The sequence below is a fragment of the Dyella marensis genome, assembly GCF_049532885.1.
GTDB lineage: Bacteria > Pseudomonadota > Gammaproteobacteria > Xanthomonadales > Rhodanobacteraceae > Dyella_D > Dyella_D marensis.
Genome location: NZ_CP064029.1, coordinates 2,903,903 through 3,132,165, shown reverse-complemented (window position 1 = coordinate 3,132,165; position 228,263 = coordinate 2,903,903). Strand labels below are relative to the sequence as shown.

Below are 228,263 nucleotides of genomic sequence, written 5' to 3'. Positions count from 1 at the left end.
GCCCCGCGCATCCGCTGCAGGGCGCCAAGGGCGAAGACGGCAAGGAACACGACTGGACCTTCGTTTCGGACGCCTATCTCGACGACTGGCTGGCGCGTTCCGGCGAGATCGTCGAAGGCTACAAGCCCGACCTGATGTACTTCGACTGGTGGGTGGACCAGCCGCGCTTCCGCGGCGCGCTGGCCCGCTTCGCCGCGTTCTACTACAACCAGGCCGCCGCGCGCGGGCAGGGCGTGGTGCTCAACTACAAGCTGGACGGCATGCGCGCCGGCAGCGGCACCTTGAATATCGAGCGCGGCCAGGCGGCTGACATCCGCCCGCAGCCGTGGCAGACCGAGACCTCGGTCAGCCGCGAATCCTGGGGCTATGTCGAGCACGACAGCTACAAGGACCCGGACGAGATCGTGCACCTGCTGGCCGACGTGGTCAGCAAGAACGGCAACCTGCTGTTGAACGTCGGCCCCAAGGGCGATGGCAGCATGCCGCCGGAAGCGGTGGCGATCCTGCACGCGGTGGGCGGCTGGCTGCATGCCAACGGCGAGGCGATCTACGGCACGCGCCCCTGGCAGCGCTACGGCGAAGGCCCGACGCAAGTGGCGGCGGGCACCATGCAGGACAGCAAGACCAAGCCCTACACCGCCGAGGATTTCCGCTTCACCACGCGCGGCGGCCGGCTGTATGCGATCGAGCTGGGCCAACCGAAAGACGGCCGCACGGTGATCCATTCGATCGGCGCCGATCAGCGCGTACGCCGCGTCACCTTGCTGGCCGGCGGCGCCGACATTCCCTTCGAGCAGCAGGCCGACGGCCTGCATCTGCGCCTCCCCACTCTCCCCACTGGACCGCACGCCTATGCCTATCGCATCGAACTGCACTGAGCCGCGCCGCCCGCGCCGCCGTCTTGCCGCCGCGCTGCTGTGCGCCTGCGCCGGCTTTGCCGCGCACGCGCAGGACGCCACCGCGCCCACCGCCAAGACGCAGAGCCCGCGGCGCAACAGCGAGCTGTGGGAGCAGGCCAGCGCCAAGTTCGAGCCGCAGCGCCGCGCGCTGCTGGCCGAGGTGGAGAAGGGCGAGGCCGTCGGTCCGTTCCGCGCCGACTGGGCTTCTCTGCAGGGCTACCGTTCGCCCGGCTGGTACGACGACGCCAAGTTCGGCATCTTCATCCACTGGGGCGTGTACTCGGTGCCCGCCTTCGGCAGCGAGTGGTACTCGCGCAACATGTACGTGCAGGGCAGCAAGGAATTCGCCCATCACGTGGCCACCTACGGCCCGCAGGCGAAGTTCGGCTACAAGGACTTCATTCCGATGTTCAAGGCGGAGAAGTTCGATCCCGCCGCCTGGGCCAAGCTGTTCCACGATGCCGGCGCACGCTACGTGGTGCCGGTGGCGGAGCATCACGACGGCTTCGCCATGTACGACTCCAAGCTCAGTGATTGGACCGCGGTGAAGATGGGTCCCAAGCGCGACGTGATCGGCCAGCTGGCCAAGGCGATCCGCGCCGAAGGGTTGCATTTCGGTCTCTCCTCGCATCGCGCCGAGCACGACTGGTTCATGGGCAACGGCCGCGAGTTCGCTTCCGACGTCAACGATCCCAAGTACGCCGAGTTCTACGGCCCCGCGCAGCTGCGCATGAGCGGCCCGGACAGCGACAATCTTTCCGGCGACTTCACCTACGTCTCGCAAGCCTGGCTGGACGACTGGCTGGCGCGCACCACCGAGCTGATCGACGACTACCATCCGGACCTCATCTACTTCGATTGGTGGATCGGCCATCCCACTTTCCGCAACTCGCTGCCGAAGATGCTGGCCTACTACTACAACCAGGGCGCCACGCGCGGCGGCGTGGTGGTCAACTACAAGTTCGGCGAGTTCGCCGACGGCGCCGGTACCTACGACGTGGAGCGCGGCCGCCTCACCGGCATCAATCCCACGCACTGGCAGACCGACACCTCGATCAGCAACGATTCCTGGGGCTTCGTCGAGCACGACACCTACAAGCAGCCGCAGGAACTGATCCAGCTGCTGGTCGACGTGGTGAGCAAGAACGGCAACCTGCTGCTGAATATCGGCCCGCGCGCCGACGGCAGCATTCCGCAGGCCGCGCAGGACACCTTGCACTCCATCGGCCGCTGGCTGAAGACCAATGGCGAGGCGATCTACGGCACCACGCCCTGGCGCCAGTTCGGCGAAGGCCCCACCGAAGTGGTCGGCGGCTCGTTCCAGGACACCAAGAGCAAGGCCAATACCGCGCAGGATTTCCGCTTCACCAAACATGGCGACAAGCTCTACGCGATCGAGCTGGCCTGGCCGGCCGACGGCAAGGCGGTGATCCACGCCGTCAAGGCCAGCGACGGCGTGAAGGCGGTGACTCTGCTCGCCAACGGCAAGGCGGTGGCGTTCAAGCAACAGGACGACGGCCTGCACCTGACCCTGCCGGCCAAGCCGGTCGGCGAATACGCGTACGTGCTGCGCATCGAACTGGGGGCTCCGTGATGCGGCGCCTGCTACTGCTTGCCTTGTTGTTATTGCTGCCGGCGCTGGCCAGTGCGCGCATTCCCGGCGCGATGTTCTATCTGATGGACACGCCCAAATCGATGGCCTCGTTCGAGGCGCACGCCGGCAAGATCGGCGTGGTGGTGCCCACCTGGTATCACGTGGACGAAAGCGGCCTGGTCTCGGGCGAGCCGAATCCGCTGGTGATGCAGATCGCCAAACAGCATCGCATGCCGGTGATGCCGATCCTTTCGGCCGGCGGCGTGCGCGACAAGTTCCACCAGCTACTGCACGACGAGGCGGCGAAGAAGGCGATGATTGCCGCGCTGGTGGAGCAGGGCACCAAGCACGGTTATCTCGGCTTCCAGTTCGACTTCGAAAACATCGACTGGAACGACCGCGACGCGCTCAGCCTGATGACCAGGCAGACCGCGGAAGCGCTGCACAAGCACGGCCTGCAGCTGTCCATCGCGGTGGTGCCGAATGCGCCCGGCTATGCGGGCGGCGGCGGTTTCGCGCAGTGGATGTGGAAGTTCTGGCGCGGCGCCTACGACCTCAAGGCGCTGGGCCAGTCGGCCGACCTGATCTGCCTGATGACCTACGACCAGCACACGCGCTGGACCACGCCGGGCCCGGTGGGCGGCATGCCGTGGACGGTGCAGCACCTGGAATACGCGCTCACCCTGGTGCCGAAGGACAAGCTCTCGGTCGGCATCGCCACCTACGGCTATCACTGGTACACCGCCGACCCGCGCCGCGACGACGGCAAGGAGGAATCGAACATCGCCGCCTCGTACATCGACGCGGACGAGTCCTTCCCGCTGGCCCGGCAATACGGCGCCACCATCCAGTGGGACCCGGTGGAGCACGAGAGCTGGTTCTGGTTCTACCGCGACGGCATGCGCGAATGGGTGTTCCTGCCCGACGCGCGCGCCTTCGCCGACCGCGTGGCCCTGGTCAAGCAATATGGCCTGCAAGGCTATTGCTCCTGGGTGCTGGGCGCTGAGGATCCGAAGGTATGGGATGCACTGCCGGAGGCGACGCGATGAGGAAGGAAAAGGCCTTGCGCCTGGGCTTGGGCGCGCTGGCGCTGGCCTGGTGCGCGTTCGCGCATGCGGGCCTGGCGCTGCTGCCGTATCCGAAGCAGGTGGAAGAGGGTAAGGGCAGCTTCGTGCTGGACAAGAAGGTCGCCATCGAGGCGCCGGCCGATGCGCGCTCGAAGGAGATCGCCGCCTTCCTGCATGACGCGGTGCAGGCGCAGGCGGGCCTCGATCTGCCTATGGGCAGCCGGGGCCGGCGCATCGCGCTGCAGCTCGATCCGCAGATCGCCGGCGAAGAGGCTTACCGCCTCGAGGTCACGCTGCGCGGCATCGAGATCCGCGCAGCCACCGACAAGGGGCTGTTCTGGGGCGTGCAGACGCTGCGCCAGCTGCTCCCGGCGGATGTTTCCGGATCGGCCAAGGTAACGATACCAACGGTGCGCATCGAGGATGCGCCGGCCTTCGTCTACCGCGGCCACATGCTCGACGTGGGCCGGCATTTCTATCCCGTGTCCTTTATCGAGAAGCAGCTGGACCTGATGAGCTACTACAAGCTCAACGTGTTCCGCTGGCATCTCACCGAAGACCAGGGCTGGCGCATCGAGATCAAGCGCTATCCCAAGCTCACCGAAGTCGGCGCGTGGCGCACCGAGGCCGACGGCAGCCGCTACGGCGGCTTCTACACGCAGGACCAGATCCGCGAAGTGGTCGAATACGCGCGCCAGCGCAACATCATGGTGATTCCGGAGATCGAGATGCCGGGCCACAGCTCGGCGGCGATCGCCGCCTACCCGGAGCTGTCCTGCGCGAAGAAGCCGGTTCCCGTGCAGACCGGCTGGGGCGTGTTCAGCGACTTGTTCTGCCCGGCGGACGAGAACGTCTACGTGTTCCTGCAGAACGTGCTGGACGAAGTGCTGCCGCTGTTCCCCTCGCCCTACGTGCATATCGGCGGCGACGAAGTGCCGGCCGGCGCGTGGAGCCATTGCGAGGCCTGCGACAAGCTGATCCGCGACGAAGGCCTGGAAAACGAAGCGGGCCTGCAGAGCTATTTCATCCGCCGCATGCAGGTGTACCTGGCCGGCAAGGGCAAGACCATGATCGGCTGGGACGAGGTCCTGGAAGGCGGGGTGGACGCCGCCGCCGTGGTCGAGGTGTGGCGCGGCGATGCCGGCTTCCACAAGGCGTTCGCCAACGGCAACCGCGTCGTCAATGCCAGCCCGTACTACCTCGACTCGCCGCTGTCGCGGCTGAGCGTGGAAAAGCTCTACCTGGTCGATCCGCTCGGCGATGCCGACTACGCGCAGAGCAAGCTGGTGCTCGGCGCCGAGGCGCCGCTGTGGAGCGAGCGCGCCGATCCGCTGAACGCCGAGCAGCGCCTGTATCCGCGCCTGCTCGCCTTCGCCGAGCGCCTGTGGCGCGGCGGCAGCGCCGATGCGGCGGCCTATGCGGATTTCCACCAGCGCCTGGCCGCGCACTATCCGCGGCTGGATGCCTGGCAGGTGGCGTACGGACCGGAAGACCGCAACACCGCCGACTACACGGTCACCGCCAACGCCGCCCGCGACGGCTGGCAGGTCAGCGCGCAGCGCGGCTTCGACGACGTGGTCACCCACTACACCACCGACGGCAGCGAACCCACCGCCGCCTCGCCTTCATTCACCGATGTATTGGACCTGAAACAGCCCGGCACCTTGCGCGTGGTGCCGTTCCGCCGCGGCCGCGCCTACGACCATCCGCGCGCGTTCCAGCTGGAGCGCAGCGCCAGTTTCGGCGCGGCGGCCAGCGTGGATCCGGCCCCCGACGCCGCCTACAGCGGCCACGGCGCCGCCACGCTCACCGACGGCGTGCTGGGCAGCGGCGAGTTCAAGAGCGGCGCCTGGCTGGGCTGGGAGGAGCTCGACCCCAAGCTGAGCCTGGACCTGGGCAGCGTCACCGAGCTGCACGAGGTGAGCGTGGGTGTGCTGCAGCAGGACGAATCCTGGATCTGGTGGCCGCGCAAGGTGCGCTTCGCCGCCTCGGCGGACGGCAAGCACTGGACCACCCTGCGCGACGTGAAGATCAAGCCGATCGAACGCGATCACGTGGCCCATATACAGCGTGTGGCCTATACGGCTTCGCGGCCGTTCCGCGCACGCTATCTGCGTATCGAATTGACCCGCCATGCGGCGGAAGACGACCGCCATACCTGGACGTTCGTCGACGAAATCCTGGCGCGCTGAGGGAGCGCGCCGGGCAACAGGAGCAACAAGCTGTGCCCACGCCTTCGGGGGAAGGCATCCATCTAACGGGGAGGAGTTAAACCATGTCGCACATCGCACTACGCCGTCACAGACTCGCCAGCGCACTCGCGCTGGTGCTGCTGCCCACGTTCGCGCTGCACGCGCAGGACGCCGGCACCAACCAGGCCCAGTCGCAGGACCAGGCCGCGCAAGGGGAAAAGAAGGCCAAGACGCTGGACAAGGTCGTGGTCACCGGTTCGCGCATCGCGCGCGCCGAAGTGGAAGGACCGGCGCCGGTCAACATCATCAAGGGCGAGGACATCCAGAAGCAGGGCTTCAACACCGTGTTCGAGGTGATGAACTCGATCACCCAGGCCGGCATCGCCGAAACGCCGCCGAGCTGGGGCAGCACCTCGGTCAACGCGCGCCAGCTCAACCTGCGCAACATGGGTTCCAACCGCAGCCTGCTGCTGATCGACGGCCACCGCGTCACCGATTACCCGATGCCGGCCAACGGCAAGACCAACTTCCAGAACTACAACAACATCCCCACCGGCATGATCGACCGCATCGAGGTGCTGGCCACCGGCGCCTCGGCGATCTACGGCTCGGACGCCATCGCCGGCGTGGTCAACATCATCCTGAAGAAGAACTACCAGGGTGACGACATCAAGGTGCAGGTCGGCAGTTCCACCCGCGGCGGACGCGACTTCGGCGACATCAACTTCGTCGGCGGCCGTTCGGGCGACAACTGGAGCGTGGTGTACAACCTGCAGCGCAGCCACCGCACGCCGCTGTGGGGCCGCGACCGCCGCTACACCGATTCGGACGCCGACGCCGGCTACGGCGCCTGGGACCAGAACGCGCGCATGTTCGGCTACCCGCGCTACACCGGCCTGATGCTGGCCGACGGCAACGGCAACTACATCACGCCGCCGGCCGGCGCCTGCAACCAGCGCGGCTTCAAGAACAACTTCAGCCAGTACCACAAGCAGACGGTGGCGACCAACGGCAACACGGTCGATCCCACCAACATCACCGACCTCGGCAGCTACTGCGCGCAGAACGACCTGTTCGGCAACTGGGTGCTGACGCCAGGCCGCGACGACCGCGACGCCTACGTGTCCGGCACCTACGACTTCGGCGGCGGCCTGCAGGCCTACGGCTCGGTGGGCTATTGGGAAACCCACGGCGTGTCCAACACCGAGCTGCCGTTCCTGTATCCGATGGGCGGCATCCCCGGTTCGTTCTACGACCAGGGCACGGGCCAGGTGATCACCAACTATTTCCGCCAGCTCACGCCGGGCGAAATGGGCGGCTACGGCAATACCCACGACGACGAAAAGAACTGGGACATCCATGCCGGCCTGCGCGGCACCTTGTTCGACAACCGCTTCAACTGGGACTTGAACGTCGGCCACGCCAAGTACATCGTGCGCGAGAGCTACACCGGCCTGAACGAGCAGGGCATGTTCAATTACTTCTTCGGCCCGCAGCAGGGCACCACCACGGTGGGCGGCGAGGAGTATCCGGTCTACACGATCAACCAGCAGCGCTTCTGGAATCCGATCTCCACGGCCGACTACCGCACGTTCGCCGTGACCGGCCAGAACACCGCGGTGTCGTGGATGGACCAGGCCTCGCTGAACCTCACCGGCGACCTGTTCAACACCTGGGCCGGCCCGGTCGGCTTCGCCGGCGTGCTGGAAGCCAACCACCAGGGCTACAAGCTGACGCCCGATGCGCGCGGCAACACCACCACCTTCGGCGACCCCTTCCAGGACTACAACGCCGGCGGCGGCACCCGCATGCGCCTGTCGGCGGGTACCGAGTTCCGCGTGCCGCTGTCGGACACGCTGACCTGGAGCCTGTCCGGCCGCCTGGACAAGTACCGCGACGCCAGCGATGCCGACATCGCCCGCACCTGGGGCACGGCGATCGAGTGGCGCCCGGTGGCCGGCCTGCTGCTGCGCGGCACCTACGGCACCAACTTCCACGCGCCGGACATGCAGTACCTGTACAAGCAGGACTCGCTGTCGACCAAGGGCATCTACTCCGACTACTACCAGTGCATCGCCGCCAACCAGGCGGTCTGTCCGGCCATCCAGCACACCACCTACTACACCTTGCACGCCGCCGGCGGCCAGAACCTGCTGCCGGAAGAAGGCCATGCCTGGACCTATGGCTTCGTGTGGGACGTCAACTGGGTCGAGGGCCTGTCGATCTCCGCCGACTACTGGCACATGGGCATCGACAACGCCATCGACAACGTCGGCGAGGACGACGTGCTGAAGGACGAGGCGGGCTGCCGCACCGGCCTGCAGGTGGGCGGCGCGCCGTACACCCTGCATCCGCAGGGTTCGGAGTACTGCAAGCAGATCATCGCCAACGTGATCCGCGACGGGCAGGGCAACATCACCGCCGTCTACACCGGTCCGATCAACCAGAACAAGCTGTACGTCAGCGGCGTGGACGCCAACGTCAGCTATCGCTGGAAGACCCAGAACTGGGGCGCGTTCAACTTCTCGCTGGACTGGACCGACAACCTCTCGTACAAGCTGCGCAAGTACGCCAGCGATCCGCTGCTCAACACCCGCTACGACCGCGTCGCCACGCGCACCCGCGCCACCCTGAACTGGCTGAACGGCCCGTGGGACGTGACCGTGTACGGCGAACGCCAGGGCGGCGTGCGCGCGCCGCACTACGGCGGTTGCGAGGTGCTGGCCAACGGCATCACGCCGTCGCTGGGCGATCCGTCCTGCGTGGTCTACCACGCCTACACCTCGCCGTGGGTGACCTTCAGCAGCACCGTGGGCTACCGCTTCGACGAGAAGCTGCGGCTCGGCCTGACCGTCACCAATCTGTTCGACAAGGTCGGCAAGATCCCGTACTACGCGGGTGGCTTCGAGTTCATCCCGACGCTGCAGGGCGCCAACTACAACGGCCGCGAGATCTCGCTGCAGGTGGAATACAAACTCGACTAAGGCAAGAAGGCGGGGCGCCGGCTGGCGCCCCGCCGGTTGGTCCGGCTGCCCCGGCCGGGTAACTCACAACATAAGCAGGAACAACACATGTCGAAGTGGTCGCAACGTCTCCTCTGCCTTGCGCTCGGCGCGGGCCTGGCCTTCACCGCCCACGCGCAGAACGCCGCCGGCCTCACTCCCTCGCCGCAGCAATCGCACTGGCAGGACCTGGAGTTCGGCGTGATCGTGCACTTCGGCACCAACACCTTCCTCGACCGCGAATGGGGCGACGGCAAGGCCGACCCGAAGGTATTCAATCCGGACAAGGTGGACCCCGTGCAGTGGGCGCGCGCCAGCCGCGCGGCCGGCGCCACCTACATGGTGATGGTGGCCAAGCACCACGACGGTTTCGCGCTGTGGCCCACCGGGCAGAGCAACTACTCGGTGAAGAGCAGCCCGTGGATGGGCGGCAAGGGCGACCTGGTGAAGCTGGCCTCGGACGCCGCCGCCAAGGAAGGGCTGGAGTTCGGCATCTATCTGTCGCCGTGGGACCGCCACGAGCCGCGCTACGCCGACTCCAAGTCCTATGACAACTACTACGTGGCCCAGCTGGGCGAGCTGGTGCAGAACTACGGCATGCTCGCCGAGTGGTGGCTCGATGGCGCCGGCAGCGCCGGCCACGTCTACGATTTCAAGCGCTATATCGAGGAGCTGCGCACCTACCAGCCCAATGCGGTGGTATTCGCCGACATGGCGCTGTTCGAATACGGCGACGCGCGCTGGGTGGGCCAGGAAGACGGCCATATCCGCTACGAGAACTGGAACGTGATCGACCGCCACGGCTACGAGCGCTGGCGCCCGGTGGAAGTGGACACGCCGCTGCACAAGCTGCACTGGTTCTGGCACCCCAACGACGAGGCCTCGCTCAAGAGCGTGCCCGAGCTGATGGACATCTGGGAGAGCAGCGTGGGCCGCGGCGGCCAGCTGATGCTCGGCATCGCGCCGGACAATCACGGCCTGCTGCCGCAAGCGGACGTCAAGCGGCTGGAAGAGTTCGGCAAGGCGGTGGAAGCGCGCTACGGCGACGCCGCCAACCTGGCGCGCAAGCATGCGAAGACCGACGAGAATACCGAGCGCGCGCTCGACGGCAACCGCGACAGCTTCTGGTCCGCCCCCGCCGACGCGCGCAGCGCCACGCTGGAAGTGGACTTCGGCAAGCCGGTGACCTTCGACCGCACGCTGGCGATGGAGTGGCTGGACGAAGGGCAGGCGGTGCGCCGCTATGCGGTGGAAATCTGGGACGGCCAGGCCTGGAAGGCGGTGGCGCGGGCCGAGGCGATCGGACACAAGAAGATCGATACCTTTGCGCCGGTCACGGCACAGAAGGTACGGTTGCATATCCTGTCCAGCGCGGGCGTCGCGCGCATCCGCGAATTCCAGGTGTTCGACGCCCGGCACTAAAACCCCCTCTCCCCTCCGGGGAGAGGGTTGGGGTGAGGGGCCGGCCGGAGCGCAAGCGTGAAGCGCACCGCTCCGGTGCTTTAGCCCCTCTCCCTCCGGGAGAGGGGCTGGGGTGAGGGTACGGGCGGAGCGCAAGAGTGATCTGCGCCGCTCCGGCCGTACCCTCATCCGGCTGCCGCCACCTTCTCCCCGTGCACAAATGGGTGAACGGGGAGAAGGATTCCAGATCGAAAACTGACGACTACATCGGAACTTTTCATGCAGAGAAGCGCAACGTTCCCCTACTGGTCCGCCTTGGCGGTGTCGCTGCTTCTGACCGGCCCCGCCGCCGCCGCGCAGCTGAGCGCACAGTCCCTCGCCCAGGGTTGGCAGTTCCACATCGCGCCGAAATCGGCCGAGGCCAAGGCCCACCCCGAAGCCGCCGAATGGCGCGCCGCCGAAGTACCGGGCAGCGTGCAGACCGACCTGCTCAAGGCCGGCGTCATCACCGATCCGTTCTATCGCGACAACGAGGCGCGCCTGCAGTGGATCGGCCTGGCCGACTGGGATTACCGGCTGAGCTTCAAGGCCGACCCGGCCACGCTCAAGCGGAGCCACGTGGAGCTGGTGTTCGACGGGCTCGACACCTATGCCGACGTCACCCTCAACGGCCGCAAGCTGATCGCCGCCGACAACATGTTCCGCCGCTGGCGCGTGCCGGTGAAGGGCGTGCTGCGCTCCGGCGAGAACAAGCTCGAAGTGCACCTGCATTCGCCGATCGCGCGCCTGCAGCCGTGGCTGCTCAAGCAGCCGTATGCGTTGCCGGGCGAGTTCGATTCGGCCTTCGGCGACGAGCCCAAGGGCAAGCAGAGCGCCAACTACATCCGCAAGGCCAACTACCAGTACGGCTGGGACTGGGGCCCGCGCTACGTCACCCTCGGCATCTGGCAGCCGGTGCGGCTGGAAAGCTGGGACGACGTGCGCATGAGCGATGTCCACATCGCCCAGCAGCACGTCGACGCCGACGTGGCCGAACTGCACGCGGAAGCGAACGTGCAGGCCGACCAGGCCGGCAAGGCGAAACTCACCGTGAGCTGGTCCGACCCCGACGGCAGCCGCCAGCAGGCCAGCCAGGACGTCGAACTGCGCAAGGGCGACAACGCGCTCAGCCTGCCGATCCGCATCGAGCACCCGCGCCGCTGGTGGCCGGTCGGCTACGGCGCGCAGGACATGTACCGCTTCGAGGTCGCCCTGAGCCGCGACGGCGCCACCCTGGCCGCCGCCAGCCGCGCCACCGGCCTGCGCAGCGTCGAGCTGCGCCGCGAGAAGGACCCGTGGGGCCGCGGCTTCGCCTTCGTGGTCAACGGCGTGCCGGTCTTCGCCAAGGGCGCCAACCTGATTCCGTTCGACAGCTTCCCCAACCGCGCCACGCCCGAGCGCATGGCGCAGATCCTGCGCTCCGCGCGCGATGCCAACATGAACATGCTGCGCATGTGGGGCGGCGGGCATTACCAGAGCGATGCGTTCTACGAGGAAGCCGACCGGCTGGGCCTGATGATCTGGCAGGACTTCATGTTCGGCGGCGCCATCCCGCCCTACGACGAAGCCTTCCGCGAGAACACGCGCATCGAGGCGGTGGAGCAGGTGCGCCGCCTGCGCGACCACCCCAGCATCGTGCTCTGGTGCGGCAACAACGAAGTGCAGACCGGCTGGGAAGCCTGGGACGACCGCAAGAAGTTCAGGGCCTCGCTGGCGCCGGACGAACTGGCGCGCATCGAAAACGGCATGAAGGCGCTGTTCGGCGAGACCCTGCGCAGCGTGGTGCGCGAGAACGCGCCCGACGTGCCGTATTGGGCCAGCTCGCCCAGCACCGACTACGAAGGCCCGGCCAACCAGCTCACCGACGGCGACTACCATTCGTGGAGCGTGTGGTCCGGTTCCAAGCCGATCGAGCATTACTTGAGCGAAACGCCGCGCTTCCAGTCCGAGTACGGCCTGCAGTCCTTCCCGGTGATGGCCACCGTGCGCGCCTTCGCCGAAGAGCGCGACCTGGAGCCGAACTCGCCGGTGATGCGCGCGCACCAGAAGTTCGCCAACGGTGACGGCAACGACCGCCTGCTGCTGTATATCCGCAAGTATTACGGCGAGCCGAAGGATTTCGAATCGTTCGTGTACCTGAGCCAGGTGATGCAGGCCGAGGGTATCGAGCTGGCCGCCGAGCATCTGCGCAGCGTGCGGCCGCAGGCGATGGGTTCGCTGTATTGGCAGTTGAACGACGTGTGGCCGGGTGCGTCCTGGTCCAGCGTGGATTACTTCGGCCGCTGGAAGGCGCTGCAGTTCCACGCCCGCCGCTTCTATGCGCCGGTGCGCGTGGTGGCCGTCCATAACGACGGGCGTAGCGACGTGTTCGTGGTCTCCGATCGCACCGAGCCGTTCCAGGCCACCTTGCGCAGCCGCGTGATGAGCATGGACGGCAAGGTGCTGCGCGAGAGCAAGCAGGCGCTCAAGGTGGCGCCCTTGGCCAGTGCCAAGGTGGCCAGCCCCACCGACGCCGAACTGCTGCGCAAGGCGGACCCCGCCGGCAGCTTCGCCGTGTACGAACTGGTGGACGACAAGGGCCGGCTGCTGTCGCGCCACCTGCTGTTCGCCAAGCCGCCGATCGAACTGAAACTGCCCGATCCGGACCTGAAGGCCGAGCTGCGCGACAACGGGCAGGGCGGCCTGCTGGTGGTCAGCGCCAGGCGCCTGGCACGCGAAGTGTGGGTGGATTTCGGCACGCTCGACGCCGCGCCGGAAGACAACGCCTTCGACCTGCTGCCCGGCGAGACGCGCGAACTGCGCATCACCAGCGAAGCCGGCATCGATGCCCTGCGCGGCGCGCTGCACGTGCGCTCGCTGGCCGGCGCCACCAAGGGAGACGCCAAGCCGTGAATGCCAACCGCCGCGATGTATTGAAGATGATGTCGTTCGCGCTCGGCGCCGCCGCGGTCGGCGGCCCGGGCCTGATGTCCACTGCGCGCGCCGCCGCCGGCGGTTTCGTCAGCAAGCGTCCGCCGCTGGCCAGGCGCAAGTTCACCAGCAAGGCGGTGGAGCAGGTGATCGCGCGCACCAAGGCCAGGATCGCCGATCCGGAACTGGCCTGGTTGTTCGAGAACTGCTATCCCAACACGCTCGACACCACGGTGGAGCTGGGCACGCTGCGCGGCAAACCGGACACCTTCGTGGTCACCGGCGATATCGACGCGATGTGGCTGCGCGACTCGTCGGCGCAGGTGTGGCCCTACGTGTCGCTGGCGAAGCAGGACGCCGATCTGCGCCGGCTGTTCCGCGGCCTGATCCGCCGCCAGGCCGTGTGCATCGCGATCGATCCATACGCCAACGCCTTCCTGCCCGATCCCACCGCCAAGACCAACCTGGACTGGGCGCAGCACGACGTCACCGACATGCGCCCCGGCGTGGCCGAGCGCAAATGGGAAATCGATTCGCTGTGCTATCCGGTGCGCCTGGCCACGGCGTACTGGAAAGCCACCGGCGACCGCGAACCCTTCGACGACGACTGGCGCGCCGCGATGCGGCTGGTGGTGCAGACCTTCCGCGAGCAGCAGCGCAAGGACGGCCCGGGGCCGTACCGTTTCCAGCGGCAGTCGCTGATTCCCACCGAAAGCCTGTTCCTCGGCGGCTACGGCAGCCCGGCCAGGCCGGTGGGGCTGATCCATTCGATGTTCCGTCCTTCCGACGACGCTTGTCTGTATCCGCTGTTCATTCCCGCCAATCTGTTCGCGGTGCACGTGCTGCGCGAGCTGGGCGCGATGACGCAGAGCCTGTTCAACGACGCGGCTTTTGCGCAGGAGTGCAAGGCGCTGGCCGACGAAGTGCAGCAGGCCGCCGAAAAGTACGGCGTGATGCGCGACGAGCAGGGCAGGGAGTTCTGGGCCTACGAAGTGGACGGCTACGGCAACCAGCTGTTCATGGACGACGCGAACGCGCCGGGCCTGCTCAGCCTGGCGTACCTGGGCTGCTGTCCGGTGGACGATGCGCGCTATCGCCGCACGCGCGAGCTGGCGTGGAGCACGCGCAATCCGTATTTCTTCTCGGGCAAGGCCGCCGAAGGCGTCGGCGGTCCGCATGAAGGCCTGCGCATGATCTGGCCGATGTCGATCATGATGCGCGCCTTCACCAGCACCGACGAAGCGCAGACACGCCAGTGCCTGCAGTGGCTGAAGACCACGCATGCCGGCAGCGGCTTCATGCACGAGGCTTTCGACCAGGACGATCCGGCGCATTTCACCCGGTCCTGGTTTGCCTGGGCCAATACGCTGTTCGGCGAACTGATCGTCGAATTGGCGCAGCGGCAGCCGGCCTTGCTGCGCGCGTGAGGCGTATCCTGCTTTCCCCCTCCATCCCCCTCTGGAGTTTTCCCCATGGTGACACGCAGGCGATTCCTGCAAGGCGCAGTGGCCGCGGCCCTGCTGGGCAACCGGCTCGATCCTTTCAACGGCATCGCCCAGGCGCATGCCGCCGGCGCCAAGGGCGGCGGCGCGGGCGAAGCCGCCACCGGCGTGTCGCGCTATGTGGACGTCTTTATCGGCACCGGCGGCCATGGCCATACTTTTCCCGGACCGTCGCTGCCGTTCGGCATGGTGCAGCTCAGCCCCGACACCTATGACGCGCAGTGGGACGCTTCGTCCGGCTACCACCAGGGCGACGGCTCGATCATGGGCTTCTCGCATACGCACCTGAGCGGCACCGGCGCGGCCGACATGCTCGACGTGCTGGTGATGCCGTGCACCGGCCCCGTGCGCCTGCAGCCGGGCGACCGCGAATACCGCGGCACCAATTACCGCTCGCGCTACGACGGCGTGCCGCCGACCAATACGCCCTCGCCGTCGCGCCAGGGCCAGCCGGCCACGCGCGGCTACCGCTCGCGCTACGACGTCGCCACCGAGCACGCGCATCCCGGCTATTACCAGGTGCAGCTGAAGGATTACGACGTGCTGGCCGAGCTGACCGCCACGCTGCGCGCCGGCCTGCACCGCTACACCTTCCGCGGCAAGGACGAAGGCCATCTGCTGATCGACTTCGCGCATGGCTTCCACGACGACCCGGCCAAGCCGACCAAGGTCAGCGACGCGAGCTTGCGCCTGGTCGGCAAGGACACCCTGGTCGGCAGCCGCCGCGTGCACCAGTGGGCGAATGGCCGCTATATCCATTTCGCGCTCAAAGTCTCGCGTCCGTTCGACAGCGCGGTGCTCTACAACAACGATGCGCCGCTGGCCGGTGCGAAAGATGCCAGCGGCACCAATCTGAAGGCCACGCTGCACTACAAGCAGCCGGGGCAGGCGCCGCTGCTGGTGAAGGTGGGCATTTCCGGCGTGGATATCGACGGCGCGCTGCGCAATCTCGATGCGGAAGTACCGGGTTGGGATTTCGACGGTGCGCGCCATGCCGCGGAAGCGGCGTGGGAGCAGGAGCTGGGCCGCATCCGCGTGGATGCCGCATCGGAAGACACCAAGAAGGTGTTCTACTCCGCGCTGTACCACACCATGCTCGCGCCCACGCTGTTCAGCGACGTGGACGGCCGTTATCGCGGCATGGACCTGAAGATCCATCACTTGCCCGAGGGCAGCCACAACTACAGCACCTACTCGCTGTGGGACACCTACCGCGCGGCGCATCCGCTGTACACGCTGTTCCAGGCCGAGCGCGTGCCCGACCTGGTCAACGGCCTGCTGCGCATGGCGGCGGAAAGCCCCGACGGTCCGCCGGTATGGCCGCTGCAGGGCGTGGAGACCGGTTGCATGATCGGCTACCACTCCGCGGTGGTGGTGTCCGAGGCGGTGGCCAAGGGCTTTGCCGGAGTGGACCCGAAGCAGGCCTGGCCGCTGTTCCGCAAGCGCGCGATGGAGGACGACTATCGCGGCCTGGCCTATTACCGCAAGCTCGGTTACATCCCCGCCGACAAGGAATGGGAAGCCGTCAGCAAGACGCTGGAATACGCCTACGACGACTGGGCGCTGTCGCACCTGGCCGACGCCGCCGGCGCGAAGGACGACGCGGAAGCGCTGCGCAAGCGCTCGCGCAACTACCGCAACGTGTTCGACAAGAGCGTGGCCTTCATGCGTCCGCGCGGCGAGAACGGCCAGTGGCTGGAACCGTTCGATCCGCGCAGCATCGGCCACAGCAAGCAGTGGCGCGACTTCACCGAGTCCAATGCCTGGCAGGCCACCTTCCTCAACCAGCACGACCTGTACGGCTACATGGAACTGTTCGGCGGCCAGCCCGCGTTCGAGCGCAAGCTGGACGAACTGTTCACCACCAGCTCCGAACTGCCGGCCGATGCTCCCCCGGATATCGCCGGCCTGGTCGGCCAGTACGCGCACGGCAACGAGCCGGGGCATCACATGGCCTACCTGTATGCCTACACCGGCGCGCACTACAAGACGCAGTCGCGCGTGCGCATGCTGCTCACCGACATGTACCGCGCCGACCCCGACGGCCTGGCCGGCAACGAGGATTGCGGGCAGATGAGCGCGTGGTACGTGCTCGGCGCGATGGGCCTGTATCCGGTGGACCCGGTGAGCACGCATTACGTATTCGGCAGCCCGGTGCTGGACCGCGCGGAAGTGGATATCGCCGGCAAGAAGCTGGTGGTGGAGGCGAAGGGCAATGCGGCGGACAGTCCCTATATCCAGTCCGTCACCTGGAACGGCAAGCCGTGGAGCAAGAGCTGGATCGCGCATGCGGATCTGGCGGCTGGCGGTACCCTGGTGTTCCAGATGGGGAAGGTGCCGAACAAGCAGTTTGGTGCGGCGCCGGGGGATCGGCCGCCGTCGTTTGGGGCGGGGATGAAGGCGTAGATTCAAACTGGAACTCTTCTCCCCTCCGGGGAGTACGCGGGGAGCGCACAGGGATGTGCGCGGCTTTCCTCGCTCATCAAAGCCGGGCACATCCCTGTGCCCTCTTCGCGTAGAGGAGCGAGGAAGATGTCGGCAGGCAGATGAGGGGCGGGTGCTCGCGATAGAGGATGGACGAAGCGTCGCTCGCTTTGGCGCTTTCGCTTCTACGCTTCGTAGGCCCCCCCTCACCCCAACCCTCTCCCCATCGGGGAGAGGGGGCTCAGCGCTTCAGTGCTTTTCGTGCGACTCAGCATGCCCGCGTGGCGCCTGCGCATGCGCCGCCGGTTGCGGATGCCCGCCACCCTGCTGCGGGCGATAAGCCGACATCGGCGCCGCGTGGTACGCCTGCGGCGCATAGGCATGTGACGGCTGCGCGCGCGGCATTTCCCGCTCACCCGCATACGAAGCGCGCTGCGGCGCCTCGTTGCGATAAGCCGGTGCGGTGTTGTGCATCGGCTGCGCCGGTCGTGGCGAGGCCATGTCGAGGCCACGCGGTTGCGGTGTCGGCGCACGGTTGGCATGCGGCGCGAAGGAGGCCGACGGCAGCGTGGCATGCGGCACGTGCGCCTGGAGGTTGGCCGGCGCCATCGCCGCATGCGCGGGCATCGCTTCGCGCGCGGCGAACGCACCGGCACGCGGCGTCGCTGCGATGGCGGGCGCACCATGGTTCGCACTCGCGCGCAGCTCGCGGTTCTGCGCCGCCATGCTCATCTGCTGGCGCTGCGCCGCCACCGGCCCGCTGTGCTGCATGCGCGCGGCCTGCAGCTCCTGGGCATTGGCGCGCGCGGCGATGCCGCCGGGGCCGCCGTTGTAGCTGGTGTGGTTCACCGTGACGTTGTTGATCACCGTCTTGTTGTAGACGTTGGTGATGCGCGTGCTGACGTTGTTGACGCTGCGGTTGTAGTAGAAGCGGTCGCGGTTCCAATAGCCGCCGGCATAACCGACGCCGGTGTAGCCGAAGCCGTAGTTGATGCCGCCGTAGAAGCCCACGCGCGGCCCCCAGTAGCCGGTATGGAACACGTACGCGCCGCCGCTCCAGCCCCACCAGGCCGGCGTCCACAGCGCGCCGGCGTACGGCGGTTCCACCCAGGTGCCCGGCACCCAGAAATAGCCGCCGTCGTCGTCGTAGGCCCAGTAGCCCGGCACCCACAGATAGCCCGGCGCGGGGATCGGCGGCTGCACGTAGACCGGCAGCGGCGGCGGGGCGATGTTGACGGAGACGAACACGCCGGCCGTCGCGGTGGAGGGCAGCGCCGCGGCGCCGCCGGCCAGCAGGGCCAGGCCGAGCAGGCTGTGCGACAGGCGGGTGCGGAACGGAATGCGGTTCGATGCGAAGGACATGGCAACTCCTCGTCAGCGGCGTCGTTGCGGTGATGAGAACGGCGCGGGAGGCGCCGCGCTGACCGCTGCGGGGGAGGAGTTCAGGGGCGGTTCCGCGCCGCCGCGCCGGGCGTTCATGTAGCGCCGCGCAGCGCAAAAAAAGACGGCGCCTCGCGGCGCCGTCTTTCGGGTGTTGCGTGCAACGCGCGGCTTACAGGCCCAGCGCGGTCTCCGCCTTCACATACGGCAGGCCGTGCGCCTGGGCCACCGGCTCGCACACCACCTTGCCGTCGATCACGTTCAGGCCGTTGCGCAGGTGCGCGTCGTCGGCCAGCGCCTTCTGCCAGCCCTTGTTGGCCAGGGCCAGGGTGAAGGGCAGGGTCACGCTGTTGAGCGCGAAGGTGGACGTGCGCGCCACGGCGCCCGGCATGTTGGCCACGCAGTAGTGCACCACGCCGTCCACCACGTAGGTCGGGTCGGAATGGGTGGTGGCGTGCGAGGTTTCCACGCAGCCGCCCTGGTCGATCGCCACGTCGACGATCACCGAGCCCGGCTTCATGGTGCGCACCATGTCGTGGGTCACCAGCTTCGGCGCGGCGGCGCCCGGCACCAGCACGGTGCCGATCAGCAGGTCGGCGCGGCGCACCAGTTCCTCGATGGCCGAGCGGGTGGAGAACACGGTGGAGATCGAGGTGCCGAACTGCGTGGCCAGGCGCTTGAGCGCGTCGGCGGAGCGGTCCACCACGGTGACCTTGGCGCCCATGCCCACGGCAATGGTGGCCGCATGGGTGCCGGACACGCCGCCGCCCAGGATCACCACTTCCGCCGCCGGCACGCCCGGCACGCCGCCGAGCAGCACGCCGCGGCCGCCCTGGGCCTTTTCCAGCGAATGCGCGCCCACCTGCGGGGCGAGGCGGCCGGCGACCTCGGACATCGGGGTCAGCAGCGGCAGCGCGCCATTGGCGGCGGTGACGGTTTCATAGGCGATGCAGACCGCGCCGGAGGCGATCAGGTCGTGGGTCTGCTCGGCATCGGGCGCCAGGTGCAGGTAGGTGAACAGGATCTGGCCCTTGCGCAGCTTCTTGCGCTCCACGGCCAGCGGCTCCTTCACCTTCACGATCATGTCGGCCTCGGCAAAGATCGCGTCCGCGCCATCGACGATCCTGGCGCCGGCGGCGACGTAGTCGGCGTCGGTCAGCCCGGCGCCCAGGCCGGCGCCGGCCTGGATCAGCACTTCGTGCCCGTGGTGTACCAGTTCCTGCACCGACGACGGGACGAGGCCGACGCGGTATTCGTGGTTCTTGATCTCTTTCGGTACACCGATGCGCATGGCTGGGAATCTCTCTTGAGAGTGAGGTGGCGACTGGCTCCGGCACGGGCGCCGGAAGCACAGCAGTATGATCGGTGCGATGAGCAATTTCTCGCTCATTTGGGCAGGGTTGGCGCTAAGATGTCGAACCTGATTCGACGAATGGCCAAATGTCCGGATATTTATGCCAAGCCTCGATCCAAGCCTCGACGACCGCGACCGCGCCATCCTCAAGCTGCTGCAGGAAGACGGCCGCCTGACCAATCTGGAGCTGGCCACCCGCATCAATCTCTCTCCCTCGGCCTGCCTGCGGCGGGTGAAGCTGCTGGAGGAGCGCGGGCTGATTTCGCGCTATGTGATGTTGTTGGATGAGAAGGCCGCGGGGTTGGCCGGGACGGCGTTCGTGCTGGTGACGCTGGATCAGCAGGGGCGGGCGGCGCTGGATGCGTTCGAGGCGGCGATTCAACGGCATCCGGAGGTGACGGAGTGTTGTTTGTTGGCTGGCGCCGCCGATTACATGGTCAGGGTGGTGTATGCGGATTCCGCGGATTTTGAGCGGATCCATACGGATATTCTTACGCAGTTGCCTGGGGTGGTGAGGGTGCAGTCGACGTTGGCGTTGCGTACGGTGAAGAGGACGACGGCGTTGCCGGTGTGATGTTTTTCGCGGGGCGCGACTCTTTGCTCGTCATCCTGGCGTGGGCTTCCCTACTCGTCATCCCGGCGTAGGCCGGGATCCAGTGGCGACTAGGTGTGGTGGTCGCGACTTGGCCGCTTATGCAGCGGGCATTTCGGACGCCTGCCGGCGCCCGAGTCACTTTCTCTTTGCTGGCCCAAAGAGAAAGTAACCAAAGAGAAATGGCCTCAAGTCAAAGGCTCGCGACGCGACTAGAAGGAGCAGTGGGCGGCTGCGGTAGCCTGATTAACCTGGGTCTACACGAAACGACTTTGCGTTTACGTAGCGGTTGCTTCAACGTGCCGTGGCCGAGAGGACTTTCAGTGACCGAGGCCAGCTTCTGTTCTTCGTTCCTGCCTACCTCACGCCATCACCCCTCTCCCCTCCGGGGAGAGGGCAGGGTGAGGGGCCGGGCGGAGCGTAACGTCAAATCTTGCCGTGGCGTAGGTTGGGGTGAGCCGCAGGCGAACCCCAACGTTACGGTGCGCTTGGAGGTGCATTTACGGCGCTTTCAGTGCCGGCGTCAGCATCAACACATACGCCGCCGCCGACCAGCTGAAATTCGGCGACTGGTAGCCGTTGCCGGTCAACGGATCGTAGTTCTCATAAAACGGTGCCTGCGCCGTCAAACCGCGTGCATTGAGCACCAATCGCCGCGCCATCTCATCCGCCTGCTGCGCGTAGCCATGACGCCGCAGCGCTTCCATGCCGAAATACGCCTGGTCCAGCCACACCGGGCCGCGCCAATAACCCTTGATCGGCGAGAAGTGCGGATCGTCCGCCGCCAGTGTGGGAAACGGCATGCGCGTGGCGAACTTCTTCGGATCGAGCATCACCTGGCTCACCGCACGCGCCTGCGTAGCATCGGCAAGGCCGGCCCATAGCGGCGTCCAGCCTTCGGCGCCATACACGCGCACCGGCGAACGGTCGCTCAGGTGGATATCGAAGAAATAGCCGTGCTCGCGATCGAACATGCGTGTGCGCACCGCGGTCTGGATGCGCTCCGCTTCCTTCATCCACGCGGCGTGGTCGTCCACCTTGCCGAGCACTTCGGCGATACGCGCCAGGTCGATGGCTTCGCGATACAGATAGGCATTGAGGTCGACCGAGGCCTGGTCCAGCGACCACGCGCCGGGGCCGTTCGGCAGCATCTTTGCGCCGTCGAAGCGCACGGCGTTGTCCATGCCGCTTTCCCAGGCGGCGGCCATGCGGGTGCCGTCGGTGGAGCCGAATTCGGCCAGGCCGTCGTGGTCGTGATCGCGGGCGGTCCACCACCAGCGGTGATAGCGGGCGAGCTTGCCGTACATCTCGGTGAGGAAGGCGCGGTCGGCAGTAGCGTCGTACACCGCCAGCACGGCCCAGGTGGCGAGAGGGGGCTTGGTGTTGCGCCAGTTGTTGTCCTTGGCGTCCAGGTAGACGCAGTCCGGCACCATGCCGTCGGGGCGCTGGCGGTCGAACATGGCGCGGATCTGGTCGCGGGCGAGATCCGGTGCGAAGCGCGCGAGGGCGGCGGCGTGCTTCCACGAATCCCAGGCCCAGAAGCCGTTGAAGTCGGGGTTGGAATACGAAGGGATCACGCCGTCGTGGCCGAGGTCGCCGCGTGCGGCGCGCCAGTTGGCGAGCAGGGTGGCTACCGCCTTGGCGGCAACGCGGCGGGCATCGCCGTCGCTCACACCGACCAGGTGGGCGGTGTCGGCGAAGGCGAGGTAGCCGTCCCAGCGTGCGCGGTTGCGCCGCCATGCGTCGGCGTGGTCGACCAGCGGCGGCTGTTCGCGTGCGTTGTCGACCACCAGGGTCTGCTCGACGTACAGCGTGACAGGCTTGCCCGCTTCCACATGCAGCAGGCCGGCCGGTTCCAGTCGATAGCGCGGCCCTTCCGCCTTCGCCGCCACCTCGCGTCCGGCGAACAGCCGCGTGGCGAGAAACGAGCGGCGACCCAGCGTCTGCACGATGCCGCCATCGTCCGCGCGCGGCGCGCCGCCCATCGCTTCGCCTTCCACCTGCAGATACAGGTCGCGGCTTGCGGTTGCGCTCAGTTCGATGCGCGCGACGGCATGCCACGCGTCGGCGAAGAACAAGGTTTCGCGTACCGACAAGCCGCCACCGGCATGCGTGCGTTCCAGATAGCCGGGGCCGGCGTGGCTTTCCGTTGCAGCCAGCGCGATCGGCTTGCCCGCACTGCTCTCCAGCGTCCACGCCGCGAAGCGCCGCCCCGCCCAGCGCCCGCCGTCGAGACTGTGCACGAACGGTCCGCTGAAGCCGGTGCCTTCGTCGCGCGCCGGCAGGCTGTAGCCGTGCCACGCGCCGGCGTCGAAGAACAGGTTGAAGCGGCGGTCGGTGGCCGAGGTGGGCGTGCCGTGCAAGTCCAGCAGGTCGAGATAGCGCTCCGTCGCGCCAGCCTGCGCGCCTGGGGCGAGCGTGGCGGCCAGCAGCAGGGCGAACAGCGGTCGGCGCATCCGTGGGCACTCGTGGCGGGGAGCCGGCGATCTTTGCCGCAAACGCGGTGCGCTGTCCTGTGCCGTTCGATGCACGGCCGTCATTCCGGCGCAGGCCGGAATCCAGTAGCGATATCGTCCGGCTTTCGCCGTGAGTCCCAAAGGCGAGCGCTTTGACGCCTCGCCGGTATACGGTCTGCCGCCACTGGATTCCGGCCTGCGCCGGAATGACGAGCTTGGCTTCATCCGCCAATCCCCCCGTTTCGTCGGCGCCCACGGCCTTCCGTCACAAGCGAAGTCCCAATCCCCGGCACCCCGGCTATGCTCCGCCCCGTCATCGCTTCCGGGGAAAGCCTTCCATGACCAGTTTCTTTTTCGTCATCCGCCTGGCGCTCGCCTGGTTCCTGGCCTTCATGCTTGCCGTGATCGTGTGGAACGGCATCAGCGAGGGTTATCACGGCCCGGCCTGGCCCTTCGTGCTGTTATGCATGGCCTTGCTCGGCATGGTGATCACCGGCGCGTTCTCGCATGTGCGGCGCGTGCGGCTGATCATGGGCCGGGCCGACGGCAGCAGCCTGAGCAGCCGCCAGCGCCGGCAGATCGAGATTCCGTTCGAGGCCGGCGAGGCCTTCCGCCTGCTGGATGCGGCGGTGCGCGAGCTGCCGCGCAGCGAGAACGTGGAAAGCGCGCCGGACAGCCTCCAGCTGCGTGCCAAGGTGCGCCGCATCGACCCTTACGGCAACCGCCAGCCGCGTCGCTTTTCGCTGTTCGGCTGGTTCAACCACCGCGACAACCAGATCCTCGCCACGGTGCTGCCCGGCGACGGCAGCAGCAGCGTCACCCTGATCTGCGAGCCGTGCAGCGGCGCGTGGAGCGACTGGTTCCGCGTCGACGACGGCACCAACCTGGAGAACGCCGAAGGCATCACCCGCGCCATCACCCGCCGCGTGGCCGAGCGCCGCCGCGGCGAACAGGCCGCGGCGCGGCAGACCGCCACCGAGAAGGAACTCACCGTGGCGCGCCTGAACCTGCTGCATGCGCAGGTGGAACCGCACTTTCTCTACAACACACTGGCCAGCGCGCAATACCTCACGCGCACCGATCCGGCCCGCGCCGACGAAATGCTCGGCCACCTCATCGCCTATCTGCGCCACTCGCTGCCGCGCACCGGCGATGCGCTGTCCACCCTGGCGGACGAACTGGAACGTTCGCGCGCTTATCTGGAGATATTGCGCATCCGCATGGGCGACCGCCTGAAGCTGGAGATCGATGTGGCGCCGGACCTGCTCGCCACGCCGCTGCCGCCGATGATGCTGCAGACCCTGGTGGAAAACGCGGTCAAGCACGGCCTGGAACCCAAGCCTGGCGGCGGCACCATCTGGCTGCTCGGCCGCGCCAAGGACGATGCGGTGGCGATCACCGTGGCGGACGACGGGCAAGGCTTTTCGGAAGCGGGCAGCGGCACCGGCATCGGCCTGAAGAACGTGCGCGAACGCCTAGGCCTCGTCTACGGCAATGCCGCTTCGCTGGCCATTCTCGCCAACTTCCCCAGCGGCGTGGCGGCAACGCTCACCGTGCCTGCCAAGGCGGTGGCCCATGGCTAAAACCATCGTTGCCGAAGACGAACCGCTGTTGCGCCAGGCCTTGTGCGAACAGCTGGAGCAGGCGTGGCCGGAGCTGGAGATCGTGGCCGAATGCGAGGACGGCGCCGCCGCGCTCGAAGCGATCGCCGAGCATCGTCCCGAGGTTGCCTTCCTGGATATCCGCATGCCCGGCCTCACCGGCCTGGAAGTCGCCGCCGCCGCGGCGGAAGCGAGCCCCGCCACCCAGGTGGTGTTCGTCACCGCCTACGATCAATACGCGGTGGATGCGTTCGAACGCGGCGCGGTGGATTACCTGTTGAAGCCCATTGCGCCGGAACGCCTCGCCGCCACCGTGCAGCGGATCAAGCAGCGCAGCGCGGGCGAAGGCCTGGCGGGCGAGGCGCTGGCGGCGCTGGTGCGCCAGCTCGATGCCGGCCGCTTCGCCGAGGCGCGGCCGCCGCTGACCTGGATCACCGCCAGCGCCGGCCGCGAAACGCGGCTGATCATGATCGACGACGTGGCTTATTTCCGCGCCGACCACAAATACACCACGGTGGTGACCGCCGAAGGCGAGGCGCTGATGCGCAAGCCGATCCGCGAACTGCTGGGCCTGCTCGATCCGGCCGTGTTCAAGCAGATCCACCGCTCCACCATCGTCAACCTGAAAGCGGTGGCGGCCGTGATCCGCGACGACAGCGGCAAGGGCACGCTGCGCCTGCGCCAGCGTCCGGAGACCTTGCTGGTCAGCCAGCCCTTCATGCTGCTGTTCCGCAACATGTGACGCGGCGCCGCCCAGGAGAGCTCACCATGCGCAACGTACTGGCTCTGCTTTACTACCTACTCGCCGTGGCCGGCTGCACCGGCGGCCAGGTCACCGACATCCGCAGCGACGCGGGCGGACGCGACATCGTGCACGGCAGGATCGAACTGCGTGCCGGCGTGGCGAAATTCATATGCCTGGCCAGCGCCACGGGGGTATGCCATTTCGCGCTGTTCGATCCGGCCTGCGTCGTCCCTTCCGCCAATTGCGACAAGCCGCCGGAGCGCTTCGCCCTGGCTCAAGGTGCGAGCAGGGAGATCGTCGGCCTGCCGGCAGGATTCCGCCCTTGCGTAAGCGCGCAGGGCGAGGCGGTGCAGGCCGATTGCAAAAGCGCGCGCTGAATCCTCAAGGCCCGAGGATCGACTGCACGCACAGCCGCACCAGGAAATCCAGCAGCGACAGCGCATGGTCCGCGGTCATGCGCAGCGGCAGCAGGATCGTTCCGGCCATGCGCTGGCCCGCATCCTGCTGGCTCCCGGGCACGGGTGCAGCGGCATGCGGCGCGGCGCGCTGTTCTTTTTCGTAGACCTCGCTCCAGTTCAGCAGCCCGGGAACGGAGCCATGGCAATCGGGCGCCGGGGTGGCCGTGGCCGCGGGATTCGTATCGCAACCATGCCTGCGTTCGGCGGCGCCGGCCCAGCCGGTGATGGCCAGCGCAAGCAGCAAGGCGCTGAGCAGGATGCGCGGCATCTTCATGGTTCGCTTTCCTCCCGCGGGCGTCATTGCGCGAAATCCAGGTTGGACGGCATGGCGGGCAGCGCGGGACGGTCGGTGCCGGTGACGGGAACATCCTTGCCCACCGGCTCCATGTGGAAATCGTCGGCCAGCACTTCGCCCTTGCCCTCCAGCAGGAAACCGAAGGCGATCGCCTGCGCGCCTTCGGGCACGTCCAGCACGATGTCGTAGCGCTTCCATTCGGTGTCGCCGCTGAGCGTGCGGCTGCTCATATTGTCGAAGCCCAGGGTCTGCTGGAAGTTGCCGTCGATGCGCATCCACATCGCCGCGCTCTTGGCGTCGCGCGTGCGCAGGTAGCCGGACAGGCGCAGGCGCTTGCCGCGGTAGGCGTCGGCGCCGATGGTCTGCATCAGCGTACCGAAGCCGCGATGCTGGGCCTGCGCGCGGATGTACGCGTTGCGGTCGCCGGCATGGCGGTCGCCGGGTTGCACGCCCATGTCGTAGCTGTCGGGCGAGGAGCCGGCCGGGAACCAGCCCTTCGGCGCGTCGCCGGCATGCAGCGAGACGGCCAGGAGCGCGGTGGCGAGAGCGAAGGCGAGGCGGTGGGTCACGGAGCGTTCTCCAGGCTGTTGCTGTTGATGTCGGCGTACAGGTAGGCGGCGGTGTGCGACAGCCCGTCGGCGTGCTGCTGCGGCGGCCGGATGTCCATGTGCAGCAGGTAGGTGGCGGTAGCGTCGTGGTGCGCCTGCACCGGCGGCACCGGCGGCATCGGCATGGCGTGGAACACCATCAGCCACAGCGCGAAGCTGGCCGCCATGGCCAGGCCCAGCCAGGGCCAGGCGCGATGCAGGCGGCGCGCTTCGGCGGCGCGCAGCACCTTGGCATCCACCCGGCGCGGCGCGGTTTCGTTCGCGCTCTGGCGGTACAGCGCGACCAGTTCGTCGAGGACGTCGTCGTTGTCGTGATGCATGGCCGGTGCTCCGTTCACAACCAGGGTTGGAGGGCTTCGCGCAGGCGCTGCTGGGCGTAGCGCAGGCGGCTCTTGACGGTTTCGCGCGGCACGCCGGTGGCCAGGGCGATGTCTTCCAGGCTCAGGCCGCCTTCGGCCTTCATCAGGAAGGCCTCGCGCTGCGGCAGCGGCAAGGCGCGCACGGCCTGCTGCAGGGCGCTGCCCAGTGCGTCGTTATGGGCGTGGCCGTCGGGCGGGAGGGCGATGGAGGCGGTGTTCTCGTGCACCGCCTCGGTCTCTTCCGCATCGGCGGCATGGATGCCGTCCGGCGCATGGCGGGCCAGCGAGCGCCAGCGGTCGGCGGCGCGGCGATGGGCGATCGAGAACAGCCACGCGGCGAACGAAGCACCCGGCGCATAGCCGCTCTTGCCGCGCACCACCGCCAGCCACACTTCCTGGAACACTTCCTCCGCCTCCTGCGGATGCGCGGCCAGGCGCAGGGCGTAGCGGTAGAGGCGGTCGCGGTAGCGCAGGTAGAGCACGCGGAAGGAGCGCTCGTCGCCGTCCTGGTAGCGCGCCATGCAGTCCTCGTCGCTGCGCCCGTCGATGCGCAGCGGCGGCGGCATCACCGCCTCGTCCTTGGCCAGCCAGGGCCATTGCGACTGCAAAAAGCCGATGGGGCCGGCCAGGGGCGAATCGAAGGGGAGGGCGTGGGCGGTCATGGGGGGCATCCGTTCCTCGGGGGGAGTAACAGGGTATTCGCTGCCCTGTGAGGAATGGGGTTAAGCCAGGACAAACGGCTTCCATCCGGCGCAGGTCGGGGTGAGCCGGAGGCGAACCCCAACGGTGCGGCGTCCGTTGGGGTTCGCTGCGCTCACCCCAACCTACGTGCTGCGTGCCTTCCGCTCGGCACGCAACTCCAGCCACTCGTACAGCGTCGGCAACAGCACCAGCGTCAGCAGTGTGGAGGTGATCAACCCGCCCACCACCACGGTCGCCAGCGGCCGCTGCGTCTCCGCCCCCACGCCGCTGGACAGCAGCATCGGCACCAGGCCCAGGATCGCCACGCTCGCCGTCATCAGCACCGGCCGCAGCCGCAGCGCCGTGCCGCGCAGCACTGCCTCGCGCACGCTCAGGCCCTGGCCGCGCTGCTCGTTGAGGAAGCTCACCAGCACGATGCCGTTGAGCATCGCCACGCCGAACACCGCGATAAAGCCGATCGCCGACGGCACCGACAGGTATTGCCCGGTGATGGCCAGGCCGACGATGCCGCCTATGGTGGCGAAGGGCACATTGGCAAGTATCAAAGCCGCGTACTTCATCGAGTTGAACGCCGTGTACAGCAGGATGAAGATGAAGAAGATCGTCGCCGGCACGATCAGCGCCAGGCGCTGCAGGGCGCGCTGCTGGTTCTCGAAGGCGCCGCCCCATTCCGTGTAGTAGCCCGTGGGCAGCTTCAGTTTCTGCGCAATGGCGGCATTGGCCTCGCGCACGAAACCGTCGATATCGCGGCCGCGCACGTCCATCTGGATCACCGCATAACGCTGCAGCTGCTCGCGGCGGATAAACGAATAGCCTTCGGCCTGCGTCACTTCGGCCACCTGCGCCAGCTGCACCAGCGCTCCGCTGGCCGAACGGATCGGAATGCGCTCCAGCGCCGGCAGCGAGGCCTTGCTGGCGTCGTCCAGCCGCACCGCGATATCGAAGCGGCGCACGCCGTCCAGCAAGGTGGACACCGGCTCGCCGCCGATGCCGTTCTTCACCACGGTCAGCACGTCCTGCGCATTCAGGCCATAGCGCGCCAACGCGTCGCGGTCGACGCGGATGCGGATCTGCGGCTTGCCCAGGTTCGCTTCCAGGGCCAGGTCGGCGACGCCGGGCACGCCGGCCAGCACGTCCTTGATGCGGCCGCTGAGCCGGTCCAGTTCGCCCAGGTCGTCGCCGTAGAGCTTGAGCGCCAGGGTGGCGCGCACGCCGGAGATCAGTTCCTCGATGCGCATCTGGATCGGCTGCGTATAGCTCACCACCGCGGTGGGCAAGGCGGCGCTCAGCTCCTGCTGCATGGCCGCCTCGATGCTTTCCAGCGTCTGCCCCTTGCGCCATTGCTCCTTGGGCTTGAGTGGCGTGTACACCTCCATATAGTTGACGTCCGCCGTCTCGCCTTTCTCGGCGCGGCCGATCATGGCCAGGGCGGTGTCGACCTCGGGGAATTTCTGCTTGATCAGCGCCTCCACCTGCTGCGAGATGGCGATGGATTCATCCAGCGAGGCCGAGGGGATCGAGGTGATGCGCCACATGATCGAGCCTTCCTTGAGATTGGGCATGAACTCCTTGCCCAGGAACGGGAACAGCGCCAGGCTGCCGGCCAGTGCCGCCAGCGCGATGGCCACCACCGTGCGGCGCCTTGCCAAGGACCAGTCGAGCACGCGCGCATAGCGGCGCTTCAGGAAGGCCACCAGGCGCGTGTCTTTTTCCTCCTTGGGCTTGAGCACCAGCGCGGCCAGCACCGGAATCAGGGTGAGCGCCAGGATCAGCGAGCCGGCCATGGCGAAGCTGATATTGAAGGCCATCGGCTTGAACATCTTGCCTTCCAGCCCCTGCAGGCTGAACAGCGGCAGGAACACCACGATGATGATCAGGATCGCGAACGCGATCGGATTGGCCACCTCGCGCGCCGCGGCGAGCACGGCGGCGGTGCGGTCCACCGGCAGGCCGTGCGCCTTGCGTTCGGCCATGATGCGGAAGGCGTTCTCCACCATCACCACCGCGCCATCCACCATCATGCCGATGCCGATCGCCAACCCGGCCAGCGACATCAGGTTGGCGGACAGCCCCGCCTGCTCCATGCAGATAAACGCGATCAGCATCGCCAGCGGCAGGGCGATCACCACCACCAGCGCACTGCGCAGTTCGCCCAGGAACAGGAACAGCACGATGGCGACCAGGATGGAGCCTTCGATCAGCGCGCGCACCGCCGTGCCCACCGCCTTGTTCACCAGCTCGGTGCGCTCGTACACGGGCTTCACTACGGCGCCTTCCGGCAACGCCTGCTCCACGGTGGCGAGCTTGGCTTTCACCGCGTCCACCACGTCCTTGGCGTTCTCGCCGATGCGCGCCAGCGCCTGGCCCATCACCACTTCCTTGCCGTCGCGGGTGACCGCGCCGGTGCGCGGCGCGCCGGCTTCGACGATGCTGGCGACGTCGCGCACGTAGACCGGCGTGCCGTCCTCGGTCTTCAGCACGATATTGCCGAGGTCGCGTGCATCCTTGACCAGCCCCAGGCCGCGCACCAGGTATTGCTCGCGGCCGACGTCGACGAAGTTGCCGCCGACCTGGGCGTTGTTCGCTTCCAGCGCTTCCATCACCTGCCTGAAGCCAAGGTTGTGCGCGATCAGCTTCATCGGGTCGATGCGCACCTGGTACTGCTTTTCCTGGCCGCCCCACGAGGTGACGTCGTCGACGCCAGGCGCGGTGCGCAGGATCAGGCGGATGTTCCAGTCCTGCAGGGTGCGCAGGTCCATGTCGCCGGGCGCGTTCTTCAGCTGCTTGTCCGCGCGTTCCACCGTGTACCAGAACACCTGGCCCAGGCCCGAGGTATTGGGGCCCATCTCCGGCTTGCCGTAGCCGGCGGGCAGGCGGTCGCCCACCTGCTGCAGGCGTTCGTTGACCAGCTGGCGCGCGAAATAGATGTCCATGGCGTCCTCGAAATAGACGGACACATAGGACAGGCCGAACAGGCTGACCGAGCGGATCTCCTGCACCTTGGGCAGGCCGGCCAGCGCGGATTCCACCGGCGTGGTCAGCAGTTGCTCCACATCTTCCGCGGCGAGGCCGGACGCTTCGGTGTAGACGTTGACCTGCACCGGCGTGACATCCGGAAACGCATCGATCGGCAGCGAGCGCACCGCCTGGTAGCCGGCCACGCCGACGATCAGGAACAGGATCAGCACCAGCAGCTTGTAGCGCAGGGAGAGTTCGACGAGGCGGCCGAGCATCATTCTTCTCCCAGCTGCGCGCGCAGCAGCCGCGCCTTCAAGGCGAAGGCGCCCTTGCTCACGTAGGTGGCGCCGGCTTTGAGGCCGTCCTTGATTTCCACCCAGCCGTCGCGCGTCTCGCCGGCGATCACCGGTGCCGGCTCGAACTGGCCGTTGCCCTTGGCGACGAACACGGTGCTCTGGTTCTGCAGCAGGATCACCGCCTCGGCCGGTACCGCCAGCACCGGCTTGCCCGCGCCGACCGCGAGCCGCGTATCGACCAATTCGCCCTGGTGCAGCAGGTCGCCGCGGTTGTCGACTTCGATGCGCACCGGCACGGTGCGGGTGCGTTCGTCGGTCTGGTGCGAGCGCTGCACCACGGTGCCGGGCAGGGTGCTGCCATGGACCAGGATGCGTGCATCGCCGCCGGGCTTGATGCGTTCGGCATCGGCGGGCGGCAGCTGCGCCTCGACCCATACCGAGTCTTCCTTGATCAGCGTGAACAGCATGCGGCCGGCGTCGACGCGCTCGCCGACCAGGAACTGGTCGGTGGTGATGCGGCCGTCGGTGGGCGCGAGCAGTTCATAGCTGCCGTCGGCGCGGGCCGAGCCGTTGCGCAGCACGCTCTTGATCTGGCCGTCCGAAAGGCCGTACGCGCGCAGCTTGGCCTGCGCCTGGTCGCGCTGCACTTTCACTTCGGTGTAGCGGCGGCCGGAGACGGCCTGCGCGCCGAGCGAGGCGACGCGCTGCCAGTCCTGTTCGGCGACGATCAGCGCGCCCTGCGTTTCGGCCACCTGCACGCTGGACAGCACCACCAGCGGCTGGCCCGACTTGACCACGTCGCCCAGCTTGACCAGCCGCTTGAGCACCATCGATTCGATGCGCGGCGCCACCAGCACGGTGGAGTAGGCGTCGGCTTTCACTTCGCCGGGCGCCTTGATTTCGTCGGTGAGCGGACGCGTTCCGAGTTTGGCCAGCACGATGCCGGCTTGCTTGATCGCCGGCGCATCGAGCGCGAGCGGGTTGGCGGTTGGCGTTTCCTTGCCGCCTTCGGCGTGGGCCGCAACGGCGGTGAGGGCGAGCGAGAACAACAGCGAGCGGAGCAGGGGGCGGCTCATGGGGAGGCATCCTTGTTGCCGCCGTCGATCCAGTCGGTCAGGCGGCCGGCGGCGGAGAGATAGTCGAACCAGGCCTGCCAGGCCTGGGCTTGCAGGTCGAGGCCGGACAGCGCGGTGTCGAGGCTTTGCTTGAGCTGGACCAGATAGTCCGAGGTACCGAGTTCGCCGGCGCGCCAGAGTTTTTCCAGCAGTGCGGTGCGCTCGTCGAAGGCCGCGGCGCGGCTGATGCGGAAGGCCTGCGCGGCGCCGAGCAGCGCGTCGTAGCGCGCCTGGGCTTCGCGCAGGCGCGCCTTGGCCGCCAGCTGTTGCGCGTGCACACCGGCGGAGGCGGCGTCGGCCTCCGCGCGTGCGGCATCCACTTCGGCGCGTCCGGTATTCAGCACGGGCAGCGGGATGGAGACGCTGACGCCGATGACGCGGTCGTTGACCGGGCCGCTGCGCACTTGGCCACCGGTGAGGCTTACCGTCGGATCGGGCATGCGCGCGCGTTGCGCCACCTGCACGCCGGCTTCGGCGCCGGCCTGCAGTGCGCGTGCCCTGACCAGTTCGGGATAGTCGTCGAATGCGCGCGGCGCGATGGTGGCGGAGGCGGGCGGCAAGGCGTTCGGCAGATTGCCTGCGCTGGTCGCGGCGTCCGGGCTGATCGAGGCCAGCGTCGCCATCGCCGCGGCTTCGTTGCCAACCAGCGAAGCCTGCTGGATCTGCGCTTCGCCCAGCGCCAGCCCGGCGAGGTCGCGTTCCGGGCTGCTGATATCGCCGACCTTCAGGCGTTGCGCCGCGAGCTCGTCGAAGCGGCGCATCAGTTCCACGCGGCGTTCGCCGAGCTGGCGTTGTTCGGCGGCAAGCGACAACGTGGACCAGGCTTTCAGCCAGCGCGTGGCGACGTCCCGGCGCAGCAGGTCGTAGCCGGCCTGGCTGGCCTGCAACTGTGCGGAGCCTTGTTCGGAGCGCGCGCGGCGTTTGCCGGAGAGATCGAGCGCAAGGCTCAGGCCCATCGTGCGCCGGTTGACGTCGGCATTCTCCGCATCGAGGGCCAGCGTGGGGTTGTACAGCGGCTGTGCGGCGGCGCGCGCACGCGCCTGCGCGGCGTTGAGTTCGGCGCGCGCGACCTGCACGTCGGGACTGCCGTCCCATACCGAACGAACCGCCTGCCGCAGCGAAGGATTGGCGAACAGTGCCGGCTGGCCGGCGTTTTCCTGCGCGGCCGCCGCCCAGGCGGTACCGGCGCAAAGCATGCAAGCAACCCCCAGCAGGGCTGCACGTAGCACGGACATAAATAGCGTCTCCTAAAAACCATCAGGGCGCCGCGCCCGGAGAGCGCGGCGGTGTCGAGGGTTTTCAGGCGGCGATGGGCGGGCGCAGCAAGGTGGCCGTGCGTTCGGCGCGATGGCCGGACGAGGCTGCGGGAAGCTCGGAGGGAAGCGTTTCGGCGGCAAGGTGGAAGCTCACCATCGCCGGCAGCGGCACCGCATGCGGGCAGGCGCAATGGCAGGAACCGCCTTCGCCCAGCAGGCAATCGCCACCGCCGTCGTCGCTGGCGGCAGCGGCTTGAACGAGAGCGGAGCGCTGCGTGTCCTTGGCCCCATACTGCAGGCCATCGGCCGCACACAGCGAGCCGCCGACCAGCTTGATCATCAGCGCGAACACGGCAAGCAGCCACAGGCCGCGGAAGCGGCGCAGCTGCGACAACAATGGCGTGGATGCGCGGGACATAGTGTGGAATCGTAAAAGGCCAGCCGGGTGTTAGACAATTTCACTCAACGTCCGGCCCCCTCTCCCCTCCGGGGAGAGGGCTGGGGTGAGGGGCCGGGCGGAGCAGTGCGCTGACGGTCGACACGAACTAAATAGCGCCTTGCTCTAGAACCCCAATTCGCTCAACTCCGCATGCCCATCCGGCCGCCGCCCCAGCGGCCAGTGATACTTGCGCTCCGACTCGGCGATCGGCCTGTCGTTGATGCTGGCATGGCGGTTGACCATCAAGCCGTCGTCATTGAACTCCCAGTTCTCGTTGCCGTAGCTGCGGTACCACTGGCCCGCATCGTCGTGCCACTCGTAGGCAAAACGCACGGCGATCCGATGCCCGCCGAATGCCCATAGTTCCTTGATCAGCCGGTAATCGAGCTCGCGGTCCCACTTGCGGCGCAGGAAGGCCTTCACCGCCTCGCGGCCATCGAGAAATTCCGCACGATTACGCCAGTGCGTGTCTTCCGTATAGACCAGGGCGACGCGCTCCGGGTCGCGCGTATTCCACGCATCCTCGGCCAGTCGCACTTTCTGCAGGGCGGTTTCGAGGGTGAAGGGAGGCAGGGGAGGACGGGTGTTCATGCGGCACCTCGGGGATGGAGAGGAGGACAGCGGTTTATGCGTCGGGCAGCCGGTGCAGGAAGGCTACAGGCACCTGCTCCGTCAGCCACACCCCATTATCCGCCTGAAAGAAGGCAAAGCCGTGGGCGTGCATGGCATCGGCGTCGACGCCGAGAATCACCGGCTCGCCATAGCGGCGCCCGACCTCGGTCGCGGTAGCCAGGTTCTCGGAAAGGTGTACGTGATGCCGCTGCCCGGGGCGCAGGCCCTCGGCAAGGATCGACGCCAGAAACCGCGTGGCCGTGCCGTGGTAAAGCATCGCCGGGGGAGTCCTGGCTTCATAGGCAATGGCTACCGCCTGGGTGGAATGCCCCTGCACGGCGCGGATGCGCTTGCCGTCGTCGGACAAGGCAAAGCGCTTTTTATCGTTGCTTGCCACCACGGCTTGGATCAGCGCGCGGTCGAGCTGTTGTCCGGACGCTGTGGCGCCGTCGATCAAGGCATCGAGATCGGCCCAGCCTTCGCTGTCCAGAGTCAGGCCGATGGACTGGGGTTCGTGGCGGAGCACGTAGCTGAGGAATTTGCTGGTGCGGGTATGGTGGTCGCTCATGGGCGCGTAACGGGGCTGGTTTCCATTGGCGCGGGATGATCCGGGGGAGTGGCTGGATATTCAAGTTCGCAGGGGCAATGCCGCCGTCGAGCAGAAGCTGAACTTCTTGATGCTTTGCGCCGTATACGGATCGCCGTGGCAGGAGACTCTACATGACGCAAGGTTGCTGAGTGCGTCGGAGGCAGCGTCTATCTATCCTGCGGCGATGAATAGTTAGGTCCGCTTTCGATCCGAGGCAGACATTGATAGTTTAGTTACGGGTTGCAAGGGGATTGTAGAAAGATGGGGTATCGACTTCAGATCGGCTGGCTCTGGATGCCCGCCTGCTTGGTTCTTAGTGCTTGCTCATCGCAAGTTGCCAGCTGGAAGCGACTTGAGGAAAAAAGTGAGAAGACAACGGGAGTTGTCGTGAATGTCGACTGCAGCGATCACGGGAAGATATTTTATCGATTCAGCGTGAACGGGCGGCAGTTTACGAACTCTTCGTACGGGTATTCCGAGCGCCCTTGTCACTCCATAAAGTCCGGCGATCCTATCGCCATTTACTATGATCCGAGCGTTCCCGGAACGAATACCCCGATGACGCCTTCGGCCGCGGTTTGTTTTTATGAGGCACGGGCCATGACGCCCTTCCTGGTCGCGGGGTTCCTTGTGCTCGTCGGAGCAGTTCAGCTGATCCGCAAGGGGAATCCTTTCAAGCAGCCAGTATCGCCGGGTGGCGAATCTTAGACGACGTGCCGGCACTGCTGTCCGCTTTCGACCCGAAGCGCACACTTGGATGGAGGCATGGCACCATGCGCGTGTAGCTTCAGGATTACCTGACGATCTAGATACGGCGAGGAAAATCGATATGACGCCAGAGAGCTTTGTTTCGAAACTCAATGTCGCTGTCGTAGAGGAGAACAACGCGATTTATCGGGCCCTTTTATTGAATGCTGACCCGAGCGGAGCGTCCGACCCGTATTGGAAGCGTGTTCTAACGGTCTTCAGTGATCTGAACTCAGATCAGCGGGAAGTGCTTATAGAACTGACGCGTCAGGTCGCTATCGATACGACCGCCAATGTGTTGGGCGTTATCGATGGAACATGCGCGCTAGAAGGGATTGATGGTGAATTTCGCCTGACATTTGGTGCGCGAAATCTCGCGGGAGAATTGCAGGGCTTATTCTTGGAACGGGCTGAGCAACTAGCTCCATAACGTTGGCTTCCGACCCAAAGCGGGTGCGCATAGGGCTAGCGCTATCATCCGCGAAAACTTTTTCTCACCCACAGGGATTTGTGTATGAAGAAGGCCTGGACTGCCTTGAGTCTACTCATCGCAGCCGCATGCTCAGCTACCGAGCCCTCGCCGTTGCCAAAAAGCGATCGGCTGTTTCGGTGTGGTGATATGTGGACCTAACACAAAGCCTCAGCTCTCACCGCAATCCACAAGAGCCACCCCTGTCCGGAGTAGATGGGCACAACATTGAAGTGGTTTGCCACGAATCGGAAGGGGGACGCCACGCTCATCGGGTGGTGTTCGTGAAATCAGGGGTAGTCCAACCCGACCCCGTTTAGACCCGTTGGAATTCTTTTTTTTGGAGCGGCATCGATGTTCGCAATCGAGTCAACGTCGATACTCGCAGCCTTCGTGGGTTCTGGGTGGCACAGTTGGGGCTGGGTTGACTACGCCGTAGTCGCTGTCGCAGGCGCGGTCACGGTAATTCATCTGGCCAGGATGAAGTTGAAGGACGATCGGAAGGCCGAGATAGAGCCACCTGACCATCGACAGCGCACCTGGAAAAGTCGGCGATCTCGAAGGCGAAAGAAGTGAGCGCGAACATGATCGCTTTCGCCACAAAGCTGGCCCGGCAGAGGCCTGAGTGGCAAAGAAGCAAAGACAGGATTCTTCAGCGTCGGATTCAACAGCGAGACGTGTGCCTCAACAGCGAATACTCCGAAAACCATCGGACAACTCTGTAAATCACACCACTCATGCGCAACTCACGGTTGCACCTACAGACAGGCCGACTGGCCTTTGATACCTTCCGAGATGTTCCCCGCGCAGTGACGTCAAGACGCAACGCGGGAAACGATGGCAGCAATGCTGTGAGAGCGCGGGCCAAGGGTGCGGCAAACACCCCTGACCCGCTAACCATCACCAACTGAAAGGAAGTTGATCATGGCTATCCAAGATCATACGGTATTCGCACGCGTGCCGATCCCCTCGGCCACCTCCTCACCGCATACCCAGGCCGTCCGACGATCTAGCGGACAGGGTTGAAGCCCCGCGGTTTAAGAGTTTTCGCAGGAATTATCCGAGCCGTATTCACCCGGCGCGTTGCCCCGTGCAACGGCGAAACCCGCTGACACCGCAACCCACTTCATCAATCCAGCCGCCCGGGGCCTGAGCACAGGCCACCGGTGAACCTTCGAGTCCGTGTGGTCGCGGCACGCCGTGCTGTCCGGCGGCGTGCCGTTCTCGGAGCGAAGGCGCGGCATTCCTTTAGCAAGGAGTTGCTTATGAACATGTACGGCGAGCCCTGGATCACCCGTCACACCCACTACTACTCCGACCCCGACGCGGGCCCGGATGCCTTGCTCAACGACGCCACCGAATGGCTGGCGTACGCCCATGTGTCCCTCCAGTTCCTCTCCGAGCGCGTCCACGAGCGCGGCGGCGCGGATGCGCGGCGCCTGCCGATCATGCTGGATGGCATCGCCGCCCTGATCGATATGGGCGCACGCTGCGCCGCGCAGGCGCATCTGCGCATGCAATGGGAACAGGTGCGCGATGCGGCTGAGCATCCTGGCGAGGAGTCCAGCGACGTGGTGTGCGATGGCGTCGACAACTAGAGACGTCTGAAACCTGCTGGCGGCGCGCTACAGCATCTGCCGCACTTCCATCACCGCCGCCAGCTTCTCCACCAGCTCCCCATGCGTAAACGGCTTCGCCAGCATCTGCAGCCCCGGATCCAGCCGCCCCTGATGCACGATCGCCTGCCGCGCATAGCCGCTGACGAACAGCACCTTCAGCGCCGGACGCAGCGCCAGCGCCTGTTCCGCCAGCTCGCGGCCGTTCATGCCGGGCAGGCCGACGTCGGTGAACAGCAGGTCCACCTCCGCGTGCTGCGCGAGCAGCAGCAGGGCGGTGGGCGCATCTTCGGCGGCCAGCACCTGGTAGCCGAGTTCGCGCAGCAGCAGGCAGCTGTAGTCGCGTACGTCGGGGTTGTCTTCCACCACCAGTACGGTGTGGCCGCCGGCGACGTCGGGCAGCGGTTGCGCGGAGGGTTCCGTCACCGCCTGCTCCGCGGTCAGGCGTGGCAGGTGGATGCGCACCGTGGTGCCGTGGCCGGCCTCGCTCTGCAGCGTGACGAAGCCGCCGGACTGGCGCACGAAGCCGTACACCTGCGACAGCCCCAGCCCCGTGCCGTGGCCGGTCGGCTTGGTGGTGAAGAACGGTTCGAATACGCGCTCGCGCACGTCGGAGGCCATGCCGGCGCCGGTATCGGTCACGCTCAGGCGCGCGTATGCGCCCGGCATGGCTTCCTGCGAGGCTTCCTCGCGGGCGGTGTCGGCATCGATATGGACGTTGGCGGTTTCGATGCGCAAGCGCCCGCCATGGGGCATGGCATCGCGCGCATTCACCACCAGGTTGAGCAGGGCGCTTTCCAGCTGGTTGCCGTCGGCGTTCACCTGCCACAGGTCGTTCGCCAGCACCGTTTCGATCGCGATGCTCTCGCCCAGCGTGCGCGCGAGCAGGTCGGACATGCCCAGCACCAGCCGGTTGGTATCCACCGGCCGCGGCTCCAGCGGCTGCCGCCGCGCGAAGGCGAGCAGGCGCTGGGTGAGGGTGGCTGCGCGGCGGGCGCCGAGCATCGCGTTGTCGGTGTAGCGGTGCGGATGCCCGGCCGTGCCTTGCGCACCTTGGCGCTGCATCAGCTCCAGGTTGCCGATGATCACGGTCAGCAGGTTGTTGAAGTCGTGCGCGATGCCGCCGGTGAGATGGCCGATCGCTTCCATCTTCTGCGCCTGGCGCAGTTGTTCTTCGGTCTTGGCGCGCTCGGCGATCTCGCTGGCGACGCGCTCTTCCAGGGTGGCATTGAGCCGGCGCAGCGCCTCGCGCGATTGCAGGATGTCGCGTTGCGCATCCAGCAGCTGGCCGGTGCGCTGGCGCAGGCGGCGTTCGGTCTGCTCGGCCTGTTCGCGCAGCGTGCGCTCGCGTTCGGCGGCTTCGCGGCGCATGGCCGCCAGGGCGACGTGGCTCTGCACGCGCACCAGCAGTTCGCGCGCGGTGAAGGGCTTGACCAGGTAGTCGTCGGCGCCGGCCTCAATGCCTTCGATCTTCGCTTCCTCGCCGGCACGTGCCGACAGCAGCACCGCCGGCAGCAGGGCGAGTGCGGGGTCGGCACGCAGCGCCTGCACCAGGGCCAGGCCGTCCAGGCGCGGCATCATCACGTCGGCCAGCAGCAGCGACGGCCGTTCGCGGCGGATCGCCGCCAGCGCCGCCTCGCCGTCGGCCACGCACTCCACGCGCCAGCCGGCTTCCTGCAGCAGGCGCTGTACGTACTGGCGCATGTCCTGGTTGTCGTCGGCGAGCAGGATGTATTCGCCGCTGGCGCCCTCCGGCGCCGGCACGTACGGCGCCGGCGCCACGCTGGCGGACAGCCATTGCGCGGCTTCGTCGACATAGGGCGCGGCATGGCGGGCGGGCGAGGGTGTGCTGTCGGATTCGAACACGCGCGCGGCATCGAGATGCGCCTTGCCCAGGGGAATGCGCACGGTAAGCGTGGTGCCGCGGCCTTCCGCGCTCACGGCTTCGAGCTGGCCGCCGTGCAAGCTCACCAGTTCGCGCACCAGCGCCAGGCCGATGCCGCTGCCTTCGATGCTGCGGCCGCGCGCGCCTTCCACGCGGTGGAAGCGCTCGAACAGGCGCGGCATCTCTTCGGCGGGAATGCCGGTGCCGGTGTCGCTCACCTCCAGCGCCAGGCAGCCTTCCTGCGGCGACAGCGTCACCACGATGCCGCCTTCGAAGGTGAACTTGAACGCGTTGGAAACCAGGTTCAGCACGACCTTTTCCCACATCTCCCGGTCCACGTAAGCCGGCGGCAAGCCGGCGGGGCAGGCCACGGTAAGCATCAGCCCGGCCTTCTCGATGGCGGAGCGGAAACTGCTGGCCAGTTCGGCGGTGAGTGCCGAAAGGTCGGTCGGCTCGTAGCGCGCCTGCGCGCGGCCGGCTTCGATGCGCGCGAAATCCAGCAGCGTATTGACCAGCTTCAGCAGGCGCAGCCCATTGCGATGGGCCAGTTCCACCAGGCTGCGCGATGCGGCCGGCGCGGTTTCCTCCCGTGCCAGCCATTCCTCCAGCGGCCCCAGCATCAAGGTCAGCGGCGTGCGGAATTCGTGGCTGACGTTGGAGAAGAACAGGGTCTTGGCCTGGTCCAGCCGCGCCAGTTCCTGCGCGCGGCGGCGTTCCTGTTCCAGCGCGTCGGCCTGCGCGATGGCGGCGCCGACCTGGCCGGCGGCCAGTTCGAGAAAACTTGCGTACGCCGCGTCGTACAAGCGATACGGATTGAGCCCGACCACCAGCACCGCCGCGCGGCCATGTTCGCCCGCCGCCGCGATCGGCAGCAGCACCGCCTGGCTGGGCGGCAGCGGCCAGGCGCCGCGCGGCAGTTGCATGCGAAAGCGCGAGGAGAGGTCGTGCATGTGCAGCGGATGCCCCGCGGCCAGCGCGCGCGCCAGTGGCCAGCTGCGCTCGTCGCCGGGCAGGATGCGCCGCGGTGCGATGCTTTCGCCCGCGGAGGTACCGTCACTGGCGGCCAGCACGAAGGCGCCATCCGGCTCGGCCACATAGATCGCCGCGAACGGCACGTCGTGCGCATTGGCGGCGAGCGCGGCGGCGCTGCGCTCGCAGCTGTCCTGCCAGCCGTGCGCATGCATGGTGCTGGCGGCCTGTTCGCGCAAGGTGGCAAGCTGGCGGTCGCCGATCACACGGCGGGTGTCGTCGGTGTTGACGCAGATGATGCCGCCGGGGCGGCCGTCGTCGTCGGGCAGGGGGCTGAAGGAGAACGTGTAGTAGGTCTCTTCCGGGTAGCCGTTGCGCTCCATGATCAGCAGCTGCCCTTCGACGTAGATGCCTTCGCCGCCGGCCAGCACCTGGGCCAGGCGCGGCGCGATGTAGTCCTGGATTTCCGGCCAGACCTCGTCGATCGTGCGCCCCAGCGCCCAGGGATGCTTGCCGCCGATGATCGCGCGATAAGCGTCGTTGTAGAGATACACCTGCCGCGGTCCCCAGCCCACCCACATCGGGTGGCGCGACGACAGCATGATGCGCACCGCCGTCTGCAGGCTGCGCGGCCACTGCGCGGGCGCGCCCAGCGTGGCGGACCAGTCGTGCGCCCGTATCAGCTCGCCCATCTGGCTGCCGCCGAGGAAGTCCCTGTGCGCGCTGATCTCCACGTTCGACGCTCTCAGATGAGGATGTTTCTGTTTGATTGTTCTGATGTGGTTGCAAAGTGAACGGCGTTACGCGTGCAACTACTTTCGCAAGGCAGCCGGCTGTGATTTAGTTCACGCCGTCGCGGCCGCGCCAGGGAGCGGTTTCGCCGATGTGGGAAGCGTTGCGCAGATGGTGTGGATATCACGTCATCGTCACGCCAGCGTCGCGTCGAACACGTTGCCATGCGCTGCATTCGAGCCTGTCTCGTTGGCGTCGGTTCACCATGAACGGTGTTGCCTGTTACCCATCTAGCCTCAAGGAGCAACGGCCCGCGATGGACAAACTCGAGACCTTGATCGACCTGCTCACCCGCGGCGAGCTGGAACGCGCAGAACTGGCGCAACGCGCCGAGCGTGTGCGCAACGCGGCCAGCGACGCCGAGCTTGCCTGGCTGCACGGCGAAGGCCAGCCGCAGCTCATGCAGGCTTCGCTGCTGTTCCGCCTGAAGGACTTCCTGCTCACCAGCGACCAATTGCAGGTGCTGCACGAATGCATCAGCGACAGCCTGGACGAACCGCTGCCGCCGTTCCCGGCCGACCGGCGCGATTTCTGGTCGGACGACTACTTCGAATGGCTGGACGAGATTGTCGCCGCGCGCGGGCTGGAAGTGATGATGCTGCCCGACAGCGTGGACGACAAACTCGCGGCCCTGGTGGTGCGGCGCGAGGACACGCCACGCGTGCTGGTGCTGGCCGATGCGCTGAAGCTGATTGTCGAGAAATCGACGCAGCGGCGTTACGCCTGAGCCGCCGCGTGGCGCGTCCTCTTGCGACGCCGATCAACAACGGCGCCATCGCGGGCGAGCAGACTGCGCCGTCCGCGCATGGACGCTCCGGCGCTTGCGGTTTCATCCGGGTGTGCATGCGTGGCTGTCCATTCCGGACGTCCCCATCCGCACCCTACGGAGACCTGCATGAAGCATTCCCCCGCATGGAAGTTCGCTCCCCTCGTCTGCGCCTTGCTCGCCGCCTTGCCGTTGGCGCCGGCTTATGCCGCAGGCCACACGTATTACGTCGCCACGAATGGCAATGACAACGCCGCCGGTACGCTGGATGCGCCGTGGCGCACGATCGGCCGCGCAACGCGCGGCGTGATTGCCGGCGACACCGTCTATGTGCGTGGTGGCACCTATGCCGAGACGATCGACGTCAACACCTCCGGTTCCGCCGCGGCCGGTCCCATCGTGTTTGCAAGCTATCCGGGCGAAAAGGCCGCAGTCAGCGGCAGCGGCCTCACCGTGCCGGCCAACGCGATGCGCGGCCTGTGGAACCTCAACAACGTCAGCTACGTGACGGTGCAGGGTTTCGACGTGGGCAACTACGGCACGTCCAGCAGCACGGCCACGCCGGTGGGCATCTACATCAATGGAGGCGGCACCCAGGTGAATATCCTCGGCAACCGCGTGCACGACATCGCCAACGGCATCGAAAGCTGCCCCAACGGCAATGCGTTCGGCATCGAGGTCTATGCCAACGACGCGGCCAACTCGATCAACCAGCTCACCATCAGCGGCAATGAGGTGGACCATCTGCGCACGGGCTGCAGCGAGTCGCTCTCGCTCACCGGCAACGTGGAGCAGTGGACGATCAGCAACAACGCGGTGCACGACAACGACAACATCGGCATCGCGGCGCTCGGCTTCGAGACCATGTCCGGCCGCAATGGCGGCACGTTCCAGAGCCAGGCGCGCGACGGCGTGATCAGCGGCAACTCGGTGTACAACATCAGCTCGCAGGGCAATGCGGCGTATCCCGCGGGCGACTTCTCCGCCGACGGCATCTACGTCGAAGGCGGCACGCGGGTGACCATCGAGCGCAACGTGGTCAGCCGGGCGGACCTGGGCATCGAGCTGGCCAGCGAAACCAGGAACAAGTTCAGCAGCGACGTGAACGTGCGCAACAACCTGGTGATGTTCTCCCATATCACCGGCATCTCGATCGGCGGTGCGGCCTCGGGCAATGGCGGCATGCAGAACGCCACCATCGTCAACAACACGCTGTTCCGCAACGACCAGCAGGCCAGCGGCAGCGGCGAGTTCCAGATCCAGTTCCACGTCAGCGGCACGGTGTTCGAAAACAACCTGCTGTACGCCACCGCCGACGGCCTGCTGGTGAACTTCTGGCCGAAGACCACCAGCAATGCCGGCTATGCCAATCCGGGCACGATCGAGCACAACCTGTATTTCGCCGACGGCGGCGCGGGGAATGCCAACTGGGTGTGGCTGGGCAAGAGCTACACCGGCATCGCCGGCTATCGCACCGCCAGCGGGGCAGACAAGCTCACCTTGCTGGTGAATCCGCAGTTCGCCAGCTTGACCATGCCGGATCTGCACGTGGGCAGCGGCTCGGCGGCGCGTGGCGCGGGGCTGGCGTTGCCGGCGTCCACGGTGGGAACGGTAGATTTCGACGGGCAGCCGCGGCTGAGCGCGGCGGGCAAGATCGATATCGGCGCCTACCAGCAGCCGTAATCCGCCTCACCCTTCATCTCCCTCTCCCCGCCGGGGAGAGGGTCGGGGTGAGGGGCCGGGCGGAGCGTAGAAGCGGAAGCGGAAAGCGTGCGTCGCTTCGTCGATCCGTTATGGCTAGCACCCGCCCCTCATCCGCTGCGACCGAAGGGAGTCCCCGTGGGACCGGCACCTTCTCCCCGGAGGGGAGAAGGGCTTCAATAGTAAGGCTTATCCCTGCTTGACCGTATTCGCCGGCACAAACGTATACCCCATCCCCTGCAAGCCCTCGACAATCTGCTTGAGGTAATTGATGTTCACATAGGGATGGAAGAAGAAGCTCTGCACGCTGTCCTGCACCACCGTATTGACGTTGGCGCTGGCCAGGATGTCCGCCGGGAGGCGCGCCGGATTGTTGTTGAACGCCTCGGTCTCCACGTTGCCCAGCTGCTCGCCGATCACCACGCTGCCGTAGACGTCGCGCACCAGGTAGGGGAAGAACTGGCCGTAGATCTTGGTGTAGTCCGGCGTGCCCGTGCCGCAGGCGCCGTTCGGGCACCAGCCGCCCGCATACAGGCCGCGGTCGTAGCGCGCGGAGAACATGCTGTTGATGACTTTGTAGTCCACCGCCGAGGCCGCGTAGTGCGGCGGCTCGAAGATGGTCGGCGCCAGGAAGCCGGCGGCGGCGAAGTCCATCAGGCCCTTGGTGATGCGGCCCTGGGTCCAGAGCGCCGAATCCTCGGCCGGCGGCGCGTCGTACAGCACGTAGTTGTCGGGGCTGATGTGCGAGCGGTAGAACTCGAAATCGTCCGCCGACACGCCGCTGTAGGGATTGGCCACGTTGGAGTACTGATGCGTATAGCCATGCATCAGGATGGTGCCGCCCTTGGACTGCATGTACTTCAGCGCGCTCACCACGTTGCGCGCCTGCGACAGGTGGATCGCCTGCGGCACGCCGTTGTTGTAGAAGCCCTTCGGGTCGAGATAGTACGGAATTACCGCGACCGTGAACGGCACGCCCTTGCTCGACAGGTAATCGGCGATCGCCCGCAGCGCGGCCGGATCGTCGGTGGCGTTGACGTCCTCGATGCGCACCAGCGCCCGCTTGCGCGCCAGCATCGACGGATTGGACACCTTGCCGATCAGGTCGGCCGCGATCAGGTAGCGATCGTTCATGCCGATATAGCTGAAGGGGATCTCGCCGATATAGGTGAGGTTCGCACCCTTGGTCGCCCAGTTCACCGTGCCGCCGGTGTCGTTGGTCGCCACGGCCACGGCCGTCGCCTTGGTCGGATCGGTGATGCTCGTCTGCAGCAGGCCCGACGGCACCGCCAGCGCGTTGCGCTGGATCGCCACGCCCTTGTAGGTGACGGTGAGCGTATTGCTGAAGTCGAAGAACATCGGCGAGAAGCCATACTGCGCGGCGAAATTCGGCGAGCGCGCGGCCAGCTGCCAGATGTTGTCGTTCATCCACAGCACCGGCTTGGTGGTGGCCAGCACGTCGTCGAGCATCGCGGTCGGCAGCGGTTCGTCATAGGTCGAACCGACATAGACCAGGCCGGTGTAGTTGTTGAGTTCGCCGGCGGTGTAGCTGGCGGCCGTGTGCAGCGTGTACTTGCTGCCGTGCGAAACGAGATTGGCCGCCATCACCGCATAGGCTTCGCCCAGCCAGGCCCACGCGCCGGTGCTGTCGTACAGCACCAGGGTGTTCTGGCTGGGATTGGCGCCGGGTGCGCCGGCGAAGGCGTTCGCCGGTGCGCCGAGCAGGATGCTCAGCGATACATTGCGCTGCACCGAGCCGGACGCGGTCAGCGTCGACACCGACTTCTGCGCGGTCTTCATCGACGGTGCGACCACGAGCGAGCGCGGCGGCGCCGGCAGCAACTGCATGTCGGCGTGTTCGGCCAGCTGTGCATGGACAGGAGAGGTCAAGCCGGCTGCCGTGGTTAACACCAGGGCGGCACTGGCGAGAAGAGACCTCACGACGGAGGGCTTGAGGCGGGACCTGGTCATGGGAAATCCTCACATGCTGCGATGGAAATCGACGCAAGCCACGAATGCCCCCGTGCTTGCGCGCATGGCGGAGAACGATTTTCCGAAGCCCAGGTCCCTGTTCCCGAGAGTGGAGAGGCATCGCCCCCAAGTTGAAGCTTACGGGCCTGGAATGCGCGTTTTTATTGGTCTGTCGAGGTATGGCTTTTAGTCAATCGTCAGGCAGCCCGGCGCGACCCCAATATGCGACCCGGACGCAACACCCATCGCAGGTCGAAAACCACCACGCGGACTCCTCAGCCGACACGTCTATCCGGGAACCAGGGACCCCGGACGACCGCTCTTCCCCGCCGTTTGCGCGGCGGCAGCGCGGCGCCGGACATCTGGGCCAGGACACGCGTCGCCATCCTTAAGGGGGAAGGAGTCATGCAGGACATCCTGATCATCTGCGGCACCCGCCCGGAAATCATCAAGCTTGCGCCGGTCTACCACGCGCTGCGCAACAGCGGCTGGGCGCGGCCGGTATGGCTGCACACCGGCCAGCACGACGACATGGCGCGGCAGATGCTCGCCTGTTTCGATATCCAGCCGGATATCGAACTGTCACGCGGAGGTGACACCCTGGCGCAGTTCAGCACGCGCTGCCGCGAACTGCTGGACGAGGTGATGGCCAGCCGGCCGTGGTCGCTGGTGATGGTGCAGGGCGATACCGAAAGCACCTTCCTGGGCGCGCTCGCCGGTTTCTACCACCGCGTGCCGGTGGCGCACGTCGAAGCGGGCCTGCGCACCTACGACCTGGCGCGGCCGTTCCCGGAAGAAGGCCTGCGGCAGATGGTCAGCCGCATCGCCAGTTTCCATTTCGCGCCGACCGCGCGCGCCTCGCAGGCGCTGCAGGCCGAAGCCGTGCCGGACGAGCGCGTGTTCATCACCGGCAATACAGTGATCGACGCGCAGCACTGGGTCACGCGCCATCGCCGCATCCAGCGCGGACATGCGGGGCGCGGCCATCTGCTGGTCACCGCGCACCGGCGCGAGAACTGGGGCAGCGACCTGCGCGAGATCTGCTACGCCATCGCCGACGTGGCCAGCCACCATCCGGAACTGCAGATCCTGTTCCCGGTGCATCTGAACCCGACGGTGAGCAAGCCGGTGCACGCCATCCTGGGCGAGCTGGGCAACGTGCACCTGAGCGGCCCGTTCGACTACCTGCGCATGCAGCAGGCGCTGATCGACGCGTGGCTGGTACTGACCGATTCCGGCGGCCTGCAGGAAGAAGCACCCACCTTCGGCGTGCCGCTGCTGGTGCTGCGCACCGAGACCGAGCGGCCGGAAGCGATCGAAGGCGGCTGCGCGCGGCTGGCGGGCACGCGGCGCGCGTCGATCGTGAAACAGATCGAAGACCTGTGGGACGACGGCGAGGCCTACGGCGCCATGGCGCGCGCGGGCAATCCATTCGGCGACGGCCGGGCCAGCGATCGCATCGTGGATCTGCTGCAGGGGGCGCTGGAGGGCGGCGAACGCCGGCGCGAAGCGGTCTGACAGGGGAGAACACTAAGGATGTGGTGGCTGGATGCATTCACGACCTACCTGTACGGCCTGAGCGTGGCCGTATCGGCGATCGCCATACTCATGCTGCTGAGCGGCATGGACGATCTGTTCATCGACCTCGTGTACTGGACGCGGCGCACGTGGAAGGCGCTGGTGGTGTACCGCCGGCACGAGCGCACCTACTACCACGAGCTGTACCGGCCGGCGGAAAAGCCGCTGGCCATCATGGTGCCGGCCTGGCACGAGACCGGCGTGATCGGGCACATGGCCGAGCTGGCCGCCAGCACGCTGGACTACGAGAACTACCACATCTTCGTCGGCACCTATCCGAACGACGCCGACACGCAGCGCGACGTGGACGAAGTGAGCGCGCGCTTCCCCAACGTGCATAAAGTGGTGTGCGCGCGGCCGGGTCCGACCAGCAAGGCCGACTGCCTCAACAACGTGCTCGACGCGATTCTGCAGTTCGAGCGCCGCGCCAAGCTGAGCTTCGAGGGTTTCATCCTGCACGATGCGGAGGACGTGGTCTGCGCGATGGAGCTGCGCCTGTTCAACTACCTGGTGGGCCGCAAGGACCTGATCCAGATTCCGGTGTATCCGTTCGAGCGGCAGTGGAACAACTTCACCAGCCTGCATTACCTGGACGAATTCGCCGAACTGCATGGCAAAGATGTACCGGTGCGCGAGGCGCTGGCCGGCCAGGTGCCCAGCGCGGGCGTCGGCACCTGCTTCAGCCGGCGCGCGGTGCTGGCGCTGATCGAGGAAGGCAACGGCGTCGCCTTCGACGTGCAGAGCCTGACCGAGGACTACGACATCGGCCTGCGCCTGAAGGCGCGCGGCATGCAGGAGATCTTCGTGCGCTTCCCGGTGCTGCGCTACCGCAAGCACCAGAAGCCGCCGCCGTTCGGGCAGAGCCGGCGCGAATCCAACGTGATCTGCGTGCGCGAATATTTCCCCGACCGCCTTTCGACCGCGGTGCGGCAGAAGTCGCGCTGGATCATCGGCATCGTCTACCAGGGCTACCGCACGCATGGCTGGAAGTGGCGGCACGGCCTGGTGCTGAATTATTTCCTGTGGCGCGACCGCAAGGGCGCCATCGCCAACTTCGTCAGCTTCGGCGCGATGCTGGTGCTGGCGCAGCTGCTGGTCATCGGCACGGTGCAGCAGCTGTGGCCGGGCGCGCCGCGCTTCCTGTCGATCTTCGAAGGGCAGCATTGGCTGGACATGGTGCTGTACGCCAATGCGGGCCTGATGGCCAACCGCATCCTGCAGCGCATCGTGTTCGTCACCGCGTACTACGGGGTGAAGCAGGGCCTGCTGGCGATCCCGCGGCTGCTGTGGAGCAACCTGGTCAACTTCCTGGCCAACTGGCGCGCGATCAAGCAGATCCTGCAGACCGGCGATCCGCGCCGCGTGGCCTGGGACAAGACCACCCACGATTTCCCCAGCATCGGCGGCGAGAACCGCTCCAAGCGCTCGCTGGACGAATTGCTGGTGACCCAGGGCGCGCTCACCGAGGCGCGCCTGCGCCAGGCGCGCGCGCAGCCGATCGAAGGCCTGCATCCGGGCAGCACGCTGATCCACCAGGGCGTGATCACCGCCGAGCAGCTGGCGCGGCCGATCGCCGAACAGGCCGGCGTGGATACCGAGACGGTGGACGCCGAGACCTTGGCGCCTGAACTCTTCACCGCGATGCCCGCGGCCGTGGCCTTGCAGTACGCGGTGCTGCCGCTGCGCGTGGACGGCGGCACGCTGGTGCTGGCGAGCGAGTCGTACGTCGACCCGGTGTCGCTGGCGGCGATCGCGCGCAAGCTGGACCGGCCGGTGCGCTACGTGATCGCGCACAAGGGCCAGGTCACGGTGGGGCTGCGCCGCTGGTACGCGCAGTCGCCGGAGCGCGAGCACGATCCGCGCAAGCTGCTGGAGGCCGCCGCACGCAGCGGGCGCATCGGCGCCGAACGCGCGCGGCAGCTGTGGGACGACTACGTTTCCCGGCAGGTGATGCTGGGCGAGATCCTGGTGGCGCAGGGGCACCTGGATGAAGTGGCATTCAAGGCATTGCTGTTGAGCCATGCGCGCAGCGGGCAACCGCTGGGTGCGTTCCTGGTGGCCCAGGGAGTGATCGGCCAGGACACGCTCGACCGCTTGCTGGCCCTGCAATCGGCGCTGCAACCCAGCCTCGCGGCGCTCCTGGAGAAGGAGGCCGCCCCGCCGGTGCAGCAGGTTATGCAGTGGACGGAGCGCGTGGCATGAAACGCCCATGGCCGACTCGTTGTGCGGCCGCGCTGTTCGCCATGGCACCGGCCCTGCCGCTTTGCGCGGCGGGCCAGCAGCCGGACAGCGCCAGCCGTTACCAGCAATTCCTGTTGTATCCCCATCGCCAGGCCGGCTTCGCCGCGCTGCGCGCCAACGACGAGCGCACCGCGCTGGCCGAATTCGAGCGCGCCCGCGCGCTGGCGCCGCAGAGCATCGACACCGCGCTGGACCTGGCCGAGGCATATCGCCATTTCGGCCATGCCGACAAGGCGCGCACGGTGCTGGACGACCAGCGCCGCTATACGCCGGCCGATCCGCGCCTGCGCGCGCCGCCGCCGGCCGAGGCCGCGGTGGACTGCAAGGTCGACAACCGGCCGGTGTGCCGTGCGCAACGCGGCTTCGACGCCTTGCAGGCGGGCCAGCTCGATCGCACGCAGGCGGAACTGGCCGCGGCGGATTTCGCCAAGACCAGCGAAGGCCTGGCACTGCGCCGCGCGCTGGTGCAGCGCTCGATCTATCTGGGCGATCGCAACCGCGCCGCGCAGCAGCTGGCGGCGCTGGATCAGCTGGGGCAGATCGGCCCCGACGAACGCGCGCAATGGTTCAACCTGTTGCTGATGCAGGGCAGGGCGCTGGAAGCGCGCGACCTGCAGGCGCGTGGCGGACTCGGCGCGCCGGCACAGGAACTGGCCGTGGCGCTGGGCCTGTCCGCCGCGGGCGAACGCAAGGCGCTGGAAGACTATCTCGCCGTGCACCAGCCGGCCTTCGACGACGAGAAGGACGAGCGGCAATGGGTGAACCTGCTGGCGCAGGTGGGGCGCGCGCGGCCGGAACTGCTGGATCTGTACGAAGCGCGCTTCCCGGCCAATGCGGCCTGGCAGGCGCGTTCGTCGCTGCCGCTGGCGCTGGCGCGCCACGACGATGGCGCGACGCAGCGCCTGCTGGCGCGGCTGCCCAAGGACAGCTATCGCGAGGAGCGTTTCTCGCTGGCGCTGGCGCAAGGGCGCTATGAGGACGCGCGCGAACAGGCCGAGGCGCTGGTGGCGCAGCCGGACGGGCATCGCCTGCTCGATCCGCTCAGCTATCGCCTGATGGATGCCGGCGCGCCGGACCAGGCCGAGCGGCTGCTGCTGGCCTCGTATCCGTTCGGCGGCAATCCGCAGGCCGGCACCTTGTTCGCGCGGCTGGCGGTGCTGGCGGCCAAGCAGGCCGCCGCGTTCTCCGCCGCCGACCGCGCGCGCCTGGCGCGGCCGCTGGACAGCGTGCCGCTGCGCATCGTGCAGGTGCCGATCCTGGCCGCGCTGCGCGACTGCGACGGCATCCGCCAGGTGATGTCGGACCTCTCGCCCGACTATCCGGCGGAACTGTGGCGCCAGCTCGGCGACTGCTACGGCAACGACCGCCCCGGCCTGGCCGAATACGCCTACGCCGAAGCGAACAAGCGCAAGCCCGACCCCGACACCACGCGCGCGCTGGCCTACCAGGCCTACGGCGCACGCGACTACGCCACCGCCCTGCAGGCCTGGCGCGCGGTGCCGGTCGAGCATATGAAGACCGACGACCTGCTCGCCGCGGCGACCACGGCGATGAGCGCCGAGCAGCCCGGCGTGGCGCGCGCCTGGCTGGACAGCTACGCGGCGCAGGGCGGGCGGCAGGACCACGCCTACTGGTGGCTGCGCGCGCAGGCCGACGAGCCGCGCGACCCGGCGCTGGCGCGCACCGATCTGGACAACGCCATCGCCCTGCATCCGGAAGCGCGCTACTACCAGCGCCTGGCGGCCTTGCAGACCCAGGCCGGCGAAACCCGTCCGGCCCTGCTCTCGCTGCAGCGCGCCGCCGTGCTGGCGCCAGACGACGACAAGCTCGCCGCGCAGCTCGGCTACGCCTATCTGCAGAATGGCTCGCCGGAGTTGGCGGTGGTGCAGTTCGAGCGTGCGCACCGCGCCAACCCGGACGACGCCAAGCTCACCTGGCAGTTGCTCTACGTGCACCAGAAGCTGGGCGACAGCAGCCAGGCGCGCAGCTATGCCGCGCAGGCGATCGACCAGCTCGACGCCGGCGGCACCGGCGCCGCCGACGCCACGGATGCCGCACAGAACGAAGGCCAGCAACGCTTCGAGCTGCGCCGCCTGCACGAGGACCTGGGCCGCAAGTGGCGCTTCAATGCCGACATGACGCTGGGTGACACGGTGTCGTCGGCGGCGAACGCGGCCAACCCTGGCCAGTCGTACCGCAGCTATTTCCAGATGGAAGGGCAGTACCGCTTCGATCCGCCGTGGAACGGCGCCGACATCAATACGCTGGCGGCCTATGCGCGCGTATTCGCCGGCAGCGGCAACGGCGGCTCGGTGTGGCCGATCCATGGCTGGATGCTGGGCGTGGGCGTGCACTGGAAACCGCTGACCACGCAGAACATCGTGCTGTCGGCCGAGCAGCAGACGCCGGTGTCCGGCAGCCGCTTCACCCGCAACGACACCCTGCTGCGCGCGGCCGGCTCCTGGTCGTTCGGCCCGCACCTCAACGACGATTGGCATGCCTCCGGCGGCGGCTGGTGGTCGCAGAACTTCTACGTGGACGTGGCGCGCTATCTGCGCGCCAAGCAGACGGTGCTGACCGCCGACTACCAGCTCGGCTGGCACCGCAAGCTGGCGGAGGGGCAGTCGATCGAGCCGTATGCGCGCGTGCAGTTCACCGGCATCGACCGCAACCGGGGCAGCTTCCAGCGCGACGGCCGCGTGGGCCTGGGCGTGCAATGGAACCTGTGGTTCGGCGAGACGCGCTACGACGCGTATCCGCATCGCTTCAGCGTGGCGGTGGAGGGGCAGCATGCCTTCACCAGCTATCTGCGCGAGAAGAACGCGGTGTTCCTGATCGTGAGGACCGCGTGGTGAGCCGGGCGCGGCGGTGGTGGTTGATGGTGGCGCTGCTGCTGGCGCCGTGGCTGGCGCAGGCCACCACGGCGGTGTTCTACCAGCCGCAGACGCGCGACCGCGAGGTGGCGGTGGCGCAGTGGCCGGGGTGGTTTGCGCAGTTGCGTGCGCGCGGCTTCGACACCCTGGTGGTGCAGTGGACGCAGTATGGCGATGCCTTCGCGGATCCCGCGGGGCATGCATGGCTGTTGCAGCGGGTTCGCGAAGCGCGCGCCGCCGGGTTGCGCGTCGTGCTGGGGCTGCACAGCGATCCGGCGTTCTTCCAGCGCCAGGAAATGCCGGCAACGGCGCTGGACGACTACCTGCGTTCACTGGCCCGCCAGGATGCCGAGGCGGCGCGCCGTTGGGCCGCCGAGCTGGGCGAGCAGGACATCGCCGGCTGGTACCTGCCGATGGAGATCGACGACCGCCGCTGGCGCGAGCCGGAAGCGCGCGAGGTGCTGCGCGATTACCTGGCGCTGGAGCGGCGGCAGCTGGACCGCGTATTGGCGCGGCCGGTGTTCGTGAGCACCTTCTTTGCCGGGCATATGGCGCCGGCGGCGTATGCGCAGCTGGTGGCGGACGTGCGTGGCAGCGGTGTGCAGGCGTGGGTGCAGGACGGTGCGGGGACGGCGCGGTTGAGCCGCGGCGAGAGTGCGGTGTATCTGGCTTCGGCGATGTCGTGCGATCGGAAGGGGGCGGCGGGTGTGGTGTATGAGGTGTTCCGGCAGACCGGGGGCGATGAGGCGTTCAAGGCGGAGCCGCTGGATGGGCGGGATGTGGAGGTGGCGCTGGTGCAGAGGGCGCCTTGTGGTGGAGACACGGCGTTTTTTGAGTTGCGGTATTTGCCGGAGATGGAGGCGTTGCGGCGCTAGAAAGCCCCGCCTAGTAAAACCCTTCGCCCCTTCGGGGAGAAGGTGGCGGCAGCCGGATGAGGGGTGGGTGCTCGCGGTGGAAGATCGACGAAGCGTCGCTTGCTTTGCTGCTTCGCTTCATCGCTCCGTAGGTCCCCCTCACCCCAACCCTCTCCCCGCGGGGGAGAGGGGGCAGGTTGCGCGAAGGCTTGAGTTCCCTGGCCGGAGGGGGAGGTCGGGCGAGGCTCGCGCGTGCCCCGCCAATCTGAATTGGTCTCTACGAATCCGTCCAAATTGGTTATGTACCGTCCGCGCGGCCGGCGCCTATCTTTGCCTCCAGCCGCGATAACGAAAAGTTGATGTCCCCACACTCAACGGTTTGACGCGGCCACCTTGGCTCGCCGGAAGCTCCCCACTTCCGTGCGAGTCCCTTCTTCCAGCCCAGTCGATCCGGAGTGAACCCTGTGTCCGCTTTGGTATCCGTGTCCGATGATTTGCTGGCGGCGGCGAGAACGATCTCGACCGGCGCCGCCGTATCCGGCGTTCCTTTTGCACTGGACGTAGCCGACCGCCGAGGCAAGGCGCATGCCCAAGCTGACACCAGGCTTGCGGCATCGGCCCGAACCGCCGAACAGGATTTCCCCGAGCGCATCCGGCTGCTGATCGAACGTGCCGGCGGCGTCGGCGCGCTGGCGCGCTGCTGCGGCGTCACCGCGCGCACGGTGAACAACTGGAGCCGCGGCCGCGGCGATATCTCGCGCCACCGCTGCGTGGTGCTGGCGCGGGCCATGGGCATCTCGGCGCTGTGGCTGGTCAGCGGCGAGGGCGGCATGACCGCCGACGACGTGCCGGCGGCGAACGCGCCGGCGCACAAGACCGGCGTCGATGCCGAACGGCTCGCGGCCGCCTTGCAGATGCTGCAGTCCTACATCGTGCTGGCCGGCGGCGCGCTGAGCGTTGCGCAGCGTGCCGAAGCCATCGTCGAGCTCTACACCATGCTCGCCGAGCCACCCGACGCCACGCGCGTCATCGCTTTCCACAAGAAGCTTGCCGGCTGTCTGCGCGGCAACGGTCAAGCGCCGCCCACCTGAGCGCAGGGGATCGACCTCGTGTTCGTGCACAGGCCTCCGCACGGGAGGTCGTGGAGGCCTGTGCGCCAAAACCGCCACGCCAGGCAGTTGCGGCCGCGGCGTGGTCCTCGCCGGTGCCGATGGCACCACCGCAGTGTCTTCGCGGCATCCGGGCCGCGGATATCCATCAAGCTATTCAAGGGGAGTCGCATGAACTACCAGCATCGGATTCGCTCGGCCCGATCCAGGGTCTGTCCGTCCGCCCTCGGCATGGCCCTGGCGCTCGCGCTGTACGGCGCCATGGCGCCGCCCGTGCATGCGCAGGCCACCACCGGCAGCATCTTCGGCCAGGCGCCGGCCGCCGCGGGCGGCACGGTGAAAGTGCAGAACGCATCGGGCGTGACGCGGCAGGTGGCGGTGGATGCATCGGGCCGCTATGCGATCGCCGCGCTGCCGCTAGGCACCTACACCGTCACCTTGCAGCGCGACGGGCAGACGGTCGACACGCGCACCGACGTCGAACTGCACGTCGGCGCGGGCACCGAGGTTTCCTTCGTGGCGCAGAACGCGCAGAACCTGGCCTCGGTGACGGTGACGGCGAACAGCCTGCCGGCGATCGACGTGACCCAGGTGGATTCGCGCACCGTGGTCACCTCGCAGCAGCTCGCGCGCTTGCCGCTGGCGCGCAGCGCCGAAGCGATCGCCTTGCTGGCGCCGGGAGCGGTGGAAGGCAGCGACACGTTCATGGGCATGGGCATGGGCGCGTCGTCGCCGCGCAAGTTTGTCTCGTTCGGCGGTTCGTCCGTCACCGAGAACGCGTATTACATCAACGGATTCAACACCACCGATCCGATCAGCGGTTTCGGCGGCCTGACCTTGCCTTACGGTTCGATCGACCAGGAGGAAATCCTCAGCGGCGGCTATGGCGCGGCGTACGGCCGCTCCGACGGCGGTGTGATCAGCCAGGTGGGCAAGCGCGGTACCAACGAGTGGCATGTCGGCGGGCAGGTGTTGTGGAAGCCGAAGGGGCTGCAGGGCGATCCGCGCGACATCTACTACGGCGAAGGCAGCCCCAAGGCCGGGCAGCTGTATTGGCGGCGCGGCGACAACAAGTCCACCACCACCACGGTCGATGCCTATGTCGGCGGCCCGCTGATCAAGGACAAGCTGTATGTGTTCACCTCGGTCGAGGGCGAACGCATCCAGGGCACAGGCGCATCGGCAGGCATGCCTTCGGGTGCGGTCGGTTCGGTGGCGGGCGTGGGCTTCAACCTGGCGCCGAGCTACAACAACCATAGCCGGCTGAACGATCCGAAGTGGTACACCAAGCTGGACTGGAACATCACCGACAGCAACCTGCTCGAGCTGACCGGCGCGTCGAACAAATCGTCCTACCGCGGCAATCTGTACCAATACGACTACGCCACCGGCAAGGAAGGGCCGTTCGATCACCACGACCTGAACATCAAGGACGGTTCGGACCTGTATCTGGGCAAGTTCACCAGCTACCTCACCGACTCGCTGACGCTGTCGGTGCTGTACGGCAAGATGAAGGGCACGCATTACAACGAGCTGCCGGGTTACGACCCGACGCTCAGTCCGATCATCGGGCAGTCCTCGCAGAATCCCGCGCTCACCGGCGGCTCCTCCTACGGCAATGCGCAGACCGTGGTGCAGCTGTTCGATCCGCAGCACATCACCAAGAACACCAACCTGCGCCTGGACCTGAGCTACAAGCTGGGCGACCACACCCTGACCGCGGGCATCGACAACCAGGACGTGCGCGACATCCACGATGGCCAGTTCACTTCCGGCCCCGGCTTCGGATGGGCGTATGCGTCCGGCGATCCGAACACCTGGATCACCGGCGGCCCGGACGCGAACGGACCGGGTTGGCAAGGTTATCCGTGGGTGCGCCCGCCGGGCGGCTATGCGGGCGGCTCGACCGGCTATTACGTTTCCAGGCAGGTGTTCGCCAACAGCGCTTCGGTGCGGGTGAAACAGCAGGCGCAATACATCGAGGACGCCTGGCAGATCAACGACCGCTGGCTGGTGAAGATCGGCCTGCGCAACGACGAGTTCACCAACTACAACGGCGCCGGCACGCCTTATCTGCGGCTCACCCATTCGCAGCTGGCGCCGCGGCTCGGCTTCACCTGGGACGTCAACGGCGATTCCAGCCTGAAGGTGTATGGCAATGCCGGCCGCTATTACCTGGCGGTGCCGGCATCGGTGGCCTTGCGTTCGGCGGGTTCGTCCACCTTTACCAACGTGTATTACACCTACACCGGCATCGATCCGAAGACCGGCTATCCCACCGGGCTGACGCCGATCGACACCTACCGCGGCCTGGAACAGCCGATCTCTGCCAATCTCGAATACGGCCAGCCGCGCGATCCGAAGACGGCCGCGGCCACCAATATCAAATCGGAATACCAGGACGAACTGATCCTCGGCTTCGACAAGAAGCTGGGCGATGCCTGGGTGTACGGTGCCAAGGCCACCTGGCGCAAGCTCGGCCGCGCCATCGACGACTGGGGCGACACCGGCCGCATCGCGGCGAAGATGGCCGAGCTGGGCATGAACGATTACGACAAGGTCAATGGCATCCAGGGCAGCTACCTGATCAACCCGGGCAGCAACCCGGTCATCCAGGTGCCGAAACTGTCCGGCGGCTACTACGAGGTGCCGCTGGACTGGAAGAAGGACATGGGCTTCAACACCACGCTCAAGCGCAAGTACTACGCGCTGGAGATGTACCTGGAGCATCCGTTCGACGGCAAGTGGTACGGCAAGCTCGATTACCTGTTCTCGCGCAACTACGGCAATACCGAAGGCCAGGTGCGTTCGGATATCGGCCAGACCGACGTGTCGGCGACGGTGGACTGGGATTACACGCAGGTGATGGATTACGCCAACGGTGCGCTGTCGAACGACCGCACGCACCAGCTCAAAGCCTACGGCTACTACCAGGTGGCGCCGGAGTGGCTGGTCTCGGGCAACGTGGCGATCCTGTCCGGTGCGCCCAAGACCTGCCTGGGCCTGTACGGGGCGGACCAGACCAACCCCGGCCTGGGCTACGGCTCCTTCTACCATTTCTGCGGCGGCGTGCCGGTGGTGCCCGGCTACAAGCGCCAGCCCTGGACCTATCTGCTCAGCCTGGGCGCGCAGTACCGGCCGGCGTGGGGACGCCAGCGGCTGGGCTTCAGCGTGCAGATCTACAACGTGCTCAACAAGCAGGCGATCACGCAGACCAACGGGCGCTACGGCAGTTCCACCAGCGTGCGCCCGACCTACAACCTGCCGTTGTCCACACAGTCGCCGCGCTACGTGCAGTTCGGCATCACCTACGACTACTGAGCCCGGGTGGCGGGTGCCCGGCGCCAGTGCCGGGCACCTTGGCGGGCGTTTGCTTTGCGGAGCCATGGCAATGAACAAATCGATGCTTTTGGCGGCGCTGCTCTCCTTCGCTTGCGGCGAAGCAGTGGCATCCACGTCCACGCAAGCCCCCGAATTCGCCGGCATCGACCACTGGTTCAACTCACCGCCGTTGAGCATGTCGGCCCTGCGCGGCAAGGTCGTGCTGATCGATTTCTGGGCGTACTCCTGCATCAACTGCATCCGCGCGATGCCGCACGTCGAGCACCTGTACGAGACCTACAAGGACCAGGGCCTGGTGGTGGTCGGCGTGCACGCGCCGGAGTTCGATTTCGAGCGCGACCCGGCCAATGTGCAGGCGGCGATCGCGCGGGCCGGCGTCACCTATCCGGTGGCGATGGACAGCGGCTTGTCCACCTGGAACGCATGGCACAACCAGTTCTGGCCGGCGGAGTACCTGGTCGACCGCGACGGCAAGCTGATCGGCCATCACTATGGCGAAGGCGGCTACGACAAGATGGAGAACGCGATCCGGCTGCTGCTGGGCCTGGACATGCAGGCGCCGGAGAACACGGCGAACCAGTTCAAGCCGGGGCCGGGCGACACGCCGGAACTGCATCTGGGCAGCGCGGGACAGCAAGGCTTCGGCAACGCGGAAAGCGGCCGCGAAGGGACGCGGCGCTTCAGCGTTCCCGCGGCATTGGCGATGCACAAGTTCGCGCTCGGCGGCAGCTGGGAGATCACCCGCCAGTACGCCCGCACGGTGGGCACGGAGGTGGAACTGCAGCTGCGCTTCAAGGCTGCCAGGCTGTACATGGTGGCCAGCGCGGACAGCACCACTGCGCTGGAGGTGACCGTCGACGGCAACCCGCAACCGGCGATGGAAGTGCAGGGCAGCCGCCTTTACACGCTGTTCGACAGCCATGACGACCGCGAGCACGTGCTGCACCTGCGCATCCCGCGGGCGGGGCTGCGGGTGTACTCCTTCACGTTCGGCTGAGCGTGGGCACGCTTCGTGCAGCCGCGCCGCAGCATGCCCCGGGATTGCTGCGCACCCGGGTTGTGCGCAACCCTTATGGCCGACGCCATGGAGTGTGCGCCGGCATGTTTCTCGAACTCGACGGTCAAGGTCCGCAATACGCGCAGCTGGTCCGCGCGCTGAAGTCGTCCATTCTCGACGGGCGCATGCTCGCCGGCTCGCGTCTGCCGCCGACGCGCGAGTTCGCGCTCAACCTCGGCCTGTCGCGCACCACGGTGCTGGCGGCGTACGAGCAGCTGCGCGCCGAGGGCTTTATCAACGGCCGGGTGGGATCGGGCAGCTACGTCACGGGCCTGCAGCTGACGCCGTCGCTGCCGCGGCCGGCGAACGCGGCCGATACGGCCCAGTCGCGCTATGCCGAGCGGGCCCGGCTGTTCCGCGAGCGCAAGATCGCACGCTTGCATTACGGCCTGCGCTACGAAATGCGCTACGGCGACCCGCTGACCAATCCGGCCTTGAATGCCGCCTGGGGGCGCGAGCTGGCGCGCGCCGCCGCCTATTCGACGCTGGGCATCACCGGTTCGTGGGGCCTGCCTGCGCTGCGCCAGCAGATCTGCGCCTACCTGGCGCGCCGGCGCGGCCTGCTGACCGAGCCGGACAAGATCCTGATAGTCACCGGCACCCAGCAGGCGTATTCGCTGTGCGCGCGCGTGCTGCTCGACGAGGGCGACACGGCCGTGCTGGAAGAGCCGCATTATTTCGGCGCGTATCACGTGCTGCACGCGCATGGGGCGAAGCTGCATCCGGTGCGCTGCGACGACGACGGGCTGGTCTGCGACGAGTTGCCGGAGCAGGCGCCCAAGCTGATCTGCGTCACCCCTTCGCATCAGTTTCCCACCGGCGCCGTGCTGTCGCTGCCGCGCCGGCTGGAGCTGCTGCGCTACGCGGCGCGCAAGCAGTGCTGGATCATCGAGGACGACTACGACGGCGAGTTCCGCTACGACGCCCACCCGCTGGCCGCGCTGCGCTCGCTCGACGAAGGCGACCGGGTGATCTATGCGGGCACTTTTTCCAAGACCTTGTTCGGCACGCTGCGCATGGGCTACCTGGTGATGCCGGAGGCGCTGCGCGAAGACCTCACCACCGCCAAGTACCTCAGCGACGTGTCGTCGCCCGGCATCGAGCAGGCCGCGCTGGCGCATTTCATGGAGAGTGGCGGTTTCGAGCGGCATCTGCGCCATGCGCGCAAGGAGCTGCAGTGCCGGCGCGAGGCCTTGATCGCCGGCCTGCGCCGCCATGCCGGCGACCGCGTGGAGATCGTGCATTCGCCGGCGGGCATGCATGTGGTGGCGTGGTTGAACGGCTACGACCACGAGCGGGCCGAGGCCTTGATGTGGTATGCGCACGAGCGCGGGCTGGGGCTGTATTCGATGGCGCCGCATTATTTCGCGCCGCCGAAGCGGCCGGGCCTGCTGCTGGGCTATTGCAGCCTGTCGGTGGCGGAGCTGCGCGATGCGATGCAGTTGCTGGGGGAGTGCCTGGATGCGGTGCCGACGTGAGTTGCGGCGGTGCTTGATTCATACGTTGTCGGAAAAAGAAAACGCCTCCGCAAGGAGGCGTTTTCTGTTCCGGCGCATGTTGGGGTTCGCTGCGCTCACCCCAACCTACGATAGAGCTGCGGTGCGGTCTTATTGCGGAACCTTCAGCGTCGAGATCGTCTGGTTCAGCGTGCCCCAGTAGGTCTTGGTGTACGGCACCATCTGCTCGGCGTAGTTCCACCAGAAAACGCCGCCGATGAAGCGCGAGTCCTTCATCGTATTGACCATCGGGTAGTAAGTCTTGATCAGGTTGGTCTGCACGGAAGCCGGCGCGCTCAGGCTCGAGGTGCCGATCTCGCCGAAGCCGACCTTGGCGTTCGGGAAGATGCCTTCCAGCGCGGTGAAGTCAGCCTGCCACGACGGCGACAGCCCCGGGCAGTCCTGGTAGGGGTAGTAGCTGAACAGGGCGTAGTCGGTCTGCTGGCGCACGGTCAGCGGCAGGAAGGTGGTCGGCCAGGTCTTCCAGTAGTCGACCGGCTTTTCCCAGCAGTTGGTGCCCTTGCTGTCGTCGTTGTAGTACAGCGTGATGGCGGTCTTGCCGCCAGCGGCCTTCACGATCTGGTGCGCGGCGGCGACCATCTGGCCGATCTGCGTTTCCTGCGCGTTGACCACCGAGTTGCTGCCGTTCGGGTTCGGACGCAGCCATTCGCCGTTGATCTCGTTGGCGATCTCCCACACGTCGACCAGGCCGTTGAGCTTGCCCACCAGCTCCTTGGTGCGCGCGGTGTAGGTGTTGATGTCGGTCGGGAAGTAGTACGAGTCCATGATCTCGCCCATGGTGTAAGCCACGGTGTGCAGCTTGACGAGGGCGGCGTAGTAGTCGGCGGTGCTGGTGTCCGGATCGAACACCACGCGCACCGTCGGGCGGTACGGCAGCTTGCTGAGCGAAGTAACGATGGCGTTGATGTTGGAAATGTCATCCACCGTCACGCCGTAGATCGGAGCCTTGATGGTGGTGGCGGCCTGGGCGTGCACGTCGGGGGACAGCGGAGCCGAGCCGGCGTAGAGCGCGGCCGAGGCGAGCAGGGAAGCAAGAAGGGTTTTTGCGGTGGTCTTGTTCATCAGATTTGATTTGAGTTCGCTTGCGTGGGCGATCCGTTCCCCCGGTGGGCTGCGGCGAAAAAAAGGCCGCAGCGATACATCGGTCGCCCCCGAAAGTCGGGCGGCCGGGCTTAAGTCGTGCGTTCCGCGCACTGGTGAAGGTCGTCCGTACAACGCAACCCCCGACCCCTGGGCCGTGGAGACCGAGGGGATGCGACGGATATCGACGCTGGGAGTGCCGGCGAAACGGCAGGAACCACCAGGAGCTCATCGCGGAACGACACCCTTCCGGTGTGCCCTTCCGCGTGGCTCCGCCCGTCCTGGAGCGGGCCGGACCGTATCACCCGGGAGACAACGCACCGGGCTTCGCTGACGGGGAGCAGTCTAGTTGCTCATCGTTACAAGTGATGAAATTTTAGTTAGCATGAATCACATGGATCGAGTCAAAGCATTCAATCCATGCGCAGGACTGTCGCCGGCCTTACATTGACGCAGCCAGTGCACGATCTTTCAGTCACTTGCGTGAGCGTGCGTGAAGCCACTGTATCGCTCATGTGACACGCGATCCGTTCATGTTACGTCACTCCGTGACACCCGCAGCCACAGGCTGCGGAATGCGCTTGTGCGCCATATCACGTTGGGAAAAAACACAAGCGCCATTCCCGGAAATCGCAAGCCGCTCTTGCCCAAGATGCGCGCTGGCATTCGCGCCGGTACGAGGGAGAGCAGGTGATGGGGTTGCGCACGTGGGTGGTGGTATTGGGGTGTTGCGTGTCGTCCGGCGCGGTTGGCGTTGCATTTGCCGATGCGCCAAGTGCGCAGGTGACGGTGCATGTGGATCGTCCGGGCGCGGTGATCCATCGCGAAATCTACGGCCAGTTCGCCGAGCAGCTCGGGCGCGGTATCGATGAAGGATTGTGGGTAGGCGAGAACTCGTCGATTCCGAATGTGCACGGCTTCCGCAAGGACGTGGTCGATGCATTGAAAGCCATCCACGTACCGGTGATCCGCTGGCCCGGCGGCTGCTTCGCCGACGAATACCACTGGCGCGACGGCATCGGCCCGCGCGACAAGCGCGCCGTGCGGCCCAATCACTCGTGGGGCGGCGAAGAGCACAATGCCGTCGGCACGCACGAGTTCATGGATTTCGCCGAGCTGGTGGGCGCGCAGACCTATCTGGCCGCCAATATGGGCACCGGTTCGCCGCGCGAGATGAGCGACTGGCTGGAATACGTGACCGGCAACGGGCAGACCGATCTCGCCCGCGAGCGCCGCGCGAACGGCCGCGACAAGCCGTGGCAGATCGCCTACCTGGGCATCGGCAACGAAAGCTGGGGCTGCGGCGGCAACATGCGCGGCGCGTACTACGCCGACCAGTACCGCCAGTACGCCACCTTTGCGCGCACCATGAGCGGTCCCGCCTTGCGCAAGGTGGCCAGCGGCGCCAATGCCGACGACTACGCCTGGACCGAAGCCGTGATGGCCGGCGCGGCGTCGCAGATCGACGCCTACGGCGTGCACTACTACACGCTGCCCACCGGCGACTGGAAGCACAAAGGCTCGGCGGTGGCGTTCGACGAGAACGCCTGGATCGCCACCTTGAAAGCCGCGCTGCGCATGGACGAACTGGTCTCCCGCCATAGCGCCATCATGGACAAGTACGACCCGGCGAAGCGCATCGCCCTGGCGGTGGACGAATGGGGTACCTGGTACGACACCGAGCCCGGCGACTCCGCGCTGTACCAGCAGAACAGCCTGCGCGACGCGATGGTGGCGGCGATCACGCTGGACATCTTCCACGCGCATGCCGAGCGCGTGCGCATGGCCAATATCGCGCAGATGGTGAACGTGCTGCAGGCGATGATCCTCACCAGCAAGGGGCGCATGGTGCTGACCCCGACCTATCACGTGTTCGACCTGTACCAGGTGTTCCAGGGGGCGACGTCGTTGCCGGTGGAGGTGCGCGCGGGTGAGTACGCGCATGGCGGCGCGCGGGTGCCGGGCTTGTTCGTCACCGCGGCGCGGGGGACGGATGGAGCGGTGCACGTGGCGCTGGTCAATCCCGATCCGGAGCATGCGTTGCGGGTGGCGGTGGCTTTGCCTGGGATGAAGGTCGGGAAGGTGAGCGGGCGTGTGTTGACGGCGCCGGCGATTAACACCATCAACAGCTTCGAGAAGCCGGATGCGGTGAAGCCGGTGGGGTTCGATGGGGCGAAGATCGGTGGCGATGGTGTTCTTGCGGTATCGCTGCCGGCGAAGGCCATCGTGACTTTGGAGTTGCGGTAACGCCTCTACTCGTCATCCCGGCGCAGGCCGGGATCCAGTAGCGTCGCTGTCCGGCTTTCGCGAAAGCACTAAAGAGCAAGCCCTTAAGCGCCATCGCCTCCATCAAACGCGTCGCTACTGGATTCCGGCCTGCGCCGGAATGACGGGAGTGTGAGGTTCGGCTTGCCTTGATCGCAGGCGGGGAATGTCACGCTGATGCCGAAGCCAACGCCATCCAGGCCGTCGCCAATCTCAATCCTCGCCCCATGCGACTGCGCAATCCGCGCCACCAGCGACAAGCCGATCCCGCTGCCGCGCTCATTGCTCCCCGCCACCCGATAAAACCGGTCGAAAATCCGCGGCCGGTCTTCCTCCGCCACGCCAGGCCCGTTGTCCTGCACCTGCAACCGCACCCGGTTGCCATCGCGCAGGCAACTCACCGCCACCCGCCCGCCCGCCGGCGTATAGCGCAAGGCATTGTCGATCAGGTTGCCGATCAGGATGCCCAGCTCGTCGACGTCGCCCTCGATCGGGCTGGGGCAGGTGTCGAGCACGATGGACTGCTGCTTGGCGGCGGCGATGGTCTCGAACTCGCGCGTCAGCATGGCCACCAGGTCGGCCAGTTCCACCGGCACGCGTTCGCTGTTCGGGCGGTCGGCATCCAGCCGCGCGGAATCCAGCAGCTGCTGCGAGAGGCGCGCGCTGCGCTCCACCCCTTTGACCAGCTGCCGCAGCGGCGCCTGCGCTTCTTCCAGGCTGTGCGAACGCAACGCCACCTGCGCGTGGGTGAGCAGGGCGGCCAGCGGCGTGCGCAGTTCGTGCGCGGCTTCGGCCAGGAACTGGCGCTCGTTGTGCATCGCGCGGTCCAGCCGGGCCAGCATGCGGTTGAAGGATTCGACTAGCGGCTGCACTTCGTCGGGCAGGTTGTGGTCGGGCAGCGGGGCGAGGTCCAGCGTGTCGCGCGCGGTGATGGCCTGGCGGATGCGCGTGATCGGCCGCAGCGACCAGAACAGCACGCGCTGGATCGCCACCGCCAGCACCAGCACCAGCAGGGCGGTGGTGATCAGGCCGATGCGCACCCCTTTGCGCAGGTCGTTGGCCAGGTCCGCGGTGGGCTTGCCGACCTGCACCTGCACTTCGCCATGCGAATCGGTGATGGCATAGATGCGCCATTCCTCGCCGTCGATGCTGCGCGTGGCGAAGCCGTCGGCGAAATCCGGCTGCAGCGGTTTGCGGAACGGTTCCAGCGAGTGCACCACCAGGTGCTGGCGGTCCTTGATCCAGACCTGGAAGATCAGGCGCCCGAGCTTGCCGTGCCGTTCCGGCGGCGGCGCGCTGTGCTCGGGCAGGCGCAGGTTGGCATTGCCGTCGAGGCGGCTGACGTCGGCCGGCATCGAGACCAGGATCTCGCGCGCGATCTCGCTCAGGCTGCTGTCCCACAGGCCGGTGCGGTCCTTCGAATAGCGCACGCCCAGCACGGTGAGAGTGACGCCCCAGGCCACCACGAAGATCGCCAGCATCACCACGAACAGGCGCCGCCGCAGCGAGCGCATGCGCAGGGCCATCAGCGTTCCTCGCCCAGGCGGTAGCCATAGCCGTGCACGGTGGCGATCACGTCCTCGCCCAGTTTGCGCCGCAGCTGGTGCACGTATACCGCGATGGTGTTGCTCTCGATCGCGCCCTGGCCGCCGTAGACCAGGTCTTCCAGCAGATCGCGCGCCACCGCGCGGCCCTGGCGCTCCATCAGCGCGAGCAGGGTGCGGTATTCGTGCGCGGCCAGCCGCACGGATTCGCCATGGCGGGTGACGGTGCGCCGGGCCGGATCCAGCACGATGCCTTTCCAGCTCAGCACCGGCGCCACGCGGCCTTCGCTGCGCCGGATCACCGCGCGCAGGCGCGCCAGCAGTTCGTCGATCTGGAAGGGTTTCACCAGGTAGTCGTCGGCGCCGGCGTCGAGGCCGCGGATGCGGTCGCCGAGCTGGTCGCGCGCGGTGATGATCAGTGCCGGCGTGGTGTCGTAGCGCTCGCGCATGGCGCGCAGCACGTCCAGGCCCGAGCCGCGCGGCAGGCCCAGGTCGAGCAGGGCGGCGGTATAGGCATGGTCGGTAAGCGCGATGCGCGCGGCCGCGGCGTCGTGCGCGCAGTCCACGTGCCAGCCGTCCTGGCGCAGGGCCGCGGCGATGGCGTCGGCCAGCATGCGGTCGTCTTCGACTAGCAGGATGTTCGGCAAGGTCCCCTCGTGGCGCTGCAGCCGTGTCATGAGTCATGCAGCCTAGGCGCGCGGCTTTAAAGAATTCTTAAATCCGGACGGCCAGACTGCCAGACATCCGGCACGGTCCGCTCCACCCCGCACGCGGACAGGGAAGGGGCCGGCTCCCTCCGCACAAGAGACGATGCCATGAGCGCCCAACCCAGCCGCCTGCCCATCGATGCGCCGCCCGCCGCCGTTCCGGATGAAACCGCGCCGGAACGCTGCACGATGCGCCTGAGTGTGAACGGCCAGGCCCGCACGATCAATGCGGACCCGGACACTCCCTTGCTGCGCGTGCTGCGCCAGGACCTGGGCCTGACCGGCGCCTGCTTCGCCTGCACCAACGGACGCTGCAGCGCCTGCACGGTGCACGTCGACGACCGGCCGACCCGCGCCTGCCGCGTGCCGGTGCACGTGGTGCAGGGCGCGCAGATCGTCACCATCGAAGGCTTGGCCGCGCGCGAAGGCCTGCCGCCGGGCCAGCTGCATGCGGTGCAGCGCGCCTGGGCCGAATGCGGCGTGCCGCCGTGCCCGTGCCAGGCCGGCATGATCATGGCCGCCACCGCCTTGCTGATGGACAACCCCGATCCGGGCACCGCCGAGATCGAGGCCGCGCTGTTCCTCGACTGCGGCTGCGGTGCGCGGCCGCACGTGCTGCGTGCGGTGCGTTCGCTGGCGGAGCGCCTGCGCTCCTGGTGAGCGCACGCAAGCCATCCCTCACTTCCCCCGACTGGAGTTCCCCATGCATCACCGTGCGCGTGGTCGTGCCCGTGCCTTGTTCCTGGTTTTCTTCCTGTCCGGCAGCGGCGCCGCGTTCGCGGCGGACGATGGCTGGCATGTGGTGGTCGGCGCCGGCGGGCTGGACATGCCGCGCTATCCCGGCAGTTCCGAGCGGCGCAGCCAGCTGCTGCCGATGGTGAGCGCCAGCTACGGCCGTTTCTTTCTAGGCGGTGCGCCGGGCTCCGGCTCGCCGGCGGGGCTGGGCATGTATTTCCATCAGGACGGGCAGTGGCGCGCCGGCGTGTCGCTGTCGTACGACTTCGTGCAGCCGCGCAAGGAGTCGGACGACCGCAAGCGCCTGCATGGCATGGGCGATATCGACCGCACGGCGCGGGTCACTTTGTTCGGCAGCTATACGCACGATTGGTTGACGGTGCGGGGCAATGTGTCCAGCGACGTTGCCGGCAAGGACCAGGGCACGACGGCGTCGCTCGACCTGGAAGGCAAGTACCGCTGGAACGACAAGCTCAGTTTCGTGGCGGGGCCGGGCGTGACCTGGGCCGACGGCAAGCACAATCGCACGTTCTATGGCGTGGACGATGTGCAGAGCCTGCGTTCGGGGTATGCGGCGTATCGGCCGGGGTCGGGAGTGGAAACGGTGCGGTTTTCGCTGGGCGCGGATTACCGGATCGGCGAGCGCTGGACCCTGGGCGCGCGAGCGATCGCGGCGCGTTTGCAGGGCGATGCGTCGGATAGTCCGATCGTGGCGAAGCGGATGCAGAACACGTATGTGGCGTATGCGTTCTACCGGTTCTAAAGCTACGCCTCGCTGAGCGTAGGTTGGGGTGAGCCGCAGGCGAACCCCAACATCGGCACGTTGATACGCATCGCGTTGTTGGGGTTCGCCTGCGGCTCACCCCAACCTACGCCGGGCGCTGTCGGGATCAGGGCCGCTTGAACGCCTTGCGCGCCTTCTCCACCTTCGCCCGGATCGCGCACGTCTCCACGTGATCGTCCACCAGCCCCATCGCCTGCATGAAGGCGTACATCGTGGTGGGCCCGACGAATTTCCAACCCTGCTTCTTCAGTGCTTTCGACAGCGCCACCGACTCATCGGAAGTGGCAATGGCCTGGGTCGGCGCCGGGCGCTTGCGGTCGGCCTCGTAGCGCCACAGGTAGGCGGCCAGCGAGCCTTCGCGCTCCGCCAGTTCCACCGCATGGCGGGCGTTGTTGATCACCGCCTCGATCTTGCCGCGGTGGCGGATGATGCCTTCGTTCTTCAAGAGCCGCTGCACGTCGCGCTCGGTGAAGCGCGCCACGCGGTGGTAATCGAAACCGTGGAATACCGCGCGGAAATTCTCGCGCTTGGCCAGGATGGTGCGCCAGCTCAGCCCGGACTGGAAACCTTCGAGGCTGAGCTTCTCGAACAGGCGGAAATCGTCCGCGACAGGGAAACCCCATTCGGTGTCGTGGTAATGCATGAAGTCCGGCGCGGACGCGCTCCAGCGGCAGCGCGGCTTGCCGTCGGGGCCGGCGATGGTGTCGCTCATGGGCAGCGGTTTCCTGGGGAAGGCTGCCGGCGATCATGTCACTGCGGCCGTTGCCGGACCAGATATTGCTCGACCATCGGCTTGCCCCATTGCTCGCCGGGCGCTTCCGAGACGAGATGGAACCCGGCGCGCTCGTACAGGTGGCGCGCGGCATCGAGGCCCTTCACCGTCCACAGGTGGATTTCGCGGAAGCCTTGCTCGTCGCAATAGCGCAGCACGTCGTCCAGCATGCGCCGGCCCACGCCGCGGCCCTGCATGCGGCCGTCGACGATAAAGGTGCGCAGATGGGCGATGCCCGGGCCCATGCTTTCGCCGTCGATGGCGACCGAACCGACCAGGGTGTCGCCGAGCATGGCGCGCCAGATCTGGTTGCCGGGGCGGTCCAGGCGCGAGGTGAGGTCGGCCACCGCCGCCGCCACGCGGCTTTCGAACACCTGGCCGAAGCCGACCGCCGGCGCGTAATACGCCATATGCAGCGCGGCCACGCCGCCGATCACACCGGGCGCGTAGCCGGTCTCTATGCGGATGTCTTCCTGCACCGGCGCCACGCCGAGGCGATTCGCGCGCAGCGCTTGCGCATACGCGACGAGGCTGCCGCATACCGTTTCCAACCGGGCCGGTGCGAAGTGCGAGGCGGCGGCGGTCACCTGCTTGCGCGCGAAGGCGTCGACGGCGGCCAGCGTGCGCCGGCCCTTCTCGGTGAGTACCAGCGGCTTGATGCGCGCGTCGCCGGCGCTGTCGAGCACGGTGATCTCGCCGGCCTCGGTCAGCTTGGTAAGCAGGCGGCTGACGCTGGACTTGTCCAGGCCCAGCACCTCGACCAGGTCGGCCGCGGTCAGCGTGCCGCGCCGGCCGAGTTCGACGATGGCGTGCACGGCGGAAGGCGAGTAGGTGGTGCCGGCCAGGGTGGGGCGCAGGAAGCCCCATTCGCGCGCCATCTGGCGGGAGGCGGCGCGGATGTCGTCGATCAGGTCGTTCATGGTGGCCGGCCCCCTTGGCAGCTATTGGTTGCAATATACAACTTTATGGGGGGGTTGCCATGGATCGAAGGAAATCTGTCCAAATCATTGATAAAGCTGTTTCTATCCAGGGGAATTTGGCTGGGAGGCACCACCGTCCGGGGCTCTCGGATATTTTGCCCGGTATATATTGACCGAGCTAATTAACCCGGGTATATATGTCGCCCCAGCCCCCCAAGGATTAACCCCCTATGCCATCCCCGACTCACCAGCCGCCCCCGTCCGCGCGTGGCCGCAACATCCATTTATTCGACCGCCACTGGGCCTGGCTCGACGCGCAGCCGATCAGCGCCCAGGCCACCCTGCGCCGCCTGGTGGAGCGCGCCAGCCGCGACGCCGACGGCCACTACCGCAAGGCCGCGGCCAAGGAGGACTGCTACTTCTACATGCGCGACGCCGGCGGCGACCGCCCGCAGTTCGAAGAAGCCGCGCGTGCCCTGTTCGCCGACGACCGCCCGCGCCTGCGCCTGTGCATCGCTTCCTGGCCGGACGACGTGCGCGCACGCATCGAAGCCATGCTCGGAGCAGCGTGATGGACCGCGCCAGGCGCAAAGCCCTGCTGCAGGCCTACAAGCTGGCTTTCCCGCCGATGGGCATCTACGCCGTCCGCAACCTGCGCAGCGGCCGCCTGCTGATCGGGCAGAGCGCCAACACCACCGGCGCGCTCAACCGCCACCGCACCCAGCTGCGCCTGGGCATGCACCGTATCGCGCAGCTGCAGAGCGATTGGCGCGAGCTGGGCGAGGAGGCGTTTGCGTTCGAGGTGGTGCAGGCGCAGGAAGAGCGCGCCGAGCCCACGTTCGATTACGCGTCCGAGCGCGAGGCACTGCTCGATGCATGGCGCGAGCGCGTGCCGCCCGGATCGAAGGATTCCTACCTCTAGCGCAATGCGCCGCAAAAAAAATATGCGCGGAATTTATGCGCAGCCACCCGCGCTTGGTGGAGCCTTTATCCGCAGCGGCGCCAAGATGGCCTGGTTCCCCCAACGAGGTCCGTCGCTTATGAGCATCCTGATCGTCCAAGGCCCGCATGCGGAAGGACACGCCGTCGGCGGCGATTTCGTGGCCGCGCTGCAGCGCGCGGTGCAGGCGGCGGGACATACGCTGGCGGTATGCCAGTGCGGGGGCGTGAAGGACCTGGTCGGGCGCATCCGCGAGCTGCGCGCGGACGACACCGAATTCGTGGTGCTCGATCCCGGCGAGCTGGCCGAACAGGTGCGCGCGCAACCCGACGGCCTGGGCGAAGCGCTGGATGCCTTGCCTTCGCCGTATATCGAGATCCACGACGACAGCGGCGCGGCCATGGCGCCGCCCGGCCCCGCGCGGCATGCGCCGCTGGCCACCATCGTGATCAACGGCGATCTGTCGACCAGTTATCGCATCGCCATGGGCATCGCCCTGCGCCAGCTGGCGGCGTGAAGGCGGTGTGGAGTGTGATACGCGTCGCGGTTGTGTCATATCCGTGTGCGAGCCTGCGCCTCCCGCAAGCACCAGTACATAAGAAGAAGAGGATGGCGATGTCCATCGAACTGGACCAGGCCGACATCGACACGCTGCTGCATATCCATGCCGGCCGTCTGAAAGTGGTGGAAACGCGCCGCGCCGCGCGGTTGATGCTGATGGGCTATCTCGCCCCGCTCGAAGCCGGCTGTGCCGCGCTGGCGCCGGCGAAGATGGAGCGCAACGGCAAGACCGTGCCGCTGCGCATCACCTACCGCGGCAGCCGCCTGCTGGCGCTGCATCGCTGCGACGATGGCGGCGAGGACGGTCCCGCGCCGCGTCCCGTGCGCGCCGCCGGCTGAGCCGCGGCTTCAGTCCAGCGACACCACGCAGTCGATGCCTTCGCGCGCCATCTTGGCGTAGGGGCAGATGCGCTCGGTGTTGCGCACCAGTTCTTCGGCGGTGGCGCGCGCCACGCCGGGAAGCTCGATGCGCACCCGCGCGATCAGCATGAACAAGCCGTCCACCGGATCGCGGCCGAAGGTGACCGCGGCGGTGACCGCCGCATCCGGAATCGCCACGCCCGCACGCGCGGCCAGCAGGGCCAGCGCGCCGTGGAAGCAGGCGGCATAGCCCGCGGCGAACAGCTGCTCGGGATTGGTGCCTTCGCCCTGGCCGCCGAGTTCCGCCGGCATGCGCAGGCGCACATCCAGCTTGCCGTCGTCGGAACAGGCCACGCCGGATGCACGCGCATGCGCGGCCTCGCCGCCGGTGACGCGCACGGTACCGGTGTAGAGCGGATGGAAATCCGCGCCGCGGTACTTGTCGAGCAGTGCAGTGGAAGGGCGCTGTGGCTGGCTCACGTGGAACTCGCAGGCATCTGCGCTTATACCGACTGCGCGAACTCGGAACGGTCGAACCAGGTCTGGAAATTCACCGCGCCGATCCGTGCGCCCGAAGCCGGCAGCAGCGAGTCCTTCTGCAGGATGGCGCCGAAGTACGGCGCGCTGGCATCGGCCAGGACTTCGTGCGGATCGTGGGTAAGCGTGAGAAAACGCTCGACCAGGGCCGACAGGCCGAACGCATCCGGGCCGGCGATTTCCACCGTGCCGTTCACCGGCTTGCCCAGCGCGTAATCGGTGACGGCGTCGGCCACGTCGTCCGAGGCGATCGGCTGGATCAGCGCGGGCGACACATGCACCTGCCTGCCCTTGGCCGCGGCTTTGACGATGCCGCTGAGGAATTCGAAGAACTGGGTGGAGTGGACGATGGTGTAGGGGATGCCGCAGTCGCGGATGATCTGCTCCTGCACCAGCTTGGCGCGCATATAGCCGCTGTCCTTGAGGCGCTCGGTGCCGACCACGGAAAGCGCCACGTGGTGCCGCACGCCGGCCTTCTTCTCGGCGGCGGCGAGGTTGCCGCCCGCGGTGCGGAAGAAGTCCAGCACGGCCTGGTCCTCGAACGAGGGCGAGTTGGCCAGGTCGATCACGATATCGGCGCCGGCCAGCGCCGCGTCGAGGCCTTCGCCGGTCAGCGTGTTGATGCCCGAAGCCGGCGAGGCGGCAATGGCTTCATGCCCGCGCTGGCGCAGGCGCGCCACGACCTTGCTGCCGATCAGGCCGGTACCGCCGATGACCACGACTTTCATGGGGAATCTCCGCTGGGGGGCGCTGGATGCGCGTCGTGGTGATGCTAGGCAGCGGGGCAGGGAGGCGGTAGGCGCGGGGATGGGCGCATGGTGTTGCGTTGGGGGCATCAATCGACGCTGCGGCGCGCACTTTGCTCGTCATTCCGGCGCAGGCCGGAATCCAGTAGCGACGGGCTGTATGGAGTGACAGCGCCAAAGAGCAGCTTTTAAGTCCCGCCGCGAAAATCGCAGGTCTTCGCTACTGGATTCCGGCCTGCGCCGGAATGACGAGCTAAGCGGCAAGCCCATTCACATGCATCAACTCCAACCCCCGCACCGCCTCCGTCATGTAGTCGATAAACACCCGCACCCGCGTCGGCAGCTGCTGCCGGCTGAGATAGCACAGGTAATGCCCCCGGTCGTCCGGCGCGTATTGCGCAAGGCAGGCCACCAGCCGTCCCTCGCGCAGGTAGTCGCTCACCATGTAGCCCGGCAGCTGCGCCAGCCCTTCGCCGCGCAGCACGCTTTCCAGCACCAGGTCCAGATCGTTGAAGGACGAGCGCGACGGCGGCACCAGCCTGCGCTTCTGCCCCTCCACCTTGAATTCCCAGTCCGCGATCCGCCCCGCCACCGTGCGGTAGTGGATGCAGGCATGCGCGTCCAGCTCGCCCACATTTTGCGGCAGGCCATGCGCCTGTACGTACGACGGCGCCGCGCACACCAGCAGCTGCATCGGCACCAGCCGCTTGGCGATCACCTGGCTGTCTTCCAGTTGCCCGTCGCGGAAGGCCACGTCGACGCGGTCGGAGGTGAAGTCGGCCAGGCGGTCGTCCAGCACCAGGTCGATGGCGATCTCCGGATAGCGTGCGCGGAAATCCGCCAGCAGCGGCGCGATCACGCGGCGGCCGAAGCCCACCGTGGCGCTGATGCGCAGCTGCCCCTTCGGCGGGCCTTCGCGCAGCTCGCGCATTTCCTCCAGCGCCTGCACGATCCGCTGCACGCCGGGGTGGCAGTTGCGGAAGAACAGCTCGCCTTCGCGGGTCAGCGAGGTGTTGCGGGTGGTGCGCTGGAACAGCCGCGCATCGAGCTGCGCTTCCAGTTTCTGCACGCTGCGGCTGACCGCGGAGCGGCCCACGCCCAGGCGGTCGGCGGCGCGGGCGAAGCTGCCCTCGGCGGCGACGGCAATAAAGGCGACCACGCCGGCATAGCTGGCGGTAAAACTGGACGCCAGGGCGTCGGCCTCGTGCTGCGGTTTGTCCGGGAGGTTCAAGCTCATGCGCGGATAGCCTCGTCGATAGGGAGCCGGACGGATGCCGGCGCAGGCGCCGGCCGGTCCATGCCCCCTAGTCGTATGAGCCCGGGCGTTTGTGACGCGGGCGGCGAAAAAAATCCGTCTCGGCTAAATCCCGCCCAGGCGCTGCTCGATCCGCCGGTCCGGGATGAACCACATCGCCGCCACCACCGCGTACAGCACGCAGGAAGCCACCGGGCTGCGCAAGGCCAGCGAGGTGGCCGCCAGATGGATCGCGATCGAGAGCCGCGTCTTGCGGTCCGCGCCCAGCGCCTTGCGCAACTCCGAGTGCTCGCCGCCGTTGGCCGCGATCAGCCTGCGCTCCAGCAGGCCCCACGACAGCGCGGTCAGCAGCAGGGTGATGCCGTAGCACACCGTCGGCACCGCGGCCGGCGCGGGCTGCGCCTTGTTGAGCCAGGCGGTGGAGAACGGAAACAGCGACAGGCAGAACAGGAAGAACAGGTTCGCCCACAGCACGCTGCCGTCGACACGGCGGACCAGCTGGAACAGATGGTGATGGTTGGTCCAGTAGATGCCCACGTAGATGAAGCTGAGGATGTAGCTGAGGAAGACCGTGCCGTCCTCCAGCAGCGCTGTCCAGGTCGCGGCCGAAGGCACGTGCAGCTCCAGCACCATCACGGTGATCACCACCGCGATCACGCCATCGGTGAATGCTTCCAATCGCCCCTTTTCCATCGCACCGCTCCGCCGTTCCGCCAGGCCTGCATGGTGGGCCGGAACGCGGCGCCGCATTGGTGCGCTTCCGGCAACGCGCTATGTCCCTCGCCGCGGCTTTTGGCGCTGCGGGTGCGGGCCTAGCATCGAAAACCTGGCTGCGGCCATTCGATCGCCCATGGACATCGGCCATCGCCCGTTGAGGTAGCGCATGAACATCGTTGTGGTGGGTGGTAACGGACTGGTCGGCCGCAACGTCGTGCGCCGCCTGCGCGCCAAGGGGCACGAGGTGACGGCGGCATCGCGCGCCACCGGTGTCGACATCGTCAGCGGGAAAGGCCTGGCGCAGGCGCTGCAGGGCGCCGAAGTCGTGGTCGACGTGAGCAACTCGCCCGTGCTCGTCGGCGAGGCGCCGTGCGATTTCTTCAAGGCCGCCATCGCCAACCTGCTCGAGGCGGAAGCGGCGGCGGACGTGCAGCATCATGTCTCGCTGTCCGTGGTGGGCACCGAGCGGCTCGGCGACAGTCCTTACTTCCGCGGCAAGGCTTTCCAGGAGCAGCGCATCCGCGAGTCCGGCCTGCCGTTCACCGTGCTGCATGCCACGCAGTTCTTCGAATTCCTGCTGGATATCGTCGAGGTCAGCGTCTACGACCAGGCGCTGCGCCTGGCGCCGGCGTATATCCAGCCGGTGGCTTCCGCGGACGTCGCCGCCTGCCTGGCGGAACTGGCGGTGCGTCCGCCGCGCAACGGCGTGATCGAGATGGCGGGGCCGGAGCGCGAGCGGATGTCCGAGATCATCCAGCGCTTTCTCACCCAGATCGAAGCACCGTACGACGTGGTCGCCGACCCGCTGGCGCCCTATTTCGGCGCGCGGCTGGCCAGCGATTCCCTGCTTCCCGGCACCGATGCGCATCTGTGCGCGATGGACTTCGATGCCTGGATCGAGCAGTCCGAATACTGGGGCGCGAGCTGGTGATGCGCATTGATGCCATGCAGGCAACAGCGTGAGCCGCCGCGCGCGCCTACCGGCCGCTCGTCGCCTGTTCCAGTCTTCCGCCGGCCACGCAATGCCTTCCACCACCACCCACGAGGAAAGACCATGAGCCAGCGCCTCAACTACCAGCAGCAGTCGCCCGAGCTGTTCAAGAAGTTCGCCGATTTCAGCCTTGCCCTGAATCATGCCTCGATCGAGGCGGCGATCCACGACCTGGTCAATATCCGCGCCTCGCAGCTCAACGGCTGCACCTTCTGCCTGGACATGCACGTGAAGGAGGCGACCTTGCACGGCGAGCGCGCGCTGCGCCTGTATCACGTGGCGGCCTGGCGCGAATCCACGCTGTTCTCGCCGCGCGAGCGCGCCGCGCTGGCCTGGACCGAGGCGTTGACCGAGCTGCCGCGCGAGGGTGTGGCGGACGAGCTCTACGAGCGCGTGCGCACCCAGCTTTCGGAGAAAGAGATCACCGACCTGACTTACCTGGTGATGGCGATCAATGCGTGGAACCGCATCAACGTGGCGTTCCGTCCGCAGCCGGGCGCGTTCGACAAGGCCTATGGCCTGGACAAGGCCGGGCTGGCCTGATCACTGACGAGGAGAACAGCATGAGCGTTTCCAGAATCCTTGCGGCCCTGCTGCTGTCGGCCGCCGGTGCGGCCGGCGCGCAGGAAACCGGTCCGCATGCCAGCGTGGCCACCTTGATGACCAAGGCGTTGAGCGACTACCCCGGCAAGGAGGCCACCATGATTACCGTGGACTATCCGCCGGGCTCGGTGGATCCGGTGCATCGCCACGATGCGCATGCCTTCGTGTATGTGCTGGAAGGGTCGATCGTGATGGGCGTGAAGGGCGGCAAGCCGGTGACGCTGAAGGCGGGGGATACCTTCTATGAGGGGCCCAACGATGTGCACACCATCGGCCGCAATGCCAGCCAGACGCAGCCGGCGAAGTTCGTGGTGCTGTTGTTGAAAGAGCAGGGGAAGCCGCTGCTGACGCCGGTGCATTGAGGCTGCTATTGAACCCTTCTCCCCGTCGGGGAGCACGCGGGGAGCGCACATGGATGTGCGCGGCTTTGAGGAGCGAGGAAGGTGGCGGCAGCCGGATGAGGGGCCACTCTTGCCACGGTCGTTCTACGCAGCGAAGAAAAGCTCTTCGGCTTTTCTCGACCCTCGGCTCATCGCTCCGCCCGGCCCCTCACCCCAACCCTCTCCCCGGAGGGGAGAGGGGGCAGGTGGCGGTTTAAAGTGGGGTCCACAGTTCCAGGCCAAGCTTTTGCGCCACGCCAACCAGCTTCTCCGGATTGCGCTGCACGAACATATCGGTGACCCGCTCGCCATCCGTCTCGACCATCATCACCGACTCCAGCTTCCCGCCGATCGAGCGCAGGATCGCCAGCCGTCCGTTGACCTCCACCACGTCGATACCCAGCTCGCCCTTGAAACGCAGCTTGCCGGCATACAGCAGCTGCGCGATCCGCTTGCCGCCAGGCATCGGCCGGGGCAGCGAAGTGGTCCTGCCGCCGCCGTCGCCGATCAGCTCCGCGTCGTCGGCCAGCAAGGCCGTGAGCAGCTTGAATTCGCCCTCGGCCATGGCCTGCGCGAACCGCCGCACGATGCGCAGGTGCGATTCCGCGGACACCGCATAGCGCGGCCGCCCATCCTGCAGCTGCGTCTTCGCGCGGTGCACGATCTGGCGCACGCCGGCCTCGTTCTTGTCGATGATCCCGGCGATCTCGGGATAGCCCACGTCGAACACTTCGCGCAGCAGGAAGGCCGCGCGGGCCTCCGGCGACAGGCGTTCGAGCAGCAGGAGCAGGGCGACCGACACCTCGCTGGAGCGCTCCTGCAGCTGTTCCGGCGTGTCCGCGGCGTCGGTCAGCATCGGCTCGGGCAGCCACATGCCGACGTAGTGCTCGCGCCGTGCCTTCAGCGCGCGCAGGCGGTCGATGGCGGTGCGGGCGGTGGCGGTGACCAGCCAGGCTTCGAGGTTCCCGATGCGCGATTGCTCGGCGGCATGCCAGCGCAGCCACACGTCCTGCACCACGTCCTCGGCATCGGCCACGCTGCCGAGCATGCCGTAGGCGATGCCTTGCAGGCGCGGGCGCAGGCCGTGGAAGACGGCGTTGAGGTCATTGGTGGCCATGCGCTGTGCTTACCCCTTGCGTGGGAGCGATCCCTCGCCCGTGACGATCGTTTGCGCCACCTTGCATTGTGGCGCAGATGCACGGCGCCGGTTGGTGTCCGCGCGGAAACACGGTGGCGTCCCGCGCGGGCCTACAGCGGCGCGGCGGCGGTGGACATGCTGGCCGCCCTCGTTCATTCCTGCCGGGAGCAAGCCATGACCGTATCCTTCGCCAAAGACATCGCCCCGCTGTTCACCGACGGCGACGCGCGCTGCATGGGCGGCATGGGCGTCCATCTGCGCGAGTACGACTACATGGCCAACCCAACTGGCGACGCCGTGTTCGCCGACTACGCCAACGCGCGCCACGTGCTGGCGCGCCTGGACGGCAGCGAGAAGCCGCGCATGCCGCCGGGCGGCCCCGGCTGGAACCAGGACCAGCTCGCGCTGTTCGCCGCGTGGATGAAGGACTGGCAGCCCTGAGCCGAATTGACAGGTCCGTGGCCGCGCCGCAATGTTCCCGCACTTTCGCGGCGCGGCAACCCGGCGCCGCGGCAAGACCGGCCATTCAAGCAAAGGATTCGATGTGTCTTCTGTCATGACGCAAGCGGTGACCGCCCCGCTGACCCAGGCGGCGATCTTCCTGGTGGTGACGCTCAAGCCCGACCCGCGCGGCGACGCGGCCGTGCGTGGATTGTGCGCCGATCTGTCCGCGCTGGTGCGCTCGATCGGCTTCCGCGATCCGGAGCGCCGCCTCTCCTGCGTCACCGGATTCGGCTCCGCCGCGTGGGACCGCCTGTTCGGCCAGCCCCGGCCGGCCGAGCTGCATCCGTTCCGCGAGATCCGGGGCGCGCACCATGCGCCGTCCACGCCCGGCGACCTGCTGTTTCATATCCGTGCCACCCGGATGGACATGTGTTTCGAACTGGCGACGGTGATCATGTCGCGCCTGAGCGAATTCGCCGCGGTGGAAGACGAGGTGCACGGCTTCAAGTATTTCGACGCGCGCGACCTGCTGGGCTTCGTCGACGGCAGCGAGAACCCGGTGAACCAGGAGGCGTTCGACGCCACCATCATCGGCGACGAGGACGCGGGCTTCGCCGGCGGCAGCTACGTGATCGTGCAGAAGTACCTGCACGACCTGAAGGCCTGGGATGCGATCCCGGTCGAGCAGCAGGAAAAGATCATCGGCCGCAGGAAGGCCTCGAACATCGAGCTGGACGATGAAACCAAGCCCAGCTACGCGCACAACGCGCTCACCGTGATCGAGGAGAACGGCGAGGAGCTGGACATAGTGCGCGACAACATGCCGTTCGGCGAGGTGGGCAAGGGCGAGTTCGGCACCTATTTCTGCGGCTATGCGCGCTCGCCGTCGCGGATCGAGCGGATGCTGGTGAACATGTTCGTGGGGCGGCCGGCGGGGAATTACGACCGCCTGCTGGATGTGAGCAGGGCGGTGACGGGGTCGCTGTATTTCGTGCCGACGGCAAGTTTTCTGGACGGGCTCGAATAAGCCGCGATAGAGCCCCTCTCCCCCTGGGAGAGGGGTTGGGGTGAGGGTACGGGCGGAGCGGCAGAGTGATGTGCACCGCTCCGCCCGAACCCTCATCCGCCTGCCGGCACCTTCTCCCGGAGGGAGAAGGATTCCAATCCTGGGAGGCTTTTGGTGGATGAAGGCCACAGCAGTGTGCCGGTGGTCCATGCCACCTTGCTGGAGCGCACATGCTCCGCCGCACGCTCCAGCGCAGCCACCACGATCTCCAACGGACAAAGCTTCTCCGCTTCACACCCATGCGGCACCAATGCCAACGTTGCGGGTGGCATCTTCTCATCTAGCACCTGCAAACCACGCAACTCATCCAGGCTCTGCGCCTGATACAGCAAGCGCGCGTAACGTTTGCCACTGTTGTCCTTCCATACCTCGATCCCAAACGCCCCGCCGATCGGCGGATCGTCCTTCGCATACCCGCCAAGCTGGAAATGCACGCCCAGCACGGCCGCCAGCGCGACGATATTGTTGTCGCTGCCGACCAGCACGCTGAGCCGCGGCCCATGCGGGTTGCGCAACAGTTCGAGCAGGCGCCCGCTCATCGACGAAGCCACACGCTGCGCCACATAGCTGGGCCGCGCATGGATCTCGAACAGCAGCGCATGCAACTGCGACAGCTGTTGCAGCCGCTGCGCGTCGGTGCGGCCCCAGCCCACTTCCGGCAAGGGCCGGCCTTCCGCATACGCCATCAGGATCGCTTCGGCCGTGCCCGAGGTGGTGGCGATCGGGCCGGTCAGCCGCATGTGTCCCGTTTCCGGCGCGAGCGCCAGGCTGCCGTGCCATGCGCCCGGCGAACACCACGCCGGGTCGTGCGCGCCACCGCAACCCATTACCTGCGCCATCGCCGCCAGCGCATCGGCATGCGGCGCGGTCAGGGCGTCCGGGCCGCCGGTGGCGCTCTGGATCGAAGCCACCGCATCCGCTTCGTTCCAGTCGGTGGTGTTCGCCTCGATCGGATGGAACAGCGGATCTTCGCTGCCCTGCGGCTGGTGGCCCACCGGGATATGGCAACCGGGCGCGAAGCCTTCGGCCAGCGCCGCCGCGCTGTCGATGGTGCGCTGGTCGGTATTGGCCCAGAACCACAACTGCTCCGCGGCCGGGCAACCGTGTGGCTTGAACAGCCCCAGCGCGGCGAGGCGCTGGCGGTCGTAGGCGCCCATCAGCTTCACCCCGGCAATGCCATGCGGTGTGAGCTGGCTCGGCGCCTGCTTCCACTGCGGCCATGGCTTGCCGCCGGCTTCGTCGAGCTGGATCTCGCCCGGCAACGGCGTGCGCACGCCGTGGCGGTACAGCAGCACCACGCGTTCCAGCTGCATGCTGTCCGTGGCGGCGGAAGCGTGGGAGGACATCAGCGCCAGGCCCAGGCCCAGCAGCAGCCACGCCGCCACATGGGGCAGCCGGCGGTGGATCGCGATTTGCATCGTCATGGCATCGATACGGCGTTCAGGGCTTGAGGTCCGCGTCGCTGCAGCGCGCCTCGGGGAACTGCGGATTGCAGCGTGCGCGCAGGTGCCTGGCGAAGCCGACGACGTAGCCATTGGCAGCCGCTTCGCCGTCCGGGTAATCGGTGCTCAGCAGTTGCGCGCCGCTGGCCAGCATGGCGTCGCGGCGCCTGGTGTCGTTGCGCTGCGCTTCCTGCAGGTCGGCATCGGTGCGGGTGCGCACCAGATAGCCCTGCTTGACCAGCTGCGCGATTTCTTCGGCGCTGCCGTCATTGAGTTCGGTAAAGGCGGCATCGTCGTCGCCGGGCCTGGCATTGGTGAACAGCACGCGGCCGCGCAGCGAGGCATGGCCTTGCAGATACGCCGGGCCGACGTGGCGCTGGTCGAGCAGGAACACGATCTTGCCGCGCGCGCTGTCCAGCGTGGGCCAGCCCTGGGCGCGGATGGCGGCGTTGAGGGTGGCGAAGTGGCCGCGCACGTCGTCGGGCGCGATGTATTCCTGGCGCGCGAACACCGCGCGGATTTCCGCATCCAGTGCATCCAGCGCCGTGGTGTCGAACGGCTCGGGCTGCACGGTGGGGAAGGGCAGCTTGAGCGGCGCCTCCTCGGTCTCCAGCAGCACGAACAGCGGCAGGTGCCGCGGATGCGCCTGCGACCAGGCGCGCACTTCGCGCAGGCAGGCGACCAGGGGCTGGCAGGTGGCGCGCTGGTCCAGGTCCTGGATATGCATGACCTTGAAGCCGGGGCGGCGCATCGCCTCCGCATCGGCGAACGGCGGGTCCGCCGGCAGTCCCGCCTTCGCCACCTGCTCGGCAATGGCCGGATGCGCATAGCGGCCGCCCTTGGCGTCGGCGTAGATGTCCAGCTCGATCTGGCGCACGCCGTCGTCCAGCTGCTTCGCCAGCGGTGGATGCGCGTAGTCGATCCTGGCGAACAGCGCCGGATCCGTGCGCTTCCATATCGCCGCTTCGCCCGGTGCGAGGCCGGCGTGGTAGCTGTTGTGGCTGCCGATGTACTGCAGCTGGTTCATGCGCAGCGGCGCGGACTCGGCGGCGAGCGAGGGCAGCACCGCGGCCAGGGCCAGCAGCGCCGCGCAGGCATGCGTGGCGATGGCCAGCACGTCGAGGCCACGCCAGGCGCGGGCAGGGGAATGGCGCAGCTCGGGTGCGGGACGCGTTGCGGACATGGCGGTGCTCATGGATGGAAGGACGCGGCCGCGCCGGGGAGCGCAGCTTGACGCCAGGGTGGATTGGATCGATCCAAGCCTGGGATTTTAGAAACAGGCGTTTTGCAATCAGGTGACGGCCGTGTGAAGTCTTTTGCTTGCGTTTGGACGTCCGAACGACGCGGCTGTCGTCCTGGCAAGGCCGTCGATCAAAGTCATGACCGGTGTGTGCCGATGGTCACGCAAGCCAGGCAGCACAAAAGCAACGGCAACTTTCGCGTGACTGACAAGCCGTGCGTGAACGCGGCGGCGCGCCTGGCTGCGGTGCCTATCACGCTTTTCCCGGAATGCGTTTCTTACCATCGCCGGCGCAGGGGGGAGCCATCTGGAGGTCGTCATGTTCCCCGGAATTACCGGTCGCGTCGCCGTGTCCGTCCTGCTTGCCTGTCTCACCTGGAATGCGTGTGCCGCGGCCGATGCGCCGACGCCGGGCACCGATTTCCTGGTGCGCGCCGATCCGCCGGTGCCGCGTCCGTCCAGCCGTCCCTGCAGCGTGGAACTGGTGCGCATGACCACCAACGGCGTGGGCAGGGGCAACTTCGACTATTCGTCGCAGTCCTGCGGCAAGGGGCCGTGGGCGAAGGTGGTGCTGGAGATGGATTTCGTGCTCACCGACGACCAGGAGGAGCAGGGCCTGGCCTTGCCGCTGAACCTGTGGCTGAGCGGCGTGAACCTGTATTCCGGCAACGTCGCGCTGGCCGGCAACCACGTGCAGATGCAGCCTTGCTTCGAACTCTATTGCGGACATACGGAGCGCGACGTCACCGACTATCTACCCGTACTGGCCTACCGCGACGGGGCGCCGGCCCTGGAGGGCAATTGGATGATCGGCACAGGGCAGGAGGCCTATGTGCCCGCCCCGTACTTCGCCGGCATCGCCACCTTGAAGTTCTATCCGGCCACCGTCGCCGAGCCGGCACCCGCCGTGCCCGATGCGGTGTTCCCGCTCGGGGCCGGCAACTACAGGGACGGCAACTATTACGCGACCGGCGCCCTGGCCGACCTGCGCGGAACGTCGGACCGCCTTGCCGCCAGCTTCAATGTGTTTCGCCAGCAGACGCTGCCGCGCAATATCGAGCGCGCCTATCTCGACGTGATCGTGCGGCCGTCCACCTATCACTACGTGCCGGCCACGGGCTCGACGCAAGGCCACGTGGTACCCCACGACGCCTGGTACAGCTGCCTGCCGGCGCCGCTGGCCGTGGTGTTCCCGCGCCTGCTGCTGGATGCGCAGCACAGCTTCGCCGCGCATTGCATCGGCGGCGCTTTCCGCGAGGCGGAGGTGAGCATCGACCAGCAGCCGGCCGGCGTGGTGCCGCTGTATCCGGCTTATCCCAGCCTGGACGAGGGCGACGCGGCCTTGTGGCGGCCGGCGTCGCAGCCGCAGGAGCTGTTGAACGTGCCCCATCGCATCGACTTGAGCCCGTTCGCCGCGCTGCTCAGCAATGGCGCGCCGCATACCGTCTCGGTCCGCATCGCCAGCAACAGCGTGCCTGGCCTGACCAATAATCCGCTGGCTGGCGCATGGGCTTCGGCGACCCTGCTGGTCTACCAGGACCGCCGCGTGACCCAGGTGACCGGCATGCTGACCCGCAACGACCTGGCCGGACAGCCGGCGGTGCCGAAACTGCGCAGCACGGTGGTGCGCGACCGGCAGGGCAATCTCAGCGGCAGCGTCGCCACCACGCTGAGCCGGCATTTCGTGATCGACGGCTATGTGAACGGGTCCAAGGGGCGCATCCGCCACCGGGTGGAGCGCTGGGTCGGCTTCGACAACACCCAGGAGTTCAGCGTACCTGCCGAGCCGGTGGCGCCATTGCAGCGCAAGGTGCTGCAGAAGAGCATCACCCTGCACAGCACCGAGACCGGCAAGACGCGCACCTATTTGAATGGCGTGCTGGCGGACGAGCACATCACCAACTACGGCTATCCGATGTCCAGCTTCTACTATCTGTGGCACGACCCCACGGTGGAACGCGAGATCAGGCGCTACCGCCAGGACGTCGGCCTGCAGCTGGTGCGCCGCGCCAACGGCAATACGGTCTACAGCGCGGTGACGCAGAACCTCACCGGCGCGGAACTGGACGTCACCACCGGCCTGTTCCCGTACCGCGTGTTCACCAAGGTCAACGACCAGGGCGGCTGGCAGACCTATCGCTTCAACGACTCGGCCGGCAGCTGCTACGACGCGATGCTGACCACGCGCGACGGCAAGCTGGCGACGTGGGAGACCGGCGCGAATTGCACGGACGGCCAGAACCGCCTGTCGTGGCAGAGCCGGCCGGATGGTTCGCCGGCGCCGCTGGGGTGGCTGCCTTATCCCTGATCGAGCCACCCGTAAGGGCAGGTTGGGGTTCCCCCAACCTGCGGCGTTCAGTCGAGCGGCCGCACCCAGATATTGCGGAAGCTGATCGGCGCCGACGGATCGCCATGCGCCTGCAGCTTGATCGGTGCGTCGGTGTACGGCTTGTACACCGGCTTGCCGATGTACAGCGTCTCGCCGGTGAGCTTGGTGTGGTTCTGCACGATCACGCCGTTGTGGAACACCGTCACGTAGGCGGGCGATTGCACGCTGCCGTCGGCGGCGAACACGGGCGCGGTCCACACGATGTCGTAGGCCTGCCACTCGCCCGGCGGGCGCATGGCATTGGCCAGCGGCGGCGCCTGCTTGTAGACCGCGGCCGCCTGGCCGTTGACGTAGGTCTTGTTGCGGTACGAATCGAGAATCTGGACTTCGTAGCCTTCGTCGCCGGGCCCGGTCGAAGCCGTGAACACACCGCTGTTGCCGCGCGCCTGGCCTTCGCCGCTGATGTTCTTCGGCACCTGCCATTCCAGATGCAGCTGGTAGTTCTTGAAGCGGCGCTTGGTCTGGATATTGCCCGTGGTCTTGTCCACCGTGGCCACGCCATCGTGGACTTTCCAGTGCGCGGGCGAGTGGTCTTTCGAGGCTTCCCACTGCTCGAGGTTATGGCCGTCGAACAGCACGATGGCGTCGGAGGGCGGCGCAGCATCGCGCTGGCCCGGCGTCACCACCGGCGGCACCGGTTCCCATTGCTCGGTGGCCTTGGGATCGCCGGCCGGTGGCGTGGTCTGCGCCGATGCCACACCGGCGGCGAGTGCGAAGGGGAGGAGGGCGAGAGCGAGGCGCGGCGTCATAAGCAGGTCCCGTAGGCGATCAGACGGTGCAGATCTTGTAGGCGTCGGCGAAGGCAGCGAACGGATCGGGGCCGGCCGGCATGAACTCGTGCGCGATATAGCCCTGGTAGTCGAGATCGGCGATCGCCTTGGCCACGGCGTGGTAGTTCAGCTCCTGCGTGCCGTCGATCTCGTGGCGTCCCGGCACGCCGCCGGTGTGGAAATGGCCGATCCACTGGATGTTGTCGCGGATGGTGCGGATCACATCGCCTTCCATGATCTGCATATGGTAGATGTCGTACAGCAGCTTCACGTTGGGCGAGCCGATGCCTTTCATCACCTCGACGCCGAAGCGCGTGCTGTCGCCCTGGTAGCCGTGGTGATCGACCTTGCTGTTGAGCAGTTCCACGCACAGGGTGACGCCGTGCTCGGCCGCCAGCGGTGCGATCCTGGACAGGCCGGCGATGCAGTTGTCGCGCGCCTGGTTTTCGTCGATGCCGGGCACGCGGTTGCCGAACATGGTGATCACGTTGCCGATGCCGGCCTTCTGCGCAAGCGGAATGGTGGTCTCCAGCTCCTTCAGCAAGGTGGCGTGATTGGCCGGGTCGTTGAAACCCATGCTGATGAAGTTGTCGCGTTTGGCCGGATAGCCCATCGTCACCTTCAGGCCGCTGTCGTTGACCACGGCCCATTCGTCCGCATACAGCAGGTCCACGCCGGCAAAGCCCAGGCTCTTGAGGCGCTTGCACAGTTCCGGCAGCGGCGCCTTGGACGTCCAGCGGCTCAGCGATTGCTTGAGGCGGCCGGGGCCGCTCTTCTGCGGCGCGGCGGATGCGCTCTCGGCGGGAGCCAGCGCCGCGGTGGCGCCGAAGGCCGCGGCGGCGGCGAGCTGGCCGAGCATGGCGCGGCGGGTAATGCCTGGCGAGTGGCTCATTCGAGTCCCAGCAATTGGCGGTTGAAGTGGCGGTCGGCGCCGGTCGCGGCGAAATCGTCGAATGCGCGCCCGGTGACCTTGATGATGTGCTCGCGGATGAAGACCGCGCCTTCCTGCGCGCCCTGCTGGGCGTCCTTGATGCAGCACTCCCATTCCAGCACGGCCCAGCCGGGATAGCCGTACTGCGCCATCTTGCTGAACACCGCGGTGAAATCGATCTGCCCGTCGCCCAGCGAGCGGAAACGGCCGGGGCGGTCGATCCAGCTCTGGTAGCCGCCGTAGACGCCGGCACGGCCGTTCGGGCGGAACTCCGCATCCTTCACGTGGAAGGCGCGGATGCGCTGGTGGTAGAAGTCGATGAACTGCAGATAGTCCAGCTGCTGCAGCACCATGTGGCTGGGGTCGTACAGGATGTTGGCGCGCGGATGGTTGTCCACCGCTTCGAGGAAACGCTCGAAGGTGACGCCGTCGTGCAGGTCTTCGCCGGGGTGCAGTTCGTAGCAGACGTCGACGCCCGCTTCGTCGAAGGCATCCAGGATGGGACGCCAGCGCCGGCCCAGTTCCGCGAACGCTTCTTCCACCAGGCCGGCGGGACGCTGCGGCCACGGATAGAACAGATGCCAGGCCAGCGCGCCGGAGAAAGTCGCATGCGCGCTCAGGCCAAGGTTGCGGCTGGCCTTGGCGGCCAGCTTCAGCTGCTCGACCGCCCAGGCCTGGCGTTCCTTGGTCTTGCCGCGCAATTCCGGCGGCGCGAAGCCGTCGAACTGGCGGTCGTAAGCAGGATGCGAAGCGACCAGCTGGCCTTGCAGATGGGTGGACAGCTCGGTCACCGCAAGCCCGTGCTCGGCCAGCATGCCGGCCACGTCGTCGCAGTAAGTCTTGCTCGACGCGGCCTGTTCCAGGTCGAACAGGCGCTTGTCGTTGGAAGGAATCTGCACGCCGACGAAGCCGAGCGACGCGGCCCAGCGCGCGATCGTCGGCAGCGAGTTGAACGGCTCGGCATCGCCCGCGTACTGCGCGAGAAAAATGCCGGGGCCTTTGAGAGTCTTCATGCGTCAGATCCTCAGCACGGTCTCGACCGCCCAGGCGCGGCCATTGCCCGCTTCGGACAGCGGGATATCGCCGTGGTAGGCGCCGGGCACCGGCACGTACTGCATCACTTGCGTGCAGCCGGGCTGGGAGATGAAGAAGCCCGACGTCGCCAGCCGCTTGGTCATCAGCACGAATGCCGCCGCGGATTCCGGATCGAGGTCCTTGCCCTTGATCAGCGCCTGCTCGTGCAGCTTGGTCACCAGCGCCAGGCGCTGCTTGGCGTCGAGCTGGGCGAATGGCTTGCCGCTTTGCTTCTCGAACGCCGCCATGGCGGTGAGGTAGCGCTTCTGCTCCTCCGGCGTATAGACGTCCTTGAACATCTGGTCGATGAAGCGCGGCACCCCGGCATCCACGGCGCCGGGCGTGTCGGTGCGCGGCACGATGATGTCCACCACGGCGGTCACCGTGTCGTGCTGCGGCGGGGTGAAGAACTGCGGCGCCGGACCGCCTTTCTGCGCGGCGGCATGCGCGTCGAACACGGCCAGCAGCGAGGGCGCGGCGGCCACGCCGACGGCCAGCGTGGTCATGCTTTTCAACCATTCGCGACGATTCATGGGGCTCTCCTTAGATATTGCCGCGCTTGAGTTCTTCCACCGCATGGCTGGCCGCGCGCGCGGTCATCGCCATGTAGGTGAGGGAGGGGTTCTGGCAGCCGGAGGAGGCCATGAACGAACCGTCGGTGACGTAGACGTTCTTGCAGGCGTGCATCTGGTTCCAGCCGTTGAGCACCGAGGTCTTCGGGTCGCGGCCCATGCGCGCCGTGCCCATCTCGTGGATGCCGGCGCCGACGTTCGCCTGGACCTTGAACGAACGCACGTCGCGGTAGCCGGCGGCGCTCATCATTTCCAGCGCGTCGTCGACGATCGCCTTGCCGAGCGCCAGCTCGTTCTCCTCGTGCGCCGCGTCGAAGTTGAGTACGGGCAGGCCGTACTTGTCCTTGCGGTTGCGGTCCAGCGTCACCTTGTTGCGATGCGAGGGCAGCATCTCGCCGAAGCCCATCATCGAGATGCTCCACGGGCCGGGCGTCTGCGCGGCGCGCTTGAGATCGCCGCCGATCAGCGGGGTGTTGACCAGGCGCGTCCAGTCCTGGCGGCTGGCGCCGCCCTGGTAGCCGTAGCCGCGCAGGAAGCTGCTCTTGTCGCTGCCGACGTTGCGGTAGCGCGGGATATAGAAGCCGTTGGGGCGGCGGCCGGAGTAGTAGCGGTCGTCGTAGCCGTCGACCATGGCGCGAGCGCCGCTGCCGAACAGGTGGTCCATGATGTTGTGGCCCAGCTCGCCGCTGTCGTTGCCGAAGCCGTTGGGGAAGCGGCTGGAGGTGGAGTTGAGCAGGATGTGCGTGGTGCCGAAGGTCGAGGCGCACATGAAGATGACCTTGGCGAAGTACTCGGTCTGGTGGCCGGTCTCGGCATCCAGCACGCGCACGCCGGTGGCCTTGCCCTTGTCGTTGTCGTAGATCAGCTCGTAGACGATGGCGTTGGTGACCATGGTCATGTTGCCGGTCTTCTCCGCCGCGGGCAGGGTGGAGGAGTTGCTGCTGAAGTAGGCGCCGAACGGGCAGCCGCGCATGCACAGGTTGCGGTATTGGCAGGGGGCGCGCTGCGGGCTCTTGTCGTGCTTCAGCGGCGCGGAAAGATTGGCGGTGCGGCCGATGATCAGCTTGCGGCCGCCGAACTTGCCGGCGATCTTGTCGCGGAAGTCCTTCTCCACGCAGGTCAGTTCCATCGGCGGCAGGAAGTCGCCGTCCGGCAGCTGCGGCAGGTGCTCGATCGAGCCGCTGACGCCGATGAAGTGCTCGACGTAGTCGTACCACGGCGCGATGTCGTCATAGCGGATCGGCCAGTCCACGCCCACGCCTTCCTTGCCGTTCGCCTCCAGGTCCATGGGGCTGAGGCGGTAGCTCTGGCGTCCCCACATCAGCGAGCGGCCGCCGACGTGATAGCCGCGGAACCAGTCGAACGGACGGGTTTCCTCGTAGGGGTTGTCGATGTCGTCGACGAACCAATGCTTGGTCGACTGCGTGATGCCGTAAAAGGAAGGTCGCGTGTGGATCGGGTGGCGCTCGATATCGTGCCGCGTCGGCTCGTCGCCGTAGGGCAGTTCCCACGGCGCTTTCATCGCGGTGGGGTAGTCGCCGTGCTTGACCATGGGGCCGCGGTCCAGCACCAGGGTCTTGAGGCCTTTCTCGGTCAGTTCTTTCGCGGCCCAGCCGCCGCTGACGCCGGTGCCGACGACGATGGCGTCGTATACGTGCTTGTTGTCCATGTGTTTCCCTATGGAGCAGAAGGTGGGGACGTGAGGTTCAGCGCAGCGGCTTGAGGTAGGCGTAGTCGATACGCGCGGCCTCAAGGTCGCTCATGCGGCTGAATGGCCCTTCCTGTTCGACGAAGCAGTGCTTGAGGCCCGAACGGTCCGCGGCGGCCATGATCGGCTTGTAGTCGAGCGTGCCGCGGCCCAGTTCCGCGCCGGGGAAATCCTTGCCGCCCGCGCCGGGCAGGAAATCCTTGGCGTGCATCAGCGCGATGCGGCCGGGGTTGGCCTTGAAGTAGTCGGCGGGATTCTTGCCGCCCACGTGCACCCAGCCGCAGTCCAGTTCGAAATGCACCAGCTGGTGGTCGGTTTCCTTCAGCAGCACGTCGTAGAAGGTCTGGCCGCCGCCGACGTCGGTGAACTCGCGGTGGTGGTTGTGATACGCGTATTGAAGACCGGCTTTCTTCGCTTTCTCGCCCAGGCGGTTGGCGTATTCGGCGGTGCGCTTGGCCTCGTCCAGCGAATACGTGGGCTCGGGCGCATGGGCGCCGGCTTCCTTCTGCATGATCGACGGCAGCATGCTGCTGACGATGAACTTCGCGCCCAGGGTGTGCGCGGCTTCGATGCCCGGATCGAAACCGAGGCTGTCGAAGTGCATGCTGGGACAGCCGAGGCCAGCCTCTTTCAACTGGTCGCGCAAGGTGGCGGCGGTGGTGGTGACGATCGCCTCGATCTCGCTGTAGCCGATGCTCTTGAGCGTCTTGAGCGTGCCGAGCGGATCGGCCTGGTACGACTTCAGCACCATGTACAGCTGGATGCCGAGCGCCTTGCCCTGCGCGCCGGCGGCGAGCAGACGGCCGGAAGGGCTGGCGGCAAGCCATGCCGCGGCGCCGAACATGGCGGATCGAGCGAGGAACTGCCTGCGATTCATCATCATATGGATTCTCTCGGGGCGGCCGGTGGGTAGCTGGGGAGATGGGGCGTCAGTGCGTGACCGCAGCGGGCTGGCCGACAGCGCTCCTGCGGTCCTTGAAGGCGAGTACGAACAGCACCAGCACGGCGAAGGCGCAGCCGCCGGCGATCAGCCAGATCGAGCGCCAGTCGTGCGCGCCTGGCGTGGCATAGGCATCGACCACCACGCCCGACAGCCACGAGCCGACGAACATGCCCAGGCCATAGGTAAGGAAGGTGATCAGGCCCTGCGTCGCCGCGCGCAAGGCGGTGGGCGCTTCGCGGTCGATATAGATCTGGCCGACCACGAAGAAGAAATCGAAGCAGATGCCGTGCAGCACGATGCCCAGCCACAGCATCCACATCAGCTCGCCCGGCGCGCCGAAAGCGAACATCGCATAGCGCAGCACCCAGGCCAGCATGCCCACCGCCAGCATGTACTTCACGCCCAGGCGGCGGAAGAACCAGGGGATCAGCAGCATGCACAGGATCTCGGACATCTGTCCGCCGGTCATCTTGCCGGCCGCGTTGACCACGCCCACTTCGTTGAGGAACAGATTGGTGAACGCGTAGTAGAACTGCAGCGGGATGCAGATCAGGAAGGACGCCAGCGCGAACACCGCCATCGAGCGGTCGCGCAGCAGGTGCAGCGATTCCAGCGGCAAGGCGTGGCGGATTTCGAAGCGCTGGTTGCGCGCCAGCGGCGGCGTGGGCGGCAGGGTGAGGCAGTACAGCGCCGTCACCACCGACAGTACCGCGGCCAGGTGCAGCGGCGAGGCGGTGGCTTCGACGCCCCAGGCGCCGACGGCCAGGCCGACCAGGATCCAGCCGATGGTGCCGAGCACGCGGATGCCGCCGAATTCTTCCTGCGGGTCGCTGATGTGGCGCATCGCCAGCGAAGTGGTCAGCGCCAGCGTCGGCATGTAGCACAGGCTGTAGGCGAGCAGGGTGCCGTAGAGCAGCGCGAACGAGGTCTGCTTCGCGGCGAACACCAGCAGCACGGCGCCGAGCAGATGCAAGGCTGCGAGCACGCGGCGCGTGTCGAACAGGCGGTCGGCGAGCAGGCCGACGAACAGCGGCGAGATCATCGCGCCGATCGCGGTGGTGCCGGCCACCGCGCCGATCTCCTTGCCGCTGAAGTGCAGGGTCTGGCCCAGCCAGGTGCCGACGGTGACATACCAGGCGCCCCAGATCGCGTACTCGAACAGCATCATCAACCTAAGGCGCCACTTCATCATCCCCGTGCTCCCCTTTTGCGTGGTGTTGCGGTCAGGTCTTCGACGTCTTGCCACACGCCGCCCGCGGCGTGGCTTTTCAGCATGGCGTCGACCAGCAGGCTGTTGCGGTAGCCGTCCGCGAAGGTGGGCAGGGCGGACGGCTTCTTCGCCGGCGCGCCGCCCTGGCGGATCCAGGCATAGGCATCGGCGATCAGGTTGCGGAACGCATCGGGCCAGGCTTCCGGATGGCCGGCAGGCAGGTGCGCATACGGACGCGCGGCCGCATCGAGCAGGGCGGGATCGCGCGTCAGCACGGTGTTCGGCTGGTTGTGATGGCCGATCCACAAATCGTTCGGCTGCTCCTGCCGCCAGGCCAGCGACGCCTCGCGGCCGCTCACCTCCAGGCGCAGGTCGTTCTTGTGGCCGGGCAGCACCTGCCCGATGGTGACGCAGCCGCGCGCGCCGTTGTCGAAGCGCAGCAGCACGCTGGCGAGATCTTCGCTGGCGATCTTGATCTTCTTGCGCGGGGCGGATTTCGCCGCCTTGGCGAAAGCCTTGGGCGAGGCGGCCGGCACCTCGCGCACTGGCACCGCGGTATGCAGGTCGGCCAGCACGGTGACGATGCGCGCGCCGGTGACATGCTCGGCCAGGTCGCACCAATGCGAGCCGATATCGCCCAGCGCGGAGCTGGCGCCGCCGCGCTTGGGATCGAGCCGCCACGAATAGGCGCGCTCGTCGGTGAGCCAGTCCTGCAGATAGCAGCCGTGCACGAACACCTGCGCACCGAGCTTGCCCTTGGCGATCATCGCGCGCGCCTGCTGGATCAGCGGGTAGCCGCGGTAATTGAAGGTGACCACGTGGGCCACGCCGGCCTTGCGCGCGGCTTCGTGCAGCTCGCGGCTTTCTTCCAGGCTGCTGGCCAGCGGCTTGTCGGAGATCACGTGCTTGCCGGCCTGCAGTGCCGCCAGCGAGATCTCGCGATGCAGATGATTGGGCGTGGTGTTGTGCACCACCTGCACGGCCGGATCGGCCAGCAGTTCGCGGTAGTCGGCATAGGCACGGTCGACGCCCAGTTCGCGGGCACGCTTCTGCGTCGATTCGGGACTGGAGCCGGCGATGCCGACGACGTCGACGTCGCCCAGGCGGCGCACCGCATCCAGGTGATGGGCGGCGATAAAGCCGGGGCCGACCAGGCCCATGCCGAGACGCTTCATCGGCACATCCTGTCGTCGCTGGTCGCTGTGGACTGGCTAGGCATGTTCCCCCTCCGAGGTATCGCTACCATCGAAAATGTATTCGATTACATCCGCATGCGGACTGGACTTCCAAGGCACAACCGGGAAAAGTGCGATGCAAGCCACGCAAGTGGGAAGCGGCAAGACCGCGAAAAAACTGCGCTGGTATGTAACAGACTTGGAAATGCCGATGCAACGATTTCATGTAATCCATTACATTGCGGCGCAGCATGAGTGGCGGCCCGAGCCTTGGCAGGGCGCTTGCGGGCTTGCGCGGGGGTGCTATCGTCCCGCACCAATCGGCGGCATGGGAGTCCGGCATTCGTGAGCGGCAAGGGATCGAAGGGCGGACGCAAAGACGGCAAGGGCGCGGCAGCCGAGGCGCCGCCGGCCCGCGTCAGTACGGTCAAGGAGATCGCCGCCATCGCCAAAGTGTCGGTGGCCACCGTGTCGCGCGCATTGCAGCGGCCGGAGGTGGTCAGCGAGACCACGCGCCAGCGCATCCACGAAGTGGTCAAGCGCCTCGGCTACACGCCGAACGCCCTGGCGCGCAACCTGCGCACCGCGCGCGCGCGGCTGATCGTGGCGCTGCTGCCGGACATCGCCAACCCTTTTTTCTCCGAAGTGATCCGCGGCATCGAACAGGTGGCGCACGAGAACGGCTATTCGGTTTTGCTTGGCGAAACCCAGGGCAGCCTGGTGCGCGAGCAGGCCTATGCCGACATGGTCGCGGCGCGCCGCGCCGACGGCATCATCACCATGTCGCCGCGCGTGCCGGCGATTCCGATCCAGGGCCGCCAGCCGGTGGTCAATGCCTGCGAGTACGTCAAGGACGGACAGATTTCCAGCGTTTACATCGACAACGTCGCGGCGGCGGGCGTGGCGGTGGATTACCTGGCCATGCTGGGACACCGCGAGATCGCCTTCGTCGCGGGCCCGCCGTCCAGCCCCATCTGCGTGGACCGCGAGCAGGGTTACCGGCTGGCCTTGCAGCGCGCGAAGCTGCCGGTGCATCCGGGTTTGATCGTGACCGGCGATTTCTCGATCGAGGCCGGCGAGCGCGCGGTCGAGCAGTTGCTGGCACAGGGGCAATCGTTCACCGCGCTGTTCTGCTCCAACGACGAAATGGCCATCGGCGCCATGCGCGCGCTCAGCTCGCATGGACTGAGCGTGCCGGACGACGTGTCGGTGGTTGGCTTCGACGACATCCGCTTCGCCCGCTACACCTCGCCGCCGCTCACCACGGTGGCGCAGCCGAAGAACGCGCTGGGGCGCGAGGCGATGAGCATGATGCTGGAACTGCTCAACGACGCCGAGGTGCCGCCGCGCAAGCGCGTGCTGTCGGCGGACCTGGTGGTGCGCGGTTCGACGGCGCCGCGGCGACCGGCGTAGGTTGGGGTGAGCCGCAGGCGAACCCCAACAATACGGAATGCTTGAAGGTTGCGATGTTGGGGTTACTGGCTGCATCAGCAGCCAGCCCTTCGGGCCATCCGCTACGCGGATGTTCGCTACGGCATCCTGCCTTCGCAGTCGCCTGCGGCTCACCCCAACCTACGTCGCTACGTCGCTTTCTTCTCGCGGTTGCGCTTGCGGGCAGGTGCGGCGGCGCCTTCGATCTGGATCTGCTCCATCCACGACAAGGCATCGAGATAACCGAGGAAATGCCGCAGATACCCCGGCGACAGCTCGCGCATCGAGGCGATGGCGCGATGCGCCAGCGCGCTCGAGTTGAGCGGGCCGGCATTGGCGGGAGCGGGCTGCAGCGATTGGCGCAACTGGCTTTCGGTGCGCAGGCCGGACCAGAGCTGGCGGACATCGGCCAGCATGGGCAGTTCGGGAAAAGCATCGGGTGCGCGCCGGCCCAGCGTCTGCGCGAGCGAGCGGAGCGGGCCATCGCCGGTTGCCGCCGTGCCGGACTGCGGTTGCGCGGCAGCTTGTTCGACGATGGCAGCATAGCCATCGAGCAGTAACGACAACCGCTCGTCGAGCAGGCGCCGCACTTCGCCTTCATGTCCCGCCGCGCGCTGCTCCAGCGCTTCCAACACGTGGAAGCGCACCGGGTCGATCCGGTCGGCGCCTTGTTCGCGCCACGTATCGAGCCTCGCTTTCGCCGAGGTCCGCTCTTCAGTCATGGATAAGGCTTTCGGGCGAGCCCTGCGCCGGACGCGGCACCGGCGCGATTTCCACGCGCCGGTTCTTGGAACGTCCATCTTCGCTTGCATTCGAACCCACCGGCTGCTCCGCGCCGAACGCGGCGGCGAATACCGACGAAGCGGGCACGCCTTCGGCGATCAGCGTGCGGGTGACGGTAAGCGCGCGCTCGGCCGACAACTCCCAGTTGTCGGCGAACTGGCGGTTGCCGTCGCGCACCTGGCGGTCGTCGGTGAAGCCACTGACCATCAGGATCTCGTCACGCGACTTGAGATAGCCCGTCAACGGACCGGCCAGGCTCCGGAGCACCTCGCGTCCTTCCGGCTGCAACTGGTCGGAGTTGAGCGCGAACAGCACATTGCCGCGGATGCCGATGCGGCCGTCGACCAGGGTCACGCGGCCGGCGGCGAGCGGCGCGGCCAGCGCCTGTTCCAGCGTCTGGCGGCGCTGCGCCTCGGCCTGGCGCCGCTTCACTTCTTCTTCCAGCTGGTTCGACAGCTGCATCTGCATGCCGATCATGCCGACCAGGATCAGCACGAACACGCCCAGCAGCACCGACATCAGGTCGCCGAAGGCGGCCCAGATCGGCGTCGATTCGGTTTCCGCTTCGATCTCGCCGCTCATGCCGTTTCGGCTCCGGCGGCGGTGCGGGTTTCGGCCAGCTGCTGGATCTCTTCGATGATCTGTTTCTGCGACAGCATGCTCAGGTCGACCACTTCGCGGGCCTGGGCCACGTAATAGGCGAGCTGTTCGTCGCTGCGCGCGAGCGTGGCGTCCAGTGCGCCGGCGATCTGCTGCAGGCGTTCCGCCAGCGCCTCGTTGGACTGGCCGAACATCTGCACCGCGACGCCCAGCGCCTCGCCCAGGCTGGCCACTTCGGCGGCGCCGCCGGCCACGTGCGCGGCGGCCGTGCCGAGCTTGCCGGTCTGCGCTTCGACGTGGTCCTGGAAGCGCGTGCCGACGCGGTCGAGCAGGTCGGCCGAGGTGGCGATCAGGCCGTCGACGGCGGCACGCTGTTCGGTCGAGGCGTGGTTCACCGAGTCGAGCAGGGTTTCCACGGTGGCGAGCAGGCGGCTGCGTTCTTCCAGCATCGCGGTGTCGCGCACCATGCTGTCGGAGAGCTTCTGGCGCAGTTCGGCGACCACTTCGGCGGCGGCCTTCGGCGCTTCGGAGGCGGCCTGCACCAGGCGCGCGATCTCGGCGATGGTTTCGCCGGCGTGCGCCTTGGCCTGTGCCGTGATGTCGCGCGAGGTCTGCGCGAGCGTGTCGCAGATGTCGCGCTGGCGGTCCGCGGCGTGCGCGGCGGTCTGTTCCCACTGGCCGTGCAGCGCGGTGGACATCGCGCCCAGGCTTTCGGTCCACGCGGCGAGGCGTTCCTGGTCGCGCGCGGTGAGTGCCGCGTGCAGGTCTTCGTGCGACTGGCGCACGACGCCGACCAGCGAGGCAGCGTGCTGTTCGAACGTGGCTGCCGCGGCGGCCAGCGCTTCCTGGTTGCGCGCAGCCAGCTCGCCGTTGGCGGCTTCCTGGCGCGACAGCGTCTGCTGCCAGGCTTCCGCGGCGTGGTTCGCGGCGGTATCGAGGCGGGCGGCGACGTCGCCGATCAGCGCGGCGGAGCGCTGTTCGAATGTACCGTTGAACTGCTGCAGCGAATCGCGCAGATCGCCGGTAAGCGCCGCGCCGGCGCGGCGATGCTCGTCCAGCGCTTCCTTCCACAACCCGGCCACCTTGGCGGTGGTCGTCTCGAAGCCGGCGGACACGCCGTCGAGATGGCGCTGCACGCCTTGTTCGACCGCTTCGCGCAGCGCCACCGTCTCGCGCGACAGGCCGGCCATGGTGGCTTCCACCACCGGCTGGATCGATGCGCTCACCGCGCGTGCGCTCTCGGCCACGCCTTGTTGCAGCGACTGCTCGACGGAGTGGGCAAGGCGCGCATAGGTGGTTTCGGTCCTGGCGTGGAAAGCGTCCTGGCCGGCGAGCTGGCGCTCGTGCGCGGCCTGGTTCTGCTGTTCGATGCTCGCCATCAGCGCCTGCAGGCGGTCGACCAGGGCCGGCATCAGCTCGGTCTGGCGCTGCAGCAGGCGCAACGCCTCGTCGCGCTGGTGCGCCTGGGAGAACACGCGCAAGGTGGTGGCGGCGTGCGTATCCAGCTGCTGCGTCGCCTGCATGCGCTCGCGGCGGCACAGCGCGGACAGCAGGCCGAGCATGGCCGAGCTGGCCACGCCCGCGATCGAGGTGCCGAACGCGAAACCCAGGCCCTTGACCGGCGCGGCCAGCGAACCGCGCATGGCCTGGAGATCGTCGGCGCTTTCCAGCGCCAGGCCGGTGCCGCGCAGCGTCGCCATCATGCCGAGCAGGGTGCCGAGCATGCCCAGCAGCACCAGCAGGCCGACCAGGTAGGGCGTGAGCACCGGCACCGGCAGCGCCGCGCGCTCGCCCTCGACGCGCAGGCGCACGGTGTTGCGCAGGCTGGGATGCAGTTGGCCCAGCCAATCGCCCAGGTTGGACGGTGCCATTTCAAGCTTGGCAACGGCATCGCCCAGCGTGTGCGTGGCCTGCCGGTAGCGGAACAGCTCCATGCCGCCGGCGAGATAGCAGGCGCCGATCAAGGCGGCGATCGCCGCGCCCAGCGGATTGGAGCCGACGTAGCCGGCGCCGATCCAGCCGACGGCCGCGAGGCCGGCGGCGAAAACGAGGGGATAAACGAGACTTCTGAACATGGCGTTCCAGTTAGCTGGCGCGAAGGGCCGCGAGCAGGCCTTCGACCGGTTGAAAACGAACATCCAGTTCGGCGAGCAGCACGCTCTGCATGTCCTTGCGAAAGACGTCGAGCCACGCGGCCGACGTTTCCCCAGCCGGGAGCTCCGCTCCCGCGGCACCTTCCGCGGCGTTCTCCGCGGCCTGGCGCAGTTGTTCGAAATGCGCGCCCAGCAGCCTGGGCGCGGCCGCCAGCAGCGCGTGTTCGCGCGGACTCAGCGCCACTTCCATCGCCGCATCGACTGACGCGAGCCGCGCCATCTCCGCATCTTTCGCGGCGAGCCGGTCGCGCAACCTGCCGCGCAACCGCCCGGTGGCGGCCTGCATCGCGCGCTGATGGGTGAGATAGCGCTGGCGGACGATGGCGGCGTCGATGCCGATCTCGTCCTGCGCGGCCGGCGACAGCGCCCGGTCGCCCACAATGGCCTGGGCCAGCGCGGCGCGCGTGCGGGCGCACTCCTCGGCGTCCTCGTCGGTGAAGGGCGCGCCATCCGCCAGCACCGGCCGGCCGTCCAGCGCCGTGGACAGCGCAATGGACTGCTTCCAGTCGAGCCATTGGCTCAACCGGTCCGGCAGGGGAGGCGGGGAGGCCGGGGCGCCGGCGTCCGTCAGGCTGGCTAGCAGGCGGATGAACGTCGGGCCGCGGACGGGCGTCCGGTGGAGGGCTTGCACCATGCGGCTGGGTAAAAAAAGACGACGATTCTACACGTGGGGTGGGACGCGTCGATTAACAGCAGGGGGCGAAGTCGCCGAATGGCAATGCAAATTATTGATTGACATTGCGTTTGCCCGCCGCAACCGCGCCACCTGGCTCGAGCATGGCAATCGTCCCCGGCCATCGCTTCACCGGCTTGGCCGGGCCATCCGGCGGGTCATCGCGGACACGGCGCGATGTGCCGCTCCGGGTAACGGTTTCCTGAAACAGCCATGCCCGGTCAGCAGAAGCGCCGCAGCAGGGAGCCGACCGCATGGGCGAAGCAGCTACACTCGGCCGCCGTTACATGGATGGAGCTGCCCGATGGAGGCCGCGAAGCAAACGCCAGCGTTGCACGGCGAGGCGCGCGATGAAACCTGAAGACCTGCAGCGCCTGGTCACCGTCACCATGCCCTATGGCCGCTACCAGGGCCGCCTGATTGCCGACCTGCCGGGCGCCTACCTGGCCTGGTATGCGCGCAAGGGTTTCCCGCCCGGCGATCTCGGCAACCTGCTCGCGCTTGCGCTGGAAATCGATCACAACGGCCTGAAGCGGCTGCTCGATCCCTTGCGGAAGCGCTCATAAATGGATGCCGCGATGAAGCGGTGGCGTGTCGTTCTTGGCATGGCTCTGGCGCCTGCCGTGCTGCCGCTGGCTTATGCGCTGGCGTCGCTGCTGCTTTCGGGGTACGTGTTCGATGCGCCGGGGCATCTGGATAAGTTCTTCCTCGAAATAGCTGCTATTGCGATCGTCTGCTACGGGGCCAGCTATCTGCTCGGCGCGCCTGTGGTGATTGGCCTGGTGCTGGCGCGCCGCTTGAGCGTCCTGCCTTGTGTTTCGCTGAGCGCCCTGGTCGGGGCGGTGGCGGCGGTGCTGGTCTACCTGCACTACCGGGAGGGCGGCGTGGAAAGCGGGCTCGCCGCCCTGCTGGGAGCCTGCGCCGCCGTGCTGGTGTCCACGGTCTTCTGCGCGCTTGCCGGCGTGCCCTGGCGACGCCGCACCATCGCCGCGGCGGCTTGATGCTGCCGCGCGTCGCGGATCGATATTCGCAATTAATTACTCGGATGTAATTAATTACGCCGTCCGCATTTATATTTTACGAATAAAGCCATAAGCTTTTGATGCGCCGGTAAATGCACTCGCATTGCATCGATATAATGCGTTTTCTCGCCTAAGTCATTTCACCGGGCCTTGATTTATCTCCCATGGATTCGTGATTTGAATCACGGGATTTTCTGTTGACGCCCCAAGACGTCGCGCCCTAGGTTTATTGAATTCATCAGTCGGGAGCTGATGAATGATCCTGTGACTCGCGCGGCAATTACTTGCGCACTTCCAGAGGGCGGAAGGGCGTATTTCGTGCAGAAGATGGGGCAGGGGCTGCAACGCGCCTCGGATCGCTCGGCAATTCCGGAAAACACAAAAGCTGCCGTGCCCAAGCACGGTTTTCATTGATGAGGGTTCACGCAACCCCACGGGGTTCGTTTGTCCTCAAAATCCTTCGGAGTATTCCATGCCAAGTCATTTCCGCCATAAAGCCATGCAGAACGGTGATTCCTTGAAACGCCAAGGGCTGGCCAGCCGGATCCGGTGCGTGCTGGGTCTGTCCGTGCTGGTTGCGGCATCGGGTCTATGCGTGATGCCACCCGCCAGCGCGGCCGATGCCGGCGTCGTCGCCGTTGGCTCCGTGGCAACCCATCATGTGCCGCTGGCCGTACGCAACGGCGCGGCGCCGCTGATCAGCAACCTGGAAACGAGCAAGCACCTCAAGCTCGCCCTCAGCCTGCAGCCGCGCAACCAGGCCGAACTCGACCAGTTGCTGCGCGACCTGCAGGATCCGCACAGCCCGCAATACCACCAGTACCTCAGCGTCGAGCAGTTCACCGCGCGCTTCGCGCCGACGCAGGATGACTACGACACCGTCGTCGCCTGGGCGCAGGCCAATGGCCTGACGGTCACCGGCACCACGGCGAACCGCCGCCTGGTCGACGTCGAAGGCCCGGTCGAAACGATCAACCGCGCCTTCCAGGTAAAGCTGGGCAACTACGCGCATCCGACCGAGAGCCGCACCTTCTTCGCCGCCGACCGCGAACCCGTGCCGGCCGGCCTGAGCGTGCCGCTGCTGCACGTGTCGGGACTGGACAACTTCCGCCTGCCGCACACCAACTATCACAAGAAGGCGGATGCAGCGCCGGTGCAGCACGGCGGCTCCGGCCCCGGCGGCGAATTCCTGCCCAGCGACATGCGCACGGCCTATTACGGCAGCGGCTCGCTGACCGGTTCCGGGCAGACGGTGGGCATCTTCTCGTTCGACGGCTACGTCACCAGCGACATCTCGCTGTACTACACCAAGACGGGCATGTCCTCGAGCGTGCCGGTCAGCAACGTGCTGGTCAGCGGCTTCGACGGCAAGTGCGGACACGTCGGCGGCAGCTGCGACGACGGCGAGCAGATCCTCGACATCGTCAACGTGATCGGCATGGCGCCGGGCCTGACCAAGGTGCTGTTCTATGAAGGCGACAGCGCCACCGACATCCTCAACAAGATGGTCTCGGACAACCAGGCCAAGGTGCTGAGCTGCTCCTGGGGCGGCGGCGATTTCAACAATGCCACCGACGATCCGATCTACCAGGAAATGGCGGCGCAGGGCCAGACCTTCGTCAACGCCACCGGCGACAGCGGCTCGTACAACGCCTCGTCGAGCGCCTACGATCCGCCCTCGGCCGACTCCAACGTGCTGGAAGTGGGCGGCACCGACCTGACCACCAGCAGCAGCGGCGCCTGGTCGGCGGAAACGGCGTGGTCCGATGGCGGTGGCGGCTATACCAGCGCCTCCGGCGAAAGCACGCCCAGCTACCAGAAGCTGGCCGGCGTGATCACTTCGGCGAACAAGGGTTCGACCACCTATCGCAACGATCCGGACGTGGCGGCCGAAGCGAACTTCGACAACCCGACGGTGAGCAACGGCACCTTCGAAACCGGCTATGGCGGCACCAGCTTCGCCGCGCCGCGCTGGGCGGGCTTCCTGGCCCTGGTGAACCAGCAGGCGGTGGCGAATGGCCACTCGACGGTGGGCTTCGTCAACCCGGCCATCTACAACGTCGGCATCGGCACCAGCTACACCAGCAATTTCCACGACGTGACCAGCGGCAGCAACGGCTTCAGCGCCGTGGCCGGCTATGACCTGGCCACCGGCTGGGGCAGCCCGCAGGCCGCGCTGGTCGCTTCGCTGGCCGGCTCCGGCGGCGGTGGCGGCAGCACGCCGGTGGCGAACTTCGGCGACACCATCAGCGGCCTGACGGTGAACTTCACCGACAGCTCGACCGATACGGGCGGCACCATCAGCACGTATGCGTGGGATTTCGGCGACGGCGGCACCTCCACCAGCAAGAACCCGAGCCACACCTACGCCGCGGGCGGCACCTACAACGTCAAGCTGACCGTGACCGACAACCTCGGCGCCAGCAACAGCAAGACGCAGGCGGTAACGGTGAGCGGCGGCGGCGGTGGTTCCTCGCAGCTGCTGGGCAACACCGGCTTCGAAAGCGGTGCGGCCTCGCCGTGGTCGATGAGCTCCGGCGTGCTGTGCAGCAACAGCAGCTGCTCCGGCCAGACCGCGCATGCCGGCACCTGGTTCGCGTGGATGAACGGCTATGGCTCCAGCCACACCGACACGGTGTCGCAGTCCGTGGCCATCCCCAGCGGCAAGACCACCGCCACCTTGCAGTACTACCTGCATATCGACACGGCGGAGACCACCACCAGCACCGCCTACGACACGCTGAAAGTGCAGGTGCTCAACAGCTCCGGCACCGTGCTGGCCACCCTGGCGACGTACTCCAACCTCAATGCCGCCAGCGGCTACACGGTGCATACGGCGAACCTTGCGCCGTACATCGGGCAGACAGTGACGATCAAGTTCACCGGTACCGAGGATTCCTCGTTGCAGACTTCGTTCGTGCTGGACGATGTGACCTTGAACGTGCAGTGAGTTCGCGCTGCCGATCGCTGCGTGCAATTTGCGGCGGTTGTTGAAGAGAGAACCCGGCCGCACGGCCGGGTTCTTTTTTGTCGCCCTAAAGGACGGTTGGCAGGGGCGTGACTCTACAGGCTTGACTCTAGACCTTGATCAATGGTCTAGACTTTCCCCATGGACACCCAAACCCCCACCCTCACCATCGGTGCCGTCGCCAAGCGCGTCGGCGTGAATATCGACACCATCCGCTTCTACGAGCGCGAAGGGCTGCTGCCGGAGCCGGTGCGCCGGGCCTCCGGCTACCGCAGCTACGACGAAGGCGCGGTGCGGCAGTTGCGCTTTATCCGGCGCGCCAAGGACCTGGGCTTCACGCTGGAGGAGATCCGCGACCTGCTGGCGCTGTCGGCGGACCGGCATCGCGGCGTGAAGGCGGTGAAGAAGCGGGCGGAGGCGCGGCTGGCCGCGATCGATGCGCGCATCGCCGAGCTGACGCGGGTGCGCGACGGGCTGGAGGAATTGATCGAGGCCTGCCCGGGGCACGGCTCGCCGGACCAGTGCCCGATCCTGCGCGCGCTGTCGGACGATGAGGACGAGGCATGAGCGCGCAGGAGAAGGCTTGTTGCGGTTCGCATGCCAAGGAGCCGGAAGGGGTGGCCGCGGAGTCGGCAGCGGCGAGTTGCTGTCACGCCCAATCGTTGGCCCATGAAGATCATGCGCTGCACGATCACAGCCATCATGGCCACGCGCACGACCACCACGCGCACCACGCCGTGAAAGACCCCGTCTGCGGCATGTCCGTCGATCCGCACACCGCCAGGCACCGCGCGGACTTCGAAGGCCACACCTACTACTTCTGCGCCGCGCGCTGCCGCGAAAAATTCCTCGCCGACCCGGCCAGCTATCTGGGCGAACGCCCCAAGCCGCCCGCCGCGCCGCCCGGCACCATCTACACCTGCCCCATGCATCCGGAAGTGCAGCAGGTCGGCCCCGGCGATTGCCCCAAGTGCGGCATGGCGCTGGAGCCGATGATGCCCAACCTGGACGAGGACGACGGCGGCGAACTGCGCCATCTGTCGCGCCGCTTCTGGACGCTGGTGGCACTGACCCTGCCGGTGTTCCTGCTGGCGATGGGCCCGCACCTGTTTGGCTGGCATCTGCCGACGCCGTGGGATGGCGTGGCGGCGTGGACCGAGGCGCTGCTGTCCAGCGTGGTGGTGCTGTGGGGCGGTGCGTCGTTCTTCGCGCGCGGCTGGCGTTCGCTGCGGCCGTGGTCGCCGAACATGTACACGCTGATCGCGCTGGGCACCGGCGTGGCCTGGGCTTACAGCATGGTGGCGTTCTTCCTGCCCGAGGCGTTCCCCGATGGTTTTCGCGATGCGCACGGCCGGGTGGGCGTGTATTTCGAATCCGCCGCGGTGATCGTCACCCTGGTCACGCTCGGCGATTTCCTCGAGCTGCGCGCGCGCCGCCGCACCGGCGCCGCCTTGAAAGCGCTGCTCGGCCTGGCGCCGAAGACAGCGCGCCACGTCAACGCGGACGGCAGCGAACACGACGTGGCGCTGGAAGACGTGCAGGCCGGCGACGTGCTGCGTGTGCGGCCGGGCGAAAAGGTGCCGGTGGATGGGGTGGTGCTGGACGGCAGCAGCCACGTCGACGAAGCCATGCTGACCGGCGAGCCGCTGCCTGTGGCCAAGCGCGCGGACGATCGCATCACCGGCGGCACCGTCAACCAGGATGGCGCGCTGACCATGCGTGCGGAAAAGGTCGGCGCCGACACCCTGTTGTCGCGCATCGTGGCCCTGGTGGCGCAGGCGCAGCGCAGCAAGGCGCCGCTGCAGCGCGTGGCCGACCGCATGGCCGCGTGGTTCGTGCCTGCGGTGGTGGCGGTGGCCGTGCTGGCCTTCGCCGCCTGGGCCGTGTGGGGGCCGGAGCCGCGGCTGGCGCATGCGCTGATCGCGCTGGTGTCGGTGCTGATCATTGCCTGTCCGTGCGCGCTGGGCCTGGCCACGCCGATCTCGATCATGGTGGCCAGCGGGCGCGGCGCGCACGAAGGCGTGCTGTTCAAGGACGCGGCGGCGATCGAAAGGCTGCGCGACGTCGACACCCTGGTGCTGGACAAGACCGGTACGCTCACCGAGGGCAAGCCTGCGCTGCAGGATGTGGTGAGCACCGGCGCGCTGCCGTGGGATCAGCTGCTGGCCGTGGCCGCCGCGCTGGAACGCCCCAGCGAGCATCCGCTGGCGCGCGCGATCCTGGCCGGCGCCAAGGCGCGCGGCGTCAAGGTGCCGGAGGTGGAAGCGTTCCGCACGCTTACCGGCGGCGGCGTGCAGGGCAGGGTGGCCGGGCGCGACGCGGCGCTGGGCAATGCGCGCCTGTTCGAAAGCTTGAGGATCGCCATCGGCGACGAAGCGCGGCAGCGCGCCGACGCCATGCGCAAGGACGGCGCGACGGTGATGTTCCTTGCCGTGGACGGCGCACTCGCCGGCCTGCTGGCGGTGGCCGACCGGTTGAAGCCGAGCACGCCGCCGGCGATCGCGGCGCTGCACGCCGCCGGCCTGCGCATCGTGATGCTTACCGGCGACAACGCCGTCACCGCGCAGGCGGTGGCGAAGACGCTGGGCATCGACGCGGTGCATGCCGATGTGTCGCCGACCGACAAGGCCGCGGTGGTCAACGCGCTGCGTGCCGAAGGAAGGCGCGTGGCGATGGCCGGCGACGGCATCAACGACGCGCCGGCCCTGGCCGCGGCGGATATCGGCATCGCCATGGGCGGCGGCACCGACGTGGCGATCGAGAGCGCGCAGCTGACCCTGGTGAAGGGCGAGCTGACCGCGATCCTGCGCGCGCGTGCGCTGTCGCAGGCGACGGTGGCGAATATCCGCCAGAACCTGTTCTTCGCCTTCGTCTACAACGCGCTGGGCGTGCCGCTGGCGGCGGGCGTGCTGTATCCGTGGCTGGGCCTGACCCTGTCACCGATGGTGGCGGCGCTGGCGATGAGCCTGTCGTCGGTGTCGGTGGTGGGTAATGCCTTGCGGCTGAGCCGGCAGCGCGCGTAACGGGCGCCCAACATCGCTGCCTTCAAGCGTGCGGCATCGTTGGGGTTCGCCTAGGGCTCACCCCAACCTACGCGGCGCAGTCCATCCAGATCCAGCAGTTCCACGCCGCTGCGCGTCACCCGCAGCAGCCCCGCATCGCGGAACCGCGCCAGCAGGCGGCTGACCGTTTCGGTGGCCAGGCGCAGGTGGTTGCCGATGTCGGCGCGCGACATCGGCAGCGGCAGCAGGGCGCCGGTGTCGCCCAGTGCTCTGCGGCGTTCGTGCAGGTCGACCAGGAAAGCCGCCATGCGCTCGTCGGCCGAGCCGTCGGCGGCGTCCAGCTGCTGGCGATGGATCAGGCGGCTCATCGCGCACAGCAGGTGCGCCTGCACTTGCGGCTGGCGGGTGGCGAGATCGCGCAGCGCGGCGAACGGAAAGCGGCAGCATTGGGTGCGCCCGAGCGCGACCGCGGCGCTGTCGTGCTGGCCCTGCCAGATGGCGTCCAGCCCGAACAGCTCGCCGGGAAGGTGAAACGCCAGCACGCGCTCACGGCCGGCGCGGTCCACCGACACCGTCTTGGCCATGCCCGATTGCACCGCGTACAACGCATGGAAGGGCGTGAGCGGGCGGTACAGATATTCGCCGTCGCGCAGCAGGCCGACGCGCTCGGCGATGCAGCGCAGGCCATGCAGCTCCGGCCGGCCGTAGCCGGCGGCCTGGCAGGCCGGGAGATGGGCGCAGCCGGTGCAGCGGGTGGGGGCGGCTGCGGCCGGCGGCGTCTGGATGGCAAAGGCGACGGACATGGCGGCGGCTCCCTCGTTGCGCGACGCCGTTCATGATGAGCCGGCGGTGCCGCGGCGCCATGCCCGTGTGCGCTTATGCCGCGCGGCTTTGCGCCGCGGCCGTGGTCAGGAGGACACCGGAACGGGAGCGGCGGGTCATGAAGCCGCCAGCCGGCTGAAGTATCCTTGCGAGCCATCTGCCGCGATCCCAGGCGTGGCGCCCGTCTCCTGCCATCCGCAATCGGTTCCCCCATGAGCGACCAGTCTTCTTCCACTCCCCGCGCCGCCGAGCCCGAGCCGCGCCGCCCCAGCGTCGGCGTGCGCATCGGCAAGGTGACGGTGGGCGGCGGCGCGCCGATCGTGGTGCAGTCGATGACCAACACCGACACCGAGGACCCGGCCAGCACCGCGAAGCAGATCGCCGAGCTCGCGCGCGCCGGCTCCGAGCTGGTGCGCATCACGGTGAACACCCCGGCCGCCGCCGCGGCGGTGCCGCGCATCCGCGAGCGGCTGGACATGATGGGCGTGGAGGTGCCGATCATCGGCGACTTCCACTACAACGGCCACCAGCTGCTGGAGCAGGAACCCGCCTGCGCCGAGGCGCTGGCCAAGTACCGCATCAATCCCGGCAACGTCGGCTTCGGCAAGAAGAAGGACAGCCAGTTCGCCGCCATCATCGAAAAGGCCATCCAGTACCGCAAACCCGTGCGCATCGGCGCCAACTGGGGCTCGCTGGACCAGAGCATGGTGGCCGCGCTGATGGACGAGAACCACGCGCGCGCCGAACCCTGGGACGCCGCGCTGGTGGCGCGCGAGGCGCTGATCCGTTCCGCTGTCGATTCGGCCATCCGCGCCGAAGAGATCGGCCTGCCGCGCGAGCGCATCATTCTTTCCTGCAAGGTTTCCGGCGTGCAGGAACTGATCGCCGTCTACCGCGACCTGGCCCGGCGCTGCGACTACGCCCTGCATCTGGGCCTGACCGAGGCCGGCATGGGCTCCAAGGGCATCACCGCCTCCAGTGCCGCGCTGGCGGTGCTGCTGCAGGAAGGCATCGGCGACACCATCCGCATCTCGCTCACGCCCGAACCCGGCGCTCCGCGCACCGGCGAAGTGGTGGTGGCGCAGGAGCTGCTGCAGACCATGGGCCTGCGCGCATTCACCCCGCTGGTCACCGCCTGCCCGGGCTGCGGCCGCACCACCAGCGAGTTCTTCCAGGAACTGGCCAAGACCGTGCAGTCGCACGTGCGCGAGCGCATGCCGGAGTGGCGGGTGAAGTACGACGGCGTGGAGAACCTCACCCTGGCGGTGATGGGCTGCGTGGTGAATGGCCCGGGCGAATCCAAGCACGCCAATATCGGCATCTCGCTGCCGGGCAATGGCGAGGCGCCGGCGGCGCCGGTGTTCATCGACGGCGAGAAGGCCATGACCTTGCGCGGCGAGCGGATTGCCGAGGAGTTCATCGGCATCCTGGACGACTACGTAGCCAGGCGCTACGCCGCGCGCGGCGCCTGAAGCGCGGGAGCGGATGCCCTTGCACGATCGTCCGCACGCCGAAGAGACCATCCTCGAGGTCTGGCACGGCAACGCCGCGCCATGGACCGATGCCGTGCGCGGAAGGCGTATCGAAAGCCGCCGGCTGGTGACCGACCGCGCCATCGTCGACGCCGTGCTGTCGCGCCGGCCGCGCAGCGCGATCGATTTGGGTTGCGGCGAAGGTTGGCTGGCGCGGGCGCTGGCGGAGCATGGCGTCGACGTGCTGGGCTTGGATGCGGTGCCCGCGTTGATCGACGCCGCACGGGCGCAGGGCGGCGGACGGTTCGAAGCCATGAGTTACGCGCAGATCGCCGCCGGCGAGCTGCATGGGAAAGCCGACCTGGCGATCTGCAATTTCTCCCTGCTCGGCAAGGAGTCGACCGAGGCCGTGCTGGCCGCGGTGCCGCGGCTGCTCGAACCGGGCGGCGCGCTGCTGGTGCAGACGCTGCACCCGGTGGTTGCCTGCGGTGAGCTGCCGTACCGCGACGGCTGGCGCGAAGGCTCGTGGGCCGGCTGCGGCGAGGGCTTCGGCCAGGCCGCACCCTGGTATTTCCGCACGCTCGCCGGCTGGGTCGATACGTTCCTGGCCTGCGGCCTGCGCGTGGCGCGCATCGAGGAACCGCTGCATCCGCACAGCGGGCGGCCGGCGTCGATCATCTTCGTGCTCGAAGCTGCCACGACCTGACGCACGTTGCTTCGCCGTCGATTGGCGGTAAGCTCGCGGCTCTCGTTCCCGGGACGGAGTTTCCCGGGGCGGCAAGGGGAAGTCGGATGAGACTGAAGCCTCAAGTACGCACCGTGCTGGCGTACGTGATCGTGTCCAGCCTGTGGATCTGGTTGTCCAACCGCGTCTTGCGCCTGCTGGTGGAAGACCCCGACACGCTCAGCCTGATGCAGAGCCTGAAGGGCACGCTGTTCGTCATTGTCACCGGTGCCTTGCTCTACGTGCTGATCGACCGCGACCTGCGCGGCATGACACGCGCCAATCGCCTGCTGCTCAAGGGCAACGAACAGGCCCTGCGCGCGCTGGTCCATGCCATGGACATCCGCCACAAGGAAACCAGCGACCACTCCGACCGCGTCATGCGCATGACCGTGGCGCTGGCCCGCCTGGCCGGACTGCGTGGCGAGGAGCTGCGCAAGGCGCGCTTCGGCGCGCTGCTGCACGATATCGGCAAGCTGGCGCTGCCGGACGCGATCCTGATCAAGCCCGGCCCGCTGAGCGAGGAAGAGATCGCGGTGATGCGCACCCATCCGCAGGTGGGCTACGAGTTGCTGCAGCAGGTGGATTTCCTGCGCGATGCCGCGGAGATTCCGTACAACCACCACGAGCGCTGGGACGGCGGCGGCTATCCGCGCGGCCTGCGCGGCGAGGCGATTCCGCTGGTGGCGCGGGTGTTCAGCGTGGTGGATGTGTGGGATGCGCTGAGTTTTCCGCGGGTGTACAAGCCGGCGTGGCCGGAGGACGAAGTGATTGCCTATCTGCGCAAGATCGCGGGGAGCCAGCTGGATCCGGCGGTGGTGGAGTTGTTTCTCGCGAACTACGAGAGCATCAAGCGGGTAGGGCTGGAAGATTGAGCCGGCGTAGGTTGGGGTGAGCCACAGGCGACTGCGAAGGCAGGATGCCGTAGCGAACATCCGCGTAGCGGATGGCCCGAAGGGCTGGCTGCTGATGCAGCCAGTAACCCCAACATCGTTGCCTCCAGGCGCCCCGCACCGTTGGGGTTCGCCTGTGGCTCACCCCAACCTACGCATTATGCTGCCTTGCCCGCATTGAACGTCCGCCGGTAATTCGCCGGCGAGGTGCGGAACGCGCGCTGGAAATGCTGCCGCAGCGTCACCGGCGAACCCAGCCCCACCGCGCTGGCGATGCGATCCAGCGGCAGTGCGGTCGTCTCCAGCAGGCGCTGCGCTTCGCTGAGCCTTTGCGCCATCAGCCAGTCGCCGAAGCTGCTGCCGGTGAGCTGGCGGAAATGCCGGGTGAAGCTGCGCCGGCTCATCGCCGCGCGCTCGGCGATCTCGTCGAGGTTATGCGGCTGCTGCAGCTTGCGGCGGATTTCATCCAGCAGCCTGGCCATGCGTTCGTCGCCGGCCATGCTCGGCACCGGCTGCTCGATGAACTGCGCCTGCCCGCCGTGGCGGAACGGCGACACCACCATGCGCCGCGCGATACGGTTGGCGCTCTCGCTGCCCAATAGCTGGCGCACCAGGTGCAGGCAGCAGTCGATGCCGGCGGCGGCGCCGGCGGAGGTGACCACCTGGCCGGCGTCCACGTAGAGCACGTCCGGGTCGACTTCGGTGGCGGGGAAGCGCTCGGCCAGCTCGCCGGTGGCGATCCAGTGCGTGGTGGCGCGCCGGCCATCCAGCAGGCCGGCATGGCCGAGCACGAAGGCGCCCATGCACAGGCCGACGATGCGCTTGCCGCGCGCGGCGGCGCGGCGCAGCGCTTCCAGCAGGGCTTCCGGCGGGCGCTCCTCCGCGCTGCGCCACGAAGGCACGATCACGATGTCCGCGTTGCGCAATTCCTCCAGCCCGTAGTCGGTGGCGATCAGGAAGCCCGAGGCGCTGCGCACGCGCTTGCCCTCGGCCGAGCACACGCGCAGGCGGAACGGCGATTGCTCGTCGCGCAGCACCGCGGCGAACACGCCGCAGGGCACCGAAAGATGGAAGGGCAGGATGTCGTTGAACGCCACGACGGCGATGCGGATCTTGCGCATGGGGAATTCCGGTTGGCCCGATCGCATCGATCATTGTCCTTCAGGCCACTCCCGCGCAAGTGGCCCGGAGCGCAGCATGTGCACACCTTTTCCACCCCAAGGAGCCGTGCCATGACTGCCACCCAACCCCGCCGCGCGCTGATCGTCGTCGACGTGCAGAACGAATATTTCGACGGCAACCTGCAGATCGAATACCCGCCGGTGTCCGACAGCCTGCCGAAGATCGTCCGCGCCATGGACGCCGCCACCGCCGCCGGCATTCCGGTGGTGGTGATCCGCCAGGATTCGCCCGCCGGCGCGCCGGCCTTCGCCGAAGGCAGCCATGGTTGGCAGTTGCATGCGGAAGTGGAACGCCGCTGGCGCGACGTGCTGTTCGGCAAGCCGCTGCCGAGCGCCTTCGCCGGAACCGGCCTGGGCGAATGGCTGCAGGCGCGCGGCATCGACACGCTCACCGTGGTGGGCTACATGACCCACAACTGCAACGACACGACGATCAAGCATGCGTTCGATCGCGGCATCGAGGTGGAATTCCTGCACGATGCATCCGGCGCGGTGTCGTATGCCAACCGTGCCGGCTATGCGACGGCCGAGGAAATCCATCGCGTGTTCGCGGTGGTGGAGCAGTCGCGCTTCGCGGCGGTGCTGAGCGTTGAGGAGTGGGAGCGTTGCCTGGCCACCGGCGAAGCGCCGGTGCGCGAGAACATCCTGGACTCGTACGCGAATGCGCGGAAGCTGCGCGAGGCAAAGGCGGCGTAACGCGCTTGCTCCCTCTCCCCTCCGGGGAGAGGGCCGGGGTGAGGGGCCGGGCGGAGCGTAGAAGCGAGAGCGGACAACGAGCCACGCCCTGTCGATCTTCCGCCGCGAGCACCCGCCCCTCATCTGCCTGCCGGCATCTTCTCCCCGGAGGGGAGAAGCGATTCACTTAGCTTCCTTTGCGCAACCCCGCCATCGTCTCTTCCACCAACGGCGTGAATTCCTTCCAGCTCCCGGGCTGCCCCGGCAATTTCACCAGCTGCCTTACCGTCTTCAGGAACGTGTCGCGCGGATACTCCACCGCCCCAAGACTCAACAGATGGTTGTTCGTCACCTGCGCATCGATCAACGGATAATCCCACCGATGCAGCAAGCGCCCCAGCGCCAGCAAGGCCAGCTTCGACCCACCGCTCTCGCGGCTGAACATCGACTCCCCGCAGAACAAGCGCCCCACGGTCACGCCGTAGATCCCGCCGACCAGCCGCTCGCCTTCCCACACTTCCACGCTGTGCGCATGCCCCATCTCGTGCAGTTGCGTGTACGCCTCCGCCATCGCCGGCACGATCCACGTGCCCAGCTGCCCGGAACGCGGCGCGGCGCAGGCTTCGACGGTGGCGCGGAAGGCATGGTCCAGGGTGATGCGCCAAGGTTTGCGCCCGATCTGCCGGCGCAGGCTGCGGTTGGCCAGCAAGCGGTCGGTGTGGAACACGCAGCGCGGATCCGGCGACCACCACAGGATCGGCTCGTCCTCGTTGTACCAGGGGAAGATGCCGCCCGCGTACGCGGCCAGCAGCCGGCGCGGCGTGAGATCGCCGCCGAAGGCGAGCAAGCCATTGGGGTCGGCCATGGCGCGGCCGGGATCGGGAAACTGCTCGGGATGGGCGGCGTCGAGCAGGGGCAGGCGGATCATGGTCAGGCGTCGCGGTGGGCGTACGGGCTGTGTTCGAGCAGGTCGGCGGCGTAAGCGTCGACTGCTTCGGCCTCGCGCGCAAGCGCGGCGTGCACGGCCTTGCGGAAGCTGCCGTCGGCCAGGTAATGGCGCGAATGCGTGCGCACCGGCAGGAAGCCGCGCGCCAGTTTGTGCTCGCCCTGGGCGCCGGGTTCGAAGCGCTGCAGGCCGGCGCGGATGGCGTGCTCGATGCCCTGGTAGTAGCACAGCTCGAAATGCAGCCCCGGCACCTCGACGCGGCTGCCCCAGTAGCGGCCGTACAGCGCTTCGCCGCTTTGCAGGAACAGCGCCATCGCGACCATCCGCTCACCCTCCCAGGCCAGCGCCAGATGCGTGGCGGCGCCGAGTTCGCCTTCGCCCAGGGCACGGAAGAAATCGCGCGTCAGTGCGGCGTGGTTGCCCTTGGCGTCGAAGGTGCCCTCGTACAGGCGGTGCGCCTGCCGCCATTCGTCCGCGCCCAGGCTGTCGCCGCGGCGCACTTCCAGCCGCAGGCCGGCGCGCGCCACCTGGGCGCGCTCCTGGCGGATGTTCTTCCGTTTCTTGTGATTGAGCGCGGCGAGGAAATCGTCGAAGCCGCCATAGCCACGATTGGGCCAGTGGAATTGCACGTCCGAACGCGCCAGCCACTGGCCGTCGAAGGCGGGCAGGTCGTCCGGCGCCAGGAAGTTGGCGTGGATGGACGACAGGCCATGCGCGTCGGCCAGCTGGCGCATCGCCCGCACCAGGGTTTCGCGCCGCTGCGGTGCTTGCGGGCCATCGCCGGCCAGCAAGCGCGGCCCAGGCACGGGCGAGTAGGGCACGGCGTTGAGCAGCTTGGGGTAGTAGTCGCCACCCGCGCGTTCCCACGCCGCGGCCCAGCTCCAGTCGAACACGAACTCGCCGTGCGAATTGCCTTTCACGTAGAGCGGCGCCGCGGCGACCAGCCGTTCGTCCTCGTACAGGCCCAGGTGGTGCGCCTGCCAGCCCCAGTCCTCGCGGATGCAGCCGGTGCGCTCCAGCGCGGCGAGGAAGGCGTGTGAGAGGAAAGGATTGCCGTCGGTGCGCAGGGCATCCCACGCGGCGGCGGGCAGCTCCTCGATGCGCGGATGGAAACGGGCTTCGAGCATGCCGGACCGGTCGGCGGCCATCGGCGAGCGATGGCCGCGCGTCATTCAGTGCACCGCCGGCAGGCGGGCCGCGATGCGTTCGACGAAGGCATCGGGACGGCCGTAGTCCTGGTGGTGCGGCAGCACGTGGCGCACGCCCTGGACGTCCAGCACCAGGGTGGGGAAACCCTGGCCGCCCACTTCGCCGAGCAACTGGCGGCTGGCGGTGACGTGTTCGATCGTCTCGGCGCCGCTTGCGCTGGCGAAGGCCTCGGCGAACCGCGCGGCATCCAGGCCGATCTCTTCCGCCAGTTCGGCCAGCACGTCGGCTTCCACCACGCGCAGGCCGCGCTGGTAGTGCGCATGCTGGATCGCCACCAGCATCGGATAGCCGGCCTGCGGATGGAGCCGTTCGGCCGCCAGCACCGCCGCGATCGGCGGCAGCGAATACAGCACCGTGCCTTGCTCGGCCAGCAGGCCTTCGGTGTAGGCGTCGCCGAACGGCTGGCCGCTGATCTCCTCGATGCGCTCGTCGGCGCGCACGATGTGCTCGGCCATCGCCGGGGTCAGTTCCTGCGGCTCGGCGAACAGCGCGCCGCCGTGCAGGCGCAGGGCCAGGCGGTCGCCGAGCATGGCGACCGCGGCGCTGACCAGCGGCTGGGCGCCATAGCACCAGCCGCACAGCGGGTCGTGGATGTAGTGCAGGGTGGCGTGGCTGGCGCTCATCAGGCGGCCGGGGTCTGCTGGTCCAGCCAGCGCTCGGCGTCCAGCGCGGCCATGCAGCCGAAGCCGGCCGAGGTGATCGCCTGGCGGTAGACGTGGTCGGCCACGTCGCCGGCGGCGAACACGCCCGGCACCGAGGTCATGGTGGCCATGCCTTCCTGGCCGCTGTGGATCTTGATGTAGCCGTCGTGCATGTCCAGCTGGCCCTCGAAGATGCCGGTGTTCGGCGTATGGCCGATGGCGACGAAGAAGCCGGTGGCCTGGATGTCGCGGGTGGCGCCGCTGTTGACGTCCTTCACGCGCACGCCGGTGACGCCGCTGCTGTCGCCCAGCACTTCGGCCACGGTGTGGTTCCACACCAGCTCGATCTTGCCGGCGGCGGCCTTCTCGAACAGCTTGTCCTGCATGATCTTTTCCGCGCGCAGCTTGTCGCGGCGGTGCACCAGGGTGACCTTGCTGCACAGGTTGGACAGGTACAGGGCCTCCTCCACGGCGGTATTGCCGCCGCCGACCACCACGACTTCCTGGCCGCGGAAGAAGAAGCCGTCGCAGGTGGCGCAGGCGGACACACCCTTGCCCTTGAAGTGCTGCTCGCTCTCGATGCCCAGGTACTTGGCGGTGGCGCCGGTGGCGATCACCAGGGCGTCGGCGGTGTACTCGCCGGAATCGCCCTTGAGGCGGAACGGGCGCTGGCTGAGGTCGGCGCTGTGGATATGGTCGAACACCATCTCGGTCTCGAAGTGCTCGGCATGCTCGGCCAGGCGCTGCATCAGCTCCGGACCCTGCACCGCCTTGTCGCCCGGCCAGTTCTCCACGTCGGTGGTGGTCATCAGCTGGCCACCCTGCTGCAGACCGGTCACAAGGGTGGGCTTCAGGTTGGCGCGGGCAGCGTACACGGCCGCGGTATAGCCGGCGGGGCCGGAACCGAGGATCAGCAGGCGGCTGTGCTTGGGGGTGCTCATGGTTATAATCCTTGGGTGTTATCAGCAGCTTGGAATTGCTATTCGATCCGGCCTTTACGGCCGTTTCCTCACACCGGTTCAAGGCTCCGGCGAAAGGTTGGAGCCCGACAGAATGGGGAAGACGGGTGCGCGATTCAAGGCAGCTGAACCGGCAACCGGCGGTTGGCGGGCCCCAGGGCCCGGCGCCTGCGGACCGGGCCGCGGGGGGCGGTATCGAGGTATCTGGAGTCCTGGCCTTTGCCCAGGCGACGCAGTAGAAGCAGGTCCCTAGGACCGGCACGCGAGGAATACGGTGGCGCGTAGCGCGAACGTCAAGAAAGACAAGAACAAGGAACCCAGCGGCCTCAGCGAGGAGCTGAAGCGCCGCCTGCGCGAGGCCGGCGCGCTGCTGCTGCTGCCGCTGGCGCTCTATCTGCTGGTCTGCCTGTTCAGCTACAACGACCAGGACCCGAGCTGGGGTCATGCCAGCACGGTGGAGCACGCGCGCAACTTCGGCGGCGCCGTCGGCGCCAATATCGCCAACCTGCTGCGCTACATCTTCGGCCTGGTCGCCTACTGCTTCCCGCTGCTGCTGCTGGGCCTGGGCGTGCAGGTGCTGCGCCACCGCGGCGTGCGCACGGTGCAGCCGTGGGAGCCCTCGCTGCGGCTGATCGGCTCGGTGTTCTTCTTCATCACCGCGCCGGCCCTGCTGTACCTGAAGTTCAGCGACGAGCCGGTGCTGCCCCAGGGCGTGGGCGGCATCATCGGCATGTGGGTGGGCCGCGGCCTGCTGCAGGCTTTCGGCGGCACGGGGGCGCCGCTGCTGCTGCTGGCGATCTTCCTGATCGCGGTGACCCTGGCCACCGGCCTGTCCTGGTTCAAGCTGATGGACCTGACCGGGCAGGGCATGCTGAAGATCGCCGGCTGGTTCGGCGGCAAGCTCAAAGAAGCCCCCGAAGTGCTGGCCGCGCGCCAGGCGCGCGCCGAGCGCGAGGTGGTCAAGAAGGTCGAGGCCGTGAAGCAGGCCAAGCGCGAGCCGGTGCGTATCGAAGCACCGCCGCCGCCGGCGCCCAAGAGCGAGCGCGCCCGCGTCGAAACGCAGATCCCGCTGTTCACCGGCGCCTCCGAGGCCGGCGAGCTGCCGCCGCTGTCGCTGCTGGACGAGGCGCCGCCGCAGGGCCCGGGCTATTCCGAAGAGACCCTGGAAGTGCTGTCGCGCCAGGTCGAGCTGAAGCTCAAGGATTTCCGCATCGAGGCCAAGGTGGTGGGCGTGTATCCCGGCCCGGTGATCACCCGCTTCGAGCTGGAACCCGCCGCCGGCGTGCGCGGCTCGCAGGTGTCGAGCCTGGACAAGGACATCGCGCGCGGCCTCTCCGTGGTGAGCGTGCGCGTGGTCGACGTGATCCCGGGCAAGAACGTGATCGGCCTGGAGATTCCCAACGCCAAGAAGCAGATCGTGTACCTGTCGGAGGCGCTGCGCTCTGAGAAGTACGACCAGATGAAATCGCCGCTGGCGCTGGCCCTGGGCAAGGATATTGCCGGCCGCCCGGTGGTGGCCGACCTGGCCAAGATGCCGCACCTGCTGGTGGCCGGCACCACCGGCTCGGGCAAGTCGGTGGCGGTGAACGCGATGGTGCTGAGCCTCTTGTACAAGGCCAGCCACAAAGACGTGCGCATGATCATGATCGACCCGAAGATGCTGGAGCTCTCGGTCTACGAGGGCATCCCGCACCTGCTGGCGCCGGTGGTCACCGACATGAAGGAAGCCGCCAACGCGCTGCGCTGGTGCGTGGCCGAGATGGAGCGCCGCTACAAGCTGATGGCCGCGGTGGGCGTGCGCAACCTGGCCGGCTTCAACAAGAAAGTGAAGGACGCCGAGAACGCCGGCCAGCCGCTGCTGGACCCGCTGTTCCGCCCGAACCCCGAGATGCCGAACCTGGCGGCCGAGCCGCTGGAGCCGCTGCCGTACATCGTGGTCATCATCGACGAATTCGCCGACATGATGATGATCGTCGGCAAGAAGGTGGAAGAACTGATCGCCCGCCTCGCGCAGAAGGCGCGCGCCGCCGGCGTGCACCTGGTGCTGGCCACGCAGCGCCCGTCGGTGGACGTGATCACCGGCCTGATCAAGGCCAATATCCCCACCCGCATCGCGTTCCAGGTCTCCTCCAAGATCGACTCGCGCACCATCCTTGACCAGTCCGGCGCCGAGACCCTGCTGGGCCACGGCGACATGCTGTACCTGCCGCCCGGCACCGCCACGCCGGAGCGCGTGCACGGCGCCTTCGTCGACGACCACGAGGTGCACAACGTGGTGGCGTGGCTGCGCGCGCAGGGTGCGCCGCAGTACATCGAGGGCGTGCTGGAAGAAGTGCAGGCCACCTCGGACGGCAAGTTCATCAACGACTCCGGCCTGCCGCAGGACGGCGAGGAAGGCGGCGATGCCGACGCGCAGCTGTACGACAAGGCGGTGCGCATCGTCACCGAGTCGCGCCGCGCGTCCATTTCCGGCGTGCAGCGCCATCTGCGCATCGGCTACAACCGCGCCGCGCGCCTGATCGAGCAGATGGAGCAGGACGGCGTGGTCAGCGCGCCGCAGCACAACGGCAACCGCGAAGTGCTGGCGCCGCCGCCGCCGAAGTAAACCATTAAGCGATGTCGGCGCAGACTGCGCCGCCATCCGCGACACGAAACAGGGACCTTATGAACCGCTTCCTCGCCCTCTGCGCCGCGCTGGCCCTCACCGCCGCCGGCGCCGTCCACGCCGCCGCCGGCCCGGCCCGCGCGCGCCTGGACACCTTCGCCACCGGCCTGCATGCGCTGACCGGCCAGTTCACCCAGATCCTTACCGACGCCAACGGCAACAAGGGCAAGAGCAGCTCCGGCACCTTGTCGCTGGAAGCGCCGCGCCAGTTCCGCTGGGAAACGCTCGCCCCCTACAAGCAGACCATCGTCGCCGACGGCAGCCGCGTATGGCTGTACGACCCGGACCTGGAGCAGGTCACCGTGCGCGTGCAGAGCACCGAGGAGGCGCACAGCCCGCTCACCGTACTCACGGACCTCAAGCAGATGGACCGCGACTTCAAGGTGACCGAGCAGGGCGAGCACGACGGCCTGGCCTGGCTGCGGCTTACCTCCACCGCCAAGGACCCGCAGTTCGACTACGCGGACCTGGGCTTCGACGCCAACGGCCTGGCGCGCATGACCTTCCGCGACCAGCTCGGCGCGGTCACCGAGATCCGCTTCGCCAACTGGCAGCGCAATCCCGCCATTCCGCCGGCCACGTTCAACTTCGTGCCGCCGAAGGGCGCCGACGTGATCGGCGACGCGCCGGTGATCCAGACGCAGCCGCTGAAGGACTGACGCTTCCTCCATGCTGCGCCAGCTGCCGCGCTGGGCCTGGATCGGCGGAGGGCTGCTGGCCTTTATCGCCGGCATGATCAACGCGGTGGGTTTCATGGGTTTTCGCCATCAGGCGATCACGCATCTGACCGGCACCGCCACGCTGATGGGCGTGGCGGCCGCCGAAGGCAACCGCGGCGAGCTGTTGCATTGGGCGCTGGCGATCCTGGCGTTTCTCGGCGGCGCGGTGCTGAGCGGCTTTATCGTGCAGCAGCACACCTTGAAGCTGGGGCGGCGCTATGGCGTGGCCTTGATGGTCGAATCGGCCTTGCTGTTCGCCGCGGTGCCCTTGATCCACGCCGGCAACGATGCGGGGCTGTATCTCGCGTCGATCGCCTGCGGTTTGCAGAACGCCATGGCCAGTACCTATAGCGGCGCGACGTTCCGCACCACGCATCTGTCGGGCATCTTCACCGACCTCGGCATTTATCTCGGCCAGCGCCTGCGCGGGCTGGACGTGGACCGCCTGCGCATCCAGGTCTGCGTATTGGTGGCCGGCAGTTTTATCGCCGGCAGCGCGGTGGGGGCGTTGGCGTTCGGGGTGATGGCGGAGCGTACGTTGTTGTTGCCGGCGGTGATGACGGGTGTGGTTGGGCTGGTCTATGCGATCTACCGTCACCGCCACTTGGTCGACTAGAAGGCGGCGCCTCGCCATTGCCGTCATCCCGGCGCAGGCCGGGATCCAGTGGCGACAAGGCGCGAGGTTGCAAGAGCATGAGCAGCTTCTGGCGGCCGTTGCCTGCCCCTACGGTGCCGTTACTGGATCCCGGCCTGCGCCGGGATGACGATGCGGCGAGGCCGTTTGCTTAGGGCATTCCGCGTCCCCAGGCTTCCCCGCGCTATCATGGCGTCCTATGTCCGCCCGCGGTTCCTCCCCCGACCTCTTCCCTGAATCCGACGAGCTCAAGCCCCTGGCCGAGCGCATGCGTCCGCGCGGCCTCGACGAGATCGTCGGCCAGCAGCGCGTGCTCGCGCCCGGCAAGGCGTTGCGCCGCGCGCTCGAAGCGGGCCGCGTGCATTCGATGGTGCTGTGGGGCCCGCCCGGTTGCGGCAAGACCACCGTGGCCCTGCTGGTGGCGCGCTATGCCGACGCCGATTTCCGCGCGATTTCCGCCGTGCTGTCGGGCCTGCCGGAAGTGCGCAAGGCCTTGGCCGAGGCGGAGGCGAACTTCGCGCAGGGGCGGCGCACCGTGCTGTTCGTCGACGAGGTGCACCGCTTCAACAAGGCGCAGCAGGATGCCTTCCTGCCGCATATCGAGCGCGGCGTGATCATCTTCGTCGGCGCCACCACCGAGAACCCGTCGTTCGAACTCAACTCCGCCTTGCTGTCGCGCTGCCGCGTGCACGTGCTGGAAGCGGTGTCGGCGGACGATATCGTCGGCGCGCTCAAGCGTGCGCTGGAAGACAGCGAGCGCGGGCTGGGCGGACAGGGGCTGAGCATCGGCGACGCATCGCTGCAGCTGATCGCCCGCGCCGCCGACGGCGACGTGCGCCGCGCGCTCACCTTGCTGGAAATCGCCGCCGAGCTGGCCGAGGACGGCCGCATCGACGAAGCCACGCTGGAGCAGGTGCTGGCCGACCGCACGCGCCGCTTCGACAAGGGCGGCGAGCAGTTCTACGACCAGATCTCGGCGCTGCACAAATCCGTGCGCTCATCCGACCCCGACGCCGCGCTGTACTGGATGTGCCGCATGCTCGACGGCGGCGTCGATCCGCTGTATCTGGCGCGCCGCATGACCCGCATGGCGGTGGAAGACGTGGGCCTGGCCGAGCCGCGCGCCTGGCGCATGGCGCTGGATGCCTGGGACACCTACGAGCGCCTGGGCAGCCCGGAAGGCGAGCTGGGCCTGGCGCAGCTGGCGATCTGGCTGGCGATGGCGCCCAAGAGCAATGCCGCCTACACGGCCTACAACCAGGCGCGCGCGACGATCCGCGAAACCGGCACGCTGGACGTGCCCATGCATCTGCGCAATGCGCCGACCAGGCTGCTGAAGGGGCTGGGCTACGGCCAGGGCTACCAGTACGACCACGATGCCGAAGGCGGCATCGCGCTGGGCCAGCAATGCCTGCCCGATGCGCTCGACGGCACCGTGTTCTACGAGCCGGTGGAACGCGGCCTGGAATTGAAGCTGCGCGAGAAACTGCTGAGCCTGCGCGAAGCGCGGCGGCAGGCGCGCGGCAAGTAAGCGGTCTTTCTTCGGCGTTCCGCGCGGGCGCCGCCGTTCTGCCGTAGCCCGAGGCCATCGCATGTCCATCGTCTGGTACTTCGACTTCGTCTCCCCGTTCGCCTGGCTGCAGTGGCCGCGCATCGAGGAGCTGATGCGCACGCACGAGGTGAGCTTGCGCCCGATCCTGTTCGCCGGCGTGCTCGACCGCGTCGGCCAGAAGGGGCCGGCGGAGATTCCCGCCAAGCGCGAATTCATCTATCGCCACGTGCTGTGGCGTGCGCGCGAGGCGGGGCAGCCGCTGCGCTTTCCGCCGGCGCATCCGTTCAATCCGCTGGCCGCGCTGCGCCTGTGCATTGCGGCCGGCAGCGATGCACGCGCCACCGGCGCGATCTTCGAGTGGATCTGGGGACAGGGGCAGGTGGGCGACACGGCCGAAGCGCTCGCGCCGGTTGCGCAGGAGCTGGGCATTGCGGATGCCGCCGCGGCGATTGCCGACCCCGCCGTGAAAGCGCAGCTCAAAGCCAACTTCGACGCGGCCATGGCCGACGACATCTTCGGCGTGCCCACCCTGGCCATCGACGGCCGCCTGTTCTGGGGCGGCGACGCGCACGACTTCGCGCTGGCCTGCCTGCGCGATCCGGCGCTGTGGGACGAAGCGGAAATGCACCGCGTCGCCACTTTGCCGATCGGCGCCTCGCGCCTTTGAGCGCAGCCTGCTGCGAGCACCCTTGCGGGGCTTGCGCGCGCAGGCATAGATTCCGGCCACCGCAGCGCTTCTAACCGGGGGAGGGACGGATATGCGCGTACTGGTGGCTGCCTTGATCGGCGGCATCGTGATGTTTATCTGGGGCGCCGTGGCACATATGGCGCTGGGCCTGGGCGAAACCGGCATACGCCAGCCGGCGGCGGAAAACGTGGTGCTGGACAGCCTGCATCAGGGGCTGGGGATGCAGGCCGGTGTCTATATCCTGCCGTCGTTCGATCCCGCCAGGATGTCCGACGAGGCCGCCGTCAAGGCTTATTCGGAAAAGGCCAAGTCCTCGTCGTACGCGTGGATCGTCTATATGCCGCAGGGCGACGATCTGATGCAGATGGGCCCGCAGCTGGGCCGGCAATGGGCCTCGGACACCTTGTCCGCCCTGGCCCTGGCCTTCGTGATGGGCCTGGCCGCCTTCGGCTTCCGCAAGCGCCTGGGCATCGCGGTGGCGGCGGCGCTGTTCGCCTGGCTCAGCTCCATGGTGCCGTACTGGAACTGGTACCGCTTCCCGCTGGACTTCACCCTGGCCGCCCTGGTGGAGCAGGTGATCGGCTGGCTGCTGGCCGGTGCCGCCATGGCGTGGTGGCTGGGCCGCGCGGAACGGCGCGCCGTTTAAGCCGGACCGCATCACAGGCCGCGGCGGGCGAGGGCGCGCCGCGGCCTGTCGCATTGCGGCAAGTCGGGCCCGGCCGCCATAATCCGGCGTTCCCTGGCCATCATCCGGACCCATCATGCTGGACCCCGCCCTGCTGCGTTCGCGCCTGGCCGACACCGCCGCGCGCCTCAAGGAAACCCGTGGCTACGAACTCGACGTAGCCGCCGTGGAAGCGCTGGAAAGCGAACGCAAGCGGCTGTCCACCGAGACGCAGGAGCTGCAGAACCTGCGCAACACCCGCTCCAAGGCGATCGGCCAGGCCAAGGCCAAGGGTGAGGACGTCGGCGCGCTGATGGCCGAAGTCGCCGGCCTGGGCGACAAGCTCAAGGCCAACGAGCATGCGCTGGTCGAGGTGCAGGCGAAGATCGCCCACATCGCGCTGGGCATCCCGAATATCCCGCACGAGTCGGTGCCGCTGGGCAAGGACGAGAGCGAGAATGCCGAGCAGCTGCGCTGGGGCACGCCGCGTTCGTTCGATTTCGAAGTGAAAGACCACGTCGACCTCGGCGCCCGCCACGGCTGGCTGGACGCCGACGCCGGCGCCAAGCTCTCCGGCGCGCGCTTCACCGTGCTGCGCGGCCAGCTGGCGCAGCTGCATCGCGCACTCGCGCAGTTCATGCTCAACCTGCATACCGGCGAGCATGGCTACCTGGAATGCAGCGTGCCGCTGATCGTCAATACCGAGACGATGCAGGGCACCGGGCAGCTGCCGAAGTTCGAGGAAGACCTGTTCTCGACGCACGTCGGCGAGGCCAAGCGTTATCTGATTCCCACCGCGGAAGTGGCGCTGACCAACCTGGTTGCCGACAGCATCGTCGAAGCCGACGCGCTGCCGATGCGCCTCGCCGCGCATTCGATGTGCTTCCGCGCCGAAGCCGGCAGCTACGGCCGCGACACGCGCGGCATGATCCGCCAGCATCAGTTCGAGAAGGTGGAGATGGTGCAGATCGCTGCGCCTGAGCAGTCGCATGCTCAGCTGGAAGAAATGGTCGGCCATGCCGAGAAGGTGCTGCAGCAGCTGGGGCTGCCGTATCGCAAGGTGCTGCTGTGCACGGGCGATATGGGGTTTGCGGCGCAGAAGACCTACGACCTGGAAGTGTGGCTGCCGAGCCAGAACACCTATCGCGAGATTTCCTCGTGTTCGAACTGCGGAGATTTCCAGGCGCGAAGGATGCAGGCGCGGTGGCGCAACCCGGCGACGGGCAAGCCGGAGCTGGTGCATACCTTGAATGGGTCGGGGCTGGCGGTGGGGCGCACGCTGGTGGCGGTGATGGAGAACTATCAGAACGCGGATGGTTCGATCACGGTGCCGGAGGTGTTGCGGCCTTACCTGCACGGGGCGGAAAAAATCGCCTGAGCCTGTGACGAAAAGCCCGGCCTTCGCCGGGCTTTTTTCTTATGGGCCGCCACATCGCTTTTGGGGAAGATGTCGACGGAGGGCCGCCGATCGGATGGCTCAAGCAGTGCTTCGATCCATTCGAACAGCGAAGACGACATGATCAGGACGCAGACGCGAAGCTTGGCTTGGATTTTATGTTTCATGGCCTGCGGGGCCGCCGCGGCCCAGTCGCCGCCCGCGACGCCGGCCAGCCTGCCGGGGCGCTATATCGAATCGCTGAAACTGCATCAGGCCCGGCAATATGCCGAGGCCGCGGCGATCCTCGAACCGTTCTACACGGCCGGCCCCAATGGCATGGATTGGCATTGGAACGCCGCCATGTACCAGCTCGCACGCGATGAAGCGCTGGCCGGTAACAAGGACAAAGCCATGGATGCGCTGATGGCCGCGCAGGCCAGGGGCGGCAGCATTGCGGCGGACCAGCTGGCAGCGGAGGCCGACCTGGCATCGCTCCATGGCGACCCGCGATTCAAGCCGCTGGTCGAGGCGGCGCGCAGCCAGGAGCGCCTGTGGGCGCGCCAGCCCGGCCAGGATCTGCCGTTCGCGCCGAACCTGAGCGAGGACGCGAAGATCGCGGGGTTGTCCAGCCTGTGGGCGGAGGCCCGCTTCAACTTCGCCTTCTTCGACCGCGAGCCCGAGCTGGACTGGAACCAGGCCTACCTGGATTTCCTGCCCAAGGTGCGGGCGGCGGCATCGACCGAACAGTATTACCGCGTGCTGATGCGGTTCGCCGCACTGCTGAAGGACGGCCACACCAATGTCTATCCGCCCGAGCCTCTGCGTGACGCCTTCTATGGCCGGCCGGGCTTGCGCACGCAGTGGGTGGAAAACGCTGTGGTGGTGACGGGCATCGACGATCCCGCGTTGTCCGCGCAGCATTGGCGTGTGGGCGATGTGCTGGTGAAGATCGATGGCGAAGACATACGTTCCTATGCGGAGCGCGAGATCGCGCCTTACCAGAGTTCCTCGACGGCGCAGGATCTGCGGGTGCGCACCTATGACTATGCCTTGCTCGGCGGGCGGGCCGGCAGCCAGGTTCACGTCACTGCCAGGAATGCCGAAGGTAAGGAAGAAAACCGGGTGTTGACCCGGCTTACGTTGGCGGAGCAATCGAAGCTCAGGAGCGGCGGAGTGTCGTTCAAGCTGAGGCCGGATGGGATTGCCGTTCTTGCCGTCGACGAGTTCGACGACAGCGAAGGCACCAAGGCGCTGCTCGCGAATCTGTCGGTGGTGAACGCGTCCAAAGGGCTGGTCGTCGATCTGCGTGCCAATGGGGGCGGCAGCACACCTGTGGACTTGTTGCAGTTGTTGGCGCGGGAGCCGATTCGGGGGCCGTTGATTCGTACGAGAAGCTATGCGGCGGCGGATCGGGCGCGTGGTGTGTTGCCGGGGTGGAGCGATGTGGTGCCGTTCGAGGTGCCGGCGGATCCTGCGCATCATGTCGATGTGCCGGTGGCGGTGTTGACGAGTGCGCGGACGTTTTCGGCGGCGGAGGATTTTGTCGCGATGTTCGGGGCGATGCGGCGGGGGATTACGGTGGGGGAGACTACTGCTGGAAGTACAGGGCAGCCGTTGTTCTTTTCGCTACCGGGTGGGGGGAGTGCGCGGGTTTGTACCAGGAATGATCGTGGGCCGGATGGGGTGGTGTTTGAGGGGGTGGGGTTGCGGCCGACGATTGGGGTTTCGCAGACGGTGGAGAGTCTGCGGAGGGGGAGGGATGTGGTGTTGGAAAGGGCGGTGGGGGCGTTGGTGGGTGGGAAATGAAATGGGGGGCGGGGCTTAGTGAGGTTTCGATGGAGGGGGCGCTTTGGTTTGGGAGGGTGGGATTGTGAGGCCCATCCATGGGCCTCACCCCTCCGCGCTGCGCGCTGCGGGGCCAGCCTGCGGCTGTCCAAATTCGCTCCCGGCGAATTTGTCGAACCGGTGGCTCGGCGTAGCCGAGCCACCGGTTCTCTCTACCCACTCTCTCCGCCAGATATCAGAACGCCCCCGATGGGGGCGTTCTGATATCTGGCGGAGAGAGTGTCCGTTTAATGTGAATCACTGTGATTGACGGTCGGTAACTCACATTCATCGTTACTCACTGAAATTACTTGGTTTTTCGTCATCATTCGGATGGAAGTGGCTCCGTAGCTTGGGTTACCATCGCCGAGAGAAACATGGGATGGGACACGGGATATGAGGGCACTGAATAGGCTGTCGGCGTCGTTCGTCGACAAGGCGCGCCGAGGGAAAGCCGCGCCAGGTCGATACCCGGATGGCGGTTTGCTGTACCTCAATGTCAGCGATACAGGGGCCGCGTCATGGACCCTGAAATATGAGCGCGACAAGAAACGCCGCGAGGTTGGCCTGGGGCCACTGGCTGAGGTGGGCCTCACCGCCGCGCGTGACAAAGCGGCGGGTGTTCGCTCGGGGCTACGAAACGGCATCGCGCCACTGCCCGCCCGCGTACGCCTACATACTGCCGCGCAGGGCTTGACGTTCGCGCAAGCCGCTGCCGCTCACATCAAGTCACGAGCGGCCGAGTTCAAGAACGCGAAGCACCTTGCGCAGTGGACATCTACCCTGGAGCAATACGCGTTCCCCACGCTCGGCGGCGTCGACGTGAACGACATTGAGACGCCGCACATCCTGGCAGTGTTGAACCCGATCTGGACGAAGGTTCCAGAAACAGCCAGCCGCGTGCGTGGTCGCATCGAAAGCGTATTGGCGTATGCCACTGCCGCCGGTTACCGGAACGCCGACAAGCCAAATCCTGCGCGCTGGAAGGGCCATCTAGCCGCAATGCTGGCGAAGCCGTCCAAGGTGAAGCGTGTCGAGCATCATGCTGCGCTGCCTTACGCAGACCTGCCCGCCTTTATGAAGAAACTGCGGGCCGAAGTCGGCATGGGTGCAGAGGCACTCCAGTTCGCCATCCTCACCGCGACGCGTACCGGCGAAGTGATCGGAGCCAAGTTCGGTGAAATCGATTTCCAAGCCAAAACGTGGACCATTCCGGCCGGACGCATGAAGGCTTCGAAAGAACACCGCGTACCATTGTCTGATGCGGCTCTAGCGATCATCGAGAAGATGAGTGCTGCGGGGCGCGACGATGACGCGTACATATTCACCGGCATGCGTGCGGGTCATCCGTTGTCGAACATGTCCCTCCTTGCGGTGCTGAAGCGCATGAAGCGCAGCGACCTCACCACGCACGGCTTCCGTTCGACATTCCGCGATTGGGCTGGCGAGACAACGGCGCATCCTCGCGAAGTGATCGAACATGCACTGGCGCACCGCCTGAAGGACAAAGCCGAGGCGGCTTATCAACGCGGCACACTCATGGCGAAGCGCAAAGCACTGATGGATGACTGGGCGAAATTTATCCAGCATTAACGCTAGGATATAACCAACTCTCACGCTGATTCACCGTCGCAAACGCTCGCACACCCATTCACGTATGCGGTACTACTGAAGAAGCTCAAGCACGTCCATTCTGACGCCACACCGCATCCAGCGGAATACCAAGAGGCTTCAGAAAGTGACTACTCAGCAGACTAAATTCATCAAAATGCCGAAGGTGCTTGAACGTACCGGCATGTCACGGTCGACCCTGTATCGGGCTGTGGACGAAAACACATTCCCGCAGCCGGTAAAGGTTGGTCGTGCCGCGTACTGGATCGATGCTGAAGTTGAAGGCTGGCTCCAGGATCGCATCGCGGAATCGCGCGTGGAGGTGGCTAAATGACCTCCGGTTTCCGCAATTCCGCAGGCGTTGATTTTGACGACCTCTACGACCCCGATGTGGTGGGCGACGGATACACGGCAACGTTCCTGCGCCGCTCCGACGGAACGCCGTTGCGCTACGCGTCGGCGAACTACGGCACACCTGGAGACGCAGTCGGATTTCGCGACCAGACCGGCGCCGATGTCGGGACGAGGTGGGCCAAGAAAGGCACGGCCAACTACTGGTCCGTCGTCAACATGACCGCCCGTGGTTACGATCATTCGACTACTTCGGGCGTGGCCGTTCTCGGCAACGCGCAGTTCCGCATCGTATTCCATGCCAATGGCACGTTGACCCAGGAAGTCGCAGGTGACGGGACTTCCGGCCTTAGCTGGAGTGTCGTGAACACGTCCACCTTCGCGCGCGGCGGCAATTCAGCGTCCGCTTACCAAGCTCGACTATCGTGGTCGATGACAGCGAACCACTACACCGGAACCGGTGCCCCGTCTGGATTCATCAATCAGAGCAACGGAGCATCCGCGTTCACGTCCGTCACTGGCGATATCGCCTTGGATATCAGCAACGGCTCAGGCTACGTATACAACGGCCAGTTTCCACTGCTCCACGGGTATGTGACGCTGACTGTCACCGTCGACCTGAAAGACCCGTCCGGCAGAGTGACCACAAAGACGTTCACCTGTGACATGGATATGTACGGCTCGCCGCAGCCCAATAGCTGACAGCCTGGCGCATCAACCCAACGTTCTGTTGAGAACTCAAAACGCCGCCGAACATGGCGGCGTTTTTTTTGGTCCGGTGAATGCGAGTGAAGTTGCGTTAATAGCGGTGACCGCCGGCCGGAAATCGAGCACGAGGACATCCAGCACGAGGAATTGGAATCTATGCCCGTCCATTATCAAACCATCACAAACGAACGGACGGTTCTAGACAGACATGCAATCACTGAATAGCAAACGAATCCTGCGCATCGAGGACGTCACCCTCAAGGTCGGCCTACCGCGCTCGACGATCTACCAGGCCATCGCTGACGGCAAGTTTCCGGCGCAGATAAAGCTGCTTGGCGCGAAGGCATCGGGCTGGCTTGAGAGTGACATTGACGCGTGGATTGACGCACGCGTGGCGGCCTCGCGTGGGGGTGCCAAATGAGCGCTAAGCGACTTCTGACGCCGGATGACTTCCGTACCTGGCAGGATGGCAACGAACAGTTGATCCGGGACACGCTGGCGGCCAACCAGGCGGCCGTCGATGACGCCGTGGTTCGTCAGCTTATGGACGGGTGCCGACGCGGCATGAGCGTTGATGCTGCCGGTGATGTCATACTTCGCCAATTCGCTTATGGAACGCGTGGTAGCGTTGTGTTCACGCCCGACGGTGTGAAAGACGCGTTGCGGCATTGCGGCTGGAAGCCCGCAGGCGGTCACCACGAATGACGCTTAGGGAAATCCCGATTGAAGTGTTCCGTGATGCTCGGCTGGCGGCTGAGCAGCGCGGCGATAAGCCGAAAGCGGATTTCAAGCGCATGCCGGCGCGTGCAGAGCGCCAAGTGGTGGCAGCACCGAAGCCTGCACGCGACGAAGCACGCCGCCGCCGGCAAAAGGATGAGAACGCCCGCATCCAGAATGATGCTGCCAGCGTCATGCCGCCGACAATGACCGTGGACGACATGCTGGCGGACTGCGTTTGGATTGCATCGGGCAGCCAGGTTGGGCGGCTTAGCGCACCGAAGACGGCGCTGTCGTTCGGCGAGTTCTGCGACCTGACGGCATGCAACGTCACCGCAGTGGGTGAGCCAGACAGCAAGACCAAGCCACGCCAGGTACCTAACGCGGTGCTGTGGAAGAAACACGCGGTTCGCAAGACCGTGCACGCTCGGACCTTCCATGCTGGCGCGGGCGAAATCTGCCGCGATCCTGATGGTGAACTGTCGCTCAACTCCTGGCGGACCATCGAGCGTAGCGACGCGTCGGCAGATGTTAGCCCGTTTCTGGAGCACATCGAGTATTTGTTCACGGATGCGACAGAGCGCGAAGTGTTCCTGAGCTGGCTGGCACACATTGAGCAACAACCTGGCGTGCTGCCGCACTATGGTTGGCTCCACATTGCCGCGAACACCGGTACGGGCCGCAACTGGCTGGCTTCCGTCCTGGCTCGCGTGTGGCGCGGCTACGTGGCGCCGAATGTTGATCTTCCGGCGCTGCTGGAAAGCCAATTCAACGGGCCGCTGGCAGGCCGCGTGCTGGCGATGGTCGACGAAGTTCAGGAAGGCGGCGAAAATCCGTTTCGCCAAGCGAATCGGCTGAAGTCGCTGGTCAATGCAGAAGAACGGATCATCAATCCAAAGTTCGGGCGGCAGTATCGCGAGCACAATGCGTGCCGTTGGCTGGTGTTCTCAAACCATCACAACGCCTTGCCGCTGAACGACACGGATCGCCGCTGGCGCGTGGTCAGCCATAGTGCAGCGCCGCGCTCGCCCGAAACATACACGAAGCTCTACGCACTACTTGACGATGCCGAGTTCATCAACGCGGTTGGCTTGTGGTTGCGTGAGCGCGACATCAGCGCGTTCAATCCTGGCGAACGTCCGCCGATTAACGAGGCGAAGCGCGCGGCACTTGATGCGTCGAAGTCGCTCGTCCAGAAAGCGGCCGAGCAGCTTGTGGCGAACTGGCCGTCAGACGTCATCACCAACGGCGACGCTGCTGAGGTGATGGGCGACGGCTCTGAGAGAGGCGTTACCCCTGCCGCAATGCGTCGCGCGCTAACCGAAGCCGGTGCAATTCAGTACGGAGACGGACGCCCGGTGAAGGTTCGCGGCCAGTCCTGGCGGTGCTGGATATTGCGTAACGCAGCGCGATGGGCGGGCGCGCAACCGTTCGAAATCGCGAACGAGGGCGCGAAGGCACGCGGATACAACGCAGCAGCGACAGCGATGGATGTCCTTGCTTGCGCCGCCATAGACGACGGTGACGATTCCCCGCTTTAGCCAGCATGCCGAACGCCAACCGACGAACCCGCCCACGAGGCGGGTTTTTTATGCGCGGGAGCGGTTTCGGTTTCAGCAAGTTTCAGTTCTGAGTATAGAGTTCAAAAAAGTTGGGCTCTTCGTTTTTTTGGAAGCTATAGGAAAAAGCGGAACCCGCTGAAACCGAAACCCGCAGCAGATGCCGAAGCGCTCGATGCTTCTACCTGGGGCGCTCTGCTGTAGAGGGCGAACAGCGCTCCAGGTTGGAGCGTGCAAGCGGCATGCGCGCAGTGCCACGCGATGGTGACCATGCGGCCCACCCCGCGCAACCGGTGTCCCGTGAATTTCACGGGTCCTTCCTGACAGGAGGAGTGCCTGCGGGCCGCCACGTCCGCCCCTTTCCACATGTGAGTGGCCTGAAAATGCCTTGTCCGCCGTCCCCGGTGGCTAGGTAGCCGATCCACTCGGCGGCCCTTGTAGAGCGTCCTATGCGGCGTTGCGGTGCTTCACATCCGGGAAGCGGACATCCAGCACGAGGCTCGGTCCCTGACGAATGCGGAAACTCCCACTCATTCGGTAAAGCGCGCGGAAATCCAGCACGAGGAAATCCGTTCGCGACTTGCCGAGAATTTCTCACAACGCCGCGCACTCCGCGCTAATCCACAGAGACCACTCAGCACCATGACCAAGCCCCGCATTCCACAACAGAATCCCCTGGCCGTCGTCGACGAACAGGCGCGCAACGCCATGCCATTCGTCGAGAAGTGGACGCCTGGATTCGACGAACCCCGTCGCATCGCCGCACCGGCCGCTGCCAGCACCGTGTTTGATCTTGAGCGCAGCCTCGTTATCCCCGCTGACATGAGCTATCTGCTCGGCATCACGACGCCTGGCGCAGATCACGATCACGGGTTCGACGTCCCTGTCGTGAAAGACGCCCCTGCAGGCGAGACCGTCGAAATCGATCCGCGCGCCATGCTGGAAGCGAACAGCTCTGTCGTGCGCGCTGGCTCGCGCATCTTGGTGGCTCAGGTCGCGCCGGCCGAGGTCCGCGAAGGCCTTCAGGTAATGTTTGACCGGGAAGCGCTGCTGCGCAGCGTTGACCCGGCTCCGTTCGCCCTGGTGGCTGATGGCGCAGATGCGGGCACCTCGCCACATCCGCTCCATGATGCAGCCTGGAGCTGGGCTAGCTGCCCGAGTTTCGGTTTTCGCTGCGTCATTACGCGCGCTCAGCACCGCGCGGTCGGTGGCGATGGCCTGCGCGCTGCGATCATGATTGGCGTGCTCAAGGGACTCGGCGAGCTGGCCGACAAGCTTTTGCTGAACGCGATCCTGGCGGTGACTCCCGCTGCGTTTTCTCTCGGCGCTGCGTCGGCACGGTTCGCGAAGTTCGACGAGCTACGTGCCCTGGTGGGCACCGCAGGCACCGGCGCGGTAGTTGGCCAGGATGGCGTACTGCGCGCGAATGGCATCATGGCCGAGCTGACCGCAGCCGCAACCCAGACGGTTATCGGTCGTTTCACGCGCACCGCCATCGCTATCCACCCCACGCTGGACGTACACGCGCACCGCATCAACAACAACGGCGACACCGAGATTTCCGTTTTCTGCAACGCGCAGGCGGTAGTGTCGAACCCGGCCGATTTTTGGGTGGCGGCATGAGCGCCCCCCGTGAACGTGTGAGTTTGACGCTCCCGCCCGAGATGGTGCGGCGCCTGGAGTTGTCTCGCCGTGAGCTGTCGAAGCTCACGGGGTGCGAACTGAGCACAAGCCAGCTTGTGGAGTCGCTCCTGCAGCGCGACCTCCCACCGCTAAAGAGACTCCAGGAGGTTGCCGAGTGACCTCTCGACGGAAAATCTATATTGCATTGCCCGAACGCCTGCTAGCTGTCATCGAACACGAACGCGCCGCCGCTGAACGGCGTGACGGTACTCCAGTGACGCGCGATGACGTTGTTGAGGCGTTACTGACCATCGCGATTGAGTTCGCGGGTGATGGCGAATGAGCGATAACCTCATGACATCCGACGAAATTGGTCGTGTTATCGGCATCAGTGGTCGCCACGTGCGTCGCTATGCCGAGGAAGGGGCACTGCCGACGATCAAACCAGGTCGCCACGACGTCACCTGGATGGCGAACCTGCGTGCTGGTGAGGCAGTTGCGCGCAAGCTCAATCTGGAGAACGTCGACTGCAACACCCTGGTGGCGCTGGGTCGCGATAAGGATCAAAGCAGGGAAGATGTCGCGTTGTTCATCGCCATGTTCGAACGCAACGGCAAAACCCGCGATGCTGCGTTGATGGCACTCGGATATGCGAGAGGGCTGAAGAAATGATGCGGAAATTGTTTTCACGCAAGCCCGCTGCTGAGACTCCGGCCGTATCGGCGTTGCCCTCAGAAGTGAGTGCGGCAATCGAGACTAGCCACGTCATCATCCGTTCGGATGCAGAAAAAGTGTTGGTGGCTGTAATGGGGTTCCACCCGTTCACGTACAGCCTGGAGAATGCCGCCGCATTTTTCCAAAGTGCATTTTCAGGCTTGAATTCCGACCAGGTGGCGCGTGCCGTTCGGTTCCTAGCTGCGCACGTAGCGAAGCGCGTCGCGATACATGCTCAGCAGCATGAGCGCGTCGAGGGTGGCCCTCGCTGGTGCGACTGGCGTCCGCTGCGTATCGACAGCTAAAGATTTTCCAACCCGACGTGCGGGGATGTAGCACGACGCCATGACCCAAGGCGGGTAATGAAGGTCCGGCGATGCCCCCGCTGTAAATAGGGGCGCTATTAACCAAACGCGAACGCGAGCCTATGAACGTCATTCGAAAGCTGTTTTCCAGTCGATTCGCCACGCCACCGGCCAATGTCGACGGCAAGAATCGCCGGAAACTTGCGAAACGCCGCAAAGTACCTTGCGGCTCGTTCCGCATCGACCCTAACGGCCCCATCCTGGAGCAGGCACGGGAGCGCCGCTAGTGACGAATGAGCGAAAGCGCGTCGTTCATGTCCAGCGACAGTTGCCACGAAATGAAGCCGATAGCTGGCGGCATTGCGTCGAAGAGCTGCTGCCGCGCGTCGGCCTAGAGCATCGCGACCGCGACCTGGCGGACCGTCGCCGCCACGCTCGCTTGCTCGCCATAGCGGCGTTGCGTGCCGCTGGAGAAGACGACCTGGCGGATAGCCTAGCGACCTAGTGGCGCATGTGTGGCATCTAAATGCTGCTGCAAGGCAAATGTGAGTCCGAACAGTTCCTCAGGATGGTACCTATAATCAGCGCTCGCAACTTCTGCGCCGCTTTCGACCCATGCATCGGCCGCCTGTTTGTATTCGGAACGGGTCATGTGATCGTATTTTTCGTACGGATATCTCAACCCGATGAAGTTTGAGCCGAGGTCTTTCAGCACGCCGAGGTGATTGTGCGTCAGCGCAGAGGGGCCGATACGTTCGCCGGCGGTGCGCAGCAGGCTTTCCTGCACGGTTGAAGGTAACTGCGCGAAGAGCTTTTCGTACTTGTGATGTGTGCCGGATTTGCCGGTGGCCTTCTCTAGCGCCGCCTTCAGCAACAACTCAAAGGCAAGCAACCGCAGCAAATAGCCTGAATCTGAGTCGGCCCCAGCCTGGCGAAGCATGTCGGCAGCTTGTAGTCGTGTGGTGGCCTCCTGGAGCATCAACTCGTGGCGAAGTGGCGTCATAAAGTCGGCTCCCTTGTCCTGTACCTGCTGCTGATCCCTTCATTACCGCAAGCCGGCCTCCTCAAGCTTGCGAAGCAGCATCGAAGTCAGGGATAGATGGTCCAGGCAAGTGTCGGGATCGTCGGAAATCTTAGTCGTGTGGCCCCGCGGATTACGAATACCCTGCATTGTCCCTGCGAAGATAAATTTGTAGCCTTCCTGTTCACTCTGTTCAGAGGAAGTCATACCGGGGTTGAGCGCCAGCTTCGGGGGTGTGCCGCCGAAAACGCGCATCATCAAGCTTTTTCCGAAATCCGTGTCTGCGGAAACGCGCTGAACCTCTTCGTCGAGGTACTTGAGCGCCTCGAATGTGGCCTGAGAGTAATGGCCGTTATCGAACAGGTTGCGTACATCGACTGGAAAATCCGGATGAATATTGCGCTCTTCAAACGGATGGACGGTGCTGTCTCCGCGCGACTCCGCCTCGGTGAAGTTGTGTGCGGTTCTGACAATGCGCTCAAAGGTGTCAAGAAGCGCCATCGATTAGGTTCGCTCTAATGCTTCGGAAAATACGATCGTAGGTCTCTTGATCGCCTGACGCAGGAAGATTTACTTCGATGCGGACGGTCAGTCCGACTTGACTGTTCCGTTCGTTTCCATTTATGGGCGCCCCCTGAGTGACCTTGGTTTCGGCACGCAGAGATTCCTTTGCAGTCGCCGCTTTTGCAGGCTTGGGCTTTGTCGAAGGTGTTGTGCTTGACTTGGGCAGGCCTTGTGATGCTTTCGTTTTTGGAATTTCGGCGTGGCCGGACAGCGCGGCGAGGGCCGAGAATGTAGAAGCTTGTCGCGACCCGACTACGTCGGATGAATGGTCTGTCGTGCGAAAGAATTGAGTCAGGGCGTCTCGATCTAGCGTCCATGCTGCATCATTATGTAGCTCGAATATTTCTTCGTAAGCTTCGCGTACAACCTTTCCAAATTCAGCAGCAAACGCTTGGTCTTGGTGCTGCACGAAGGCCCCCGCTTTGGCACTCACCTTCTGGCCTTCCTCATCAATAACGCCGAGGAAGCGCAATACGTTAATCACGTATGACTCGTTCTTGGGGGCAATACCGAGCTTGCGCAGCGTATCTGCAGTGACTTCCTTCGGGAAGTTTTTGCGGAAGTGACTGACCGCCTTAACGAGCGGTCCGGCGGACGCCACATACGGATACTTGTTAGCCACTTTGTTCCCCCTGTGCGCTAGATGTCCCTAGATACGTTCCGAATTTAGTTATCCGTCGACATCTTGGTCAACATCAATCGTTTTTTGGCTTAGGAGGGGCGCTATCTCTTCGAGTCCGGCTTCGGTGATCGACGACATACGACGAGCTATAGCCAAGCTGTCAAGAATGGACTAGCTCATGGCTCGAAACACGGGATAGGGCACGGGAACGAAGTGGGGATGTGGAAAAAACCACATTTAAATCAATAAATTGCGATCACTTATGGCGGAGAGAGTGGGATTCGAACCCACGGAAGGTTTGACCCTTCGCCGGTTTTCAAGACCGGTGCCTTAAACCGCTCGGCCATCTCTCCGTAAGCGTTGTCGGCTGTCCAGGACAGCGAAGCCGCGTCATCCTAGCAGAATTGGCGCCTGGCCTCGTTTGGCGGCGATGATGGGCAGGTTGCATGGCCGGACCGCGCCACAGGACAACCATGGACGCAGCGCTGTTTTCCCCTTATCTCGACCGCTGGCGACTTTCCCCCGATGGCACGGCCATCGTTACCCCGCGTGCCCGCCTTTTGCCGGTTCGCCGCGATGGACAGCCCTTGATGCTCAAGATCGCCACCGACCCGGAGGAGCGCTTCGGCGGCATCCTGCTGGAATGGTGGGGTGGCGAGGGGGCGGCGCGGGCGGTTGAAGTGGAGGGGGATGCGGTGCTGATGGAGCGGGCGATGGGCAAGCGCTCGCTTACGGCCTATGCGCAGAACGGGCGGGATGACGAGGCGACAGAGGTGCTGTGCGCTGTCATTGCTGGCTTGCATGCGCCTCGCACCAAGCCATGGCCGGACGGGCTGGTGATCATGCCGGTCTGGTTCGAGGCCTTGGAGCCGATGGCTCGTTCGCATGGCGGCTGGCTGCGTCGTGCCGCGGAAGAGGCGCGTGCTTTGCTTGCCGAAGGCGTGGACGAGCGCCCGTTGCATGGCGATATCCACCACGACAACGTGCTCGACTTCGGCGAGCGTGGCTGGCTGGCGATCGATCCCAAGCATCTGCGCGGTGATCGTGCGTTCGACTATGCCAACCTGTTCTGCAACCCGGACATGGATTTTCCGGACAAGCCGGTGGCAGTAAGGCGTGAGCGATTCGAGCGCCGGCTGGACATCGTGGTGGAACACAGCGGTCTGGAGCGCCGGCGCCTGCTGCGCTGGATCCTCGCCTGGACCGGCTTGTCGGCGGCATGGCTGATCCAGGATGGCGATCCGGCCGAGGTCGACACACGAGTGGGCGCCATGGCGATGGCCGAGCTCGATCGTTGACGGTGCCGTACGCGCCTTGCGGCAACATCGCGTATAAGCGTGCTTCTTTCGAGCCACTACAGCCTCATGACCGCTCTCGTCTGGTTCCGCCGCGATCTCCGCCTGGCCGACAACCCCGCGCTCGCCGCCGCCTGCGCGGAGCACGGGCACATCCTGCCGGTCTACGTGCACGAGCCGGACGAGGAGGGTGTCTGGGCGCCGGGCGCCGCCAGCCGCTGGTGGCTGCATCATTCGCTGGCCGCGCTGTCCGCCGCGTTGAAGCAGCAGGGCGGCGGCCTGCATATCCGCACCGGTGGCACCCTGGACAACCTCGTCACCGCATGCCGCGCCGCTGGCGCCACGGCGGTCTACTGGAACCGCTGCTACGAGCCCGCGCTGATCGAGCGCGACAAGCACATCAAGGCAGCGCTGCGCGAGCAAGGCATCGAGGCGAAGAGTTTCAATGCGGCGTTGTGGGTGGAGCCGTGGCAGGTCGCCACGCAGCAGGATGGTCCTTATCGCGTTTTCACCCCGTTCTGGCGCAGCGTAAGGCCGCGGTTGGAACCGCAGGAGCCGATTCCCATGCCGGCCATGCGCTTTGCCAAAGCCAAGCATGGCGTGACATTGAAGTCGCTCGAACTGTTGCCGCGCATCCACTGGGACAAAGGCCTGCAGGACACCTGGACCCCGGGCGAGCAAGGCGCTCTCGAAGCGCTGGAGCTGTTCGCCGACGACGCGCTCAACGGCTACGCGCGCCTGCGCGACCTGCCGGCACGCCACGGCACGTCGCGCCTGTCTCCGCATCTGCATTTCGGCGAGATCTCGCCGCGGCAGATCCACCACATCCTGCATCGCCAGACGCAAGGCCTGGCCGCCAAGCGCCGCCCGGATCTCGAACCCTTCCTGCGCGAACTGGGCTGGCGCGAATTCGCCCACCACCTGCTGTTTCACTTTCCGCAAACCCCGACCGACAACTTCAACCCAGGCTTCGCCAACTTCCGCTGGGCCAAGCCCGACGAAGCCTTGCTCGAACGCTGGCGCCATGGCCACACCGGCATTCCCTTGGTCGACGCAGGCATGCGCGAGCTCTGGCACACCGGCTGGATGCACAACCGCGTGCGCATGGTGGTGGCCAGCTTCCTCACCAAGAACCTCCGCCAGCATTGGCACGAGGGGGCGAAGTGGTTCTGGGACACGCTGGTGGATGCGGACCTCGCCAACAACACGCTCGGTTGGCAATGGGTGGCCGGTTGCGGTGCGGATGCGGCGCCGTACTTCCGCGTGTTCAATCCGGTGTCGCAGGCGCAGAAGTTCGATCCGCAAGGGGACTATCTGCGCCGCTGGCTGCCGGAATTGAAGGATGCGCCGCCGCCGCTGCTGCATGAGCCGTGGAAGGATGGCTCGCTGTTGTCGCGCAGCGGTTATCCGGCGCCGATGGTGGATCTGGCGCAGTCGCGGCAGGATGCGTTGGGGGCTTATCAGGCGATGCGGGGGCGGGATTAGATCGAAGAGCAGGTTGTCGCTTGCTTTCCGTTGCGGCTTCTACGCTTCGAGTGACCCCTCACCCCAGCCCTCTCCCCGGAGGGGAGAGGGGGCGGTCAGCCGCGAGTGTCGGGTTCCGCGACATTGCCATCGCCGCGCTTGAGCAACACCGCCAGCACCGGCGGCGTCACCATCGCCGTCAGCAGCGACATCGCCACGATGATCGCGTAGGTGCGATCGCTGAACACCCCGGCCGCCAGGCCAAGGCTGGCGATCACCACGCCTACCTCGCCGCGCGGCACCATGCCGAAGCCCACGATGGTGGCCCCGCGCTTGCCCAGCGACAGCGCGCCGAGGAAGCCGCCGGCGAGCTTGGAAATGATGGCGATGACGGTCACGACAGACAGTGTGATCAGGGCGTCCGCGCTGGCCAGCTGCTGCAGATCGATCTTGCTGCCGGTGATCACGAAGAAGAACGGCGTGAGCAGGGCGAGCAACGGCTGCACCTGTTTTTCCAGCGTGTGCTGCTGGCGTGTCTCCGAGGCGATCATGCCCGCGAGGAAGGCGCCGATGATGGCGGCCAGGCCGAACAGCGTGGACACATAGGCCAGGCCCAGGCACAGCGCCAGCACGATCGCCAGCGCCGAATGCTGGCCGTGCGGCTTGTCCAGCCAGCTGGAATTCCAGCGCATCGCGCGCGCGCCGCCGAAACCGATCACCGCGATAAAGCCGATCGCGCCGACCAGCGTGGTGATCAGGTGCATCGCGTTGAAACCTTCGCCACCCTGCAGCGACACCACCACGCCCAGCAGCAGCATGGCCAGAATGTCGTCGATCACGGCGGCGCCGAGGATCACCTTGCTCTCCGTGCGCTGCAGCGCATTGAGTTCCTGCAGCACGCGCGCCGTAATGCCGGTGGAGGTGGCCACGAAGGCCGCGGCGATAAACAGCGACTTGCCCCAGTCGTAGCCGCTCGCATGCGCCCACACGCCGCCGAGGCCGAACGGCACCAGCACGCCGAGGATGCCGACCAGGAAGGCGACCTTGCCCACTTTCTTGAGATCTTCGAGCCGCGTCTCCAGGCCGACGGCGAACAACAATAGGACTACGCCTATTTCCGCGAGCACATCGAGCGGCGTGCCGGTGGCGATCTGCTCCGGTGCGATCCAGCCGAGCAACGAAGGACCGACCACGCAGCCGGCGGCGATTTCGCCCACCACGCCCGGCAATTTCAGGCGTTGCGCGATCTCCCCGCCGATCTGCGCGGCGACGAAGACGATGAACAGGGTGAGCAGGATGTCGGCGGCGTGATGCATGCTCAGGTTCCTTCCGGTCTATCGCGACCGGGGCATGCTACACGCTTGCGCTGCGTTTCGGCGCGTCGCGGCCGAGCCGGCTGAAGACCCAGCTGGCGGTGGCGGTGACGATGCCCAGCAGCAGTACCGTCCAGCGGAACGACACCACGTAGTCGTCGTGCGCATGGCCTTGCAGCAGCGCTTCCATCAGCAGCGAGGCGAGCGCGATGCCGAAGCTCATCGACAGGTATTGCGCGGTGGAGGCCATGGACGAGGCCATCGAGGCGTACTTCACTTCCAGGTCGTTGTAGATCAGCGTGTTCATCGCGGTGTACTGCAGGCCCATGAAGCCGCCGTAGACGAACACCATCACCGCGATCACCCACATCGGCGAGTCCTTGCCGAGCAGGGCGAACGAGCACAGCAGCACCGCCACGATCAAGGTGTTGGCCAGCAGGAAGCGGCGATAGCCCATGCGCTGCAGCAGGCGGTTGATCACCCACTTGGCGCAGATCGAGCCCAGCGCCTGCGGCACCATCATCAGGCCGGCCATGGTCGGCGACCAGCCGCAGCCCACCTGCAGGAACAGCACCAGCAGCAGGAACATGCCGGACACGCCCAGCCGCGTGAACAGGTTGCCGGCCAGCGACACCCATACGCTGCGCACGCGCAGCAGGTTCAGGTCCGCCACCGGGTATTCGGTATGCCGGCTATGCCAGACGTAGATGCCGCCGAAGATCAGCGCGAGCACGCCGCTCACGGCGATCTGCAGCCATTGCCCGCCGCCGCCGCTGGCCACTTCCGAAGCGGTGAGCAGCATGGCCGAGGCGAGCGCGAACAGCACGAAGCCGGAAAGATCGAAGCGGTGCGGATCAGCCAGTCGGTAATCCGGCATCTCGCGGCGATTCATCCAGAAACCGGCGATGCCCACCGGCACGTTGATCAGGAAGATCAGGCGCCACGAGGTGTACTCCGCCAGCACGCCGCCGAGCAGCGGACCGATCACCGAACCGAGCAGGCCCACCGTGGCCACCGTGCTCATGGCGCCGACGAAGTCGCGCTTGTCGATGCTGCGCACGAGCACATAGCGGCCCACCGGCATCAGTGCGGCGCCGCCCAGGCCTTGCAGCACGCGCGCGGCCACCAGCTGGGGCAGGGTCTGCGAGATGCCGCACAGCAGCGAGCCCACGGTGAAGATGGCGATGGCCGCGGCGAAGATGCGGCGCGTGCCGAAGCGGTCGCACATCCAGGGGCTGGCGGGAATGAAGATGGCCAGGGTCAGCACGTAGCTGGTGAGCGCGATGCGCATGCCCAGCGGCGCCACGCCCAGCGCTTCGCCCATGGCCGGCACGGCGGTGTTGACGATGGTGGAATCGAGCGCCTGCATGAAGAAGCTGGCGGCGACCAGCCAGATCAGTCCGCGGTAGCGCTCGCGCGAGGAGACGGGAGGCGGGGCAGGAGGTGTGCCGGGGTTGGGCGTACCCAGTTCGGGCGGCACTTCCGTGGCTGCGGAGGTATCGGACATGACCTGCGCATGATAGCTGCTATGGCAGCTGCCGATGCAGCCGCGGATTGGGGCGAGCCGCAGGGAACCCCCCCATGGGCCTTGCACGCTGGCGCAACTTACCGCTGTGCAAGGGCTGTGAAGGCTTTGGCAGTCGCGACCGGGGCGAGCGGCCATCGTAGGCGATCCGCTGGCTGCCGCGTTTCCACCTCCTGCTGTGTCGTGGTAACGCAGCGTTTGGTCGAGGCCGACTGGGCCGCCCTGTGCCTGGGCGGCGACAGGCGGCGCGGGGACGGGCGGGCATGCCCGGATCGCCTGGCCAGTGGTCCTGATAGCCCCGATGCGATGGATCAAGCGAAAACGAGGCCAGGGCGCGTGGCTTTCGGTTGTCTTAGTAAACTGCGCGGCATGAGGAGCCCCGCATGAGCCATTCATCTGAACCTGAGGTCCGCGCCGCCGAGCTGCGCGAGCGGATCGAGCGCGCCAATTACCGGTACCACGTGCTCGACGATCCGGAGATCACCGACATCGAGTTCGACCGCCTGCTGCGCGAGCTGGAGGCGCTGGAGGCCGAGCATCCGGAGCTGGCCACGTCCGACTCGCCCACGCGCCGCGTGGGCGCCCGCGCGGTTGGCGGCTTCGCCGAGGTGCAGCACGCCATCCCCATGCTGTCGCTGAGCAATGCCTTCGAGCAGGAAGGCGAGACGGAGCTGGAGCGGTTCCGCGAAGTGGCGGAATTCGAGCGCCGCATCGAGCAGACCCTGCAGCGGAAAGAGCCGGTGTTCTCGGTGGAGCCGAAGCTGGACGGCCTGGCCATCAGCCTGCGCTACGAGAACGGCGTGTTCGTGCAGGGCGCGACGCGCGGCGACGGCGCCACCGGCGAGGACGTCACCGCCAACCTGCGCATGGTCGGCGCCATCCCGCTGCGCCTGCACGGCAAGGACTGGCCGCGCGTGCTGGAAGTGCGCGGCGAGGTGATCATGCTGCGCAAGGATTTCGAGGCCTTCAATGCGCATGCCCGCGAGCACGGCGAGAAGGTGCTGGCGAACCCGCGCAACGGCGCGGCCGGTTCGCTGCGCCAGCTCGATCCGGCCATCACCAAGAAGCGCAAGCTGAGCTTCTTCGCCTACGCCATCGGCGTGGTGGAGGGCGGCGAGATTCCCGCCACCCATTCGGCCACCTTGCAGAAGCTGCGCGAATGGGGTTTTCCGGTCTCGCACGAGGTGGGCACGGCCAAGGGCTTCAAGGGGCTGCTGGCGTATTACCGGCGCATCGGCGAGAAGCGCGACAGCCTGCCGTTCGATATCGACGGCGTGGTCTACAAGCTGGACGACTACGAAGGCCAGCGCGAGATGGGCTTCGTCTCGCGCGCGCCGCGCTGGGCCATCGCGCACAAGTTCCCGGCGCAGGAACAGACCACCACGGTCGAGGCGATCGAGATCAATATCGGCCGCACCGGCGCCGCCACGCCGCTGGCGCGCCTCAAGCCCGTGCAGGTGGCGGGTGTGACGGTGAGCAATGCCACCCTGCACAATGCCGACCAGGTGGCGCGGCTGGACGTGCGGGTGGGCGATACGGTGATCGTGCGCCGCGCCGGCGATGTGATTCCGGAAGTGGTGCGGGTGATGCCCGAGCTGCGTCCGCCGCACACCAAGCAATGGCATATGCCATCGCACTGCCCGGTGTGCAATTCGGAGCTGCTGCGCGAGGAGGGGGAGGCGGTATGGCGCTGCTCCGGCGGCCTGATCTGCGCCGCGCAGCGCAAGGAGGCGCTGATCCATTTCGCCGCGCGCCGTGCCATGGATATCGAAGGCATCGGCGAGCGCTTCGTCGATGCGCTGGTGGATTTCGGCTACGTGCACACGCCGGCCGATCTCTACAAGCTCACCCTGGACGATTTTCTCGAAATGAAACGCCGCGCCGACGAGCGCGACGGCACCACGCCGGAGACGGTGAAGCAGGGCAAGGTCGCCACCAAGTGGGCGGAGAACCTGCTGGAAGCGATCGAGGCCAGCAAGCGCAGCACGCTGCCGCGGTTTCTGTATGCGCTGGGCATCATGCATATCGGCGAGAGCACGGCGAAGACGCTGGCCCTGTGGCTGGGCCGGCTGGAGCTGGTGCGTTCCACGCCGGCGCCGGTCTTGCGCGTGCTGCCGGACATCGGCGACGAAGTGGCCAACTCCATCGACGGCTTCTTCGCCCAGGAGGGCAACCAGAAGGTGGTCGACGACTTGCTCGCCTCCGGCATCGTGCTCGGCGACGAGAGCGCGCCGTCGCCGAAGCTGCGCGGCAAGCTGGGGCTGGACGTGCTGCTGGATACCGCCAAGGTATCCAAGCTCGGTCCCAAGAGCACGCAGCTGCTGGCGCAGCACTACCGCAGCGTGAAGCAGCTGGCGGACGCGGGGGCCGCGCATTGGGTGGTGGCCGGGGTGCCGTCGGCGGCGGCGACGAATCTTGAGCACTTCCTGGCCGACCGGGAAAACCTCAAGGCCCTGGAAGACGCGGAAGCGGCCATGCAACGCCTGCTGGACGCCATCCCGAAATCCGCCAAGGCCGAAGCCGCGCCGCTGGAAGGGCAGACCGTGGTGCTCACCGGCACGCTCGCCGGGCTGACCCGCGATGAAGCCAAGGAGCGCCTCGAAGCGCTGGGCGCCAAGGTTTCCGGTTCGGTCTCGAAAAAAACCAGCTTCGTGGTGGCCGGCGAAGCGGCCGGCTCCAAGCTGGACAAGGCGCAGGAGCTGGGTGTGGACGTATGGGACGAAGAACGCCTGCTGGCGCTGCTGGCCGAGCACGAGGGCGGCGCATGACGGCGAAGGAATCCGCCCGCATCGTGCAACTGCCCGGCGACCGCGGCTCGCTGCGCCTGCGTGCGCAGCTCAATGCGCTGCTGCGCCAGTTCTTCGCCGACCGCGGCGTGCTGGAAGTGGAGACGCCGATCCTGTCGGCGGCCGGCAATACCGATCCGAATATCGAAAGCTTCAGCGCCAGCTTCAGCGGCCACGTCGACGCCGGCCCGCGCGAGCGCTGGCTGCGCACCTCGCCGGAATACCCGCTCAAGCGCCTGCTCGCCGCCGGCGTGGGCGATTGCTACGAGCTGGGGCGTGTGTTCCGCAATGGCGAATCCGGCGGCCGCCACAACCCCGAGTTCACCATGCTGGAGTGGTACCGCGTGGGCTGGGACCATCGCCAGCTGATGGAGGAAACCATCGCCCTGGTCGAAGCCGCGCTGGCCATGGCCGGGCGGCGTGCCGAAGTGGTGGTGGAAAGCTATCGCCAACTGTTCCTGGACGAGCTGGGCATCGATCCGCTGCATGCGCCGATCGACGAATTGCGCGCGCCATTGGCCGAATACGGCATCGGCCCCGACGGACTGGGCCGCGACGACTGGCTCGATCTGCTGATCACCCACAAGCTGCAGCCGGCGTTTCCGCGCGACCGCATCACGGTGATCCACGACTACCCGGCCAGCCAGTGCGCGCTGGCGCGCATCCGCCCCGGCGATCCGCCGATGGCCGAGCGCTTCGAGCTGTTCCTGGGGCGCTACGAGCTGGCCAACGGGTATCACGAGTTGAACGACGGGGCGGAGCAGCGCAGGCGCTTCGAGCGCGACAACGCGGTGCGGCGCGAACGTGGGCTGCGCGAGATTCCGCTGGATGAGTCTTTGTTGGCGGTGCTGGATGCGATGCCCGATTGTGCCGGCGTGGCGATGGGCATGGAGCGCCTGCTGATGTGCCTGGCGGGGACGGATGCGATCGCGGATGTGCTGGCGTTTCCGTTCGCCGAGGCTTGACGTAGGTTGGGGTGAGCGCAGCGAACCCCAACACTGCCGCAACGTTGGGGTTCGCTGCGCTCACCCCAACCTACGCTCTTGTGGCAGAGTGGCCGCCGTCGCCTAACCACCCCGAGAACCCGATGAAACCCAGCGTCCCCGGCATCATCCTGATCGCGATCGGCGCGCTGTTCCTGCTGCGCAACCTCGGCTTCGACCTGCACCTGGGCCAGCTGTTCGCCACCTGGTGGCCGCTGGCGCTGATCGCGCTGGGCGTGGGCATGATGTTCCGCCGCACCAGCTGAAGCGCATAAAAGAAGGCCGGGCGCCCGGAGCATCTTCCCGATGCCCCCGGCGCCCGGCCTTCGTCGTTTCCGTCAGTCCTTGCTTTCCAGCAGATGGCGGTAGATCAAGCCGCCGATCGCGCCGCCGATCAGCGGCACCAGCCAGAACACCCACAGCTGCTGCAGCGCCCAGCTGCCCTGGAAGATCGCCACGCCGGTGCTGCGCGCGGGGTTCACCGAGGTGTTGGTGACGGGGATGCTGATCAGGTGGATCAGGGTCAGCGCCAGGCCGATCGCCAGCGGGCCGAAGCCGGCCGGCGCGCGCTTGTCGGTGGAGCCGTGGATCACCAGCAGGAAGAACGCGGTGAGCACCAGCTCGGCCACGATCGCGGCGTGCAGCGAATAGCCATTCGGCGAATGCTCGCCATAGCCGTTGGAGGCGAAGCCGGCGGTGGCATCGAAACCCGCCTTGCCGCTCGCGATCGCGTACAGCACGGCGGCGGCGGCGATCGAACCGATCACCTGCGCCACGATGTAAGGCACCACGTCCTTGGCCGGGAAGCGGCCGCCGGCGCACAGGCCCACGGTCACGGCCGGATTGAAATGCCCGCCGGAAATATGGCCCACGGCGTAGGCCATGGTTACCACGGTCAGGCCGAAGGCCAGCGCCACGCCGGCGAAGCCGATGCCGAGATCCGGATACGCCGCAGCCAGCACCGCGCTGCCGCAGCCGCCGAATACCAACCAGAAAGTGCCGAAGAATTCGGCGGTCAAACGCTTGCCAATGCTCATGAGCAGGTCTCCTTGCGAAGGCGGGAAGGGAAAAGCAAAAAGTTCTTGTTGCCCCTACAGCCCCGGTCGTCCTGTCCGGCGCGGCGCTAGCCTACGCAAACGGTGCGGTCATGGGAACAGCCGTGATGTGATGGCGGCACTCAAGGCCGTCATTCCGGCGCAGGCCGGAATCCAGTAGCGGTGCACGGCATGGGGCGTATCGCCCCAAGACACCGCTTTTGAATGTCCTCGCGACAATCGAACGTTATCGCCACTGGATTCCGGCCTGCGCCGGAATGACGAGGGTGTGAGTATTTGGCCAGGGCGGGTGCTATGTTCCGCCAACTCTTCCCCACGATGCCGTCTCCACGATGACGCAAGCCGCTCCGTCCGTTCCCCCGCTGGACTCGCCCGCCCCACGCTTGAACCGCAACGACCTGCGCACCCTGGCGCTTGCCGCCTTGGGCGGTGCGCTGGAGTTCTACGACTTCGTGGTGTTCGTGTTCTTCACCAAGGTGCTGGGCCAGTTGTTCTTCCCGGCCGATATGCCGCCGTGGCTGGCGCAGGTGCAGGTGTACGGCATCTTTGCGGCGGGCTATCTGGCGCGGCCGCTGGGCGGCATCGTGATGGCGCATTTCGGCGACCGCACGGGGCGCAAGCGGATGTTTACGCTGAGCGTGTTCCTGATGGCCTTGCCCACCCTCTGCATCGGCCTGTTGCCCACGTATGCGCAGCTTGGCGTGCTGGCGCCGATGCTCCTGCTGCTGCTGCGCGTGGTGCAGGGCGTGGCGATCGGCGGCGAAGTGCCGGGCGCCTGGGTGTTCGTGGCCGAACATGCGCCGCCCGGCCGCGTGGGCTTTGCCTGCGCCAGCCTGACCTCGGGCCTTACCGCCGGCATCCTGATCGGTTCCCTGGTGGCCGCCGGCATCAGCGGCCTGGGGCCGGAAAAAGTGCTGGCTTTCGGTTGGCGCTGGCCCTTCATCCTGGGCGGCGTGTTCGGCTTCTTCGCGGTGTGGCTGCGCCGCTGGCTGAGCGAGACGCCGGTGTTCGCGCAGATGCGCGAGCGCAAGGAGCTGGCCAGCGAGTTGCCGCTGAAGCGTGTGATGACCGGGCAGCTCGGCGGTGTGCTGCTGAGCATGCTGGTGACCTGGATGCTTACCGCGGCCATCGTGGTGGTGATCCTGATGACGCCGACCCTGGCGCAGAGCAGTTTCCACCTGCCGCAGACGCTGGCCTTCCACGGCAACAGCCTGGCGGCCCTGATGCTGTGCTTCGGCTGTATCGCCGGCGGCGTGGCGGTGGATCGCTTCGGGCGGGGCTGGTCCCTGCTGGTCGGCTCGCTGGCACTGCTGGTCACCACCTATCTGCTGTATCGCGATCTGGCGCAGGGCGCGGAGCATTTCATGCTGCTGTACGCGCTGGCCGGCCTGTGCGTCGGCGTGGTGGGCGTGGTGCCGGCGGTGATGGTGGCGGCGTTTCCGCCGGTGGTGCGGTTCTCGGGTTTGTCGTTCTCGTACAACATCGCGTACGCGGTGTTCGGCGCGATCACGCCGCCGCTGATTGCTTATCTGGCCGCGAAGCTGGGCGCGATGGCGCCGGCGCACTATGTGGCGCTGACGGCGGTGATCGGTGCGGGGTGTGCGCTGTATCTGCTGACGACGCAGCGCGAGTTCCACGAGCGCTGACCGGGCGCAGGTTGGGGTGAGCCGCAGGCGAACCCCAACAGGGCGACGTGCGAGGTGATGTTGGGGTTCGCCTGCGGCTCACCCCAACCTACGCCAGCGCCTTAGAAATCCAGTTCCTGCGTGGCGCACAGATAATCCACCATCGGCGCCAGCCGCTTGTAGGTCTCCACCATCCACGGCCGCAGCTCCGCCGAGCAGGCCAGCTTCTCGTCGAAGCCTTCGCCCGCGGCGAAATCCTTCCGCTTGATGTCCTCGATCAGCTCGTGCGCTGGATCGAACCCGCGCGGCGGCCGCGTCAGCGCCTCGCCCCAGAACGTGAAATGCTCGCGGAACGCCTTGCTCTGCGTGGCCTTCTTCCACGCCGCCGGATTGTCGGCGAGGAAGGCGCGGATACGCTTCAAGGCATCCGGCTCCGGATGCCACATGCCGCCGCCGGCAAAGCAATCGCCCGGCTGGATATGCACATAGAACGACGGCGCCGGAATCTCGTGCCGCCGCTCGTGGAAGAAGCGCGCACCCTGCCAGGGCTTGTACGGCTGCTTGTCGTTGGAAAAGCGCGTATCGCGATGGATGCGGAACAGCGAGCCGCCGTTCTTGCGCGAGTCGGCGCGGTAATGCGCGCTGATCTTGGTGAGCGGCGCCTGCATGTCGGCAATCAGCTGCAGGAACGGATCGCGCACGTCGCGTTCGTATTCCGGCTTGTGCGCCAGAAACCATTCGCGGTTGTTGTTGCGTTCGAGGGCGCGGAGAAAACGGAAAGTGGCAGGCGTGAAGTAAGCGTTGGCCATGGTCGGTAGGGGTCAGGCGGGCAGGGGCGCAAGGTCGGCGGCGAGCTCTTCGCCCCAGGCTTGCAGTTGATCGAGCAGGGCGAGCTTGCCGGGATCCTGCGCCAGTTCGCCGCGCAGCTGGGCCAGGCGGGCGAAGTAGTCGGGCAGGGTGAGGCCGGTCAGCGGGGTGGACTTGAACAGGCGGTCGCGGCGGAACGCGTCCCAGCGCTGCTGTTCCTCCGGCGTCAGCGTGTGCGGCCAGTTGCGCGCGCGGTAGCGGAACAGCAGCTCGGGATAGCGCGGGTCGCGGAACGGGAAGTTGCGCGTACCCAGCTGTTCCGGCGGCGTGGCGCGCACTTCGGCCAGCAGGCGCTTGTCGGAATCGGGCAGGAAGCCGCCGTAGATGGCCAGCTCCGGATCGGCCGGCGGCGGCAGGTCGCTGGCGCGCTGGAACACGCGGCGCAGCTTCTCGGCCAGGCCTTCGGCGGCGGCCAGCACGTCGCGGTTGGCCAGGCAGCGCTCGACGTCCAGCTGCAGGCGGGCGGTGTCGGTGCCCTTGAGCACCGACAGCGGCGCCAGCGCGGGCGAGCGGTTGGCGCGCACGGTGCGCAGCGGGATGCGCTCCACCCCTTCGGGCAGGTCGGCGCGGGCGGTGAACATGCGGTCGGCGATCTCTTCCTCGTCCAGCGCCAGCAGCAGCGAAGGGTCGCCCGACAGGTCGTACACGATGACCTCGCCCGGCCGCGTCGGATGCACCGCGATCGGCGCCACCATGGCCAGGCAATAGCGGCTGGCCGGATAGCGCGAGGATACGTGCAGCACCGGCGTCATGTTCACCACGTCCAGCAGCTCGAACACCTTCTGCTTGCGGCGCAGCGCGTAGTGCCAGTCCCACAGGCGCGGCTGGCGCACGCGGATCAGGCGGGCCAGGTCGATCAGCGCGTGCACGTCCGACAGCGCGTCGTGCGCGCGCTCCTGGGTGAGATGGTTGGCGCTGGCCAGGTGCTCCAGCCGGAAGCTGAGCGTGCCGTCCTCGCGGGTCGGCCAGGCGATGCCTTCGGGGCGCAGGGCCGCGCACATGCGCACCAGGTCGATCAGGTCCCAGCGCGAATTGCCGTTCTCCCATTCGCGCCCGTAGGGCTCGTGGAAGTTGCGGTAGAGCATCTGCCGGGTGAACTCGTCATCGAAGCGCAGCGAGTTGTAGCCCACCCCGCAGGTGCCCGGCGCGGCCAGCTGCTCGTGCACGCGCGCGGCGAATTCGGCCTCGCCCACGCCGTCGCGCTCGGCCTGCTGTGGCGCGATGCCGGTGATCAGGCAGGCCTCCGGGGCGGGCGGCAGCTCGCGCGGGGGCTTGCCGAAGAACATCACCGGCTCGCCGACGATCTCCAGCTCCATCGTGGTGCGGATGCCCGCGAACTGCAGGGGGCGGTCGCGCCAGGGATCGGCGCCGCTGGTCTCGTAGTCGTGCCAGAAGAACGTCTGCATGCCGGGGATGATCGCATGGCCGTCCAGGTGTGTCCGCTTGCACAGGATGGCCGGCCAATGGGCATACACCGCCCAGGGCGGGCTTCCGCTGCTGCTAGACTGCGCGCCCAGGAGGGAGCATGAGCCTAGCGAACGAAGAAAATCTGATCTGGATCGACCTGGAAATGACCGGTCTGGATACCGATAACGACTCGATTCTCGAAATCGCCACCATCGTGACCGACAAGGAATTGAACATCCTGGCCGAGGGCCCGGTGTTCGCGATCCGCCACGAGGTGGAGCGCCTGGAGGCGATGGATGCGTGGAACCGCAACCAGCACCGCAAGTCCGGCCTGTGGGAGCAGGTGCTGGCTTCCGCCGACGACCATGCGGCGGCCGAGGCGGCCACGGTGGAGTTCCTCAAGGCCTGGGTGCCGGCCGGCAAGTCGCCGATGTGCGGCAACTCGATCTGCCAGGACCGCCGCTTCATGCACCGGCAGATGCCGCGGCTGGAACGCTATTTCCATTACCGCAACCTCGACGTGTCCACGCTCAAGGAGCTGTCGCGCCGCTGGTCGCCGAGCATCTGCAAGAACTTCAGCAAGGAGTCCGCGCATACCGCCCTGTCGGACATCCGCGACTCCATCGAGGAGCTGCGCTACTACCGCCAGTTCATGGGCGCGCTGGGCGGCGCCGGCTGAGCGCCGCGCCGCAGGCTTGAGCCAGGAGTGACCATGTCCGCCGCCGATCTCTTCGCCACCGTGCTCGACTGCAACGGCCGCCGCCTGGTGCTGGACCGTCCGCGCGTGGTCGGCATCCTCAACGTCACGCCCGATTCGTTCTCCGACGGCGGCAGCCACGCCACCACGGAAGCGGCGGTGGCGCATGGCCTGCGCCTGGCGGAAGAGGGCGCGGACATGCTCGACGTGGGCGGCGAATCCACCCGTCCGGGCGCGGACGACGTGCCGCTGGAGGAAGAGCTGCGCCGGGTGATCCCGGTGATCGAGCAGCTGGCCGCGCGCACCTCGCTGCCGATCGCGGTCGACACCTCCAAGCCCGAGGTGATGCGTGCCGCGGTGGCCGCCGGCGCGGGCATGATCAACGACGTCTACGCGCTGCGCCGCGACGGCGCGCTGGACGCCGCCGCCGCACTGCGCGTGCCGGTGTGCCTGATGCACATGCTGGGCGAGCCGCGCGGCATGCAGGACGATCCGCGCTACGACGACGTGGTGGGCGAAGTGCACCGCTTTCTTACCGACCGGCTGTTCGCCTGCGAGCTCGCGGGCATCGACAAGCGGCTGGTGCTGGTCGACCCGGGCTTCGGCTTCGGCAAGACGCTGGAACACAACCTGGCCCTGCTGCGCGCGCTGGAGCGCTTCGGCAACCTGGGCAGCGGCTGCTACGTGGGGCTGTCGCGCAAGACCATGATCGGCAAGCTCACCGGCCGCGAGGATCCCGCGCAGCGCGCGGCCGGCTCGGTGGCCGCCGCGCTCATCGCCGTGCAGCGTGGCGCCCGTATGGTGCGCGTACATGATGTGGCCGCTACGGTCGATGCTTTGGCGGTATGGCAAGCCGTGGCTGCAGGGGAGCCCGCGGTGCGCAAGGACCCGCGTCCGGCCGCGCCGCGCTGGCCCGACGACGAATAAGCAACCAACCGCGCCCTCCGGCGCGATGAAAGGATCCCCATGAGCGAACGCAAATACTTCGGCACCGATGGCATTCGCGGGCCGGTCGGCCAGTGGCCGATCAGCGCGGATTTCATGCTGCGCCTGGGCCGCGCCGCCGGCATGGCGCTGGCGCGCGACAGCCGCGAAGGGCGGCCGAAGGTGCTGATCGGCAAGGACACCCGCGTGTCCGGCTATATGTTCGAGGCCGCGCTGGAAGCGGGCCTGGTCGCGGCGGGCGTGGACGTGGGCCTGCTCGGCCCGATGCCGACGCCCGCGGTGGCCTTCCTCACGCGCTCGCTGCGGGCTCAGGCCGGCATCGTGATCAGCGCCTCGCACAACCCGCACCAGGACAACGGCATCAAGTTCTTCTCCGCCACCGGCGAGAAGCTGTCCGACGAAGTGGAAGCGGCGATCGAGCTGGGCCTGGATGCCGAGTTCACCACCGAGTCCCCCGAGCGCCTGGGCAAGGCCAGCCGCATCGACGATGCGGGCGGGCGCTATATCGAGTTCTGCAAGCGCACCCTGGCCGACAGCGAGTTCACCCTGCGCGGCATGCGCATTGTGCTGGACTGCGCCAACGGCGCGACCTACCAGGTAGCGCCGAAGGTGTTCTCCGAGCTCGGCGCCGAGGTGATCGCCATCGGCCACAAGCCGGACGGTTTCAACATCAACCGCGGGGTGGGCTCGACCCATCCGCAGACCCTGCAGCTGGCCGTGCTGGAACACCGCGCCGACATCGGCATCGCCTTCGACGGCGACGGCGACCGCGTGCAGATGGTGGACCGCGAAGGCGTGCTGGCCGACGGCGACGACATGCTGTTCATCCTGGCCCGCGCCTGGGCCGCGCAGGGCCGCCTGAAGGGCCCGGTGGTCGGCACCCTGATGAGCAACTACGGCCTGCAGCAGGCGCTGGGCGCGCTGGACGTGGACCTGATCCGCGCCAACGTGGGCGACCGCTACGTGCTGCAGAAGCTGAAGGAGCACGGCGGCCAGCTGGGCGGCGAGACCTCCGGCCATATCCTGTGCCTGGACCGCGCCAGCACCGGCGACGGTATCGTCTCGGCGCTGGCCGTGCTGGAGGCGCTGGGCGGGCGCGACCTGGCCGAGGCGCGCCAGGGTCTCTACAAGATGCCGCAGATCATGATCAACGTGCGCGCCAACGGCGCGCGCGAATCGCTGCACAGCGACGAGGTGAAGCAGGCCCTGGCCGAGACCGAGCAAGCCCTGCGCGGCCGCGGCCGGGTGGTGCTGCGTGCCTCCGGCACCGAGCCGCTGGTGCGGGTGACGGTGGAGGCCGCCGACGAGGCCGAGGTGAGGCGGATGGCGGAGCAGCTGGCGGAGGTCGTAAAATCCGCGGCCGAACGCTCGTGAGCCAGCGGGGGCGGTCGTAAGACCCAGCCCCGCCCAGGTCGCCAAGGATTGGCCCGACGTGCCCCGCCCCTGCGGTGGCGGGTTCGACAAATCGACCGCACGCCTACCTGTGGATCACGACACATGAATACGACCGTCAAACGGGTTCCCACCCTCGACATCCGCCGCTACGACACCGACCGCGAGGCCTTCGTGGCCGAGCTGGGCGCGGCCTACCGCGAATACGGCTTCTGCGGCATCAGCGGCCACGGCATCGCGCCGGAGCTGATCGACAACGCCTACCAGGCCTTCCAGCAGTTCTTCGCGCTGCCGGCCGAGACCAAGCAGAAGTACCACGTGCCCGGCAGCGGCGGCGCGCGCGGCTACACCCCGTTCAAGGTGGAGACCGCCAAGGACAGCAAGTACGCCGACCTCAAGGAGTTCTGGCACGTGGGCCGCGAGATCCCGCGCGACTCCCGCTTCGCCGACGTGATGGCGCCGAACCTGTGGCCGGAGGAAGTGCCCGCGTTCAAGCCCTACGGCTACGGCCTGTTCGAGGCGCTGGACCAGCTCGGCACCCGCGTGCTGCGCGCGCTGGCCCTGCATATCGGCCTGCCGGAGAACTATTTCGAGGACAAGACCGACCAGGGCAATTCCATCCTGCGTCCGATCCATTACCCGCCGATCACCGAGGAGAACATCCCGAACGTGCGCGCGGGCGCCCACGAGGACATCAACTTCATCACCCTGCTGGTCGGCGCCAGCGCCGAGGGCCTGGAAGTGCTGACCCGCGAGGGCGAGTGGCTGCCGATCACCACCGAGGGCGATGCCATCGTGGTGAATATCGGCGACATGCTGCAGCGCCTGACCAACCACGTGTATCCGTCCACCACGCACCGCGTGGTGAACCCGCAGAACGCCAATGCGCGCAAGCCGCGCTATTCAGTGCCGTTCTTCCTGCATCCGAACCCGGACGTGGTGCTGGATCCGCTGCCGCAGTGCGTGACGCCGGACAACCCGAGCCGCTACGACACGTCGATCACCTCGCATGAGTATCTGCAGCAGCGGCTGCGTGAGATCAAGCTGATTTGATCGGGCTGATTTGATCGGGCTGATTTAATTGGGCTGATTTAATTGGGCCGATTTAATTGGGCTGATCTGATCGGGCTGATCTGATCGGGCTGATCTGATCGGGCTGATCTGATCGGCTCGATCCAAGCCGGGCTGATCTGACGCTGATGCATGACTTCCGGTCGGTACGCACCGGCCGGGAGTCCGCTAGCCTCGCGGCACTTCGATGCGGGGATGCCGCGATGCGTGTTCCGTTCCTGTTCGCCTTGACCCTGCTCGGCGGCGCGGCCAGCGCCGCGGAGGCGCCGTCCCCCATCCAGGCCATGCAGCCGCTGCTGGGCAGTTGGCATTGCGCTGGCGTGTTTCCCGCCAGCGGCAAGAAAATCGCCTCGACCATGCGCTTCGACACCGAGCTCGGCGGCGCGGGTGTGCTCAAGCATCACGACGATATCGCGCCGAATACGTATCGCGCGGTGGAAGCGTGGACGTACGACGCGAAGGGCAAGCAGTTCAATGCGGCCATCGTCGACAATTTCGGCGGCGCGCGCCGTTTCAGTGCCGGCGGATGGGAAGGCGACACGCTGACGTGGACCTCCGCGCCGGAGGTGCAGCCGGCGCAGAAGTTCGTCTATGTGCGCATGGCCGATGGCGGCTTGCGCGTGGACTGGCAGATGATGCGCGGCGGCAGCTTCGTGGTGGGCGACACGCTGAGCTGCAAGCGCCCGTGAGTCAGTGCGCCGCGGTCTGCCGGTAGCGCCGCGATTCGCGCGCCGACAAGGCCAGCGCCATGCGGTCCGGCATCAGCTTCACCAGCGCCTTGATAAAACGGTTGACGCGGCCGGTGACGCGCACCACGTCGCCGCGTTCGACCGCATCGCAGCCTTCGCGCACTACTTCTTCGGCGGTCTGCCACATGAAGCGCGGCATCTGGTTCATCAGTTCGCGCGTGCCGGTGACGTCGTGGAATTCCGACCAGGTGAAGCCCGGGCACAGCGCGCAGACGTGGATGCCGAGGTGGCGGTTTTCCAGCGCCAGCGATTGCGAGAACTTGATCAGGTACGCCTTGGACGCGCCGTACAGCGTATGTCCCGCCGTGCCCGGCACATGGCCGGCGAGCGAGGCCACGTTGACGATGCGGCCGTAGCCGCGTTCGCGCATGCCGGGCAGCAGGCGCCAGGCCAGTTCGGTGGGGGCGGTCATCAGCACCTGGATAAAGGCCGCGTGGTCCTGCCAGGTGTTGGCGTCGAAGGTGCCGGGCAGGCCGTAGCCGGCGTTGTTGATCAGCCAGTCCACGGCCAGTTGGCGTTCGGCCAGCGCGGCCTGCAGTTGCCGCGGCGCGGCGGGGTCGGCGAGATCGGCCGGCAGCACGGTCACGCTGCCGTTGTGCTTGCCGCGAAGTTCTTCCGCCAGCGCTTCCAGGCGGTCCGTGCGGCGTGCGGTGAGCACGAGGTCGTGGCCGCGCGCGGCCAGTTCGCGCGCGAAGGCGGCGCCGATGCCGGCGGAGGCGCCGGTGATCAGGCTCAGGGGGCGGGACTGCGGCATGCCGGTTCCTTCGGTGCGCGGGTGGAGACGCGATCTTGCGGTCAGTTGGCGGAACGCGCCAGCGCCCGCGCCGTTGCCGGGTCAAAGAGTGCTCGCTAAGCTGCCGCGTTTTCGAAGGAAGGGAGACGCGCCATGCGCAAGAAGCTCGTTGCCGGTAACTGGAAGATGCACGGCAGCCGCTCGATGGCCGCCGCGCTGGCGAGCGAGATCGCGGCCGGGCTGCCGGCGTCGATCGATGCGGTGGTGTTCCCGCCGTTTCCCTATATCGCCGAGCTGGCGGCGCAGCATGCCGGTTCGGGCCTGGGCTTCGGCGGCCAGGACGTGAGCGAGCACGAGGGGCAGGGCGCGTATACCGGCGAAGTCTCCGCCGCGATGCTGCAGGACGTGGGCGCGCAGTGGACCCTGGTCGGCCATTCCGAGCGCCGCCAGTACCACCACGAGAGCGACGAGCTGGTGGCGCGCAAGTTCGCCGCCGCCCGCGCCGGCGGCCTCACCCCGGTGCTGTGCGTGGGCGAGACGCTGGCGCAGCGGGAGGCCGGCGAGACCGAGGCGGTGATCGCCCGCCAGCTGCACGCCGTGCTGGCGCTCAATGGCGTGGCCAGCTTCGATACCGCGGTGATCGCCTATGAACCGGTCTGGGCCATCGGCACCGGCCGCACCGCCACGCCGGAGCAGGCCCAGGAGGTCCACGGATTCATCCGTAGCCAACTGGCCCGGCAGGATGCTATGATCGCCCGTCTGACTCGGCTGCTTTATGGCGGCAGCGTCAAGCCGGCCAACGCCGCGGAATTGTTCGCGCAGGCGGATGTGGATGGGGGGCTCGTCGGAGGTGCATGTCTGACCTCGGCCGATTTCCTCGCGATCTGCGCCGCCGCGCACTGAGCGCACGGATTCTTTAGGAAACCATGTTCGTCATCTTCAGCGTCTTCTACATCCTGATCGCCGCGGCGATGATCGTGCTGATCCTGATGCAGCGCGGCGCCGGTGCCGATGCGGGTTCCGGTTTCGGCGGCGGCGCCTCGGCCACCGTGTTCGGTGCGCGCGGTTCGTCCAGCTTCATGACCCGCGCCACGGCCGTGCTCGCCGCGCTGTTCTTCCTGCTCAGCCTCGGCATGGGTATCTACCTGAGCCGCCACGGCGCTCCGCAGAACGGCGGCGCGGATCTCGGCGTGATGTCCGGCCTTGCCAACCCGCCGGCCGCCACGCAGAATGCGCAGCCCTCGGCGCCGGCCAACGCGGAAGTCCCGCAGGCGACCAAGCCGGCAGGCGACGTCCCGGCAGCCACGCCTCCGGCCCAGAGCGCCGAAGTCCCCGCGGCGACCGCTCCGGCCAAGCCGGCCTCGACGCCGGAAAAGAAGTAACAGCAAGACACCTGCCCAGGTGGCGGAATTGGTAGACGCACTACCTTGAGGTGGTAGCGACGCAAGTCGTGGGGGTTCGAGTCCCCCCTTGGGCACCAATCGAAGTTTCATAGCGTCCCAGGACGTCCATGGAATACACGAAACCCCGCGTAGCTGCGGGGTTTTTTGTTTCTAGGCGTCCATAGACGTCCAGTGGAGTCTTGGACTTTTGGGTAGGAATTTGGGCATGATTTGCTCAATCCTACCCAAGATGGTCCCTCCCTATGTCACGCCTAGCCGATCCGCTGACCGAGCTTCAGATCCGCAAAGCCAAGGCTGCGGCCAAGGCCTATGCCCTGTCGGATGGCAACGGCCTCTCCCTACTGGTCAGTCCGGCGGGTCGCAAAACGTGGTCGGTGCGCTAGCTTTCCCGTATAGGTTTTATCGCCTTTGATCAGAACTCCAAAGGCCTTGCCGTGAAATGTCTCCATGCTTGCAGCCAACGAGTTGAAGTCCATGGTTAATACACGACTATCCTCGGATGCGTGGCCTTCGGGCATGTTCATTTTTCCCTGGCAAAGCAAGTTCTCTGCGTAACAGTTCGTGCACGACAAACCGATCACTACGGCAAGCATTCGCCCCTTCATGTGTCTCTCCCCTGTTTTTTCAGCGTCCGTGCTTGCCGTAGTGATTGCCGGTGCGTGTATTGCGATAGCTGCCGCCGCGATGGGATGAGCCGGAGCCACCGAAGTAGTGGCCGCCATGACTGGTGGTGTGATGTGAGCCGGAGTAGTGGGCCGATGATCCGCTGCTATGGCTGCCACCCCTGGCATTAGCCGTGAAGGAAAGGACCAGCAAGCAGCTCGCCAGCAAGACGCTGAGTTTGCGCATGAGTTGTTCCCCCGTGGTTGACCGGGCCGTTGCAGCCTGGTCGCGGGCCGATCCTATGCCCGGTGTGGCGGCCGCGATAGTGCCCATTAGCCGACGCCAGCTATAGGATTTCCCCTACAAGGACTGAGTGGCCTTGCCGGGTCTTGCTGCTTTCTATGAAAATGATGGGATATGCACCTGATGTAGGTGCCAACGCCTGTGGGGTGTGCCCAGAGCCGCAGGGTTGTCGGGAATTGGAAGGGCGATCATGGATGAGTGTATCGTCACAATCGATGGCGATACTGTCGTGGAAGATTGCGAAATGGAGCCGAGGTTGCGCGCAACCTCGGTTTTTTCTTGGGTAAAAGCGCCGGGGAGCTACTTCTCCTCATACTTAGTGGCTCTGGCGTGGCGTATCAAAATGGAGCTGGTGCATGAACAGATGGTTGCTTTGTCTGCTGCTTGCAGTGATAGCGGGGTTTGCGCTGAAGGCATCAGCGGATCATGCGCCAATCAATTTCTTTGCCAGCGCAAATTATGACCAGGATCCCACGAAGGTCCGCTATCCAAGCGCGATGTCTGCGCTGCAGGCCGGCTGGGGAACCACTAACGGTTGTTTTCCTGGCTCCAATCTCACGTTGTACGGGGTCTTGCTTGGCGTCAAGATGGAGCACGCGGATGGATATGTAGACGGCGCCCTATGGACCCCATATAGCAAACAGCTTTGGTGCGGAAGCAACGAGCTATTCAACGGCCCGGGGTACAATATCCACCGCTATATGGAGCAATGGTCTTCGTGCTCTTCTGCTCCAGGTTCGGTGGGCCGCTACTCAGGCGGCCCCTGCCCGACACCTCCTGGGATTGATCCAGACAAGAGTCGTGGTGCGCCGCCGGGACCATGCGTTGTCTGTGGTGATCCAATTAATGTCGCTACGGGCAATGTTTTCGAGATAAAAACCGAATACGTCGGCGGCGGCGCCTTCCCACTTAACTTCAGCTGGGTCTACAACAGCTTGGGTTACAGCGGGATCGCTTCACCTGCTGAAAACGTGCTGGGCGCGAACCGAACGGTCAACTACCTCAAGTTGGCTCGCGTGTATCGAGTTTCGGACGGCAGCGCCACCTCCGCTTATCTCCTGCGCGAGGATGGCAAGACGTACATCGCGGATCTTGTCAATGGTGCGTGGGTCTTCGATGCCGACGTAGATGGTGTTCTGACTTCAACGCAGGATTCGAGCGGGAACTATACCTCTTTGGCATATCTCAACGCCAAAGGAGAGACGGAAGTCTATGACGCCATCGGTCACCTTCAATCGATCACCGATCGTAGCGGTCGTAGACAGGCGTTGAGCTGGAATGATGCGGGCCAGTTGGTGGGCGTGCAGGATGACTTCGGTCGCACGCTCACCTTTACGTACGACGGCCAGGGGAGGATTAAGACCCTAGTTCAGCCTGATGGTGGTGCCATTGGTTTTACGTACGATACAAGCAACAATCTTCAGGTCGTTACCTATCCGGATGGTAAAACGATTCAGTACAACTATGGCGAGGCTGCCAATACATCGGGTGCAACCCTTCCGAATGCGCTGACTAGCGTTATAGATGAAAGTGGCGCCACGTACTCCAGTACTTTCTACGATGCGCAAGGGCTTGCCATACGCAATTACATGGCTGGTGGTGTGTCTTCGTATGCCATCGCCTACACCACGGTACAGGTCAGTCGGTCAAAGACTGATATTGCTAGTGCGGTGGTCACTGATCCTCTTGGCGCGACAAATAGCGTCAATTTCCTAGCCAGCCTTGGTATCAATCGGCCGACCCAGTCTGTGGCGAGCTGTGCCGGGTGCGTGTCGGAGTCGAAGAGTTACACCTTCGGAGCAAATGGCAGGGTTTCAACGAGCACCGATGGCGTGGGCGCAGTCGCAGCGAGCTCATACGATTCGAACGGATTGCTCGCGCAACATATCGAGGCTCAAGGTTTGTCCGGTCAGCGCACGGCCAACACGACCTGGGATGCCTCGCGGCGACTGCCTTTGAGTCGATCGGTGCTGGACGGCAGCGGCAATCTGGTCGCTAAGACTACCTGGGTCTATAACGCTGCTGGCCAAGTGGTAGCTAATTGCGAGGCGGATCCTGCTGTCAGCGGGGCTGCCACCTATGTCTGTGCAGTAGCGGGAACCGCGCCTCCAGGCGTTAGTCGCCGGACCTATGCTTATTGTGATGCTGTGGACGATACTCAGTGCCCGGTTGTGGGGCTGCTGCTGAGCGCCACCGGACCACGCACCGATATCACCAGTACCGCGCACTACAGCTACTACCGGAGCACGGACGAATCGGGTTGCGGTACTGCCGGTGGTGCTTGCCATCGCGCCGGCGACCTCTATCAAGTCACTGATGCGGTGGGCCATGTGCGCACCGTGGTCGCCTACGATAAGAACGGCCGCGTGGTGCGCGAGCGCGACGCCAATGGCGTCGTCACGGATTCGACCTACCACGCCCGCGGCTGGCTGCTGACTCGAACCGTCCGCGCCAACGCAGACGGTACGGCGTCGTCCAACGATGCCCTCACCCAGATCGGCTACACGCCCTATGGTGCCGTCGCGTCGGTCAAAGACCCGGATGGCATCCAGGTCACCTACACCTACGACACCGCGCATCGGCTGACGGATATCACCGATGCCCTGGGCAACCGCATTCACTACACGCTCGATGCCGCCGGCAATAAGACCAAGGAAGAAACCTTCGACGCCGGCAACACCCTGCGCCGCTCCCTGGCCCGCAGCTACAACACCCTGGGCCAGCTGACCAACATCAAGGACGGCCTGAGCCGCACTGTGTTCGACGCGAGCTTTGCCGACAGCTACGACGCCAATGGCAACCTGGTGCGCAGCGCCGATGCTCTGGGCATCCAGCGCAAGCAAGGCTATGACGCGCTGAACCGCCTGGTCAGCACGATCGACAACTACAACGGCACCGACACCGCCACGCAGAACACCCAGAGCGTGTTCGCCTATGGCCCTCGCGACGAGCTCCTGGGTGTGAGCGACCCGGACAGCCTGAATACGACGTACGACTACGACGGCTTGGGCAACGCCACCGGCCTGCACAGCCCGGATACCGGCACCTCCAGCTACGTCTATGACGCCGCCGGCAACCGCATCCAGGCCACCGATGCGCGGGGTGTGATCAGGCACAGCACCTTCGATGCGCTCAATCGCATCACCGCCACTACGTATCCGACCAGCGACGCCAACGTCAGCTACCGCTACGACGAGGCCGACAGCGTCACCGGTTGCTCAGGTTCCTATCCGGTCGGCCGCCGGACCAGCGTGGTCGAAACCGCCGTCACCACGGTCTACTGCTATGACGCCCGCGGCAATGTGGTGCAGAAGCGCCAGACCCAGGGCACCAACGTTGACACGGTCAACTACAGCTACACTCTGGCCGACCGGCTGGCTAGTACTCGCACTCCGGATGGCACCGTCGTTCAGTACAGCCGCGACGGCGCCGGCCGCATCAATGGTGTTACCGCGCAGCCACCGGGCAGTGGCAGTGCCGGCAATGTGGTGACCAACGTCAGCTACCTCCCGTTCGGGCCCATCGTCAGCTACACACTGGGCAATGGCCAGACCCTGACCCGCACCTACGATGCCAACTACGCGATGACGGATGTCGTCAGTCCGGCACTGAACCTGCACTTTGCCCGAGACGCGATGGGTAACATCACGGCCTTGGGCAACGCAGCAGGGGCCAATCCGGCGATCGAGACCTACAGCTACGACCCGCTGTACCGGCTGACGGGTCTGAAGGATGCGCAGGGTCAGGCGATCGAGGCGTACACCTACAACAAGACCGGCGACCGCCTCAGTAAGGCGAGCAATGGGGTCGCCACGGGCACCTACGGCTATCAGACTGGCACCCACTGGCTGACGAGCATCGGTAGCAGCGCCCGGACGTACGATACCAACGGCAATATCACGGGCAACGCAGCCGGCAGCGACACGTTTGGATATGGCTACAACGACCGTAATCGCATGACGGTGGTGCAGCGCAATGGGCAGACCGTCGGAAGCTACACCTACAACGCCATGGGGCAGCGTATTGCCAAGGTGGCATCAGCGAGTCAGCGCTTCGCCTATGACGAAGGCAGCCAGCTCCTTGGTGAGTACGGAGCGACGAATCGTAGCTACATCTGGTTGGATGCCGTTCCGGTAGCTATCGTGGATACGAATGGCTCCGTTAGCGCAGTGAGCTACGTGCATGCAGACGGATTAAATAGCCCGCGTGCCGCTACTGATGGTGCTGGAGCGATTGTTTGGCAGTGGGGCTATCAGTCGAATCCGTTTGGTGAGAAGTCTCCGTTAAGTGTCGGAGCTGTTCTCAACTTACGGTTTCCCGGCCAGTATTTCGATGCTGAGAGCAATCTCGTCTATAGCATCGCGCGCGACTACGAGCCTGCCACCGGCCGATATATTCAAAGCGACCCCACCGGATTGCGTAACTCAATAAGCACGTATGCCTATGTGGACGGTAACCCGCTTATAGCTTTCGATCCGGACGGAAAGGCGAAGGTAGCGGATCCGGGGACTCAGGTCGGCGGTGCGTCGACAATTGTTTGCGACGGCTTTGGCGGAATCTCGGTATACCTGTCACCCACGATTACCTTCGACGAGATGGCTTGTTGGGGAGACTGCACTCGTGCTCATGAAATGGTGCACAGGCAGCAATACTTGAGCGCAAATCCTACGATTTGTGTTAATCGGCCTGCGTTCATGAGAGTGGGAGAGACAAGTAAGCTTCAAGATGACGCGGACGAGATTGCTGCATACAAGGTGCAGATAGAGTGTCTGAGGGCTAAGCTTCGCGCCATTAGAGATTGCGACAAGTGCAAAGCACTACTCGAGAAAGAGCTGAAGAAAGAACTGCGCCTACTAAGTGGCTACGAGTATGAGTATGAAAACCTCCCTAGGATTTAAGCTGCTTATCGCGTTGGTGTTGCTCCCATCCTATTCGGTTGATGCGTATTCGACAGAACGAGATCCGGTGGTAGTTGAGGCAGCCGGCGTGACGGTGGGGGACGGACACGTTGCCTTGAATGTAAGATTTTGGAACTGCACAGATAAGGCCATCGCGCTCGATCATCGCTTCCTACCCTGGGGACAAAAGGCGACGGGGCTAGTCGTGTACAAAGGGGCGGGAGTAGGAATGGAGTTGCAGGCGATCTATCACGCAGATGATCTCCCCCCTCATGACGTGACCATTGGCCCAGGTAAATTCGCAACGGGGTTGCTGAATCTTGATGAGCTCTATCCGGCGCTAAGGAACGCCAAGCACTTTGACGACCTTGTGGTTTTCTGGGTGTACGACGCAAAAATCACCGGGATCCCTTCTGCGGGAAAATTTGGTGGCATGGTGCCGCTGTCGCGCACGCCGTCCACCAGCGATAGAAACGCCAGTGCTTGCAGGTGACTGGGCCTTACGGAATCCTGGTTAGTGCTATGCACTACGGCTTGATGGCCGAGCTTAAGGTTGTGCGTTATATGGATGGCTCGAAGTTGCCCTCATGCCCTAATGGAACATAAAGCTGAAGGGGCGCGTTCCGCTAAAAAGGGGGGCGCTAATGGAATGGACGCTTACGGAAACGGGTACTGCCGAACCAGGGGCCGTACTCTCGCTGGCTCCCAAGGCTCCGGTCCAAAACCAAGTGTCCCGAACTAGAGGCACTCACGGGCAATCGAATGGTTTTGGGTACGAACTTGGGTATGAAGTTAAGGGTGACTTCGTAAATTTGGCTAAATCAAGTGGTTGCGTGTGTTACTGGGTCTTCCCTTGGCACCAATCGAAGTTTCCGGCGTGTCGCACGACATTCCAGAAACGCATGAAAAACCCCGCTTCGGCGGGGTTTTTTGTTTTCTGGAATGGGTTGCCGCACCTGATCATTCCTGGTCGAAACGGCTAGTCAAGACATTCTCCTCGCAGAATCCGGCTGGCGTACTCGCGAAGGTATGGGCGCGCGTCCTTTTCGGCCTCGGCCAATAACGCCGGAAGCTGCGATGAGCCGATGCCTTGCAGGCAATAAAGCGCATTCATTCGCGCCCACTGCTGTGCTTCATCGGGCCGGTGCCAGGCTGCCAGGGCGAATTTTTCGACCGAGGGCGAATCGATTCGAAGCAGCGATTGCAGTGCGCGGCGCCGGACGTATTCGTGCTCGTCGTCAGCCATCTTCAACAGCAGCGGTTCCGCTTGGACGCCCAGCCATGCCAGCTGGACGGCGAGTTGCCAGCGCGCATCGCGTTCATCGATCTCAAGCGAGGCTTGGGCAAGCGATAGCAGCAGTTCTGGATGGCGGGTCCTGATCTCTTCGGCGAGATATTCGATCTCGTTGTCGCGCGCGATGGCGTAGAGGACCTGCGTCTGCTCCCCCCGCTGCCAGTGATCGAACGGGCGGCTGGCGACGAATTCGAGTACGGCTGCGTGAAGTGCTGGCCACTCCGTGTAGTCGCACTCCCATTCGCCATATCGTTCGGTGCTTGGGTAAGTGCCGGCCCATGCCTTGAATTTGTCCACTTCGAGCAATGGGTTTGGCATCCCGATCCCTTAGTCCAGCTGAAAAGTGCGACTTGCGTAATCTTTGATGCTACCCCGAAGCCATCCGGCTCTCGGGGCCGCAAAGTCCGAATTTCGTATGGGCAGGGTATTTGTAGGAATTCCCCTACAACACGACGCGCCTTTCACCTCTACCCCCACCTAAGACAAATCCGCAAACTATCTCTGTCCGGCAAGTCAGGCTCCTTTGCCGATGCCCCGGACACTAAGGACGAAGCGGCTAGGGACGGCTGCAAGCCCCATGGATGGGGCTTTTCTTTTTCGGGGCACAGGAGTGCGGCCGGGACCACGGCACCCGCATTCATGCCTGGAAGCGCAGCCCGCCTTATGGCGGGTTTTTTGTTGCCTGCGGGCCGGGGTGCGTCCGACCTGGGCGTCGCCGACCATGTGGCGGACCTGATTCAGAAGCATCGGACGATCCGTGCGGTGTTGCCGGAAGAGAGCGCTCATCTGGTGTCGGCGCGATACCGACGCCACTCATCGGAATTCCCCTACAAGAACTTGCGCCATTCGCCGCTAGGTGCCGATTGCGAATAGGCGCAATCTGCATCTGCCCCGCGAGTCAGGCGGTGAGCTTCAGGCTCATGCCAGCCGATGACCGGGGCGTTCTTCTGTATGGCTCATGCCCCTGAGCCCTAGGCTTTGGCGCCCCGCACTCCGGGGCGCCTTTTTGTTTGTGTGCTCCGTGGCACGGTCGCGCAGAACTCATGCCACGACAGCAAGCTCCATGGCCGTCAATGTGCCGCCGCCAGTGAAATTGAGACTTGGACCACAAATATGTAGGCCATCGCCTACACAACGACGTGCCGCACGCCGATAGGACGATTCCTCACGCCGATGCATGCTTCGCACGCTGGCATGGCGGCCGTTGCATGGATGCGCGACCGCAAGCCGGCGTACTTCATCCCAGAGGGGCAAGCACGATGATCATCTACGCGCTCAAGCCTTCGCACGAAGGCCAATGGAATATCTGCCGCTCGGGCTTCTGCCTGTTCAGCGGCCTGCGCCTGGGGCCGGCGATCACGCTGGCGCGGGAAGTCGCCCGCGACGAGCACGCGCGCTCGGGCCGTTCGATCTGCGTGGAAATGCCGGGGCTGGGTTCGGCCATCCGGCTGGCGCAGTACGAGGACCGCTCGATCGAAGGCTTCGCCGTCGCCGGTTGCTGATCCGCCGGCGCGGCGCCATCCGCTTCTTGTCATTCCCGCCCGGGCACGGGCAAAGTGGCGCGATTCCCTCCCCAGGACGCCGCCCATGCTTCTGTCCCGCCGCCTCGCCGCCGCCGTGCTGCTGGCGCTCGCCCTCGCGCCGCTGCAGGCCGCCACGCTGCTCGTCAACGCACGCGTGCACACCATGGATCCCGCCAGGCCCGAGGCCACCGCGCTGGCCTGGGACGGCGAAGGCCGCCTGCTCGCTGTAGGCACCACGGCCGAACTGCAGGAGAAGTTCGCCGGTGCGGAGTCGGTGGATGCGCACGGCGCGACGGTGATCCCCGGCCTGATCGACGCCCATGGACACGTACTCGGCCTGGGGATGGTCCGCGGCCAGGCCGACCTGGTCGGCGTGCATTCCAAGGCGGAGATCGTCCAGCGCTTGAAGGATTTCGCCGCGAAGCTGCCCAAGGACGCCTGGCTGCTCGGCCGCGGCTGGGACCAGAACCTGTGGCCGGACAAGCAGTTTCCCAGCGCGGCCGATCTGGATCTGGCGTTTCCGGATCGGCCGGTCTTTCTCGAGCGCATCGACGGCCACGCTTCCTGGGCCAATACCGCGGCGATGAAGAAGGCCAGCAAGCCGCTCGATGGCGACTGGCAGCCGGATGGCGGGCGCATCGTGCGCGTCGGCACGCGCGCCACCGGCGTGCTGATCGACGGCGCGCAGCCGCTGGTGGGCAATGCGGTGCCGCCGCGGACCCCGGCGCAGACACGCGAGATGTACCGCACCGCCTTCAAGGAGCTGGTGGCGCAAGGCCTGACCGGCGTGCACGACGCCGGCGTCAGCCTGGACGATTTCCGCGTGCTGCAGCAGATGGCCAAGGCCGGCGATATCCCGCTGCGCCTGTACGAAATGGCCGACGGCAACCATGCCGCGCTGGAATGGCTGTGCATGCAGGGCGGGCAGTGGATCGACGACAGCGGCCGCCTGCGCATGCATACGGTGAAGCTGTACATGGACGGCGCGCTGGGCAGCCGCGGCGCGGCCCTGCTGCAGGACTACAGCGACGACCACGGCAATCGCGGCATCTTCGTCACCTCGCCGGAGGACTACCGCGTCGCGGTGGAGAAGGCGCACAAGTGCGGCGTGCAGGTGGCCACCCATGCCATCGGCGACCGCGGCAACCGCATGGTGCTGGACACCTACCAGGCCGCGCTGGGCAAGGACGCGCAGGGCGACCACCGCTGGCGCGTGGAGCACGCGCAGATCCTGGCGCTGGACGACATCCCGCGTTTCGCCAAGCTGCATCTGATCGCCTCGATGCAGCCGACCCATGCCACCTCGGACATGCCCTGGGCCGCGCAGCGCCTGGGCATCGACCGCCTCAAGGGCGCCTATGCCTGGCAGCGCTTCCTGCACGAGCAGGTGCCGCTGGCCTTCGGCTCGGATTTCCCGGTGGAAAGCCCCAATCCGATGCTGGGCATCTATGCGGCGATCACCCGCCAGGACCTGAAGGGCCAGCCGCCGGGCGGCTGGCTGCCGGACCAGAAGGTCAGCCGCATCCAGGCCCTGGCCGGCTTTACCCGCACCGCGGCCTATGCGGCTTTCATGGAGCGCGAGGTGGGCATGCTGAAGGAAGGCATGCGTGCCGACTTCGTGGTGCTCAATGCCGACCCGCTGACCATTCCGCCGCGCCAGGTCGCCGACCTCAAGCCGCTCAGCACCTGGGTCGACGGCAAGGCCGTGTACGAAGCCGGAAAAGCCGACGCCGCGCGATGAACTGCGCGGCGCCGGCCGGGGTGGAGGGTGCAGTGGAGCTTAAGCCGCCTTGCGGATCGCCACGCCGATGCTGGCCTGGGCGGTCTTCAGCGCTTCGGTCTTGTGGTCGGCGCTGACGTTCACGCCTTCGGCGCGGACGAATTCCACATCGGTGATGCCGAGGAAGCCGAGCACCGCGCGCAGGTAGGGCTCCTGGAAGTCGAACGACTGGGCGGCCGTGCCCTGGCCGTAGAAGCCGCCGCGGCTGGAGGCGATCACCACGCGCTTGCCCTTGGCCAGGCCTTCGGGACCGTTCGCGGTGTAGTGGAAAGTCTTGCCGGCGACCGCCACGCGGTCGATCCAGGCCTTCAGTGCGCTGGGCACGGAGAAGTTGTACATCGGGGCGCCGATCACGATCACGTCGGCGGCCAGGAATTCTTCCAGCACGGCGCTGCCGAGCACGGCGGCCGGATCGGCGGCATCGGCCACCGGGCTCCAGTGCGGGATCGGCTGGGCGGCGAGGTCGCGGTAGGCGACTTCCGCGCCCGGCTGTTCGCGGACCAGCTCGGCTACGATGGCGGCGGTCAGGCCGCGGGACACCGAGTGGCTGCCCAGGGCGCTGGAATCGATGTGCAGGACTTTCATGGCGCTATTCCTCGTTCGGGGGCCGGTCGGTATGCCGGCGACGGGAATAACGATATTCTTGGAACAATCATCCGATAAGCTGGGTGATTGCGAACGAATTGTTTCATATTGGAAACGACGATGAGCGTACTCGACGGCGCCCTGCAGGACCTCAACGACCTCTATTTCTTCGCCTCGGTGGTGGAGCACGGCGGTTTCTCGGCCGCGGGGCGGGCGCTGGGCATCCCCAAGTCGCGCCTGAGCAAGCGCATCGCGCAGCTGGAAGACCGCCTTGGCGTGCGCCTGCTGCAGCGGACCACGCGCCGCTTCGTGGTCACCGAGGTGGGCGAGCGCTTCTATTCGCATTGCCGCGCCGTGCTGGAAGAGGCGCGCGCCGCCCAGGACGCCGTGGACGAGCTGCGCACCGAGCCGCGCGGCGTGGTGCGGGTGAGCTGTCCCAACTCGCTGGCCCAGACCATCGTGGCGCACGTGCTGCCGGACTTCCTGGCGCAGTACCCCAAGGTGCAGGTGCGCCTGCAGGCCACCAACCGCCGGGTGGATCTGATCGGCGAAGGCGTGGACGTGGCGATCCGCGTGCGCTCCAAGCTGGATACCGACGCCACCCTGGTGATGCGCACCTTCGGCCAGTCGCGCGTGCTGATCGTGGCCAGCCCCAAGCTGCTGGAGCAGAGCGGACGTCCGAAGCTGCCCGCGGATCTTTCCGCGATCCCCGCGCTGGCCATGAACGAGCACGAGGGCGCGCACAGCTGGGAGCTGCTGGGCGCGGACAACGAGCGCGTGGTGGTGGATATCCAGCCGCGCTTGATCTGCGGCGATTTCTCCGTGCTGCTCGAATCCGCGCGGCGCGGCATCGGCGTCACCCTGCTGCCGGAATTCGTCTGCGCGCCGGCCATCACCAACGGCGACCTGGAAGTGCTGCTGCCGGATTGGAGCGTACCCGAGGGCACCATGCACTTCGTCTATCCGAGCCGGCGCGGCCTGCTGCCTGGCGTGCGCGCCTTTGTCGACTTCCTCGCCGAGCGCCTGCCGCAGGCGACGCTGCAGAAGCACGAGCAGTGCAGCAAGCGGCCCTGTCCGGAAGTCTGAAAAGCGGCGGGCGCGCGGGCCCGAAAGCTCCCGCGTGCTAGCATCCCGTTTGGACTTCCAAACCCTCAGAGCCTCGATGCGTATCGACACCAAGCTTCCGAAGGTGGGCACCACCATCTTCAGCGTGATGAGCCAGCTCGCCGTCGAGCACCAGGCGGTCAACCTGGGGCAGGGCTTTCCCGATTTCGAACCGCCGGAACCGCTGCGCGACGCCATCAGCCGCGCCATGGCCGAAGGGCGCAACCAGTACGCGCCGGGCATCGGCCTGCCGGCGCTGCGCGAGCAGATCGCGCTGAAGACCGAGCGCATGTACGGCCGCCGCATCGACGCGGGTACCGACGTCACCGTCACGTCCGGCGCCACCGAGGCGCTGTTCGCGGCGATCGCCGCGGTGGTGCGCGCGGGCGACGAAGTGATCGTGTTCGACCCGGCCTACGACAGCTACGAGCCGGCCATCGACCTGCAGGGCGCCAAGGCGGTGCATATCCCGCTCACCGTGCCCAGCTTCGGCATCGACTGGCAGCGCGTGCGCGAGGCCGTCACGCCGCGCACGCGGATGATCCTGATCAACAGCCCGCACAATCCTTCCGGCGCGGTGCTGTCGGCGGCGGACCTGGACGAACTCGCCGCGACCGTGCGCGACACGGAGATCGTGGTGCTGTCCGACGAAGTGTACGAACACATCGTGTTCGACGGCGCGCTGCACCAGAGCGTGCTCCGCCACGCGGAGCTGGCCGGGCGCAGCATCGTGGTGTCCTCGTTCGGCAAGACCTATCACTGCACGGGTTGGAAGCTCGGCTACGCGGTGGCGCCGCCGGCGCTGTCGGCGGAATTCCGCAAGGTGCACCAGTACCTCACCTTCTGCACCTTCCATCCGGCGCAGGTGGCGTTCGCGCAATTCATGGCCAGCACGCCGGAGCATTACCTGGAACTGCCTGCGTTCTACCAGGCCAAGCGCGACCGTTTCCGCGCGCTCATCCAGCCGTCCCGCTTCAAGCTGCTGGACGTGCCGGGCGGTTATTTCCAGCTGGTGGACTACGCCGCGATCCGCGACGAGTCCGACGTGGCCTTCTGCGAGTGGCTGGTGAAGCACGGCGGCGTGGCGGCGATCCCGCTGGCGCCGTTCTACGAGACCGCGCCGGACACGCGCCTGGTGCGCCTGTGCTTCGCCAAGAGCGACGCCACCATGGAAGCCGCCGCGGAGCGCCTATGCAAGCTCTGACTGTCAGCCTGGTGCAGGGAGCCACGCGCTGGCACGACGCGCCGGCCAATCGCGACTATTACGGCGCGCTGGTGCGCGGCGTGGGCAGGAGCGACCTGATCGTGCTGCCGGAAACGTTTCTCTCCGGCTTCAGCAACGACACCCGCGCCAGCGCGGAAACCATGGACGGCGAAGGCGTGGCCTGGCTGCGCGCGCTGGCGCAGGAAGTCGGCGCCACCTTGTGCGGCAGCCTGGCCATCCGCGAAGGCGACACCGTGTACAACCGCCTGCTGTGGGTGCGTCCGGACGGCAGCTTCGCGCAGTACGACAAGCGCCATCTGTTCCGCATGGCCGGCGAGCACACGCGCTACGGCGGCGGCCGCGAGCGGCTGATCGTGGAGCTGAAGGGTTGGCGCATCCTGCCGCAGGTCTGCTACGACCTGCGCTTCCCGGTGTGGCTGCGCAACCGCCGCGTGGAAGCCGCCGCGGGCGGCATGGATTACGACCTGGCCGTGTTCGTCGCCAACTGGCCGGCGCCGCGCCGCCAGCCGTGGCGCACGCTGCTGCGCGCGCGCGCGATCGAGAATCTCAGCTACGTGATCGGGCTCAATCGCGTCGGCGTGGATGGCAACGACTTGCCCTATGCGGGCGACAGCGCGGTGCTCGATGCGGTGGGCGAGCCGCTGATCGAGCTGGGGCCGCAGGAGCAGGTGGCGACGGTGACGCTGGATCCCGCACCGCTGCTGGCGCATCGCGAGCGCTTTCCGGCATGGATGGATGCGGATGAGTTTTCGCTGCAGCCGTAGTTGCTCGTCATTCCGGCCTGCGCCGGAATGACGAGCAAGTGGAACGGCGCGGAATCTTCCATGCACAAAAAAAGCCGCCTTTCGGCGGCTTTTTTTCATGCGCTCACAAAATCCCCAGCACCGATTCCGGCGGCCGCCCCAGCTTCGCCTTGCCATTGGCAACGACGATGGGTCGCTCGATCAGGCGCGGATACCGCGACATCGCCGCGATCAGGTCGTGCTCGCTCAGCGCGGGATCGTCCAGCCCCAGCTCGGCATATTCCGCCTCGCCCTTGCGGATCAGTTCGCGCGCCGTCATGCCGAGCTGATCGAGCAGCTGTACGAGTTCATCGATGCTGGGCGGCGTGTCGAGATAGTTGATCACCTCGCACTGGCAGCCGCGCTCCTGCAGCAGCGCGAGTGCGGCGCGCGACTTGGTGCACTGGTCGTTGTGATAGATGCGGACCGCGTCCATCGCCTGGACTCAGCGATTGCCGCCGCGCGGACCGCCGCGGCCGCCGCCCTGCGGACGCCCGCCGCCACCGCCATGACGGTTGCCGCCGCCCTGGCCGGAGCGATTGCCGCCGCCCTGGCCCGGACGCCCGCCACCGCCACCCTGGCCGCCCGGACGAGCGCCGCCGCTGCGCGCCTGCGGACGTCCACCCTTGCCGCCCTGGCCCTGGCCGCCACCGTAGCCGCCACCGCCGCCGTAGCTGCGGTTGCCGCCACCACCGAAGCCGCCGTAGGGATTGCCGCCGCCCTGCGCCTGGCCGCCGGGGCCGCGCTTGCCGCCGCCACCGCTGCGGCGATTGCCGCCACCGTAGCCCTGGCCCTGGCCGCCGCCACCTTCGCGGCTTTCGCCGGCGAACCAGGTGCGCACCGAGGGCAGTTCCTGGCCCGGTGCGACGCCGCGCTTGCCGCCCGTCTTGCGGCGGCCGGCGTTCGCGTTCGGACCGCGCTCGGGACGGGCGACGTTGCCGTTCACTTCCTTGCCCGGACGGCGGCGCTGCTGCTTGCCGCGTGCCGGTTCCTCGCGGATGCGGTCGTAGGCGCGCAGCTCGCGCGCTTCGTCCTGGTAGGCGCCGCTCCACGCGCCGCCGGCGCCGCGCTCGGGGCGGTACTCGGTGACGTTGCGGCTGGCGCGGCGCTGATGCAGCACGGGGCTAAGGGTGAGCACCGGCTGCGGCGCACCCAGCCCGCTGGCCTGGCGCAGTTCCTTCACCGCTTCTTCGCCCAGCGCCTCGCAGTCGCCGCGGCGCAGGGTGCGCGACAACTCCACGCTGCCGTAGCGGATGCGCTTGAGGCGGCTGACCAGGAAGCCCTGCGAATCCCACAGGCGGCGCACTTCGCGGTTGCGGCCTTCGCGGATCACCACGCGGAACCAGCTGTGGCTGCCGCCGCGGCTGATCACGGCGATCTCGTCGAAGCGGGCGGGGCCGTCTTCCAGTTCCACGCCGGCCTTCAGCTTCTCGATGATTTCGTCCGGCACCTCGCCATGCACGCGGCACAGGTATTCGCGCACCAGGCCGCTGCGCGGATGCATCAGCGCATTGGCCAGCTCGCCGTCGGTGGTGAGCAGGAGCAGGCCGGTGGTGTTGATGTCCAGGCGGCCCACGGCGACCCAGCGCGCGCCCTTCAGGCGCGGCAGCTGCTCGAACACGGTGGGGCGGCCTTCGGGGTCTTCGCGGGTGGTCACCACGCCTTCGGGCTTGTGATAGACCAGCACTTCGGTCTCGTCGCGGTTGTCGGTGGCGACCACGAACTGCTTGCCGTCCACCACCACGCGGTCGCCGGCGTGCACGCTGGCGCCGATGCCGGCGGCGCTGCCGTTGACTTCGACTTCGCCGGCCTGGATGCGCTGCTCGAGCATGCGGCGCGAGCCCAGGCCCGCGTTGGCCAGCACCTTGTGCAGGCGTTCTTCCAGGGCGGGCGCGTCGGTGGTGCGCGTGTCGCGCTTGAGGGTCAAAACGGATTTCTGCGGCGCATTCATGCGCGGTACTCCTCGGTGTCTTTCGTGGCGTCGCCATCGCTGGCGTCCGCTTCGTCCGCTGCCTCGGCGGCAGTGGGGGTGGATGATGCGGCGGGGTGCTCCTCGCCGGTGACGGGAGCCGCGGCCTCGACGGCCGCGGCCTCCTGGTGTTCTTCGACCGGCGCGGCGGGCGCGGCCGGTTCGGCGACTTCGCCGGCGGCTTCCGGCTGGCCCGCGACGTGGAATTCCTCTTCGCCTTCGGTGCGGCCGGGTGCCTCGTCTTCGTTGCTGGAGCTTGCTTCGGCGCCGTTCTCTTCGGCCGGAGCTTCTACTTCGGCCTGAGCTTCTGCTTCAGCGCGGGCGCGTTCCTCGGCCTCGGCTTCCGGATCGATCGGCAGGTCGCGGATCACGCGCGCCGGCAGGTCTTCGATAAAGCGCAGCTGCGGGTCTTCCATGTCGCGGATTTCCGACAGCGGCGGCAGCTCGTCCAGCGACTTCAGGTTGAAGTAGTCGAGGAACGCGCGGGTGGTGCCGAACAGCGCGGGCTTGCCGGGCACGTCGCGGTAGCCGACCACGCGGATCCACTCGCGCTCCTCCATCGTCTTGATGATGTTGGAGGACACCACCACGCCGCGGATCTGCTCGATCTCCGGGCGGGTGATCGGCTGGCGGTAGGCGATCAGCGCCAGCGTTTCCAGCAGGGCGCGCGAATAGCGGCTGGGTTTTTCCGTCCACATGCGCGAGATCCACGGATGGACCTCCTGGCGCACCTGGTAGCGGAAGCCGGAGGCCACCTCGCGCAGCTCGACGCCGCGGCCGGCGCAGTCTTCCGCCAGCGCTTCCAGCGCCCGCGACAGCTGCTCGCGGTCGACCTCGTCTTCCTCGCCGAAGAGGTCGCCCAGCTGCTGCACGGTGAGCGGCTGGGTGGCGGCGAGCAGGGCCGCCTCGATGATGTTCTTCAGTTGCTCGATCTGCATGGCCTGATCGGTTGAGGATGCTCGGTTGAGAGTGCCTGGATGGGTTCGGGGTCAGTCGGCGGCGGACGCCTGCGCGGGCGTGTCGTCTTCGACGGATTCCTCGGCCTGGGTGACCTTCGCCTTCACATAGATCGGAGCCAGCGGCTCCTCCTGCACGATTTCCACCAGCATTTCCTTGGCCAGTTCCAGCATGGCCAGGAAGGTGACCACCACGCCGAGCCGCCCTTCGCTGGGGTCGAACAGTGTCTCGAAGCGGTGAAAGCTGGCGTCGCCGAGCTTGCCCAGCAGCTCGCCCATGCGCTGGCGCACGCTCAGCGCCTCGCGCCGGATGGCGTGATGCCCGAACAGCTCGGCGCGATGCAGCACGTCCTTCAGCGCCAGCAGCAGTTCCTTCAGGTCCAGCGGCGGCGGCAGCTTGATCACGGTGCGCTCGCCGCTGTCGGCGTGCACCACCACCGTGTCGCGCTCGACGCGGGGCAGGGCGTCGATGTCCTCCGCCGCGCGCTTGAAGCGCTCGTATTCCTGCAGCCGGCGCACCAGCTCGGCGCGCGGATCTTCCTCGACGCCTTCTTCCACCGGCGGCCGCGGCAGCAGCAGCCGCGACTTGATCTCGGCCAGGATCGCGGCCATCAGCAGGTATTCGGCGGCCAGCTCCAGCCGCATGTCCCGCATCATGTCGATGTATTCCAGATACTGCCGGGTGATCTCGGCGATCGGGATGTCCAGGATGTCCAGGTTCTGCCGGCGGATCAGGTACAGCAGCAGGTCCAGCGGGCCTTCGAACGCCTCCAGGATGACTTCCAGCGCATCCGGCGGGATGTACAGGTCCTGCGGCATCTGCAGCACGGGTTCGCCGCGCACGATGGCCAGCGGCATTTCCTGCTGTTGCGGTACCGACGCGAAAGCGTCCTGCGGTGCTGCCACCGGCTGAGGCTCGACTGGCTCAGTGCTCATCAATGCATGTCGTTGGGCCGCCCATGACGGCTTGCAGTGCGTTCAACACGTTCGGAACCGTTCGATTCCACCGGCATTCGCTGAGGCTGTCCCCCGCTCTCGGGCGGCGGCCATCCGGCGGTCACCCGTGAAACTCCTTGAGGCTCGATCACCACGGGCGCTCTGGCGTCCGTCACGGCCTTGCATGATGAAACCGCGCCTGCGGCGGCATCGGTCAGGCTGGCCGTGAACAATTCCTGCAACCGGACCGGGAGGCAATCCACGGCGAACGGCAAGCCGGGCCGCGCGTTGAACTGCGCCACGGCGTGAACAGGAGGTCTGCTGGGTGTCGGGCGGGTGCTCCGGCGGCGTCTGGCTCGAACGGCAGGCGCACCCTGTAACCCACGTGCGATCAAGGTTAACGGCTGCATGCGGCCAAGTCCAGTATGCGTACGGCCTACCAAGCGTGCGGGTGCATCGGCAGAATGCCGCGGATGCGTGGTTTGGAAGGGCTCGATCGTCCACGTCGCAAGGGCAGCATGTGACCCGCCGCGTCTGGCCTGGGCGTCGGCGCCGATGCAATGGAAACGCTCGATGGAAGCGACACAGCTTCAAGGCGCCCGCAAAACGGCGGGAAATGGCCGAATCCCGCGTGCCGGTGGGTTCCGGGCGCGTCGCCGGCAGAATATTACGACGTGGCACGGCGCTTGCTTTACGCCACGGTAAGGGCAGTTTGATCGGCGCGGGGATAGGCCGCATGCGCGGCGGGGGTCCATTTCACGGGCACTAGTGCCTGCCGCGAATAAGTTGGATGACGCTGCACGGCAGCGGGGATGGGAGGGAAAGGCATGACCAAAGCCGGCGGCAAGCACCATAACGATGGTCCGGAGCAGCTGCGCCCCGCGCGGATGCGCATCGAGACGACCGTACTGATGAGCCGCGGCAGCCAGTCACAGCCGACGGAACTGGTAGACATCTCGGCCACCGGCGCGCTGCTGCGCCGCCCGCTGGGATGGCAGGGCGAAGTAGGGCAGAGCTGGATGCTGGACATGATTTTCGGCCACGACCTGCACATCCACCTGGAGGCCCAGGTGAAGCGCATCTCGGACCGGCACATCGGTTTCGCGTACACGCGCATACCGGAGGACAAGCAGGTTCCGCTATGGAATCTGCTGGGCGGCTACGCCGACATCCTGGAGACGTGGCACGACGATTGATTCGTCGCGGCAGCCGCTGGCGGAATCCCGCGTGGATCGGCGCGGGCGAGGCAGCCTGGAGCCTGTCCGAACTCCCTGGGGAGGACAGGCTCCTCGCTGGTTCATGAGTTGATCCATCAGGCCGCCGAGGCGGCTGGCTTCTTCTCGTCGCGCAGTTCGCGGCGGAGGATCTTGCCCACATTGCTCTTGGGCAGCGCATCGCGGAATTCGATCAGCTTGGGCCGCTTGTAGCCGGTGAGGTTGGCGCGGCAGAACTCCTTCAGCGCTTCCACCGTCAGGTTCGGGTCCTTGCGCACCACGAACAGCTTCACCACTTCGCCGGAATGCTCGTCCGGCACGCCCACCGCGGCCACTTCGGCCACGCCGGGGTGGGTCATGACGATGTCCTCGACCTCGTTCGGATACACGTTGAAGCCGGACACCAGGATCATGTCCTTCTTGCGATCGACGATGTAGACGTAGCCATTCTCGTCCATGCGCGCGATGTCGCCGGTGTGCAGCCAGCCGTCGGCGCCGAGCACCTTGGCGGTCTCGTCCGGGCGCTGCCAGTAGCCCTGCATCACCTGCGGGCCCTTCACCATCAGCTCGCCCACTTCGCCGAACGGCAGCGGCTGGCCTTCCTCGGACCAGATCGCCACGTCGGTGGAAGGAATCGGCAGGCCGATCGAGGCGTTGTAGTCCTTCAGGTCCAGCGGATTGATGCAGGCCGCGGGCGAGGTCTCGGTCAGGCCGTAGGCTTCGGCCAGGGTCACGCCGGTGACTTTCTTCCAGCGCTCGGCCACGGCGCGCTGCACGGCCATGCCGCCGCCCAGGCTCAGGTGCAGGCGCGAGAAATCGACCTGGTCGAAGCCCGGCGTGTTGAGCAGGCCGTTGAACAGCGTGTTGACGCCGGTGAGCGCGGTGAAACGCGACTTTTTCAGTTCCTTGACGAAGGCCGGCATGTCGCGCGGATTGGTGATCAGCCAGTTCAGGCCGCCCAGGCGCGTGAACACCAGGCCGTTCGCCGTGAGCGAAAAGATGTGATACAGCGGCAGGGCGGTGATGATGACCTCTTCGCCCTCCTTGGCGTTGGTGCCGATCCAGGCACCCGCCTGCAGCATGTTCGCCACCATGTTGCCGTGCGACAGCATGGCGCCCTTGGCCACGCCGGTGGTGCCGCCGGTGTACTGCAGGAAGGCCAGGTCGTCGTGGGTGAGCTCCACCTTCGGCGCCGGATGCGCGGCGCCCTGCGCCAGTGCGTCGCGGAAGCGCACGGCCTGCGGCAGGTGGTAGTCGGGCACCATCTTCTTGACGTACTTGACCACCAGGTTCATCACCTTGCCCTTCAGGCCGAGCAGGTCGCCCAGGCCCGTGGTGACGATGTGCCGGACCTGTGTCTCGGCCACCACCTGCTGCACGGTGGCGCCGAAGTTGTCCATCACCACCAGCGCCTTGGCGCCGGCGTCTTCGAGCTGGTGCTTAAGCTCGCGCGCGGTGTACAGCGGGTTGGTGTTGACCACCACCAGGCCGGCGCGCAGCGCGCCGAACAGCGCGATGGGGTACTGCAGCACGTTGGGCATCATGATCGCGATGCGGTCGCCCTTGACCAGCTTCAACACGCCGGTGAGGTAGCCGGCGAAGTGGCGGCTCAGCTCGTCGATCTCGCCATAGCTCAGCTCCTTGCCGAAGCTGTGGAAGGCAGGGCGGTCGCGGAACTTCGCGAAGGCTTCCTCCAGCACCGCGGCGACGGAAGCGTAGGCATTGAGATCGATCTGCGCGGGTACGCCTTCCGGATAATTAGCCAGCCACGGACGCTCGTTGCTCATGTTGTATCCCTGCTCCTGGTATCGAATGCCGCCGCTCGCGCGCATGGGGCATCATGGTCACAGGGCATTGGAGCATACGCCCGCGTACAGCGGCAAGCCGCGTTGCAGCGGGTTTTTCGAGGGGTGATCGGTCGATGCGCAAGCTTGTTTTTCTGCTGTTTTTCGCCGTGCTGGCGGTGGCCCTGGGCGGCTGCCGGCGCGCGCCCGACGAGGTGCGCATCCGCCAGTCCATCGAGGCCGCGCGCACCGCCGCGGCCGACGCCGATGCCGGCGCGCTCACCGGCGTGCTGAGCGAGGACTTCGACGGCAACGGCGGCGCCATGAGCGCCAAGGATCTGGGCAATCTGCTGCGCCTGGCGAAGTTCCGCGGCGAGAGCGTGCATGCGGTGCTCGGCCCGATCGAGGTGGAGCCGCGCGGCGACCGCTACGTGGCGCGCTTCACCGTCACCCTGGGCAGCGGCGGCAAGCTGTTCCCGGCGGAACTGGGCATGTTCAAGGTGGAGACGGGCTGGCGCAGGGAAGGGCGCGAGTGGCGCTGCTTTACCGCGAGCTGGGAGCAGCAGCTGTAGTGCTGCAACGTTGAGCCCCTCTCCCGTCGGGAGAGGGGTTGGGGTGAGGGTACGGGCGGAGCGGTGCGTTGCACTCCGCCCGTACCCTCATCCGGCTGCCGCCACCTTCTCCCGGAGGGAGAAGGATTCGAACGTGAGGACTGAGAACCCTCAGGCTGCTTTCTTCCCCGCCAGCTGCCGCAGCACGTACTGCAGGATGCCGCCGTGGCGGAAGAACTCCCGCTCCTTCGGCGTCAGCAGCAGCACCTTCACGGTGAACTCCTTCCTGCTGCCGTCCGGCGCGGTGGCGGTGACCTTGGCCACCTTCGACTCGCCGTCGTTCAAGCCGGTGATGTCGAACACCTCCTTGCCGGTCAGCCCCAGCGACTGCGCGCTCTGGCCGTCCTCGAACTGGCAGGGCAGCACGCCCATGCCGACCAGGTTGGAGCGGTGGATGCGTTCGAAGCTCTCGGCGATCACCGCCTTCACGCCCAGCAGCAAGGTGCCCTTGGCCGCCCAGTCGCGCGAGGAGCCGGTGCCGTATTCCTTGCCGGCCAGCACCACCAGCGGCGTGTGCTCGGCCTTGTACTTCATCGCCGCGTCGTAGATCGCCAGCTGCTCGCCGCTGGGCACGTGCAGGGTGTAGCCGCCTTCGACGCCGTCCAGCATCAGGTTCCTGATGCGGATGTTGGCGAAGGTGCCGCGCACCATCACGTCGTCGTTGCCGCGGCGCGAGCCGTAGGAGTTGAAGTCCTTCGGTTCCACGCCCTTGCCGATCAGGAAGCGGCCCGCCGGGCTGTCCTTCTTGATCGAGCCGGCCGGCGAGATGTGGTCGGTGGTGATGGAGTCGCCGAACAGGCCGAGCACGCGGGCGCCGTGGATGTCCTCCACCTTGCCGACTTCGCGGGTCATGCCGTCGAAGTAGGGCGGGTTCTTGATGTAGGTGGAATCGCCCCACTGGTACACCGAGCCATCCGGCGAGGCGATGTGGTTCCAGCGGTCGTCGCCCTTGAACACGTCGGCGTAGTTCTTGGTGAACATGGCCGGGTTGATCGCACCGGCGATGGTGTCGGAGATCTCCTGGTTGCTCGGCCAGATGTCCTTCAAGTACACCGGCTTGCCGTCGCTGCCGGTGCCCAGCGGTTCCTTGCTCAGATCCACGTCGAGCGAACCGGCCAGCGCATACGCCACCACCAGCGGCGGCGAGGCGAGGTAGTTCATCTTCACTTCCGGGTGCACGCGGCCTTCGAAGTTGCGGTTGCCCGACAGCACCGACGCCACCGCCAGATCGCCCTCGGCGATGCCCTTGCTGATTTCCGCCGGCAGCGGGCCGGAGTTGCCGATGCAGGTGGTGCAGCCATAGCCGACCACGTAGAAGCCGACCTTCTCCAGCTCCTTCAGCAGGCCGGTCTGCTCGAGGTAATCGGTGACCACCTTCGAACCCGGCCCGAGCGAGGTCTTCACCCACGGCTGCGCCTTCAGGCCCTTGGCCGCGGCCTTCCTGGCCAGCAGGCCGGCGGCGAGCATCACGGCGGGGTTGGAGGTATTGGTGCAGGAGGTGATCGCGGCGATCACCACCGCGCCGTCGGACAGGCGGAAATTCTCGCCGTCCTTCTCCACCAGCACGCCGCTTTCGGAAACCGCATTGGCGGGGTTGCCGATCGCGGAGGAGCCGCCTTCATTGATGAAGTTCGAGGTGTCGCCGTTGCGCGGGCGGCGGTTGGCGGTGAGCGGACCGAGCGCGTCGCGGAAGCTCTTTTCGACGTCCTGCAGCAGCACGCGGTCCTGCGGACGCTTGGGGCCGGCCAGCGAGGGGCGCACGTCGCCCAGGTCCAGTTCCAGCGTGGTGGTGAACTGCGCGTGCGGCGTGTTCTCGTCGTGCCACAGGCCCTGCGCCTGCGCGTAGGACTTGACCAGTTCGATCTGCTCTTCGCTGCGGCCGGACAGGCGCAGGTAGTTCAGCGCTTCCTGGTCGATCGGGAAGATGCCGCAGGTGGCGCCGTATTCCGGCGCCATGTTGCCGATGGTGGCGCGGTCGGCCAGCGCCAGGTCCTTCAGGCCGGGGCCGAAGAACTCCACGAACTTGCCCACCACGCCGAGCTTGCGCAGCATCTGGGTGACGGTGAGCACCAGGTCGGTGGCGGTCACGCCTTCGGCAAGCTTGCCGGTGAGCTTGAAGCCCACCACCTGCGGAATCAGCATCGACGACGGCTGGCCCAGCATGGCCGCCTCGGCCTCGATGCCGCCCACGCCCCAGCCCAGCACGCCCACGCCGTTGATCATGGTGGTGTGCGAGTCGGTGCCGAACACGGTGTCCGGATACGCCCAGGACTGGCCGTCCTTCTCGCCGGTGAACACCACGCGGCCGAGGTATTCCAGGTTCACCTGGTGCACGATGCCGGTGCGCGGCGGCACCACCTTGAAGTTGTCGAACGCCTTCTGGCCCCAGCGCAGGAAGGCGTAGCGCTCCTGGTTGCGCTGGAATTCGATCGCCACGTTCTGTTCCAGCGCGGATTCCGAACCGTACACGTCGACCTGCACCGAGTGGTCGATCACCAGTTCCGCCGGCGCCAGCGGATTGATCTGCCTGGCGTCGCCGCCGAGCTTCACCACCGCGTCGCGCATCGCCGCCAGGTCGACCACGCAGGGCACGCCGGTGAAGTCCTGCAGCACCACGCGCGCGGGCATGAAGGCGATCTCGGTATCCGGCTCGGCCTTCGGGTTCCAGCGCGCGACCGCTTCGATTTCCCTGGCGGTGACGTTGACGCCGTCCTCGTGGCGCAACAGGTTCTCCAGCAGGATCTTCATCGAGTAGGGCAGGTGCTTGATGTCGAAGCGCTGGCCGAGCTTGGCGAGGCTGGCGATCTGGTACGAGCTGCCGTTGACCTTGAGGGTGTCGCGGGTGGCGAATGAATCCAGCATGGGTTGAACTCCTGTTGCTTGGGGTCGCGGCGCTGAGGTGGCGTCGCCGGGGGATCCTAGGGCAGCCGGCGTGAGCATCGGGCGCAAACAAGCCCTTCCGTTCTGCCGATTCCGGGGAGTTTGAGGCAAACGGCGCTACGCGCAAGTTACCGGGCGGGCGATTTGCCGTTGCCGTCATTGCAAGATATCGAACGCAGGCGGAAACAACGTCTTGCGTTGCGGCAGATGGCCTGCGGCTGGCAAAATGAGCGGCTGAAACGACCTCCGGAAGCGGCTTGGGAACTGGCTTTGCGGCCTCCTGCCAACTCGGGTGACGTTCCGCTTCCCGCCACGCCAACGGACGAGAACCACATGCTCAACGCCTATCGCCAACACGTCGCCGAGCGCGCCGCCCTCGGGATCCCCGCGCTGCCGCTGACGGCCCAGCAGACCGCCGACCTGATCGAGCTGCTGAAGAACCCGCCCGCCGGCGAGGAGGCTTTCCTGGTCGACCTGATCAGCAACCGCGTGCCGGCCGGCGTGGACGACGCGGCCAAGGTCAAGGCCTCGTACCTGGCCGCCGTGGCGTTCGGCAAGGAAGCCTGCCCGCTGCTCAGCCGCGAGAAGGCCACCGAACTGCTCGGCACCATGCTGGGCGGCTACAACATCCATCCGCTGATCGAACTGCTGGACGACGCGCAGGTGGGCGGCATCGCCGCCGACGCGCTGAAGAAGACCTTGCTGATGTTCGACTCCTTCCACGACGTGAAGGAAAAGGCCGACAAGGGCAATGCCAACGCCAAGAGCGTGCTGCAGAGCTGGGCCGACGCCGAGTGGTTCACCAGCCGTCCGGAAGTGCCGCCGAGCCTGACCATCACCGTGTTCAAGGTGCCGGGCGAGACCAACACCGACGACCTGTCGCCGGCCCCCGACGCCACCACCCGCCCGGACATCCCGCTGCACGCGCTGGCCATGCTGAAGAACAAGCGCGAAGGCGCGCCGTTCCAGCCGGAAGAAGACGGCAAGCGCGGCCCGATCCAGCAGATCCAGGACCTGGCCAGGCAGGGCCACCTGGTGGCCTACGTGGGCGACGTGGTCGGCACCGGCTCCAGCCGCAAGTCCGCCACCAACTCGGTGCTGTGGTGGACCGGCGAGGACATCCCCTTCATCCCGAACAAGCGCTTTGGCGGCGTGTGCCTGGGCAGCAAGATCGCCCCGATCTTCTACAACACCATGGAAGACGCCGGCGCGCTGCCGATCGAGCTCGACGTGTCGAAGATGGACATGGGCGACGTGGTCGAGCTGCGCCCGTACGAGGGCAAGGCGCTGAAGAACGGCGAGGTGATCGCCGAGTTCCAGGTGAAGTCCGACGTGCTGTTCGACGAAGTGCGCGCCGGCGGCCGCATTCCGCTGATCATCGGCCGCGGCCTCACCGCCAAGGCGCGCGAGGCGCTGGGCCTGGCCCCGTCCACGCTGTTCCGCCTGCCGCAGAACCCGGCCGACACCGGCAAGGGCTACACCCTGGCGCAGAAGATGGTCGGCCGCGCCTGCGGCCTGGCCGAAGGCGAGGGCGTGCGCCCGGGCACCTATTGCGAGCCGAAGATGACCTCGGTCGGTTCGCAGGACACCACCGGCCCGATGACCCGCGACGAGCTGAAGGACCTGGCCTGCCTGGGCTTCTCGGCCGACCTGGTGATGCAGTCGTTCTGCCACACCGCGGCGTATCCGAAGCCGGTCGACGTGAAGACCCATCACGAGCTGCCCGCCTTCATCTCCACCCGCGGCGGCATCAGCCTGCGTCCGGGCGACGGCGTCATCCACTCCTGGCTCAACCGCATGCTGCTGCCCGACACCGTCGGCACCGGCGGCGACAGCCACACACGCTTCCCGATCGGCATTTCCTTCCCGGCCGGCTCCGGCCTGGTGGCCTTCGCCGCCGCCACCGGCGTGATGCCGCTGGACATGCCCGAGTCGGTGCTGGTGCGCTTCAAGGGCGAGCTGCAGCCGGGCGTCACCTTGCGCGACCTGGTCAATGCGATTCCGCTGTACGCGATCAAGCAGGGCCTGCTCACGGTTGCCAAGCAGGGCAAGCAGAACATCTTCTCCGGTCGCATCCTGGAGATCGAAGGCCTGCCGAACCTGAAGGTGGAGCAGGCGTTCGAGCTGTCCGACGCCTCGGCCGAGCGCTCCGCCGCCGGCTGCACGGTGCGCCTGGACAAGGCGCCGATCATCGAATACCTCAACAGCAACATCACCCTGCTGAAGTACATGATCGCCCAGGGCTACCAGGACGCCCGCTCGCTGTCCCGCCGCATCAAGAAGATGGAAGAGTGGCTGGCCAACCCGCAGCTGCTGGAGCCGGATGCGGACGCCGAGTACGCCGCGGTGATCGAGATCGACCTGGCCGACGTGCACGAGCCGATCGTGGCCTGCCCGAACGACCCGGACGACGTGAAGTCGCTGTCCGACGTGGCCGGCGCGAAGATCGACGAGGTGTTCATCGGTTCCTGCATGACGAATATCGGCCACTTCCGCGCGGCGTCGAAGCTGCTGGAAGGCAAGCGCGATATCCCGACCCGCCTATGGGTGGCTCCGCCGACCAAGATGGACCAGCAGCAGCTCACCGAGGAAGGCCACTACGGCGTGCTCGGCACTGCCGGCGCGCGCATGGAAATGCCGGGCTGCTCGCTGTGCATGGGCAACCAGGCGCAGGTGCGCGAAGGCGCCACGGTGATGTCCACCAGCACGCGCAACTTCCCCAACCGCCTGGGCAAGAACACCAACGTGTACCTCGGCTCGGCGGAACTGGCGGCGATCTGCTCGCGCCTGGGCCGCATCCCGACCAAGGAGGAGTACATGGCGGACATCGGCGTGATCAATGCGAATGGCGAGAAGATCTATCGCTATATGAACTTCGATCAGATTGCCGATTTCAAGCAGGTCGCGGATACCGTCGACGCTTAATCGTGGAATCCTTCTCCCAACGGGAGAAGGTGGCGGCAGCCGGATGAGGGTTCGGCCGGAGCGGCGCACATCACTCTTGCGCTCCGGCCGTACCCTCACCCCAACCCCTCTCCCGATGGGAGAGGGGCTTTCAAGAGCCCGGCCCCGTGCCGGGCTTCGTCGTTTATGCTTTGCGCCGCCTCGATGCGGGGCTTCGGCGGCGAGGCGCGGGCAGCAGGATGATTTCCACTCATTTATCGGCCGTCTCGCTGCGCGACCTGATCCTGGTCCAGGCGGTGCGCCGCCACGGCAGCTTCAACAGCGCCGCGCGCGCCATGCACATCAGCCCCTCGGGCCTGTCGCACCAGGTGCAGAAAGTGGAGCAGGCACTGGGCACGCCGCTGTTCGAGCGCGGCGGCCGCCGGGTGGTGCCCACCGCCGGCGGGCAGCGCCTGCTGGAACAGATCGATGCGGTGCTGCTGGCGGCCGACCATCTGCAGCAGGCCGCGCGCGCCGGCGAGACCGCCTTCGGCGGCGAACTGCGCCTGGGCGTGCTGGCCACCTTGGGGCCGTACCTGCTGCCGCATCTGATCGCGCCGTTTCCGCAGCATTTCCCGGGCGCCCGGCTCAGCCTGTCGGAAGGCAAGCCGCGCGGCCTGCTGCGCCGCCTGCAGGAAGGCGAGCTCGATGCCGTGCTGGCGCAGCCGTCGCCGCCGGTGAGCGGCATCGCCATGCGCCCGCTGTTCTTCGAACCCTGGGAAGTGATGCTGCGCGCCGACCATCCGCTGGCCGGCCGCCGCACCCTGACGCTGGAGCAGCTCGACGCCGCCGACGCCACCCTGATGGCGGAGAGCCGCGCCGACGACGTGCTCGGCGGCGGCCACGTACAAGATGTAAGCCTGGAAAGCCTGGCCGCCCTGGTCGGCCTGCGCGGCGGCTACGCCCTGGTGCCGGCGCTGGCGCACGAGCGGCTGGCCTCGATGCCGGAAGTGGCGCTGGCCAAGTTCAAGGGGCAGGCGCCGGGGCGCGAGATCGCGCTGTACTGGCGCGAGGCCTCGCCGTGGGAGGCGGACCTGCAGGCGTTTGCCGAGCTGCTGCGCAAGCTGGCGAAGCAGCGGCCAGGACTGAAGGTGATGGGTTGAAGGCGATGGGTTGAAGGTAATGGGCTGAAGGCGGGCGACGCCGCCTGAGCGGCGTCAGCCGTTGTCCAGCGTCACCCCGGTCAACAAGCCCCGCGCCAGCATGCTGCACTGGCGCCGGTAGAACAGCAGCTGCCACTGGCGCCCGCCGATCTGCCGCCACAGCACCGCCGAACGCACCGCCGCCAGCAGGCTGGCGCGCACCTTCTCCACTACCTTGGGCTGCTGCAGCTGCTGCGGATTGCCGGTGACCATCACGCGCGGCTTCAGCGTGGACAGGGTGGACGCGTACAGCTCGGCCAGGCGCTTGACCACCTGCGGCGAGTCCTGGCCGAAGTGCTCGACCTGGCGCTGCGCGGCGACGATGCCTTTCTGCAGGTCGTCCAGCAGCTGGCGGTTGCGCGACAGGCTGCGCTCCAGCCGCATCACGGTGACCGCCATGCGGGTGACGCCCATGTCGCGGCCGGTGTCGTCCAGCTGGGCGATCAGCTGGCGCAGGCCCAGGCGCACGCCGCCGACATGGCCGTAGACGCCGACCACCGATGGCGCGTCGATGCGGAACACGCTGCCGACGCTGCTCTCGAACGCGCTCTCGTCGCAGCGCCCATCGTTGGCCAGCTGCTGGGTGAGCGCGGCGGCCTGGAACAGGCCGGCCAGCGCGAGCACGCGCTCTTCGGTCATGGCATAGGTTTCAAACACGTTGTGCGGACTCTTCGGGGACAGGGGCGGCGTTCCAGCCGCCGTAGGGAGCGTCGGTGCGGGCGATCACGGCGCCGCCCAGGCAAACCTCGCCATCGTAGAAAACTACGGACTGGCCGGGTGTGACGGCGCGCTGGGCTTCGTCGAAACGCACTTCCACGCCGGCGGCGTCGACGCGCACGGTGCAGGCCTGGTCGTGCTGGCGGTAGCGCGTCTTGGCGGTACAGCGGAATTCGGCGGCGGGCGCCGCGCCGGCCACCCAGGTGGGAGCGTCGGCATGCAGGCGCTGCGAGTGCAGCCAGTGGTTCTCGCCGCCCTGGGCCACGTACAGCACGTTGGCGCGCACGTCCTTGCCCACCACGTACCAGGCGTCGCCGCTGGCGCCCTGGCGGCCGCCGATGCCCAGGCCGTTGCGCTGGCCCAGCGTGTAGTACATGACGCCCTGGTGCTCGCCCACGCGCGCACCGTCTGGCGTGCGCATCTCGCCGGGGCGGGCGGGGATGTACTGGCTCAGGAATTCGCGGAAATCGCGCTCGCCGATAAAGCAGATGCCGGTGGAATCCTTCTTGGCGTGCGTCGGCAGGGCCGCGTCCAGGGCCATGCGGCGCACCGCGGATTTCTCGATCTCGCCGACCGGGAACAGCGTGGCGGCGAGCTGCCGCTGGCCCAGCGCGTGCAGGAAATAGGTCTGGTCCTTGCCGGCATCCACCGCGCGCAGCAGGCGGTGCCGCCCGTCGCGTTCGTCCACGCGGGCGTAGTGGCCAGTGGCGATCTTGTCCGCGCCGAGCGCGCGCGCTTCGTCGAGGAAGGTCTTGAACTTGATCTCGCGGTTGCACAGCACGTCGGGGTTCGGCGTGCGGCCGGCGCGGTATTCGGCGAGGAAATGCTCGAACACGCCGTCCCAGTATTCGGCGGCGAAGTTGCGCGCATGGAAAGGAATGCCCAGGCGGCCGCAGACCGCGACGGCGTCCTTGCGGTCGGCGTCGGCGGTGCAGGGGCCGGCGCGGTCGTCTTCTTCCCAGTTCTGCATGAACAGGCCTTCGACCTCGTGGCCGGCCTGTTGCAGCAGCAGGGCGGCGACCGAGGAGTCCACGCCGCCGGAGATGCCCAGCATCACTTTCACGGATAGCGGTCCTCGGGCAGCAGGCTGCTCAGCGCGGACAGCGGGACGCGCTGGCCGGCCAGCCAGGCGTCGATGCTCCGCAGCACCAGCGGGCTGCGCAGGCGGTCGCCCAGGCCGGCCACTTCGGCGCGGGTCAGCCACAGGGCGCGGCGGATGCCGGTATCCAGCCGGCGGTCCGGGTCGTGCCCGACCGGGCTGGCGGCGAAGCTGAAACGCAGCACGCTGTGGCCGTGCTCGGTGCTGCGCCACTGGTGCACGCCGACCAGCGCGTCGAGCTCGACGGTCCAGCCGGTTTCCTCCAGCGTCTCGCGCACGGCGGCGCTGGCCAGGCTTTCGCCATCGTCCAGATGGCCAGCTGGCTGGTTGTAGACGAGCCGGCCATTGACCTCTTCTTCCACCATCAGGTAGCGGCCGCCGTCGGCCACCACGCAGGCGACGGTGACGCGCGGACACCACACGGCGGCAGGGGCGGGAGCGGAATCGTTCATGGGCAGGGGATATAGCGCTTAAAGCCGGCACTGGAAAAGACGACATTGTGCCATCACCTGAAAGTGCTATCCCGGAACGCGGAAACCATCGCGTGGGCCGGGCGGTATACTGGCCACAAGATCGAGACAGCGGAACTCATGGCGCACGAACCCGAACACGAGCAAGGCACAGGGCATGGCCTGGCGTTGGAAACCGCCCGTCCGGAGGTGGCACGCCCGCCGCTGTTCCAGGTGGTCCTGCTCAACGACGATTTCACCCCCATGGATTTCGTGGTGGAGGTGCTGCGCAGCTTCTTCGGCCTGGACCAGGAGCGCGCGGTGCAGGTGATGCTTCACGTGCACACCCGCGGCAAGGGCGTGTGCGGGGTCTTCACGAGGGAGGTGGCCGAAACCAAGGTGACCCAGGTGAACGAATATTCACGTGCCCATCAGCATCCTTTGCTATGCACTATGGAAAAGCTGTGAGCGCCCCCATTTCGTGGTCATCGCGGCGTTAGCCGCCCTGCCATCCAAGCGGAGAAGGTCCGGATGTTCAGCAAGGATCTCGAAGTCACCATCGGCCAGTGCTACAAGCAGGCCCGCGAGCAGCGCCACGAATTCATGACGGTGGAGCACCTGCTGCTCGCGCTCACCGAAAACCAGTCGGCCCTCGGCGCCCTGCGCGCCTGCGGGGTCGACCTGCCACGGCTCACCCACGAGCTGGAAAAGATCATCGCCGAGACCGTGCCGGTACTGCCGCACGGCGACGAGCGCGACACCCAGCCCACCCTGGGTTTCCAGCGCGTGCTGCAGCGGGCCGTGTACCACGTGCAGTCCTCCGGCCGTAAGGAGGTCACCGGCGCCAACGTGCTGGTGGCGATCTTCGGCGAGAAGGACTCCCACGCGGTGTACTTCCTGCATCAGCAGGAAATCACCCGCCTGGACGTGGTCAATTACATCTCGCACGGCATCGCCAAGATCGGCGACGAGCCGTCCACCGGCATGCCCGGCACCGACCGCGAAGGCGAGGAGGGCGGCGATCCCAAGGGCAATCCCTTGAGCGAGTACGCCGCCAACCTCAACGAGCTGGCGCTGGAAGGCAAGATCGACCCGCTGATCGGCCGCCAGGACGAGATCGAGCGCACCATCCAGGTGCTGTGCCGCCGCCGCAAGAACAACCCGCTCTACGTGGGCGAGGCCGGCGTGGGCAAGACCGCCCTGGCCGAAGGCCTGGCCAAGCGCATCGTCGACGGCGACGTGCCCGAGGTGCTGGAAAACGCCACCATCTGGTCGCTGGACCTGGGCGCCCTGGTAGCCGGCACCAAGTACCGCGGCGACTTCGAGAAGCGCCTGAAAGCGGTGATCACCCAGCTGAAGAAGCAGCCGGGCTCGATCCTCTTCATCGACGAGATCCACACCATCATCGGCGCCGGTTCCGCCTCGGGCGGCACCATGGACGCTTCCAACCTGATCAAGCCGATGCTGGCCTCCGGCGAGCTGCGCTGCATCGGTTCCACCACGTTCCAGGAATTCCGCGGCATCTTCGAGAAGGACCGCGCACTGGCCCGCCGCTTCCAGAAGATCGACGTGGTCGAGCCCACCGTGGCCGACAGCATCGAGATCCTGAAAGGCCTGCGCTCGCGCTTCGAAGAGCATCACAACGTGGTCTATACCAACGAGTCGCTGAAGGCGGCGGTGGACCTGTCGGTGAAGCACATTCCCGACCGCCTGCTGCCGGACAAGGCGATCGACGTGATCGACGAAGCCGGCGCCCGCCAGCGCCTGCTGCCGGTCGACCAGCGCACCGGCAAGATCGACGTGCCGGAAGTGGAATACATCGTGGCCAAGATGGCGCGCATCCCGGCCAAGCAGGTCTCGGCCTCGGACCGCGACGTGCTGCGCAACCTGGAACGCAACCTCAAGATGGTGGTGTTCGGCCAGGATGCGGCGATCGAGGCGCTGGCCTCGTCGATCAAGATGGCGCGTTCCGGCCTGGCCGATCCGTCCAAGCCGATCGGCTCCTTCCTGCTCGCCGGCCCCACCGGCGTGGGCAAGACCGAGGTCACCCGCCAGCTGGCGATGCAGCTGGGCATTGAGATGATCCGCTTCGACATGTCTGAGTACATGGAAGCGCACTCCGTCTCGCGCCTGGTCGGCGCACCTCCGGGCTATGTCGGCTTCGACCAGGGCGGCCTGCTGACCGAGGCGGTGACCAAGCATCCGCACGCGGTGCTGCTGCTGGACGAGATCGAGAAGGCGCATCCGGATGTGTACAACATCCTGCTGCAGGTGATGGACCGCGGCGTGCTGACCGACACCAACGGCCGCGAGGCGAACTTCAAGAACGTGATCCTGGTGATGACCACCAATGCCGGCGCGCAGCAGGCGGCCCGCCGCGGCATCGGCTTCGTCAAGCAGAGCCACACCACCGACTCGATGGAAGTGATCCGCCGCACCTTCACGCCGGAGTTCCGCAACCGCCTGGACGCGGTGATCCAGTTCAACGCGCTGGATTTCGAGCACATCCTGCGCGTGGTGGACAAGTTCCTGATCGAACTGGAGACCCAGCTGGGCGAAAAGCACGTGTCGCTGGACGTGGACGCCGACGCCCGCCGCTGGCTGGCCGAGCACGGCTTCGATCCGCAGATGGGCGCGCGCCCGATGGCCCGCGTGATCCAGGAGAAGGTGAAGCGTCCGCTGGCCGACGAGCTGCTGTTCGGCAAGCTGTCCGAGGGCGGCAAGGTGCGCCTGAGCGTCGCCGACGGCGAGCTGAAGGTGGACACCGAGGAAGCGGAAAAACTGCCGGCGGTGGTTTCCTGAGCCGCCGCGGTTTCGCAGGCAGAAAGAAAAGGCCGCGCTCAGCGCGGCCTTTTCGTTTGCGGAACCCGGCCCGCTGGTGGGGCCGATCCGGATGCCCGCCCGTCCGGGCAGGCGGCCGGCATCACTTCATGCGATAGGTGATACGACCCTTGGTCAGGTCGTACGGAGTCATCTCCACCTTCACCTTGTCGCCGGTGAGGATACGGATGTAGTGCTTGCGCATGCGACCGGAAATGTGGGCGGTGATCACGTGCCCATTCTCCAGCTGCACGCGGAACATGGTGTTCGGCAGGGTCTCCATGACCGTGCCTTCCATTTCGATGACGTCGTCTTTGGCCATGCGTTCCGGTCGGTAAGAGGGCGGCCGTCGCGGCCGCGTAAGCGGGCGATTATGCCATGGAATAGCGGATGGTTAAAGAATCATCAGCCGAAGTGCTCGTCCAGCTTGCGGCGGATCTCCTGTTCCACCATCCCCTTGAGCGGGGCCAGCATCATGCCCAGCTCGGCCCGGACCTGGATGGCGTCGGTTCCCACCTCGATCGAGCCGTTGACCCCCGGCCGCTGGAAGCTGAGCGTGTCGCCCTGCCAGCTGCCCTCCATGCCGAACTTCTCGCGCATGCGCGCCGCCACCTGCTCGACCACGGCGCGGGCCTCGGGCACGGAAAGCTGGTGCGGGCGGCGGATGTCGATCTTGGGCATGGTCGGTTCCTGCGGAGAAACCACGCATATTAGCGGCGATAGCCACGCATGGCAGCGATAGCCACGCATTCAGCGCAGGCCGCATGGAGCGGACGCATGTATCTGCTAGAGTCCCGCCAGTCTCTAGACTGGTTCACAGATGCGCATCGAGTTTCCTCATTCGGCCCGCGAAGATTTTCGTTGGGAGCAGCCGCTGCTGAGGATCGGCAGCGCGCCCGACAACGATCTGGTGCTGGCCGAGCGCCAGGCCGGCAGCCACCACCTGCGCATCCAGCTGGATCGCCGCGGCTGGGTGCTGCAGGTGCTGCCGCAGGGGAACCGCATCTACGTCAATGCCCGGCCCGTACGCGAACGGGCGCTGCTGCGCGCCGGCGACATCCTGAGCGTCGGCGATTGCCGCATGCTGCTGTGCGCCGACGAGCTGCCCGAGGCCCGCGCCCCGCTCGAAAGCGTGTCCGATGCGGCCCGCTGCGCGGTGGCGCTGCGGGCGATGGGCGGCCCGCTGTCGGGCCGGGTGATCCCGGTCGACGGCGCGCTGGAATTCGGCCCGCTCGGCCGCTATCCGCTGGAACTGCCGCAGGGCGAGACGGCCTCGTTCCGCCTGGCCTGGAAGGACGGGCAGGTGTGGCTGGAATCGCTGCAGGGTTCCGAACGCTATCCGCTGCGCGTCAATGGCGCGCCGGTGCAGCGGGTGGCGCTGCATCCGGGCGACCAGATCGGCCTGGCCATGCACCGCTTCGTGGTCGATGCCCCGGGCCTGGAACGCGAGCCGGAACTGCCGCCGCCGCCGCCGGAACCGGAGCACCTGCCCGAGGAAGATGCCGGCCCGCGCGGCGAGGTGTGGTGGCTGATCGTCACCGCCGCCGTGCTGGCGCTGGGCATCGCCCTGATCTTGCTCGTCCGTTTCTAAAGCAACGGTTTTCTACGGTTGACGCTGGGTTGTTGCGGCGCGGCATAATGCGGCGCTTATTCCCTTCATAAAGGCGTCGCTCGTGAGCAGGGTCTGGAATTTCAGCGCGGGGCCGGCCGCGATTCCCACCGCGGTACTGGAACGCGCGCAGCGCGAACTGCTCGACTGGAACGGCAGCGGCGCCTCGGTGATGGAACTGTCCCACCGCGGCAAGCGCTTTATCGGCCTGGCCGAACAGGCCGAAGCGGACCTGCGCGAACTGCTGCGCATCCCGGCCGACTACGCCGTGCTGTTCCTGCAGGGCGGCGCCACCCAGCATTTCGCGCAGATTCCGCTGAACCTGGCGGGCGAGGGCGACAGCGCCGACTACATCGTCAACGGCCACTGGGGCGAGAAGGCGGCCAGCGAAGCGGCGCCGTACGTGCGGGTGAACGTCGCCGCCAGCAGCAAGGACGAGCATTACCTGCGCCTGCCGCCGCGCGGCAGCTGGCAGCTCGATCCGCGCGCGGCGTACGTGCACTACACGCCGAACGAGACCATCCACGGCGTCGAGTACCACGACGTGCCGGACGTGGGCGAGGTCCCGCTGGTCGCCGACATGTCGTCCAACATTTTGTCCGAGCCGCTCGATGTCAGCCGTTTCGGCCTGATCTACGCCGGTGCGCAGAAGAACATCGGCCCCTCCGGCCTGGTGGTGATGATCGTGCGCCGCGACCTGCTGCAGCGCGCCTCGCGGCCGATGGCGAAGATCTTCCGCTACGCCGATCACGCCGCCAACGATTCCATGCTCAACACGCCCAATACCTGGGGCTGGTACCTGGCCGGGCTCACCTTCCAGTGGCTGAAGGAGCAGGGTGGCCTGGATGCGATTGCGCGCCGCAACCACGACAAGGCCGCGCTGCTGTACCAGGCCATCGACGGTTCCGGCGGCTACTACCGCAACCCGGTGGAACCGGCCGCGCGTTCGCGCATGAACGTGCCTTTCACCCTGCACGACAGCGCGCTGGACGCGGATTTCCTCAAGGAATCCGAAGCCGCCGGCCTGCTCGCGCTGAAGGGCCACAAGGCGCTGGGCGGCATGCGCGCCTCGCTGTACAACGCGGTGCCGCTGGAGGCGGTGCAGGTGCTGGTGCAGTTCATGCGCGACTTCGCCGCGCGGCATGGTTGACCGGCGTGCCTGATCGCTTTTACCGCCGCCGATCAGGCACTATGCGTTTCCCCGTTTGGACATCTTTACCCCCGAACCTCAGCTCATGACCGAATCAAAAGTCTCGCTCGAACAGGTGCGCGAACGCATCGACAGCATCGACCGCCAGATCCAGGAGCTCATCGCCGAGCGCGCGACCTGGGCCCAGGAAGTGGCGCGCGTCAAGGGCGAAGGGCTGTCGGCGATCGACTATTATCGCCCCGAGCGCGAGGCCCACGTGCTGCGCATGGTGGTGGACCGCAACCGCGGGCCGCTGTCCGACACGGAAATGGTGCGCCTGTTCCGCGAGATCATGTCCTCCTGCCTGGCGCAGGAAGACCCGCTCAAGGTCGGCTTCCTCGGCCCCGAAGGCACCTTCAGCGAGCAGGCCGTGCGCAAGCACTTCGGCCATGCCGCCTATGGCCTGCCGCTGGGCAGCATCGAGGAAGTATTCCAGGAGGTCGCCGCCGGCCATGCCGATTTCGGCGTGGTGCCGGTGGAGAACTCCGGCCAGGGCATGATCCAGATCACCCTGGACATGTTCCTTACTTCCGCAGCCACCATCTGCGGCGAGATCGAGCTGCGCGTGCACCAGTGCCTGCATTCGCAGAGCGGCAGAATGGAAGACATCAAGCGCGTCTATGCGCACGCGCAGTCGCTGCAGCAGTGCAAGACCTGGCTGCGCATCAACCTGCCGGGCGTGGAATGCATCGCGGTCAGCAGCAATGCCGAAGCCGCGCGCATGGCGCGGCATGCGGACGACGCGGGCGCGATCGCCGGCGAAACGGCCGGCCGCGTGTACGGCCTGAAGACGCTGGCCACCGGCATCGAGGACCGCGCCGACAACACCACGCGCTTCCTGGTCATCGGCCGCTCGCTGTTCCCGCCCTCGGGCAACGACCGCACCTCGCTGCTGATCACCGTGAACGACAAGCCCGGCGCGCTGTACGACGTGCTCAGCCCGTTCGCCAAGCACGACGTCAGCCTCAACCGCATCGAGTCGCGCCCGGCGCACACCGGCAAGTGGCAGTACGCGTTCTTCATCGACGTGTCCGGCCATGTGCAGGACGCGCCGATCCAGGCCGCGATGCAGGAGATGGACGGCGCCGCCGCGCAGGTGCGCGTGCTCGGTTCCTACCCGGTGGCCTTGCCCTGATCCCAGACCGCGGCGGCCGCCGGCCGCCGCCCGGAGAAGCTTCGTGACCCGACTCGACTGGTTGAGCCAGCCCGCCCGCGCGCTGCACGGCAGCGTGCGCGTGCCGGGCGACAAGTCCGTTTCGCATCGTTCGATGATGTTGTCCGCATTGGCCGAAGGCCGCTCGCATATCCGCGGCTTCCTCGAAGGCGAGGACACCCGCGCCACCGCGGCGGTGCTGCAGAAGCTCGGCGTGCGCATCGAAACGCCCAGCGCCGGCGAGCGCGTGGTCGACGGCGTCGGCCTGCACGGCCTGCGCGGCACCGCCGAAGCGCTGGACTGCGGCAACGCCGGCACCGGCATGCGCCTGCTGGCCGGCCTGCTGGCGGGGCAGGCCTTCGACAGCACCTTGATCGGCGACGAGTCGCTGTCCAGGCGCCCGATGCGCCGCGTCACCGAGCCGCTCGCCGCGATGGGCGCACGCATCGATACGCAGGACGGCCTGCCGCCGCTGCGCGTGCACGGCGGCCAGCCGCTCAAGGGCATCCGCTACACGCTGCCGGTGGCGAGCGCGCAGGTGAAGTCCGCGCTGCTGCTGGCCGGCCTGTATGCGCAGGGCGAGACGGAAGTGATCGAGCCGCATCCCACGCGCGACTACACCGAGCGCATGCTCGCCGCCTTCGGCTGGCCGATTGAATTCGAACCCGGCCACGCGCGCCTCAGCGGCGGCCATCGCCTGCGCGCCACCGACGTGGACGTGCCGGCGGATTTCTCCTCCGCCGCGTTCTTCCTGGTCGCCGGCAGCATCGTGCCCGGCGCCGAACTGCGCCTGCCGGCGGTGGGCCTCAACCCGCGCCGCACCGGCCTGCTGCAGGCGCTGCGCCTGATGGGCGCGGACATCACGGTCGAGCACGAACGCGAGAGCGGCGGCGAGCCGGTGGGCGATCTGATCGTGCGCCACGCGCAGTTGCATGGCGTGGAACTGCCGGAGGCGCTGGTGCCGGACATGATCGACGAATTCCCCGCGCTGTTCATTGCCGCGACGGCGGCCAAGGGGCGCACCGTGGTGCGCGGCGCGGCCGAGCTGCGCGTGAAGGAATCGGACCGCATCGCCACCATGGCCGCCGGCATGAAGGCCATCGGCGCGAATATCGAGGAGACGCCGGACGGCGCCATCATCGACGGCGGCGCGCTGCGCGGCGGCGAAGTGGACAGCCACGGCGACCACCGCATCGCGATGAGCTTTGCCGTTGCCGGCCTGGTGGCGCAGGGCCCGATCCGCATCGCGGATTGCGCGAATGTGGCTACGTCGTTCCCGGGCTTCATGGAGCTGGCGAACGGCTGCGGCTTCGAGCTGCGCACCGACGGCTGACGTAGGTTGGGGTGAGCCGAAGGCGAACCCCAACAGCGCGGCAACGTTGGGGTTCGCCTGCGGCTCACCCCAACCTACGCGGGTCAGGCTCGTGTCAACCTTGCCCAGCGGTTAGGCTTGGCGCCTCCACACGAGGTCGCCATGTCCGCACACGTCCCGCCCTTCATCGTCGCCATCCCCGCCCGCTACGGCTCCACCCGCCTGCCGGCCAAGCCGCTGCGCGCCTTGGGCGGCGTGCCGATGGTGGTGCGCGTGGCCCAGCGTGCGCTGCAGGCCGGCGCGGCCCGGGTGGTGGTGGCGGTGGACGACCGGCGCGTCGCCGATGCGCTGGCCGGGCAGCAGGGCATCGATATCTGCATGACCCGCGCCGACCACGCTTCCGGCAGCGATCGCCTGGCCGAATGCGCCGCGCATTACGGCTGGGCGGACGACGCCATCGTGGTGAACCTGCAGGGCGACGAACCGTTCGCTCCCGCAGCCGGCATCCGCGAGGTGGCGCGTGCGTTGGCCGAGGACGATGCGCCGATGGCCACGCTGGCCACGCCCATCCTCGATGCGCACGAACTGTTCGATCCGAACGTGGTGAAGCTGGTGCGCACCGTGTCCGGCCGCGCGCTGTACTTCAGCCGCGCGCCGCTGCCCTGGGCGCGCGATGCCTTCGCCGCCAGCCGCGAGCAGCTGCCGGCGGATACGCCGTTCCTGCGCCATATCGGCATCTACGCGTACCGCGCCGGCTTCCTGCAGCGCTACACCACGCTGCAGCGCACGCCGCTGGAGCAGGCCGAATCGCTGGAGCAGCTGCGCGTGCTGGAACATGGCCACGCCATCGCCGTGCGCCTGACCCCGGAGCCGTTCCCGCCGGGGATCGATACCGAAGCCGACGTGCTGCGCGCCGAGCAATGGCTGGCGGCGCAGGGATGAGCGCGCCGCGCGTGCTGTTCGTGTGCCTGGGCAACATCTGCCGCTCGCCACTGGTGGAAGGCGTGGCGCGCCAGCGCTGCGCCGAGGCGGGGCTTGCCGTGGAGGTGGCCTCCTGCGGCACCGGCCATTGGCATGTGGGCGAGGGCGCCGACCTGCGCATGGTGCATGCGGCCGCGGCGGCGGGTTTCGATCTTTCGCCGCACCGCGCGCGGCAGCTGCGCGCCGCGGACCTGGACGCATACGACCTGGTCTTCGCCATGGACAGCGACAATCTGCGTGGCATCCAGCGCTTCGTCACACCTCGCTCACGCGCCGAAACCGGCCTGTTCCTGCCCTGGACCGGCGCCGCGCCGCCGCAGGATTTCCCCGACCCGTACTACGGCGGCCCCGAAGGCTTCACCGCCTGCGTGGCGCTGGCCGAACGCGGCGTGGCCGGACTGATCGAGCGCCTGCGCCGGCGCTGATCCGCGCCATTGCAATGGCGACGCCGGCCTCCATAAGAGAGGGGCGAATCCCGTTAGAATTCACCCTATGCAGCCCACTCCGCCGCAGGCCTTCGACGGCAAGGCCTTCGTCCGCACCCTGACCACCTCGCCCGGCGTCTATCGTTATTTCGATGCCGAGGGCGAGCTGCTCTACGTCGGCAAGGCGGGCAATCTCAAGAAGCGCGTCGGCAGCTATTTCCTCAAGCCGCGGATGGAGCCGCGCATCGCCTCGATGGTGTCGCAGATCGAGCGCGCCGAGATCACCATCACGCGCACCGAGGGCGAGGCGCTGCTGCTGGAATCGCAGCTGATCAAGTCGCTGAAGCCGCGCTACAACATCCTGCTGCGCGACGACAAAAGCTATCCGTACATTTATCTGTCCAGCAAAGAGGAGTATCCGCGGCTGGCCTTCCACCGCGGCGCCAAGAACCTGCCGGGCCGCTATTTCGGCCCGTATCCGAGCGCATTCGCGGTGCGCGAAAGCCTCAACCTGATGCAGAAGCTGTTCAAGGTGCGCCAGTGCGAGGACAGCTATTTCCGCAACCGCTCGCGGCCCTGCCTGCAGCACCAGATCGGGCGCTGCACGGCGCCGTGCGTGCAGCTGATCACCGTTGACGATTACCGCAGCGACGTGCGCCACGCGGAGATGTTCCTGGAAGGGCGCAGCAGCGCGGTGATCGACGAGCTGGTGGGTTCGATGGAGCAGGCCAGCAAGTCGCTGGAATTCGAGCGCGCCGCCTCGATGCGCGACCAGGTGGCCGCGCTGCGCGGCCTGCAGGCGCAGCATCACGTGCATGGCGCCAGCGCCGACATGGACGTGATCGCCTGCCGCATCGAAGCCGGCATGGCCTGCGTCAGCGTGCTGTTCTTCCGCAACGGCATCAGCCTGGGCACGCGCGATTTCTTCCCGCGCCTGCCGCTGGATGCCGAGCCGGGCGACGTGATGGCCCAGTTCATCGCGCAGTACTACCTGGACCGCCCGGTGCCGCGCGAGCTGATCCTGTGCCAGCCGATTCCGGACCAGGAAATCCTGGCCGAGGTGCTGACCCAGCAATCCGGCCGCACGGTGGAACTGAAAGCCAGCGTGCGCGGCGAACGCGCGCGCTTCCTGCAGATGGCCGAGCGCAATGCGCAGGCCTCGCTCACCGCGCGCCTGGCCAGCCGGCAGACGCTGGGCGCGCGCTTCGACGACCTGCAGCGGCTGCTGGAGCTGGACGCGTCGCCGCGTCGCATCGAATGCTTCGACATCAGCCACACCATGGGCGAGGCGACGGTGGCTTCGTGCGTGGTGTTCGGTCCGGAAGGGCCGGAGAAATCGCACTACCGCCGCTTCAATATCGCCGGCATCACGCCGGGCGACGACTACGCCGCCATGCACCAGGCGCTGACGCGCCGCTTCCGCAAGGTGGCGGAAGGCGAGGGCGCCAGCCCCGACATCCTGCTGATCGACGGCGGCGGCGGGCAGGTGGCGCAGGCGCTGGACGTGCTGAAGGAACTGGGCGTGAGCGGCATCCGCGTGGTCGGCGTGGCGAAAGGGCCGGGCCGCCGCGCGGGCGAGGAGACCTTGATCCTCGCCGACAGCGGCCGCGAGCTGCATCCCGGCCCGGCGTCGCCGGCGCTGCACCTGGTGGCGGCCGTGCGCGACGAGGCGCACCGCTTCGCCATCAGCGGCCATCGCAAGCGGCGCGAGAAGGCGCGCGAGCGCAGTGTGCTGGAAGACGTGCCGGGCATCGGCGCACGCCGCCGCGCCGCGCTGCTCAAGGCCTTCGGCGGACTCGCCGGCGTAGAAGCGGCGGGCGTGGAGGAACTCACACGGATCAAGGGCATCGACCGTGGCCTGGCGGAGCGCATCTATGCGGCCCTGCATGGCTGAACCTTCGTTACTGTGGGCACGACGCGCGCATGCGACACTGCGCGGATGAGAGCTAAGGAACCTATGCGCATCAATCTGCCGACCTGGCTCACCCTGTTCCGCGTGGCGCTGCTGCCGGTGATGGTGCTGGTGTTCTACTGGCAGTTCCCGGGCCACAACATCACCGCCGCGGTGGTGTTCCTGCTCGCGGCGATCACCGACTGGCTGGACGGCTACCTGGCGCGCCGGCTCAATCTGACATCCGCGTTCGGCGCTTTCCTGGATCCGGTGGCCGACAAGCTGATGGTGGCGGTGACGCTGTTCCTGCTGGTGGAATCGCATCGCGGCGGCTGGGCCGGCGTGCTGATGGCGGTGACGGCGGCGATTATCGTCGGGCGCGAGATCAGCGTGTCCGCGCTGCGCGAGTGGATGGCCGAGATCGGCATGCGCGCGGCGGTGAAGGTGGCTTTCGTCGGCAAGCTCAAGACCGTGATGCAGATGATCGCGCTGGTGGTGCTGATCGTGCAGCACGAGAAGAGCGCCGAGGCGCTGCGCCTGTATCACATCGGCGAGGCGCTGCTGGTGATCGCGGGCGTGCTGACCATCTGGTCCGGCCTGTACTACCTGCGCGCCGCATGGCCGATGCTGCGCGGCGAACCGCCGCGCAACGAGCCGGCGAACGAGGAAAACGGCACCGTGTGACAGAGGCTTGACGACCGCGCTTTAGCCATTACAATGCGCGACTCCGATGCGGGAATAGCTCAGTTGGTAGAGCACGACCTTGCCAAGGTCGGGGTCGCGAGTTCGAGTCTCGTTTCCCGCTCCAGTTTCGATGAAAGCCCCGGTAAATCCGGGGCTTTCTCGTTTCCGGGGTCCACGCGCCGGCGGGCTCGGAAGGGGATGAAAGCGGTAAGCGCGGGCAAATTAATCCGTCGCCGCCTCTTCACAAATCCCGATCTTCTGCTATGATTTCTGACTCTGATGCGGGAATAGCTCAGTTGGTAGAGCACGACCTTGCCAAGGTCGGGGTCGCGAGTTCGAGTCTCGTTTCCCGCTCCAGTCTTCAGCAAAACCTCGGACCGCCGGGGTTTTGTTTTTTTAAGGCGCAGCGTGATCTTTCCGGTTACGATGCGCCGGCAATGGCCAGGTGGCAGAGTGGTCATGCAGCGGCCTGCAAAGCCGTGTACGCCGGTTCGATTCCGACCCTGGCCTCCATTGCGAAGATTCAAAAAGCCCGCCATGCGCGGGCTTTTTGTTGCCCGCATGAGCGGGATCCGCGCAGCAGAGGACGCGGCGTGCCGGCCACGCACGCATGCTAGGATGCGCCGCGATATCGCAGGCGGCGGGCACCGCACGTGCATCATGTCGCTCGGCCCGGATGGCGAAACTGGTATACGCAAGGGACTTAAAATCCCTCAGCCGAAAGGCTATGCGGGTTCGACCCCCGCTCCGGGCACCATGTCTTCCTCTTGTTCCCTGGCTGACGCCACGGCGTCCGTTTCGTGCGTGTTCGCTTCGCGTGCGGTGGGTGCTTCCGTTTGCGCGACGGCCGCGCTGAGGGGCGGATGCCTTCGTCCATCCATCTGCGGGTGAGGTTTTCCTGACATCGCACCGACCACTGATGTAGGACGACACCGCAGACACGGCCCAGCGAAAACCGTCAGCCAGGCCGGAATCACTCCTAAAACCATGCGGCCTTCGGGAGCTGCGCTGTCAGCGGGCACCTGCTTGAGGCGCTAGGGATTTCCTGGCGCCAACGCACGTCCGGAGCCTCTGGAAAGCGCGAAAATCATCACGGGGAGATAACACTCGCCAGCTTATGACGACACACCGTAGGTCATGACTGACAGACCCGGTCAGGGCGATCGAAGATACTTGCGCAAGTCCAGGCGGCAACGCTCCGGGAAAGGGAGGCGAGAAAAAGTTTTTATGTTGGTGGACGCCACTTACAGGGGGGTGCTTGCATCGTCTGCGCATGCCGCCTACTTTCAGGAACTTGACCCACGGAGGGCGGGGACGTGATCAATCTGGTTCTTATCGACGATCACGAGCTCGTCCGCACCGGCTTTCGGATGATCCTGCAGCAGCAGCCGGACGTGCATATCTGCGGCGAGGCGGGCACGGCGGAAGAGGGACTGAAGCTGATCCGCGCGCATGAGCCGGAAATCGCGCTGGTCGACGTGCACATGCCCGGCATGAGCGGCATCGAGCTCACCGAGCGCGTCGCCCGCGCCAAGATGCCGACGCAGATCATCATCATCACCGTGGTGGACGACGCGCGCTTTCCCAAGCGCCTGCTCGAAGCCGGCGCCACCGGCTACCTCACCAAGGGCTGCACCGCCGACGAACTGCTGTGCGCGGTGCGCCAGGTCGCCGGCGGCCGCCGCTACCTGGCGCCGGCGGTGGCGCAGCAGCTGGCGCTGGCGACGCTGGACGGCGAGGCCTCGCCGTTCGACGCGCTGTCCAGCCGCGAGCTGGAAGTCGCCATGATGCTGGTGCGCGGCAAGGCGCTCACCACCATCGGCGAGCAGCTCAACCTGAGCCCCAAGACGGTGTCCACCTACAAGCAGCGCCTGATGGAGAAGCTGCAGGTGGATCACATCGTGAGCCTCGCGCACCTGATGACCATCCACGGGCTGCTGGATACGCACAACAACCAGATCGGCGGCGGTTGAGCGCGGCGTAGCGAACCGTGGCTTGCGGTCGATTCGCGGCATAAAAAAAGCCGGGCGATAAGCCCGGCTTTTTCGTTGCGCGATGCGCCGGATCAGCCGTTGGAAGCGTGGCTGTCCTTCTTCTCTTCCGAAGCAGCGTCGTCCTGCGCGGCGGCTTCGTCCGTGCTTGCGTGGGTCGCCGGCGGCGCCACGTGGCCCAGCAGATCGCCCTGTGCGGGCAGCTGCGTGACCGGTGCGGGTACCACGGTGACTTCCGACGGCAGCTCCGCCTGAGCGGGTTCGTCGGCGATCGCTTCGTGCTTCGTCTCGACGGCTTCCGGCGCCTGGACTTCCGGCTCGGTCTTGACCGTCTCGACGACGACAACCGCGGGTTCGATGACCATCGGTTCCACGGCAGCCGGTTCGACCGGCAGCACCGGCTCGACATGGACCACCACCGGCGCGGCTTCAACCGCGGGCGCTTCGGCGACCGGAGCGGCAGCGACGGGTTCGGCTGCCACGGCCTCGGCGGCGGCGAACAGCGGAGCGGACTCCAGCGTCGTCACCGTCGCGGCGGCGCGGCTCTCGCTTTCCGCCACGGTGGCCGGCGGCGCCGATACGTCGGCGGCGACCGGCGCGTCTTCCACCGGCGCGTGCGCCACCACCGGCTCGGCCGGCAGTGCGGCCACGGCTTCCGGCTCGTCCGCCTTCGCGGGCACCGGCGGCAGGGCGGGCAGGTTGAACGAAGCTGGTGCCGGGGCGGGCGTTTCGACCACCGGGACCTCGAGTTCGGCACGAACCGCCGGAGCATGGGCCGACTCGATGCCTTCGACGGCGATCACGGCGGCGGCCGCGGTCGCGGCGACAGCCGCTGCGGCGGGACGCGCTTCGGCCTTGGCCGGCTGCCCGGCGCCATCTTCCTCGCGGTCTTCGTCGTCCAGATCGAACTCGTTGTCCTGCTGCGCGTCGGGCGAGCCGGCCTGGGCGGCGTCTTCGTGACGGCGGCGGCGGCGGCCGCCGCGGCGGCCACGGCGGCGGCGCGGCTGGCCGCCTTCGGCTTCGGCGGCGGCCGGATCCAGCGCGTCGGGTGCGACGGCATCGGTCACCGGCTTGGCGGCGAGCGCGGCGTCCTGCGCGGCTTCATCGGCGGGCGCCGGGGCCGGGCGCTGCGGCTGCGGGGCCGGCTGCTGCGGAGCGATCGGCTGAGCTGCGGCGGCCGGGGCAGCCTGCTGCGGCTGCGCGGCCGGACGCGGCTGGCGCGGTTCCTGCGCCTGCGCGGCCTGCGGCTGGGCGGGCTTGGCCTGTTCCTGGCGCGGCTGCTGCGGGTTCTGCTTGCGCTCGCCGGCTTGGGCCTCGGCGGCCTTCGGCTGCTGCTGGCGCTGCTGCTGTTCCGGCTTGGCCTGGCCCTGCTGCTGGCGCGGCTGCTGCTCGTTGCCGCGCTGGCGATTGCCCTTGCCCTGCTGTTGCTGCTGCTGGGCCTGGCCCTGCTTGGGCTGCTGGTCGCGGCGCTGCTGCGGTTGCTGCTGCTGGCGGTTCTGCGGCTGCTGTCCGCGGCCGCGCTCGTCACGGCGCTGGTTGCGGCCGCCGGTGTTGGACGGGGTGCTTTCGCGCCTGGCTTCCGGCGCGGGCGCCGGGGCCGGAGCGGCACGGAACCAGCCCAGGAAGCGGGAGATCATGCCGCCGCTCGGCGTCGGCGCGGCGGCCGGACGCGGAGCCTGGCGGGCCGGCGGCGCGGCGACCGGAGCCGGCGCGGTTTCCTCGCGCACGGGGGCGGGCGAGGCGGGCACGATGCCGCTGACGGCCGGCTGCTCGCCGCTGCCCAGGGCCTGGCCCATCTTCGGGATCGGCGCGGCTTCCACCACGGTCCGGCGTTCGTAGCTGGGCTTGCTGTGCTCGCCCATCTCCGCTTCGCGGATGCGCTGGATCTGGATGTGCGGGGTCTCGAGCTGGTCGTCGGCCACGATCACCACGTGGACCTTGTTGCGCAGCTCGATCTCGACCACGCCGGCACGCTTCTCGTTGAGCATGAAGTTGGCCACCGCCGGCGGGGCCTGCACCAGCACCTGGCCGGTGTTGTCCTTCATGGCGTGCTCTTCGATCAGGCGCAGGGTCGACAGCGCCAGCGATTCCACGCTGCGGATGTGGCCATGGCCCTCGCAGCGCGGGCACACGATCTGGGTGGCTTCACCCAGGCTCGGGCGCAGGCGCTGGCGCGACATTTCCAGCAGGCCGAAGCGCGAGATGCGGCCGACCTGCACGCGGGCGCGGTCCAGCTTCAGGGCGTCCTTCAGGCGCTCTTCCACTTCGCGCTGGTGCTTGGGGCTGTCCATGTCGATGAAATCGATCACGATCAGGCCGCCGGCATCGCGGATGCGCAACTGGCGGGCGATTTCCACCGCCGCCTCGCAGTTGGTGTTGAACGCGGTTTCCTCGATGTCGCTGCCCTTGGTGGCCTTCGAGGAGTTGATGTCGATGGCCGTCAGCGCTTCGGTCTGGTCGATCACGATCGAGCCGCCGGAGGGCAGGCGGACCTGGCGGTCGAACGCGCTCTCGATCTGGGTCTCGATCTGGTAGCGCGAGAACAGCGGGGTGTCGTCCCGGTACAGCTTGAGCTTGCGCAGGGCATTGGGCATGACCTGCTGCATGAACTCGCGCGCGTCGTTGAACAGCGATTCCTCGTCGATGAGGATCTCGCCGATGTCATTGCGCAGGTAGTCGCGCAGGGCGCGGATGAACAACTTCGATTCCTGGTAGATCAGGAACGGCGCCTTCTGCGCGCTGGCGGCGGCCGAGATGGCCTTCCACAGCTGCAGCAGGTAGTCCAGGTCCCACTGGAGTTCTTCGGCGTCGCGGCCCATGCCGGCGGTGCGCACGATCAGGCCGACGTCGTCCGGCACCGTCAGATGCTCGAGGGCTTCCTTCAGGGCCTGCCGGTCCTCGCCCTCGATCCGGCGCGAGACGCCGCCGGCCTTCGGGTTGTTCGGCATCAGCACCATGTAGCGGCCGGCCAGGCTGATATAGGTGGTGAGGGCGGCACCCTTGTTGCCGCGCTCCTCCTTCTCGACCTGGACGACCACTTCGTGGCCTTCCTTGATCAGGTCGCGAATATTCGCCTTGTTCGGATCCAGGCCGGGGGTGAAATATTCCCGGGCGATTTCTTTCAGCGGCAGAAACCCATGGCGCTCGGCACCGTATTCGACGAAGCAGGCTTCCAGGGAGGGTTCGACGCGAGTGATGCGGCCCTTGTAGATGTTGGCCTTTTTCTGTTCGCGGGAGGGGATTTCGATGTCGAGGTCGTACAGGGTCTGGCCATCGACGATGGCCACGCGCAACTCTTCACGCTGAGTCGCGTTGATCAACATACGTTTCATTGTAGTTTTCCTTGGCTTGCCGCGCGTCGCGTGCCGCGGTGGCGCCTTCTGGGCGGCCTGCCGGGGATCGCGCCGCAGCGGGGAAGCGGCATAAAGACGGCGCCGTTACCGGCTCCGGGGTATTCGTGGCATCACGCCAGCCGCGCCGATTCGTTAAGAAATCTCTCTTAACAATCGGACAAACGGCAACCCGAACCGTTACGATGAAAGGGAGCAGCGACCGGCTGCCGGGTGAGCAGCCGGCGCTATCCTCGCCGGCGTCACGGGCGGGCGTCCCGGCCCGGACCGGTTTCGGCGGGCTAGGACGTAGCGCCGGCCGAGTATCCTATTTAGTCAGGTTTTTTTCAATGCAGACGGCAACTTCCCACGACGCACCTCACGGAGTGCGTCAAGTCGAGATCGGCCCGGAAAGGGACGGCCAGCGGATCGACAACGCCTTGATGACCATCCTCAAGGGCGTGCCGAAAAGCATGATCTACCGTCTGCTGCGCACCGGACAGGTGCGCGTGAACGGCAAGCGCGCCAAGCCGGAAACCCGTCTCGCCGCCGGCGATATGCTGCGTATTCCGCCGGTGCGCATGGCCCCGGAGAAGACCGGCGAGCAGCCGCCTTCGGCCGCGCTGATGGAAGCCGTCGCGGAGGCTGTCATCTTCGAGGACAAGCATTTCCTGGTGATCGACAAGCCCGCCGGCATCGCCAGCCATGGCGGCAGCGGGGTCAGCCACGGGGCGATCGAGCTGCTGCGCGCGGCCCGGCCGAACGAGCACCTGGAGCTGGTCCATCGCCTGGACCGCGACACCAGCGGCGTACTCGTGTTCGCCCGCACCCGCGCCGGCCTGACCGGGCTGCAGGCGCTGATCCGCGCCAATACGGTGACCAAGCAATACCTCTGCCTGATGGTCGGGCATCCGAACAAAGCCAAGTTCGACGTCAACGCGCCGCTGCAGAAATCGGTGCTCCAGGGCGGCGAACGGATGGTAAGAGTGTCCGATAACGGCAAGCCCTCGCTTACCTTTTTCCGCGAGATGGAGCAGTACCGCGGCGCCCGCCTGATGCAGGCCACCCTGGGCACCGGCCGTACCCACCAGATCCGCGTGCACGCCGCCCACGTCGGCCACCCGCTGGCCGGCGACGCCAAGTACGGCGACAAGGAAGCGAACAAGCTGTACCGCGAGATGGGCCTGCAGCGGCTGTTCCTGCATGCCGCGCATATGAGCTTCGAGCTCGATGGGCGCGCCTACGGCTTCTCGGCGCCCTTGCCGGAAGACTTGAAGAACTTCCTCGATGTGCTTGCAGTGAAAGGCAAAAATCCCGAGGGCTACCGCCCTAGAGGAAAAAACGCGCACTGACTTCCAGCGAGCGCAGCAGCCCGCCGGTCAGCCCGCTTTCCACCAGCAGCGCGCAGCCGGCGTGAGCCAGGGCGACCGGCAGCAGGCGGCGGGAGCGCAGGAAGCACCACGCCCACCCAAGCTCGGCCAGGAAGCACAGCTGCATCAGCGCTCCGTTCGGGGTGTGCAGGAGGGCGAACAGGGTGGCGGTGCCCAGGATCGGCAGCGCCGTTCCCCCCGGCCAGTGCTCCAGCCGGCGCAGCACCACCGCCAGCATCAGCCACTGCTGCAGGCCGGCCCAGGCGACATATAAGAAAGCGTGGCGCCATTCCGGCGCGGCGTAGCCATGGCCGAACACGGCCACCACGATCGCGGCCACCGGAAGCAGCGCCAGCGGCGCCAGCCAGTCCTTCGGCTTGCCGCCGATCCAGCGCCAATCCGCCGGGCGCCGCCGCGTCTCCTTCCACCCGGCCCAGGCCAGCGCACCGATAAAAGCCGCCACCGCCGGCGGCGATGCGTGCAGCCCCCATTGCAGGCCGGCGATCAGCCAGAGCGGGCCGGCCGCCACGGCCAGCACGTCCCAGGCGGGATGGGTATCGCGCCGCGCCGTATACAGCAGCACCAGCAGGTAGGCCGCGCAGATCGACCAGGCCAGCCAGGCGGGAGCGGCTTCATGCGCGGTAGCGACAGGGGTGGACCCGGCGGAAACGATGAGGGCGGCCGGCCACCGATCGCGCAGCCGGTCGCGCAGCCCGAGCCAGTTTTCGACCGAGCCTTCGCGCGGCAGCCAGACCAGCGGCACGGCCGGCATGATGGGGGCCACGGTCAGCTGTTCGCGCAGATCGATCTCCCGTCCCGCCGAAAGGTCGACCGTGGGAGCGAAGCCGGGCAACGCTACCGGCCGCTCCGCCACCAGCGCCGCGTCGCGCAGTTCGAGCGTCCCGCCGGCCGGCAGTTGCGCGCGCAGGCGGAACAGATAAGCCACGGTGGCCGGCATCGCGCAGGGCGATGCGTCCCCATGCCGCCAGTCGAGCTTGCGCAGATCGAAGACCTGGGTGGCCGTGTCGCCGACAGGAATCCCGCCAGCGTCGGCCATGCACGAAGGCTCCTGCGCGTGCGGCTGGACGATGAGATAAAGCGATCCGGCCTTGCTGCCGCGGAGGTCCAGATGCAGCAACGGCCAGTGCGCCAGATCCATCGGCTGCAGAACCGGCAGGCCCAGTTCGAAAGGCTGCCCGTCACGGCTGGTCACTTTCAGACCGGTCCCATCCGCAGCCACCGAAGCATTCCCGAACGCCCGCCCGGCCACCAGATCGCGCGGCTGCCGCAGGCGCCATCGCCACAGCGGCTCGCCCGCCTGCAGCACATGCAGTTCGCGCTCCGCCTCATGGCGCAGATGGCTTTCCACCATCCAGCCCGCCAGCGCGCGCAGCCCCAGCAGCAACAAGGCCGCCGCCAGCACGAAGCTGGCGACGCGAACCGCAGCAGGCAGGCGCGCGCCCAAGCTCAGCGCGCCAGCAAGGCCTCGACGCGCGCGGCGCAGATAAAGTCGTTGAGCGAAAGCCCACCCACGTCATGCGTCGACCACAGCACCTGGCAGTGCCCATAGCCGGCTTCGAGATCCGGATGGTGGTCTTCCTGGTTGGCCATGAAGCCGACCGCATTGATAAAGCCCAGGGTGTGGTGGAAATCGGCGAACTTGAAGTCCTTCACGATCGCCTTGCCTGCGGCGGCCAGCGTCCAGCCCGGCAGTTTCGCCAGCATGGCCTCGATCTGCGCGCCATCCAGCGCGTGCTCCTTGCCCTTGCGCGGGGTGCAGTGCTGGCTGGCGAGGTCGGCGTAGCTCATGGTCGGGACTCCGGAAGATTCAAAACGCGAAGCGTCGAAGTTGCGTGGCGAAAAGTCAAAACCATGCAGCCGGCGCGAAAGAGGACTAAAATGGTGCTGTTTCCGGCGCGGCTCCCCAGCCCGCGCCAGGCCGTTTCCCCGGAGCAGGCATGATCGACATTTCCGAACGCGCGCAGCGGCATTTCCTGCGTCTTCTTTCGCAGCAGGGCATCGAAGGCCTCAGCATCCGCCTGCGCGTCACCGCGCCGGGCACGCCCGCCGCCAATTGCGAGCTGGAGTTCTGCGAGCCGGACGAGCTCACCGGCAAGGAATGGACCATCGAATGCGAGGGCTTCCTGTTCCAGATCGAGGGCGACAGCGCGCCCTGGCTCGACGGCGCCAGCATCGACTACGAATCCAACGCCACCGGCGGCCAGCTCAATATCCGCGCGCCGCGCATCAAGGGCGACATGCCGGGCATGGAAGCGGGCCTGGTGGAGCGTGTGCGCTACGTGCTCGACGCCGAGGTCAATCCGCGCATCGCCGCGCACGGCGGCCGCATCAGCCTGCTGGAGGTGAGTGCGCAAGGCGTGGTAGTGCTGCAGTTCGGCGGTGGCTGCCACGGCTGCGGCATGGTCGACGTGACGCTCAAGCAAGGCGTGGAGAAGACGCTGCGTGAACGCGTGCCGGAGATCACCGAAGTGCGCGATGCCACCGACCACGCGGGCGGCAGCAATCCGTACTACAGCAAGCGGGAAGGGCACTCGGCCATGGGCTGATCAGGAAGAACGGTCGAGCTTATGGCGATCCTTCGCCCGCTGCTCCGCCCGCCCCCTCACCCCGACCCTCTCCGCGGAGGGGAGAGGGGGCAAAAGAAAAAGGCCCGCGCGAGCGGGCCTTTTCATGCGGCAAGCTCAGGGCTTACTTGTCGCCCTGGATATGCCCTTCGAGCGTGCTGAGCTTGCTCGGCTGCGCGGAGAAATAGGCCGCCACGTCCTCGATGTCCTGCTCGGACAGCGTGGCGACGAAGCCCTTCATGATCGCGTTGTTGCGCGCGCCGCTCTTGTACTCGTGCAGGGCGCGCTGGATGTACAGGTTGTACTGGCCGGCCAGGCGCGGGTACTGCGGATCGACGGAATTGCCGTCGGCGCCGTGGCAGGCGAAGCAGGCAGCGGCCTTCTGCTTGCCGGCGTCGGTGTTGCCGGCGGCCGGGGCCTGGAGGGAAGCGAACGCCAGGACGGCGCCGAACGAAAGCAGGGTGAGCGCACGATTCATCGGAATCCCTTGGGCTACTTACTTGGCGAGGCTGGACAGGTAGGCGGCGATGTCCTCGATGTCCTTGTCGGACAGGCTCTGCGCCTGGGCACCCATGGTCGGATGGCTGCGGTCGCCCGCCTTGTAGCCGTGCAGGGCGTTGATGATGTACTGCGCGTTCTGCCCGGCGATCTTCGGCACGGGGTAGCGCGGATAGGCGTTTTCGTAACCCTCGACGCCGTGGCAGCCATTGCAGGTGTAGATCAGTTTGCGGCCGGCGGCCTTGTCGCCTTCGGCATGCGCGCTGCCAGTGACGAGTAGAGCGGCAGCGACGGTCAGGCCGAGCAATTGCAGTCGAGTCATCATCATTCCCACGATTCCGACGGGTACATGGCGTTAAAGTCTCGGAAGTATAGTCGGTGGGTCCGAGCAGGGACAACAACGCCGATGGGCCATCCGGCGGCTTGCCCAGCCACTCGAAGAACCAAGACACTTGATAGATAAGGACACGGCATGGTGGGGATTGCGTCGCACGGCCGCCCGGCGGCTTTCCGGTGGATGCTGGGCCTGGCGGCCCTGCTGCTGATGGGCGCCGCGGTGGCGAAAGAATCGCCAGCCAGCTATCGCATCGTGGGCTACGTGGCCGATGCCGACCCGCTGCCGGCCATCGACCCGGCCAAGGTCGACGTCCTCAACTACGCCTTCGGCACGCTCGACGAACAAGGCCACATCGTGCTGCGCAGCCCGCACGCCACGGCCTCGCTGGCCAGCCTGGTGGCCTTGCGCCAGCGCAACCCGCGGTTGCGCATCGTGCTGTCGGTGGGCGGCTGGAGCGCGGGGCATTTCTCCGAGGCCGCGCTCACCGAAGCCTCGCGCAAGCGCTTCGCCGACGCCGCCGCGAAGCTGATCGGGCAGCACGACCTCGACGGCCTGGACGTCGACTGGGAATACCCCACGCTCCCCGGCGGCAACATCAGCCACCGCCCCGAGGACCGCCGCAACTTCAGCCTGATGCTGGAAGCCGTGCGCGCGCGCCTGGACGCGCTGGGCAAGCAGCACCAGGGCCGGCATTACCTGCTGACCATCGCCTCGGCCGACAACGAATTCGTCGCCGGCATCGAGCTGGCGCGCGTGGCGCGTTCGCTGGACTGGTTCAACATGATGGCCTACGACTTCCACAACAGCCTCACGCCCGCCACCGGCCACCACGCCGGCCTGCATCCGTCGGAGCTCGATCCTTCCGGCGACCGCGCCGCGGACAAGGCGGTGCAGCAGTATCTCGAAGCGGGCGTGCCGGCTTCGAAGCTGGTGCTGGGCGTGCCGTTCTACGGCCGCGCGTTTACGGACGTGGCGCCGGAACACAACGGCCTGCAGCAGAAGTACGGCAAGTTCTTCGGCGCGCCCTCGTGGCGCGAACTGACGGCGGACTACATCGGCAAGAACGGCTACGTGCGCTACTGGGACGAGCAGGCCCAGGTGCCGTATCTGTGGAATGCGAAGACGCACACGTTTGTGAGCTACGAAGACCCGCAGTCGCTGCGCATCAAGACCGATTTCATCAAGTCGCGGCACCTGGGCGGCGCGATGTACTGGGAGCAGAGCCTGGACAAGGACAGCGAACTGCTCGACGTGCTGGTCAAGGGCCTGCACCAGCCCTGAGCGCAAGCCTCAGAACAGGCTCTTGAAGATATGGATGCCGGCGGTGTACTCGCCGGCAATCGTGCCCACGCATACCAGCAGGAAGTTGAGCAGGGTGCGCGCCACGCGGTTCTTCCACCAGCCGGTCCAGTGGCCGATGTCGTCGCGCAGGGTTTCGAAGTCGGCCACGCGCGGTTTGCGCACCCAGGCTTCGGCCATCGCGCTGATCGCGCCGGAAGGTACGCCGGGGCGGAACGGCTTGATCGGTCCGGCCACGGCCGCGGCCAGCACACTCAGCGGATGGCCGCCGGCGATGATCGCGCCCAGCGCGGAGAAGCCCGCGGTGTACATCACCCAGTCGCGCAGCGCCTGCGCGCCCAGCGCGCTGTTGCGGTGGAAGGCGATGCCGATCGCCACGAACACCAGCAGCACCAGGCCGATGGCGATCCATTTCGGCCAGCTCGATTTCACCGGCAGCCTGGCCAGCTCGGCCGCCTGCGCGGCCGCATCGCCCTGCTGCGTGCGCAGCAGTTCGCTCAGGCCCTTCAAGTGGCCGGCGCCGATCACCACCAGCACGCGCCGCGGCTCGCCGCCGTAGCCGGCCAGGCCGGCTTCTTCGCGCAGGCGCGCCGCCATGTAGGCGTCGCGCTCGGCGATCAGGCTGCGGTAGAGCGGCTCGGATTGATTGGCGAATTCGCTGAAGGCGCTTTCCAGCATGTCGCCTTCCTTGAGCTTCTCGATTTCCTTTTCCTCGATCGCCTCGCGTTCGAACACGCTGGCGAGCAGGCCGCCCATCAGGCCGAAGCGCTGCCAGAAACCGACGCTGCGCCAGGCGCGCTTGAGCGTGGTGCCGACCTCGCGGTCGACCAGCCACACCGGCACGCCGCGCTGTTCGGCGCCGTCCATCGCGGCTTTCATTTCGGCGCCGGGTTCGATGCCGAACTGGTCGGCCAGGCGCTTCTGGAAGGTGGACAGCACCAGGCTGGCGGCGACCATGCCGGCCTTGCCCTGGCGGATCACCTGGAACAGATCCATCTTCTTGAGCGCATCCGGATCGCGCATGCCCTGCGCGCGGCTCGGGCACAGCTCCACCGCCACCGCGTCGAAGCGCTCGCGCGCCAGCAGCTCGCGCACCGCTTCCACGCTGGCGCGCGACACATGCGCCGTGCCCAGCACCACGTATTCGACGCCGTCGCGCAGCACGCGCTCGATCGGCTGGCCTTCGAGGGCGGCGGGCAGGGCGGTGTCGGTGGCGTCCAGGCTCATGCGTCGGTTCGGTGCGTAAGGGAAATCACTGCATGGGGTCGGCGGCCGGAAGGCGCAAGCCATCCGGCTGGAGGTCACGCTTCAGTCGCGGAAGCGCTTCAGCAGGTCGCCGTAGGCGTCGATGCGGCGGTCGCGCAGGAACGGCCAGATCCGGCGCACGTGCTCGCTGCGCGCCATGTCGATCTCGACCACCAGCAGCTGGCGCCCGTCGGTGCCGGCCTGGCCGAGGAATTCGCCCTGCGGCCCGGCCACGAAGCTGGTGCCCCAGAACTGGATGCCGGCGCCCACGCCCGACGGATCCGGCTCATAGCCGGTGCGGTTGCAGGCCAGCAGCGGCAGGCCGTTGGCCACCGCGTGGCCGCGCTGCACCGTGACCCAGGCTTCGCGCTGGCGGTCTTTCTCGGCCTGCTCGTCGTTCGGGTCCCAGCCGATCGCGGTGGGATAGAGCAGCAGCTCCGCGCCGGCCAGCGCCATCAGGCGCGCGGCTTCCGGATACCACTGGTCCCAGCACACCAGCACGCCGAGGCGGCCGACCGCGGTGTCGATCGGATCGAAGCCCAGGTCGCCCGGCGTGAAGTAGAACTTCTCATAGAACGCCGGATCGTCCGGGATGTGCATCTTGCGGTACTTGCCGGCGATCTTCGCCGAGCGGTCGAACACCACCGCGGTGTTGTGGTACAGGCCGGTGGCGCGCTTCTCGAACAGCGAAGCCACCACCACCAGCTTCAATTCCCCGGCGAGCTTGCCGATGCGCTCGGTGCTGTGGCCGGGGATGCTCTCGGCCAGGTCGAACTCGCCCACGGACTCGTGCTGGCAGAAATACGGGCCGTTGTGCAGCTCCTGCAGCAGCACCAGTTCGGCGCCGGCCGCGGCGGCTTCGCGCAGGCCGGCTTCGATGGCGTCGAGATTGGCGTCGCGGCTGCCGCGGTGGGTTTCCTGCAGCAGCGCGACCTTGAGGGTCTTGCGGGTCATGGGGAGTCCTGCTCGCTGGGGGCGAAAGGGCAATTGTACGTAGTAAGTAGGTTGGGGTGAGCCGCAGGCGAACCCCAACAGGCCCGCCACCGTGTCGTAACGTTGGGGTTCGCTTTGCTCACCCCAACCTACGCCGGCCGATGCTTAAGAGGATTCAGCCGTAGATGCCCGCCGGCAATTGCATGGTGATGCAGTGCAGGCTGCCGTTCTGCCAGATCAGCGGGCGGCAGGGCACCTGCACCACCTCGCGTCCCGGATGGGCCTGGCCGATGATCCGCGCCGCTTCGTCGTCGGCCGGGTCGCCATAGGCGGGCACCAGCACGCCGCCGTTGACGATCAGATAGTTGGCGTACGAGGCCGCGAGGCGGCGCCCTTCGTCCAGGATCGGCTCGGCCCAGGGCAGCGGGTGCAGCGCGTACGGCTTGCCGTCCACCGTGCACAGCGCGGCCAGTTCGCCGGCCATGCGCGCCAGTTCGTCGTGGTGCGCGTCGCCCAGGTCGTCGCAGGCCTGGAACACGATGCCGCCGTCCGGCGAGAAGCGCGCCAGCGTGTCGATATGCGCGTCGGTGTCGTCGCCTTCCAGATAACCGTAGTCCAGCCACAGGATGCGGCCGGCGTGCAGGCCGTCGCGCAGGATCGCGGTCATCTCCTCGCGCGACTGCTCCGGATGGCGCTGCACCAGGCAGCGCCAGGTGGTGAGCACGGTGCCGGCGCCATCGCTCTCGATGCCGCCGCCTTCCAGCGCCCAGTCGATGCGCTTGTGCGCGGCGCGGCCGAAGACGCCGGCCTGCACCAGGCCGGCCACCAGCGCGTCGTCCTGCTCGGCGCCGAACTTGCCGCCCCAGCCGGTGAAGCGGAAATCGGTGAGCTGGAAGGCGCCCTGGTCGTCCTTGAGGGTGATCGGGCCGGAATCGCGCAGCCAGGTGTCGTCGTAGGGCAGTTCGACGAAGCGGATGCGGGCGAGATCCACGCCGGCATCGCGCAGCTTCGCTTCGGCATGCGCGCGCAGTCCGGCGTCGGCGACCACCACGATCAGCGGCTCGAAGCGGGTGACCGCCGCGGCCAGCGCCACATAGGTGGTTTCCACCTCGGCCAGGCGCTCGGCCCAGTCGGTATCGGCATGCGGCCAGGCGATCAGGACGGCCGACTGGGGCTCCCATTCCGCCGGCAGGCGCAAGGTGGCGTGGCTCATGTGGGGGACTCGCGTTGCAAGGGGAAACGCGAATTGTAGGGGGCGGGAATAGGGAATAGGGAATCGGGAATAGCAAAAAGAGCCGCGGCAAGCGCCGCAGCTCTTCGATTCCCTATTCCCTATTCCCGCCCGGAAGGCGATGCCCTCAGTTCACCGTATCGGGATTCTTGTTGTTGCCGGCCGGGGTGTTCAGCACCGCATGGATCACATGGCTGTGCTCGAAATACACGATGAAGTTGGAGTAATCCCAACGATTGATCACCGGATGCTTGGCCGTATCGCCGCCGCGCGGCGAGAGCTTGCGCTTGGGCGCGCCGAACTTCTGTTCGACCTGCTCCATGCTCATGCCGCGGGCCGGAAGGTTCATGCCCTGTTCCTGCTTGACGCGATTGATCAGCAGGTTGTCGGCCCGGGCCAGCTGCGGCGCGGCGGCGCCGGCGGCGAGCAATACGAGCATGGGCAGGCTGATGCCGAACTTGGTCATGGTCCCCTCTCCACGTTGACGGGGGCAGTCAGGCTGCGCCTCCGCACGTCATATGTCTGTCGATTGCCCCCGAGCGGCAGCGGCGCGAGGCCGCTGCGCAGTGCGGCGTCGTTGTAGCAGAAACCGCGGCGGGGAAGCTACGAGCACCGCTCGCGACTGCGATGGGGTGGGCATTCCGGCCATGGGGCAGGGCGCCGCGTCCGCTATCATGGGCGGCTGAGGGCGGCTGCACGCCCTGTCCATGGGTTGTGGTTCCGATGATCGCCTTCCGTCATTTCGCCCTGCGCCGCGGCGCCCGGCTGCTGCTTTCCGACATCGACCTGGTCATCCAGAGCGGCTGGCGGCTGGGCGTGGTCGGCCGCAACGGCTGCGGCAAGTCCAGCCTGTTCGCCGCCCTGCAGGGCCAGGTGGAAGCCGACGCCGGCGAGCTCGATCTGCCCGCGCGCCTGCGCCTGGCCTCGGTGGCGCAGGAGACCCCGGCCCTGCCGGACCCGGCGATCGAATACGTGATGGGCGGCGACGAGGAACTGGCCATCGCCCTGCGCGACGAACTCGATGCCCAGGCCCGCGGCGACACCGAAGCCATGGCCAAGGCGCACCACCGCATCGAGGAACTGCACGGCTACGACGCCCGCGCCCGCGCCGGCCGCCTGCTGCACGGCCTGGGCTTCGCGCCGGAAACGCACGAGCGCGCGGTGCGCGAGTTCTCCGGCGGCTGGCGCGTGCGCCTGAATCTGGCGCGCGCGCTGATGGCGCCGTCCGAACTGCTGCTGCTCGACGAGCCCACCAACCATCTGGACCTGGACGCCGTGCTGTGGCTGGAAGAATGGCTGCGCCGCTACCAGGGCACCTTGCTGGTGATCTCGCACGACCGCGAATTCCTCGACGGCGTGATCACCCACACCCTGCATCTGAACGAAGGCCGCGCCAAGCTCTACACCGGCAACTACAGCGCCTTCGAGCGCCAGCGCGCCGAACACCTGCGCCTGCAGCAGATCGCGCACGAGCGCGAGCAGGCCGAGCGCGCCCACCTGCAGTCCTTTATCGACCGCTTCAAGGCCAAGGCCAGCAAGGCCAAGCAGGCGCAGTCGCGCATGAAGCGGCTGGAGAAGATGGCCGGCACCGAGGCCGTGCGCGCCGAGCGCTCGTTCCGCTTCCAGTTCGCCGTGCCCGAGCGCCTGCCCGATTCGATGCTGCAGCTGGAAGAGGTCACCGCCGGCTATCCGGACGACAACGGCGGCGCGCCCGCGGCGATCCTGCACGACGTGCGCTTCCGCCTGGAAGCCGGCGACCGCGTCGGCCTGCTCGGCCCCAACGGCGCGGGCAAGTCGACCCTGGTCAAGACCCTGGTCGGCGAACTGGCCCCGCTGGCCGGCGAGCGCAAGACGCACAAGGACCTGAAGATCGGCTACTTCGCCCAGCACACGGTGGAGAGCCTGCACGAGGGTTCCAGCCCGCTGCAGCATCTGCAGGACAAAGCCCCCGGCGTCGGCACGCAGGTGCTGCGCGACTTCCTCGGCGGCTGGAATTTCGCCGGCGACCGCGCCTTCGAATCGGTGGACGGTTTCTCCGGCGGTGAACGCGCGCGCCTGGCGCTGGCGCTGATCGCGTGGGACAAGCCCAACCTGCTGCTGCTCGACGAGCCCACCAACCATCTGGACCTGGACATGCGCGAGGCGCTGGCCGACGCGCTGGCCGATTTCGACGGCGCGCTGGTGCTGGTCTCGCACGACCGCCATCTGCTGGGCATGGTCTGCGACAGCTTCTGGCGCGTCGCCGACGGCCAGGTCGAAGGCTTCGACGGCGACCTCGACGACTACGCCCGCTGGCTGCGTGCCCGCGGCTCCTCGCCGAAGAAGAACGCGCCGGCCAACAGCACGTCGGCCAACAGCACGCCGGCCGTGTCCGCCGCCGACCGCCGCCGCGCGGCCGCCGCGCAGCGCGAAAACGAAAAGGCCACGCGGCAGAAGGTCAAGAAGATCGAAACGCGCATGGCCGCGATCGACGAGGAGCTGGGCAAGCTGGAAGCCAAGCTCGCCGATCCGGAGGTCTACAACGGCTCCACCGCCGAGATGATGAAGCTCGGCCAGCGCCAGGCCGAACTGCGCCGCGAGAAGGAAACGCTCGAGGCCGAGTGGTTAGAGCTGTACGAACTGCTGGAGGCCTGAGGCGATGGCGGAGGCGGCGCGACCGCTGGAACTGTGGCTGCCCGACCTGCCGCGCTTCGAGCCGGACCATCCGCTGCGCGCCTGGCTGGCGCGCGCCGACCGCATCGATGACGGCCCGCGCGGCTTTCTCGGCGGGCTGGCCGCGTATTTCGACTGCGCCGACGGTTTCGCGCCGGCGGCGCTGACACGTGAGCTGCTGGCCGGCGATGCCGGCGAAGCCACCTGGCTCAGCGCCGACCCGGCCTGGATCCAGCCCGATCTCAACGGCGCGCGCCTGCTGGCCTGCGGGCAGATGCAGCTGAGCCTCGACGAAGCCCGCACGCTGGCCGATGCGCTGCAGCCGGTGTTCGCCGATGCCGGCATGGTGCTGGAAGTCGGCACGCCGGACCGCTGGCACGTGCGCGTGCCGCCGGGCATCGCCTTGCCTTCGTTCGCCTCGCCGGACGAGGCGCTGGGCGAGAACCTTGTGCAGCATCTGCCGGAAGGTGCCCAGGGGCGCCGCTGGCGCGTGATCCTCACCGAGGCGCAGGTGCTGCTGCATCAGCATCCCTTGAATGCGCAGCGGCGCGAGCGCGGATTGCCGCCAGTGAACAGCCTGTGGTTGTGGGGCGGCGGCCATCTGCCGACCAAGGTGCGCAGCGCCTTGAGCGCCTGCGTGAGCGACGACGTGCTGCTCGGCGCGCTGGCTGCGCGCGCGGGCGTCGATGTCGTGCCGCGTACGCCCGAAGCCATCGCCAAGGCCGGCGCCGGCTGGCTGATCGATCTGCAGGACCTGCAGGCGGGCGAGATCGGCGGCGCCTGGTGGCCGGTGCTGCAGCGTCTTGCCGCGGCTCCGCTGCAACTGTCCTTCGCCAGCGGCGAACGCTGGCTGCAGCGTCCCTGGCATCGCCTGCGATTCTGGCGCGGTGGCCGCCGATGAGTCCGCGCCTGAGCCTGCGCCGCCGCGCGCCGAAAGGCGTGCCGCAAGGCTGGAGCGATGCCGTGCATCCGGTGCTGCGCCAGATCTATGCGGCGCGCGGCGTGCTCAGTCCCGCCGATGCCGATCACCGGCTCGCCTGCATGCTGGCGCCGCACCAGCTCGGCGGCCTGGAACGCGCGGTGGAACTGTTGGCCGAGGCGATCGGCGGCGACTGGCGCATCCTGATCGCCGGCGACTACGACTGCGACGGCGCCACCGGCACGGCCGTGGCCGTGCGCGGCCTGCGCATGCTCGGCGCGCGCCACGTCGATTACGCGGTGCCGAACCGCTTTATCCACGGCTATGGCTTGAGTCCCGCCCTGGTCAAATCGCTGCAGCCGCAGCCGCAGCTCATCATCACGGTGGACAACGGCGTCGCCAGCCTGAGCGGCGTGGCCGCGGCGCAGGCGCTGGGCATCCGCGTGATCGTCACCGACCACCATCTGCCCGGCGAGCAATTGCCGGCGGCCGATGCGATGGTCAATCCGAACCTGGCCGGCGATGCGTTTCCGAGCAAGGCGCTGGCCGGCGTCGGCGTGATGTTCTATCTGCTGCTGGCCCTGCGCGCGGCGCTGCGCGGGCAGGGCGCGTTCGCCGCGGGCAAGGAGCCCGACCTTTCCACGCTGCTGGACCTGGTGGCGCTGGGCACGGTCGCCGACCTGGTGCCGCTGGACTACAACAACCGCGTGCTGGTCGAGGCGGGCCTGAAGCGCATCCGCGCGGGGCGCGCCTGCGCGGGCATCGCGGCGCTGGTGGAGTCTGGCAAGCGCAGCGTAGCCACGCTGTGCGCCAGCGACCTGGGTTTCTCGGTGGGGCCGCGGCTCAATGCCGCCGGCCGCCTGGAAGACATGCGCCTGGGCGTGGAATGCCTGTTGACCGACGACTTCGGCGTGGCGCGCCGCTACGCCGAGCAGCTGAGCGCGATCAACCAGGAGCGCCGCGAACTGCAGGCGACCATGGTGGCCGAAGCCGAGGTGATGGTGGCGCGCGCCGCCGATATCGATGCGGTGGGCGTGGCCCTGTTCGAACCCTCGTGGCATGCCGGCGTGGTGGGGCTGGTGGCGTCGAAGCTGAAGGAGCGGCTGCATCGCCCGGTGATCGCGTTCGCTCCGGCGAGCGAGGACAACACCGGCGAGCTGCGCGGCTCCGGCCGCTCGATCGCCGGTTTTCATATCCGCGATGCGCTGGCCGCGATCGACGCGCGCCAGCCCGGCCTGATCGAACGCTTCGGCGGCCACGCCATGGCCGCAGGCCTGAGCCTTAAAGCGAGCGACTTCGCCCGTTTCGCCGCGGCGTTCGATGCGATCGCGCGCGAATGGCTGGACGAAGCCTGCCTGGAACACGTGCTCTATACCGACGGCGAACTGCCGCCCGGCGCCGCCACCCTGGAGCTGGCGCGGCAGCTGCGCTATGGCGGCCCCTGGGGCCAGGCGTTTCCGGAGCCGGTGTTCGACAACGAATTCGCCTGCGCCAGCTGGCGCGTGATGGGCGAAACCCATCTGCGCCTGAGCCTGAGCGATCCGCGCGACGGCGCCGTGCTGGACGCGGTGATGTTCGGCGCCTACACCGGCCAGCCGCCGCCGGCGCGATTGCGCGCCGCCTACGAGCTGACCATCAACGACTGGCAGGGCCGCGAAAGCCCGCGCCTGCTGCTGCGGCATATCGAGCCGTTGTGATTTGCCGCGGTGATTTGTTGGGCGCTTCTTCACGGCGCCTAGCTGCCGGCGCAACGAGCGCCGCGCTTGGATAGGGTCAGTCTCAACCATCGAGGAGCTGGCGCCATGATCGTGCAGATGACCGGACTGCCGCCCGGCGTGATCGGTTTCACCGCGCACAACCAGGTCACCGCGGCGGACTACGAACGGGTGGTGATTCCCGATATCGAGGCGGCCTTCGCGCTCAACCGCAAGCTGCGGGTGATCTTCCACATCGACCAGGACTTCACCGGCTTCGACGCCGCCGCGATGTGGGACGACGCCAAGCTGGGCTTCCGCCATTTCAGCGGCTGGGAACGCGCGGCCCTGGTCACCGACGTGGGCTGGATGCGCAACCTGGCCAAGGCGCTGGGGTTTCTGTCGCCGGGAGAGTTTCGCCTGTATGAGACGGCGCAGCTGGAAGAAGCGCGGAACTGGGTGAGCACGTAGCACGTAGGTTGGGGTGAGCCATAGGCGAACCCCAACGGACCTCGCAGGCTGCCGCACCGTTGGGGTTCGCTGCGCTTACCCCAACCTGCGCCGGCCGCGAGGAGGGTGAAAAACCTCTTGCGCGGCGCAGCATCCCTGTGCTTTAGTCGGCTTCATGTCCTGTGCCTTCGCCACCCAGCGCTCCGCCTTCGCCGCCTACGCGGCCGGCCTGCGCGCATCCGCGAACGCGCTGAATAACAACGCCAATAACAATCCCCGCATCGACGGGTGGGCCGGCGTGTAGACACGAAAAAAGTCTCGAATCACGCAAAAGGGCCCGCCGACAAGCGGGCCCTTTCTTTTTCCCCGTACGCAGTTTTGCGCGTCATCCAACCTCAGGAGCGTCAAACCATGTGTTCCATCTTCGGCATGTTCGACCTGCAACCCGGCGACGACCTGGCCGCCCTGCGCCGGCAGGCGCTGGAACTCTCGCAGCGCCAGCGCCATCGCGGGCCGGACTGGAGCGGCGTGTTCGTCGACGCCGGGGTGATCCTGGTGCACGAGCGCCTGGCCATCGTCGACCCGGCCAGCGGCTCGCAGCCATTGCGCTCGCGCGACGAGAGCCTGGCCCTGGCGGTGAACGGCGAGATCTACAACCACCGCGAGCTGCGCGCCGCCAGCGGCTACGATTTCACCACGGGCTCGGACTGCGAAGTCATCAACGCGCTGTACCGCGAACTGGGGCCGGAGGAGTTCCTGGCGCGCGGCCTCAGGCAGCTCAACGGCATCTTCGCCTTCGCGCTGTGGGATGCCGCCACGCAGCGCTACCTGATCGCCCGCGATCCGATCGGCGTCTGCCCGCTGTACTGGGGCCACGACGCGGAAGGGCGCTTGTGCGTGGCCTCGGAAATGAAAGCCCTGGTCGGCATCTGCGCGGACGTCTCCGCCTTCCCGCCGGGCCATGTCTACGACAGCGCCACCGGCGAAGTGACGCGCTACTACCGCAGGAACTGGCGTTCCTATGAAGTCACCCATGGCCAGCAGTTGGAACCGTCCGAACTGCGCGGCGCCTTCGAACAGGCCGTGCACCGCCAGCTGATGACCGACGTGCCCTACGGCGTGCTGCTCTCCGGCGGCCTGGATTCCTCGCTGGTGGCCGCCTGCGCCGCACGCTTCGCGCGCGAACGCATCGAGGACGACGACCGCAGCGAAGCCTGGTGGCCGCGCCTGCATTCCTTCGCCATCGGCCTGGAAGGCTCGCCGGACCTGGCCGCCGCCCAGGTGGCCGCCGATGCGCTCGGCACCGTGCACCACGGCTTCGTCTACACCTTCTGGGAAGGCCTGGACGCGCTGCCGGAAGTGATCCGCCATATCGAGACCTACGACGTCACCACCATCCGTGCCTCCACCCCGATGTACCTGCTGGCGCGGCGCATCAAGGCGATGGGGGTGAAGATGGTGCTGTCGGGCGAGGGTTCGGACGAAATCTTCGGCGGTTATCTGTACTTCCATAAGGCGCCGTCGCCGGAAGCCTTCCACGAGGAAACCGTGCGCAAGCTCGACGCCCTGCACAGCTTCGACTGCCTGCGCGCCAACAAGGCGATGATGGCCTGGGGCGTGGAGGCGCGCGTGCCGTTCCTGGACCTGGAATTCCTCGACGTGGCGATGGGCCTGGACGCCAAGTACAAGATGGCCGGCCACGGCCGCATCGAGAAGGCCGTGCTGCGCGAGGCTTTCCAGGGCGCGCTGCCGGATTCGATCCTGTGGCGGCAGAAGGAGCAGTTCAGCGACGGCGTCGGCTACGGCTGGATCGACGGGCTGAAGGCGCATGCGGAACAAGTGGTCAGCGACCGCGAATTCGCCGCCGCCTCCACGCGCTTCCCGCACAACCCGCCGGCCACCAAGGAGGCCTACCTGTACCGGCGCATCTTCGAGCAGCACTTCCCCGGAGAGGCCTGCGCGGCCACCGTGCCGGGCGGCAAGTCGATCGCCTGTTCCTCGCCGGCCGCGCTGGCCTGGGATCCGGCCTTCGCCGCCGCGGCCGACCCGTCGGGGCGCGCGGTGCGCGGGGTGCATCAGCAGGCACTGTAGGTTGGGGTGATAACCCCAACGGACCTTCCATGCTGACCGGACGTCCGTTGGGGTTCGCCTGCGGCTCACCCCAGCCTACCGTGGGCGAGGTGCGCCTGCTATCCTGTTCGGCCATTTTCCAAGCCATTCCATCCATGATCGAGACCAATCCGATCCTTGCGCAGATCGCGGACCTCAAGGGCCGCGTCGAGTCGCTTAGGGGGTATCTTTGACTACGCCACCAAGCGTGAGCGTCTGGAAGAAGTAAGCCGCGAACTGGAAAGTCCCAACGTCTGGGACGATCCGCCGCGCGCGCAGGAGCTGGGCCGCGAACGCGCCCGCCTGGAAACCATCGTCAGCGGCATCGACACGCTCACGGCCGGCCTCGCCGACGCCGGCGACCTGCTGGAGATGGCCGTCGCCGACGACGACGAATCCACCGTGCTGTCCATCGTCAGCGACCTCGGCAAGCTCGACGCCCAGGTGAGCAAGCTGGAATTCCAGCGCATGTTCTCCGGCAAGATGGACTCGGCCAATGCCTTCGTGGACATCCAGGCCGGCGCCGGCGGCACCGAGGCGCAGGACTGGGCGGAAATCCTGCTGCGCATGTACCTGCGCTGGGCCGAATCGCGCGGCTGGAAGGCCGAGCTGCTGGAAGTCAGCGGCGGCGACGTGGCCGGCATCAAGTCCGCCACCTTCCGCGTGGAAGGCGACTACGCCTACGGCTGGCTGAAGACCGAGATCGGCGTGCACCGCCTGGTGCGCAAGAGCCCGTTCGACTCCGACAACCGCCGCCACACCAGCTTCACCTCGGTGTTCGTGTCGCCGGAAGTCGACGACGACATCGATATCGAGATCAATCCGGCCGACCTGCGCACCGACGTGTACCGCTCGTCCGGCGCCGGCGGCCAGCACGTGAACAAGACCGAGTCGGCCGTGCGCATCACCCACATGCCCTCGGGCGTGGTGGTGGCCTGCCAGACCGAGCGCAGCCAGCATGCCAACCGCGACCGCGCGATGAAGATGCTGAAAGCCAAGCTGTACGAGCTGGAACTGCAGAAGCGCAATGCCGAGAAGGACGCGCTGGAAGCGACCAAGTCCGATATCGGCTGGGGCAGCCAGATCCGCAACTACGTGCTGGACCAGAGCCGCATCAAGGACCTGCGCACGGGCATCGAACGCTCCGATACGCAGAAGGTGCTGGACGGCGACCTCGACGAATTCGTCGAAGGCAGCCTGAAGGCCGGCCTGGACGCGGGCGCCAAGCGCATCGACGCCTGAGCGCTCCGCCACCGATTCCACCTGACCGCCGACGAGGTGACCGCATGAGCAGCAGCAAGATCTCCCGGATCCTGATCGCCTGTGCGGCACTGGCGGCAGGCATCGGCATGGCGAGCGCGCAGGAGAGCACGGGGCAGGGCATCAAGCAGGACGCCAAGGCCGCCGGCCACGCGGTCGGCGACGCCGGCCGCGACGTCGGCCACGCCACCCGCGACACCGCCGTCAAGGTCGGGCACGGCGCCCGCGACGCTGGCGTCAAAGTCGGGCATGGCGCGCGCGATGCGGGCGTCGAGGTGGGCCATGGCGCGCGCGATGCCGGACTGAAGGTCGGCCATGGCGCCAAGGACGTGGGCCTCAAGATCGGCCACGGCGCGCGCGACGGCTGGAACGCCACCAAGCATGCGGTGAAGCACGCGGTGGGCAAGGAAGACTGAATGCGCAGCGCACCGCTCGTGCCTGCGAGCCGCACTCCCAGGGAAGAGACCCACGCATGAGAAGCGCCTCGATCGCTCTGTTCGCCGTGAGCCTGCTGGCCGCCGCCACGCTGCACGCGGAAAGCCGCCTGCTGCGCGGCACGGTGGGCAAGTATCCGATCGTGATGCAACTGGACGAGTCCGACGGCACCGTCTCCGGCACCTACTTCTACGAGAAGTTCAAGCAGGACATCCCGCTGCGCGGCGAACCTGCCAGGCAGGGCTACAAGCTCAGCTCGGCCGCCTACGACACCGACGAAGCCAAGTCGGATCACTTCCTGCTCACCAAGGCCGGCGACGGTTTCAAAGGCAGTTTCAGCGCCGGCAAGGGCGCCAGCCTGCCGGTCGAACTGCACGACGTAGCCGCCGGCTCCGTGCATGAGCCGCGGCCGGACCTGAAGTTCGAGCGTGCGCTGTCGGACTACGAAAAGCTGCGCCTGGCCGATCTCCGCTTCGTGCCGGGCAAGAAGGAAACCGTCGGCGGCAAGTACCAGATCCAGTGGTTCTCCGAGCCGCTGTCCAAGCTCGCCATGTTCCATGTGGTCGGCGGTTATCCCGAGGCGGCGATGGCGGCGATCAACCGCACCATCGACACCGGTTTCTACGGCGGCCTGCAGGGGTATTTCGGCTGCGCGAACGGCGAGGGCGGCTCCGGCCAGGAGTCGGCGGAGGTGTCCAGCCACTACCTCACCGAGCGTTTCGTCAGCTACGCCGTCTCCAGCAGCTGGAGCTGCTACGGCGCGGCGCATCCGGATTTCGGCATCAGCGGCACCACCATCGACGCCGCCACCGGCAAGGAGCTGGCCCTGGAAGACGTCTACTGGCTGGGCAGCGGCAGCAAGCCGGCCGAGCGCTCCGACGCGTGGTACCAGTACCGCGAGAAGGTCTACGCGCCGGCCGTGGTGAAGCTGTTCCAGAAGCTCTATCCCGACGCCATGAAGAGCGACGGCGACGACGGCTGCGACTACACCGATCCCGGCGTGTGGGATTTCGGTCCCTGGTATCTCACCGACAAGGGCTTGTACGTCGGTGCCTATTTCGCCCGCGTGGCGCGCAATTGCGACAACCCGGACTGGTCGGTCATCCCGTACAGCGTCCTCAAGAAGAACAATCCCGCACTCTTCGGCCATTAGCCAACATCCCGGCCATCGCCACTTCGACGGCCGACATCACGGAATAACCATGAGCGAAACGACAGACAACCTGCCCATCGACGAGAACAAGCCAGACGTAAATAAGCTTGTTGCTGAGCGTCGCGAGAAACTCCGCGCGCTGCGCGGGCAGGGCGTCGCGTTCCCCAACGATTTCAAGATCGACGCCTTCGCCGGCGACCTGCAGGCCGAATACGCCGACAAGGACGTGCACACCGCCGAGGCGATCGACGCGCTCGCGCGCCGCGTGAAGATGGCCGGCCGCATCGTGCTCAAGCGCGTGCAGGGCAAGGTCAGCTTCGTGCAGGTGCAGGACATGTCCGGCCGCATCCAGTTCTTCATCCACCAGGGCACGGTGGGCGAAGCCACCTACGACGCGTTCAAGGGCTGGGATGCGGGCGACATCGTCGGCGCCGAAGGCCTGCTGATGCGCACCAAGACCGGCGAGCTGTCGGTCAAGGTCGACACCCTGCGCCTGCTGACCAAGAGCCTGCGCCCGCTGCCGGACAAGTTCCACGGCCTGGCCGACGTGGAGCAGCGCTACCGCCAGCGCTACGTCGACCTGATCGTCACCGAGGAATCGCGCCGCGCCTTCGTGCTGCGCTCGCGCATCATCGGCTACATCCGCAAGTGGCTTGAGGCGGAACCCTACCGCTTCATGGAAGTGGAAACGCCGATGATGCAGATCATCCCCGGCGGCGCCACGGCCAAGCCCTTCATCACCCACCACAACGCGCTGGACCTGGACCTGTACCTGCGCGTGGCGCCGGAGCTGTATCTGAAGCGCCTGGTGGTCGGCGGCTTCGACCGCGTGTACGAGATCAACCGCAACTTCCGCAACGAGGGCGTGTCGACCCGGCACAACCCCGAATTCACCATGCTCGAGTTGTACCAGGCCTACGCCACCTACACCGAGATCATGGACCTGACCGAAGGCGTGATCCGCGATACCGCCGCCAACGTCATCGGCAGCACGCAGATCCACTGGGACGGCGCCGACATCGACCTGGGCCCGGCCTTCCGCCGCTGGTCGATGGAGGACGCGGTGCTGGAGCACAACCCGGAGATCCGCCGCGAAGAGCTGCGCGACCGCGAAGCGATGGCCGCGCACGCCAGGCGCCTGGGCTGCAACGTCAAGCCGGGCTACGGCTGGGGCAAGCTGCTGCTGGAAATCTTCGAGAAGACCGTCGAGCACACCCTGATCCAGCCCACCTTCATCACCCAGCACCCGGTCGAGGTCTCGCCGCTGGCGCGCGAGAGCGACACCGACAAGGGCATCACTGACCGCTTCGAGCTGTTCATCAACGGCCGCGAGCTGGCCAATGGCTTCTCCGAGCTCAACGATCCGGAAGACCAGGAAGCCCGCTTCCGCGCCCAGGTGGCGGCCAAGGACGCCGGCGACGACGAAGCCATGCACTTCGACGCCGACTACATCCGCGCGCTGGAGGTAGGCCTGCCGCCCACCGGCGGCCTGGGCATCGGCATCGACCGCCTGGTGATGCTGCTGACCGGCACGGTGTCGATCCGCGACGTGCTGCTGTTCCCCTATATGCGTCCGGAGGCCTGAGCCATGTGGTACGCCATCGTCGGTACCGACGTTCCCGATTCGCTGGAGAAGCGCCTCGGCGCGCGTCCGGCCCATGTCGCCCGCCTGCAGCAGCTGCAGGCGGAGGGACGCATGCTGCTGGCCGGCCCGTTCCCGGCCATCGATGCGGAAGACCCGGGCAGCGCCGGCTTCACCGGCAGCCTGATCGTGGCCGAGTTCGCCTCGCTGCCCGAAGCGCAGGCCTGGGCCGATGCCGACCCGTACGTGGCGGCCGGGGTCTATGCTGCCGTCTCGGTCAAACCCTTCCGCAAGGTGCTGCCCTGACATGACCGCCTCGATGGCCGCCCGGATCCGCGAACGCCTGCAGGCCGCGCTGGCGCCGGTGGAGCTGGACGTGGCCGATGAAGGCTACAAGCACGCCGGCCACGCCAACGAGGGCAAGGGCCACTTCCACGTGCGCATCGTCAGCCCGGTGTTCGCCGGCCAGCCGCCGCTGAAGCGCCACCGCATGATCTATGCGGCCCTGGAAGGGCTGATGGACAACGGCATCCACGCGCTTTCCATCGACGCGCGTCCGCCGGATACCTGAAAGCCTTTGAGCGGCCAGGACATAGGCCTTATCCTGCGTCCTCAAGTCTTCCCGCTGGAATCCTTCTCCCTCCGGGAGAAGGTGCCGGCAGGCGGATGAGGGTACGGGCGGAGTGGGGCGCCTCGCTTCGCCCGTACCCTCACCCCAACCCCTCTCCCGACGGGAGAGAGGCTTCGAGTCGAATCGCAAGCCCCTCTCCAGCTGCCGCGGAATCCGCATGCGCCTGACCACGATCAAACTCGCCGGCTTCAAGTCCTTCGTCGACCCGACCACCCTCCACCTGCCGACCAATATGACCGGCGTGGTGGGTCCGAACGGCTGCGGCAAGTCCAACATCATCGACGCCATCCGCTGGGTGATGGGCGAAAGCGCCGCCAGCCGCCTGCGCGGCGACTCGCTCACCGACGTGATCTTCTCCGGCTCCAACTCGCGCAAGCCGGTGGGCCAGGCCACCGTCGAACTCATCTTCGACAACAGCGACGGCACCATCCAGGGCGAATACGGCCAGTACGCCGAGATCTCGGTGAAGCGCCAGGTCACCCGCGACGGCCAGTCCGCCTATTTCCTCAACGGCGCGCGCTGCCGCCGCCGCGACATCACCGACCTGTTCCTGGGCACGGGCCTCGGGCCCCGCAGCTACTCGATCATCGAGCAGGGCATGATCAGCCAGATCGTCGAGGCCGCGCCGGAAGAACTGCGCGTGCACCTGGAGGAAGCCGCCGGCATCTCCAAGTACAAGGAGCGCCGCAAGGAGACCGAGAGCCGCATCAAGTCCACCCGCGAAAACCTAGACCGCGTGAAAGACGTGCGCGACGAAGTGGACAAGCAGCTCGAACACCTCAACCGCCAGGCCCGCGCCGCCGAGCGCTGGAAGGCGCTGAAGGAAGAACAGACGCGCAAGGAAGCCGAGCTGCGCGCGCTGGAATACCGCGGACTCAAGAGCCAGCACGACGGCGAAGGCGCCGGGCTTTCCGCCGCCGAGATCGAGATCGAGAAGCGCGTGGCCGCGCAGCGCCACGTCGAGGCGCAGCTGGAAAGCGTGCGCGAGCGCCATACCGCCGCCAACGAGCACCTGGGCCAGGTGCAGGGCGAGGTGTACAAGGTAGGCGCCGAGATCGCCCGCGTCGAGCAGCAGGTGCGCTTCAACCGCGAGACCGCCGAGCGCCTGGGGCGCGCCCAGGCCGAGGCCGAGCGCGAGCACGAGGAACTGGCCGCGCATATCGCCGCCGACCGCGAACAGACCGAAAGCCTGCGCCTGGCGCTGGCCGAGGGCGAGCCGAAGCTCGAAGCCCTGCAGCAGCTGCAGGACGACACCGCCGACGCGCAGCGCGACACCGAAACCAAGCTGTCCGACTGGCAGCAGCGCTGGGACGCCTACACCCGCACCGCTGGCGAATCCGCGCGAGCCGCGGAAGTGGAGCGCACCAAGCTGGCCTATCTGGACCGCCAGTCGATCGACCTGGCCAAGCGCCGCGAGGCGCTGGAGGGCGAACAGAAGGCCACCGACATCGAGGCGCTGGACGCTTCCTTCGAACAATTGCAGGGCGAGCACGAAACCCAGCGCGAACGCCTGGAAACCCTGGGCGGCCTGCTCGACCAGCACAAGCTCGGCTACGAGCAGGTGCTGGACGAGGAGCGCCAGGTGCAGTCCGCGCTCAACGAGGCGCGCCAGCAGCTGCAGTCCGCGCGCGGGCGCCAGTCCTCGCTCGAAGCGCTGCAGCACGCCGCGCTGGGCCAGGAGGAAAGCGCCGCCAGCGGCTGGCTGGCGCGGCTGGGCCTGGACAAATCGCGCCGCCTGGGCGAATCGCTGCAGGTGGAAGCGGGCTGGGAGACGGCGGTGGAAACCGCGCTGGCCGGGTTCCTCGACAGCGTGCTGGTCGACGGCGCGCACGACTACGCCAAGGACTTCGGCGAGCTGAAGGACGCGGATCTCGCCCTGCTGGATGCCGCCGAGGGCGGCGCCAACACCGCCGGAACGCTGGCGGCGCACGTGCGCGGCCCGTCCGCCGCGGTGGCGATCCTCAGCCACGTGCTCACCGCCGAGA

The 228,263-nt window shown here is 67.0% G+C and carries 196 protein-coding genes and 6 tRNA genes (2 of these 202 running past the window's edge); 124 read left to right on the top strand and 78 right to left on the bottom strand.

Annotation, left to right across the window (positions count from 1 at the left end; genetic code table 11):
* The 9 genes from ISN75_RS13455 to ISN75_RS13415 form a co-directional block, all read left to right on the top strand.
* Positions 1–878 carry the 3' portion of an alpha-L-fucosidase gene (locus ISN75_RS13455; RefSeq protein WP_423385073.1) on the top strand. It extends 706 nt beyond the left edge of the window, so only the last 878 of its 1,584 coding nucleotides appear in the window; its start codon lies off the left edge, out of view; the stop codon is at positions 876–878.
* The gene (locus ISN75_RS13450; protein ID WP_167256797.1) at positions 853–2,493 is read left to right on the top strand and encodes an alpha-L-fucosidase; all 1,641 of its coding nucleotides are present in this window, start codon (positions 853–855) and stop codon (positions 2,491–2,493) included. The genes ISN75_RS13455 and ISN75_RS13450 overlap by 26 nt, the downstream gene beginning before the upstream one ends.
* The gene (locus ISN75_RS13445; protein ID WP_423385072.1) at positions 2,493–3,542 is read left to right on the top strand and encodes a glycosyl hydrolase family 18 protein; all 1,050 of its coding nucleotides are present in this window, start codon (positions 2,493–2,495) and stop codon (positions 3,540–3,542) included. Before ISN75_RS13450 ends, ISN75_RS13445 begins: the two co-directional genes overlap by 1 nt.
* Positions 3,539–5,752, top strand: a complete 2,214-nt coding sequence (locus ISN75_RS13440) for a family 20 glycosylhydrolase (RefSeq protein WP_343820108.1) — start codon at positions 3,539–3,541, stop codon at positions 5,750–5,752. Before ISN75_RS13445 ends, ISN75_RS13440 begins: the two co-directional genes overlap by 4 nt.
* 83 nt (positions 5,753–5,835) lie before the next feature.
* Positions 5,836–8,736 carry a TonB-dependent receptor plug domain-containing protein gene (locus tag ISN75_RS13435; RefSeq protein ID WP_167256800.1) on the top strand — a complete coding sequence of 967 codons (2,901 nt, stop codon included), beginning with the start codon at positions 5,836–5,838 and terminating at the stop codon, positions 8,734–8,736.
* Between the two features lie 87 nt (positions 8,737–8,823).
* Positions 8,824–10,176, top strand: a complete 1,353-nt coding sequence (locus ISN75_RS13430; RefSeq protein ID WP_343820106.1) for an alpha-L-fucosidase — start codon at positions 8,824–8,826, stop codon at positions 10,174–10,176.
* A 258-nt stretch (positions 10,177–10,434) separates the two neighbouring features.
* Entirely contained in the window at positions 10,435–13,086 is a 2,652-nt protein-coding gene (locus tag ISN75_RS13425) for a beta-mannosidase (protein ID WP_343820104.1), read from the top strand.
* 29 nt (positions 13,087–13,115) lie between these two features.
* On the top strand, positions 13,116–14,531 hold the full coding sequence (locus tag ISN75_RS13420; protein WP_423385174.1) for a glycoside hydrolase family 125 protein: 1,416 nt from the start codon (positions 13,116–13,118) through the stop codon (positions 14,529–14,531).
* A 45-nt stretch (positions 14,532–14,576) separates the two neighbouring features.
* Positions 14,577–17,012, top strand: a complete 2,436-nt coding sequence (locus ISN75_RS13415; protein ID WP_343820102.1) for a GH92 family glycosyl hydrolase — start codon at positions 14,577–14,579, stop codon at positions 17,010–17,012.
* Positions 17,013–17,279: 267 nt separating this feature from the next.
* Here the strand turns inward: ISN75_RS13415 and ISN75_RS13410 are convergent, their stop codons facing one another.
* Both ISN75_RS13410 and ald read right to left on the bottom strand, forming a co-directional pair.
* Positions 17,280–18,392: a hypothetical protein gene (locus ISN75_RS13410; protein ID WP_343820100.1), complete on the bottom strand. Its 1,113-nt coding sequence runs from the start codon at positions 18,390–18,392 to the stop codon at positions 17,280–17,282.
* 190 nt (positions 18,393–18,582) lie between these two features.
* Entirely contained in the window at positions 18,583–19,701 is a 1,119-nt protein-coding gene (gene ald / locus ISN75_RS13405; protein WP_167256805.1) for an alanine dehydrogenase, read from the bottom strand.
* Between the two features lie 163 nt (positions 19,702–19,864).
* Here ald and ISN75_RS13400 point away from each other — a divergent pair, with 163 nt between their 5' ends.
* Positions 19,865–20,338, top strand: a complete 474-nt coding sequence (locus ISN75_RS13400; protein ID WP_168647160.1) for an Lrp/AsnC family transcriptional regulator — start codon at positions 19,865–19,867, stop codon at positions 20,336–20,338.
* Positions 20,339–20,856: 518 nt separating this feature from the next.
* On the opposite strand, the gene ISN75_RS13395 is transcribed toward ISN75_RS13400, so the two are convergent.
* The gene (locus ISN75_RS13395; protein WP_343820098.1) at positions 20,857–22,812 is read right to left on the bottom strand and encodes an MGH1-like glycoside hydrolase domain-containing protein; all 1,956 of its coding nucleotides are present in this window, start codon (positions 22,810–22,812) and stop codon (positions 20,857–20,859) included.
* Between the two features lie 338 nt (positions 22,813–23,150).
* Between ISN75_RS13395 and ISN75_RS13390 the strand changes: the two genes are divergently transcribed.
* From ISN75_RS13390 to ISN75_RS13380, 3 genes are read left to right on the top strand one after another with little or no spacing between them, the layout of a single operon-like run.
* Positions 23,151–24,395, top strand: a complete 1,245-nt coding sequence (locus ISN75_RS13390; protein WP_167256808.1) for a sensor histidine kinase — start codon at positions 23,151–23,153, stop codon at positions 24,393–24,395.
* Entirely contained in the window at positions 24,388–25,155 is a 768-nt protein-coding gene (locus ISN75_RS13385) for a LytTR family DNA-binding domain-containing protein (RefSeq protein ID WP_343820096.1), read from the top strand. Before ISN75_RS13390 ends, ISN75_RS13385 begins: the two co-directional genes overlap by 8 nt.
* Positions 25,156–25,181: 26 nt before the next feature.
* Positions 25,182–25,535, top strand: a complete 354-nt coding sequence (locus tag ISN75_RS13380) for a hypothetical protein (RefSeq protein ID WP_168647163.1) — start codon at positions 25,182–25,184, stop codon at positions 25,533–25,535.
* 4 nt (positions 25,536–25,539) lie between these two features.
* On the opposite strand, the gene ISN75_RS13375 is transcribed toward ISN75_RS13380, so the two are convergent.
* From ISN75_RS13375 to ISN75_RS13330, 10 genes are all read right to left on the bottom strand, one after another.
* Positions 25,540–25,890: a hypothetical protein gene (locus tag ISN75_RS13375; protein ID WP_343820094.1), complete on the bottom strand. Its 351-nt coding sequence runs from the start codon at positions 25,888–25,890 to the stop codon at positions 25,540–25,542.
* 23 nt (positions 25,891–25,913) lie between these two features.
* Positions 25,914–26,480 carry a hypothetical protein gene (locus tag ISN75_RS13370; protein ID WP_167256812.1) on the bottom strand — a complete coding sequence of 189 codons (567 nt, stop codon included), beginning with the start codon at positions 26,478–26,480 and terminating at the stop codon, positions 25,914–25,916.
* Positions 26,477–26,839 (bottom strand): hypothetical protein, encoded by a 363-nt coding sequence (locus ISN75_RS13365; RefSeq protein ID WP_343820092.1) that lies wholly within the window; start codon positions 26,837–26,839, stop codon positions 26,477–26,479. The genes ISN75_RS13370 and ISN75_RS13365 overlap by 4 nt, the downstream gene beginning before the upstream one ends.
* A gap of 14 nt (positions 26,840–26,853) precedes the next feature.
* The gene (locus tag ISN75_RS13360; RefSeq protein ID WP_343820090.1) at positions 26,854–27,540 is read right to left on the bottom strand and encodes a sigma-70 family RNA polymerase sigma factor; all 687 of its coding nucleotides are present in this window, start codon (positions 27,538–27,540) and stop codon (positions 26,854–26,856) included.
* A gap of 162 nt (positions 27,541–27,702) precedes the next feature.
* Positions 27,703–30,813, bottom strand: coding sequence for a CusA/CzcA family heavy metal efflux RND transporter (locus tag ISN75_RS13355; RefSeq protein ID WP_343820089.1), 3,111 nt, complete (start codon positions 30,811–30,813; stop codon positions 27,703–27,705).
* Positions 30,813–31,910: an efflux RND transporter periplasmic adaptor subunit gene (locus ISN75_RS13350; protein ID WP_343820088.1), complete on the bottom strand. Its 1,098-nt coding sequence runs from the start codon at positions 31,908–31,910 to the stop codon at positions 30,813–30,815. The genes ISN75_RS13355 and ISN75_RS13350 overlap by 1 nt, the downstream gene beginning before the upstream one ends.
* Positions 31,907–33,184: a TolC family protein gene (locus tag ISN75_RS13345; RefSeq protein ID WP_343820086.1), complete on the bottom strand. Its 1,278-nt coding sequence runs from the start codon at positions 33,182–33,184 to the stop codon at positions 31,907–31,909. Before ISN75_RS13345 ends, ISN75_RS13350 begins: the two co-directional genes overlap by 4 nt.
* Positions 33,185–33,248: 64 nt before the next feature.
* Positions 33,249–33,623 (bottom strand): hypothetical protein, encoded by a 375-nt coding sequence (locus ISN75_RS13340; RefSeq protein WP_343820084.1) that lies wholly within the window; start codon positions 33,621–33,623, stop codon positions 33,249–33,251.
* 144 nt (positions 33,624–33,767) lie between these two features.
* On the bottom strand, positions 33,768–34,235 hold the full coding sequence (locus ISN75_RS13335; RefSeq protein WP_343820082.1) for a nuclear transport factor 2 family protein: 468 nt from the start codon (positions 34,233–34,235) through the stop codon (positions 33,768–33,770).
* 34 nt (positions 34,236–34,269) lie between these two features.
* On the bottom strand, positions 34,270–34,824 hold the full coding sequence (locus ISN75_RS13330; RefSeq protein WP_343820081.1) for an RNA 2'-phosphotransferase: 555 nt from the start codon (positions 34,822–34,824) through the stop codon (positions 34,270–34,272).
* A gap of 282 nt (positions 34,825–35,106) precedes the next feature.
* Here ISN75_RS13330 and ISN75_RS13325 point away from each other — a divergent pair, with 282 nt between their 5' ends.
* The 3 genes from ISN75_RS13325 to ISN75_RS13315 all read left to right on the top strand — a co-directional run bounded on the left by ISN75_RS13325 (position 35,107) and on the right by ISN75_RS13315 (position 37,659).
* On the top strand, positions 35,107–35,553 hold the full coding sequence (locus tag ISN75_RS13325) for a DUF3592 domain-containing protein (RefSeq protein ID WP_423385071.1): 447 nt from the start codon (positions 35,107–35,109) through the stop codon (positions 35,551–35,553).
* A 121-nt stretch (positions 35,554–35,674) separates the two neighbouring features.
* Positions 35,675–36,022, top strand: coding sequence for a hypothetical protein (locus ISN75_RS13320; RefSeq protein ID WP_343820079.1), 348 nt, complete (start codon positions 35,675–35,677; stop codon positions 36,020–36,022).
* Between the two features lie 1,304 nt (positions 36,023–37,326).
* The gene (locus ISN75_RS13315) at positions 37,327–37,659 is read left to right on the top strand and encodes a hypothetical protein (protein ID WP_167256825.1); all 333 of its coding nucleotides are present in this window, start codon (positions 37,327–37,329) and stop codon (positions 37,657–37,659) included.
* 27 nt (positions 37,660–37,686) lie between these two features.
* On the opposite strand, the gene ISN75_RS13310 is transcribed toward ISN75_RS13315, so the two are convergent.
* On the bottom strand, positions 37,687–41,265 hold the full coding sequence (locus tag ISN75_RS13310; RefSeq protein ID WP_343820076.1) for an ATP-binding protein: 3,579 nt from the start codon (positions 41,263–41,265) through the stop codon (positions 37,687–37,689).
* Positions 41,266–41,579: 314 nt separating this feature from the next.
* Between ISN75_RS13310 and ISN75_RS13305 the strand changes: the two genes are divergently transcribed.
* Together ISN75_RS13305 and ISN75_RS13300 are read left to right on the top strand one after the other, a co-directional pair.
* Positions 41,580–42,050, top strand: coding sequence for a hypothetical protein (locus ISN75_RS13305; protein ID WP_167256826.1), 471 nt, complete (start codon positions 41,580–41,582; stop codon positions 42,048–42,050).
* 168 nt (positions 42,051–42,218) lie between these two features.
* Positions 42,219–43,772 carry a right-handed parallel beta-helix repeat-containing protein gene (locus ISN75_RS13300; RefSeq protein WP_343820074.1) on the top strand — a complete coding sequence of 518 codons (1,554 nt, stop codon included), beginning with the start codon at positions 42,219–42,221 and terminating at the stop codon, positions 43,770–43,772.
* Between the two features lie 207 nt (positions 43,773–43,979).
* Here ISN75_RS13300 and ISN75_RS13295 read toward each other — a convergent pair whose 3' ends face one another.
* Positions 43,980–45,680, bottom strand: a complete 1,701-nt coding sequence (locus ISN75_RS13295) for a polysaccharide deacetylase family protein (protein WP_343820073.1) — start codon at positions 45,678–45,680, stop codon at positions 43,980–43,982.
* A 486-nt stretch (positions 45,681–46,166) separates the two neighbouring features.
* Between ISN75_RS13295 and wecB the strand changes: the two genes are divergently transcribed.
* The 8 genes from wecB (at position 46,167) to ISN75_RS13255 (ending at position 60,293) form a co-directional block, all read left to right on the top strand.
* Positions 46,167–47,279, top strand: a complete 1,113-nt coding sequence (wecB, locus tag ISN75_RS13290) for a non-hydrolyzing UDP-N-acetylglucosamine 2-epimerase (protein ID WP_167256828.1) — start codon at positions 46,167–46,169, stop codon at positions 47,277–47,279.
* Positions 47,280–47,297: 18 nt separating this feature from the next.
* Positions 47,298–49,541 (top strand): glycosyl transferase family protein, encoded by a 2,244-nt coding sequence (locus tag ISN75_RS13285; protein ID WP_167256829.1) that lies wholly within the window; start codon positions 47,298–47,300, stop codon positions 49,539–49,541.
* A complete protein-coding gene (locus ISN75_RS13280; RefSeq protein ID WP_343820072.1) occupies positions 49,538–52,435 on the top strand; it encodes an NfrA family protein in 2,898 nt (965 codons plus the stop codon). The genes ISN75_RS13285 and ISN75_RS13280 overlap by 4 nt, the downstream gene beginning before the upstream one ends.
* A gap of 23 nt (positions 52,436–52,458) precedes the next feature.
* Complete coding sequence (locus tag ISN75_RS13275; RefSeq protein ID WP_343820071.1) at positions 52,459–53,328, top strand: DUF4434 domain-containing protein; 870 nt, start codon at positions 52,459–52,461, stop codon at positions 53,326–53,328.
* Between the two features lie 461 nt (positions 53,329–53,789).
* The gene (locus ISN75_RS13270) at positions 53,790–54,398 is read left to right on the top strand and encodes a YdaS family helix-turn-helix protein (protein ID WP_343820070.1); all 609 of its coding nucleotides are present in this window, start codon (positions 53,790–53,792) and stop codon (positions 54,396–54,398) included.
* Between the two features lie 189 nt (positions 54,399–54,587).
* On the top strand, positions 54,588–57,737 hold the full coding sequence (locus ISN75_RS13265; protein ID WP_343820069.1) for a TonB-dependent receptor: 3,150 nt from the start codon (positions 54,588–54,590) through the stop codon (positions 57,735–57,737).
* A gap of 70 nt (positions 57,738–57,807) precedes the next feature.
* Positions 57,808–58,755 (top strand): thioredoxin family protein, encoded by a 948-nt coding sequence (locus ISN75_RS13260; RefSeq protein WP_343820068.1) that lies wholly within the window; start codon positions 57,808–57,810, stop codon positions 58,753–58,755.
* A gap of 104 nt (positions 58,756–58,859) precedes the next feature.
* Positions 58,860–60,293, top strand: coding sequence for a PLP-dependent aminotransferase family protein (locus ISN75_RS13255; protein ID WP_343820067.1), 1,434 nt, complete (start codon positions 58,860–58,862; stop codon positions 60,291–60,293).
* Between the two features lie 129 nt (positions 60,294–60,422).
* On the opposite strand, the gene ISN75_RS13250 is transcribed toward ISN75_RS13255, so the two are convergent.
* Entirely contained in the window at positions 60,423–61,394 is a 972-nt protein-coding gene (locus ISN75_RS13250) for a hypothetical protein (RefSeq protein WP_343820066.1), read from the bottom strand.
* Between the two features lie 711 nt (positions 61,395–62,105).
* Here ISN75_RS13250 and ISN75_RS13245 point away from each other — a divergent pair.
* The gene (locus ISN75_RS13245) at positions 62,106–63,659 is read left to right on the top strand and encodes an alpha-N-arabinofuranosidase (protein ID WP_210427679.1); all 1,554 of its coding nucleotides are present in this window, start codon (positions 62,106–62,108) and stop codon (positions 63,657–63,659) included.
* Positions 63,660–63,742: 83 nt separating this feature from the next.
* Here ISN75_RS13245 and ISN75_RS13240 read toward each other — a convergent pair whose 3' ends face one another.
* Both ISN75_RS13240 and ISN75_RS13235 read right to left on the bottom strand, forming a co-directional pair.
* Positions 63,743–65,203 carry a sensor histidine kinase gene (locus ISN75_RS13240; protein WP_168647189.1) on the bottom strand — a complete coding sequence of 487 codons (1,461 nt, stop codon included), beginning with the start codon at positions 65,201–65,203 and terminating at the stop codon, positions 63,743–63,745.
* The gene (locus ISN75_RS13235; protein ID WP_167256837.1) at positions 65,203–65,898 is read right to left on the bottom strand and encodes a response regulator transcription factor; all 696 of its coding nucleotides are present in this window, start codon (positions 65,896–65,898) and stop codon (positions 65,203–65,205) included. The genes ISN75_RS13240 and ISN75_RS13235 overlap by 1 nt, the downstream gene beginning before the upstream one ends.
* A gap of 138 nt (positions 65,899–66,036) precedes the next feature.
* Between ISN75_RS13235 and ISN75_RS13230 the strand changes: the two genes are divergently transcribed.
* Positions 66,037–66,588, top strand: coding sequence for a (2Fe-2S)-binding protein (locus ISN75_RS13230; protein ID WP_208399814.1), 552 nt, complete (start codon positions 66,037–66,039; stop codon positions 66,586–66,588).
* A gap of 43 nt (positions 66,589–66,631) precedes the next feature.
* A complete protein-coding gene (locus tag ISN75_RS13225) occupies positions 66,632–67,426 on the top strand; it encodes a MipA/OmpV family protein (RefSeq protein ID WP_168647190.1) in 795 nt (264 codons plus the stop codon).
* A 127-nt stretch (positions 67,427–67,553) separates the two neighbouring features.
* Here the strand turns inward: ISN75_RS13225 and ISN75_RS13220 are convergent, their stop codons facing one another.
* Together ISN75_RS13220 and ISN75_RS13215 are read right to left on the bottom strand one after the other, a co-directional pair.
* Positions 67,554–68,159: a DNA-3-methyladenine glycosylase I gene (locus ISN75_RS13220; RefSeq protein WP_168647191.1), complete on the bottom strand. Its 606-nt coding sequence runs from the start codon at positions 68,157–68,159 to the stop codon at positions 67,554–67,556.
* Between the two features lie 38 nt (positions 68,160–68,197).
* Positions 68,198–69,139, bottom strand: a complete 942-nt coding sequence (locus tag ISN75_RS13215; protein ID WP_168647192.1) for a bifunctional helix-turn-helix transcriptional regulator/GNAT family N-acetyltransferase — start codon at positions 69,137–69,139, stop codon at positions 68,198–68,200.
* 230 nt (positions 69,140–69,369) lie between these two features.
* Here ISN75_RS13215 and ISN75_RS13210 point away from each other — a divergent pair, with 230 nt between their 5' ends.
* From ISN75_RS13210 to ISN75_RS13195, 4 genes are all read left to right on the top strand, one after another.
* Positions 69,370–69,711, top strand: coding sequence for a DUF2239 family protein (locus tag ISN75_RS13210; RefSeq protein WP_168647193.1), 342 nt, complete (start codon positions 69,370–69,372; stop codon positions 69,709–69,711).
* Positions 69,711–70,061, top strand: coding sequence for a GIY-YIG nuclease family protein (locus tag ISN75_RS13205; protein ID WP_168647194.1), 351 nt, complete (start codon positions 69,711–69,713; stop codon positions 70,059–70,061). Before ISN75_RS13210 ends, ISN75_RS13205 begins: the two co-directional genes overlap by 1 nt.
* A gap of 118 nt (positions 70,062–70,179) precedes the next feature.
* Entirely contained in the window at positions 70,180–70,596 is a 417-nt protein-coding gene (locus tag ISN75_RS13200; protein WP_168647195.1) for a hypothetical protein, read from the top strand.
* Between the two features lie 98 nt (positions 70,597–70,694).
* A complete protein-coding gene (locus ISN75_RS13195; protein ID WP_168647196.1) occupies positions 70,695–70,979 on the top strand; it encodes a hypothetical protein in 285 nt (94 codons plus the stop codon).
* A 9-nt stretch (positions 70,980–70,988) separates the two neighbouring features.
* Here ISN75_RS13195 and ISN75_RS13190 read toward each other — a convergent pair whose 3' ends face one another.
* From ISN75_RS13190 to ISN75_RS13175, 4 genes are all read right to left on the bottom strand, one after another.
* A complete protein-coding gene (locus ISN75_RS13190) occupies positions 70,989–71,480 on the bottom strand; it encodes an Ohr family peroxiredoxin (RefSeq protein WP_168647197.1) in 492 nt (163 codons plus the stop codon).
* Positions 71,481–71,503: 23 nt separating this feature from the next.
* Positions 71,504–72,265, bottom strand: coding sequence for an SDR family oxidoreductase (locus ISN75_RS13185; protein ID WP_168647198.1), 762 nt, complete (start codon positions 72,263–72,265; stop codon positions 71,504–71,506).
* Between the two features lie 271 nt (positions 72,266–72,536).
* On the bottom strand, positions 72,537–73,520 hold the full coding sequence (locus tag ISN75_RS13180; RefSeq protein WP_168647199.1) for a LysR family transcriptional regulator: 984 nt from the start codon (positions 73,518–73,520) through the stop codon (positions 72,537–72,539).
* 123 nt (positions 73,521–73,643) lie between these two features.
* Positions 73,644–74,216: a TMEM175 family protein gene (locus ISN75_RS13175; protein WP_246866613.1), complete on the bottom strand. Its 573-nt coding sequence runs from the start codon at positions 74,214–74,216 to the stop codon at positions 73,644–73,646.
* Between the two features lie 205 nt (positions 74,217–74,421).
* Here ISN75_RS13175 and ISN75_RS13170 point away from each other — a divergent pair, with 205 nt between their 5' ends.
* The 3 genes from ISN75_RS13170 (at position 74,422) to ISN75_RS13160 (ending at position 76,211) form a co-directional block, all read left to right on the top strand.
* Positions 74,422–75,186 (top strand): SDR family oxidoreductase, encoded by a 765-nt coding sequence (locus ISN75_RS13170; protein WP_168647201.1) that lies wholly within the window; start codon positions 74,422–74,424, stop codon positions 75,184–75,186.
* A gap of 123 nt (positions 75,187–75,309) precedes the next feature.
* The gene (locus ISN75_RS13165) at positions 75,310–75,789 is read left to right on the top strand and encodes a carboxymuconolactone decarboxylase family protein (protein WP_168647202.1); all 480 of its coding nucleotides are present in this window, start codon (positions 75,310–75,312) and stop codon (positions 75,787–75,789) included.
* Between the two features lie 20 nt (positions 75,790–75,809).
* On the top strand, positions 75,810–76,211 hold the full coding sequence (locus ISN75_RS13160) for a cupin domain-containing protein (protein ID WP_167256851.1): 402 nt from the start codon (positions 75,810–75,812) through the stop codon (positions 76,209–76,211).
* Between the two features lie 232 nt (positions 76,212–76,443).
* Here the strand turns inward: ISN75_RS13160 and ISN75_RS13155 are convergent, their stop codons facing one another.
* Positions 76,444–77,346, bottom strand: a complete 903-nt coding sequence (locus ISN75_RS13155) for an RNA polymerase sigma-70 factor (RefSeq protein ID WP_168647203.1) — start codon at positions 77,344–77,346, stop codon at positions 76,444–76,446.
* 195 nt (positions 77,347–77,541) lie between these two features.
* Here ISN75_RS13155 and ISN75_RS13150 point away from each other — a divergent pair, with 195 nt between their 5' ends.
* Together ISN75_RS13150 and ISN75_RS13145 are read left to right on the top strand one after the other, a co-directional pair.
* On the top strand, positions 77,542–77,808 hold the full coding sequence (locus tag ISN75_RS13150) for a hypothetical protein (protein ID WP_168647204.1): 267 nt from the start codon (positions 77,542–77,544) through the stop codon (positions 77,806–77,808).
* A gap of 103 nt (positions 77,809–77,911) precedes the next feature.
* Positions 77,912–78,838, top strand: a complete 927-nt coding sequence (locus ISN75_RS13145) for a Dyp-type peroxidase (RefSeq protein WP_168647205.1) — start codon at positions 77,912–77,914, stop codon at positions 78,836–78,838.
* Positions 78,839–78,930: 92 nt separating this feature from the next.
* Here ISN75_RS13145 and ISN75_RS13140 read toward each other — a convergent pair whose 3' ends face one another.
* Together ISN75_RS13140 and ISN75_RS13135 are read right to left on the bottom strand one after the other, a co-directional pair.
* A complete protein-coding gene (locus ISN75_RS13140; protein ID WP_343820061.1) occupies positions 78,931–80,301 on the bottom strand; it encodes a histidine-type phosphatase in 1,371 nt (456 codons plus the stop codon).
* A gap of 16 nt (positions 80,302–80,317) precedes the next feature.
* Positions 80,318–81,346 carry a phosphatidylinositol-specific phospholipase C1-like protein gene (locus tag ISN75_RS13135; protein WP_423385173.1) on the bottom strand — a complete coding sequence of 343 codons (1,029 nt, stop codon included), beginning with the start codon at positions 81,344–81,346 and terminating at the stop codon, positions 80,318–80,320.
* Between the two features lie 532 nt (positions 81,347–81,878).
* On the opposite strand from ISN75_RS13135, the gene ISN75_RS13130 reads away from it, so the two are divergent.
* The gene (locus ISN75_RS13130) at positions 81,879–83,867 is read left to right on the top strand and encodes a peptide-N4-asparagine amidase (RefSeq protein WP_343820059.1); all 1,989 of its coding nucleotides are present in this window, start codon (positions 81,879–81,881) and stop codon (positions 83,865–83,867) included.
* A 47-nt stretch (positions 83,868–83,914) separates the two neighbouring features.
* Here ISN75_RS13130 and ISN75_RS13125 read toward each other — a convergent pair whose 3' ends face one another.
* The 8 genes from ISN75_RS13125 to ISN75_RS13090 are packed head-to-tail and all read right to left on the bottom strand — an operon-like array spanning position 83,915 to position 92,331.
* On the bottom strand, positions 83,915–84,697 hold the full coding sequence (locus ISN75_RS13125) for a DUF1080 domain-containing protein (RefSeq protein WP_343820057.1): 783 nt from the start codon (positions 84,695–84,697) through the stop codon (positions 83,915–83,917).
* Between the two features lie 19 nt (positions 84,698–84,716).
* The gene (locus tag ISN75_RS13120) at positions 84,717–85,610 is read right to left on the bottom strand and encodes a hydroxypyruvate isomerase family protein (protein ID WP_343820056.1); all 894 of its coding nucleotides are present in this window, start codon (positions 85,608–85,610) and stop codon (positions 84,717–84,719) included.
* Positions 85,607–86,662, bottom strand: coding sequence for a sugar phosphate isomerase/epimerase (locus ISN75_RS13115; protein WP_343820054.1), 1,056 nt, complete (start codon positions 86,660–86,662; stop codon positions 85,607–85,609). Before ISN75_RS13115 ends, ISN75_RS13120 begins: the two co-directional genes overlap by 4 nt.
* Before the next feature lie 3 nt (positions 86,663–86,665).
* Complete coding sequence (locus ISN75_RS13110; RefSeq protein ID WP_167256861.1) at positions 86,666–87,256, bottom strand: gluconate 2-dehydrogenase subunit 3 family protein; 591 nt, start codon at positions 87,254–87,256, stop codon at positions 86,666–86,668.
* Positions 87,257–87,266: 10 nt separating this feature from the next.
* The gene (locus ISN75_RS13105; RefSeq protein WP_167256862.1) at positions 87,267–88,964 is read right to left on the bottom strand and encodes a GMC oxidoreductase; all 1,698 of its coding nucleotides are present in this window, start codon (positions 88,962–88,964) and stop codon (positions 87,267–87,269) included.
* A gap of 37 nt (positions 88,965–89,001) precedes the next feature.
* Entirely contained in the window at positions 89,002–89,886 is an 885-nt protein-coding gene (locus tag ISN75_RS13100) for a sugar phosphate isomerase/epimerase family protein (RefSeq protein WP_243868137.1), read from the bottom strand.
* 46 nt (positions 89,887–89,932) lie between these two features.
* Complete coding sequence (locus tag ISN75_RS13095; protein ID WP_167256997.1) at positions 89,933–91,135, bottom strand: nucleoside permease; 1,203 nt, start codon at positions 91,133–91,135, stop codon at positions 89,933–89,935.
* Positions 91,135–92,331, bottom strand: a complete 1,197-nt coding sequence (locus ISN75_RS13090; RefSeq protein ID WP_343820051.1) for a Gfo/Idh/MocA family oxidoreductase — start codon at positions 92,329–92,331, stop codon at positions 91,135–91,137. Before ISN75_RS13090 ends, ISN75_RS13095 begins: the two co-directional genes overlap by 1 nt.
* A 345-nt stretch (positions 92,332–92,676) precedes the next feature.
* On the opposite strand from ISN75_RS13090, the gene ISN75_RS13085 reads away from it, so the two are divergent.
* The gene (locus ISN75_RS13085) at positions 92,677–93,744 is read left to right on the top strand and encodes a LacI family DNA-binding transcriptional regulator (protein WP_343820049.1); all 1,068 of its coding nucleotides are present in this window, start codon (positions 92,677–92,679) and stop codon (positions 93,742–93,744) included.
* A gap of 167 nt (positions 93,745–93,911) precedes the next feature.
* On the opposite strand, the gene ISN75_RS13080 is transcribed toward ISN75_RS13085, so the two are convergent.
* Genes ISN75_RS13080 through ISN75_RS13065 form a run of 4 tightly spaced genes read right to left on the bottom strand, consistent with a single transcriptional unit; the run spans position 93,912 to position 97,932 of the window.
* A complete protein-coding gene (locus ISN75_RS13080; protein ID WP_343820048.1) occupies positions 93,912–94,484 on the bottom strand; it encodes a DUF2894 domain-containing protein in 573 nt (190 codons plus the stop codon).
* Positions 94,477–95,127: an OmpA family protein gene (locus ISN75_RS13075; RefSeq protein WP_167256866.1), complete on the bottom strand. Its 651-nt coding sequence runs from the start codon at positions 95,125–95,127 to the stop codon at positions 94,477–94,479. Before ISN75_RS13075 ends, ISN75_RS13080 begins: the two co-directional genes overlap by 8 nt.
* Positions 95,124–97,220: a DUF802 domain-containing protein gene (locus tag ISN75_RS13070; RefSeq protein ID WP_343820045.1), complete on the bottom strand. Its 2,097-nt coding sequence runs from the start codon at positions 97,218–97,220 to the stop codon at positions 95,124–95,126. The genes ISN75_RS13075 and ISN75_RS13070 overlap by 4 nt, the downstream gene beginning before the upstream one ends.
* A 10-nt stretch (positions 97,221–97,230) precedes the next feature.
* Entirely contained in the window at positions 97,231–97,932 is a 702-nt protein-coding gene (locus ISN75_RS13065) for a DUF3348 domain-containing protein (RefSeq protein ID WP_343820044.1), read from the bottom strand.
* A 389-nt stretch (positions 97,933–98,321) separates the two neighbouring features.
* On the opposite strand from ISN75_RS13065, the gene ISN75_RS13060 reads away from it, so the two are divergent.
* The 5 genes from ISN75_RS13060 (at position 98,322) to ISN75_RS13040 (ending at position 104,984) form a co-directional block, all read left to right on the top strand.
* Positions 98,322–98,537 carry a DUF3820 family protein gene (locus ISN75_RS13060; RefSeq protein WP_167256869.1) on the top strand — a complete coding sequence of 72 codons (216 nt, stop codon included), beginning with the start codon at positions 98,322–98,324 and terminating at the stop codon, positions 98,535–98,537.
* Entirely contained in the window at positions 98,538–98,972 is a 435-nt protein-coding gene (locus ISN75_RS13055; protein WP_343820042.1) for a hypothetical protein, read from the top strand.
* 574 nt (positions 98,973–99,546) lie between these two features.
* Complete coding sequence (locus ISN75_RS13050; RefSeq protein WP_343820040.1) at positions 99,547–101,943, top strand: protease pro-enzyme activation domain-containing protein; 2,397 nt, start codon at positions 99,547–99,549, stop codon at positions 101,941–101,943.
* A gap of 159 nt (positions 101,944–102,102) precedes the next feature.
* Entirely contained in the window at positions 102,103–102,528 is a 426-nt protein-coding gene (locus ISN75_RS13045) for a heavy metal-responsive transcriptional regulator (RefSeq protein ID WP_167256872.1), read from the top strand.
* Positions 102,525–104,984, top strand: coding sequence for a heavy metal translocating P-type ATPase (locus ISN75_RS13040; RefSeq protein ID WP_343820038.1), 2,460 nt, complete (start codon positions 102,525–102,527; stop codon positions 104,982–104,984). Before ISN75_RS13045 ends, ISN75_RS13040 begins: the two co-directional genes overlap by 4 nt.
* A 50-nt stretch (positions 104,985–105,034) precedes the next feature.
* Here ISN75_RS13040 and ISN75_RS13035 read toward each other — a convergent pair whose 3' ends face one another.
* On the bottom strand, positions 105,035–105,766 hold the full coding sequence (locus tag ISN75_RS13035; protein WP_343820036.1) for a Crp/Fnr family transcriptional regulator: 732 nt from the start codon (positions 105,764–105,766) through the stop codon (positions 105,035–105,037).
* 231 nt (positions 105,767–105,997) lie between these two features.
* Between ISN75_RS13035 and ispG the strand changes: the two genes are divergently transcribed.
* The 3 genes from ispG to ISN75_RS13020 all read left to right on the top strand — a co-directional run bounded on the left by ispG (position 105,998) and on the right by ISN75_RS13020 (position 108,856).
* Positions 105,998–107,257 carry a flavodoxin-dependent (E)-4-hydroxy-3-methylbut-2-enyl-diphosphate synthase gene (ispG, locus tag ISN75_RS13030; RefSeq protein WP_168647219.1) on the top strand — a complete coding sequence of 420 codons (1,260 nt, stop codon included), beginning with the start codon at positions 105,998–106,000 and terminating at the stop codon, positions 107,255–107,257.
* A gap of 19 nt (positions 107,258–107,276) precedes the next feature.
* Complete coding sequence (locus ISN75_RS13025; protein WP_343820035.1) at positions 107,277–107,963, top strand: class I SAM-dependent methyltransferase; 687 nt, start codon at positions 107,277–107,279, stop codon at positions 107,961–107,963.
* A gap of 86 nt (positions 107,964–108,049) precedes the next feature.
* On the top strand, positions 108,050–108,856 hold the full coding sequence (locus ISN75_RS13020; protein WP_210427681.1) for an HD-GYP domain-containing protein: 807 nt from the start codon (positions 108,050–108,052) through the stop codon (positions 108,854–108,856).
* A gap of 176 nt (positions 108,857–109,032) precedes the next feature.
* Here ISN75_RS13020 and ISN75_RS13015 read toward each other — a convergent pair whose 3' ends face one another.
* Entirely contained in the window at positions 109,033–109,995 is a 963-nt protein-coding gene (locus tag ISN75_RS13015; RefSeq protein ID WP_343820033.1) for a GlxA family transcriptional regulator, read from the bottom strand.
* A 111-nt stretch (positions 109,996–110,106) separates the two neighbouring features.
* Between ISN75_RS13015 and ISN75_RS13010 the strand changes: the two genes are divergently transcribed.
* Positions 110,107–110,751 (top strand): cysteine hydrolase family protein, encoded by a 645-nt coding sequence (locus ISN75_RS13010; RefSeq protein ID WP_343820032.1) that lies wholly within the window; start codon positions 110,107–110,109, stop codon positions 110,749–110,751.
* 166 nt (positions 110,752–110,917) lie between these two features.
* On the opposite strand, the gene aat is transcribed toward ISN75_RS13010, so the two are convergent.
* The 4 genes from aat to trxB are packed head-to-tail and all read right to left on the bottom strand — an operon-like array spanning position 110,918 to position 114,467.
* Complete coding sequence (aat, locus tag ISN75_RS13005) at positions 110,918–111,658, bottom strand: leucyl/phenylalanyl-tRNA--protein transferase (RefSeq protein WP_168647223.1); 741 nt, start codon at positions 111,656–111,658, stop codon at positions 110,918–110,920.
* Between the two features lie 2 nt (positions 111,659–111,660).
* Positions 111,661–112,803, bottom strand: coding sequence for a GNAT family N-acetyltransferase (locus ISN75_RS13000; protein WP_343820160.1), 1,143 nt, complete (start codon positions 112,801–112,803; stop codon positions 111,661–111,663).
* Between the two features lie 45 nt (positions 112,804–112,848).
* The gene (locus ISN75_RS12995) at positions 112,849–113,508 is read right to left on the bottom strand and encodes a DsbA family protein (protein WP_167256880.1); all 660 of its coding nucleotides are present in this window, start codon (positions 113,506–113,508) and stop codon (positions 112,849–112,851) included.
* Positions 113,508–114,467: a thioredoxin-disulfide reductase gene (trxB, locus tag ISN75_RS12990; RefSeq protein WP_343820030.1), complete on the bottom strand. Its 960-nt coding sequence runs from the start codon at positions 114,465–114,467 to the stop codon at positions 113,508–113,510. Before trxB ends, ISN75_RS12995 begins: the two co-directional genes overlap by 1 nt.
* A 292-nt stretch (positions 114,468–114,759) precedes the next feature.
* Here trxB and ISN75_RS12985 point away from each other — a divergent pair, with 292 nt between their 5' ends.
* From ISN75_RS12985 to ISN75_RS12900, 18 genes are all read left to right on the top strand, one after another.
* Complete coding sequence (locus ISN75_RS12985; protein ID WP_167256882.1) at positions 114,760–117,090, top strand: DNA translocase FtsK 4TM domain-containing protein; 2,331 nt, start codon at positions 114,760–114,762, stop codon at positions 117,088–117,090.
* 59 nt (positions 117,091–117,149) lie between these two features.
* Positions 117,150–117,809, top strand: coding sequence for an outer membrane lipoprotein chaperone LolA (lolA, locus tag ISN75_RS12980; RefSeq protein ID WP_167256883.1), 660 nt, complete (start codon positions 117,150–117,152; stop codon positions 117,807–117,809).
* 10 nt (positions 117,810–117,819) lie between these two features.
* Complete coding sequence (locus ISN75_RS12975) at positions 117,820–118,485, top strand: YoaK family protein (protein WP_343820027.1); 666 nt, start codon at positions 117,820–117,822, stop codon at positions 118,483–118,485.
* 217 nt (positions 118,486–118,702) lie between these two features.
* A complete protein-coding gene (locus tag ISN75_RS12970) occupies positions 118,703–120,034 on the top strand; it encodes a replication-associated recombination protein A (protein ID WP_167256885.1) in 1,332 nt (443 codons plus the stop codon).
* Between the two features lie 61 nt (positions 120,035–120,095).
* Positions 120,096–120,722, top strand: a complete 627-nt coding sequence (locus tag ISN75_RS12965; RefSeq protein WP_167256886.1) for a 2-hydroxychromene-2-carboxylate isomerase — start codon at positions 120,096–120,098, stop codon at positions 120,720–120,722.
* A 91-nt stretch (positions 120,723–120,813) separates the two neighbouring features.
* Positions 120,814–121,389, top strand: coding sequence for a hypothetical protein (locus ISN75_RS12960; protein WP_168647228.1), 576 nt, complete (start codon positions 120,814–120,816; stop codon positions 121,387–121,389).
* A 115-nt stretch (positions 121,390–121,504) separates the two neighbouring features.
* Complete coding sequence (gene serS / locus ISN75_RS12955) at positions 121,505–122,785, top strand: serine--tRNA ligase (RefSeq protein WP_343820024.1); 1,281 nt, start codon at positions 121,505–121,507, stop codon at positions 122,783–122,785.
* Positions 122,786–122,923: 138 nt separating this feature from the next.
* On the top strand, positions 122,924–124,591 hold the full coding sequence (locus ISN75_RS12950) for a S41 family peptidase (RefSeq protein WP_343820022.1): 1,668 nt from the start codon (positions 122,924–122,926) through the stop codon (positions 124,589–124,591).
* Between the two features lie 414 nt (positions 124,592–125,005).
* Positions 125,006–126,202 carry a tyrosine-type recombinase/integrase gene (locus ISN75_RS12945; protein ID WP_343820020.1) on the top strand — a complete coding sequence of 399 codons (1,197 nt, stop codon included), beginning with the start codon at positions 125,006–125,008 and terminating at the stop codon, positions 126,200–126,202.
* 145 nt (positions 126,203–126,347) lie between these two features.
* A complete protein-coding gene (locus ISN75_RS12940) occupies positions 126,348–126,554 on the top strand; it encodes an AlpA family transcriptional regulator (RefSeq protein WP_343820018.1) in 207 nt (68 codons plus the stop codon).
* Entirely contained in the window at positions 126,551–127,273 is a 723-nt protein-coding gene (locus ISN75_RS12935; protein ID WP_343820016.1) for a hypothetical protein, read from the top strand. The genes ISN75_RS12940 and ISN75_RS12935 overlap by 4 nt, the downstream gene beginning before the upstream one ends.
* A 214-nt stretch (positions 127,274–127,487) precedes the next feature.
* Positions 127,488–127,700 carry an AlpA family transcriptional regulator gene (locus ISN75_RS12930; protein WP_343820014.1) on the top strand — a complete coding sequence of 71 codons (213 nt, stop codon included), beginning with the start codon at positions 127,488–127,490 and terminating at the stop codon, positions 127,698–127,700.
* Positions 127,697–127,984 carry a hypothetical protein gene (locus ISN75_RS12925; RefSeq protein WP_343820012.1) on the top strand — a complete coding sequence of 96 codons (288 nt, stop codon included), beginning with the start codon at positions 127,697–127,699 and terminating at the stop codon, positions 127,982–127,984. Before ISN75_RS12930 ends, ISN75_RS12925 begins: the two co-directional genes overlap by 4 nt.
* Complete coding sequence (locus tag ISN75_RS12920) at positions 127,981–129,537, top strand: primase-helicase family protein (RefSeq protein ID WP_423385070.1); 1,557 nt, start codon at positions 127,981–127,983, stop codon at positions 129,535–129,537. Before ISN75_RS12925 ends, ISN75_RS12920 begins: the two co-directional genes overlap by 4 nt.
* A 660-nt stretch (positions 129,538–130,197) precedes the next feature.
* Entirely contained in the window at positions 130,198–131,178 is a 981-nt protein-coding gene (locus ISN75_RS12915) for a hypothetical protein (protein WP_343820006.1), read from the top strand.
* A 175-nt stretch (positions 131,179–131,353) separates the two neighbouring features.
* Positions 131,354–131,521 (top strand): hypothetical protein, encoded by a 168-nt coding sequence (locus tag ISN75_RS12910; RefSeq protein WP_343820004.1) that lies wholly within the window; start codon positions 131,354–131,356, stop codon positions 131,519–131,521.
* Positions 131,518–131,850, top strand: a complete 333-nt coding sequence (locus ISN75_RS12905; protein ID WP_343820002.1) for a hypothetical protein — start codon at positions 131,518–131,520, stop codon at positions 131,848–131,850. The genes ISN75_RS12910 and ISN75_RS12905 overlap by 4 nt, the downstream gene beginning before the upstream one ends.
* Entirely contained in the window at positions 131,847–132,197 is a 351-nt protein-coding gene (locus tag ISN75_RS12900; RefSeq protein WP_343820000.1) for a hypothetical protein, read from the top strand. Before ISN75_RS12905 ends, ISN75_RS12900 begins: the two co-directional genes overlap by 4 nt.
* 493 nt (positions 132,198–132,690) lie before the next feature.
* Here the strand turns inward: ISN75_RS12900 and ISN75_RS12895 are convergent, their stop codons facing one another.
* From ISN75_RS12895 to ISN75_RS12880, 4 genes are all read right to left on the bottom strand, one after another.
* Positions 132,691–133,200, bottom strand: coding sequence for a hypothetical protein (locus tag ISN75_RS12895; protein WP_343819998.1), 510 nt, complete (start codon positions 133,198–133,200; stop codon positions 132,691–132,693).
* A 42-nt stretch (positions 133,201–133,242) separates the two neighbouring features.
* Positions 133,243–133,719, bottom strand: coding sequence for a TIGR02391 family protein (locus ISN75_RS12890; protein ID WP_343819997.1), 477 nt, complete (start codon positions 133,717–133,719; stop codon positions 133,243–133,245).
* Complete coding sequence (locus ISN75_RS12885) at positions 133,706–134,404, bottom strand: DUF5343 domain-containing protein (RefSeq protein WP_343819996.1); 699 nt, start codon at positions 134,402–134,404, stop codon at positions 133,706–133,708. Before ISN75_RS12885 ends, ISN75_RS12890 begins: the two co-directional genes overlap by 14 nt.
* A 263-nt stretch (positions 134,405–134,667) precedes the next feature.
* Positions 134,668–134,757: transfer RNA gene (locus ISN75_RS12880), tRNA-Ser, on the bottom strand.
* A gap of 132 nt (positions 134,758–134,889) precedes the next feature.
* Here ISN75_RS12880 and ISN75_RS12875 point away from each other — a divergent pair.
* On the top strand, positions 134,890–135,702 hold the full coding sequence (locus tag ISN75_RS12875; RefSeq protein WP_343820158.1) for an aminoglycoside phosphotransferase family protein: 813 nt from the start codon (positions 134,890–134,892) through the stop codon (positions 135,700–135,702).
* A gap of 66 nt (positions 135,703–135,768) precedes the next feature.
* Entirely contained in the window at positions 135,769–137,184 is a 1,416-nt protein-coding gene (locus ISN75_RS12870; protein WP_343819995.1) for a deoxyribodipyrimidine photo-lyase, read from the top strand.
* Between the two features lie 95 nt (positions 137,185–137,279).
* Here the strand turns inward: ISN75_RS12870 and ISN75_RS12865 are convergent, their stop codons facing one another.
* The gene (locus ISN75_RS12865) at positions 137,280–138,479 is read right to left on the bottom strand and encodes a cation:proton antiporter (protein WP_343819994.1); all 1,200 of its coding nucleotides are present in this window, start codon (positions 138,477–138,479) and stop codon (positions 137,280–137,282) included.
* 37 nt (positions 138,480–138,516) lie between these two features.
* Positions 138,517–139,983 (bottom strand): MFS transporter, encoded by a 1,467-nt coding sequence (locus ISN75_RS12860; RefSeq protein ID WP_343819993.1) that lies wholly within the window; start codon positions 139,981–139,983, stop codon positions 138,517–138,519.
* Between the two features lie 401 nt (positions 139,984–140,384).
* On the opposite strand from ISN75_RS12860, the gene ligA reads away from it, so the two are divergent.
* The 3 genes from ligA to ISN75_RS12845 all read left to right on the top strand — a co-directional run bounded on the left by ligA (position 140,385) and on the right by ISN75_RS12845 (position 144,036).
* A complete protein-coding gene (gene ligA / locus ISN75_RS12855) occupies positions 140,385–142,769 on the top strand; it encodes an NAD-dependent DNA ligase LigA (RefSeq protein ID WP_343819991.1) in 2,385 nt (794 codons plus the stop codon).
* A complete protein-coding gene (epmA, locus tag ISN75_RS12850) occupies positions 142,766–143,752 on the top strand; it encodes an EF-P lysine aminoacylase EpmA (protein ID WP_167256894.1) in 987 nt (328 codons plus the stop codon). The genes ligA and epmA overlap by 4 nt, the downstream gene beginning before the upstream one ends.
* A gap of 122 nt (positions 143,753–143,874) precedes the next feature.
* Positions 143,875–144,036 carry a LiaI-LiaF-like domain-containing protein gene (locus ISN75_RS12845; protein ID WP_167256895.1) on the top strand — a complete coding sequence of 54 codons (162 nt, stop codon included), beginning with the start codon at positions 143,875–143,877 and terminating at the stop codon, positions 144,034–144,036.
* A gap of 72 nt (positions 144,037–144,108) precedes the next feature.
* Here the strand turns inward: ISN75_RS12845 and aqpZ are convergent, their stop codons facing one another.
* Positions 144,109–144,807 (bottom strand): aquaporin Z, encoded by a 699-nt coding sequence (aqpZ, locus tag ISN75_RS12840; protein ID WP_167256896.1) that lies wholly within the window; start codon positions 144,805–144,807, stop codon positions 144,109–144,111.
* A 350-nt stretch (positions 144,808–145,157) separates the two neighbouring features.
* Here aqpZ and ISN75_RS12835 point away from each other — a divergent pair, with 350 nt between their 5' ends.
* Positions 145,158–146,471 (top strand): MFS transporter, encoded by a 1,314-nt coding sequence (locus ISN75_RS12835; RefSeq protein WP_343819987.1) that lies wholly within the window; start codon positions 145,158–145,160, stop codon positions 146,469–146,471.
* 101 nt (positions 146,472–146,572) lie between these two features.
* Here the strand turns inward: ISN75_RS12835 and ISN75_RS12830 are convergent, their stop codons facing one another.
* A complete protein-coding gene (locus ISN75_RS12830) occupies positions 146,573–147,259 on the bottom strand; it encodes a DUF2461 domain-containing protein (protein ID WP_167256898.1) in 687 nt (228 codons plus the stop codon).
* 12 nt (positions 147,260–147,271) lie between these two features.
* Complete coding sequence (sbcB, locus tag ISN75_RS12825; protein WP_343820157.1) at positions 147,272–148,723, bottom strand: exodeoxyribonuclease I; 1,452 nt, start codon at positions 148,721–148,723, stop codon at positions 147,272–147,274.
* A 119-nt stretch (positions 148,724–148,842) separates the two neighbouring features.
* On the opposite strand from sbcB, the gene orn reads away from it, so the two are divergent.
* The 5 genes from orn (at position 148,843) to ISN75_RS12800 (ending at position 153,518) form a co-directional block, all read left to right on the top strand.
* Positions 148,843–149,403, top strand: a complete 561-nt coding sequence (gene orn / locus ISN75_RS12820) for an oligoribonuclease (RefSeq protein WP_214572042.1) — start codon at positions 148,843–148,845, stop codon at positions 149,401–149,403.
* A 33-nt stretch (positions 149,404–149,436) separates the two neighbouring features.
* Complete coding sequence (folP, locus tag ISN75_RS12815; protein WP_343819984.1) at positions 149,437–150,348, top strand: dihydropteroate synthase; 912 nt, start codon at positions 149,437–149,439, stop codon at positions 150,346–150,348.
* A 39-nt stretch (positions 150,349–150,387) separates the two neighbouring features.
* Positions 150,388–151,740, top strand: coding sequence for a phosphoglucosamine mutase (glmM, locus tag ISN75_RS12810; protein ID WP_167256901.1), 1,353 nt, complete (start codon positions 150,388–150,390; stop codon positions 151,738–151,740).
* Between the two features lie 123 nt (positions 151,741–151,863).
* Entirely contained in the window at positions 151,864–152,811 is a 948-nt protein-coding gene (locus ISN75_RS12805) for an isopenicillin N synthase family dioxygenase (RefSeq protein WP_168647237.1), read from the top strand.
* Between the two features lie 221 nt (positions 152,812–153,032).
* Entirely contained in the window at positions 153,033–153,518 is a 486-nt protein-coding gene (locus tag ISN75_RS12800) for a hypothetical protein (RefSeq protein WP_343819983.1), read from the top strand.
* Between the two features lies 1 nt (position 153,519).
* Here the strand turns inward: ISN75_RS12800 and ISN75_RS12795 are convergent, their stop codons facing one another.
* Entirely contained in the window at positions 153,520–154,332 is an 813-nt protein-coding gene (locus ISN75_RS12795; protein WP_343819982.1) for an SDR family oxidoreductase, read from the bottom strand.
* Between the two features lie 132 nt (positions 154,333–154,464).
* Here ISN75_RS12795 and tpiA point away from each other — a divergent pair, with 132 nt between their 5' ends.
* From tpiA to ISN75_RS12775, 4 genes are all read left to right on the top strand, one after another.
* Complete coding sequence (gene tpiA / locus ISN75_RS12790) at positions 154,465–155,214, top strand: triose-phosphate isomerase (RefSeq protein WP_167256905.1); 750 nt, start codon at positions 154,465–154,467, stop codon at positions 155,212–155,214.
* A 23-nt stretch (positions 155,215–155,237) separates the two neighbouring features.
* The gene (gene secG / locus ISN75_RS12785; RefSeq protein ID WP_343819981.1) at positions 155,238–155,693 is read left to right on the top strand and encodes a preprotein translocase subunit SecG; all 456 of its coding nucleotides are present in this window, start codon (positions 155,238–155,240) and stop codon (positions 155,691–155,693) included.
* A gap of 13 nt (positions 155,694–155,706) precedes the next feature.
* Positions 155,707–155,791, top strand: a tRNA-Leu gene (locus ISN75_RS12780).
* 165 nt (positions 155,792–155,956) lie between these two features.
* A complete protein-coding gene (locus tag ISN75_RS12775; RefSeq protein ID WP_423385069.1) occupies positions 155,957–156,097 on the top strand; it encodes an Arm DNA-binding domain-containing protein in 141 nt (46 codons plus the stop codon).
* A gap of 241 nt (positions 156,098–156,338) precedes the next feature.
* On the opposite strand, the gene ISN75_RS12770 is transcribed toward ISN75_RS12775, so the two are convergent.
* Entirely contained in the window at positions 156,339–156,563 is a 225-nt protein-coding gene (locus ISN75_RS12770) for a hypothetical protein (RefSeq protein WP_168647239.1), read from the bottom strand.
* A 413-nt stretch (positions 156,564–156,976) separates the two neighbouring features.
* Here ISN75_RS12770 and ISN75_RS12765 point away from each other — a divergent pair, with 413 nt between their 5' ends.
* Together ISN75_RS12765 and ISN75_RS12760 are read left to right on the top strand one after the other, a co-directional pair.
* On the top strand, positions 156,977–161,518 hold the full coding sequence (locus ISN75_RS12765) for an RHS repeat-associated core domain-containing protein (protein WP_168647240.1): 4,542 nt from the start codon (positions 156,977–156,979) through the stop codon (positions 161,516–161,518).
* Positions 161,496–162,011: a hypothetical protein gene (locus tag ISN75_RS12760; protein WP_168647241.1), complete on the top strand. Its 516-nt coding sequence runs from the start codon at positions 161,496–161,498 to the stop codon at positions 162,009–162,011. The genes ISN75_RS12765 and ISN75_RS12760 overlap by 23 nt, the downstream gene beginning before the upstream one ends.
* Before the next feature lie 486 nt (positions 162,012–162,497).
* Here the strand turns inward: ISN75_RS12760 and ISN75_RS12755 are convergent, their stop codons facing one another.
* Positions 162,498–163,109, bottom strand: a complete 612-nt coding sequence (locus tag ISN75_RS12755) for a HEAT repeat domain-containing protein (RefSeq protein WP_343203664.1) — start codon at positions 163,107–163,109, stop codon at positions 162,498–162,500.
* Positions 163,110–164,071: 962 nt separating this feature from the next.
* Between ISN75_RS12755 and ISN75_RS12750 the strand changes: the two genes are divergently transcribed.
* The gene (locus ISN75_RS12750; protein ID WP_167256908.1) at positions 164,072–164,314 is read left to right on the top strand and encodes a hypothetical protein; all 243 of its coding nucleotides are present in this window, start codon (positions 164,072–164,074) and stop codon (positions 164,312–164,314) included.
* Between the two features lie 85 nt (positions 164,315–164,399).
* Positions 164,400–166,076, top strand: a complete 1,677-nt coding sequence (locus ISN75_RS12745) for an amidohydrolase (protein ID WP_343819980.1) — start codon at positions 164,400–164,402, stop codon at positions 166,074–166,076.
* 39 nt (positions 166,077–166,115) lie between these two features.
* On the opposite strand, the gene ISN75_RS12740 is transcribed toward ISN75_RS12745, so the two are convergent.
* A complete protein-coding gene (locus ISN75_RS12740; RefSeq protein WP_343819979.1) occupies positions 166,116–166,700 on the bottom strand; it encodes an FMN-dependent NADH-azoreductase in 585 nt (194 codons plus the stop codon).
* Between the two features lie 120 nt (positions 166,701–166,820).
* On the opposite strand from ISN75_RS12740, the gene ISN75_RS12735 reads away from it, so the two are divergent.
* The 3 genes from ISN75_RS12735 (at position 166,821) to ISN75_RS12725 (ending at position 169,793) form a co-directional block, all read left to right on the top strand.
* Positions 166,821–167,786 carry a LysR substrate-binding domain-containing protein gene (locus ISN75_RS12735; RefSeq protein WP_167256911.1) on the top strand — a complete coding sequence of 322 codons (966 nt, stop codon included), beginning with the start codon at positions 166,821–166,823 and terminating at the stop codon, positions 167,784–167,786.
* A gap of 76 nt (positions 167,787–167,862) precedes the next feature.
* Positions 167,863–169,008 carry a pyridoxal phosphate-dependent aminotransferase gene (locus ISN75_RS12730; RefSeq protein ID WP_343819977.1) on the top strand — a complete coding sequence of 382 codons (1,146 nt, stop codon included), beginning with the start codon at positions 167,863–167,865 and terminating at the stop codon, positions 169,006–169,008.
* Positions 168,996–169,793: an amidohydrolase gene (locus ISN75_RS12725; protein WP_167256913.1), complete on the top strand. Its 798-nt coding sequence runs from the start codon at positions 168,996–168,998 to the stop codon at positions 169,791–169,793. Before ISN75_RS12730 ends, ISN75_RS12725 begins: the two co-directional genes overlap by 13 nt.
* A 103-nt stretch (positions 169,794–169,896) precedes the next feature.
* On the opposite strand, the gene arsC is transcribed toward ISN75_RS12725, so the two are convergent.
* From arsC to ISN75_RS12705, 4 genes are read right to left on the bottom strand one after another with little or no spacing between them, the layout of a single operon-like run.
* Entirely contained in the window at positions 169,897–170,247 is a 351-nt protein-coding gene (gene arsC, locus ISN75_RS12720; RefSeq protein ID WP_167256914.1) for an arsenate reductase (glutaredoxin), read from the bottom strand.
* Between the two features lie 9 nt (positions 170,248–170,256).
* Positions 170,257–171,762, bottom strand: a complete 1,506-nt coding sequence (locus tag ISN75_RS12715) for a pseudouridine synthase (protein ID WP_343819974.1) — start codon at positions 171,760–171,762, stop codon at positions 170,257–170,259.
* Positions 171,759–172,718 carry an SMC-Scp complex subunit ScpB gene (gene scpB / locus ISN75_RS12710; protein WP_423385068.1) on the bottom strand — a complete coding sequence of 320 codons (960 nt, stop codon included), beginning with the start codon at positions 172,716–172,718 and terminating at the stop codon, positions 171,759–171,761. The genes ISN75_RS12715 and scpB overlap by 4 nt, the downstream gene beginning before the upstream one ends.
* Before the next feature lie 51 nt (positions 172,719–172,769).
* Positions 172,770–173,672 (bottom strand): segregation/condensation protein A, encoded by a 903-nt coding sequence (locus ISN75_RS12705; protein ID WP_167256917.1) that lies wholly within the window; start codon positions 173,670–173,672, stop codon positions 172,770–172,772.
* A gap of 827 nt (positions 173,673–174,499) precedes the next feature.
* On the opposite strand from ISN75_RS12705, the gene ISN75_RS12700 reads away from it, so the two are divergent.
* Positions 174,500–174,868 carry a PilZ domain-containing protein gene (locus ISN75_RS12700; protein WP_167256918.1) on the top strand — a complete coding sequence of 123 codons (369 nt, stop codon included), beginning with the start codon at positions 174,500–174,502 and terminating at the stop codon, positions 174,866–174,868.
* Positions 174,869–174,984: 116 nt separating this feature from the next.
* On the opposite strand, the gene ISN75_RS12695 is transcribed toward ISN75_RS12700, so the two are convergent.
* Positions 174,985–176,673: an AMP-binding protein gene (locus tag ISN75_RS12695; protein ID WP_167256919.1), complete on the bottom strand. Its 1,689-nt coding sequence runs from the start codon at positions 176,671–176,673 to the stop codon at positions 174,985–174,987.
* A gap of 134 nt (positions 176,674–176,807) precedes the next feature.
* On the opposite strand from ISN75_RS12695, the gene ISN75_RS12690 reads away from it, so the two are divergent.
* Positions 176,808–177,242: a hypothetical protein gene (locus tag ISN75_RS12690; RefSeq protein ID WP_343819970.1), complete on the top strand. Its 435-nt coding sequence runs from the start codon at positions 176,808–176,810 to the stop codon at positions 177,240–177,242.
* Between the two features lie 150 nt (positions 177,243–177,392).
* Here ISN75_RS12690 and acnA read toward each other — a convergent pair whose 3' ends face one another.
* Complete coding sequence (gene acnA, locus ISN75_RS12685) at positions 177,393–180,143, bottom strand: aconitate hydratase AcnA (protein WP_343819969.1); 2,751 nt, start codon at positions 180,141–180,143, stop codon at positions 177,393–177,395.
* Positions 180,144–180,494: 351 nt separating this feature from the next.
* Between acnA and acnB the strand changes: the two genes are divergently transcribed.
* Together acnB and ISN75_RS12675 are read left to right on the top strand one after the other, a co-directional pair.
* Entirely contained in the window at positions 180,495–183,086 is a 2,592-nt protein-coding gene (gene acnB, locus ISN75_RS12680) for a bifunctional aconitate hydratase 2/2-methylisocitrate dehydratase (RefSeq protein ID WP_167256922.1), read from the top strand.
* A gap of 218 nt (positions 183,087–183,304) precedes the next feature.
* Positions 183,305–184,207 carry a LysR family transcriptional regulator gene (locus tag ISN75_RS12675; RefSeq protein WP_168647252.1) on the top strand — a complete coding sequence of 301 codons (903 nt, stop codon included), beginning with the start codon at positions 183,305–183,307 and terminating at the stop codon, positions 184,205–184,207.
* A 54-nt stretch (positions 184,208–184,261) separates the two neighbouring features.
* On the opposite strand, the gene hflD is transcribed toward ISN75_RS12675, so the two are convergent.
* The 3 genes from hflD to ISN75_RS12660 are packed head-to-tail and all read right to left on the bottom strand — an operon-like array spanning position 184,262 to position 186,514.
* Positions 184,262–184,885, bottom strand: a complete 624-nt coding sequence (gene hflD / locus ISN75_RS12670) for a high frequency lysogenization protein HflD (RefSeq protein WP_167256924.1) — start codon at positions 184,883–184,885, stop codon at positions 184,262–184,264.
* Between the two features lie 10 nt (positions 184,886–184,895).
* Positions 184,896–186,026, bottom strand: a complete 1,131-nt coding sequence (mnmA, locus tag ISN75_RS12665; RefSeq protein ID WP_168647253.1) for a tRNA 2-thiouridine(34) synthase MnmA — start codon at positions 186,024–186,026, stop codon at positions 184,896–184,898.
* Complete coding sequence (locus ISN75_RS12660) at positions 186,023–186,514, bottom strand: NUDIX hydrolase (RefSeq protein WP_167256926.1); 492 nt, start codon at positions 186,512–186,514, stop codon at positions 186,023–186,025. The genes mnmA and ISN75_RS12660 overlap by 4 nt, the downstream gene beginning before the upstream one ends.
* Before the next feature lie 138 nt (positions 186,515–186,652).
* Between ISN75_RS12660 and clpS the strand changes: the two genes are divergently transcribed.
* Together clpS and clpA are read left to right on the top strand one after the other, a co-directional pair.
* Positions 186,653–186,979, top strand: coding sequence for an ATP-dependent Clp protease adapter ClpS (clpS, locus tag ISN75_RS12655; RefSeq protein WP_167256927.1), 327 nt, complete (start codon positions 186,653–186,655; stop codon positions 186,977–186,979).
* Between the two features lie 63 nt (positions 186,980–187,042).
* Complete coding sequence (gene clpA, locus ISN75_RS12650) at positions 187,043–189,313, top strand: ATP-dependent Clp protease ATP-binding subunit ClpA (RefSeq protein ID WP_167256928.1); 2,271 nt, start codon at positions 187,043–187,045, stop codon at positions 189,311–189,313.
* Between the two features lie 121 nt (positions 189,314–189,434).
* On the opposite strand, the gene infA is transcribed toward clpA, so the two are convergent.
* Together infA and ISN75_RS12640 are read right to left on the bottom strand one after the other, a co-directional pair.
* Complete coding sequence (infA, locus tag ISN75_RS12645; RefSeq protein WP_026636496.1) at positions 189,435–189,653, bottom strand: translation initiation factor IF-1; 219 nt, start codon at positions 189,651–189,653, stop codon at positions 189,435–189,437.
* Positions 189,654–189,736: 83 nt separating this feature from the next.
* Positions 189,737–190,012 carry a polyhydroxyalkanoic acid system family protein gene (locus tag ISN75_RS12640; protein WP_167256929.1) on the bottom strand — a complete coding sequence of 92 codons (276 nt, stop codon included), beginning with the start codon at positions 190,010–190,012 and terminating at the stop codon, positions 189,737–189,739.
* Between the two features lie 139 nt (positions 190,013–190,151).
* On the opposite strand from ISN75_RS12640, the gene ISN75_RS12635 reads away from it, so the two are divergent.
* From ISN75_RS12635 to ISN75_RS12575, 13 genes are all read left to right on the top strand, one after another.
* Complete coding sequence (locus ISN75_RS12635; protein WP_168647254.1) at positions 190,152–190,922, top strand: FHA domain-containing protein; 771 nt, start codon at positions 190,152–190,154, stop codon at positions 190,920–190,922.
* A gap of 82 nt (positions 190,923–191,004) precedes the next feature.
* The gene (serC, locus tag ISN75_RS12630) at positions 191,005–192,090 is read left to right on the top strand and encodes a 3-phosphoserine/phosphohydroxythreonine transaminase (RefSeq protein ID WP_167256931.1); all 1,086 of its coding nucleotides are present in this window, start codon (positions 191,005–191,007) and stop codon (positions 192,088–192,090) included.
* An 85-nt stretch (positions 192,091–192,175) separates the two neighbouring features.
* A complete protein-coding gene (gene pheA / locus ISN75_RS12625) occupies positions 192,176–193,264 on the top strand; it encodes a prephenate dehydratase (RefSeq protein WP_167256932.1) in 1,089 nt (362 codons plus the stop codon).
* 43 nt (positions 193,265–193,307) lie between these two features.
* The gene (gene aroA, locus ISN75_RS12620) at positions 193,308–194,615 is read left to right on the top strand and encodes a 3-phosphoshikimate 1-carboxyvinyltransferase (RefSeq protein ID WP_343819965.1); all 1,308 of its coding nucleotides are present in this window, start codon (positions 193,308–193,310) and stop codon (positions 194,613–194,615) included.
* A 141-nt stretch (positions 194,616–194,756) separates the two neighbouring features.
* Complete coding sequence (gene kdsB, locus ISN75_RS12615; RefSeq protein WP_167256934.1) at positions 194,757–195,536, top strand: 3-deoxy-manno-octulosonate cytidylyltransferase; 780 nt, start codon at positions 194,757–194,759, stop codon at positions 195,534–195,536.
* Entirely contained in the window at positions 195,533–196,000 is a 468-nt protein-coding gene (locus tag ISN75_RS12610) for a low molecular weight protein-tyrosine-phosphatase (RefSeq protein WP_167256935.1), read from the top strand. The genes kdsB and ISN75_RS12610 overlap by 4 nt, the downstream gene beginning before the upstream one ends.
* Positions 196,001–196,067: 67 nt before the next feature.
* Positions 196,068–197,894, top strand: a complete 1,827-nt coding sequence (gene uvrC, locus ISN75_RS12605; protein ID WP_343819963.1) for an excinuclease ABC subunit UvrC — start codon at positions 196,068–196,070, stop codon at positions 197,892–197,894.
* Positions 197,895–197,957: 63 nt separating this feature from the next.
* On the top strand, positions 197,958–198,575 hold the full coding sequence (gene pgsA / locus ISN75_RS12600; RefSeq protein WP_167256937.1) for a CDP-diacylglycerol--glycerol-3-phosphate 3-phosphatidyltransferase: 618 nt from the start codon (positions 197,958–197,960) through the stop codon (positions 198,573–198,575).
* 48 nt (positions 198,576–198,623) lie between these two features.
* Positions 198,624–198,699 (top strand) — tRNA-Gly (locus ISN75_RS12595).
* Positions 198,700–198,856: 157 nt separating this feature from the next.
* A tRNA-Gly gene (locus tag ISN75_RS12590) sits at positions 198,857–198,932 on the top strand.
* 82 nt (positions 198,933–199,014) lie between these two features.
* Positions 199,015–199,088: transfer RNA gene (locus ISN75_RS12585), tRNA-Cys, on the top strand.
* Positions 199,089–199,245: 157 nt separating this feature from the next.
* A tRNA-Leu gene (locus ISN75_RS12580) sits at positions 199,246–199,332 on the top strand.
* A gap of 559 nt (positions 199,333–199,891) precedes the next feature.
* Positions 199,892–200,548 carry a response regulator gene (locus ISN75_RS12575; protein WP_167256938.1) on the top strand — a complete coding sequence of 219 codons (657 nt, stop codon included), beginning with the start codon at positions 199,892–199,894 and terminating at the stop codon, positions 200,546–200,548.
* Between the two features lie 92 nt (positions 200,549–200,640).
* On the opposite strand, the gene ISN75_RS12570 is transcribed toward ISN75_RS12575, so the two are convergent.
* On the bottom strand, positions 200,641–203,898 hold the full coding sequence (locus tag ISN75_RS12570; protein WP_423385067.1) for an Rne/Rng family ribonuclease: 3,258 nt from the start codon (positions 203,896–203,898) through the stop codon (positions 200,641–200,643).
* A 347-nt stretch (positions 203,899–204,245) separates the two neighbouring features.
* Between ISN75_RS12570 and ISN75_RS12565 the strand changes: the two genes are divergently transcribed.
* Positions 204,246–205,247: an RluA family pseudouridine synthase gene (locus ISN75_RS12565; RefSeq protein WP_167257001.1), complete on the top strand. Its 1,002-nt coding sequence runs from the start codon at positions 204,246–204,248 to the stop codon at positions 205,245–205,247.
* Here ISN75_RS12565 and ISN75_RS12560 read toward each other — a convergent pair.
* The gene (locus ISN75_RS12560; RefSeq protein ID WP_343819959.1) at positions 205,225–206,730 is read right to left on the bottom strand and encodes a type II CAAX endopeptidase family protein; all 1,506 of its coding nucleotides are present in this window, start codon (positions 206,728–206,730) and stop codon (positions 205,225–205,227) included. The genes ISN75_RS12565 and ISN75_RS12560 overlap by 23 nt on opposite strands.
* 2 nt (positions 206,731–206,732) lie before the next feature.
* The gene (locus ISN75_RS12555) at positions 206,733–207,074 is read right to left on the bottom strand and encodes a 4a-hydroxytetrahydrobiopterin dehydratase (protein ID WP_167256941.1); all 342 of its coding nucleotides are present in this window, start codon (positions 207,072–207,074) and stop codon (positions 206,733–206,735) included.
* Positions 207,075–207,223: 149 nt separating this feature from the next.
* On the opposite strand from ISN75_RS12555, the gene ISN75_RS12550 reads away from it, so the two are divergent.
* Positions 207,224–207,832, top strand: coding sequence for an NfuA family Fe-S biogenesis protein (locus ISN75_RS12550; RefSeq protein ID WP_343819957.1), 609 nt, complete (start codon positions 207,224–207,226; stop codon positions 207,830–207,832).
* A 142-nt stretch (positions 207,833–207,974) separates the two neighbouring features.
* Here ISN75_RS12550 and ISN75_RS12545 read toward each other — a convergent pair whose 3' ends face one another.
* Together ISN75_RS12545 and ISN75_RS12540 are read right to left on the bottom strand one after the other, a co-directional pair.
* Entirely contained in the window at positions 207,975–208,328 is a 354-nt protein-coding gene (locus ISN75_RS12545; RefSeq protein ID WP_167256943.1) for a c-type cytochrome, read from the bottom strand.
* 18 nt (positions 208,329–208,346) lie between these two features.
* Positions 208,347–208,670 (bottom strand): c-type cytochrome, encoded by a 324-nt coding sequence (locus tag ISN75_RS12540; RefSeq protein WP_168647261.1) that lies wholly within the window; start codon positions 208,668–208,670, stop codon positions 208,347–208,349.
* 150 nt (positions 208,671–208,820) lie between these two features.
* Between ISN75_RS12540 and ISN75_RS12535 the strand changes: the two genes are divergently transcribed.
* Positions 208,821–209,966 carry a glycoside hydrolase family 18 protein gene (locus ISN75_RS12535; RefSeq protein ID WP_343819955.1) on the top strand — a complete coding sequence of 382 codons (1,146 nt, stop codon included), beginning with the start codon at positions 208,821–208,823 and terminating at the stop codon, positions 209,964–209,966.
* Between the two features lie 9 nt (positions 209,967–209,975).
* Here the strand turns inward: ISN75_RS12535 and ISN75_RS12530 are convergent, their stop codons facing one another.
* The 4 genes from ISN75_RS12530 to ISN75_RS12515 all read right to left on the bottom strand — a co-directional run bounded on the left by ISN75_RS12530 (position 209,976) and on the right by ISN75_RS12515 (position 213,859).
* The gene (locus tag ISN75_RS12530) at positions 209,976–211,211 is read right to left on the bottom strand and encodes a TraB/GumN family protein (protein ID WP_167256945.1); all 1,236 of its coding nucleotides are present in this window, start codon (positions 211,209–211,211) and stop codon (positions 209,976–209,978) included.
* An 81-nt stretch (positions 211,212–211,292) separates the two neighbouring features.
* A complete protein-coding gene (locus ISN75_RS12525) occupies positions 211,293–212,183 on the bottom strand; it encodes a carbon-nitrogen hydrolase (RefSeq protein ID WP_343819953.1) in 891 nt (296 codons plus the stop codon).
* Positions 212,184–212,337: 154 nt separating this feature from the next.
* Positions 212,338–213,375 carry an agmatine deiminase family protein gene (locus tag ISN75_RS12520; RefSeq protein WP_167256947.1) on the bottom strand — a complete coding sequence of 346 codons (1,038 nt, stop codon included), beginning with the start codon at positions 213,373–213,375 and terminating at the stop codon, positions 212,338–212,340.
* Positions 213,376–213,520: 145 nt separating this feature from the next.
* A complete protein-coding gene (locus ISN75_RS12515) occupies positions 213,521–213,859 on the bottom strand; it encodes a hypothetical protein (protein ID WP_167256948.1) in 339 nt (112 codons plus the stop codon).
* 257 nt (positions 213,860–214,116) lie between these two features.
* Here ISN75_RS12515 and ISN75_RS12510 point away from each other — a divergent pair, with 257 nt between their 5' ends.
* From ISN75_RS12510 to smc, 13 genes are all read left to right on the top strand, one after another.
* Positions 214,117–216,027 carry an ABC-F family ATP-binding cassette domain-containing protein gene (locus tag ISN75_RS12510; RefSeq protein ID WP_343819950.1) on the top strand — a complete coding sequence of 637 codons (1,911 nt, stop codon included), beginning with the start codon at positions 214,117–214,119 and terminating at the stop codon, positions 216,025–216,027.
* Between the two features lie 4 nt (positions 216,028–216,031).
* Complete coding sequence (locus ISN75_RS12505; RefSeq protein WP_343819948.1) at positions 216,032–216,946, top strand: phosphoglycerate mutase; 915 nt, start codon at positions 216,032–216,034, stop codon at positions 216,944–216,946.
* A complete protein-coding gene (gene recJ, locus ISN75_RS12500; protein ID WP_343819946.1) occupies positions 216,943–218,661 on the top strand; it encodes a single-stranded-DNA-specific exonuclease RecJ in 1,719 nt (572 codons plus the stop codon). The genes ISN75_RS12505 and recJ overlap by 4 nt, the downstream gene beginning before the upstream one ends.
* 105 nt (positions 218,662–218,766) lie before the next feature.
* Positions 218,767–219,129 carry an STAS/SEC14 domain-containing protein gene (locus ISN75_RS12495; RefSeq protein ID WP_168647268.1) on the top strand — a complete coding sequence of 121 codons (363 nt, stop codon included), beginning with the start codon at positions 218,767–218,769 and terminating at the stop codon, positions 219,127–219,129.
* Between the two features lie 154 nt (positions 219,130–219,283).
* Positions 219,284–219,412 carry a hypothetical protein gene (locus tag ISN75_RS12490; RefSeq protein WP_343819945.1) on the top strand — a complete coding sequence of 43 codons (129 nt, stop codon included), beginning with the start codon at positions 219,284–219,286 and terminating at the stop codon, positions 219,410–219,412.
* Between the two features lie 107 nt (positions 219,413–219,519).
* Positions 219,520–221,199 carry an asparagine synthase B gene (gene asnB / locus ISN75_RS12485; protein WP_168647269.1) on the top strand — a complete coding sequence of 560 codons (1,680 nt, stop codon included), beginning with the start codon at positions 219,520–219,522 and terminating at the stop codon, positions 221,197–221,199.
* 134 nt (positions 221,200–221,333) lie between these two features.
* A protein-coding gene (gene prfB, locus ISN75_RS12480; protein ID WP_167256954.1) for a peptide chain release factor 2 occupies positions 221,334–222,459 on the top strand; the annotation gives its coding sequence in 2 pieces (ribosomal slippage) (positions 221,334–221,408 and positions 221,410–222,459; 1,125 coding nt in all).
* A gap of 44 nt (positions 222,460–222,503) precedes the next feature.
* Positions 222,504–222,893: a hypothetical protein gene (locus tag ISN75_RS12475; protein ID WP_168647270.1), complete on the top strand. Its 390-nt coding sequence runs from the start codon at positions 222,504–222,506 to the stop codon at positions 222,891–222,893.
* A 56-nt stretch (positions 222,894–222,949) separates the two neighbouring features.
* Entirely contained in the window at positions 222,950–224,065 is a 1,116-nt protein-coding gene (locus ISN75_RS12470) for a hypothetical protein (protein ID WP_343819943.1), read from the top strand.
* Between the two features lie 49 nt (positions 224,066–224,114).
* Positions 224,115–225,650, top strand: coding sequence for a lysine--tRNA ligase (gene lysS / locus ISN75_RS12465; protein ID WP_343819942.1), 1,536 nt, complete (start codon positions 224,115–224,117; stop codon positions 225,648–225,650).
* A gap of 3 nt (positions 225,651–225,653) precedes the next feature.
* Positions 225,654–225,953, top strand: a complete 300-nt coding sequence (locus tag ISN75_RS12460; protein WP_167256958.1) for a YciI family protein — start codon at positions 225,654–225,656, stop codon at positions 225,951–225,953.
* 13 nt (positions 225,954–225,966) lie between these two features.
* Positions 225,967–226,218, top strand: coding sequence for a BolA family protein (locus ISN75_RS12455; protein WP_423385172.1), 252 nt, complete (start codon positions 225,967–225,969; stop codon positions 226,216–226,218).
* Between the two features lie 217 nt (positions 226,219–226,435).
* Positions 226,436–228,263, top strand: partial view of a chromosome segregation protein SMC gene (gene smc / locus ISN75_RS12450; protein ID WP_168647273.1) — the 5' portion only. Its footprint extends 1,682 nt past the window's final position; 1,828 of the gene's 3,510 nt are visible here — the first part of the coding sequence; the start codon lies at positions 226,436–226,438; its stop codon lies beyond the right edge, outside the window.

Excerpts from the sequence above, each read along its gene's own strand:
- ISN75_RS13450 (WP_167256797.1), top strand. The coding sequence starts at position 853 with ATGCCTATCGCATCGAACTGCACTGAGCCGCGCCGCCCGCGCCGCCGT.
- ISN75_RS13445 (WP_423385072.1), top strand. The coding sequence starts at position 2,493 with ATGCGGCGCCTGCTACTGCTTGCCTTGTTGTTATTGCTGCCGGCGCTG.
- ISN75_RS13440 (WP_343820108.1), top strand. The coding sequence starts at position 3,539 with ATGAGGAAGGAAAAGGCCTTGCGCCTGGGCTTGGGCGCGCTGGCGCTG.
- ISN75_RS13435 (WP_167256800.1), top strand. The coding sequence starts at position 5,836 with ATGTCGCACATCGCACTACGCCGTCACAGACTCGCCAGCGCACTCGCG.
- ISN75_RS13430 (WP_343820106.1), top strand. The coding sequence starts at position 8,824 with ATGTCGAAGTGGTCGCAACGTCTCCTCTGCCTTGCGCTCGGCGCGGGC.
- ISN75_RS13425 (WP_343820104.1), top strand. The coding sequence starts at position 10,435 with ATGCAGAGAAGCGCAACGTTCCCCTACTGGTCCGCCTTGGCGGTGTCG.
- ISN75_RS13420 (WP_423385174.1), top strand. The coding sequence starts at position 13,116 with ATGTCGTTCGCGCTCGGCGCCGCCGCGGTCGGCGGCCCGGGCCTGATG.
- ISN75_RS13415 (WP_343820102.1), top strand. The coding sequence starts at position 14,577 with ATGGTGACACGCAGGCGATTCCTGCAAGGCGCAGTGGCCGCGGCCCTG.
- ISN75_RS13410 (WP_343820100.1), bottom strand. The coding sequence starts at position 18,392 with ATGTCCTTCGCATCGAACCGCATTCCGTTCCGCACCCGCCTGTCGCAC.
- ald (WP_167256805.1), bottom strand. The coding sequence starts at position 19,701 with ATGCGCATCGGTGTACCGAAAGAGATCAAGAACCACGAATACCGCGTC.
- ISN75_RS13400 (WP_168647160.1), top strand. The coding sequence starts at position 19,865 with ATGCCAAGCCTCGATCCAAGCCTCGACGACCGCGACCGCGCCATCCTC.
- ISN75_RS13395 (WP_343820098.1), bottom strand. The coding sequence starts at position 22,812 with ATGCGCCGACCGCTGTTCGCCCTGCTGCTGGCCGCCACGCTCGCCCCA.
- ISN75_RS13390 (WP_167256808.1), top strand. The coding sequence starts at position 23,151 with ATGACCAGTTTCTTTTTCGTCATCCGCCTGGCGCTCGCCTGGTTCCTG.
- ISN75_RS13385 (WP_343820096.1), top strand. The coding sequence starts at position 24,388 with ATGGCTAAAACCATCGTTGCCGAAGACGAACCGCTGTTGCGCCAGGCC.
- ISN75_RS13380 (WP_168647163.1), top strand. The coding sequence starts at position 25,182 with ATGCGCAACGTACTGGCTCTGCTTTACTACCTACTCGCCGTGGCCGGC.
- ISN75_RS13375 (WP_343820094.1), bottom strand. The coding sequence starts at position 25,890 with ATGAAGATGCCGCGCATCCTGCTCAGCGCCTTGCTGCTTGCGCTGGCC.
- ISN75_RS13365 (WP_343820092.1), bottom strand. The coding sequence starts at position 26,839 with ATGCATCACGACAACGACGACGTCCTCGACGAACTGGTCGCGCTGTAC.
- ISN75_RS13360 (WP_343820090.1), bottom strand. The coding sequence starts at position 27,540 with ATGACCGCCCACGCCCTCCCCTTCGATTCGCCCCTGGCCGGCCCCATC.
- ISN75_RS13355 (WP_343820089.1), bottom strand. The coding sequence starts at position 30,813 with ATGCTCGGCCGCCTCGTCGAACTCTCCCTGCGCTACAAGCTGCTGGTG.
- ISN75_RS13350 (WP_343820088.1), bottom strand. The coding sequence starts at position 31,910 with ATGAGCCGCCCCCTGCTCCGCTCGCTGTTGTTCTCGCTCGCCCTCACC.
- ISN75_RS13345 (WP_343820086.1), bottom strand. The coding sequence starts at position 33,184 with ATGTCCGTGCTACGTGCAGCCCTGCTGGGGGTTGCTTGCATGCTTTGC.
- ISN75_RS13340 (WP_343820084.1), bottom strand. The coding sequence starts at position 33,623 with ATGTCCCGCGCATCCACGCCATTGTTGTCGCAGCTGCGCCGCTTCCGC.
- ISN75_RS13335 (WP_343820082.1), bottom strand. The coding sequence starts at position 34,235 with ATGAACACCCGTCCTCCCCTGCCTCCCTTCACCCTCGAAACCGCCCTG.
- ISN75_RS13330 (WP_343820081.1), bottom strand. The coding sequence starts at position 34,824 with ATGAGCGACCACCATACCCGCACCAGCAAATTCCTCAGCTACGTGCTC.
- ISN75_RS13325 (WP_423385071.1), top strand. The coding sequence starts at position 35,107 with ATGGGGTATCGACTTCAGATCGGCTGGCTCTGGATGCCCGCCTGCTTG.
- ISN75_RS13320 (WP_343820079.1), top strand. The coding sequence starts at position 35,675 with ATGACGCCAGAGAGCTTTGTTTCGAAACTCAATGTCGCTGTCGTAGAG.
- ISN75_RS13315 (WP_167256825.1), top strand. The coding sequence starts at position 37,327 with ATGAACATGTACGGCGAGCCCTGGATCACCCGTCACACCCACTACTAC.
- ISN75_RS13305 (WP_167256826.1), top strand. The coding sequence starts at position 41,580 with ATGGACAAACTCGAGACCTTGATCGACCTGCTCACCCGCGGCGAGCTG.
- ISN75_RS13300 (WP_343820074.1), top strand. The coding sequence starts at position 42,219 with ATGAAGCATTCCCCCGCATGGAAGTTCGCTCCCCTCGTCTGCGCCTTG.
- wecB (WP_167256828.1), top strand. The coding sequence starts at position 46,167 with ATGCAGGACATCCTGATCATCTGCGGCACCCGCCCGGAAATCATCAAG.
- ISN75_RS13285 (WP_167256829.1), top strand. The coding sequence starts at position 47,298 with ATGTGGTGGCTGGATGCATTCACGACCTACCTGTACGGCCTGAGCGTG.
- ISN75_RS13280 (WP_343820072.1), top strand. The coding sequence starts at position 49,538 with ATGAAACGCCCATGGCCGACTCGTTGTGCGGCCGCGCTGTTCGCCATG.
- ISN75_RS13275 (WP_343820071.1), top strand. The coding sequence starts at position 52,459 with ATGGTGGCGCTGCTGCTGGCGCCGTGGCTGGCGCAGGCCACCACGGCG.
- ISN75_RS13265 (WP_343820069.1), top strand. The coding sequence starts at position 54,588 with ATGAACTACCAGCATCGGATTCGCTCGGCCCGATCCAGGGTCTGTCCG.
- ISN75_RS13260 (WP_343820068.1), top strand. The coding sequence starts at position 57,808 with ATGAACAAATCGATGCTTTTGGCGGCGCTGCTCTCCTTCGCTTGCGGC.
- ISN75_RS13255 (WP_343820067.1), top strand. The coding sequence starts at position 58,860 with ATGTTTCTCGAACTCGACGGTCAAGGTCCGCAATACGCGCAGCTGGTC.
- ISN75_RS13250 (WP_343820066.1), bottom strand. The coding sequence starts at position 61,394 with ATGAACAAGACCACCGCAAAAACCCTTCTTGCTTCCCTGCTCGCCTCG.
- ISN75_RS13245 (WP_210427679.1), top strand. The coding sequence starts at position 62,106 with ATGGGGTTGCGCACGTGGGTGGTGGTATTGGGGTGTTGCGTGTCGTCC.
- ISN75_RS13240 (WP_168647189.1), bottom strand. The coding sequence starts at position 65,203 with ATGGCCCTGCGCATGCGCTCGCTGCGGCGGCGCCTGTTCGTGGTGATG.
- ISN75_RS13235 (WP_167256837.1), bottom strand. The coding sequence starts at position 65,898 with ATGACACGGCTGCAGCGCCACGAGGGGACCTTGCCGAACATCCTGCTA.
- ISN75_RS13230 (WP_208399814.1), top strand. The coding sequence starts at position 66,037 with ATGAGCGCCCAACCCAGCCGCCTGCCCATCGATGCGCCGCCCGCCGCC.
- ISN75_RS13225 (WP_168647190.1), top strand. The coding sequence starts at position 66,632 with ATGCATCACCGTGCGCGTGGTCGTGCCCGTGCCTTGTTCCTGGTTTTC.
- ISN75_RS13220 (WP_168647191.1), bottom strand. The coding sequence starts at position 68,159 with ATGAGCGACACCATCGCCGGCCCCGACGGCAAGCCGCGCTGCCGCTGG.
- ISN75_RS13215 (WP_168647192.1), bottom strand. The coding sequence starts at position 69,139 with ATGAACGACCTGATCGACGACATCCGCGCCGCCTCCCGCCAGATGGCG.
- ISN75_RS13210 (WP_168647193.1), top strand. The coding sequence starts at position 69,370 with ATGCCATCCCCGACTCACCAGCCGCCCCCGTCCGCGCGTGGCCGCAAC.
- ISN75_RS13205 (WP_168647194.1), top strand. The coding sequence starts at position 69,711 with ATGGACCGCGCCAGGCGCAAAGCCCTGCTGCAGGCCTACAAGCTGGCT.
- ISN75_RS13200 (WP_168647195.1), top strand. The coding sequence starts at position 70,180 with ATGAGCATCCTGATCGTCCAAGGCCCGCATGCGGAAGGACACGCCGTC.
- ISN75_RS13195 (WP_168647196.1), top strand. The coding sequence starts at position 70,695 with ATGTCCATCGAACTGGACCAGGCCGACATCGACACGCTGCTGCATATC.
- ISN75_RS13185 (WP_168647198.1), bottom strand. The coding sequence starts at position 72,265 with ATGAAAGTCGTGGTCATCGGCGGTACCGGCCTGATCGGCAGCAAGGTC.
- ISN75_RS13180 (WP_168647199.1), bottom strand. The coding sequence starts at position 73,520 with ATGAGCTTGAACCTCCCGGACAAACCGCAGCACGAGGCCGACGCCCTG.
- ISN75_RS13170 (WP_168647201.1), top strand. The coding sequence starts at position 74,422 with ATGAACATCGTTGTGGTGGGTGGTAACGGACTGGTCGGCCGCAACGTC.
- ISN75_RS13165 (WP_168647202.1), top strand. The coding sequence starts at position 75,310 with ATGAGCCAGCGCCTCAACTACCAGCAGCAGTCGCCCGAGCTGTTCAAG.
- ISN75_RS13160 (WP_167256851.1), top strand. The coding sequence starts at position 75,810 with ATGAGCGTTTCCAGAATCCTTGCGGCCCTGCTGCTGTCGGCCGCCGGT.
- ISN75_RS13155 (WP_168647203.1), bottom strand. The coding sequence starts at position 77,346 with ATGGCCACCAATGACCTCAACGCCGTCTTCCACGGCCTGCGCCCGCGC.
- ISN75_RS13150 (WP_168647204.1), top strand. The coding sequence starts at position 77,542 with ATGACCGTATCCTTCGCCAAAGACATCGCCCCGCTGTTCACCGACGGC.
- ISN75_RS13140 (WP_343820061.1), bottom strand. The coding sequence starts at position 80,301 with ATGACGATGCAAATCGCGATCCACCGCCGGCTGCCCCATGTGGCGGCG.
- ISN75_RS13135 (WP_423385173.1), bottom strand. The coding sequence starts at position 81,346 with ATGAACCAGCTGCAGTACATCGGCAGCCACAACAGCTACCACGCCGGC.
- ISN75_RS13130 (WP_343820059.1), top strand. The coding sequence starts at position 81,879 with ATGTTCCCCGGAATTACCGGTCGCGTCGCCGTGTCCGTCCTGCTTGCC.
- ISN75_RS13125 (WP_343820057.1), bottom strand. The coding sequence starts at position 84,697 with ATGACGCCGCGCCTCGCTCTCGCCCTCCTCCCCTTCGCACTCGCCGCC.
- ISN75_RS13120 (WP_343820056.1), bottom strand. The coding sequence starts at position 85,610 with ATGAGCCACTCGCCAGGCATTACCCGCCGCGCCATGCTCGGCCAGCTC.
- ISN75_RS13115 (WP_343820054.1), bottom strand. The coding sequence starts at position 86,662 with ATGAAGACTCTCAAAGGCCCCGGCATTTTTCTCGCGCAGTACGCGGGC.
- ISN75_RS13110 (WP_167256861.1), bottom strand. The coding sequence starts at position 87,256 with ATGAATCGTCGCGAATGGTTGAAAAGCATGACCACGCTGGCCGTCGGC.
- ISN75_RS13105 (WP_167256862.1), bottom strand. The coding sequence starts at position 88,964 with ATGGACAACAAGCACGTATACGACGCCATCGTCGTCGGCACCGGCGTC.
- ISN75_RS13100 (WP_243868137.1), bottom strand. The coding sequence starts at position 89,886 with ATGATGATGAATCGCAGGCAGTTCCTCGCTCGATCCGCCATGTTCGGC.
- ISN75_RS13095 (WP_167256997.1), bottom strand. The coding sequence starts at position 91,135 with ATGAAGTGGCGCCTTAGGTTGATGATGCTGTTCGAGTACGCGATCTGG.
- ISN75_RS13090 (WP_343820051.1), bottom strand. The coding sequence starts at position 92,331 with ATGAAGCGTCTCGGCATGGGCCTGGTCGGCCCCGGCTTTATCGCCGCC.
- ISN75_RS13080 (WP_343820048.1), bottom strand. The coding sequence starts at position 94,484 with ATGACTGAAGAGCGGACCTCGGCGAAAGCGAGGCTCGATACGTGGCGC.
- ISN75_RS13075 (WP_167256866.1), bottom strand. The coding sequence starts at position 95,127 with ATGAGCGGCGAGATCGAAGCGGAAACCGAATCGACGCCGATCTGGGCC.
- ISN75_RS13070 (WP_343820045.1), bottom strand. The coding sequence starts at position 97,220 with ATGTTCAGAAGTCTCGTTTATCCCCTCGTTTTCGCCGCCGGCCTCGCG.
- ISN75_RS13065 (WP_343820044.1), bottom strand. The coding sequence starts at position 97,932 with ATGGTGCAAGCCCTCCACCGGACGCCCGTCCGCGGCCCGACGTTCATC.
- ISN75_RS13060 (WP_167256869.1), top strand. The coding sequence starts at position 98,322 with ATGAAACCTGAAGACCTGCAGCGCCTGGTCACCGTCACCATGCCCTAT.
- ISN75_RS13055 (WP_343820042.1), top strand. The coding sequence starts at position 98,538 with ATGGATGCCGCGATGAAGCGGTGGCGTGTCGTTCTTGGCATGGCTCTG.
- ISN75_RS13045 (WP_167256872.1), top strand. The coding sequence starts at position 102,103 with ATGGACACCCAAACCCCCACCCTCACCATCGGTGCCGTCGCCAAGCGC.
- ISN75_RS13040 (WP_343820038.1), top strand. The coding sequence starts at position 102,525 with ATGAGCGCGCAGGAGAAGGCTTGTTGCGGTTCGCATGCCAAGGAGCCG.
- ISN75_RS13035 (WP_343820036.1), bottom strand. The coding sequence starts at position 105,766 with ATGTCCGTCGCCTTTGCCATCCAGACGCCGCCGGCCGCAGCCGCCCCC.
- ispG (WP_168647219.1), top strand. The coding sequence starts at position 105,998 with ATGAGCGACCAGTCTTCTTCCACTCCCCGCGCCGCCGAGCCCGAGCCG.
- ISN75_RS13020 (WP_210427681.1), top strand. The coding sequence starts at position 108,050 with ATGAGACTGAAGCCTCAAGTACGCACCGTGCTGGCGTACGTGATCGTG.
- ISN75_RS13015 (WP_343820033.1), bottom strand. The coding sequence starts at position 109,995 with ATGCGCAAGATCCGCATCGCCGTCGTGGCGTTCAACGACATCCTGCCC.
- ISN75_RS13010 (WP_343820032.1), top strand. The coding sequence starts at position 110,107 with ATGACTGCCACCCAACCCCGCCGCGCGCTGATCGTCGTCGACGTGCAG.
- aat (WP_168647223.1), bottom strand. The coding sequence starts at position 111,658 with ATGATCCGCCTGCCCCTGCTCGACGCCGCCCATCCCGAGCAGTTTCCC.
- ISN75_RS13000 (WP_343820160.1), bottom strand. The coding sequence starts at position 112,803 with ATGCTCGAAGCCCGTTTCCATCCGCGCATCGAGGAGCTGCCCGCCGCC.
- ISN75_RS12995 (WP_167256880.1), bottom strand. The coding sequence starts at position 113,508 with ATGAGCGCCAGCCACGCCACCCTGCACTACATCCACGACCCGCTGTGC.
- trxB (WP_343820030.1), bottom strand. The coding sequence starts at position 114,467 with ATGAGCACCCCCAAGCACAGCCGCCTGCTGATCCTCGGTTCCGGCCCC.
- lolA (WP_167256883.1), top strand. The coding sequence starts at position 117,150 with ATGAACCGCTTCCTCGCCCTCTGCGCCGCGCTGGCCCTCACCGCCGCC.
- ISN75_RS12975 (WP_343820027.1), top strand. The coding sequence starts at position 117,820 with ATGCTGCGCCAGCTGCCGCGCTGGGCCTGGATCGGCGGAGGGCTGCTG.
- ISN75_RS12970 (WP_167256885.1), top strand. The coding sequence starts at position 118,703 with ATGTCCGCCCGCGGTTCCTCCCCCGACCTCTTCCCTGAATCCGACGAG.
- ISN75_RS12965 (WP_167256886.1), top strand. The coding sequence starts at position 120,096 with ATGTCCATCGTCTGGTACTTCGACTTCGTCTCCCCGTTCGCCTGGCTG.
- ISN75_RS12960 (WP_168647228.1), top strand. The coding sequence starts at position 120,814 with ATGCGCGTACTGGTGGCTGCCTTGATCGGCGGCATCGTGATGTTTATC.
- serS (WP_343820024.1), top strand. The coding sequence starts at position 121,505 with ATGCTGGACCCCGCCCTGCTGCGTTCGCGCCTGGCCGACACCGCCGCG.
- ISN75_RS12950 (WP_343820022.1), top strand. The coding sequence starts at position 122,924 with ATGATCAGGACGCAGACGCGAAGCTTGGCTTGGATTTTATGTTTCATG.
- ISN75_RS12945 (WP_343820020.1), top strand. The coding sequence starts at position 125,006 with ATGAGGGCACTGAATAGGCTGTCGGCGTCGTTCGTCGACAAGGCGCGC.
- ISN75_RS12935 (WP_343820016.1), top strand. The coding sequence starts at position 126,551 with ATGACCTCCGGTTTCCGCAATTCCGCAGGCGTTGATTTTGACGACCTC.
- ISN75_RS12930 (WP_343820014.1), top strand. The coding sequence starts at position 127,488 with ATGCAATCACTGAATAGCAAACGAATCCTGCGCATCGAGGACGTCACC.
- ISN75_RS12925 (WP_343820012.1), top strand. The coding sequence starts at position 127,697 with ATGAGCGCTAAGCGACTTCTGACGCCGGATGACTTCCGTACCTGGCAG.
- ISN75_RS12920 (WP_423385070.1), top strand. The coding sequence starts at position 127,981 with ATGACGCTTAGGGAAATCCCGATTGAAGTGTTCCGTGATGCTCGGCTG.
- ISN75_RS12915 (WP_343820006.1), top strand. The coding sequence starts at position 130,198 with ATGACCAAGCCCCGCATTCCACAACAGAATCCCCTGGCCGTCGTCGAC.
- ISN75_RS12905 (WP_343820002.1), top strand. The coding sequence starts at position 131,518 with ATGAGCGATAACCTCATGACATCCGACGAAATTGGTCGTGTTATCGGC.
- ISN75_RS12900 (WP_343820000.1), top strand. The coding sequence starts at position 131,847 with ATGATGCGGAAATTGTTTTCACGCAAGCCCGCTGCTGAGACTCCGGCC.
- ISN75_RS12895 (WP_343819998.1), bottom strand. The coding sequence starts at position 133,200 with ATGACGCCACTTCGCCACGAGTTGATGCTCCAGGAGGCCACCACACGA.
- ISN75_RS12890 (WP_343819997.1), bottom strand. The coding sequence starts at position 133,719 with ATGGCGCTTCTTGACACCTTTGAGCGCATTGTCAGAACCGCACACAAC.
- ISN75_RS12870 (WP_343819995.1), top strand. The coding sequence starts at position 135,769 with ATGACCGCTCTCGTCTGGTTCCGCCGCGATCTCCGCCTGGCCGACAAC.
- ISN75_RS12865 (WP_343819994.1), bottom strand. The coding sequence starts at position 138,479 with ATGCATCACGCCGCCGACATCCTGCTCACCCTGTTCATCGTCTTCGTC.
- ISN75_RS12860 (WP_343819993.1), bottom strand. The coding sequence starts at position 139,983 with ATGTCCGATACCTCCGCAGCCACGGAAGTGCCGCCCGAACTGGGTACG.
- ligA (WP_343819991.1), top strand. The coding sequence starts at position 140,385 with ATGAGCCATTCATCTGAACCTGAGGTCCGCGCCGCCGAGCTGCGCGAG.
- epmA (WP_167256894.1), top strand. The coding sequence starts at position 142,766 with ATGACGGCGAAGGAATCCGCCCGCATCGTGCAACTGCCCGGCGACCGC.
- ISN75_RS12845 (WP_167256895.1), top strand. The coding sequence starts at position 143,875 with ATGAAACCCAGCGTCCCCGGCATCATCCTGATCGCGATCGGCGCGCTG.
- aqpZ (WP_167256896.1), bottom strand. The coding sequence starts at position 144,807 with ATGAGCATTGGCAAGCGTTTGACCGCCGAATTCTTCGGCACTTTCTGG.
- ISN75_RS12835 (WP_343819987.1), top strand. The coding sequence starts at position 145,158 with ATGACGCAAGCCGCTCCGTCCGTTCCCCCGCTGGACTCGCCCGCCCCA.
- ISN75_RS12830 (WP_167256898.1), bottom strand. The coding sequence starts at position 147,259 with ATGGCCAACGCTTACTTCACGCCTGCCACTTTCCGTTTTCTCCGCGCC.
- sbcB (WP_343820157.1), bottom strand. The coding sequence starts at position 148,723 with ATGCAGACGTTCTTCTGGCACGACTACGAGACCAGCGGCGCCGATCCC.
- orn (WP_214572042.1), top strand. The coding sequence starts at position 148,843 with ATGAGCCTAGCGAACGAAGAAAATCTGATCTGGATCGACCTGGAAATG.
- folP (WP_343819984.1), top strand. The coding sequence starts at position 149,437 with ATGTCCGCCGCCGATCTCTTCGCCACCGTGCTCGACTGCAACGGCCGC.
- glmM (WP_167256901.1), top strand. The coding sequence starts at position 150,388 with ATGAGCGAACGCAAATACTTCGGCACCGATGGCATTCGCGGGCCGGTC.
- ISN75_RS12805 (WP_168647237.1), top strand. The coding sequence starts at position 151,864 with ATGAATACGACCGTCAAACGGGTTCCCACCCTCGACATCCGCCGCTAC.
- ISN75_RS12800 (WP_343819983.1), top strand. The coding sequence starts at position 153,033 with ATGCGTGTTCCGTTCCTGTTCGCCTTGACCCTGCTCGGCGGCGCGGCC.
- ISN75_RS12795 (WP_343819982.1), bottom strand. The coding sequence starts at position 154,332 with ATGCCGCAGTCCCGCCCCCTGAGCCTGATCACCGGCGCCTCCGCCGGC.
- tpiA (WP_167256905.1), top strand. The coding sequence starts at position 154,465 with ATGCGCAAGAAGCTCGTTGCCGGTAACTGGAAGATGCACGGCAGCCGC.
- secG (WP_343819981.1), top strand. The coding sequence starts at position 155,238 with ATGTTCGTCATCTTCAGCGTCTTCTACATCCTGATCGCCGCGGCGATG.
- ISN75_RS12775 (WP_423385069.1), top strand. The coding sequence starts at position 155,957 with ATGTCACGCCTAGCCGATCCGCTGACCGAGCTTCAGATCCGCAAAGCC.
- ISN75_RS12770 (WP_168647239.1), bottom strand. The coding sequence starts at position 156,563 with ATGCGCAAACTCAGCGTCTTGCTGGCGAGCTGCTTGCTGGTCCTTTCC.
- ISN75_RS12765 (WP_168647240.1), top strand. The coding sequence starts at position 156,977 with ATGAACAGATGGTTGCTTTGTCTGCTGCTTGCAGTGATAGCGGGGTTT.
- ISN75_RS12760 (WP_168647241.1), top strand. The coding sequence starts at position 161,496 with ATGAAAACCTCCCTAGGATTTAAGCTGCTTATCGCGTTGGTGTTGCTC.
- ISN75_RS12750 (WP_167256908.1), top strand. The coding sequence starts at position 164,072 with ATGATCATCTACGCGCTCAAGCCTTCGCACGAAGGCCAATGGAATATC.
- ISN75_RS12745 (WP_343819980.1), top strand. The coding sequence starts at position 164,400 with ATGCTTCTGTCCCGCCGCCTCGCCGCCGCCGTGCTGCTGGCGCTCGCC.
- ISN75_RS12740 (WP_343819979.1), bottom strand. The coding sequence starts at position 166,700 with ATGAAAGTCCTGCACATCGATTCCAGCGCCCTGGGCAGCCACTCGGTG.
- ISN75_RS12735 (WP_167256911.1), top strand. The coding sequence starts at position 166,821 with ATGAGCGTACTCGACGGCGCCCTGCAGGACCTCAACGACCTCTATTTC.
- ISN75_RS12730 (WP_343819977.1), top strand. The coding sequence starts at position 167,863 with ATGCGTATCGACACCAAGCTTCCGAAGGTGGGCACCACCATCTTCAGC.
- ISN75_RS12725 (WP_167256913.1), top strand. The coding sequence starts at position 168,996 with ATGCAAGCTCTGACTGTCAGCCTGGTGCAGGGAGCCACGCGCTGGCAC.
- arsC (WP_167256914.1), bottom strand. The coding sequence starts at position 170,247 with ATGGACGCGGTCCGCATCTATCACAACGACCAGTGCACCAAGTCGCGC.
- ISN75_RS12715 (WP_343819974.1), bottom strand. The coding sequence starts at position 171,762 with ATGAATGCGCCGCAGAAATCCGTTTTGACCCTCAAGCGCGACACGCGC.
- scpB (WP_423385068.1), bottom strand. The coding sequence starts at position 172,718 with ATGCAGATCGAGCAACTGAAGAACATCATCGAGGCGGCCCTGCTCGCC.
- ISN75_RS12705 (WP_167256917.1), bottom strand. The coding sequence starts at position 173,672 with ATGAGCACTGAGCCAGTCGAGCCTCAGCCGGTGGCAGCACCGCAGGAC.
- ISN75_RS12700 (WP_167256918.1), top strand. The coding sequence starts at position 174,500 with ATGACCAAAGCCGGCGGCAAGCACCATAACGATGGTCCGGAGCAGCTG.
- ISN75_RS12695 (WP_167256919.1), bottom strand. The coding sequence starts at position 176,673 with ATGAGCAACGAGCGTCCGTGGCTGGCTAATTATCCGGAAGGCGTACCC.
- ISN75_RS12690 (WP_343819970.1), top strand. The coding sequence starts at position 176,808 with ATGCGCAAGCTTGTTTTTCTGCTGTTTTTCGCCGTGCTGGCGGTGGCC.
- acnA (WP_343819969.1), bottom strand. The coding sequence starts at position 180,143 with ATGCTGGATTCATTCGCCACCCGCGACACCCTCAAGGTCAACGGCAGC.
- acnB (WP_167256922.1), top strand. The coding sequence starts at position 180,495 with ATGCTCAACGCCTATCGCCAACACGTCGCCGAGCGCGCCGCCCTCGGG.
- ISN75_RS12675 (WP_168647252.1), top strand. The coding sequence starts at position 183,305 with ATGATTTCCACTCATTTATCGGCCGTCTCGCTGCGCGACCTGATCCTG.
- hflD (WP_167256924.1), bottom strand. The coding sequence starts at position 184,885 with ATGACCGAAGAGCGCGTGCTCGCGCTGGCCGGCCTGTTCCAGGCCGCC.
- ISN75_RS12660 (WP_167256926.1), bottom strand. The coding sequence starts at position 186,514 with ATGAACGATTCCGCTCCCGCCCCTGCCGCCGTGTGGTGTCCGCGCGTC.
- clpS (WP_167256927.1), top strand. The coding sequence starts at position 186,653 with ATGGCGCACGAACCCGAACACGAGCAAGGCACAGGGCATGGCCTGGCG.
- clpA (WP_167256928.1), top strand. The coding sequence starts at position 187,043 with ATGTTCAGCAAGGATCTCGAAGTCACCATCGGCCAGTGCTACAAGCAG.
- infA (WP_026636496.1), bottom strand. The coding sequence starts at position 189,653 with ATGGCCAAAGACGACGTCATCGAAATGGAAGGCACGGTCATGGAGACC.
- ISN75_RS12640 (WP_167256929.1), bottom strand. The coding sequence starts at position 190,012 with ATGCCCAAGATCGACATCCGCCGCCCGCACCAGCTTTCCGTGCCCGAG.
- ISN75_RS12635 (WP_168647254.1), top strand. The coding sequence starts at position 190,152 with ATGCGCATCGAGTTTCCTCATTCGGCCCGCGAAGATTTTCGTTGGGAG.
- pheA (WP_167256932.1), top strand. The coding sequence starts at position 192,176 with ATGACCGAATCAAAAGTCTCGCTCGAACAGGTGCGCGAACGCATCGAC.
- kdsB (WP_167256934.1), top strand. The coding sequence starts at position 194,757 with ATGTCCGCACACGTCCCGCCCTTCATCGTCGCCATCCCCGCCCGCTAC.
- ISN75_RS12610 (WP_167256935.1), top strand. The coding sequence starts at position 195,533 with ATGAGCGCGCCGCGCGTGCTGTTCGTGTGCCTGGGCAACATCTGCCGC.
- uvrC (WP_343819963.1), top strand. The coding sequence starts at position 196,068 with ATGCAGCCCACTCCGCCGCAGGCCTTCGACGGCAAGGCCTTCGTCCGC.
- pgsA (WP_167256937.1), top strand. The coding sequence starts at position 197,958 with ATGCGCATCAATCTGCCGACCTGGCTCACCCTGTTCCGCGTGGCGCTG.
- ISN75_RS12570 (WP_423385067.1), bottom strand. The coding sequence starts at position 203,898 with ATGAAACGTATGTTGATCAACGCGACTCAGCGTGAAGAGTTGCGCGTG.
- ISN75_RS12565 (WP_167257001.1), top strand. The coding sequence starts at position 204,246 with ATGCAGACGGCAACTTCCCACGACGCACCTCACGGAGTGCGTCAAGTC.
- ISN75_RS12555 (WP_167256941.1), bottom strand. The coding sequence starts at position 207,074 with ATGAGCTACGCCGACCTCGCCAGCCAGCACTGCACCCCGCGCAAGGGC.
- ISN75_RS12550 (WP_343819957.1), top strand. The coding sequence starts at position 207,224 with ATGATCGACATTTCCGAACGCGCGCAGCGGCATTTCCTGCGTCTTCTT.
- ISN75_RS12545 (WP_167256943.1), bottom strand. The coding sequence starts at position 208,328 with ATGAATCGTGCGCTCACCCTGCTTTCGTTCGGCGCCGTCCTGGCGTTC.
- ISN75_RS12540 (WP_168647261.1), bottom strand. The coding sequence starts at position 208,670 with ATGACTCGACTGCAATTGCTCGGCCTGACCGTCGCTGCCGCTCTACTC.
- ISN75_RS12535 (WP_343819955.1), top strand. The coding sequence starts at position 208,821 with ATGGTGGGGATTGCGTCGCACGGCCGCCCGGCGGCTTTCCGGTGGATG.
- ISN75_RS12530 (WP_167256945.1), bottom strand. The coding sequence starts at position 211,211 with ATGAGCCTGGACGCCACCGACACCGCCCTGCCCGCCGCCCTCGAAGGC.
- ISN75_RS12525 (WP_343819953.1), bottom strand. The coding sequence starts at position 212,183 with ATGACCCGCAAGACCCTCAAGGTCGCGCTGCTGCAGGAAACCCACCGC.
- ISN75_RS12520 (WP_167256947.1), bottom strand. The coding sequence starts at position 213,375 with ATGAGCCACGCCACCTTGCGCCTGCCGGCGGAATGGGAGCCCCAGTCG.
- ISN75_RS12515 (WP_167256948.1), bottom strand. The coding sequence starts at position 213,859 with ATGACCAAGTTCGGCATCAGCCTGCCCATGCTCGTATTGCTCGCCGCC.
- ISN75_RS12510 (WP_343819950.1), top strand. The coding sequence starts at position 214,117 with ATGATCGCCTTCCGTCATTTCGCCCTGCGCCGCGGCGCCCGGCTGCTG.
- ISN75_RS12505 (WP_343819948.1), top strand. The coding sequence starts at position 216,032 with ATGGCGGAGGCGGCGCGACCGCTGGAACTGTGGCTGCCCGACCTGCCG.
- recJ (WP_343819946.1), top strand. The coding sequence starts at position 216,943 with ATGAGTCCGCGCCTGAGCCTGCGCCGCCGCGCGCCGAAAGGCGTGCCG.
- ISN75_RS12495 (WP_168647268.1), top strand. The coding sequence starts at position 218,767 with ATGATCGTGCAGATGACCGGACTGCCGCCCGGCGTGATCGGTTTCACC.
- ISN75_RS12490 (WP_343819945.1), top strand. The coding sequence starts at position 219,284 with ATGTCCTGTGCCTTCGCCACCCAGCGCTCCGCCTTCGCCGCCTACGCG.
- asnB (WP_168647269.1), top strand. The coding sequence starts at position 219,520 with ATGTGTTCCATCTTCGGCATGTTCGACCTGCAACCCGGCGACGACCTG.
- ISN75_RS12475 (WP_168647270.1), top strand. The coding sequence starts at position 222,504 with ATGAGCAGCAGCAAGATCTCCCGGATCCTGATCGCCTGTGCGGCACTG.
- ISN75_RS12470 (WP_343819943.1), top strand. The coding sequence starts at position 222,950 with ATGAGAAGCGCCTCGATCGCTCTGTTCGCCGTGAGCCTGCTGGCCGCC.
- lysS (WP_343819942.1), top strand. The coding sequence starts at position 224,115 with ATGAGCGAAACGACAGACAACCTGCCCATCGACGAGAACAAGCCAGAC.
- ISN75_RS12460 (WP_167256958.1), top strand. The coding sequence starts at position 225,654 with ATGTGGTACGCCATCGTCGGTACCGACGTTCCCGATTCGCTGGAGAAG.
- ISN75_RS12455 (WP_423385172.1), top strand. The coding sequence starts at position 225,967 with ATGGCCGCCCGGATCCGCGAACGCCTGCAGGCCGCGCTGGCGCCGGTG.